206 protein-coding genes, 2 tRNA genes and 1 riboswitch (2 of these 209 cut by a window edge) are annotated in these 230,686 nt (G+C 46.3%); of the genes, 159 read left to right on the forward strand and 49 right to left on the reverse strand.

Annotated elements, in window-relative coordinates:
- From NYE45_RS08635 to NYE45_RS08665, 7 genes are all read left to right on the forward strand, one after another.
- Positions 1-87, forward strand: partial view of a hypothetical protein gene (locus NYE45_RS08635; RefSeq protein WP_062833449.1) — the 3' portion only. Its footprint begins 147 nt before the window's first position; the window shows 87 of its 234 coding nt (coding positions 148-234); the start codon falls outside the window, past its left edge; it ends in the stop codon at positions 85-87.
- A gap of 35 nt (positions 88-122) precedes the next feature.
- Positions 123-518 (forward strand): spore coat protein, encoded by a 396-nt coding sequence (locus tag NYE45_RS08640; protein ID WP_062833450.1) that lies wholly within the window; start codon positions 123-125, stop codon positions 516-518.
- A gap of 160 nt (positions 519-678) precedes the next feature.
- On the forward strand, positions 679-1,179 hold the full coding sequence (locus tag NYE45_RS08645) for an Lrp/AsnC family transcriptional regulator (RefSeq protein ID WP_024628343.1): 501 nt from the start codon (positions 679-681) through the stop codon (positions 1,177-1,179).
- A gap of 13 nt (positions 1,180-1,192) precedes the next feature.
- A complete protein-coding gene (locus tag NYE45_RS08650) occupies positions 1,193-2,401 on the forward strand; it encodes an aminotransferase class I/II-fold pyridoxal phosphate-dependent enzyme (protein WP_062833451.1) in 1,209 nt (402 codons plus the stop codon).
- A gap of 142 nt (positions 2,402-2,543) precedes the next feature.
- Positions 2,544-2,810, forward strand: a complete 267-nt coding sequence (locus NYE45_RS08655) for an aspartyl-phosphate phosphatase Spo0E family protein (protein WP_062833452.1) — start codon at positions 2,544-2,546, stop codon at positions 2,808-2,810.
- 167 nt (positions 2,811-2,977) lie between these two features.
- Positions 2,978-3,529, forward strand: a complete 552-nt coding sequence (locus NYE45_RS08660; protein WP_340016395.1) for a hypothetical protein — start codon at positions 2,978-2,980, stop codon at positions 3,527-3,529.
- Positions 3,530-3,566: 37 nt separating this feature from the next.
- Positions 3,567-4,109 (forward strand): bifunctional adenosylcobinamide kinase/adenosylcobinamide-phosphate guanylyltransferase, encoded by a 543-nt coding sequence (locus NYE45_RS08665; RefSeq protein WP_062833454.1) that lies wholly within the window; start codon positions 3,567-3,569, stop codon positions 4,107-4,109.
- Between the two features lie 89 nt (positions 4,110-4,198).
- Here the strand turns inward: NYE45_RS08665 and NYE45_RS08670 are convergent, their stop codons facing one another.
- Positions 4,199-4,810, reverse strand: a complete 612-nt coding sequence (locus NYE45_RS08670; protein ID WP_062833455.1) for a DedA family protein — start codon at positions 4,808-4,810, stop codon at positions 4,199-4,201.
- A gap of 148 nt (positions 4,811-4,958) precedes the next feature.
- Here NYE45_RS08670 and NYE45_RS08675 point away from each other — a divergent pair, with 148 nt between their 5' ends.
- From NYE45_RS08675 to NYE45_RS08710, 8 genes are all read left to right on the forward strand, one after another.
- Complete coding sequence (locus NYE45_RS08675) at positions 4,959-5,534, forward strand: cob(I)yrinic acid a,c-diamide adenosyltransferase (RefSeq protein ID WP_036610088.1); 576 nt, start codon at positions 4,959-4,961, stop codon at positions 5,532-5,534.
- Complete coding sequence (locus NYE45_RS08680) at positions 5,531-6,514, forward strand: RluA family pseudouridine synthase (protein ID WP_340016396.1); 984 nt, start codon at positions 5,531-5,533, stop codon at positions 6,512-6,514. The genes NYE45_RS08675 and NYE45_RS08680 overlap by 4 nt, the downstream gene beginning before the upstream one ends.
- Positions 6,515-6,888: 374 nt before the next feature.
- A complete protein-coding gene (locus NYE45_RS08685) occupies positions 6,889-7,254 on the forward strand; it encodes an arsenate reductase family protein (protein ID WP_062833457.1) in 366 nt (121 codons plus the stop codon).
- Positions 7,255-7,446: 192 nt separating this feature from the next.
- Positions 7,447-8,340, forward strand: a complete 894-nt coding sequence (locus NYE45_RS08690; protein WP_017689620.1) for a 5'-3' exonuclease H3TH domain-containing protein — start codon at positions 7,447-7,449, stop codon at positions 8,338-8,340.
- A 5-nt stretch (positions 8,341-8,345) separates the two neighbouring features.
- Positions 8,346-9,452, forward strand: coding sequence for a phosphodiester glycosidase family protein (locus NYE45_RS08695; protein WP_340016397.1), 1,107 nt, complete (start codon positions 8,346-8,348; stop codon positions 9,450-9,452).
- Between the two features lie 31 nt (positions 9,453-9,483).
- Positions 9,484-10,170, forward strand: a complete 687-nt coding sequence (locus tag NYE45_RS08700) for an MOSC domain-containing protein (protein ID WP_076330267.1) — start codon at positions 9,484-9,486, stop codon at positions 10,168-10,170.
- 72 nt (positions 10,171-10,242) lie between these two features.
- Positions 10,243-11,121, forward strand: a complete 879-nt coding sequence (locus tag NYE45_RS08705) for an ROK family protein (RefSeq protein WP_047842269.1) — start codon at positions 10,243-10,245, stop codon at positions 11,119-11,121.
- A gap of 176 nt (positions 11,122-11,297) precedes the next feature.
- Positions 11,298-12,299, forward strand: coding sequence for an HRDC domain-containing protein (locus tag NYE45_RS08710; protein ID WP_340016398.1), 1,002 nt, complete (start codon positions 11,298-11,300; stop codon positions 12,297-12,299).
- Between the two features lie 76 nt (positions 12,300-12,375).
- Here NYE45_RS08710 and corA read toward each other — a convergent pair whose 3' ends face one another.
- The gene (gene corA, locus NYE45_RS08715) at positions 12,376-13,311 is read right to left on the reverse strand and encodes a magnesium/cobalt transporter CorA (protein WP_062833460.1); all 936 of its coding nucleotides are present in this window, start codon (positions 13,309-13,311) and stop codon (positions 12,376-12,378) included.
- Between the two features lie 451 nt (positions 13,312-13,762).
- Positions 13,763-13,887: riboswitch (SAM riboswitch) on the forward strand.
- 236 nt (positions 13,888-14,123) lie between these two features.
- Here corA and metA point away from each other — a divergent pair.
- From metA to NYE45_RS08745, 6 genes are all read left to right on the forward strand, one after another.
- Positions 14,124-15,041, forward strand: coding sequence for a homoserine O-succinyltransferase (metA, locus tag NYE45_RS08720; protein ID WP_062833461.1), 918 nt, complete (start codon positions 14,124-14,126; stop codon positions 15,039-15,041).
- A 24-nt stretch (positions 15,042-15,065) separates the two neighbouring features.
- Positions 15,066-16,253, forward strand: coding sequence for a PLP-dependent transferase (locus NYE45_RS08725; protein WP_340016399.1), 1,188 nt, complete (start codon positions 15,066-15,068; stop codon positions 16,251-16,253).
- Complete coding sequence (locus NYE45_RS08730) at positions 16,250-17,422, forward strand: PLP-dependent transferase (protein ID WP_340016400.1); 1,173 nt, start codon at positions 16,250-16,252, stop codon at positions 17,420-17,422. Before NYE45_RS08725 ends, NYE45_RS08730 begins: the two co-directional genes overlap by 4 nt.
- Before the next feature lie 241 nt (positions 17,423-17,663).
- Entirely contained in the window at positions 17,664-18,800 is a 1,137-nt protein-coding gene (gene mqnC / locus NYE45_RS08735) for a cyclic dehypoxanthinyl futalosine synthase (RefSeq protein ID WP_124113707.1), read from the forward strand.
- Between the two features lie 233 nt (positions 18,801-19,033).
- On the forward strand, positions 19,034-20,008 hold the full coding sequence (locus NYE45_RS08740) for an aldo/keto reductase (RefSeq protein WP_340016401.1): 975 nt from the start codon (positions 19,034-19,036) through the stop codon (positions 20,006-20,008).
- Positions 20,008-21,021, forward strand: a complete 1,014-nt coding sequence (locus NYE45_RS08745; protein ID WP_340016402.1) for a zinc-binding alcohol dehydrogenase family protein — start codon at positions 20,008-20,010, stop codon at positions 21,019-21,021. Before NYE45_RS08740 ends, NYE45_RS08745 begins: the two co-directional genes overlap by 1 nt.
- An 84-nt stretch (positions 21,022-21,105) precedes the next feature.
- On the opposite strand, the gene NYE45_RS08750 is transcribed toward NYE45_RS08745, so the two are convergent.
- The 4 genes from NYE45_RS08750 to NYE45_RS08765 all read right to left on the reverse strand — a co-directional run bounded on the left by NYE45_RS08750 (position 21,106) and on the right by NYE45_RS08765 (position 24,559).
- Positions 21,106-22,011 carry a YitT family protein gene (locus tag NYE45_RS08750; protein WP_076330274.1) on the reverse strand — a complete coding sequence of 302 codons (906 nt, stop codon included), beginning with the start codon at positions 22,009-22,011 and terminating at the stop codon, positions 21,106-21,108.
- A 112-nt stretch (positions 22,012-22,123) separates the two neighbouring features.
- Entirely contained in the window at positions 22,124-23,362 is a 1,239-nt protein-coding gene (locus NYE45_RS08755) for a cation:proton antiporter (protein WP_062833467.1), read from the reverse strand.
- Between the two features lie 4 nt (positions 23,363-23,366).
- Positions 23,367-23,861: a cation:proton antiporter regulatory subunit gene (locus NYE45_RS08760; protein WP_062833468.1), complete on the reverse strand. Its 495-nt coding sequence runs from the start codon at positions 23,859-23,861 to the stop codon at positions 23,367-23,369.
- A 293-nt stretch (positions 23,862-24,154) separates the two neighbouring features.
- The gene (locus NYE45_RS08765) at positions 24,155-24,559 is read right to left on the reverse strand and encodes a hypothetical protein (protein ID WP_062833469.1); all 405 of its coding nucleotides are present in this window, start codon (positions 24,557-24,559) and stop codon (positions 24,155-24,157) included.
- 171 nt (positions 24,560-24,730) lie between these two features.
- Between NYE45_RS08765 and NYE45_RS08770 the strand changes: the two genes are divergently transcribed.
- From NYE45_RS08770 to NYE45_RS08845, 16 genes are all read left to right on the forward strand, one after another.
- The gene (locus tag NYE45_RS08770; protein ID WP_076330275.1) at positions 24,731-25,684 is read left to right on the forward strand and encodes a putative sporulation protein YtxC; all 954 of its coding nucleotides are present in this window, start codon (positions 24,731-24,733) and stop codon (positions 25,682-25,684) included.
- A 415-nt stretch (positions 25,685-26,099) separates the two neighbouring features.
- The gene (gene thrS / locus NYE45_RS08775; RefSeq protein WP_340016403.1) at positions 26,100-28,037 is read left to right on the forward strand and encodes a threonine--tRNA ligase; all 1,938 of its coding nucleotides are present in this window, start codon (positions 26,100-26,102) and stop codon (positions 28,035-28,037) included.
- A gap of 298 nt (positions 28,038-28,335) precedes the next feature.
- Positions 28,336-29,127 carry a 3D domain-containing protein gene (locus NYE45_RS08780; RefSeq protein WP_340016404.1) on the forward strand — a complete coding sequence of 264 codons (792 nt, stop codon included), beginning with the start codon at positions 28,336-28,338 and terminating at the stop codon, positions 29,125-29,127.
- A 111-nt stretch (positions 29,128-29,238) separates the two neighbouring features.
- Complete coding sequence (locus tag NYE45_RS08785) at positions 29,239-29,448, forward strand: hypothetical protein (RefSeq protein WP_062833472.1); 210 nt, start codon at positions 29,239-29,241, stop codon at positions 29,446-29,448.
- Positions 29,449-29,646: 198 nt separating this feature from the next.
- On the forward strand, positions 29,647-30,675 hold the full coding sequence (liaF, locus tag NYE45_RS08790) for a cell wall-active antibiotics response protein LiaF (protein ID WP_340016405.1): 1,029 nt from the start codon (positions 29,647-29,649) through the stop codon (positions 30,673-30,675).
- Between the two features lie 3 nt (positions 30,676-30,678).
- Entirely contained in the window at positions 30,679-31,704 is a 1,026-nt protein-coding gene (locus NYE45_RS08795) for a sensor histidine kinase (RefSeq protein ID WP_062833474.1), read from the forward strand.
- A gap of 18 nt (positions 31,705-31,722) precedes the next feature.
- Positions 31,723-32,385: a response regulator transcription factor gene (locus NYE45_RS08800; protein ID WP_062833475.1), complete on the forward strand. Its 663-nt coding sequence runs from the start codon at positions 31,723-31,725 to the stop codon at positions 32,383-32,385.
- A 148-nt stretch (positions 32,386-32,533) separates the two neighbouring features.
- Positions 32,534-34,195 (forward strand): trypsin-like peptidase domain-containing protein, encoded by a 1,662-nt coding sequence (locus tag NYE45_RS08805; RefSeq protein WP_340016406.1) that lies wholly within the window; start codon positions 32,534-32,536, stop codon positions 34,193-34,195.
- Between the two features lie 172 nt (positions 34,196-34,367).
- A complete protein-coding gene (locus NYE45_RS08810; RefSeq protein ID WP_062833477.1) occupies positions 34,368-35,057 on the forward strand; it encodes a response regulator transcription factor in 690 nt (229 codons plus the stop codon).
- Position 35,058: 1 nt separating this feature from the next.
- Positions 35,059-36,519: a HAMP domain-containing sensor histidine kinase gene (locus NYE45_RS08815; protein WP_062833478.1), complete on the forward strand. Its 1,461-nt coding sequence runs from the start codon at positions 35,059-35,061 to the stop codon at positions 36,517-36,519.
- Positions 36,520-36,586: 67 nt separating this feature from the next.
- The gene (locus NYE45_RS08820; RefSeq protein ID WP_340017337.1) at positions 36,587-37,540 is read left to right on the forward strand and encodes a 4-hydroxy-3-methylbut-2-enyl diphosphate reductase; all 954 of its coding nucleotides are present in this window, start codon (positions 36,587-36,589) and stop codon (positions 37,538-37,540) included.
- Between the two features lie 275 nt (positions 37,541-37,815).
- Entirely contained in the window at positions 37,816-38,880 is a 1,065-nt protein-coding gene (gene aroF, locus NYE45_RS08825; protein WP_036610039.1) for a 3-deoxy-7-phosphoheptulonate synthase, read from the forward strand.
- A 413-nt stretch (positions 38,881-39,293) separates the two neighbouring features.
- Complete coding sequence (gene glnA, locus NYE45_RS08830) at positions 39,294-40,718, forward strand: type I glutamate--ammonia ligase (protein WP_062833480.1); 1,425 nt, start codon at positions 39,294-39,296, stop codon at positions 40,716-40,718.
- A 397-nt stretch (positions 40,719-41,115) separates the two neighbouring features.
- Positions 41,116-42,204 (forward strand): 3-phosphoserine/phosphohydroxythreonine transaminase, encoded by a 1,089-nt coding sequence (serC, locus tag NYE45_RS08835; protein ID WP_145146736.1) that lies wholly within the window; start codon positions 41,116-41,118, stop codon positions 42,202-42,204.
- Positions 42,205-42,342: 138 nt separating this feature from the next.
- Positions 42,343-42,810, forward strand: a complete 468-nt coding sequence (trmL, locus tag NYE45_RS08840; RefSeq protein WP_062833482.1) for a tRNA (uridine(34)/cytosine(34)/5-carboxymethylaminomethyluridine(34)-2'-O)-methyltransferase TrmL — start codon at positions 42,343-42,345, stop codon at positions 42,808-42,810.
- Positions 42,811-42,977: 167 nt separating this feature from the next.
- Positions 42,978-43,232, forward strand: coding sequence for an AbrB/MazE/SpoVT family DNA-binding domain-containing protein (locus NYE45_RS08845; protein ID WP_036610032.1), 255 nt, complete (start codon positions 42,978-42,980; stop codon positions 43,230-43,232).
- 101 nt (positions 43,233-43,333) lie between these two features.
- Here the strand turns inward: NYE45_RS08845 and NYE45_RS08850 are convergent, their stop codons facing one another.
- Positions 43,334-44,251, reverse strand: coding sequence for a serine hydrolase (locus NYE45_RS08850; RefSeq protein ID WP_340016407.1), 918 nt, complete (start codon positions 44,249-44,251; stop codon positions 43,334-43,336).
- A gap of 472 nt (positions 44,252-44,723) precedes the next feature.
- Between NYE45_RS08850 and NYE45_RS08855 the strand changes: the two genes are divergently transcribed.
- The 6 genes from NYE45_RS08855 (at position 44,724) to NYE45_RS08880 (ending at position 52,386) form a co-directional block, all read left to right on the forward strand.
- Positions 44,724-45,488: an alpha/beta hydrolase family protein gene (locus NYE45_RS08855; protein WP_340016408.1), complete on the forward strand. Its 765-nt coding sequence runs from the start codon at positions 44,724-44,726 to the stop codon at positions 45,486-45,488.
- 11 nt (positions 45,489-45,499) lie between these two features.
- Complete coding sequence (locus tag NYE45_RS08860) at positions 45,500-46,459, forward strand: ABC transporter permease subunit (protein WP_017689585.1); 960 nt, start codon at positions 45,500-45,502, stop codon at positions 46,457-46,459.
- An 18-nt stretch (positions 46,460-46,477) separates the two neighbouring features.
- Positions 46,478-47,380 (forward strand): carbohydrate ABC transporter permease, encoded by a 903-nt coding sequence (locus NYE45_RS08865; protein ID WP_076209164.1) that lies wholly within the window; start codon positions 46,478-46,480, stop codon positions 47,378-47,380.
- A 53-nt stretch (positions 47,381-47,433) separates the two neighbouring features.
- Entirely contained in the window at positions 47,434-49,029 is a 1,596-nt protein-coding gene (locus NYE45_RS08870) for an ABC transporter substrate-binding protein (RefSeq protein ID WP_340016409.1), read from the forward strand.
- Between the two features lie 97 nt (positions 49,030-49,126).
- Positions 49,127-51,292 carry a beta-glucosidase BglX gene (gene bglX / locus NYE45_RS08875; protein ID WP_340016410.1) on the forward strand — a complete coding sequence of 722 codons (2,166 nt, stop codon included), beginning with the start codon at positions 49,127-49,129 and terminating at the stop codon, positions 51,290-51,292.
- Between the two features lie 77 nt (positions 51,293-51,369).
- Positions 51,370-52,386: a LacI family DNA-binding transcriptional regulator gene (locus NYE45_RS08880; protein ID WP_340016411.1), complete on the forward strand. Its 1,017-nt coding sequence runs from the start codon at positions 51,370-51,372 to the stop codon at positions 52,384-52,386.
- A 306-nt stretch (positions 52,387-52,692) separates the two neighbouring features.
- On the opposite strand, the gene NYE45_RS08885 is transcribed toward NYE45_RS08880, so the two are convergent.
- Positions 52,693-53,757, reverse strand: coding sequence for a phosphodiester glycosidase family protein (locus tag NYE45_RS08885; RefSeq protein ID WP_340016412.1), 1,065 nt, complete (start codon positions 53,755-53,757; stop codon positions 52,693-52,695).
- Entirely contained in the window at positions 53,754-54,164 is a 411-nt protein-coding gene (locus NYE45_RS08890; RefSeq protein WP_062833490.1) for a uroporphyrinogen-III C-methyltransferase, read from the reverse strand. The genes NYE45_RS08885 and NYE45_RS08890 overlap by 4 nt, the downstream gene beginning before the upstream one ends.
- 439 nt (positions 54,165-54,603) lie before the next feature.
- Between NYE45_RS08890 and NYE45_RS08895 the strand changes: the two genes are divergently transcribed.
- From NYE45_RS08895 to NYE45_RS08905, 3 genes are all read left to right on the forward strand, one after another.
- Positions 54,604-55,260 (forward strand): response regulator transcription factor, encoded by a 657-nt coding sequence (locus NYE45_RS08895; RefSeq protein WP_062833491.1) that lies wholly within the window; start codon positions 54,604-54,606, stop codon positions 55,258-55,260.
- A 135-nt stretch (positions 55,261-55,395) separates the two neighbouring features.
- Positions 55,396-56,619 carry a PLP-dependent aminotransferase family protein gene (locus NYE45_RS08900; RefSeq protein WP_340016413.1) on the forward strand — a complete coding sequence of 408 codons (1,224 nt, stop codon included), beginning with the start codon at positions 55,396-55,398 and terminating at the stop codon, positions 56,617-56,619.
- Between the two features lie 187 nt (positions 56,620-56,806).
- Positions 56,807-57,433 (forward strand): FMN-dependent NADH-azoreductase, encoded by a 627-nt coding sequence (locus NYE45_RS08905; protein WP_340016414.1) that lies wholly within the window; start codon positions 56,807-56,809, stop codon positions 57,431-57,433.
- Positions 57,434-57,505: 72 nt separating this feature from the next.
- Here NYE45_RS08905 and NYE45_RS08910 read toward each other — a convergent pair whose 3' ends face one another.
- Complete coding sequence (locus tag NYE45_RS08910; RefSeq protein ID WP_340016415.1) at positions 57,506-58,279, reverse strand: DUF2161 family putative PD-(D/E)XK-type phosphodiesterase; 774 nt, start codon at positions 58,277-58,279, stop codon at positions 57,506-57,508.
- Between the two features lie 361 nt (positions 58,280-58,640).
- Here NYE45_RS08910 and NYE45_RS08915 point away from each other — a divergent pair, with 361 nt between their 5' ends.
- From NYE45_RS08915 to NYE45_RS08935, 5 genes are all read left to right on the forward strand, one after another.
- Positions 58,641-60,536, forward strand: coding sequence for a PrkA family serine protein kinase (locus NYE45_RS08915; RefSeq protein ID WP_062833494.1), 1,896 nt, complete (start codon positions 58,641-58,643; stop codon positions 60,534-60,536).
- 243 nt (positions 60,537-60,779) lie between these two features.
- Positions 60,780-61,787: a globin-coupled sensor protein gene (locus NYE45_RS08920; RefSeq protein ID WP_340016416.1), complete on the forward strand. Its 1,008-nt coding sequence runs from the start codon at positions 60,780-60,782 to the stop codon at positions 61,785-61,787.
- A 129-nt stretch (positions 61,788-61,916) separates the two neighbouring features.
- Positions 61,917-62,924: a LacI family DNA-binding transcriptional regulator gene (locus NYE45_RS08925; RefSeq protein ID WP_340016417.1), complete on the forward strand. Its 1,008-nt coding sequence runs from the start codon at positions 61,917-61,919 to the stop codon at positions 62,922-62,924.
- Between the two features lie 413 nt (positions 62,925-63,337).
- A complete protein-coding gene (locus NYE45_RS08930; RefSeq protein WP_340016418.1) occupies positions 63,338-66,631 on the forward strand; it encodes an endo-1,4-beta-xylanase in 3,294 nt (1,097 codons plus the stop codon).
- 267 nt (positions 66,632-66,898) lie between these two features.
- Positions 66,899-69,379 carry an EAL domain-containing protein gene (locus tag NYE45_RS08935; RefSeq protein ID WP_340016419.1) on the forward strand — a complete coding sequence of 827 codons (2,481 nt, stop codon included), beginning with the start codon at positions 66,899-66,901 and terminating at the stop codon, positions 69,377-69,379.
- Positions 69,380-69,469: 90 nt separating this feature from the next.
- Here the strand turns inward: NYE45_RS08935 and NYE45_RS08940 are convergent, their stop codons facing one another.
- Both NYE45_RS08940 and yhbH read right to left on the reverse strand, forming a co-directional pair.
- A complete protein-coding gene (locus NYE45_RS08940) occupies positions 69,470-70,906 on the reverse strand; it encodes a SpoVR family protein (protein ID WP_340016420.1) in 1,437 nt (478 codons plus the stop codon).
- The gene (gene yhbH / locus NYE45_RS08945; protein WP_062833500.1) at positions 70,903-72,072 is read right to left on the reverse strand and encodes a sporulation protein YhbH; all 1,170 of its coding nucleotides are present in this window, start codon (positions 72,070-72,072) and stop codon (positions 70,903-70,905) included. The genes NYE45_RS08940 and yhbH overlap by 4 nt, the downstream gene beginning before the upstream one ends.
- Positions 72,073-72,384: 312 nt before the next feature.
- Between yhbH and NYE45_RS08950 the strand changes: the two genes are divergently transcribed.
- From NYE45_RS08950 to NYE45_RS08990, 9 genes are all read left to right on the forward strand, one after another.
- On the forward strand, positions 72,385-73,722 hold the full coding sequence (locus NYE45_RS08950; RefSeq protein WP_340016421.1) for an MFS transporter: 1,338 nt from the start codon (positions 72,385-72,387) through the stop codon (positions 73,720-73,722).
- A 422-nt stretch (positions 73,723-74,144) separates the two neighbouring features.
- A complete protein-coding gene (locus tag NYE45_RS08955) occupies positions 74,145-75,413 on the forward strand; it encodes a sulfotransferase (RefSeq protein ID WP_340016422.1) in 1,269 nt (422 codons plus the stop codon).
- A complete protein-coding gene (locus tag NYE45_RS08960; RefSeq protein WP_340016423.1) occupies positions 75,410-77,341 on the forward strand; it encodes an asparagine synthase-related protein in 1,932 nt (643 codons plus the stop codon). The genes NYE45_RS08955 and NYE45_RS08960 overlap by 4 nt, the downstream gene beginning before the upstream one ends.
- A gap of 35 nt (positions 77,342-77,376) precedes the next feature.
- Positions 77,377-77,508 (forward strand): paeninodin family lasso peptide, encoded by a 132-nt coding sequence (locus NYE45_RS08965; RefSeq protein ID WP_105408482.1) that lies wholly within the window; start codon positions 77,377-77,379, stop codon positions 77,506-77,508.
- A 137-nt stretch (positions 77,509-77,645) separates the two neighbouring features.
- Positions 77,646-78,593 (forward strand): aldolase, encoded by a 948-nt coding sequence (locus tag NYE45_RS08970; RefSeq protein ID WP_339169349.1) that lies wholly within the window; start codon positions 77,646-77,648, stop codon positions 78,591-78,593.
- Positions 78,590-78,889, forward strand: a complete 300-nt coding sequence (locus NYE45_RS08975; RefSeq protein WP_339169350.1) for a lasso peptide biosynthesis PqqD family chaperone — start codon at positions 78,590-78,592, stop codon at positions 78,887-78,889. Before NYE45_RS08970 ends, NYE45_RS08975 begins: the two co-directional genes overlap by 4 nt.
- 4 nt (positions 78,890-78,893) lie before the next feature.
- Entirely contained in the window at positions 78,894-79,376 is a 483-nt protein-coding gene (locus NYE45_RS08980) for a lasso peptide biosynthesis B2 protein (RefSeq protein WP_062833506.1), read from the forward strand.
- A 52-nt stretch (positions 79,377-79,428) separates the two neighbouring features.
- Entirely contained in the window at positions 79,429-80,562 is a 1,134-nt protein-coding gene (locus NYE45_RS08985) for a nucleotidyltransferase family protein (protein ID WP_340017338.1), read from the forward strand.
- On the forward strand, positions 80,562-82,379 hold the full coding sequence (locus tag NYE45_RS08990) for an ABC transporter ATP-binding protein (RefSeq protein WP_340017339.1): 1,818 nt from the start codon (positions 80,562-80,564) through the stop codon (positions 82,377-82,379). Before NYE45_RS08985 ends, NYE45_RS08990 begins: the two co-directional genes overlap by 1 nt.
- Before the next feature lie 87 nt (positions 82,380-82,466).
- Here the strand turns inward: NYE45_RS08990 and cysC are convergent, their stop codons facing one another.
- On the reverse strand, positions 82,467-83,105 hold the full coding sequence (cysC, locus tag NYE45_RS08995; protein WP_340016424.1) for an adenylyl-sulfate kinase: 639 nt from the start codon (positions 83,103-83,105) through the stop codon (positions 82,467-82,469).
- 149 nt (positions 83,106-83,254) lie between these two features.
- On the opposite strand from cysC, the gene NYE45_RS09000 reads away from it, so the two are divergent.
- Positions 83,255-83,662, forward strand: coding sequence for a hypothetical protein (locus tag NYE45_RS09000; protein WP_340016425.1), 408 nt, complete (start codon positions 83,255-83,257; stop codon positions 83,660-83,662).
- Positions 83,663-83,923: 261 nt separating this feature from the next.
- Positions 83,924-84,703: a delta-lactam-biosynthetic de-N-acetylase gene (gene pdaA / locus NYE45_RS09005; protein ID WP_076330299.1), complete on the forward strand. Its 780-nt coding sequence runs from the start codon at positions 83,924-83,926 to the stop codon at positions 84,701-84,703.
- Between the two features lie 198 nt (positions 84,704-84,901).
- Here pdaA and NYE45_RS09010 read toward each other — a convergent pair whose 3' ends face one another.
- Together NYE45_RS09010 and NYE45_RS09015 are read right to left on the reverse strand one after the other, a co-directional pair.
- Complete coding sequence (locus tag NYE45_RS09010) at positions 84,902-85,750, reverse strand: DegV family protein (RefSeq protein ID WP_340016426.1); 849 nt, start codon at positions 85,748-85,750, stop codon at positions 84,902-84,904.
- A 108-nt stretch (positions 85,751-85,858) separates the two neighbouring features.
- Positions 85,859-86,308: a hypothetical protein gene (locus NYE45_RS09015; RefSeq protein WP_340016427.1), complete on the reverse strand. Its 450-nt coding sequence runs from the start codon at positions 86,306-86,308 to the stop codon at positions 85,859-85,861.
- Positions 86,309-86,601: 293 nt separating this feature from the next.
- Between NYE45_RS09015 and NYE45_RS09020 the strand changes: the two genes are divergently transcribed.
- A complete protein-coding gene (locus NYE45_RS09020; protein WP_062833514.1) occupies positions 86,602-86,988 on the forward strand; it encodes a DUF423 domain-containing protein in 387 nt (128 codons plus the stop codon).
- 121 nt (positions 86,989-87,109) lie between these two features.
- Here NYE45_RS09020 and NYE45_RS09025 read toward each other — a convergent pair whose 3' ends face one another.
- A complete protein-coding gene (locus NYE45_RS09025; protein WP_076330302.1) occupies positions 87,110-87,688 on the reverse strand; it encodes a hypothetical protein in 579 nt (192 codons plus the stop codon).
- 268 nt (positions 87,689-87,956) lie between these two features.
- Between NYE45_RS09025 and NYE45_RS09030 the strand changes: the two genes are divergently transcribed.
- The 15 genes from NYE45_RS09030 to NYE45_RS09100 all read left to right on the forward strand — a co-directional run bounded on the left by NYE45_RS09030 (position 87,957) and on the right by NYE45_RS09100 (position 106,198).
- Entirely contained in the window at positions 87,957-90,677 is a 2,721-nt protein-coding gene (locus NYE45_RS09030; RefSeq protein ID WP_340016428.1) for a hypothetical protein, read from the forward strand.
- Positions 90,674-91,411 carry a hypothetical protein gene (locus tag NYE45_RS09035; RefSeq protein WP_340016429.1) on the forward strand — a complete coding sequence of 246 codons (738 nt, stop codon included), beginning with the start codon at positions 90,674-90,676 and terminating at the stop codon, positions 91,409-91,411. Before NYE45_RS09030 ends, NYE45_RS09035 begins: the two co-directional genes overlap by 4 nt.
- Positions 91,412-91,577: 166 nt before the next feature.
- Positions 91,578-92,339, forward strand: coding sequence for a hypothetical protein (locus tag NYE45_RS09040; protein ID WP_340016430.1), 762 nt, complete (start codon positions 91,578-91,580; stop codon positions 92,337-92,339).
- A 21-nt stretch (positions 92,340-92,360) separates the two neighbouring features.
- Complete coding sequence (locus NYE45_RS09045; protein ID WP_340016431.1) at positions 92,361-92,903, forward strand: hypothetical protein; 543 nt, start codon at positions 92,361-92,363, stop codon at positions 92,901-92,903.
- Between the two features lie 67 nt (positions 92,904-92,970).
- Positions 92,971-93,591, forward strand: coding sequence for a hypothetical protein (locus NYE45_RS09050; protein ID WP_340016432.1), 621 nt, complete (start codon positions 92,971-92,973; stop codon positions 93,589-93,591).
- A gap of 33 nt (positions 93,592-93,624) precedes the next feature.
- The gene (locus NYE45_RS09055; protein ID WP_340016433.1) at positions 93,625-94,197 is read left to right on the forward strand and encodes a hypothetical protein; all 573 of its coding nucleotides are present in this window, start codon (positions 93,625-93,627) and stop codon (positions 94,195-94,197) included.
- A gap of 4 nt (positions 94,198-94,201) precedes the next feature.
- Positions 94,202-94,903 carry a hypothetical protein gene (locus NYE45_RS09060; RefSeq protein ID WP_340016434.1) on the forward strand — a complete coding sequence of 234 codons (702 nt, stop codon included), beginning with the start codon at positions 94,202-94,204 and terminating at the stop codon, positions 94,901-94,903.
- Positions 94,904-94,906: 3 nt separating this feature from the next.
- Positions 94,907-97,495 carry a discoidin domain-containing protein gene (locus NYE45_RS09065; RefSeq protein WP_340016435.1) on the forward strand — a complete coding sequence of 863 codons (2,589 nt, stop codon included), beginning with the start codon at positions 94,907-94,909 and terminating at the stop codon, positions 97,493-97,495.
- Positions 97,496-97,559: 64 nt separating this feature from the next.
- Complete coding sequence (locus NYE45_RS09070; protein ID WP_340016436.1) at positions 97,560-98,711, forward strand: discoidin domain-containing protein; 1,152 nt, start codon at positions 97,560-97,562, stop codon at positions 98,709-98,711.
- 59 nt (positions 98,712-98,770) lie between these two features.
- Complete coding sequence (locus NYE45_RS09075; protein ID WP_340016437.1) at positions 98,771-99,934, forward strand: hypothetical protein; 1,164 nt, start codon at positions 98,771-98,773, stop codon at positions 99,932-99,934.
- Positions 99,935-99,998: 64 nt separating this feature from the next.
- The gene (locus NYE45_RS09080; protein ID WP_340016438.1) at positions 99,999-101,162 is read left to right on the forward strand and encodes a discoidin domain-containing protein; all 1,164 of its coding nucleotides are present in this window, start codon (positions 99,999-100,001) and stop codon (positions 101,160-101,162) included.
- Positions 101,163-101,215: 53 nt separating this feature from the next.
- A complete protein-coding gene (locus NYE45_RS09085) occupies positions 101,216-103,300 on the forward strand; it encodes a hypothetical protein (RefSeq protein WP_340016439.1) in 2,085 nt (694 codons plus the stop codon).
- Between the two features lie 23 nt (positions 103,301-103,323).
- Positions 103,324-105,270 carry a DNRLRE domain-containing protein gene (locus NYE45_RS09090; protein WP_340016440.1) on the forward strand — a complete coding sequence of 649 codons (1,947 nt, stop codon included), beginning with the start codon at positions 103,324-103,326 and terminating at the stop codon, positions 105,268-105,270.
- A 148-nt stretch (positions 105,271-105,418) separates the two neighbouring features.
- On the forward strand, positions 105,419-105,679 hold the full coding sequence (locus tag NYE45_RS09095; RefSeq protein WP_340016441.1) for a hypothetical protein: 261 nt from the start codon (positions 105,419-105,421) through the stop codon (positions 105,677-105,679).
- 216 nt (positions 105,680-105,895) lie between these two features.
- A complete protein-coding gene (locus tag NYE45_RS09100; protein WP_017689545.1) occupies positions 105,896-106,198 on the forward strand; it encodes a DUF1805 domain-containing protein in 303 nt (100 codons plus the stop codon).
- A 117-nt stretch (positions 106,199-106,315) separates the two neighbouring features.
- Here NYE45_RS09100 and mtnA read toward each other — a convergent pair whose 3' ends face one another.
- Together mtnA and mtnK are read right to left on the reverse strand one after the other, a co-directional pair.
- Positions 106,316-107,389 carry an S-methyl-5-thioribose-1-phosphate isomerase gene (mtnA, locus tag NYE45_RS09105; RefSeq protein WP_340016442.1) on the reverse strand — a complete coding sequence of 358 codons (1,074 nt, stop codon included), beginning with the start codon at positions 107,387-107,389 and terminating at the stop codon, positions 106,316-106,318.
- A gap of 23 nt (positions 107,390-107,412) precedes the next feature.
- Positions 107,413-108,630, reverse strand: coding sequence for an S-methyl-5-thioribose kinase (gene mtnK / locus NYE45_RS09110; RefSeq protein ID WP_340017341.1), 1,218 nt, complete (start codon positions 108,628-108,630; stop codon positions 107,413-107,415).
- Between the two features lie 297 nt (positions 108,631-108,927).
- On the opposite strand from mtnK, the gene NYE45_RS09115 reads away from it, so the two are divergent.
- From NYE45_RS09115 to NYE45_RS09160, 10 genes are all read left to right on the forward strand, one after another.
- Positions 108,928-109,389: a Dps family protein gene (locus NYE45_RS09115; RefSeq protein WP_062833522.1), complete on the forward strand. Its 462-nt coding sequence runs from the start codon at positions 108,928-108,930 to the stop codon at positions 109,387-109,389.
- A 124-nt stretch (positions 109,390-109,513) separates the two neighbouring features.
- Positions 109,514-110,089 (forward strand): DUF1802 family protein, encoded by a 576-nt coding sequence (locus NYE45_RS09120; RefSeq protein WP_145319637.1) that lies wholly within the window; start codon positions 109,514-109,516, stop codon positions 110,087-110,089.
- 377 nt (positions 110,090-110,466) lie between these two features.
- A complete protein-coding gene (gene sufC / locus NYE45_RS09125; RefSeq protein ID WP_340016443.1) occupies positions 110,467-111,249 on the forward strand; it encodes a Fe-S cluster assembly ATPase SufC in 783 nt (260 codons plus the stop codon).
- A 25-nt stretch (positions 111,250-111,274) separates the two neighbouring features.
- A complete protein-coding gene (gene sufD / locus NYE45_RS09130; RefSeq protein WP_062833525.1) occupies positions 111,275-112,579 on the forward strand; it encodes a Fe-S cluster assembly protein SufD in 1,305 nt (434 codons plus the stop codon).
- Positions 112,576-113,796, forward strand: a complete 1,221-nt coding sequence (locus NYE45_RS09135) for a cysteine desulfurase (protein WP_340016444.1) — start codon at positions 112,576-112,578, stop codon at positions 113,794-113,796. Before sufD ends, NYE45_RS09135 begins: the two co-directional genes overlap by 4 nt.
- On the forward strand, positions 113,786-114,217 hold the full coding sequence (gene sufU / locus NYE45_RS09140) for a Fe-S cluster assembly sulfur transfer protein SufU (RefSeq protein WP_017689537.1): 432 nt from the start codon (positions 113,786-113,788) through the stop codon (positions 114,215-114,217). Before NYE45_RS09135 ends, sufU begins: the two co-directional genes overlap by 11 nt.
- A gap of 20 nt (positions 114,218-114,237) precedes the next feature.
- Complete coding sequence (gene sufB, locus NYE45_RS09145; RefSeq protein ID WP_340016445.1) at positions 114,238-115,635, forward strand: Fe-S cluster assembly protein SufB; 1,398 nt, start codon at positions 114,238-114,240, stop codon at positions 115,633-115,635.
- Between the two features lie 237 nt (positions 115,636-115,872).
- Positions 115,873-117,222, forward strand: a complete 1,350-nt coding sequence (locus NYE45_RS09150; RefSeq protein WP_340016446.1) for a jacalin-like lectin — start codon at positions 115,873-115,875, stop codon at positions 117,220-117,222.
- A 210-nt stretch (positions 117,223-117,432) separates the two neighbouring features.
- Positions 117,433-118,152: a M23 family metallopeptidase gene (locus NYE45_RS09155; RefSeq protein ID WP_340016447.1), complete on the forward strand. Its 720-nt coding sequence runs from the start codon at positions 117,433-117,435 to the stop codon at positions 118,150-118,152.
- Positions 118,153-118,300: 148 nt separating this feature from the next.
- Entirely contained in the window at positions 118,301-118,441 is a 141-nt protein-coding gene (locus NYE45_RS09160) for a hypothetical protein (RefSeq protein WP_017689533.1), read from the forward strand.
- Positions 118,442-118,598: 157 nt separating this feature from the next.
- On the opposite strand, the gene NYE45_RS09165 is transcribed toward NYE45_RS09160, so the two are convergent.
- Positions 118,599-119,648 (reverse strand): HD-GYP domain-containing protein, encoded by a 1,050-nt coding sequence (locus NYE45_RS09165; RefSeq protein ID WP_062833529.1) that lies wholly within the window; start codon positions 119,646-119,648, stop codon positions 118,599-118,601.
- 125 nt (positions 119,649-119,773) lie between these two features.
- Complete coding sequence (locus NYE45_RS09170) at positions 119,774-120,520, reverse strand: molybdenum cofactor biosynthesis protein MoaE (RefSeq protein WP_062833530.1); 747 nt, start codon at positions 120,518-120,520, stop codon at positions 119,774-119,776.
- Between the two features lie 120 nt (positions 120,521-120,640).
- Between NYE45_RS09170 and NYE45_RS09175 the strand changes: the two genes are divergently transcribed.
- The 7 genes from NYE45_RS09175 to NYE45_RS09205 all read left to right on the forward strand — a co-directional run bounded on the left by NYE45_RS09175 (position 120,641) and on the right by NYE45_RS09205 (position 127,437).
- On the forward strand, positions 120,641-122,074 hold the full coding sequence (locus tag NYE45_RS09175) for a 5'-nucleotidase C-terminal domain-containing protein (RefSeq protein ID WP_340016448.1): 1,434 nt from the start codon (positions 120,641-120,643) through the stop codon (positions 122,072-122,074).
- Positions 122,075-122,177: 103 nt separating this feature from the next.
- Complete coding sequence (locus NYE45_RS09180; protein WP_340017342.1) at positions 122,178-123,263, forward strand: HD-GYP domain-containing protein; 1,086 nt, start codon at positions 122,178-122,180, stop codon at positions 123,261-123,263.
- Between the two features lie 220 nt (positions 123,264-123,483).
- Positions 123,484-124,620: a radical SAM/CxCxxxxC motif protein YfkAB gene (gene yfkAB / locus NYE45_RS09185; RefSeq protein ID WP_091032604.1), complete on the forward strand. Its 1,137-nt coding sequence runs from the start codon at positions 123,484-123,486 to the stop codon at positions 124,618-124,620.
- A gap of 46 nt (positions 124,621-124,666) precedes the next feature.
- Positions 124,667-126,019, forward strand: coding sequence for a hemolysin family protein (locus NYE45_RS09190; RefSeq protein ID WP_340016449.1), 1,353 nt, complete (start codon positions 124,667-124,669; stop codon positions 126,017-126,019).
- A 244-nt stretch (positions 126,020-126,263) separates the two neighbouring features.
- Positions 126,264-126,503, forward strand: coding sequence for a spore coat associated protein CotJA (locus NYE45_RS09195; RefSeq protein WP_036609912.1), 240 nt, complete (start codon positions 126,264-126,266; stop codon positions 126,501-126,503).
- The gene (locus NYE45_RS09200) at positions 126,493-126,768 is read left to right on the forward strand and encodes a spore coat protein CotJB (RefSeq protein ID WP_036609910.1); all 276 of its coding nucleotides are present in this window, start codon (positions 126,493-126,495) and stop codon (positions 126,766-126,768) included. Before NYE45_RS09195 ends, NYE45_RS09200 begins: the two co-directional genes overlap by 11 nt.
- A 99-nt stretch (positions 126,769-126,867) precedes the next feature.
- Positions 126,868-127,437 carry a manganese catalase family protein gene (locus tag NYE45_RS09205; RefSeq protein WP_340016450.1) on the forward strand — a complete coding sequence of 190 codons (570 nt, stop codon included), beginning with the start codon at positions 126,868-126,870 and terminating at the stop codon, positions 127,435-127,437.
- 170 nt (positions 127,438-127,607) lie between these two features.
- On the opposite strand, the gene NYE45_RS09210 is transcribed toward NYE45_RS09205, so the two are convergent.
- The 4 genes from NYE45_RS09210 to NYE45_RS09225 all read right to left on the reverse strand — a co-directional run bounded on the left by NYE45_RS09210 (position 127,608) and on the right by NYE45_RS09225 (position 131,205).
- Positions 127,608-128,600, reverse strand: coding sequence for a 3-oxoacyl-[acyl-carrier-protein] synthase III C-terminal domain-containing protein (locus tag NYE45_RS09210; RefSeq protein ID WP_340016451.1), 993 nt, complete (start codon positions 128,598-128,600; stop codon positions 127,608-127,610).
- 54 nt (positions 128,601-128,654) lie between these two features.
- Positions 128,655-129,005: a hypothetical protein gene (locus tag NYE45_RS09215; protein WP_340016452.1), complete on the reverse strand. Its 351-nt coding sequence runs from the start codon at positions 129,003-129,005 to the stop codon at positions 128,655-128,657.
- 187 nt (positions 129,006-129,192) lie between these two features.
- Positions 129,193-129,561, reverse strand: a complete 369-nt coding sequence (locus NYE45_RS09220; RefSeq protein WP_076330326.1) for a carboxymuconolactone decarboxylase family protein — start codon at positions 129,559-129,561, stop codon at positions 129,193-129,195.
- A gap of 12 nt (positions 129,562-129,573) precedes the next feature.
- Complete coding sequence (locus NYE45_RS09225) at positions 129,574-131,205, reverse strand: thiamine pyrophosphate-binding protein (RefSeq protein ID WP_340016453.1); 1,632 nt, start codon at positions 131,203-131,205, stop codon at positions 129,574-129,576.
- Between the two features lie 350 nt (positions 131,206-131,555).
- Between NYE45_RS09225 and NYE45_RS09230 the strand changes: the two genes are divergently transcribed.
- From NYE45_RS09230 to NYE45_RS09240, 3 genes are all read left to right on the forward strand, one after another.
- Entirely contained in the window at positions 131,556-132,584 is a 1,029-nt protein-coding gene (locus NYE45_RS09230) for a Gfo/Idh/MocA family oxidoreductase (RefSeq protein WP_340016454.1), read from the forward strand.
- 97 nt (positions 132,585-132,681) lie between these two features.
- On the forward strand, positions 132,682-133,581 hold the full coding sequence (locus tag NYE45_RS09235) for a hypothetical protein (RefSeq protein WP_340016455.1): 900 nt from the start codon (positions 132,682-132,684) through the stop codon (positions 133,579-133,581).
- 24 nt (positions 133,582-133,605) lie between these two features.
- Positions 133,606-134,055, forward strand: coding sequence for a hypothetical protein (locus NYE45_RS09240; protein WP_340016456.1), 450 nt, complete (start codon positions 133,606-133,608; stop codon positions 134,053-134,055).
- Between the two features lie 149 nt (positions 134,056-134,204).
- On the opposite strand, the gene NYE45_RS09245 is transcribed toward NYE45_RS09240, so the two are convergent.
- Positions 134,205-135,923, reverse strand: a complete 1,719-nt coding sequence (locus NYE45_RS09245; RefSeq protein WP_340016457.1) for a methyl-accepting chemotaxis protein — start codon at positions 135,921-135,923, stop codon at positions 134,205-134,207.
- Between the two features lie 253 nt (positions 135,924-136,176).
- Here NYE45_RS09245 and NYE45_RS09250 point away from each other — a divergent pair, with 253 nt between their 5' ends.
- Positions 136,177-136,902, forward strand: coding sequence for an HAD hydrolase-like protein (locus tag NYE45_RS09250; protein ID WP_340016458.1), 726 nt, complete (start codon positions 136,177-136,179; stop codon positions 136,900-136,902).
- A gap of 96 nt (positions 136,903-136,998) precedes the next feature.
- Here NYE45_RS09250 and NYE45_RS09255 read toward each other — a convergent pair whose 3' ends face one another.
- The 5 genes from NYE45_RS09255 to NYE45_RS09275 are packed head-to-tail and all read right to left on the reverse strand — an operon-like array spanning position 136,999 to position 143,342.
- The gene (locus tag NYE45_RS09255) at positions 136,999-138,177 is read right to left on the reverse strand and encodes a YheC/YheD family protein (RefSeq protein WP_340016459.1); all 1,179 of its coding nucleotides are present in this window, start codon (positions 138,175-138,177) and stop codon (positions 136,999-137,001) included.
- A 35-nt stretch (positions 138,178-138,212) separates the two neighbouring features.
- Positions 138,213-139,319, reverse strand: a complete 1,107-nt coding sequence (locus NYE45_RS09260; protein WP_062833539.1) for a YheC/YheD family protein — start codon at positions 139,317-139,319, stop codon at positions 138,213-138,215.
- Complete coding sequence (locus NYE45_RS09265) at positions 139,319-140,692, reverse strand: YheC/YheD family protein (RefSeq protein WP_062833540.1); 1,374 nt, start codon at positions 140,690-140,692, stop codon at positions 139,319-139,321. The genes NYE45_RS09260 and NYE45_RS09265 overlap by 1 nt, the downstream gene beginning before the upstream one ends.
- A 60-nt stretch (positions 140,693-140,752) precedes the next feature.
- Entirely contained in the window at positions 140,753-141,943 is a 1,191-nt protein-coding gene (locus NYE45_RS09270) for a YheC/YheD family protein (RefSeq protein WP_340016460.1), read from the reverse strand.
- A gap of 31 nt (positions 141,944-141,974) precedes the next feature.
- The gene (locus NYE45_RS09275) at positions 141,975-143,342 is read right to left on the reverse strand and encodes a YheC/YheD family protein (protein WP_340016461.1); all 1,368 of its coding nucleotides are present in this window, start codon (positions 143,340-143,342) and stop codon (positions 141,975-141,977) included.
- A 236-nt stretch (positions 143,343-143,578) separates the two neighbouring features.
- On the opposite strand from NYE45_RS09275, the gene NYE45_RS09280 reads away from it, so the two are divergent.
- From NYE45_RS09280 to NYE45_RS09290, 3 genes are all read left to right on the forward strand, one after another.
- Positions 143,579-143,926: a YlbF family regulator gene (locus NYE45_RS09280; protein ID WP_340016462.1), complete on the forward strand. Its 348-nt coding sequence runs from the start codon at positions 143,579-143,581 to the stop codon at positions 143,924-143,926.
- A 99-nt stretch (positions 143,927-144,025) separates the two neighbouring features.
- The gene (locus NYE45_RS09285) at positions 144,026-144,310 is read left to right on the forward strand and encodes a hypothetical protein (RefSeq protein ID WP_139331819.1); all 285 of its coding nucleotides are present in this window, start codon (positions 144,026-144,028) and stop codon (positions 144,308-144,310) included.
- 253 nt (positions 144,311-144,563) lie between these two features.
- Positions 144,564-145,898: a DRTGG domain-containing protein gene (locus NYE45_RS09290; RefSeq protein ID WP_340016463.1), complete on the forward strand. Its 1,335-nt coding sequence runs from the start codon at positions 144,564-144,566 to the stop codon at positions 145,896-145,898.
- 146 nt (positions 145,899-146,044) lie between these two features.
- Here the strand turns inward: NYE45_RS09290 and NYE45_RS09295 are convergent, their stop codons facing one another.
- The 3 genes from NYE45_RS09295 to NYE45_RS09305 all read right to left on the reverse strand — a co-directional run bounded on the left by NYE45_RS09295 (position 146,045) and on the right by NYE45_RS09305 (position 147,309).
- Positions 146,045-146,386 carry a YtpI family protein gene (locus NYE45_RS09295; protein WP_340016464.1) on the reverse strand — a complete coding sequence of 114 codons (342 nt, stop codon included), beginning with the start codon at positions 146,384-146,386 and terminating at the stop codon, positions 146,045-146,047.
- Positions 146,387-146,469: 83 nt separating this feature from the next.
- Positions 146,470-146,958, reverse strand: a complete 489-nt coding sequence (locus tag NYE45_RS09300) for a hypothetical protein (protein WP_017689500.1) — start codon at positions 146,956-146,958, stop codon at positions 146,470-146,472.
- A 21-nt stretch (positions 146,959-146,979) separates the two neighbouring features.
- Complete coding sequence (locus tag NYE45_RS09305) at positions 146,980-147,309, reverse strand: YtrH family sporulation protein (RefSeq protein WP_026081169.1); 330 nt, start codon at positions 147,307-147,309, stop codon at positions 146,980-146,982.
- A gap of 265 nt (positions 147,310-147,574) precedes the next feature.
- On the opposite strand from NYE45_RS09305, the gene NYE45_RS09310 reads away from it, so the two are divergent.
- The 9 genes from NYE45_RS09310 (at position 147,575) to NYE45_RS09350 (ending at position 157,834) form a co-directional block, all read left to right on the forward strand.
- Positions 147,575-151,654: a DNA polymerase III subunit alpha gene (locus NYE45_RS09310; RefSeq protein WP_340016465.1), complete on the forward strand. Its 4,080-nt coding sequence runs from the start codon at positions 147,575-147,577 to the stop codon at positions 151,652-151,654.
- Between the two features lie 308 nt (positions 151,655-151,962).
- On the forward strand, positions 151,963-152,454 hold the full coding sequence (locus NYE45_RS09315; RefSeq protein WP_062833545.1) for a phosphatidylglycerophosphatase A: 492 nt from the start codon (positions 151,963-151,965) through the stop codon (positions 152,452-152,454).
- 282 nt (positions 152,455-152,736) lie between these two features.
- Positions 152,737-152,925, forward strand: a complete 189-nt coding sequence (locus NYE45_RS09320; RefSeq protein WP_017689496.1) for a hypothetical protein — start codon at positions 152,737-152,739, stop codon at positions 152,923-152,925.
- A 207-nt stretch (positions 152,926-153,132) separates the two neighbouring features.
- Positions 153,133-153,267, forward strand: coding sequence for a hypothetical protein (locus NYE45_RS09325; protein ID WP_268801799.1), 135 nt, complete (start codon positions 153,133-153,135; stop codon positions 153,265-153,267).
- Between the two features lie 63 nt (positions 153,268-153,330).
- On the forward strand, positions 153,331-154,224 hold the full coding sequence (gene accD / locus NYE45_RS09330; protein ID WP_036609844.1) for an acetyl-CoA carboxylase, carboxyltransferase subunit beta: 894 nt from the start codon (positions 153,331-153,333) through the stop codon (positions 154,222-154,224).
- The gene (locus tag NYE45_RS09335) at positions 154,225-155,256 is read left to right on the forward strand and encodes an acetyl-CoA carboxylase carboxyltransferase subunit alpha (RefSeq protein ID WP_340016466.1); all 1,032 of its coding nucleotides are present in this window, start codon (positions 154,225-154,227) and stop codon (positions 155,254-155,256) included.
- 105 nt (positions 155,257-155,361) lie between these two features.
- On the forward strand, positions 155,362-156,789 hold the full coding sequence (gene pyk / locus NYE45_RS09340) for a pyruvate kinase (protein ID WP_062833547.1): 1,428 nt from the start codon (positions 155,362-155,364) through the stop codon (positions 156,787-156,789).
- A gap of 132 nt (positions 156,790-156,921) precedes the next feature.
- Positions 156,922-157,428 carry a thioesterase family protein gene (locus NYE45_RS09345; protein WP_340016467.1) on the forward strand — a complete coding sequence of 169 codons (507 nt, stop codon included), beginning with the start codon at positions 156,922-156,924 and terminating at the stop codon, positions 157,426-157,428.
- Positions 157,429-157,435: 7 nt separating this feature from the next.
- A complete protein-coding gene (locus NYE45_RS09350; protein ID WP_340016468.1) occupies positions 157,436-157,834 on the forward strand; it encodes an FxsA family protein in 399 nt (132 codons plus the stop codon).
- Positions 157,835-157,934: 100 nt separating this feature from the next.
- Here NYE45_RS09350 and ytvI read toward each other — a convergent pair whose 3' ends face one another.
- Positions 157,935-159,053 (reverse strand): sporulation integral membrane protein YtvI, encoded by a 1,119-nt coding sequence (gene ytvI, locus NYE45_RS09355; RefSeq protein WP_062833550.1) that lies wholly within the window; start codon positions 159,051-159,053, stop codon positions 157,935-157,937.
- Positions 159,054-159,551: 498 nt separating this feature from the next.
- On the opposite strand from ytvI, the gene citZ reads away from it, so the two are divergent.
- The 4 genes from citZ (at position 159,552) to NYE45_RS09375 (ending at position 163,622) form a co-directional block, all read left to right on the forward strand.
- On the forward strand, positions 159,552-160,664 hold the full coding sequence (gene citZ / locus NYE45_RS09360) for a citrate synthase (RefSeq protein WP_340016469.1): 1,113 nt from the start codon (positions 159,552-159,554) through the stop codon (positions 160,662-160,664).
- 147 nt (positions 160,665-160,811) lie between these two features.
- Positions 160,812-162,104, forward strand: coding sequence for an NADP-dependent isocitrate dehydrogenase (gene icd / locus NYE45_RS09365; RefSeq protein ID WP_076330335.1), 1,293 nt, complete (start codon positions 160,812-160,814; stop codon positions 162,102-162,104).
- A 15-nt stretch (positions 162,105-162,119) separates the two neighbouring features.
- Positions 162,120-163,061 carry a malate dehydrogenase gene (gene mdh / locus NYE45_RS09370; RefSeq protein ID WP_340016470.1) on the forward strand — a complete coding sequence of 314 codons (942 nt, stop codon included), beginning with the start codon at positions 162,120-162,122 and terminating at the stop codon, positions 163,059-163,061.
- A gap of 135 nt (positions 163,062-163,196) precedes the next feature.
- Entirely contained in the window at positions 163,197-163,622 is a 426-nt protein-coding gene (locus NYE45_RS09375; protein WP_139331820.1) for a hypothetical protein, read from the forward strand.
- Between the two features lie 264 nt (positions 163,623-163,886).
- Here NYE45_RS09375 and NYE45_RS09380 read toward each other — a convergent pair whose 3' ends face one another.
- Entirely contained in the window at positions 163,887-165,446 is a 1,560-nt protein-coding gene (locus tag NYE45_RS09380) for a histidine kinase N-terminal 7TM domain-containing protein (protein WP_340016471.1), read from the reverse strand.
- 352 nt (positions 165,447-165,798) lie between these two features.
- Between NYE45_RS09380 and NYE45_RS09385 the strand changes: the two genes are divergently transcribed.
- From NYE45_RS09385 to NYE45_RS09435, 11 genes are all read left to right on the forward strand, one after another.
- Positions 165,799-166,146: a cupin domain-containing protein gene (locus NYE45_RS09385; RefSeq protein ID WP_340016472.1), complete on the forward strand. Its 348-nt coding sequence runs from the start codon at positions 165,799-165,801 to the stop codon at positions 166,144-166,146.
- Positions 166,147-166,193: 47 nt separating this feature from the next.
- Complete coding sequence (locus NYE45_RS09390) at positions 166,194-168,014, forward strand: ATP-binding protein (protein ID WP_062833556.1); 1,821 nt, start codon at positions 166,194-166,196, stop codon at positions 168,012-168,014.
- Positions 168,015-168,130: 116 nt separating this feature from the next.
- Positions 168,131-168,859, forward strand: coding sequence for a response regulator transcription factor (locus tag NYE45_RS09395; protein ID WP_062833557.1), 729 nt, complete (start codon positions 168,131-168,133; stop codon positions 168,857-168,859).
- A 152-nt stretch (positions 168,860-169,011) separates the two neighbouring features.
- Complete coding sequence (locus tag NYE45_RS09400; protein WP_340016473.1) at positions 169,012-170,193, forward strand: methyl-accepting chemotaxis protein; 1,182 nt, start codon at positions 169,012-169,014, stop codon at positions 170,191-170,193.
- 227 nt (positions 170,194-170,420) lie between these two features.
- On the forward strand, positions 170,421-171,176 hold the full coding sequence (gene pstB / locus NYE45_RS09405) for a phosphate ABC transporter ATP-binding protein PstB (protein ID WP_340016474.1): 756 nt from the start codon (positions 170,421-170,423) through the stop codon (positions 171,174-171,176).
- A 63-nt stretch (positions 171,177-171,239) separates the two neighbouring features.
- On the forward strand, positions 171,240-171,899 hold the full coding sequence (gene phoU, locus NYE45_RS09410) for a phosphate signaling complex protein PhoU (protein WP_017689478.1): 660 nt from the start codon (positions 171,240-171,242) through the stop codon (positions 171,897-171,899).
- A gap of 237 nt (positions 171,900-172,136) precedes the next feature.
- Entirely contained in the window at positions 172,137-174,791 is a 2,655-nt protein-coding gene (gene polA / locus NYE45_RS09415; protein ID WP_340016475.1) for a DNA polymerase I, read from the forward strand.
- Positions 174,792-174,909: 118 nt separating this feature from the next.
- Entirely contained in the window at positions 174,910-175,746 is an 837-nt protein-coding gene (gene mutM / locus NYE45_RS09420) for a DNA-formamidopyrimidine glycosylase (protein ID WP_169478690.1), read from the forward strand.
- A gap of 90 nt (positions 175,747-175,836) precedes the next feature.
- The gene (locus NYE45_RS09425) at positions 175,837-176,652 is read left to right on the forward strand and encodes an MntP/YtaF family protein (RefSeq protein ID WP_340017343.1); all 816 of its coding nucleotides are present in this window, start codon (positions 175,837-175,839) and stop codon (positions 176,650-176,652) included.
- Between the two features lie 9 nt (positions 176,653-176,661).
- Positions 176,662-177,258, forward strand: a complete 597-nt coding sequence (coaE, locus tag NYE45_RS09430) for a dephospho-CoA kinase (protein WP_340016476.1) — start codon at positions 176,662-176,664, stop codon at positions 177,256-177,258.
- Positions 177,255-177,818 carry a lytic transglycosylase domain-containing protein gene (locus tag NYE45_RS09435; RefSeq protein WP_062833563.1) on the forward strand — a complete coding sequence of 188 codons (564 nt, stop codon included), beginning with the start codon at positions 177,255-177,257 and terminating at the stop codon, positions 177,816-177,818. The genes coaE and NYE45_RS09435 overlap by 4 nt, the downstream gene beginning before the upstream one ends.
- Before the next feature lie 82 nt (positions 177,819-177,900).
- On the opposite strand, the gene NYE45_RS09440 is transcribed toward NYE45_RS09435, so the two are convergent.
- Entirely contained in the window at positions 177,901-178,122 is a 222-nt protein-coding gene (locus NYE45_RS09440) for an alpha/beta-type small acid-soluble spore protein (RefSeq protein ID WP_053783555.1), read from the reverse strand.
- A 116-nt stretch (positions 178,123-178,238) separates the two neighbouring features.
- Between NYE45_RS09440 and nrdR the strand changes: the two genes are divergently transcribed.
- Together nrdR and NYE45_RS09450 are read left to right on the forward strand one after the other, a co-directional pair.
- Complete coding sequence (nrdR, locus tag NYE45_RS09445; RefSeq protein WP_062833564.1) at positions 178,239-178,706, forward strand: transcriptional regulator NrdR; 468 nt, start codon at positions 178,239-178,241, stop codon at positions 178,704-178,706.
- Positions 178,707-178,891: 185 nt separating this feature from the next.
- A tRNA-Ala gene (locus tag NYE45_RS09450) sits at positions 178,892-178,964 on the forward strand.
- A gap of 125 nt (positions 178,965-179,089) precedes the next feature.
- Here the strand turns inward: NYE45_RS09450 and NYE45_RS09455 are convergent.
- The gene (locus NYE45_RS09455; protein WP_340016477.1) at positions 179,090-180,511 is read right to left on the reverse strand and encodes a PLP-dependent aminotransferase family protein; all 1,422 of its coding nucleotides are present in this window, start codon (positions 180,509-180,511) and stop codon (positions 179,090-179,092) included.
- A 159-nt stretch (positions 180,512-180,670) separates the two neighbouring features.
- Here NYE45_RS09455 and NYE45_RS09460 point away from each other — a divergent pair, with 159 nt between their 5' ends.
- From NYE45_RS09460 to NYE45_RS09480, 5 genes are all read left to right on the forward strand, one after another.
- Complete coding sequence (locus NYE45_RS09460; protein ID WP_340016478.1) at positions 180,671-181,726, forward strand: LLM class oxidoreductase; 1,056 nt, start codon at positions 180,671-180,673, stop codon at positions 181,724-181,726.
- 4 nt (positions 181,727-181,730) lie between these two features.
- Positions 181,731-182,291, forward strand: a complete 561-nt coding sequence (locus NYE45_RS09465) for a methylated-DNA--[protein]-cysteine S-methyltransferase (protein ID WP_340016479.1) — start codon at positions 181,731-181,733, stop codon at positions 182,289-182,291.
- A 114-nt stretch (positions 182,292-182,405) separates the two neighbouring features.
- On the forward strand, positions 182,406-183,755 hold the full coding sequence (locus NYE45_RS09470) for an FAD-binding oxidoreductase (RefSeq protein WP_340016480.1): 1,350 nt from the start codon (positions 182,406-182,408) through the stop codon (positions 183,753-183,755).
- 139 nt (positions 183,756-183,894) lie between these two features.
- Positions 183,895-184,728 (forward strand): helix-turn-helix domain-containing protein, encoded by an 834-nt coding sequence (locus tag NYE45_RS09475; RefSeq protein WP_340016481.1) that lies wholly within the window; start codon positions 183,895-183,897, stop codon positions 184,726-184,728.
- Between the two features lie 191 nt (positions 184,729-184,919).
- Positions 184,920-185,969, forward strand: a complete 1,050-nt coding sequence (locus NYE45_RS09480) for an NAD(P)/FAD-dependent oxidoreductase (RefSeq protein ID WP_340016482.1) — start codon at positions 184,920-184,922, stop codon at positions 185,967-185,969.
- A 112-nt stretch (positions 185,970-186,081) separates the two neighbouring features.
- Here the strand turns inward: NYE45_RS09480 and NYE45_RS09485 are convergent, their stop codons facing one another.
- From NYE45_RS09485 to NYE45_RS09495, 3 genes are all read right to left on the reverse strand, one after another.
- Positions 186,082-186,378 (reverse strand): putative quinol monooxygenase, encoded by a 297-nt coding sequence (locus NYE45_RS09485; RefSeq protein ID WP_253507171.1) that lies wholly within the window; start codon positions 186,376-186,378, stop codon positions 186,082-186,084.
- Between the two features lie 96 nt (positions 186,379-186,474).
- Positions 186,475-187,128: a nitroreductase family protein gene (locus NYE45_RS09490; protein ID WP_340017344.1), complete on the reverse strand. Its 654-nt coding sequence runs from the start codon at positions 187,126-187,128 to the stop codon at positions 186,475-186,477.
- A gap of 23 nt (positions 187,129-187,151) precedes the next feature.
- The gene (locus NYE45_RS09495; RefSeq protein WP_253433129.1) at positions 187,152-187,571 is read right to left on the reverse strand and encodes a MarR family transcriptional regulator; all 420 of its coding nucleotides are present in this window, start codon (positions 187,569-187,571) and stop codon (positions 187,152-187,154) included.
- A 576-nt stretch (positions 187,572-188,147) separates the two neighbouring features.
- Between NYE45_RS09495 and NYE45_RS09500 the strand changes: the two genes are divergently transcribed.
- From NYE45_RS09500 to NYE45_RS09515, 4 genes are all read left to right on the forward strand, one after another.
- Positions 188,148-190,013 carry an AraC family transcriptional regulator gene (locus tag NYE45_RS09500; RefSeq protein WP_340016483.1) on the forward strand — a complete coding sequence of 622 codons (1,866 nt, stop codon included), beginning with the start codon at positions 188,148-188,150 and terminating at the stop codon, positions 190,011-190,013.
- 52 nt (positions 190,014-190,065) lie between these two features.
- Entirely contained in the window at positions 190,066-191,667 is a 1,602-nt protein-coding gene (locus NYE45_RS09505) for a helix-turn-helix domain-containing protein (RefSeq protein WP_340016484.1), read from the forward strand.
- Between the two features lie 108 nt (positions 191,668-191,775).
- Positions 191,776-192,756, forward strand: coding sequence for an ABC transporter substrate-binding protein (locus NYE45_RS09510; protein ID WP_340016485.1), 981 nt, complete (start codon positions 191,776-191,778; stop codon positions 192,754-192,756).
- A 33-nt stretch (positions 192,757-192,789) separates the two neighbouring features.
- A complete protein-coding gene (locus NYE45_RS09515; RefSeq protein ID WP_340016486.1) occupies positions 192,790-193,569 on the forward strand; it encodes a (2Fe-2S)-binding protein in 780 nt (259 codons plus the stop codon).
- Here NYE45_RS09515 and NYE45_RS09520 read toward each other — a convergent pair.
- Positions 193,558-194,079, reverse strand: a complete 522-nt coding sequence (locus NYE45_RS09520; RefSeq protein WP_340016487.1) for a hypothetical protein — start codon at positions 194,077-194,079, stop codon at positions 193,558-193,560. The two genes, NYE45_RS09515 and NYE45_RS09520, sit on opposite strands and share 12 nt — an antisense overlap.
- Positions 194,080-194,409: 330 nt before the next feature.
- Between NYE45_RS09520 and NYE45_RS09525 the strand changes: the two genes are divergently transcribed.
- The 7 genes from NYE45_RS09525 (at position 194,410) to NYE45_RS09555 (ending at position 207,637) form a co-directional block, all read left to right on the forward strand.
- On the forward strand, positions 194,410-195,294 hold the full coding sequence (locus tag NYE45_RS09525; RefSeq protein ID WP_340016488.1) for an AraC family transcriptional regulator: 885 nt from the start codon (positions 194,410-194,412) through the stop codon (positions 195,292-195,294).
- Between the two features lie 101 nt (positions 195,295-195,395).
- On the forward strand, positions 195,396-195,917 hold the full coding sequence (locus NYE45_RS09530; RefSeq protein ID WP_062833578.1) for a TetR/AcrR family transcriptional regulator: 522 nt from the start codon (positions 195,396-195,398) through the stop codon (positions 195,915-195,917).
- 119 nt (positions 195,918-196,036) lie between these two features.
- Complete coding sequence (locus NYE45_RS09535; RefSeq protein ID WP_340016489.1) at positions 196,037-196,990, forward strand: SDR family NAD(P)-dependent oxidoreductase; 954 nt, start codon at positions 196,037-196,039, stop codon at positions 196,988-196,990.
- A 351-nt stretch (positions 196,991-197,341) separates the two neighbouring features.
- Complete coding sequence (locus NYE45_RS09540) at positions 197,342-204,895, forward strand: hypothetical protein (protein ID WP_340016490.1); 7,554 nt, start codon at positions 197,342-197,344, stop codon at positions 204,893-204,895.
- Between the two features lie 111 nt (positions 204,896-205,006).
- Positions 205,007-205,246, forward strand: a complete 240-nt coding sequence (locus NYE45_RS09545; RefSeq protein WP_047842338.1) for a DUF896 domain-containing protein — start codon at positions 205,007-205,009, stop codon at positions 205,244-205,246.
- Between the two features lie 339 nt (positions 205,247-205,585).
- Complete coding sequence (locus NYE45_RS09550) at positions 205,586-207,013, forward strand: NAD(P)-binding domain-containing protein (RefSeq protein WP_340016491.1); 1,428 nt, start codon at positions 205,586-205,588, stop codon at positions 207,011-207,013.
- A gap of 138 nt (positions 207,014-207,151) precedes the next feature.
- On the forward strand, positions 207,152-207,637 hold the full coding sequence (locus NYE45_RS09555) for a hypothetical protein (RefSeq protein WP_340016492.1): 486 nt from the start codon (positions 207,152-207,154) through the stop codon (positions 207,635-207,637).
- 147 nt (positions 207,638-207,784) lie between these two features.
- On the opposite strand, the gene NYE45_RS09560 is transcribed toward NYE45_RS09555, so the two are convergent.
- Complete coding sequence (locus NYE45_RS09560; protein WP_340016493.1) at positions 207,785-208,468, reverse strand: G1 family glutamic endopeptidase; 684 nt, start codon at positions 208,466-208,468, stop codon at positions 207,785-207,787.
- Positions 208,469-208,657: 189 nt separating this feature from the next.
- Between NYE45_RS09560 and NYE45_RS09565 the strand changes: the two genes are divergently transcribed.
- The 4 genes from NYE45_RS09565 to NYE45_RS09580 all read left to right on the forward strand — a co-directional run bounded on the left by NYE45_RS09565 (position 208,658) and on the right by NYE45_RS09580 (position 213,323).
- The gene (locus tag NYE45_RS09565; RefSeq protein ID WP_017689448.1) at positions 208,658-209,404 is read left to right on the forward strand and encodes a DeoR/GlpR family DNA-binding transcription regulator; all 747 of its coding nucleotides are present in this window, start codon (positions 208,658-208,660) and stop codon (positions 209,402-209,404) included.
- Between the two features lie 2 nt (positions 209,405-209,406).
- Complete coding sequence (gene pfkB, locus NYE45_RS09570; RefSeq protein WP_340016494.1) at positions 209,407-210,318, forward strand: 1-phosphofructokinase; 912 nt, start codon at positions 209,407-209,409, stop codon at positions 210,316-210,318.
- 90 nt (positions 210,319-210,408) lie between these two features.
- Positions 210,409-212,376: a fructose-specific PTS transporter subunit EIIC gene (locus tag NYE45_RS09575; protein WP_340016495.1), complete on the forward strand. Its 1,968-nt coding sequence runs from the start codon at positions 210,409-210,411 to the stop codon at positions 212,374-212,376.
- 161 nt (positions 212,377-212,537) lie between these two features.
- Positions 212,538-213,323 (forward strand): class I SAM-dependent methyltransferase, encoded by a 786-nt coding sequence (locus NYE45_RS09580; RefSeq protein WP_340016496.1) that lies wholly within the window; start codon positions 212,538-212,540, stop codon positions 213,321-213,323.
- Between the two features lie 88 nt (positions 213,324-213,411).
- Here NYE45_RS09580 and NYE45_RS09585 read toward each other — a convergent pair whose 3' ends face one another.
- Together NYE45_RS09585 and NYE45_RS09590 are read right to left on the reverse strand one after the other, a co-directional pair.
- Entirely contained in the window at positions 213,412-214,575 is a 1,164-nt protein-coding gene (locus NYE45_RS09585) for an oxalate decarboxylase family bicupin (RefSeq protein ID WP_340016497.1), read from the reverse strand.
- A 174-nt stretch (positions 214,576-214,749) separates the two neighbouring features.
- Positions 214,750-215,370, reverse strand: a complete 621-nt coding sequence (locus NYE45_RS09590; RefSeq protein WP_076330364.1) for a GntR family transcriptional regulator — start codon at positions 215,368-215,370, stop codon at positions 214,750-214,752.
- Between the two features lie 200 nt (positions 215,371-215,570).
- On the opposite strand from NYE45_RS09590, the gene garR reads away from it, so the two are divergent.
- From garR to NYE45_RS09605, 3 genes are all read left to right on the forward strand, one after another.
- Positions 215,571-216,467, forward strand: a complete 897-nt coding sequence (gene garR / locus NYE45_RS09595; protein ID WP_340016498.1) for a 2-hydroxy-3-oxopropionate reductase — start codon at positions 215,571-215,573, stop codon at positions 216,465-216,467.
- A gap of 55 nt (positions 216,468-216,522) precedes the next feature.
- Positions 216,523-217,947: a four-carbon acid sugar kinase family protein gene (locus NYE45_RS09600; protein WP_340016499.1), complete on the forward strand. Its 1,425-nt coding sequence runs from the start codon at positions 216,523-216,525 to the stop codon at positions 217,945-217,947.
- Positions 217,948-218,039: 92 nt separating this feature from the next.
- Positions 218,040-219,398 (forward strand): GntP family permease, encoded by a 1,359-nt coding sequence (locus NYE45_RS09605; RefSeq protein ID WP_340016500.1) that lies wholly within the window; start codon positions 218,040-218,042, stop codon positions 219,396-219,398.
- 87 nt (positions 219,399-219,485) lie between these two features.
- Here the strand turns inward: NYE45_RS09605 and NYE45_RS09610 are convergent, their stop codons facing one another.
- A complete protein-coding gene (locus NYE45_RS09610) occupies positions 219,486-220,364 on the reverse strand; it encodes an SDR family NAD(P)-dependent oxidoreductase (protein ID WP_340016501.1) in 879 nt (292 codons plus the stop codon).
- Positions 220,365-220,534: 170 nt separating this feature from the next.
- Between NYE45_RS09610 and NYE45_RS09615 the strand changes: the two genes are divergently transcribed.
- The 7 genes from NYE45_RS09615 (at position 220,535) to NYE45_RS09645 (ending at position 228,076) form a co-directional block, all read left to right on the forward strand.
- Positions 220,535-220,969 (forward strand): MerR family transcriptional regulator, encoded by a 435-nt coding sequence (locus tag NYE45_RS09615; RefSeq protein WP_340016502.1) that lies wholly within the window; start codon positions 220,535-220,537, stop codon positions 220,967-220,969.
- A gap of 248 nt (positions 220,970-221,217) precedes the next feature.
- Positions 221,218-223,821: a tetratricopeptide repeat protein gene (locus tag NYE45_RS09620; protein ID WP_340016503.1), complete on the forward strand. Its 2,604-nt coding sequence runs from the start codon at positions 221,218-221,220 to the stop codon at positions 223,819-223,821.
- Positions 223,805-224,488, forward strand: coding sequence for a DUF1266 domain-containing protein (locus NYE45_RS09625; RefSeq protein WP_340016504.1), 684 nt, complete (start codon positions 223,805-223,807; stop codon positions 224,486-224,488). The genes NYE45_RS09620 and NYE45_RS09625 overlap by 17 nt, the downstream gene beginning before the upstream one ends.
- A 4-nt stretch (positions 224,489-224,492) precedes the next feature.
- Positions 224,493-225,395, forward strand: a complete 903-nt coding sequence (locus NYE45_RS09630) for a LysR family transcriptional regulator (RefSeq protein ID WP_062833595.1) — start codon at positions 224,493-224,495, stop codon at positions 225,393-225,395.
- A gap of 161 nt (positions 225,396-225,556) precedes the next feature.
- Positions 225,557-226,294 (forward strand): fused MFS/spermidine synthase, encoded by a 738-nt coding sequence (locus NYE45_RS09635; RefSeq protein WP_340016505.1) that lies wholly within the window; start codon positions 225,557-225,559, stop codon positions 226,292-226,294.
- Between the two features lie 166 nt (positions 226,295-226,460).
- On the forward strand, positions 226,461-227,285 hold the full coding sequence (locus NYE45_RS09640) for a cache domain-containing protein (protein ID WP_340016506.1): 825 nt from the start codon (positions 226,461-226,463) through the stop codon (positions 227,283-227,285).
- Positions 227,286-227,305: 20 nt separating this feature from the next.
- Complete coding sequence (locus NYE45_RS09645) at positions 227,306-228,076, forward strand: GGDEF domain-containing protein (protein WP_340016507.1); 771 nt, start codon at positions 227,306-227,308, stop codon at positions 228,074-228,076.
- Between the two features lie 46 nt (positions 228,077-228,122).
- On the opposite strand, the gene NYE45_RS09650 is transcribed toward NYE45_RS09645, so the two are convergent.
- The 3 genes from NYE45_RS09650 to NYE45_RS09660 form a co-directional block, all read right to left on the reverse strand.
- Positions 228,123-228,485: a helix-turn-helix domain-containing protein gene (locus tag NYE45_RS09650; protein WP_340016508.1), complete on the reverse strand. Its 363-nt coding sequence runs from the start codon at positions 228,483-228,485 to the stop codon at positions 228,123-228,125.
- A gap of 211 nt (positions 228,486-228,696) precedes the next feature.
- Positions 228,697-229,092, reverse strand: coding sequence for a DoxX family protein (locus tag NYE45_RS09655; RefSeq protein ID WP_340016509.1), 396 nt, complete (start codon positions 229,090-229,092; stop codon positions 228,697-228,699).
- Between the two features lie 49 nt (positions 229,093-229,141).
- Entirely contained in the window at positions 229,142-230,134 is a 993-nt protein-coding gene (locus NYE45_RS09660) for a Gfo/Idh/MocA family oxidoreductase (protein ID WP_340016510.1), read from the reverse strand.
- A gap of 222 nt (positions 230,135-230,356) precedes the next feature.
- Between NYE45_RS09660 and NYE45_RS09665 the strand changes: the two genes are divergently transcribed.
- Positions 230,357-230,441 (forward strand) — tRNA-Leu (locus NYE45_RS09665).
- Positions 230,442-230,539: 98 nt separating this feature from the next.
- Here the strand turns inward: NYE45_RS09665 and NYE45_RS09670 are convergent.
- Positions 230,540-230,686: the 3' portion of a hypothetical protein gene (locus NYE45_RS09670; protein WP_340016511.1), read on the reverse strand. 45 nt of this gene lie beyond the right edge of the window; the window shows 147 of its 192 coding nt (coding positions 46-192); its start codon lies off the right edge, out of view; the stop codon is at positions 230,540-230,542.

The raw sequence follows: 230,686 nt of genomic DNA on the forward strand, positions 1-230,686 counted from the left end.
TATGTTCGCTCACATGAACAGCATCTGAATACCCTTGTCAATGCGCTGCAGCAACATCAATCTCTTGCCCCAGCGCAAGTTCAGTAATCGAAGTCAACTCTAACTGTATAGGAGGAAAACGCATGTATTCTCAATCTTTATCATCTAATGGCGCTTTTATGCAGGAGCAGGATTTGCTGAAGTCGATTCTTGCAGATTTAAGACGAACCTCGCGCGAATATACGACTGCGACAACAGAAGCTTCCTGCCCCATGACACGTCGAATGTTCACAGATTTAACAAATGACACCCTAAGATTACAAGGGGAGCTGTTCAATCTGATGCAGCAAAACAACATGTATTCTGTCTCGTCCAAGGCACTTCGTCAGGATGTGGACAAGCAAATCCAGTCTGCACACCAGACGCAACAGAAGTGTCAGCAATTCATCCAGGAGAAGAACACGCAGAACAGTTCATATAGCCAAGCTCCTAATGTGCCTCAGCATCAGCCGAATTACGGTAACCCTTATTACATGTAACCTGTGGAAATGAGGTTTGAAGCACTTGGCTAACCAAGACCATACCACCGCTTGCCTGAATTCAGGGCAGGCGGTCTTTTGTCTTTGCATCAACGTTAAATTCATGTAATATAAGTATTAATTCATTTTCAGGAACCTGGATGACGCTGGAGGGAAAACCATGAAAGATTTGAACGATCTGCAATTAAAAGTTCTGGATCTGCTGAAGGAAGACGCGAGAAGGACTCCCGCACTGCTGTCGACGCTGCTGGGGGAGTCGGAAGACAAGATCAAGAACGCCGTGGCACAGCTTGAACAAGACCACGTCATCGTGAAATACGCAACCGTCGTGAACTGGAGCAAAATAGATGATGAGAAAGTAACGGCCCTGATTGAGGTGCAGATCACGCCGGAGCGTGGTCGTGGCTTTGAAGGGATTGCCGAACGCATTTATCTCTATCCGCAAGTCAAATCCGTATATCTCATGTCAGGTGCATACGATCTGCTCGTTGAAGTAGAAGGTGGCAACCTGCGTGAAGTCGCTAATTTTGTGTCGGAGAAATTGTCTCCGATTGACTCTGTACTTTCAACCAAAACGAATTTTATTCTTAAAAAATATAAGCAGGACGGGATTATCTTTGAAGACCATCAGGAAGACAACCGTCTCATGATCTCGCCGTAAAGGAAGATGTGTCATGATAGTGAATGAACAGACAACCGGAAACAACAAGAAAATGACATCTTATCTGGCACCCCTCGTGCAGCAGATACCTCCATCCGGAATTCGCAAATTTTTTGATCTGGTTGGAGACAACAAGGATATTATCACATTGGGTGTGGGTGAACCCGATTTTGTTACACCTTGGCATATGCGTGAAGCCTGTGTATACTCGCTGGAAAGAGGCATGACCAGCTACACATCCAACGCAGGCATGCCGAAGTTGAGAGAAGCCATCAGCGATTATCTCGATACTCAGTTTGATACCAAATATGATCCCAAGGATGAGATCATTGTTACCGTCGGTGGCAGTGAAGCGATTGACCTTGCTTTGCGTGCATTAATCGTACCTGGCGACGAGATTCTTATTCCTGAACCTTCGTACGTGGCTTATTCACCAATCGCTTCCATCGGTGGCGGTATACCTGTCGGTGTTGAAACTTATGCGAAAGATCAGTTCAAGTTAACGGCCGAAGCACTTGAAGCTGGCATCACACCGAAGTCAAAAGTGGTTATTCTGTGTTATCCAAGTAATCCTACAGGAGCCATCATGACCTATGAAGAGTGGCTGCCTATTGCTGAAGTGATCAAAAAGCATGATCTGATTGTGATCGCTGATGAAATTTACGCTGAATTGACGTATACTCAAAAACATGTTAGCTTTGCAGCTATTCCGGACATGAAGGAGCGAACCATTCTCGTAAGCGGATTTTCCAAGGCTTTTGCAATGACAGGTTGGCGGATCGGGTACATGTGTGGTCATCCTGAGCTGATTGCAGCCATGCTCAAAATCCATCAGTATACGGTAATGTGTGCACCGGCCATGGGTCAGGTTGCTGCGCTTGAAGCATTGACGAACGGTTTGGGTGAGAAAGACCGAATGGTAGAATCGTATAATCAGCGCAGACGTTTGATTGTGCAGGGATTCCGGGATATTGGACTTGATTGTCATGAACCTCAGGGCGCATTTTATGCATTCCCGAGTATTCAAAAGACTGGCATGAGTTCCGACCTGTTTGCTGAACGGTTGTTAACCGAGAATAAAGTTGCTGCTGTTCCCGGTAATGTTTTTGGCCCTCAAGGTGAAGGCTTCTTGCGTTGCTCGTATGCTACTTCTGTAACCCAATTGAATGAAGCTTTGGAACGAATCGGAAACTTTGTTTACAAAGTGCAAAAAGAGGGTTAATACTAAAATAGAAGTATGGAACAACTGTGACATTGCATTATTGGAAAAAAATAACTTTCTTTTACAAAATACTGTGATATAATTTCAATTTGAAATAAGTTTTCATATATTTGGAAACCATTTTTCCAAGGAGGGGTTGGCTTTGTTTTGTGTTGAATATGATTTACCGACTAATCGTGGGCACTATTTGGCAGAAGGCGATCATGGCGACCGATGGTCGGTGAAACCTGATAACGCATCTTTGCATGACATTTCCTTGGAAGATGAGATTCATATGCTTCGTCGCAAGATGGAACAGATCTTCCTCGAAGAGAAATCATTCACATCCGATATTGTAATTGAGATCAGCAGTTTGCTGGATTTAAAGATTAATGAATACATGAAGGCTAACCCGATTAAAGGAAAATAACGTTTTCGCTGGATTGAAACGTTTCGTTTATTGTGTTAGAAGGAAGACCTGAGAGGGTCTTCTTTTTTTGTGTGCAAAGCAAGAATGATCCCCTGATCATACAGGTTATTTTTTTGCGTGGAACAATTGTGATATATTGGACATAGGAGACTAAAGGGGGAACTGGAATGAAGAGATTTTGGGGGCTTACTGCGATCATTTCTATCGTTTTTCTGCTTGCGGGTTGTGGTGGTAAAGATGGTTTTTCCGTTTTCATCATTGATAACCAAGGAAATCCATCTGTAATCTCAGAGCAGTTGCAGGCTAATTTGCAGGAAAAACTGGGCGAGGAACCCAAGGTGGAAGTGATCACCAGTGCGATGTATGATGTTCAGAAAATTATGGTAGAGTATGCGGCTGGTGGACATGATATCTTCATTTTGCCTGAAGCCGACATGAAACAATACGGAAGCAATGGCTCCAACATTCCGCTGGATGATACCTTTGATCCGAAGAAGTTTGAACGGGGTGTATTTGAAGGCGGTGTATTGGTGGAGAAAGGTGAAGGAGATGACGGTTCAGATCTCAAGCAGGAATCACATCTTTACGGTATTCCGCTCGAAGACATGAAGATGTTTAAAGATGTAGAATATGCTGCAAGCAATTTGTTTGCCACCATTCCGGTGTCTGCTTCCAATGTCGAAGAATCCAAGAAAGTGCTGAAGGCGCTGACAGAGTAAAGAAAATACAGAATGGCTGTGGAAGGAGGGAAGCGGATTGTTGATTACGGTCACAGGCGGCATAGGTAGTGGTAAAACCAGGTTTGCCCTCAATTACGCAGCCGGAATTAGCCGGGAGGGCGTATATTTATCCACTGGTGATCATGATCCCGTTATTCCCGAATTGCCATCCGCTCATTATCGTGCCATTCATGCCGGGAACGGTCAGCAACTGACAGAGGTGATCACCCAGATTAATCGGGAATCCAATCTGTTTTTGGCGGATCAGCGCATTGTAATTGTAGACAGTCTGACCTCATGGATGGCTGCCGGTTTCAGGGCAACAGATGATCTGAATCATCAGCGTTCAGAGACTCAACTTTTGCTCGATGCATTGTTGTCTTATCAGGGGAAGTTGCTTGTGATTACCAATGAAATGCATGGTACATTGCATCCTACCGAGGAAGAACGGATATTTACAGCGAGAATGGCCTCGGTTAACCGGATGCTGCAGATCCATGCTGAAAAGATGTACATGCTGGTATCCGGTCTGGCTATCGATCTGAAGAGTCAGGAAATGCGGTATGAAGACGAACGGTAACGAGATGACATAAACGGGTGATATGAAGAAGCCTCCTCGACCACGATCATGGTGGCAAGGAGGCTTTATTTATGAAGTCTATCCTTTTTTTATTTCTGCTTTTTGCTACGTCTGATCCACCAGATGATACATCCGATGACAATGATGGCCAGAATGACGTACACTACAATGGAATAAACGTCCATAAAGTGTAAAATGCTCTCCCATGATGCGCCAAGTGCAGCGCCAACGGAGACAAGAATGACATTCCAGATCAGTGTACCAATGGTTGTAAAGAGAAGGAATAAACCAAATTTCATGTTGGACATGCCTGCGGGAATGGAGATGAGACTACGGACGAGGGGAACCATTCGACAGAACAATACGGTCCACATGCCATATTTGTCAAACCATGCATCGACACGGTGAATATCTTCTTTTTTGATGCGCAGAACATGTCCCCAGCGTTCCACAATTTTCTCAAGGCGTTCGACGTCAATGAGGAGTCCGATACCATAGAGTAACACTGCACCAAGGACGGAGCCGATGGTAGCGGCAATAATTACACCTGGAAGGGTGAGACTGGTATAGGTGGTCATGAATCCGCCAAACGGCAAGATGATTTCGGATGGAATCGGGGGAAATACGTTCTCAAGAGCAATAATGAGTGCAATGCCTATGTAGCCGTATTGTTCCATGAAATCGGTTATCCAGTTTTGCATAATCGTCTCCTTTACTTTTGGTTTCCAAAGATTTGTCGTATACTCGGCAGAGCACACCAATTCTTATATACGTGTAAAGCGATAGACTGGTTTCTGAAAAAATGGCATTCCCGTATTCATTATTATATTAACAATTGGAGGGATAACAATGGGTATATATACACGAACAGGTGACGAAGGACAGACTTCGGTCATCGGTGGACGTGTCATCAAGGATGATGATCGAGTTGAGGCGTATGGCACGATTGATGAACTGAACTGTTTTGTCGGTCAGGCGATCAGCCTTATTGACTCTGCTCAGGGCGAATTCGAAGATCTGCGGGAACATCTGCTGGAAGTGCAGCAGGAACTATTCGATTGTGGGTCTGATCTGGCCTTCGTGAAGATTAGTGAAACCAAATATAAGGTAAGAGATGAAATGGTCACGCGTCTGGAACAATGGATCGACCAGTATGATGCTGAGAATCCAAAAGTGGAAAGATTCATTATTCCTGGTGGCAGTCAGCTATCCTCTGCTCTACACGTGTGCCGTACGGTATGTCGCCGTGCAGAGCGTCGCACCGTAACACTGGGACAACATACGGACATTAACCCATCTGTACGACGGTATTTAAACCGACTGTCTGATTACTTCTTCGTGGTTGCACGGACGGCCAATGCGAGACAACAGGTGGCCGATATTGAATATGTGCGGAGCAAAAAAGTCTTCCGCCGCAAAGAATGAGCCACTACTATTCGCCGATTGTCTACACGGTGACCGAGCAAGAAGATGGCTGGCTGCTGAAGACCGTGCTTCAGCGCCGGCTACTGGTGTCGCGCAAGCTTTTATCCAAAATTAAGCTGACAGAACAAGGCGTCATGCTAAATGGAGAGCGCGTGTACATTAGCGTCAAGGTAGCTGCAGGTGATGTCGTTGAAGTTCGGATGGAGCAAGAGGAATCGGATGATATTTTGCCTGAACCTATTCCCTTTACCGTTCTGTATGAAGACGAGCATTTGCTTATTGTAAACAAGGATGCGGGCATCATCGTTCATCCGACACATGGTCATTACACAGGCACTTTGGCGAATGGAGTCGTTCATTACTGGAAATCCAAGGGCGAGCGATTCCGGTTCAGACCGATTCATCGACTTGATCAGGAAACGTCAGGTGTGCTGGCCATAGCCAAGAATCCTTATGTGCATCAGCATGTGTCTGAACAGATGATTGCAGGAACGGTGGATAAGAAATATATTGCGCTTGTACACGGCAGTCCTGTCCTGGAACAGGGGGCAGTGGATGGCCCGATTGATCGTGATCCTGAAGAGCCGCATCGCAGAATTGTTACACCTGATGGCTACGCTGCAAGAACGTTGTACACGACCTTAACCCGTTGGGCAGAAGGCAGCGCCAGTGCAGTAAGTCTTAAGCTGGAAAGTGGCAGAACCCATCAGATCAGGGTACATATGACTTCCATCGGCTGCCCGTTGATCGGTGACCGGATGTACAAGACACTACCTGTGCACGAGATCGATGAGCAGACCATAGCTGTTCGAGATGAAAGGGACAGCTGGATTGAACGCCAGGCCTTGCATGCCTGTGAGCTGACGTTCGAACATCCCATTCTACAGAAACGTATAACGTTCCAGGCCCCTTTTCCAGCAGATATGGCTGCGCTGGAGCAGCGTTTGAATGATGAGGCAGCTCCCAGAGAAGAACTGTAGGAAGCTGCAACGGGGCCTTTAGTTCTGAACCCTGTGTCACAGTTACCTGCATGGGCTCGTCCTGCTTGGAGCAACGCTGACTGGCTAACTTGTGTGAGGGATGCTTCATGAACCCGAACAATATGCCGTAGGCTAATCTTTATGGTTGTAGATTCTTTAGACCTTGAAATCCTAAGGGCTTAGCACTTAACCCTTTAGTCCTTAAAGTTTTAAGGTCTTGATCCAAAAAAAATAGCGAATGTGTTTTTAATCTCATTCGCAAAAATCAGTAAAATTACATGGCGATGGTATCGATTTGGAGCGACTTTTGGATTTGTGAAGCAAACCAAGGGAAGCGAGAAGTCGATACCGGAGCATTTGGAGGAGCACATACAATGAGCAACTTAAAAGTATATCAATATGCCAAATGCGGTACATGCCGCAAAGCTGTAAAATGGCTTGAAGCGCAAGGCCATGAGCTGGAGCTAATCCCCATTTTCGACACACCGCCATCAGAAGTTGAACTAACAGAACTGATCCAAAAGAGTGGATTGGAAGTGAAGAAGTTCTTTAATACGAGCGGGGAAGTGTATAAGGAGCAGCAATTGAAGGACAAGCTTCCGGGCATGTCCGCTGATGAACAGATTCGTTTGTTGGCTTCCAATGGTCGTCTGATCAAACGTCCGATCGTTACGGATGGAGAAAAGGTGACGGTTGGCTTCAAGGAAGAAACGTACGAGCAGGAATGGAATAACGCGTAAAATATGGATTTTTGGTGGGATCGGTCATTCGATGATTGTTATGATTGTCGAATGAATTAACACTTAATGGGCTCTGAATGTTCAAAATTCAGGGCTTTTTTGGCTGATCGATGGTTGGCGGAACTATGCTATAATGATAGAATTAGTTTCGTATTTTATATGCTAGATTTAGACAGGAGAGAACAAATTCAAGTGAATCAACGTAATGAACCTACTTTGTTGCTGGTAGACGGTATGGCGGTGTTGTTCCGTGCTTTTTATGCGACATCTGCAAGCGGATATATCAGACGTACAAAGGCAGGATTGCCTACCAACGCAGTCTACGGATTTATCCGTTATTTCTGGGATGCGGTTCAGACTTTTGGGCCAAGTCATGTCGTATGTTGTTGGGATATGGGCGGTAAGACGTTCCGCGGTGAAGAATACGCAGCTTACAAAGGCAACCGGGCAGAAGCTCCGGATGACCTGATTCCCCAGTTTGCCCTGATCCGTGAAGTGATGGATAGCCTGGGAATTCCGAATATAGGTGCACAAGGATTCGAAGCCGACGATTGCATCGGAACGCTTGCTAAGTATTACACCGAAGAGACAGATATGAATGTTATGGTACTGACGGGTGACCACGACATGCTGCAACTGATTAATGACCGTACAAGTATCATTATTATGAAAAAAGGCCATGGCAACTACATGGTGTACAACCCTGAAACGCTCATGGCAGAGAAACAACTGACACCTCGTCAAGTCATTGACATGAAGGGTCTGATGGGAGACGCCAGTGACAATTATCCCGGGGTACGGGGAATTGGTGAGAAAACAGCGTTGAAGCTTGTACAGGAATACGGCTCCATTGAAGGGATTTTGAGCAACATGGATAAACTGACCCCTTCGGTGCGTAACAAGATTGAGAATGATCTGGACATGCTTCATCTGTCCCGCAAACTGGCAGAGATTCATTGTGCTGTTCCGGTTGCCTGTGCGCTGGATATCTGTGAATTGCGTCTTGATCCGGATATGGTGATGGACAAGTTTGAACAACTTGAGATGAAGAGCCTTGGCTCTTGGATGGGAGTGGCAATAGGGTGAGCAACATGAAGAACGTACGAACAGGTAAAAAGTGGTGGACAGGGGCTATGGCCCTCGTCCTGGCCTTGCCCGTAATTCTTTCGGGAGCAGTAAGTGCGCCACAGACAGCGGATGCCAAAGCAGCAATTAGCACCAAAGTACAGAAAGTAAAAGCAGCAGGACGCAATTTTACCGTACAGACGGTTACGATTCCGAAGGGAACACCGGTTACGGTGGGACTCGCGAAGAAGCAAGTGGGCCAAACGGCAACATTGCCATCGATAGTGAAAGCTTATGGCGCACAAGCTGCCATTAACGGAGCATTTTTTGAAGCATATAACGGAGCACCAGATCCATACGGTATGTTAATAGCAAATGGTAAGGTCATACATATTGGAAGATACGGAACATCCATCGGATTTAAGGAAGACGGCTCGGCGATCATGGATTCACTTCAGGTGAGTTTGACAGGTAAAGTAACGGATACAAAAGGTAAATCACGCAGTTGGTATGCGACCTTTATTAATCGAACACCTTCAGCGAACGCAAGCATTACGATGCTGTATACGCCTGAACGAGGTGCCACAGTCGGGTTCAAAGGTGGCACTGCGGTTGTCATGGAGAAAGGTATTGTGACCAAAAAAGTGCCCAATACAAATGTAGCGATTCCTAAGAATGGCTCGGTACTGGTCTTCACAGGTAACCAGAAGTCTTCGTCGGACCGTTTCACCGTTGGTTCAACCGTAGAAATGAATTATAAGTATACGAACGCCGCAGGCAAAGAGATCCCTTGGCAAGATGTAGTGACCGCTGTTGGAGCGGGACCACGTCTGGTAAAAGACGGTAAGGTAGCTGTCAATCCGACGAGCGAAGGTTTCAAGGATGCCAAGATTCTTAATGCTTCGGGAGCCAGAAGTGGTATTGCGATCATGGCGGACGGTTCTGTTATGCTGGCTACCGTTTCCGGAGCAACAATCAAGGAGTGGGCAGCGGTGATGCAGAAGCTTGGTGCCAAACAAGCCATGAATCTGGATGGCGGTGCTTCCTCGGGTATGTATGCCGGGGGCAAAATGCTAACTTCACCAGGCCGGCTCTTGAGTAATGCACTGGTATTTGGTGGCTCTGTGCGTTAAAAGAAAGTAATTATGGGAGGGATGATGCCAAATGACACTCACATCTGATCGAAAGTCAGGGGAAGGCAACACAGCAGTTCTGACTATTAATGTAGGTCTGCCGCAGCCGCTCCCTGGGCAGAAGCGTGAAGTGATGAGCGGCATTGTGAAACATCCTGTAACCGACGCGGTTTTCCTGTCATTCTCTGGAATGACAGGGGATGCCCAGGCGGATCTGGTGCATCATGGCGGACCTGACAAGGCCGTTTGTGTATACGATTACAGTCGTTATCCGGCGTTGGAACAGCTGATGGATCGCAAGCTGGACTGGGGAGCTTGTGGAGAAAATCTGACGGTTGAAGGCTGTGCCGAAGAAGACGTACGGATTGGTGATGTGTACGAGTTGGGCGAAGCCACGGTGCAGGTCAGTCAGCCCAGACAACCTTGCTTCAAGCTGGGTGCGAGGTATGACTATAAGGAACTTCCTGTTTATTTTCAGGAGAGTGGACATACGGGCTTTTACTTTCGTGTACTGCAAGAAGGGGAGGTAAGGCCTTCGTCGATATTTCGACGGATCAGCACCGATCCTACATCAATGACGGTTCTTGAAGCCAATCGAATTATGCATCAGGGGAAAGAAAATGCCGAAGGTATTCAGGCGTTACTGGCCATTCCTGCGCTGTCAGACAGCTGGAGGCAGACGTTAATGAAACGATTGTCCAAGCTGGAGATTAAGTAGCAGGGTAATTATAGTGTCATCAAGTAAAGCAATATCAATTCCTTTTTAAACTAACTTGGGAGTGTGACTAACATGACGATCTTAGGCGCAATTGAAGCAGGCGGAACCAAATTTGTATGTGGTATTGGCACGGAAAATGGAGAAGTTCTGGAACGCGTAAGTTTTCCCACGACGACACCGGAAGAGACAATGGCTCAAGTGATTTCGTTTTTTGAAGGCAAAGGCATTGAAGCTCTGGGCGTAGGTTCATTTGGCCCGATTGATCCGATTGAAGGAAGCCCAACGTATGGTTATATCACAACAACACCGAAACCACATTGGGGACAGTATAACGTCATTGGCAAGCTCAAGGAGCATTTTGATGTACCGATGACATTTGATACGGATGTGAATGGTGCGGCACTTGGAGAAGCAACCTGGGGCGCTGCACAAGGTCTTGAGAGCTGTCTGTATATCACTGTGGGTACAGGCATTGGTGCAGGTGCTGTGGTTGGCGGTAAAATGGTCCATGGATTGTCACATCCAGAGATGGGACATATCATTGTACGCAGACATCCGGAGGATACATACGAGGGTTTCTGTCCATACCATGGTGACTGCCTCGAAGGTCTTGCAGCAGGCCCGGCCATTAACAAACGTTGGGAGCAACCGGCTTACGAACTGCCAGCAGATCATAAAGCATGGGAGATCGAAGCGCACTACCTGGCACATGCACTGATGAACTATGTTCTGATTCTCTCACCGCAGAAAATCGTAATGGGTGGCGGGGTTATGAAGCAGGAGCACCTGTTCCCGATGGTTCGCAGCAAACTGCAGGAGTTGCTTGCAGGATACGTTCAGCATCCGGCACTACAATCCGATATTGACCAGTATGTTGTTTCACCAGGACTTGGCGACAATGCAGGGCTGTGCGGTTCACTGGCGCTTGCCAAATTGGCGTTGAATAAGTAGAACAATAAGGGATTGACGAATTTTACCATTGTGGTATGATATGGGCAACAGCATAGCACGGTTAATGAGGAAGCACCTCTCTTGCATGGATTTTGCAGGAGAGGTGTTTTTTTGTGCGCCTGTAGGTAGCATAACTAACCCGTATAGGCTGAAATGTGAAAGGGAGGGAACGGAAAATGGAAGTCATTTTCATGAACAGATTGTCCAGAATGTCAGATCAAAATGCAGAATATGCGCAGCTATGGATTGGAGAAGAGGAGGATAGCTGGCAGCTGGGATGGAGTCGTTACGAGGAAGGAGAGCGTGAGGACAGCATTTGGTACGAAGGGACCTCTTGGGAGGAGCTGCTTCATATCTACCGTCATCAGCTTGCCATACAGATGAGTGAGGGGTACCGACCGCAGTTGCAGGGTTTATTTCACGAGAATGATGATCTGAAGTCACGCAGTTATGGTGGACAGCGGCTCCATTGTTACAGTGAGTTATACGGCAATGAGCAGTTATATACGGATCTCTGCACATGGCGCAGGAAGAGAGCTGTGTCTGACCGGAAGGCACCGTATTTTATAGCAACGAACCGTCTGCTGCGTCTGATCAGTGCCTTTGTTCCGCAGTCGATGGATGAACTGATGCAACTGCCCGGCGTAGGGGAGAGCAAAGCAACCGAGTATGGTACGGAGTGGATGGAGATTACGAATGGGTTGGAGCGTTCAACGACATTCCCGCTGGACTGGGTATACACGGCACTGAAGGAAGAAGAGTATGAGAGCTGGTTATATAAGCAGAGAGAGCAGAAGTACAAGCAGGAACTCGACAAGTTCACCACGCGCAAGCAAGTGCTTGAGGGTATGAAGGAAGGATATACGTTAGAGGAGATTGTTAATCGATCCGGATTATCCCGACGTGAGTTGATTGAGCTGTTAGAGACACTGGATCTCGAAGGTTATGATACCGATTGTCTTCTGGACGTGGAGCTGGCAGTGATGCCAGAGAACGAACAAGAGGCCGTATGGAGTGCGTATGAGGAGCTGGGAGATACGTTCCTGAAGCCAGTATTACATAAGGTGTATGGAGGAGAGAAACCCGACGGAGGAAGTCTGGAGCAGGTCTATGAAAGACTGCGCATGATTCGAATCCGCTTTCGTCGGCATGCAGAGACAGAGCAGAATGTAGGTTAGGTGAAGGAAATGAAAAAAAGACGAGGCGTTTCTCCCACAGGAGCGCTTCGTCTTTGTTATTTCATTTCATTTGAGTTCATACCCAGTCTTTTTTGCGGAAAATGAAGAACATGCTCAGGCCCAGGGTAACCATCAGGCCAATCACAACAAAATAGCTGTATTTCCAGTTAAGCTCTGGCATATTCGTAAAGTTCATACCGTAGATACCGGTAATGACCGTCAGCGGCATGAAGACCGTGGTAATGGCGGTAAACACACGCATGATCTCATTCGCCCGGTTCGCAATACTGGATTGGTAGGCTTCTCGCAAGTTGCCCATCAGGTCGCGATATGTTTCAAAGGTTTCAGATATTTTTACAGCATTCTCATAGATGTCACTGAAATACTTTTGCAGCTGATCATCAATGAGACGCAGATCTTTTTTGTTCAGTGTGTTAATAACCTCTTTCTGAGGTCCAAGCACTTTCTTCAGCCACAGAATCTCACTGCGCAGCCCGATGATTTCATTCAGATGTGACTTTTTGGTGTGCATCAGAATGTCTTCCTCAAGCTTCTCGATCCGAGCTTCAATTCGGTCACCTACGGTGAAATAATTATCAACAATCAAGTCAACCAGCAAGTAGAGCAGACGATCCGGTGTGCTGATTTCCTGTTCCCAGAGAATGGGTTTCAGTGTGCGCAATTCGCTAACCTTCTGCTTCGTAACACTAATGATGAAATGTCTGCCAAGGAACAAGTTCACCGCACGTAGAAATATTTCTTCATCATCGAAACGGATGCTATTGATCACAATAAAGTAATGGTTCTCATAAATTTCAATCTTCGGACGTTGTTCTTCATCACTGAGACAGTCTTCCACTGCCAGATCATGCATTAAGAACAGCGGCTGAAGTACCGCCAAATCGTCTACGTCCGCATCAATCCAGTAAAATCCTTCCGCTGGTGGAGTCAGCGCCTGCTGAATGTCGTCCACCGGAATAAATACACCGTTGTTAACCAACCGGATTTTCATTGTTAATCTACTCCTTCTGCACCCGCCAACCTGGCGGATATTATCATTATGGGCGCAAAAAGAACAAATCAGCCGGTCGGCAGCGGAGCCTGGAGATCAGGGCTGCGTTCATTATATAATCAAACGGAAGTCACGTCCCGCTGCCGGCATGCTGATGTCAATTCTCTATGCAGTTTGTCGGAATTCGGCTGCCAGTCAGGCCTCGGGTCGCCATCCATTTAATATGTCACCTCTCACATAAGGGTTTATAACACCTTGTTTAGTATACCGCTGGTACAAGGTGCTTTCAAGCGCAAAAATGTGTCTATTTCGCGCCCTGAGGCAGTGTATGATAACGGATGATGAACGGTTCCGATCTGGAAAGCAGACGTAGAACTGCAACTTGACGTGAGGGCATTAATGTAATAAAGTAGACGGTGAACCATATTAAATTACAACTTAATACAGCGAAATCTTATCAAGAGTAGGTGGAGGGACTGGCCCGATGAAACCCGGCAACCGGCGGTATACCGCACGGTGCTAATTCTTGCAGCGACCAAGTGTCCGAGTGACACTGTTGTAACTGAGAGATGAGAGAGGCGCATATCTATTTACATATGACCTTTCTCGAAATCCGAGGAAGGTCTTTGTCATATGCCCCGACTTCTCAGCAGTGATTTTCGCTAAGGAACTTGAGATTGTCGTAACTTTGGATGGAACTTCAATTCAATGTTTGGAGACAAGCTCATGGCAGCCTATAACTGTATTGATGTGAAGACATCAAGCCAGCGGTGGCTGCATCTATTTATGCACAAGGAGGAGTTAGACTTACCATGCCAATCAAAATACCCGATACTCTACCAGCAAAAGAAGTACTCGAAGGAGAGAATATCTTCGTCATGGATGAAACTTCTGCATACAAGCAGGATATTCGTCCACTCCGTATCGCTATATTAAACCTGATGCCTACAAAGGAAACGACTGAAACACAATTGCTTCGTCTGGTCGGAAACACGCCCATTCAGGTGGATGTCGTTCTGGTACATCCCAAATCCCATACGTCGAAGAATACGTCTCAGGAGTATTTGGATCTGTTCTATAAAACCTTCGATGAGATTGAGCACCGCCGTTTCGATGGCATGATCATTACGGGTGCACCTGTGGAACAGATGGATTTCGAAGACGTGAACTATTGGAATGAAATCCAGGAGATCTTCGAATGGACCAAAACTAATGTGACTTCAACTCTGCACATATGTTGGGCTTCCCAGGCAGGTTTGTACCATCATTTTGACGTACCCAAGGTTGCGCTTGATGAAAAGTGTTTTGGTGTTTTCCCGCATACGATCAACAAGCCTCATGTTCCGTTGTTGCGTGGATTCGATGAAGTATTCAACGTTCCACATTCCCGTCATACGGAAGTGAGACGCGAAGATATTGAAAAGAATGAGAATTTAGAGATTTTGGCTGAATCCGAAGAAGCCGGTATTTTCCTGGTTGCTACCAAAGACGGCAAACAAATTTTTGCCACAGGACATGCCGAGTATGACCCCTTCTCATTAAAGTGGGAGTATGACCGGGATGCAGCCAAAGGGTTGGATATCGCATTGCCTAGACATTATTATCCGAATGATGATCCTTCCCGTGTGCCACCGGCTACTTGGCGCGCTCATGCCAACTTATTATTCTCTAATTGGCTCAATTACTATGTGTATCAAGAAACACCTTACGATATTGGCCCGCAAATCTAATCGAGATTACAGGAGGATGCAGCAATGGAAGACAACAACAAGTTGAAAATCGAAAGCCGCTTAGCACAAATTGGGTCCATCAATGAACCGGTAACAGGCGCCATTAACTTTCCGATCTATCAATCCACTGCGTTTCGCCACCCGAAGCTTGGACAAAGCACGGGGTTTGATTATATTCGTACGACCAACCCAACACGCAAAGTGTTGGAAGAAGCAGCCGCAGCGCTGGAGTCCGGTGATGCAGGGTTCGCCTGTAGCTCGGGTATGGCTGCGCTGCAAACCATCTTTGCCATGTTTGGTCAAGGGGATCATCTGATTGTATCGCTGGATCTGTATGGCGGAACCTATCGTCTGCTTGAACGCATCTTGTCCCGTTTCGGCGTAACTGCAAGTTATGTGGACACGAATGACCTTACAGCACTGGAGAATGTTCGTCAGCCGAATACCAAAGCTGTATTCATCGAGACACCAACCAATCCACTGATGATGATTACCGATGTTGAAGCTGTCGCTTCCTGGGCGAAAGGTTACAACCTGTTGACAATTGTTGACAACACGTTGTTGACTCCATTTTTCCAACGTCCGATTGAACTGGGTGCCGATATCATCATTCATAGTGCTACCAAATATCTGGGCGGACACAATGATGTGCTAGCCGGATTAATCATAACTAAAGGTGAGGCATTATCTGCGGAAATGGCGTTCCTGCATAATTCAATTGGGGCCGTGTTGTCTCCAAGTGATTCCTACCAGTTGATGAAAGGCATGAAAACGCTGGCTCTTCGCATGGAGCGTCACGAGTACAATGCGCTTACCATTGCCAAATACTTGCTTGAGCATCCGGCAGTAGGTGAAGTATATCATCCAGGCTTGTCGGATCATCCGGGGTATGAAGTTCAGAATAAACAATCCACGGGTAACACAGGTATCTTCTCTTTCAAAGTGAAGGATGCACGTTATGTTGAACCATTGCTGCGTCATATCAAACTGATCGCTTTTGCCGAAAGTCTCGGTGGCGTAGAATCACTTATGACTTACCCGGCGGTACAAACGCATGCGGATATACCACTTGAAATTCGTGACGCTGTAGGTGTGGATGACCGTCTGCTTCGGTTCTCCGTGGGCATTGAACATGCAGATGATCTGATTGCAGATCTTGGCAATGCGCTGACAGCTGCACAACAGGAAGTGGAAGGAGGCGTGCACTCATGAGTGAGTTCAATAACAAGCCCAATTCCGAGTTGAAATTTGATACCAAATTGCTTCATTTCGGTGATGAGATCGACAAAACAACTGGAGCCTCGAGTGTACCGATCTATCAAGCTTCGACGTTCCATCATTTTGATATTTTCAATCCACCTCAGCATGATTACAGTCGTTCGGGTAATCCGACACGTCAGGCTTTGGAAGATTACATCACACTGCTGGAGGGTGGAGCACGAGGATTCGCCTATTCATCGGGAATGGCCGCGATATCCAGCGTGTTCATGATGTTCTCCGCAGGGGATCACATGATTGTAACGGAAGATGTATATGGAGGTACGTATCGTTTGCTTACTTCCATATTAAGCCGTATGCAGATCGAGACGACCTTTGTAGACATGACCAATATAGATGAAGTAAAAGCGGCGCTCAAGCCAAACACTAAGGCAGTTTATATGGAAACACCGTCCAACCCGACACTGCGAATCACGGATATCGCTGCCGTGACTAATTGGTCGAAGGAACATGACCTGATCACGATTCTGGATAACACCTTTATGACACCTTACTATCAGCGTCCAATTGAGCTGGGTGTGGATATCGTCGTACATAGTGCTACGAAGTTTCTCGGAGGTCACAGTGATGTACTGGCAGGGTTAGCCGTTGCTCGCACGGAATCACTTGGCGTACAACTGAAACAGTTGCAAAATGGACTCGGAACTGTACTTGGTGCACAAGAATCCTGGCTTCTGATGCGCGGCATGAAAACCTTGGGGGCTCGCATGGCTCACAGTGAACAGAGCACAGCCAAACTGGCAGCTTGGCTTAATGAGCGCAGTGATATTACCGCTGTCTTTTATCCAGGGCTGAAGGATCATCCGGGCCGCGAGGCACATGAGCGTCAGTCAACAGGATATGGAGCTGTCGTTTCGTTTGACGTCGGTTCAGGCGATCGGGCAAAAGCAGTCCTTAACCGGGTGAAGCTACCCATTGTTGCTGTAAGCTTGGGAGCTGTGGAGAGCATTTTGTCTTACCCGGCGATGATGTCTCATGCGGCAATGCCGGCTGAGGTTCGCCGTGACCGAGGTATTACGGATGGGTTGCTGCGTTTCTCTGTGGGTCTGGAAGACATTGAAGATCTGATTGTAGATTTGGAACAAGCACTTCAGGAATCCTAGAAAAGAAGGGTACCCGAATACGCCTATGCGTATCGTTTAATATCGAATAAATTTGATTATATATGTAAAAATTTTTACTTATTTTTAAAGCACCTGTACATAAGGTGCTTTTTTTCACATGTAACCTGTGTTACGATATGTGGAGTACAGAAATACGATGTTGCCACCAGAACTTGCTTCTCTTGAACAAGTTGGGACGGATCGTTATATAATTTCTCTTCATGAGGGAGGCTTTTTTACGATGAGTACGGTAGACCGTATCTTAGATAAAGCCCTTCGGGGCGAACGTTTAGACTTGGAAGACACGATTCAGCTATTTGAATCCAATGAAGTGGACAAAATCGGGGCAGCTGCTAATGTCATTATGAAACGTATGCACCCTGAACCATACAGAACATTTGTAATTGGGCGTAACGTCAACTACACGAACGTGTGTGATGTGTACTGCCGTTTTTGTGCTTTCTACCGCAGACCTGGTTCGGATGAAGGTTATGTGCTTCCGGATGAAGTTATTTTCCAGAAGATTCAGGAAACGGAAGATGTGAATGGTACGGAAATTCTGATGCAAGGCGGAACGAATCCGAACCTGCCTTTCAGCTATTACACAGACCTGTTGAAAGCCATCAAGGAGCGGTTCCCGAACATCACGATGCACTCGTTCTCACCAGCTGAGATTATGAAAATGGTTGAAGTTTCCGATGGCCTTACATTGGAAGAGGTTGTCCGTGCCATTCACGAAGCTGGACTGGATTCCTTGCCTGGCGGCGGCGCTGAAATTCTCGATGACCGCACACGTCGGAAGATTAGCCGCTTGAAAGGTTCATGGCGGGATTGGATGGACGTTATGCAAACTGCACACCGCATCGGCATGAACACTACGGCAACAATGGTTATCGGCCTTGGTGAATCGATGGAAGAGCGTGCATTGCACTTGCTCCGTGTACGTGAAGCTCAGGACGAATGTATTGCGAACAAGTATGACTCCGAAGGTTTCCTGGCGTTCATTCCTTGGACTTTCCAACCGGATAATACGAACCTCAAGCTGGAGCGTCAGACGCCGGAAGAATACTTGAAGACTGTAGCCATCAGCCGACTGGTGCTGGATAATATCAAGAACATTCAATCCTCTTGGGTAACCATGGGTCCTGAGATCGGTAAGAAGTCGCTTGAATTTGGCTGTAATGACTTCGGTAGCACGATGATTGAAGAAAACGTTGTATCTGCTGCTGGTGCAACATATAAAGTTAACATTGAATCCATTCTCCGTTTGATTCGGGAGTCCGGTTATATTCCGGCACAACGTAACACGCGATATGACATCGTGCGCATGTTCGACGAAGAGAATTCCGTGCATGAAGATTTCGTAATGCAGAACTAATATTTTATTAGAAAATACGCTTATCCATACTGATCGCAGATGAGTATGGATAAAGCCAAGTCCGCCGACTACTCCGTTTGGAGAGACGGCGGGCTTTTTTGATTTTATTCTGCGGATCGAGGTCATTAAACAGTACATGTTACGCAATTGCCGATATTTTATATTGAAATTGAACTGTTACAATGAGAAGGAACTTGTGTAGTCAGACATGCTGGGAAGGGGCTAGCCAACGGATGAAGAGAAGAATACTTGGAAAGACAGAACTGGACGTACCTGTATTGAGCTTTGGAGCATCCTCACTCGGTTCTGTATTTCGTGACATTGACCGAGACGAAGGGGTTCGTACTGTTCATGCTGCCGTAGATGCGGGGATGAATTACATAGACGTTTCACCTTACTACGGACTGACGAAGGCAGAGACAGTGCTGGGCGAGGCCATTCGTAGCTTGCCGCGCAGTTCGTATATTTTATCTACCAAGGCCGGACGGTATGGGGAAAATGAGTTTGATTTTTCACGTCAGCGGATTCTGAATAGTGTGCAAGAGAGTCTGAATCGACTGCATACGGACTATATTGATATTTTATTCCTGCATGATATTGAATTTGTACCAGCAGAGGTCATTGTACAAGAAGCCTTTCCAACGTTGCTGCGGCTGAAAGAGCAGGGAGTTATTCGTCATGCGGGGATATGCGGACTGCCTTTGCCGTTGTTCGAGAAGGTTCTGCCACAGATCGATGCCGATGCCATTATCTCGTATTGTCATTATTCATTGAATGATACCTCATTATTATCGTTGTTACCTTTGTTGGAAAAGAAAGAAATTGGCCTTGTTAATGCTTCGCCTCTTTCTATGGGCTTGTTAAGTACCCGAGGTGCTCCTGCCTGGCATCCGGCAAATGAACGGGTGAAACAGCTCTGCCTGAAGGCTGCCCGCTTCTGTGCAGAACAAGGCAGTGACATTGCCAAGCTGGCAGTGCAATTCTCCACTTCGAATGAACAAATTCCCACAACACTGGTGAGCAGTGCCAATCAACGCAATATCATCAATAACGCAACGTGGATAGAAGAACCGATAGATCAGAGTCTACTGGAGGAAGTGCTGCGCATTCTGGCACCATTGCATAATGAGACGTGGTCAAGCGGACGTCCTGAATATAATACTAAGTATAGCAACATGCCATCAGAAGCATCCAAGGGGGAACAATGATGAGAGCCATTGTATGTGAAAAAATAGACCGTTTGGAGCTGCAAGATCTTCCTCAACCGGAAAGAGCAGAAGGGGAGGCATTGATTTCCATTCGGCGGATTGGGATCTGTGGAACGGATCTGCATGCGTATAAAGGCAATCAGCCATTCTTTACCTATCCTCGCGTACTCGGTCATGAACTGGCGGCTGTTATTGAAGAGATTGGTCCGAACGATGCAGGGCTACAACCAGGGGATCAGGTAAGTATTATTCCGTATCTGCACTGTGGTCATTGTATTGCATGTCGTAGTGGAAAAAGTAATTGCTGTGTGTCCATGCAGGTCATGGGTGTGCACGTCGATGGAGGCATGAGAGAACGAATCAGCGTGCCTGTCTCACATCTGCTCTCAGCAGAAGGATTGACGCTAGATGAGACAGCGATGGTAGAACCATTAAGCATTGGTGCCCATGCCGTCAGGAGAGCAGGAATCAAGCCTGGTGAGCATGTGGTCGTGATTGGAGCTGGTCCCATTGGACTTGGCGTGATGGCATTCGCCAAACAGGCGGGAGCACGTGTTATTGCCGTTGATCGTAATCTGGACAGGCTGGAGCTTAGCCGGACTTGGGCTGGAGCAGATGACCTGGTTCAGGCCAATGAGCGTACTGTAGAACAAGTGGCTGAAATCACCGGAGGTGACTATGCTACGGCTGTTTTTGACGCAACCGGTAACGTGAACTCCATGAATGAAGCCATTCAATATGTGGCGCATAGTGGTCAACTCATTTTTGTAGGGCTGGTAAAAGCAGATATTACCTTCCATGATCCTGAGTTTCACAAGCGGGAGATGAGCATCCTGGGCAGTAGAAACGCAACCCGTGAAGATTTTGAACAGGTCCTGTCGACCTTGCGTCAAAAGAAATTAAGCATGGATGGTTATATTACACACCGTGTGGAATTTGATGAGTTACCTTCTGCAATAGACCAATGGCTATTGCCAGATTCACATGTAGTCAAAGCTATCGTTGAACTATAATATCAATTAATTATAATAACAGAAAAAACGCTCTCTGACCTTGTTGGACAATACTGTCCATCCATAGGGGAAGAGAGCGTTTTTTTATTTTTCCGGATTTGTTACAATGCCCGCATGTGGATCAATATGACGCACAATGGACTTCAACCAGATCATCTCCAGCACGTGTACCTCATAATAAAGTGCACCCGGGATCTGTTTGATCCACCCATCCGCCATAGCGAGTTGTGTTGAGTCAGAAGCTGCTTCCAGCGTTCCAGGTTCACGGCGCAGCCGTTTGCGTACAGCTTTTTCAACTTGAGAGCTTTGCGTAGTCAAAATGCATATTTTGCGTTTGGAAGAGAATCCCCTGAACGCAATGTACACCATTTCATAAGCTATAAGATAGGCGATTACGGAATACATCGCTTGGTCCCAGCCAAAGACAACACCTGCGGCTGTCAGTATCAACAAGTTAAGCAGCATGATTATTTTTTCGATAAGCATCCGTTTCCCGCTAAACACACGTTCAGGTGGACGGGAAGACGGATCACCGATTTCCAGCGTATCCAGTGTCCCACCATACCGCACGACAAGCCCAATTCCGAGTCCGAGGCATAATCCGCCAAACATGGCGGCAGCCAGCGGGTGCTCTACAAGTGGCGGCATGGGATGAAGCACAATGGCACCGATCGAAAAGACAACCAGACCTAGAACAGTTACCAGTACAAATTTCTTCTGCACAATCTTGTAGGACAGAAATATAAACGGAACATTGAATAAAAATAGGAACAATCCAATCCTCATTTCGGTCCAGTGGGCGAACAGTGAGGAAATGCCTGTAATGCCTCCAATAATGATCTTATTGGGGTGTAAGAACAATTCAAGTCCCACGGAGGCCAGAATTCCGCCCGCAATTACAAGTAACAAATTTAACCAGCGGCGGGTAGACGATATTCTGGTCTTGGCGGTGTTTGGCACCGGATTAGCCGATATCAGAGGTGCTTTCATAGGTCAGCCTCCTTTGTGCGGCTTTCGAGCCATTCTCCCTGGGTTAATCACAGAAAGATCGGCGTAGAGCCGCGAACTACGATAGTATGTCTGTTCTGTACAGACATAAGAATTATCCTTCTTTCTGCAGAACCTTCGGTTCTTCTTTCTTTTTCCGATTATCTTTGAACTTGAATATTTTATCCAATAAACGGAATACATGTTTGGACTCTTTGGTTAATAAAGGACCCAGAATGGCCAGAATCAGTACATACAACGCGGCAAACGGTTGAATCATTGGTAACAGTCCACCGGCTTTACCCATGTTCGCCAAGATGATGGAGAATTCACCCCGTGACACAATGGTTAAACCAATATTGGCCGATGCTTTGGGCGATAGTCCTGCACTGCGTCCAGCCAGCATGCCTGCCAGGAAGTTACCGAACAATGTAATAACAACTGCAATCAGAGCCAGCCATACGGCTTCGCCACCCAGGGACAACGGATCAATGGACAATCCGAAGCTGAAGAAGAAGATTGCTCCGAAGAAGTCACGGAACGGCAGAATCAAGTGCTCAATCCGTTTCGCATGTTCTGTTTCAGCAAGCACCAGTCCAACCAGCAATGCACCGATCGCTTCGGCGACATGAATGGTTTCAGAGAAACCGGCTACCAGGAACAAGGCTCCGAATACAACGAGAGAGAATAGCTCATTCGATCGAATTTTTAGCAATTTGTTTAGCAACGGTGTTGCTTTGCGTCCAAGGATAATCACGATAAGCATGAATCCGAGGGCAATGAGAGCGGACATGAAGACGCCTCCGATGGAGGATGAATCACTGAGCACAAGTCCGGACAAGATTGAGATATATACAGCGAGGAATACATCTTCGAACATAATGATTCCCAGTATCATCTCTGTCTCCGGATTGGCCGTTCGTTTCAAATCGACGAGTACCTTAGCTACGATGGCACTGGAAGAGATGGTGGTTATACCTGCGATAATGAGTGCTTCTGCAGCCGGGAAGCCGGACATAAAACCGAATAATAATCCCAGCGTAAAGTTAATTCCGATGTAGATCGAGCCGCCAACTGCAATAGAGCGGCCCGATTTAATTAAACGACCTACCGAGAATTCAAGTCCAAGGTAGAAGAGCAGGAACAGAATACCGATCCGACCCATAAAATCAATAAAAGGCTGACTTTCAATGAAACGGAAGTCCAGATGCCAGATTTTCATGGCATGTGGGCCAACGGCCATACCGATCAGAATATAAAATGGAACGACCGAAAATCTTAGTTTTGCCGATAAAAGGCCGGCTGCCGCAATGAGCACAAGGGCCAGACCTACTTCGAATATCAGATGATCCATCTATTTACCCCCTTCCAGTCAGGAGGAGGGATTTAAACAGTTTCTGCTGATTGCGTTCGCCAACGGCTACCACCGTGGATTCTGCACTGATAACTACCTCCGGACCTGGGCTGATATGTTTTTTGTGATTTTTCTCTACAACGGCGATCACCGTTGCCCCAGAGTTTTGACGTACGTCCAATTCACCGATGGATTTACCGATACATCCGAAGGATGCTTCGATTTTGTACCACTCGATAATCAGGTCGTCAAACGTGACTTCAATATTTTCAAGCTGCTTCGGTTTGTAAGTCAATCCGCCAACAATAGCAGCAATCTGTCGTGCTTCGTAATCGTCAAGCGTAATCATCGAGATACTTTGATCGGGATCATCATACTCGAAGTGGTACATTTCCCGGCGACCGTCATCGTGAATAATAATGACGATTTTGTCACCACTGCTTGTTTCAATCTGAAATTTTTTGCCGATTCCCGGCAAATCTGTTTCGCGTACATCCATGGATTGTTGCCTCCTTATAATTAGGGGCTGGCCACAGAAGACAGGCTTATTTCCCGAAAATGAATAATCTGCTGCTCAAAGGAACATCAAATGATGCGGGTAAACAGAGCCAGAAATTCCTGACACAGCCATATGATTTGAATTTGTCGGTGTGGGTACAACAAAAATAGGTACTGTCATAAACATTCGTTTATCTAACGTGTGCTAAAAGGGTTATAAGTTATGCACAAGCACACCGTCTTAAATACAGAGGTGTCTCCATGCAAAAGCAACCTGTAAATACGTCGTAACGGCTAGTGAAGAGCGTTCACGTATTTTGGTGCCATTGGGGTGAGGGATACATACATGCTGGTAAACTTAATAGGCAGCAGAAATAATCTGCGTTTGAACAGACAATACCACGGTTTAAAGGACAGACCCGTTGTAGGGATTCGCAGCATCAATAACAATGCGAGGACAAGAAAGACAGGCTTATTATGCGTAACCGCAATCAGCTTGGACATGACTTGTGGATATTTGCGAATAACAGGTTTCTGCTGGGATTCGGGTATTTGTAGCAACACTTCCTTATTGGAAGTTGCGTCAACAGACACCCCAACGGCAGACTCGGACTGCATCGGAATAGGGAAGCACAAGGCTTGGAAAACGCACAAAATGATAATAATGGTGTAATGGAGTATTCTAGGTTGTTGTCTCATTTTGGCTTCCCTCCTTTTCCGTGAAACATACTGTTATTAAAATAATAACACATTTTTGTCTTAACTCCAAACCTCTTCATAATATACTGAGAAATCATGACACGCTTTCCATCAATCCGCTTCGTATATCCCCATCGGCCTTGCCATATACTTTGAACAGGAAGGAAAGGAGTGATTCTTGTGGAACTGTTCGCTGTATGGACCGATGTATCGGGGCAAGAGGAAGCAGATCAATTTTATCGTTGTGTCAAGGAAAAAACCAAAGGTTTACATATAAGTAAAAGAGGATTTCGGCTCACCTTCAAACATAATGATGGAAGAGCAACCTGGGTATGCAGAGGGAATGAGAATCACGAAGACTTCCAGCAATGGCTTCCCCGGATCAGTGATCTGCTCTCCCTTGGACTCGCTGACTTCATTATGGAGACACAAGAACGGAACATGGTGGAGGATATGATTGCCAAGGCATGTTCTGTCATGGATGAGCACGAGGTGGAAAAGGTTAATCGGATATGTATGCCTCTACTATTAAATGGTGATCTGGATCAACCCGGACTTCGGGAACGCCGCCGTACTACGTTGGCCAGTGGACTGCGTCAGGATCTGGAGGATGTTCATTTTTTTCATCTTGAAGGCATTATCAATTTCCGCATACGTCCATATAAGCAGGAGCTTCAGGAATTAGTGGAGTATGCGCTGGATGAGTTCTGGATGGATCGGCAGTATGAAGAGTTTATGGGGCTGTTAAAATATTTTGTGTTTTTTCAGGAAGCCAAGGTACCCCTGGTCCATCTTGTGCACAAGGGAATGCATGAATTTCAGGTGCTTGATGCCGGACTTAATCTGTTACCCGTGCAAAAGGATGAGCAGGTCGTCGTAGAGATGCCGGGTCTGGAACTGGAGATGGATATTGAAGATATGATTGTAAGTACACTCATTTCGATCTCTCCAGAGAAAGTCATGTTGCATACGCGCACCCCGGATCTGCCGATCATCTCGACCATATGCCAGATCTTTGAAGACAAGGTGCAGATATGTCATCATTGCCCCGAATGTGAAGTACTGCGTTCGGGATTGTTGACAGGTCTTGACGCAAGTGATCTCGGCAATTATAATAACTGTTGATCCATGATTTTTTCATGTGAACCATTGAACCAAAAGCGTTGACAAAGACAACAACCACATGCAAGATCGGTGCAGAGAGAGGAACCTTGGCTGAAATTTCCTCCGGATATCACGTATGGTTTACCCCTTTGTAGCTGCAATTTTGAAAGTGGAGTTAGAATGTCGCCTTTATGGGGGATTATCCGCGAGTAAGGATCTGCCGGGTCATGCCCGTTATCGTCATGCCAATGAGGGCTGTATTTCCGAATAGGGATGAATCAGCTGAATTAGGGTGGAACCACGAGTATATAACACTCGTCCCTTTGCCGGGACGGGTGTTTTTTGCGTTCCTTTGCATACTGACTGGAATAGCAATAGATAATCAGTCCATGAACATCTGGACACGAAGGTTACATTTACAGGAGGAATGAGACAAATGGCAGTGAACATTAAACTACCGGATGGTTCGGTACGTGACTACGCAGATGGCAGCACCATTGAGGACGTAGCCGCTTCGATTAGCAGCGGATTGCGCAAAAATGCCGTAGCCGGCAAGCTGGATGGTATCGTGGTGGACTTGTCCACAACGCTTCATGAAGGAGCATTGGTGGAGATCGTCACGTTGGATTCACCAGAAGGACTTGAAGTGATGCGTCATAGTACAGCTCACTTGATGGCTCAAGCCGTGAAACGTTTATATGGTAACCAAGAAGTACGCCTTGGCATTGGACCGGTTATCGAAGATGGTTTCTACTATGATATGGATCTTGAACAAGCGCTCAATCCCGAAGATCTGCAAAAGATTGAGAAGGAAATGGAACGTATTGTGAACGAGAATTTGCCAATTGTACGTAAGGAAGTTAGCCGCGAGGACGCGATCAAAACGTTCGAAGAAGTGGGCGATCCGTACAAACTTGAGTTGATTCGTGACTTGCCAGAAGACAGCGTGATCACGATTTATGAGCAAGGTGAATTCTTCGACTTGTGTCGTGGTCCTCACGTACCATCGACTAGCAAAATCAAAGTGTTCAAACTGATGAATGTCGCGGGTGCTTACTGGCGTGGAGATAGCAAAAACAAAATGCTTCAACGTATCTATGGTACGGCTTTTGTGAAAAAAGCACAGCTGGACGAGCATTTGCACTTCCTTGAAGAAGCTCGCAAACGGGATCACCGCAAGCTGGGTAAAGAACTCGAAATGTTCACATTCTCCCAACTGGTCGGACAAGGCCTGCCAATCTGGTTGCCTAATGGTGCGAAGCTGCGCCGTACTCTGGAACGTTATATTGTGGATCTGGAAGAAAGTCTTGGATACCAGCATGTATACACACCGGTTCTGGGGAACGTCGAATTGTACAAAACATCCGGACACTGGGAGCACTACCAGGAAGACATGTTCCCGAAAATGGTTATGGATAACGAGGAACTCGTTCTCCGTCCAATGAACTGTCCTCACCATATGATGGTGTACAAGTCCAGCATGCACAGCTACCGTGATCTGCCAATCCGAATTGCCGAGCTTGGCATGATGCACCGTTACGAAATGTCGGGGGCGCTAACTGGTCTGCACCGTGTACGTGCAATGACACTGAACGACTCACACATTTTTGCACGCCCGGATCAGATCAAAGAAGAGTTCGCTCGTGTTATCGAATTGATTCAAACGGTGTACAAAGATTTCGGTATCAACGAATACCGTTTCCGTCTGTCCTACCGCGATCCGAAGGATACCGAGAAATACTTCCAAAACGACGAGATGTGGGAAATGTCTCAACGCATGCTGCGTGAAGTTGTGGAAGAACTTGACCTTCCATTCTATGAAGCTGAAGGTGAAGCGGCGTTCTACGGTCCGAAGCTGGATGTACAGATCAAAACAGCACTGGGCAAAGAAGAGACCTTGTCTACAGTCCAACTGGACTTCCTGTTGCCTGAACGCTTTGAGCTTGAATATGTAGGAGATGACGGACAGAAACATCGTCCAGTCGTTATTCACCGCGGTGTAATTAGTACCATGGAACGTTTCACAGCATTCTTGCTGGAGAACTTTGCAGGAGCTTTCCCACTGTGGTTGTCTCCGGTTCAGGCAAAAGTGATCCCGGTATCCGGAAACTTCGACGATTATGCGCGTGAAGTGGAATCGAAGCTGAAACATGCGGGAATCTCTGCTGAAGCCGATCTGCGGAATGAGAAGCTTGGATATAAAATCCGTGAGGCACAGCTGGAGAAAATGCCTTATATGTTTGTTGTCGGTGAGAATGAGCGTAATGCAGAAGCGGTATCCGTGCGTAAGCGTGGAGAAGGCGATCTGGGCATGAAACCCCTCGATGAGATTATCGCTCAACTGAAAGAGGAAATTGCAACACGTTTGGTGTAAATGAACAAATGATTTATTAAATGAATCAATTTCATAATACCTTTAGCTGCTTCAATCAAGGCTAGATATAGATCTAAATGGTTCGATTTGTCTATATCTAGTTACAAAAATCCATTTTAGTGAGTTATGAAATTGATTCAGATAACCAGTGCATAAGTTGCGCTGATCAATCAAAAAAAACGCTTGAATGACATGGGATTGACCTATGTTATTCAGGCGTTTTTTCGTAGTGTTTGTTGTGAAAAGTATAGATTAATTGCTTTTTGGAAAACCTTTGCAGTGAGGGGGAGGTTATACAATGAAAAAGCAATTCTCAATTCAAAAAAAACATATACGGGGTTTACTGGTTGGCTGTGTGATGTTCGCCGGGATGATCATTGGACTGGATCAGGCGGATGCTTATACATTTGAAGAGGAAAGTGCAGTACTGCATGTCGAGAGTCGCAACAGCAGCAGTGAAGGTCCAGTTTTTGAGACTTATAGCAAGCCTATTCAGGAATTTCCCGAACAGGTCAGCGTTCAATACAGCGATGAGGCCCAGCTGACAACGATGGTGTATATGGCTTTGCTATGGTCACCACAACCGATGGTCATTCCGAGGCCTGAGCTTCCCGAGAAACAGGTGGCTGATCCGGCTATGCCCGTGCTTGCTCCGCGTTCAGAACAGGTACTGGGCACACAGAAGGTGACAGCAACAGGATATACGGCAGGTGTGGAGTCCACAGGAAAAGGACCTAAACACCCCCAATACGGAATTACGTATTCCGGTGTCAAAGTACGTCGTGATAAAGAAACAGTTTCGACGATTGCAGCTGATCCAAAGTTGTTCCCAATGGGTTCCATTTTGTATATTCCGGGCTATGGATATGGGATTGTTGCAGATACCGGTTCAGCGATCAAAGGCAATAAAATCGATCTGTATTTCCCCACAACGAAGCAAGTGTACAAGGAATGGGGCAAAAAGGATGTGGAGGTCCAGGTGATCAGGCAAGGCGCTGGGAAGTGCACAGAAAAGATGCTCAGCGAATTGGCGGATGCGATTGACGTGTACAAATCCGTACCGGACTCCTGGTTGGACAAGGCCATTTAATTTCACATGTTCACATGAATAACTGAAGTGCTCTCTTCACATAATACTGACTGGGGACGAACCCCGCGGTGCAGCAATGCAGCGTAAATATGAAGAGAGAGGTGATTCGTTGTGGCTAAAAAATCACAAGGGTACCAAACGCCAAACGAGAAGTACAATGCAGAGTTTGGAGAAGAGAATGCAGCAGCTAAAGTGAAGCAATCCGCTCAACACAAAGTACAAGATAATTTCCAAACACCTGATGAAAAATACAATGCCGAGTTTGGTGTAGAAAACACAGGCCAAACAAGCCAAGGCAAAGCATCAAAATACAAAAAATAATTGAAGATTCATTAACTAAAATGATGATTCAGCACCCTGGAGCAGTAGCTCCGGGGTGTTTTACATATGCGAAGCTTTTACAAAAATATCCTCCCATCTCAGTCTCGAGACTGAGAAGACTTCCATCTGCCGCCGCTGTTCTCATTGTCTTGTCTGAGTTACACTGGATACATAATACAGACGAAGGAGACATGAGCGATGAAACGATCTACGCGTGACCGCTGGTGGGTAGGCATACCTCTTATTGCTATTGGTGCGATGATCCTGTTCAGACAATTGGGATATGACATTGATGTAGGATATATTTTCAGAACATATTGGCCGTTATTTCTAATCTGGTGGGGGGTCAAAGGAATTTCCGAGATACGTCGCAACGGGGGCTATGCCTTCATTGGACCGGTAATTGTACTGGCGATCGGTGGATACTTTCTTGCCCGCAACCTGGGATGGATTGATTACTCCATGGGGGAGTTCATTCGTTATCTGATTCCGGTTATGCTGATTGGCGGAGGATTGTTCGTACTGATTGGGCCACGACGTCGTGATCGGAAACATCATGACAAGATGCAGCCACCTCCAGCACCTGAGCAACCTTATAAACCGTTGTCCCCTGAGGATTTGGAGATGCCATCTTCCTTTGACGAACAATTCGAGAAAACATTTGGCAAACCGAAACAGGAACAGAAGAACGATTCACATGGCCCTCATTTCACAGGATCGACGGATTCATCATCACAAGGGCATCAATATAAGAAGAAATATCAATCGTATAACTCCAGTGATTCTGGATATGAAGAACATTATGACGATGGCTACGGGAATGGTTATGGAGATTATGGCAGTGGCAATACCATTAATAAATCAGCATTCATTGGAGATCTGTACATGGGACAGGAAGTGTTCTCGCTAAAACCGATGAACATCTCGGCCTTTATCGGAGATACCGTGATTGATTTGACCAAAGCACAGATTCCTTACGGGGAGACGAAGATTGTCATTTCTTCATTTATCGGTGATGTAAAAGTATTTGTACCAGAGGATATGGATCTGGGTGTGACAGTGACGACGAATTCATTCATTGGAGACATGTCATTGTTGAACCAGAAACGCGGCGGATTCCTGAGTAGTGCTCAAGCTGAAACTGCTCATTATCGTGAAGCAAGCAAAAAGGTGCGGATTATTGTAAGTGTGTTTATTGGAGACGTCAAAGTCAATAAGGTGGGTTAACGCATGATTCGAACAATTCTCAAGGCCAATAAATGGGAACTGATGATGTATTTTGCGCTAACCGGTCTGATTACGCTGGGTGGATTCTATCTATTGTATGGAGAGGTATTAATGGGGGCTGGACGTCAACGGGCATGGACCTATGTTGCCGTTGTTGTGCTGGCCACCGTTATCACCGGATACATCGCTGCTTTGCGGCTTCAGCGCAAGATCGACTTGCTCGATCTCAACATGTTGAAAGTGTCCAAGGGCAATCTGGCGGTGCGCATGCCTGAAGCGGATGATGCTTCGTTTGGTCGTGTATATCAGGAGTTCAATGTCATGATGGATTCAATTGAGAAAAAAATGAGACTGCTTCAGCGCCTCGGTGAGCAGGAAGTCATTGAGAAGGAGCAAGCCTCGGAACGGGCTGTGATTGAAGAGCGCAAACGAATGGCAAGGGACCTCCATGATACGGTAAGCCAGCAGCTGTTTGCCATGCATATGTCGGCTTCATCCTTGCCGCGTTTGCTGGAGATGAATCCGGAACATGGCGGGAAAGTACTGGACCAGTTGATCCAGATGTCACATATTGCACAACGTCAGATGCGAGGACTTATTGCCCAACTTCGACCGGTGGAGCTGGAAGGGCGTGATCTCACCGCGGCACTGGATAGCTGGTTTCCTGATTATTGCAGGCAGAATGGCCTCAAAGGTGTGAAAGAGCTGGAACTGGATGGCGGAATCTCGGATGCCATTGAGCACCAGCTGTTTCTTGTTATTCAGGAGGCGGTTGCCAATGTCGTGAAGCATGCAGAGGCAGGACTGGTCAGTCTGTCCATACGGGAGAGTGAACATCAGATCAGCATGAGCATCAGCGATGATGGCCAGGGATTTTTGCAGCAAGCCGAGCGTCCAGGGTCCTACGGATTATCCACCATGCGTGAACGGGCAGAGAAGCTTGGCGGGCAAGTTCAGATTATATCGAAGCCGGGAGCGGGAACAACGGTACGGGTATTCATCCCGAAATTCCCGAACGTTCCTGAGTGAAGTAGAGGGGGAGACGGAATGAGCGGTAAAGTAAACGTGATGATTGTGGATGACCATGATATGGTGCGAATGGGGTTGAAAACGTATCTGATGCTGGAGCCTACTTTTCATGTGATGGGAGAAGCGGGCCATGGACAGGATGCGCTTGATCAGTTGCGTAAGTTAAATGATAGTGAAATGCCGGACCTGATCCTGATGGATCTGATGATGCCTGTAATGAATGGCGCTGAGGCGACGCAAGCCATCATGACTGAGTTTCCGGGGATGAAGATTGTGATGCTCACGAGTTTCCTGGAGGATGATCTTGTTGTTCAAGCGATTGAAGCCGGAGCGGTCAGTTATGTGCTGAAGACGGTCTCTGCCGAAGAACTGATCTATGCTCTTCAAGGAGCCTATAGAGGCATGCCTGTGATGACAGGTGATGTGTCGCAGGCTTTAACTCGGGGAATCAGGCAGCGTACAGCGAGAGAGAGTGAATCAGGTCTGACTGAACGGGAGAAGGAAGTGCTGTTGCTTATTGCAGAGGGAAAGACCAACAAAGACATTGGAGAAGAACTACATATCAGTATCAAAACCGTCAAAACACATGTGAGCAACCTGCTGATGAAATGCGAGATGGATGATCGTACACAATTGGCTATCTATGCGCATCGTCAGGGCTGGGTGAAAACGAAAGGGTAAAATGCTGTCATGACGGGGAAAATAATCTATTCTTACGTGCTTTTATCTCCTTTTTAATTGTTTTTAAGGTACGGTTAAGGTTTAAAGTACAAAATAAGGACAGTTAAAGAATATCTCTTGGGAATAAGAGATTGGGAGGTAGAGAGGCATGGACGAACGTAATTATAGATCGAACCGTCAAGACGAGGAAAACGAAACCAAACAAACGGAGAACCGGAATTCTTCCGGAACGGACGAATCCTCCTATTATTATTCTTATGGACCTTTTCAGTCCGTGAATCAGGAAGATACAGCAAATCACATGGGAAGCAATAATCAGCGTGAAGAAGGCAATGTAGAGATTACAAAACCTGATCCGGTGAGACCCGTACCTACTTACTATAACAGTGAACCATCCGAGCAAGCGAAAAGATCGTCCGGAGGCGGAAACGGCTCAGGTAACGGTGGAGATCAAGGGAATGGCGGCAAAGGCAACTGGAATTATAATAACCGCAAGCCGCGTTCATCCGTAAGATCACTTCTGTTCTCCTTTATTGCCGGCATGCTGGTCATTACCGTTCTCATGTACACAGCTGACAGAACGAACATGTTCACACCGGAGACTGCACTTACGAACACAGGTAATGAAAGCTCGGGACAGGAAGCGTCCACGAACACAGGCGGAGGCAACAATGTGACAGCGTCGTTACTGCCAACAGGCAAAGAAGATGTTTCTTCCGTAGTAACGAGTACAAGTCCAGCAGTCGTCAAAATCGAAACACTCGCGAAGCAGTCCTCACGCACAGGCACTGGTCAGGGTGGATCGAATACAAGCGATCCGTTATACCAATACTTCTTCGGTAATGGAACGGAAGGCAATCAAGGCCAGAGCCAGCAGCAACAACAGCAAAGCAGTAATCAGCTGGTTCCACTAGGCATTGGCTCCGGATTTATTTTTGACAAAGAAGGATATATCCTGACGAACCAACACGTGGTTCAGGGTGCAGATGTAATCCAGGTAACCCTGGAGAACAACAGCAAGCCTTATGAAGCGAAACTGCTCGGAAGCAGCTTCGATCTGGATTTAGCCGTATTGAAAATTGAGAAAAACAGTGGTGACGATGCGTTCCCTGTAGCTCCATTGGGCGATTCCAACAGTACGCAAGTCGGTGAGTGGCTTGTAGCTATTGGTAACCCGGAAGGTTTCGAACACACCGTTACAGCAGGTGTATTGAGTGCCAAAGAACGTACAATCAGCATTCCGGATGAAGAAACAGGTAAAACACGTGAATATAGTCACTTGCTGCAAACGGATGCTTCCATTAACCCGGGTAACTCCGGTGGTCCGTTGCTTAACCTGAACGGAGAAGTTATCGGGATGAACGTTGCAGTCAGCGCAGATGCACAAGGAATCGGTTTTGCGATCCCATCAAGCGTCATCTCTGAAGCGGTTAAATATCTTAAAGAGAACAAAGAAGTTCCCAAAGAGCCAGTACCATTTATCGGTGCATCTCTGATGGCTCTCACACCTGAAGTCGCTAAACAAATGGGAACAGATGTGACCGAAGGTTCTGTCGTAGCCAGCACGATCTTCCAATCACCGGCTTACCAAGCAGATCTTCGTGCATATGACATCATCACAGGTGCCAACGGTACGCCATACGCGACAAGTCAGGATCTGATTGATTTTATCAAGAAACAGGAAATCGGCAGTGAAGTGACATTGAACGTGGTTCGTGACGGTAAGAAAATGGATCTGAAAATCAAAATCGGTAACAAAAATGATTTTGATACTTCACAAACTACGGATACACAACAGCAGCAACCATAATATTGGGTTAAGGATTGGCAGAACGGAAGGGTTTGAAGGCCCTTCCGTTTTTTTGCCCTGAACTAACGGGATAACAATGAAGTACGCTTGGATGGAGACTTTTACTTGAAGATGCAGATTGTGCTTCTGCCTGTTACAATGGGATAAAACGTTAGGATAAAGGAGAAAGACCATGCGCTCAACTATTTTGATTGTGGATGATGACGAAAAAATTGTGTCCATGCTCCGCCGCGGGCTGGCTTTTGAAGGATATGAGGTACAGACCGCTTCCAATGGAGCTGAAGGTCTCAGCAAACTGATGGACAAAGAACCAGACATCGTTGTGCTGGATGTGATGATGCCGCAGATTGACGGATTTGAGGTATGTCGCAGATTGAGGGAAGCAGGCAGCAAAGTGCCAGTGCTGATGCTTACGGCCAAGGATGAAGTACAGAGCCGGGTGACCGGACTGGACACAGGGGCCGATGACTATCTCGTGAAGCCGTTTGCGTTGGAAGAATTATTGGCACGTGTCCGTGCATTGCTGCGCCGCAAGTCAGATATCGCGGGTACACCGGACAATCGTCTGATGTATGAAGATATTATTCTGGACAATGACTCACGTGAAGTGGTGCGAGATGGGCAACGCCTGGAACTGACTGCCAAGGAATTCGAACTGTTGAATTTGTTTATGCAAAATCCAAGACGGGTACTGTCACGCGATCTGATTATGGATAAAATCTGGGGTTATGATTACAGCGGTGAGTCCAACGTGCTTGAAGTGTACATTGCCATGCTCAGACAGAAGACTGAAGAGTATGGTGGCAAACGTCTAATCCAGACCATCCGGGGAGCCGGTTATATTCTGAGAGGTGACTCCTGACATGTCCATTCGGTTAAGACTAACCGCATGGTATTCTGGCATTTTGGCGGCCGTGCTTATCTTTTGGGGCGTTGTAATCTATGCCTTTGTATACTTTAACTCCTATCAGGAAGTCGAACAGCAATTGAAAGTGAAAAGTGCCCGGATTACGGATCAAATTGGTGTAAATCCTCTTTCGCAGTCATTGGATCTGGACCCATTTACAGAGAGCCAGCTTCAGGAGGCACAGATTTACATTCAACTCTGGGATTATCAGAGTCGTTCAGGCATAATCTCTGGCAACATGAAGAAACTGGAAATTCAGTTTCCGGTCTTGAAATCCAATGAAATTCTTGAAAAGCGTGGCATATCCAAAATCTATGTGGATGGAACGCCATTTCTGGTGAATCAGCTTCCCCTTTCTCTTCAAGGAACCAATGAGGTACGTGGAATACTTCAAGTAGGAGCTAACGTAAGTTCACAGGAGCGCTTATTAGAGGCTTTGCTTAATATTTTGGTATTTGGCTGGCTGGTGGCGATGGCTTTGGCTATTACCTCAGGTCTCGTACTGGCTCGGAAGTCGATGCGTCCACTTGTGAATGTCATTGATGCTGCAAACCAGATTCAATCCGGGGATGACTTGAGTGTGCGAATTCAATATGCAGGACCGAAGGATGAGATTGGGCGTTTGATCGAAACGGTGAATAACATGCTTGAGCGCACAGAACTGTCTTTCCGTGGATTGGAAGAAACGAATGCTGCCCAGCGCCGCTTTGTATCCGATGCATCGCATGAGCTGCGTACGCCGCTGACGACCATTCGCGGGAACGTGGACTTCCTGAAGAAGCTGTGGGATCAGGAGGGAACCGACCGACCGAATCTGGATGAAGAAACGGTAAGACAGATGTCCGTCGAGGCGTTGGAGGACATGGCCGATGAAGGCAAGCGCATGAGCAGATTGATTAGTGACATGCTGTCATTGGCGAGAGCGGATACAGGCCAGAAAATTGAACTCAATCCGATTCCTCTACAGATCTTGGTACAGGAAGTGGCGCGTAGATCGCAATTTCTGGATCATCATGCGGACTGGCGTCCGGGTGATCTGTCAATACTCAATGGTATCTATGTGAACGGCAGCAAGGATTATCTGCAGCAGATGCTGTTTATTTTCATTGAAAATGCGTTTAAATACACACCGGAAGGCTCGGTGACCCTGGATGCTGTATTGTACAAAGGTCAGGTAGGACTACGCATCAGCGACACCGGTATTGGGATGGATCGGGACGAAGTGCCGTTCATCTTTGATCGCTTCTATCGGGCAGATGAATCCCGCGGGGCTACACCCGGCATAGGTCTGGGACTTTCGATTGCCAAGTGGATCATTGAGGAACACCATGGATCGGTTGAGGTTGTGACCAGACGTGGAGAAGGAACCACCTTTATTATCTGGTTGCCGGTTGTCTTTGCTCCGCCTATCGAATAAAGGTATAATAGACAGGACTGCAATTACATCGGCAACGTTGCCGAGAAAGAAAGCGGGTGGCAACCAAGTGGAAGTACTGCGAATTTCGCCGCGGGGATATTGTTACGGCGTTGTGGATGCGATGGTGCTCGCACGTCAAGCGGCACGCAATCTGGATTTACCACGGCCTATTTATATATTGGGTATGATTGTGCATAACCAACATGTGACGGATTCCTTTGAAGATGAAGGTATTATTACATTGGATGGTCCGAACCGGATGGATATTTTGAGCCAAGTGGAGAGTGGCACGATTATTTTCACAGCTCATGGTGTTTCTCCAGAAGTGCGCAAGCTGGCACGGGACAAAGGGTTGACGACAGTGGATGCAACATGCCCTGATGTAACCAAGACCCATGATCTTATTCGGGAGAAGACGGCAGAAGGTTATCAGATCATCTATATCGGCAAAAAGAACCATCCTGAACCAGAAGGTGCTGTAGGTGTTGCACCAGGTCTTGTTCATCTGATCGAAAAGGAAGAAGAGATTGATGGACTGAACGTACCTTCAGGCAAAATTCTGATCACGAATCAGACAACAATGAGCCAATGGGATATCAAGCATATTATGAGTCGTCTGCTGGAGAAGTTTCCGGGTGCAGAGATTCATAATGAAATCTGCCTGGCGACTCAAGTGCGTCAGGAAGCTGTCGCTGAACAGGCGGGGCAGTCTGATCTGGTCATTGTTGTAGGTGATCCTCGCAGCAATAACTCTAACCGTCTGGCACAAGTGTCGGAGGAAATCGCGGGGGTTACGGCCTATCGTGTATCCGATGTGGCAGAGATTCAGCAAGAATGGCTGAAAGGTGTAAATAAGGTGGCAGTTACTTCGGGTGCTTCAACACCAACACCGATTACGAAGGAAGTCATCCTTTATCTGGAGCAGTATGAACATGATAAGCCGGAGACGTGGGAAATTAAGCGTACCGTGAACATGAGCAAGCTGCTGCCACCAGTTAGAGAAAAAACACGTACCCCGTAGGGCAAGGGCATGTAAGTGAAGATCAAAAGTTATAAATGAATTGAGAAGAACCCTGTTACGCAGAACCGAATTCGGAGCCTGCGGAGCAGGGTTCTTTTTGTATATGGATAAGGAATGTGTACCTTGACGCAATAGGAGAACTATGGTATATTTACTTTAACGGATAAAAGCTTAAAAGCGAACAAGCGTTTAAGCGCGACAGAGTTTTTAATGTTTTAATCAGACGCACGTTAAGAAATTATTGTGCTCTCATACAAGGAAGGATGGGAATTAATATGATCGTTATTGCAGGCAAGGCTACTCCGGAGGAACAGATTCAGGATATCGTTGCAGTTATTGAAAAAGAAGGGCTTCAGGTACACATCTCTCGCGGAGAGGATCGCACTATCATTGGTTTGATTGGCAAAGTTGAACCTAAAATGCAGGAGCATCTTCGCCAAATGAAAGGTGTCGAGAATGTCGTGAAAATCTCGAAGTCCTACAAATTGGCAAGCCGTGACTTCCACCCGGAAGATACAGTGATCTCCATCAAAGGTGTAGATATCGGCGGGAAAGAACTTGTTGTCATGGGTGGACCATGTGCGGTTGAATCCGCTGCGCAGATTGATGAGATAGCCGGGCTTGTGAAAGCTGCTGGTGGGCAAGTGCTGCGTGGAGGTGCATTTAAGCCGCGTACAGGTCCTTACAGCTTCCAGGGAACAGGTGTAGAGGGGTTGATCATGATGGCGGAAGCAGGCAAAAAACATGACCTGCTGACCATTACAGAAGTTATGACACCCGAGTATGTGGATATTTGCGCCGAGTACGCAGATATTCTGCAAGTAGGTACACGTAACATGCAGAACTTTGACCTGCTCCGCAAATTGGGCGAGTGTGGCAAACCGGTATTGTTGAAACGTGGCTTCAGTGCGACATACGATGAATTGTTGAATGCGGCTGAATACATTCTTGCGGGTGGTAACCCGAATGTCATGCTGTGTGAGCGCGGTATTCGTACGTTTGAATCCTACACACGGAATACGCTTGATCTGTCTGCGATCCCTGTTCTGCAGTCTCTGAGCCATTTGCCAGTTATTTCAGACCCGAGCCATGGTACTGGGCGCCGTGAACTGGTGGAACCGATGACGAAAGCTTCTGTTGCTGCGGGTGCCAATGGCCTGATCATTGAGATGCATACTGATCCGGATAACTCCATGACAGGAGATGGTGTGCAGTCCTTGTTCCCTGACCAATTCGCCAACCTGCTGCAGGATCTGGAGAAATTGGCACCAATCGTGGGTAAATCATTCAGTACAGCCAAACAACCGGCAGAATTTTTCCCGGCACGTGTAGGCGTGTAATAAGAATTTCATAGTCAAGGTCTGGATCATCATCCGGGCATCTCCTCTGGTCTCGTTCATTGCAACGGAATCAGATAGATGCTCGGTTTTTTGCATATTTTGCAGTTTTGAACGTATTTATTAATCAATAGTGATAAGAAACATTTATGATGTGAAGTTTTTTCCATGATTTAGGTTAAAATAGGGGTCGCTTTACCGCATTAAACCAGTTAAATGTATATAAAAATAGTTGTTATATGAATTTATGTTATTTATAAAGTGTGAGTATATCTAACATCCCTTCAAAAAATACCTTACATAAGTATTGACGATGTCATGTTTTAAAATTTATAATGACGACAGAAAAAAATTCGAATTTAGACATTTTCTTAGTGGGGTTGTTTAATGTTCGGAATATTTGGGAGGACGAATACATGTCGGTTGAAAACGTATTGAAATCAATTCAAGAGAACAACATCGAGTGGGTAGATTTTCGTTTTGTAGATTTAGCTGGTCGTGCACATCACATCTCGTTGCCAGCTTCGGCTGTTGATGCAGACACGTTCGTAAATGGAGTAGCTTTTGACGGTTCTTCTATCCAAGGTTTCCGCGGAATTGAAGAGTCCGATATGGTTATGATGCCAGATCCTGAAGCGACTTATGTCGATCCGTTCACTGCACACCCTACATTGAATGTTATGTGTGATATCTTCACTCCGGATGGCGAGCGTTATGAGCGTGACCCACGCAGCATCGCTGTTAAAGCAGAAGCTTATTTGCAAGAGAGCGGTGTAGGTACAGCAGCATTCTTCGCACCTGAATCCGAGTTCTTCATCTTCGACGATGTACGTTATGAGAGCGGCACGAACAGCTCTTCCTACTTCGTAGATTCCGAAGAAGCTTCATGGAACACGAACCGCAAAGAAGAAGGCGGAAACCTGGGCTTCAAAGTTCGCACTAAAGGTGGATATGTTCCAGTAGCGCCAGTGGATACACAACAAGATATTCGTAGCGAAATGTGTCGTCTTTTGGAAGAAGCAGGCCTGTCGATCGAGCGTCATCACCATGAAGTGGCGACAGCGGGTCAAGCCGAAATCAACTTCCGTTTTGATACACTGAAGAAAACAGCAGATAACCTGCTTGCATACAAATACATCGTGCACAACACTGCACGTCAATATGGTAAAGTAGCAACATTCATGCCAAAACCATTGTTCGGTGATAATGGTAGCGGAATGCACGTTCACCAATCCATCTTCGATGGCGATTCCCCATTGTTCTATGACAAAGCGGGATATGCTAACCTGAGTGAAATGGCTTTGCACTACATCGGAGGTATCCTGTACCATGCTCCGGCACTGATCGCTTTGACTAACCCTAGTACGAACTCGTTCAAACGTCTCGTACCTGGTTATGAAGCACCAGTAAACTTGGTTTACTCCAAAGGTAACCGTTCCGCAGCAGTTCGTATCCCGGTTGCAGCTGTTACACCTAAAGGTTGTCGTATCGAGTTCCGTACACCTGACTCCACAGCTAACCCATACTTGGCATTCTCCGCAATGCTGATGGCTGGTCTGGATGGAATCAAACGTAAAATCAACCCAACTGAGCTTGGATATGGTCCACTCGATAAAAACATCTATGACCTGTCTGATGCAGATAAAGAAAACATCCGCAGTGTGCCAGCTTCCCTCGAAGAAGCGCTTGATGCATTGGCAGCTGATAACGAGTTCTTGACTGAAGGCGGCGTATTCACGAAAGAATTCATTGAAAACTACATCAACCTCAAACGTGATGAAGCGAAAGCAGTAGCGATCCGCATTCATCCGCACGAGTACAGCCTCTACTTCGACTGCTAATCAGTCGGGATCGGAACAGATCTTGTTCCAACTTAAAGCCTCCGGGACACGCTCTCGGAGGCTTTTCCTTGAATTAAACAATGTAGTGCTTTAACTTTGCAGGGTGATAAAGGAATTTGATGGCCTGAATTCAACACTTCAGTGCATATTGCCCTTGAAGCAGATAGAGAATACTGATATCATAGCGATAATATTTACTTTGAGTGCATTTTGCACAAATCCATAGAGCGACTTCCAATAAGTAAGATATAGATCGAAATGATTCAATTCGTCTATACGTTGGTTGGATCAGGATGCTTCTTCCTGTCTAACTCTTATACCCGTGAGCGATTCTAATCGAATTGTGCAAAATGCTGTTAGTATGTCAGAGTTTCGGATGGAAAGGGCGGGGGATTTTGTGACAAAAAGAGCGTATAACTTTAATGCAGGGCCTGCGGCGTTACCACTTGAGGTACTGGAACGTGCACAGGCGGAATTTGTAGATTTTCGTAATACAGGCATGTCGATTATGGAGATGTCTCACCGTGGAGCGGTGTACGAGTCTGTACATAATGAAGCTCAGGAGCGCTTGTTGTCGCTTCTAGGCAATCCAAAAGGATACAAGGTTCTCTTTCTGCAGGGCGGTGCAAGCACTCAGTTCGCGATGCTGCCCATGAACCTGCTCGGAGCAGGACAGACAGCAAGTTACGTAATGACTGGCAGCTGGGCCAAGAAGGCTCTGTCTGAGGCGAAGCTGATCGGCGAGACACATGTTGCTGCATCTTCCGAAGCAGAGAAGTTCATGAAATTGCCGGATGTTTCGAATCTGAGTCTGCCTGAACGTACGGCTTATGTGCATTTGACTTCCAACGAAACGATTGAAGGTACGCAATTCAAGTCATTCCCGGATACCGGTTCAGTGCCTCTGATTGCGGACATGTCGAGTGATATTTTCTGTAAACCATTCGATCTCAATCAATTCGGCATGATCTACGCAGGTGCACAGAAGAACCTGGGTCCATCCGGAATTACGGTTGTGATTGCTCGTGAGGAACTGGTGAGCGAATCGCCTAAAACGATTCCAACCATGCTTCGTTACAGCACGCATGTAGACAACAACTCCCTATACAATACGCCACCTTCCTTCTCGGTATATATGGTGAATGAAGTATTGAAATGGATTGAAGAACAGGGCGGACTGGCTGGTATTGAGCAAAAAAATACGAAAAAAGCGGAATTACTCTATAACACGATTGATTCTTCCGGTGATTTCTACCGTGGTTGTGTGGAAGCAGAAGATCGTTCTCTCATGAATGTAACCTTCCGTCTTGCTTCCGAGGAACTGGAGAAAAAGTTCATCAAAGCATCTGAGGAAGAAGGATTCGTAGGTCTGAAAGGACATCGCAGTGTGGGTGGTCTCCGTGCCTCCATTTACAATGCTGCTCCTTATGAGAGTGTTAAGGCGCTGACAGACTTCATGAGCCACTTTCAGAAGACAAATGGATAATTAGTATAGGTACTGTGACATGGACCTTCGTGTTGATTCCTGTGCCTTACCAGAGCCTTCCACATTGACGTGTGGAGGGCTTTTCTTTAAGATTAGAGGGTTGTCGTCAACATGAAATGAAAAGGAGATTGAACACATATGGCTTTACACATCGTTCTGGTTGAACCAGAAATTCCGGCGAACACAGGAAATATTTCGCGTACTTGTGCGGCAACCGGCACCCATCTGCATCTCGTGCGTCCACTTGGATTTCGAACAGATGATGCTACATTGAAACGGGCAGGGCTGGATTATTGGCATGCCGTTCATATCGAATACCACGACTCATTCGAAGAGGTTCAGGAAAAGTATTCGGAAGGTCGTTTCTTCTACGCAACTACGAAGGCCAAGAATCGATATAGTGATTTTAAATTTCAAGATGGGGATTTCCTTGTCTTTGGTAAAGAGACTAAAGGCCTGCCGCCTGAATTAATTGCTGCGAATCCCGACACATGTATGAAAATGCCAATGACTGGTGACGTTAGATCATTAAATCTGTCCAATTCGGCAGCAATTATTGTGTATGAAGCATTGCGTCAGCTTAATTTTCCGGGGTTAGAGGGTTAAATTCAGGTTATTAATGACGGCTAGAATTCGGTAAAAAAACATTTTTCAAAAAAAAGGACAAAAAATGTTTATTTCCAGCAGGATTCGACAAAATGTTGGCGAATCTATAAACATAGTACAAATGTACCTAGAAATTTAGAGTAAGATAGGAGAGGTGTGCCGTAGCTATGAAGCCAGCTGGAGTAGTTCGCAAAGTTGACCAATTAGGTAGGATCGTATTGCCTAAATCTTTGCGTAAAAGGTATCAAATGAATGAGGGAGATCCTGTAGAGATCTTAGTACAAGGGGACCATATTATCTTGGAGAGATATCGTCCAAAATGTATTTTCTGCGGATCCATCGAGGAAGTCAACGAGTTCAAAGAGCGTTACATATGCGCACAATGTTTAGATGAAATGACTCAGCTTCCACAGCACGGGTAAGAAATAACGTCATGGGGTCCATTGACCCCGTGGCGTTTTTTTGTTTTTTTATTATCCAGCCGATGGTACGGTTCCAAATGAATAAAAGGAAAATACGTAAACTAACGTTGGATGCATATAGGTAAAACCTTATCCCATACGGCATTCAGGATGCCTTGCATATTTTCTTCCTCACTGTTAATACATATGACAGCTTCCCTTGAGGGAAGGATGATGCACAGCTGACCATAGGCGCCATCGGCCCGGTAAGCATCATGGGAACACATCCAGAACTGATATCCGTAACCTTTTCCCCAATCACCGTCTCCAGTCGTTTCGATCTGCTGGGATGTAGCCTGTCTAATCCAATCCGCAGGTACAAGCTGTATGCCTTCCCAGAGCCCCTCCTGAAGCAGTAATTGTCCAAATCGACTTAGTTCCTCATTGCTTATCCAAAGACCAGCACAGCCGAGTGTTACCCCCAGTGGAGAGGTTTCCCACTCTACATCATGAATGCCAAGCGGCTCAAATAACCGTGGAGTCAGGTAATCTTTCACGGTTTGGCCGGTAGCAGCCTGCAGCATGGCCGAGATCATAAACGTATCGCCACTGCTGTATGTAAATTGTTCTCCAGGCATCCGGTCCAGAGGCAGAGACATGTAATGTTTCGCCCAATCCTTCTCGGTCAATGAAGCACGTTCATCCGCCCAAAGAGGCGGCGAGTCATGGCCTGAAGACATTCGGAGAAGATCACGTAACTTCAGTTCCCGCGGAGAGGGGAGATTGTGCTGTGCAGGGGGTACATGATTATAGGTGAAATAATCATCAAGTGTGGCATCCAGATGTATCAGACCTTCTTCAAGCACAAGTCCAACGGCCATACAGGTGAAGGATTTGCTGATGGAATGTTGTACCCGGCGCTGGTCCGTATCCCGGTCCCAATGGGTAAGCAGATGCCCTTTTTGTAATATGCGAATGGAGAAAACATTCAATTGTTGCTCGGTAATTGCTTGGATGAAGCCTTCGAGTTTCTCAGACATATTAACCTCCCTAATATCAGGTGAAACCTGAGTAAAATCGGTTGGTGAAACGTTTCCGTAATTCGATTGCAAAATCAGAACCCATGTTAGTATAAACCTGGTTTGGTGTCAATTAAAGTTGTAATAGCACTGACTAAAATTTCATTTTTTCGCAATAATAGTGTCTTTGGGCGCAAATTCAGACTTAAAATAGCATGTTTTCGAGAAAATAACGCGAAATTTGTAAAAAGGTTATTGACAGGATTTACTCATCGGGCTTATGATTTATTCGAAACGATTCGAAGAAATCGCTTCCACATAAAAAGTGTTGTAATGAAGTCCATGTGAATCAACGTTGGCTATGTTTTGAAACGATTCGAGAAAATCGTTTCGATAACCCATCGTAATACAAGGGAATCTACAACAGCCTGCAATCCAACGCCAGAAAAATGAATGAGTAAAGACAGCAGGCGATGATGAGAGGGGTTACATTATGGCACATATAACGATCGAAACTGGATCGCCAACCTTATGCATGAATACGAGCATACATGTTGTGTCCAGTGACTCCGGAGAGACTTCAGGCGGTACCCTATATCTGTTGCACGGGGCAGGCGATAATGCGAGTACCTGGCAGCGATTAACCACAATTGAGATGTATGCAGCCCAATACGGCTGTACCGTCATTATGCCAGAAGCGAATCGAAGCTATTACACCGATATGGAATACGGCCTGAATTACTTCCACTACATCACTCAGGAGTTACCTGAAGTATGCAAGCGTCTACTCAATCTGAATCCTGATCCGGAGAAAACGTACATTGCCGGTTTATCGATGGGTGGATATGGTGCACTGAAATGTGGGCTAACTTATCCAGAGCGATATCGCAAAGTAGTGTCTTTATCCGGCGTTACGGATATCCAGACACGGCTTCATGATCCCCATATGCCAGCGACCATGATCAAGGAAATGAAAGCGGTTTTTGGAGAACGGTTACAGGTAAAAGCCGATCAGGATATTTACAAACTGTCGGCCAAGCTGCTGGAACAGGGTTTACCTTTACCGGATATCCTCAGTTGCTGCGGCGACAGTGACCCCTTCGTGGAGATGAATCGCGATTATGCGAAATACATGCAGGGGACGGCCTTTGATTTTCGGTATGTGGAGACGCCGGGGGCTCATGAATGGAGATTTTGGGAGCACCACCTGAGAACGATGTTTGATTTTCTGTACAACGACAAGACCACAGTAGAGTGAGGAGATGCAATGTGAAACCTGCAGCCGAAGGACCTAGCAAAAAGCTGAAGGGAAACGTGAAGGGCAATTCGCTCTGGACTGAAATCTGGAAGCACCGAATGACATACACCCTGCTTATTCCGGGGCTTGTCTGGCTAATCTTGTTTGCCTACATGCCGATGGGCGGCCTGTCTCTGGCATTCAAAGATTACAAGGCCAACCTGGGCATCTGGGGAAGTCCATGGAGCGGATTCGAGAACTTCAAATATGTTTTCCGTGATCCAACCTTTATTGATGCCGTATGGCGTACGCTGTACATCAATATTCTGAAACTGATTATTCAGTTCCCGTTCCCGATCATTCTAGCGTTGTTGCTGAATGAATTGCGGATGCGTAGAGGGAAAAAATTGTTCCAAACCGTTCTTACGTTCCCGCACTTCCTGTCCTGGATCATCGTATCCGGTGTAGTCATCAATGTGCTGGCATATGACGGACTGGTAAACAGCGCGCTCGGATTACTCGGGTTGCCAACGATTAACTTCCTGGGATCCGAATCCAACTTTGTACCGATGTTGCTGTTAACTGATATTTGGAAATCAAGTGGATGGGGCGCAATTATATTCTTGGCTGCCATTTCCGGTATTGACCAGGATCAGTATGAATCAGCACAGATTGACGGGGCTTCCCGTATGCAACAGATGTTCAAAATTACTTTACCGAACATCCTTCCAACCATCACAATCATGTTTATTCTCTCGGTTGGTGGATTGATGTCTTCCGGGTTTGACCAGATCTTCAACTTGGCAAATGCCGCTACCAAAAATGTATCGGAAGTACTCGATGTATATATCTATCGGATTACGTTCCAGTCATCTACCGATTTCTCATTCTCGACAGCGGTCAGCTTGTTCCGTTCCCTGGTGAATATGGCCTTGCTGCTTCTTGCTGACAGATTTGCCAAGTGGCTTGGCGGAGACGGTTTGTTCCGATAAGAGAGGAGGAAAAATGAGATGAGCAAGAAAGCTAACAAAAAACCGAGAATTGGTACAGAAAAAATGACACTTCTCGATTACATTATTTTTGCTGTATTACTAGTGCTTGCCCTGATGATCCTGATTCCGTTCTGGAATGTCATCATGATCTCGTTTGCAACACAAAAAGAATATGCTGACAATCCATTTTTGATGTTCCCTAAAGAATGGACATTGGATTCCTATAAGGCATTGTTCGCTGATGGAACGATTCTGTCGGGGTACAAAAATACAATTATTTTGCTAGTCATCGGCTTGCCACTCAGCTTGTTCCTGACAACAAGCATGGCATATGGCCTTAGTCGTAACAAATTTCCGTTTAAGAAATTCCTCTTTTTCCTAGTACTGTTCACCATGATCTTTAATGGTGGTATCGTACCGTTGTATCTGATCATGAAATCTCTTCATCTTACAGGTACGCTGTGGTCTGTTATCCTGGCGGGAAGCTTCAGTGCTTTTAACATGATTCTGATGATGAACTACTTCTACACCTTGCCTGAATCGTTGATGGAATCAGCGAGACTGGATGGTGCAGGAGAGTGGAGAATTCTGTTCTCTGTTGTTCTTCCGCTGGCTACACCAATTATGGCTACAATCACGTTGTTCTACGGTGTGGCTTACTGGAACAGTTGGTATGATGCGATGATATTCCTTCGAAAAGCGGATCAGTTACCGCTCCAGAATGTACTCCGAAATATTATCGTGACATCTACGACGAATGCATCCAATGCATCCAGTGTGGATGCTGCCCAGGCAAGCAACTTCTCAATGGGCATGAAGATGGCGGCCGTATTTGTCACCATGGTACCAATTATGTGTTTCTTCCCAATGCTGCAAAAACACTTTGCCAAAGGGGTATTAACAGGGGCAATCAAGACCTGATTATACGTATAGGATTTTGCAATAAAATTCTACTAAAAACATGGGGGTAAAACATGAAAACGAACAAAAAGTTGTCAGTACGAGCTCTCTTTGCCATCACGCTTAGTGTAGTTATGCTGATGGTGACCGCTTGTTCCAGTCAAGGAGCTTCAGGTGGTAACGAAAAAGATGCAGAGGGAAATTACAAAGACAACCTGACCATCTCTGTAGCTAACCTGACAGAAATCAAAAACGGTAACCTGGATAATGACTTCCACAAGTTCTGGACAGACAAATTCAATGTAACTTGGGACTACAACTATATTGATTGGGATTCATGGGGCGAGAAGCTTCGTCTGTGGATCAACTCTGGCGACTTGCCGGATGTAGCGGTATGGAACTACGTACATGGCGATGCCATTAACAGCATTGAACAAGGTTTGTTCTACAAATTCCCGGATGACTGGAAAGAACGCTGGCCTAACGTGGCAGCAGCTTACAATTTGACGGGTCTTGGAGACAAGTTGGAAGAATTGACTGGTGGAACATATGTCCTGCCTAGACCAATCTATTTCGAGAACAAACCGGCTGACCCACTGACGAACCAAATTGGTGTCATTGCGCTTCGTAAAGACTGGGCTGAAGCAGTTGGTTTTGAACTGAAAGATGCTTATACAACAACCGAATTGAATGAATATGCTGCGCTAGTGAAAGAAAAAGATCCAGGCAAAGTGGGTAACAAACTTGTACCTCTGTCCTACAATGCGGCAGATGCCATGACAAACATGATTATGCCAAACAGTGTGCATGCCATGACTGACTCTCCCTTCTACAAAGGTGAAGATGGCCAGTTCCACTGGGGACCAGCAGATCCTGAAACGCTGACAGGACTTAAATTGATGCAAAAAGCTTATAAAGATGGACTGCTCAATCCTGAGTTCTACACATGGAAAAACAATGAAGGTCAAAACAACTTCAAAGTAACCGGTACAGCTGCTGTAACAAGTCTGGGCGGACTCGCTTCGTACAGACAAGGCCTGGATTCTGATATGAGAAAAAATCTGGGTGTAGATAGTGATGAATTGGTACACACAGCAATCGTTGTGGGCGATGACGGGAAATATCGTAACATGGAGCAAGCCAACTTCTGGTCTGCATTGATCTTCAATCCGGACATCAGTGATGAGAAATTCGAACGGATCATGGATCTGATCGATTACTCCGCAACAAAAGAAGGACAGCTGCTTATTAACATGGGCTTTGAAGGAACCGATTGGAAATATGATGAGAACCAAGAACTGGTTAGCTTGTTGCCAGAAGGAACCGTATTGGAAGATAAATATCCAGCACGTTTCGAAGGTCTCTACCTGCTGGGTGACGACTTCAGTGTTGTAAACCCTGCAATTAAAAAGGATTACCGTGATAGAGCCGTGAAATTGTTCGAAGAAAAAGCAAAACTCGGTACAGAAGGCAAATCACTTGCAACATACGATTGGGATGTCAACCTGTACGATTCCAAAGCTAAGAGTCAGGCTTCATTCGACTACCAGAACGAATATGCCAACCTGATCCTCAAAAACGGAGATCTGGAGGCAAACTGGAAAGAATGGGTGAACAGTAAAATGTCCCTGGTTCAACCTTACTTGGATGAGCTAAACGATAAATTCTAGTAATCATTCAGTAATTAATTTTGAACCCGGTGCGCGGTCTCTCCCCGAACGCAGCCGGGTTCTTTATTTCAACAATTTGTAGTGGAGGATACTATCGATGAATAACGAGCAGTTGCTAGACCTGGTAAAACAGATGACGTTGGAGGAAAAAACAGCTCAGCTTCTTCAGTTGACTGCCAACTTTTATGAAGGAACGAATGTTGAAGGCCAGATCACAGGGCCCATGGAAGAGATGGGAATCACGGAGCAGTCCGTGGATGCCAGCGGCTCCATCTTGGGGTTGTCCGGTGCCCAGGCCATCATTGATGTGCAGCAAGCTTATATGAAGAAAAGCCGTCTGGGCATTCCGCTCTTGTTCATGGCTGACGTGGTACATGGATTCAAAACCATTTTCCCGATTCCGCTGGCGATTGGTTGCTCATGGGATACCGAACTTGCTGAGAAAAGTGCTGAAATTGCAGCACGTGAATCGGCTGTATCGGGTTTACATGTAACCTTTGCACCGATGGTGGATTTGGTTCGTGACCCGCGCTGGGGCCGTGTGATGGAGACGACAGGAGAAGATCCTTATCTGAACAGCTTGTTCGCAGCTGCGTTCGTAAGAGGATATCAAGGAGATAGCTTGAAAGATGAGCCTGATCGCCTTGCAGCTTGTGTTAAACACTTTGCAGCGTATGGAGCGGCTGAAGGTGGTCGGGATTACAATACGGTGGACATGTCCGAGCGTAACTTGCGTGAGTACTATTTGCCAGCGTACAAAGCAGCATTGGATGCGGGTGTGGAAATGGTCATGACTTCGTTCAATACGGTTGACGGTATTCCGGCGAGTGGCAATGAGAAGTTAATGCGTGGCATTTTGCGTGAGGAGTGGGGCTTTGATGGCGTATTGATCTCGGATTGGGCTTCCATTCGCGAGATGATTGCACACGGCGCTGCGGAAGATGACCGTGAAGCGGCGTATCGTGCCATTCGTGCAGGGGTAGATATGGAGATGATGACACCTTGTTACGTTCATCATTTGCCTGAGCTGATTGAGAGCGGTGAAGTGGAAGAGGAGCTCATTGATGAAGCCGTTCTGCGAATTCTGCAATTGAAAGAAAAATTGGGATTGTTCGACAATCCGCTGCGTGCAGCCGATCCGGAACGTGAGCGCGAGATTGTTTTCTCCAAAGAGCATCGTCAGGTATCGTATGAATTGGCAACGAAATCAGCTGTGCTCTTGAAGAATGATGGCAATGTGCTTCCGCTTCAACCGGAAGCTAATGTAGCCCTCATTGGTCCTTTTGCACAGAGTCCAGACATTCTGGGCTGGTGGTCCTGTGAAGGGGTTAAGGAAGATGCAGTTAAGCTGGGGACAGCTCTGCAAGAACGCCTGACGGGTGGGAAAGTTCAATTTGCCCAAGGTAGTGATGTTCATACGATTACAACTGAGCAGATTGCCGAAGCTCTGGAAGTGGCAAGCAAAGCAGATCTGATTGTTCTCGCTCTAGGGGAAGACTCCGAGATGAGCGGAGAAGGCGGCTCACGCACGGATATCCGTCTGCCAGCAGCCCAGTTGGAATTAATCAAACAGCTCAAAGCAGCCGGCAAACCAATTGCCACCGTTATTTTCAATGGCCGTCCATTGGATCTTCATGGTGTCATCGATGAATCGGATGCCCTTCTTGAAGCCTGGTTCCCGGGTAGTGAAGGCGGAGCAGCGATTGCAGATGTTCTGACAGGTGTAGTGAATCCATCTGCACGTCTGACGATGTCCTTCCCGCAGTCTGTAGGTCAGATTCCGGTCTATTACAACCATTTCAATACAGGCCGTCCATTGAACCCGGAGAAGACGGAAGAACGTTATGTTTCCAAATACATTGACAGCCCGAATGAACCGTTGCTTCCGTTCGGTTATGGTCTCTCTTATACATCTTTCGCTTATGGTGATCTTGAAGTCTCAAGTAATGAGTTGACTGCTGATGAGTCCTTGAGCATCCAGGTACGTGTAACCAACACGGGCGAGCGTGCAGGTGTGGAGACGGTTCAGTTGTATGTTCGTGATGTAACGGGTGAAGTGGTTCGTCCGATGCGTGAGTTAAAAGGATATGTGAAACTTGCACTTGCGCCAGGCGAGACGGGTATAGCCACGTTTACATTAAATGAAGAGCAGCTTCGTTATCACCATTCGGACTTAAGTCATCGCAGTGATCGAGGCGAGTTCCATATTCTTGTTGGTGCAAACAGTCGGGATACCCAGAAGAAATCATTCAGACTCGTTTAATCCGGGGGATGGAAAGAGTAATGTGTCAGGCCTTTCACTATGGATGGCCTGATAAACATAACAGGGGAGCGAAGAATGTGGTCAGTATCAAGGATATCGCCAAACAGGCGGGAGTTTCCATCTCCACCGTGTCATATGCGCTGAATGGCAGCAACAAAGTGACCGATGAGACGAGTTCCAAAATTTTGGCCATTGCCAAAGAACTGAACTATGTTCCCAATGCCGCTGCAAGAACACTGAAGAAGAGGGAATCCAAAATTCTGGGTGTATTCTTGACCGATTTTAGCGGAGATGTATACGGAGACTTGCTGAGTGGCATGAAAGCCGTATGTAATGCTCAAGGTTATGACCTGATCGTATGCAGCGGTAAACAATCCCATCGCATGCTTCCGGAACGGATGATTGATGGTGCAATCATTCTGGATCATACGTTTGCAAGTGAAGAACTGATGCAATATGCCGATCGAGGGCACAAAATCGTTGTACTGGACCGTGAGATGGATCATCCCAACATTAATCAGGTTTTGCTGGATAACAAAGCCGGGGCAACACTTGCGATGGAACATCTGATTGAACAGGGACACAAGAAGATCTACGTGGTGACGGGACCGGAAGGCTCGTTTGACTCTGTGCAGCGGTTGAAGGCTGTAAGACAGGTCGCCGAACGTGAAGCGGATGTGGAATGGATTGAGATCACGGGGGATTTTGAGAAGAGCGGTGGGGAGCGAGCCGCAGATCAGATTGTACAGGTGTATGATGGGCCCGCAGCGGTATTCTGCCTCAATGATGAGATGGCCATTGGTCTGTGTGATCGTCTGGCGGAAAGTGCACTTGGCGTTGGGCAGGAGATTGATGTCATCGGATTCGACAATATTGAACTGAGCAAATACGTGCAGCCGAGATTAGCAAGTATTGATTATTCCAAACGCAAGTGGGGATCGCTCGCTGCTGAACAATTAATCAAGATTATCGCCGGCGAACCCGTCGACCATGAACGAATTTACGTAACATTGGTTGAAGGTGGATCTGTGAGTGGTCCTACCCAGTCTGATTCTGTGATATCGCTGCGGAATGACCGGGCGGTTAGCTATTGATCCCGAATACAGCAAGAGACAAGGCTTAGAAGAATTGCATCATTCTTTTAAGCCTTGTCTCTTGCTATTTCGAGGATAGAGCATTAAAGCATTAAAAAAAGCCTCTCCGAAGAGAGGCTTGGCCTTTACAGACCTTTTGTTTTGTCATTGTTGTAGGATGAAGTGAGAATGCCTGTAATGAAGAGAGTCAATACGACTGCAATAATCCAGAATGTCAGTGAAAACGACATACCCTTCGCACCTCCTGCACAAGCTCATTTTCTTCTATTATAACCATTATAGGTAGAAAAGAAATGCTTCACCCTATTATTTGTAAAATAAAAAGTGTGTAGGCACCGGTCTGAGGCTGCCATCTGAGGGGTTATTCACAACCCGATTATTCAGAATAAGCGAGGAAGATCCACCGCCATCCAGATTATAGGCGTCGATGACCCCGAGCTTGTACAACCGTCCTTGTAACTCTTCAAGGGTAGCACCGGAACTTCCACCCTCATTATATCCGTCGACCACAATGATCAATAACTGGTCGTCTTTATAATTGCCAATGACTGTACGTGGCGCTCGTTTGGGTGATACTTTCCACTTGGCGGGAATCGCGGTTTTGCGCCCATTCTGTAGTAGTACCGGCACAAACGTAGCCCCGAATTGCGGCTGCAGGCGATCCAGGGAGTTTTTGTCGAAGAACTTGCCTCCGACCAGCTTGCCGGCATCATTAAGTCCTACAAAGAACAGATCTTTGAAACTGGCCTGAAAACCGTTCACGTATTTCCCGTCCATGACGGTGGTGCTGAGCGGATAACGTTTGCCGCCACTATCAGCAAATCCGCCTGCGTTGATCCCGGCAATTGCACCGTTACGTTTTACAGCCTGCATGGTCGTCTCAGATCGTCCAGGTTCGCTGTCCAGAGCCATCTGCATGGCCGTGGGGTCTTTAAGCTTAATCTTCATGGCATAGCCCTTATAGCTGCCAGGATTGACTCTATACATTTCAATCGTCAATCGGTCACTGTCTACCCGTTCAAATGGAACGCCCAGCTTGGCGGAAATACGCTTGTTATAAATGGTTTCTGGACGATCCGCCTGAGCAGTAGCCTTCTGCACAAGTGTAGACATCGTACTCGTTGTTTTATTATAGAGCTGCGTCGTTCTTTTAATAGAAGAAGAAGTTTGGACAGCAGCGTCTTTTGCCCCTGCAAGCTCTTGGCTAATTGCTTGGGTCCGGGGTGTAATAGTGTCCTCTGACAGTTCGGCAGAAATCAAACCTCCGGGTTCAAGTGGAGGACGAAGCAGCAGCAGGCATAATATCAATCCAACAAAAGGAGCGAGTGCAAGCATAAAAAAACGATTAACCTGTTTGACGGGTGTAATCATTTGAGCAGGTCCATCTTTTTCTGGAGTGTCTCCAGTTGTTTTTTGACTTCGCTCAGCTGGGTATACAGTTTGTTGCTGTTATCCGTTTTGTCACTTGCATTATCCTTGGTAAAAGTCAGCAATTCATTGAAGGATTGCACCTGTCCTTGCAGGTCTGCGACTTCCTTCGATATCGTTGTTAGCTGCTTTTCGTAGTCGGTTTTTAGCGCTGCAATCTGCTGCTGATTATGGGCCTGAAGCTGGTTAATCATCTGTTGCTGGAGATGGTTACTATAATAGTAGGTTCCAACGACTCCTAGTGCAATGAGAACAATCCACATTACCAGAAACAGCTTGATTGAAGATCCGGCCTTGCCTTTGGCGCTCCGGGTGTGATGGATGTCAGAGGGCGGGGCAGATGGTTTCATATCATCACTCCTGGTCATTTATAGGTACAAAAATTTTTCCAGTCCTCATTCTATCATGCCCCTATTGATTACGCAAAAATGAAATTCTTTACTTAATAGAGTAAAAAGAGATTGCATCGGAAGGAAGTCCTAGGATACAATTTCTTATAGATGCAATAAGTAGGAACTTTGGGCAGGTTTTTCGACTTTTTTAGATAGAAATGCAGGAAATTTATACTATATTTTGACCTTTCCGGGCATGGAAAGATGAACGTCATGGTGTTTTTATGACAAAATACAGTGAAAATAGAGCTTATTTAGCAGCTTTACCCTGTATTTTTCTGTTTTTCGACATAATCCGACCTATGCTTCTTCTATACTCGGACTGTCGCATAGACAGTGGAATCATCATGGCAGAAGGTAGAAGTTATTTGTCCAATACATAACAGGGGGAACAACAATGAAAAAAGTATGGCAGGTGGTCATCGTAGATATCCACCCCACCAGCATGCTCGGTACAAAATTGATTTTGGAAGAGCAGCAGGATCTGACGGTACGTGGCATGACTTCGACCGGAACAGAAGGGCTCGATCTGGTGAACATTCACCAGCCTGATCTGATTCTCATGGATTATCGACTTCCAGAGGGCCAGGCAGATCAATATATTGCCCAGATGAAGAATCTGTCGGCACATAGTCACATCATCATTTTGACAGATGAAGACAATGTGAAGCTGTTTCGTCATCTGATGAGTCTTGGTGCAAGCGGCATGCTATCGAAACAGGCTTCCCCTAGCCAGCTGATTCATCTGATCTCGGGGTTACGTGAGGGCCATGTATCCATTCCATTATCGTGGTTAAACAGTGCGGAGTGGGCGCAACCCGTCGAGTCTCCAACCGAAGAACGTGTCATTGAATTAACCGAAACCGAAACTTTTATCATGGAAAGAATTGTTCAGGGTGTAACCTATGATAAAATAGCGAGTGAGATCAACGTTAGCAGGCGCTCGATTGATAATTATCTGCGTAAAATATACGTGAAGCTGGAAGTAAGCAGCAGAGCACAGGCCATTGAACGTTATGCCTTGCATGCAAGGCAGGCGAAGACGGTATCCTGACGAACCGGTTTAGTTCTTCCCATCCTCATAACAGGTCAGGTGTGCATCCGGTCATATTCGATGGCGAGCAGGAATAGGTTGTAGGGCTGCGGACTGCGAGTTCAGTTTCGATAGGGATGAAAGGGGATCGGATCGATGAAATATTTCTTTGCTTCCCGTACCAACAGGCTTTTGTCATCACCGCTGAGGGATATACGTGAGATGTCTGGCAGGGATTATTTCATTTCTCTGGCAGAGGAATTGCCTGCGGAGGAGTTGTTTCCTTTCAAATTGCTGGAAGAAGCAGCGGTGTCTGTCTTTAGTTCAGGCCCTTCCGCATTGCAATATGGAGAGCCAGCAGGCTACACACCCTTGAGAGAGTGGTTGAACAAAGACTGGAATGCACGCAAAGGCATACGAACGGTACCCGAGCAGATTCTGTTGACGACTGGTACCCAGCAGGCCATCGATCTGGTGATGCGTCTATTACTTGAGCCAGGGGACTCCGTACTGGTGGAACATCCCACATCTCCAGGCTGTTTAGAGGTTCTGGAGATGCAAGGAGCCAAGATTGTACCCGTGATGGGTGATCGGGACGGCATACTGCCAGACCTTTTGGAGCAGCACATGCAGCAGGTGAGACCGAAGCTGCTTTTTGCTGCACCCAGCTTCTCGAATCCGACCGGTGCTTTGTGGAGTATGGAGCGGCGGGAGGCTGTCCTTGAGCTGTGTTCGCGCTATGGTGTGTTGCTTGTGGAAGATGATTCTTACGGAGAGCTTCATTTCGATGGCCTGGAGCCAGCGGAATTCTATCGTAAATATCCTTCACTCTTTGCACTGGATACTGCCGATCAGGGTGGACATGTTCTCTACATCGGTTCGTTTAGCAAAACGGTAGCGCCCGCTCTTCGGACCGGATGGGCTGCTGGACATCCTGCGCTGATTCAGGCCATGGCCTCCGTTAAACGGATTGCAGATGGTCAGTCCAGTCCGATGAATCAGCGGCTGTTGTATCAACTGCTCGCCCATTCCCCTTTTCGATGGAGTGATCACCTGTCCATGCTGAACCGGGAATATAAGACAAGGCTCAAACTGATGCTTGAATTGTTGAAGAGACCGGGCTGGAAAGGATGTCAGTACAACATCCCTGAGGGCGGTATGTATCTGTGGGTACAGTTGCCGGATGGATTGGATAGTGGCGCTCTGCTCAAGGCGGCTCTGCCCAAAGGTGTATCTTTTCTTCCAGGATCGCTATGCTCAACAGGTCTACAGGATCAACGTTACATTCGATTGAACTTTAGCCATCCGGGACGCGATGAATTGCTGCTCGGCATGAACCTGATCAGTGAAGCCATATCCGAATTTACGGCTCGCAGCTGAGTCGAATCAAAATAGATTGTAGCAAAATGCAAATTGGTTCATGAACTTAGTGATTACGTTATTGCATCCACTAACATTTTTATATATAATATGTATTAATGAGTTGTTGGTTTCTTTATATAAGCTGCAATTGTGGTGAATTCAGAAAGGGCACTCATATATTTTATTTAACGGGGGAAAATTCAACATGTCTAATATTTTATTCGTAAAAGCAAATGACCGTCCTGCAGATCAAGCAGTCAGCGTTAAACTGTACGATGCATTCTTGAGCGCATACAAAGAGTCCCACCCAGGTGACACAGTTACTGAGCTGGATCTCTACAATACAGATATTCCTTACTATGGCAACACTGTAATTACAGGTGGCTACAAAGCGGCAAACGGCATTGAAGCAACTGCTGAAGAGCAAAAAGCTGCAGCACTGGCTGCACAACTGCAAGATCAATTTTTGGCAGCAGACAAAGTGGTATTTGCATTCCCGCTCTGGAACTTCACTGTTCCTGCTCCACTGGTGAACTACATTTCCTACCTGAGCCAAGCTGGTAAAATGTTCAAATACACAGCTGAAGGCCCTGTAGGTCTCGTAGGCGACAAAAAAGTGGCATTGTTGAACGCACGTGGTGGCGTTTATTCCGTAGAGCCAATGGCTTCTGTTGAAATGTCTGTTAAATATGTAACTAACGTATTGGCTTTCTGGGGCATTCAAAACCCTGAGCTGGTTATCGTTGAAGGACATAATGCTGCTGCAGATCGTGCTGAAGAAATCGTTACTGCAGGTCTGAAATTGGCTTCCGAAGTAGCAGTAAAATTCTAATAGCATTCTTTTATATAGAACTCACCAAAACACCTGTAGTCTCCACTGGAGATTACAGGTGTTTTTGCATTCTCATTTTTTGATATACGTTACATCAAGTTCATTAATGGTTCGTTCGATCATATCATTATCCTCAAGCATGTGTGCATGCTCGGTTAACGCCTGTACTCCCTTGATCGTCAGAATATACTTTCCGCGGGAGAGGCGTTCAAACCAGCCATAATAATTTTTTTGCAGAATCGCCGCTGCAGAACCTACACCTGTCTGTCTGGCAAGGTTGGCGGGAGAGGATTCGCCGTTCGTCCGTAGAGCGGATGCGACACGTAAGGCCTTCTCACGATATGCGGTGACCAGTTGTCTGCGTGTACTGCCTCCCGTATTGTAGTCTCCGCTGCGTTCGTCGAATTCCTTGAGCAAACGTTTCCGCCGGATACCGCTTTTGCGGGCAACTTGCTTATGGCTAGTGAGGGCCGTCTGGGCAGATGGTTCGCACAGTACATCAATCAGGGGAGCTTTGGTTTTGTAAAATGTGACAGTCAGCAGACCCAGACCGAGTTGTCTGCATAGTGCGGTCAGTTCGCTCCAGCGTTGGTTTACGGCGCCGCGTTTGCTACGATTGCGCTCGACGGCCAGATACACGAACGGGCTAAGCTTCAATCGCTGCATGCCCTGCAACAACAGGGAGAGGTTAAATGTTTTTTTCATCTCCACAATGAGTGGTTCGTCCTGGTCCGATCTGACCCCTACGAGGTCACAATGTCTGACTTCCGCCTTGACGTCGAAGCCGCGCTGCTCGAAGAAAGCCTTCACAGGCGAATATAATTCAGTTTCGTATTGCACAGCCATCGTCCGTACTCCTTTCCTGAAGTGGCCTGTCTCTGACCATGTGTTGTCCGGTTTCCTGAATTTAGAACCCTCATTATATCATATTCGTTCTTTTTTTTCTGAGGGCACAAGATGTCTGATAGAACAGGGAAAAGCCAAAATTCGAAGTGGTTGATTGAAAAAAAGAGGTCAACTTATCCGAATTGCCGCATAGGTATGTAATACACTTTTCACAACAAAACAAGATGTTTGGACAGAGGGTGGCGGGACTACACAGGACCGCGAGATTGGTATTCAAGCAGGAGCCGCAATTCTATTGATTTCTTCATACCATTCGGAATGGTTGACAATCACACTAAAGGAGCCATGGGAGGTACCAAGCATGAATATTTTTGAACGCGTTGCGGAACATCGGGCAGAGAGTGACCGTTTGACATGGAACGGAACATTTGAAGATTATATTGCGCTGCTGAGAGAGGACCCGACTCCGGCAATGACGGCTCACGCCAGAGTGTATGAGATGATTGAATCGTTTGGCGTGGAAGAAGTAGGTGGGCATAAGCGGTACAAGTTTTTTGAACAAGAGATCTTCGGACTGGATCGATCGATTGAAAAGCTGGTCGAAGAATACTTTCACTCGGCAGCACGCCGTCTGGATGTACGTAAACGGATCTTGCTCCTGATGGGTCCCGTAAGCGGAGGTAAATCGACGTTGGTGACGCTGCTCAAGCGGGGGCTTGAACAGTTCTCGCGGACAGAGAAAGGTGCCATATACGCCATTGATGGATGCCCAATGCATGAGGAACCGCTGCATCTGATTCCACTGGAGCTTCGTCCTGAAGTGGAAAAGGAAATTGGAGTCCGCATTGAGGGTAACCTTTGCCCATCCTGCCAGATGAGATTGCGTACCGAATATGGTGGTGATATCAGCAAGGTGCCGGTGGAACGAGTCCTTGTTTCCGAAGATAATCGGGTGGGGATAGGAACGTTCAGTCCATCTGATCCGAAATCGCAGGACATTGCCGATCTGACCGGTAGTATCGACTTTTCTACCATTACGGAGTTTGGTTCCGAATCCGATCCACGTGCCTATCGTTTTGATGGGGAGTTGAACAAGGCTAACCGTGGGCTGATGGAGTTCCAGGAGATGTTGAAATGTGATGAGAAATTCCTGTGGAATCTCTTGTCGCTCACGCAAGAAGGTAATTTCAAAGCAGGACGCTTCGCCCTAATCAGTGCGGATGAAATGATTGTGGCGCATACGAATGAATCGGAGTATAAGTCCTTTATCTCCAACAAGAAGAATGAGGCGCTGCAATCCCGGATGATTGTCATGCCGATTCCGTACAATCTGAAGGTGTCCGAGGAAGAGAAAATCTATGCCAAGCTGATTCAGCAAAGTGACATGAAGCATGTTCATATTGCACCGCATGCACTGCGGACTGCAGCCATTTTTTCGATACTTACCCGCTTGAAGGAAACAAAGAAACAGGGCATGGATCTCGTGAAAAAAATGCGGATGTATGATGGTGAAGAAGTGGAAGGATACAAAGAAGCCGATCTGCGCGAGATGCAAAATGAGTATCTGGATGAAGGGATGTCTGGCATTGACCCACGGTATGTCATCAACCGGATATCCAGTGCTTTGATCAAGCAAAATCTTCAGTGCATTAACGCGCTGGACATTCTGCGGGCCATCAAGGACGGTCTGGACCAGCATGCTTCAATTACGAAGGAAGAGCGGGAGCGTTATCTGAACTTTATCGCTCTTGCACGCAAGGAGTATGATGAACTGGCCAAGAAGGAAGTACAGAAAGCATTTGTGTACTCGTTCGAGGAGTCAGCCAGAACGTTATTCGAGAATTATCTCGATAACATCGAAGCATTCTGCAACTGGTCCAAGATTCGTGATCCGCTCACGGATGAAGAGATGGACCCGGATGAGCGTTTGATGCGTTCCATTGAAGAGCAGATCGGGATCTCCGAGAATGCGAAGAAAGCGTTCAGGGAAGAGATTTTGATTCGAATCTCGGCATACTCCCGCAAGGAGCGCAAGTTTGAATACAGCAGCCATGATCGTCTGCGTGAAGCGATTGAGAAGAAGTTGTTTACCGATCTGAAAGACATAGTCAAGATCACAACCTCAACCAAAACACCGGATGCCACACAATTGAAACGAATGAATGAAGTGATCAAACGGTTAATTGAGGAACATGGATATACCGCAGCCAGTGCGAACGAACTGCTACGTTATGTGGGCAGTCTGCTTAATCGCTAATCGGCAACGAACCATTCCGGATCAGGCTCCTGATGCCTGCTGTGAGGCTCCTTCACAGCAGGGTCGGGGCCTTTTTAGTTCGATGAGGGTCTTATACATCTAAAAAGCTGACAAATAAGGTTAATTTTAAAGAGAATTAGTTCTAATGGTATATGTATATTTAGGTATTTTAGTCTATAATCAATACATATATTTACAATTTAAAGTAATATAGTGTTTATTAAGGAGCTGACTGAACCAGATATGAGCAGTATTTCCGCAACAAGACAGAAGCAACTTGATTACATGGGATTAACCACAGGGGATTTAGCCCTGCTTGCCGATCATCGGCCTGTTTTTAAAAAAGTCGTTAATGAAGTGGTAGATCATTTCTACAATCATGTGGGAAATTATCCTGAATTGGTAGATCTGATCGCCCGATTCTCTACGATTGATCGCCTCAAAGAAACACAGAAGATGTACTGGTTATCAATGACGGACGGGGTCGTTGACGACGCATATATTGAGCAGCGAATTGCGATTGGACTTGTGCATTCCCGTATTGGTTTGTCCGAGGATTATTATCTGGGCACTTATATGGTCTACCTAGATATCGCAACAAGCATATTCCAACAGGTTATCCCTGATTCCTGGCATCTGGTCATCCAGGCGCTTAGCAAAATGTTCAATCTGGATTCACAGCTTGTCCTTGAGGCCTATGAGAAGAAAGAAAAAGAAAAGTTATCACAGCTTGCCGATGATCAACAACATACATTGCAGGCGATCACACAGATTACGCAAGAGCTTACGGGCATGATTAGTGAATTAAATGAAAATGCTTCGGCGATCTCGAGTGTAGCGAAAGAAACAGCTGCTTCTCAGGATCAGGCTCAAGTTCTGCTCACTGAATTGACGGGGGAGATCCATCAGATTGGAAAAATGGGTGAACTCATTCGGGAGATATCGGATCAGAGTCATCTTGTCGGTCTGAATGCAGCGATTGAAGCTGCTCATGCAGGAGAGTTTGGACGAGGCTTCGAAGTAGTCGCCAGTGAGGTGCGCAAGCTTGCAGCAAGTTCCCGGGATGCCCAGGGTAAAATTCAGTCTAATCTGGAGCAGATCATGAAGAAACTGAGCAGTGTGCAGCAGGAGTCGGATCATACGTCCCGCGGTGCACGGAGCCAAGCTTCACGCTCGGCTGAACTTGCTGTATTTGCGACAACAATGGAGAAACTGTCTCTGGATTTGAAGAAACTGGAACAGCAGGAATAGACGTTAAAACCATTAGGAAGCTTCCATACCGTTTCAGGCTGTTTTAAGCTATAATGGGTAGACAAACCTGCCGATGTTATAGAAAATGCAGCCGGAGACAGGGGATTTGAAAGAGGTTGAGGTGATCAGATGGCTTCTATCCATGATGTGGCCAAGGAAGCGGGAGTATCTGTTGCAACCGTTTCCAAAGTGATAAACGATTATCCCGATGTAAGTGAAAAAACACGCAAAAAAGTCAATATAGCCATCGAATTATTGAAATATCAACCCAATGTGGTCGCACGTGGACTTGTAAAACGCCGTTCATGGACGGTGGGCGTACTGTTAACGGTTCCGTTTACGAACCCGTTTGTGTCAGAGTTGCTGGAAGGGATCAAGACTGCGCTGGAGAACAGTGGATATGATCTTGTCCGGTTGTCTACTCGATTCGATGACCCGACATACTCGTTCATCAAACATTGCCGCAGCCGTAATGTGGACGGTGTTGTAGTATTCGGGGAAGGTAGAGAAAACGCGAGTATTCAGGAACTGGTGGATGCAGAGATTCCGACGATGTTTGTTGATACAGACATGTTAGGCAAGCGTGCCGGGTACATTACAACGGATAACGCGAACGGGATCTCGATGAGTGTCAAACATCTGCATGAGCTTGGGCATCACAAGATTGCCTATATCTCAGGCACGCTTGGACCTGCCGTAGCCAATCTGCGATTGGAAGGATATCGGGAAGGGCTGAAAGAATGTGGCATTCCGTATTCTACGGTATACCTGGAGATCTGCGATTATTCATTCGATGGGGGAAGCAAGGCTGCCCGGCGGTTGCTGGCACTTCAGGATCAGCCAACGGGGATTGTCTGTGCTTCGGATATGTCTGCCTTTGGTGCGATTCATGAAATTGAAAAGCATGGACTGCGTGTACCGGAGGATATCTCGGTTGTTGGATTCGACAATACGTATTATGCTGAGGTGTTCAAACCAGGGCTGACCACGGTGAATCAGAACATCTATTCCATTGGCATTAAGTCCATTGAATATCTGATTGCCATGATCGAGAATCCGGCGTATTCTCCTCCAGTTGTTACGGAACCCTCCAATCTGGTTATCCGTCAGACGACAGCACCAGTCAATGAATCATAATTTGGAACAAACAAGAGCACAGCCATAGGCTGTGCTTTTTTATCGTAACGTCTTGTTATGATGATAGATAGTTCACTGATTTTCACCGCTGGATAGAGGCTTACCAGCAATCTAAAGGGATTGTTATTTTCACTTATTATGTGTATTGACAATAAAAGGTATAATAACATAAATTTATTTGTAACCGCTTACTTAATATCAAAAAAGTAAGTATGAGTGGCAAAAGTCATACTCACTCGTAAAGGTTGGTGACCATGCATCAGGTGTCCCTGATGCCATCCGTGCAACAATGAAGATTGTTGCCAGCGTAATGATCAACAGAGTATATCCAAGTATGCAGTACATTGTTGTGAAGGGCCCAACGCTTGGCAGAGTCACAGGACGTTGACATGAACCTACGAGGAGGAGATGGAATGCGCGGAAAATGGTTAAGGTTATGCATGGCAGCTGTTATGGTTCTCAGTTTGTTACCCGGCATTGGAACAGAAGGATCACGTGTGAAGGCTGCAGCAGCGGGGGATGCGTTACTGGCTCACTCGTATGAGGATGGTACCACTCAAGGGTGGACGGCGAGAGGCGGAGTAACCGTCGCGGCTACCGGGGATCAGGCATATGAAGGGGCGTATTCACTTCAGACCACGGGACGAACAGCGGCATGGCATGGCCCTGCACGATCTCTGACAGGTGTAGTAGAGAAGGGTGCAGTAGTTGAGATCTCCGGATATGTGAAGCTGGTCGCAGGCTCCGTACCTGCCAATCTGAAATTTACGGTGGAACGTCGGGATGGCAACGAACCTGCGCAGTACGATCAAGTGAATGCAGCTCAGCAAGTGACGGATCAGGAGTGGGTCAAACTGCAGGGTCAGTACAGTTTCCAGCAAGGAACCGACCTCTTGTTGTATCTGGAGAGTGCCGATCCGACCAGTGCATACCTGCTGGATGCGTTCAACGTTCGTCTGGTGACACCTGCACCGGAGAATCCGGGTGAGCCTGGCGAACCTGGCGCACAGCTGTTTGCGGCTGATTTTGAAGACGGAAACCTTGGTAATTGGCGTTCACGGGGCAGTGAGCATTTGGAGGTAGTAACCGGCATTGGTCATAACAGCACACACAGCCTGAAAACCTCATCCCGGACAGAGACGTTCCACGGACCACTGATTGAGGTGCTGGATCATCTGCAAAAGGGAAGTACCGTTCATGTGTCGTTCTGGGCGATGTACGATGAAGGACCGGACAGTCAAGTCATTAACGGTTCATTGGAGAAAGAGTACAATAACGACGCTTCAAGTCGAGAATATGCTACGTTTGCCTCTGCAACTCTGAACAAAGGACAGTGGAAAAAAATCGAGGCGGATGTGGTGATCCCCGGAGAAAATAGCGGCATCACCGGATTCCGCATGTATGCAGAGACACCTTGGAAGACGTCAGCGGAAGTGACGCCGGCGGATACGATTACTTTTTACGTGGATGATGTACTAATCACGGAAGCCGAAAAAATTGAAATAGAGCCGAACATTCCGAATCTAGTGGATGTTGTGGGACAACACTATGCAATGGGAGCGGCAATCGACCAGTCTGCACTGGATGCCGAAGATCCGCATTCCCAGCTGTTGACGAAACATTTTAATAGTATTACAGCTGGGAACTTCATGAAAATGGATGCGATGCAGCCTCAGGAAGGACAGTTTGTCTGGTCAGAGGCGGATCGTCTGGTGAACTTCGCCGAAGCAAATGACATGGAGGTAAGAGGTCATACGCTGTTATGGCATAGTCAGGTGCCGGACTGGTTCTTTACCGATCCAAATGATGCATCGAAACCTGCCACGCGGGAACAGTTGCTTGCACGGATGAAAACCCATATTCAAACCATCGTGACCCGGTACAAAGGAAAGGTTCATACATGGGATGTCGTCAATGAAGTCATCTCAGACGGAGGCGGCTTGCGGAATGAGGCAAGTAATTCCAAGTGGAGAGATATTATAGGAGATGTTGACGGGGACGGGGATGACAGTGATTATATTGAGCTGGCTTTCCGTTATGCGCGGGAGGCCGATCCCGATGCTGTGCTGGTTATTAATGACTATGGAATGGAGGGCAATGGAAACAAGGTGAATGATATGGTGAAGCTTGTAGAGAAGCTGCTTGCCAAAGGAACACCGATTGATGCGGTTGGATTCCAGATGCATGTATCCATGTACGGACCGGATGTAAAGCTCATTCGTGAGGCTTTTGAGAAAGTGATCGCTCTTGGTGTAAATGTACAGGTTACAGAGCTGGACGTTTCGATCTATTCGAGTAATTCTGAACTGGAGATGCCTGTCACAGATGAATTAATGCTGCAACAAGCTTACCGTTATCGTGAACTGTTCGACCTGTTCGACGAGCTGGGAAAACGCGGCGTAATGGACAGTGTTACAGTATGGGGACTTGCGGATGATGGTACATGGCTTGATAATCATCCGGTGAAAGGGCGTAAAGATGCACCATTGTTATTTGATCGTAAATTAAAAGCAAAACCGGCATTTTGGGCACTGGTGGACCCTACCACCCTTCCGATCTATCGTAATGAATGGACAGCATTGAAGGCCAGCCCTTCTTTCCCGAATCACAAAGGACAGGAAGATATTCTTTGGGGTGCTGTAAAAGGACTTGAAATTAATCATCTGGCAGATGGTACATCTGCGGTTACGGGTGAGGCTCGTATGATGTGGGATGCCAAAAAGGTGAATTTACGAGTGGAAGTGAAGGATACTACACGGCGCAAAGGTGATCAGGTGCAGGTTTTCCTCGCGGAAGAAACGCAGGACACGGTTGCTGCATCTTCTGGAGATAGTTTATCTGCCAAGAAGAAAAATCCGCCGTCTGCAAATGGTCAATATACATTTAAACGGGATGGCGGTAAAGGCAAAGATAAAAATACTTACAACGTACAGGAGACAAAAAACGGTTATGTTGTATACGCATCACTGCCTATGTCAGCTGCTTCACTTACCGAAGGCCAGGTCTTGTCTCTGGATTTTCGGATTACGGATGAATATGCTGCCGGAAAGACAGCGAACATCGTTTGGAATGATATTTCCAATCAGCAACCCGACAAACCAGCCAACCGAGGCAAACTGAAGCTCGGTTCTGTCTTGAAACAAACCAAGGTCACTTATGGCAAACCTGTCATTGATGCGAAAAAGGATAACGTTTGGAAAAAGGCTGCATCAGTTAAAACCGATGTCTGGGTGGTCGGAAACTCCGGTGCAACGGCGACTGCACAGCTGTTATGGGATGAGGAATACCTGTACGTATTGGCAGATGTGAAAGATCCTTTGCGAAGCAAATTAAGTTCTAATGCACATGAGCAGGATTCAATCGAGATTTTTATCGACCCGAGCAAAGATCAGACAACATTCTATCAGGAGGATGACGCCCAGTACCGGGTCAATTTTGATAATGAGGCTTCTTTTGGAGGAAATGCACGGAAAGAAAGCTTCAAATCAGCCACCCGATTAACAAGTGGGGGCTATATAGTTGAGGCGGCGATCCCACTGGAGAGTGTTCTTGCTGAAGGGAAAAGATGGATTGGATTCGATCTTCAGGTTAATGATGATGGCGCCGGGGATGGTAAGCGAAGCAGTGTCTCCATCTGGAGTGATGCATCAGGTAATTCTTATCGAGATACTTCCGGTTTTGGCAGTCTGTTACTGACTCGCAAATAGAATATTCAGATATGGATTTGAATACGAAAATGTCAGGTATTTAACATCCGTATTTCTGGAAAAAAGTGTTGATTTTCAAGGCTAGGACGTTTAGACTATATACATTAATATTAAACGGGTTCCGATGTATGACACCGGCTTGAACTAAGTCTGTGTTCACAAGTCAAATGATGCGGAGGGAGTGCCTGTCATCCAGACAGCGCACTCGCTTCTTTTTTACATTTTTGCATACATATGAGGCATTTCCCGGTTGAAAGGAAAGAGTGAGTGGAGCACCTACATGGTACGTACAACTTAGAACTTGTTATTTTATCCTATATTATTGCATCGCTAGCTTCGTACGCAGCGCTTGACCTTGCGGGTCGTGTAAGCCGGACTAGTGGGATGGCGCGGAATGTATGGCTTACCTGCGGCGCAGTCTCCATGGGTTTGGGAATCTGGTCCATGCATTTCGTAGGTATGCTGGCTTTTGTTCTGCCTACGCAAGTCTCCTATTCCACCGGTAAGGTTGTTCTATCTGTTCTGCTCGCTATTATCGCATCAGGTGTGGCCTTGAACATTGCGGGTAGACAATCCGGCAAGATAAGCAAGCTCATGATTGCTGGAGTACTTATGACAGCAGGGATCAGCTCGATGCATTATGTGGGCATGGCAGCGATGTCGACTCCTGTGACGTATGAGGCGGGCAGAGTGGTATTGTCCATTCTGATTGCAGCCATTGCTTCATTCGCGGCATTGTGGCTCATGTTTTTCTTCCGTTATCGTCAATCCAGACATACCTGGGTTTACAAGATGGGGAGCGGTCTCATTATGGGTGTGGGGATATCGGGAATGCACTATACCGGAATGTCAGCTGCGCATTTCCATCATTCACATGGGTCGATGACTAGTTCAGGGATGCAAATTGAGCCAGGTATTCTCGCCTATTTGATTGCATCGGGCACGTTTATTGCACTGGGCTTGACGTTGTTTGGCATATTTATCAATCAGCGAATGACTCAGAAGGATCGACGGATTCATGAGAATGAGCAGTGGTATCAGGCCCTGTATCATAACCATTCGGATGCCATTATCTCCGTGGACAAGGAAGGCATTGTCAAAGGTATTAATGCTGCGGTAACAACGATCACCGGATACCCTGAAAAAGAGGTCATGGATCGTTCCATTGATGAGATCGCTCAGCGGATCGATATCGAGTGGATAAGTGAATTTGATTCCATTGACTGGGATGATAATCGGCTGGAGCAGGCGCACTATATGGCCAAGATGAGGGATGTACGGGGTGAACTTCTGGACCTGAGTATTATTGTGGTCCCTGTTATCATTGATGGTAAACATGTGGGAAGTCACATTCTGATCAAGGACATCACGGAAGAGAAGCAGGCTCAGGAGAGCATTCGTCACCAAGCTCTGCATGATCCGCTGACGGGGCTGCCCAATCGGCGCAAGTTGGATGAAGTACTGGCTCATACAATTCAAGATTCAGAAGAAAAAGGAAATTCTTTTGCCGTTATGGTCATGGATATAGACCGTTTCAAGATGATTAATGACTCTCTGGGACATTCCATTGGGGATGTATTTCTAAGAGAAGTTAGCAACCGGATCATGGCAGCTATAAAAGCTTCTGATCCCTTAGCTATGGAGAATGTTATGCTGGCCCGCATGGGTGGTGACGAGTTCACATTAGTTGTAACCCATGATCAGGCGACAGAGGTACGAGTGGCAGAACTTGCAAAGCAGATTGTGGAAGCCATTCAGTTACCTTACCGTTTGAAAGAGAATGACTTTTACGTGACAGCCAGTATCGGAATTGCGATGTATCCCGATCATGGCGCGGGCGTGGATGCTTTGCTGAAACATGCGGACTCCGCCATGTATGAAGTGAAGAAGAACGGCAAGAATGGTTTTCAGTTCTACACCGCTCAACTGGATTCGGAACTCTATGAACGTATTGAACTGGAAGGTTACCTGCGTAAAGCATTGGAGCGCGATGAGATGGTCTTGTACTATCAACCGCAGATTCGTACCGAGGATAGCCGCATGATTGGTGTGGAGGCTCTTATTCGTTGGAACCATCCACTCAAAGGTCTACTTGCACCCAATGTGTTCATCCCGCTTGCAGAAGAGACGGGCATGATCTATGAAATTGGCAACTGGACACTGCGGGAAGCATGCAGGCAGATGAAGCTCTGGCATGCCAGTGGTGGACCGCTCATTCCGGTATCGGTTAACTTGTCCAGCCAGCAGTTCCATCAATTCAATTTGGTAGAACAGGTCAAAAATGCACTCCATGAGACAGGCCTGGATGCTCGATATCTGGAGCTGGAGATTACAGAGAGCATGATGATGGATGCAACGGTATCCACGGCAATCCTGAACGAACTAACGGCGCTAGGTGTCAAGATCAGCTTGGATGATTTCGGTACGGGATACAGTTCACTGAGTTATCTGAAGCATTTCCCGATTCACAAGCTCAAGATTGATCGTTCATTCGTGACGGACATTACAGAGAGTCACAGCGATCAGGCGATTGTGGCGACCATTATATCAATGGCACAGAATCTCAAGATGGAAGTCATTGCCGAAGGCATTGAGACGAAAGGTCAGTTAGATATTCTGATGCAGAATGATTGCCGCGAGATTCAAGGATACTACTTCAGTCGTCCACTGCCGGCAAGTGAAGTGGAGCATGACTTTTTTGTACCGCTGCGGTTGCAGGGTAATAGTACACCACCGGTACAATCCTAATCCTATAAATGCCAAGCGGCAAGTCCCCGTGTACGTCGGGAACTTGCCGCTTTTTTGGTGTTTTATCTTTTGATAATCTTATCTACAACCTCACAAAAACTTGCGATGGTGCTTCTTGCCATCATACGTAAACCAGATTGGTTTATCCTCAACTCGTGTCTCCACATGTACGGTACGTCCCCAGAGACGATACAGATAAGGCAGGGTGCGTTCCATATATTTCAGATCTAGCTCAATGCCCTCATATTGATGTTTGAGCACGAGTTCCCCAGTCCGCAGATAGTCAGCATCTTGCACGACCAGATAAGGGGAACCCCCGTTGACACGTGAAAATACGAGCTGATCCCGTATGTTTTCCCAGGCCTTGTCGGTAATTTTCCAGTCCGGGCCTTTTTTCTCAAATACGTAAAGATCAAGGTCTTCGGTTAATTGCTTGGTCATGTAATTGCGGATAAAGGAGGTATCGGAATCGAATTCACGCACCTCGAACATTTTGGCACGACCTTGGCCTGGTTTGCGGCCCCAACGTTCCTGTTCTTCACGGGTTGGATTATCCCAGCGGCGTTCAATATCCTCGAAAATCTTCAGTCCCAAATAATACGGGTTCAGACTTTGCTTGGATGGTTGCACCACGGAGGAGTTGAGTTTGGCAAATTCGATCGTATCCTCACTGTTCAGATCGAGCTCGCGTATAATGCGTTGATGCCAGTAGGATGCCCAGCCTTCGTTCATGATTTTGGTTTCCATCTGTGGCCAGAAATAAAGCATCTCTTCACGCATCATACTCATGATATCCCGCTGCCAGTCGGTCAGTACTTCCGAAAATTCCTGAATAAACCACATAACATCCTTCTCCGGTTCAGGAGGGAAATGATGGACCTGTATGCCTTCGGCTGGTGCTTCTTCGGCCTGCACGGCGTCAAGTGACCATAAATCATCATAGCGACCTTCCGGCCGTGGAGCTTTCTCACCGCGCTGCTCCCGCATTTTCATCTCCATGTAACGTTGTTTGTCCAAATGGCGGGGTTTAATCAGCTGTGGGTCCACATGTTCCTGAATCGCGATTACGGCATCGATAAATGCTTCAACCGCTTCCGTTCCGTACTCCATCTCATAATTGCTGATCCGATCGGCTGTAGCGGCCATGCTTTCGACCATATTACGATTGGATTTAGAGAAGCGGGCATTGTTTTTGAAAAAATCGCAGTGCGCCAGTACGTGGGCCACGATCAATTTGTTCTGAATCAGGGAATTGCCATCCAGCAGGAAGGCATAACAAGGGTTGGAGTTGATGACAAGCTCATAAATTTTGCTGAGTCCAAAATCGTATTGCATTTTCATCTTATGAAATGTTTTGCCGAAGCTCCAGTGGCTGAATCTGGTCGGCATGCCGTAGGCTCCAAATGTATAAATAATATCCGATGGGCAGATTTCGTACCGCATGGGGTAATAATCCAGGCCAAATCCATCGGCAATCTCCATAATCTCGGCAATGGCGTATTCTAGGTCGCGGATCTCATCTGTCATCTAACGCTGCCTCCTTCCCTTTTCTGGAAAAAGCTGCGCAAAGCTTTGTACACTTCGCCTTTTTCTTTGATCACATAATACATGAACTGATCCATCTTGATATGACGATAAGCCGACATCAGTGTGCTGCTGCGATTGTACTGATTCACCTCGCCGTACCCAAACATGTTGCTACGCTTCATTAACTCACCGATCAGCTTCACACACCGCTCGTTATCCGAGGTCAGATTATCCCCGTCAGAGAAGTGGAAAGGGTAGATGTTGTAGCTTGAAGGTGGATACCGGCTGTCAATAATATCCAGTGCCTTCATATATACAGAGGAGCAGATGGTGCCTCCGCTCTCGCCACGGGTAAAGAACTCTTCTTCGGTCACTTCCTTGGCTTCCGTATGATGGGCGAGGAAAACAATCTCGACCTTCTCATACTGGCGGCGTAGAAAACGGGTCATCCAGAAGAAGAAGCTGCGCGCGCAGTATTTCTCAAATGAACCCATGGACCCGGATGTATCCATCATGGCGATAATAACGGCATTGGATTGTGGAATGATCTTGTCTTCCCAAGTCTTGTAGCGCAGGTCATCCGGACTGATGTGATGGATGCCTGGTGTGCCGGTCGTTGCATTGCGGCGCAGATTCTCCATTATGGTACGTTTCTTGTCAATATTGGACTGCATGCCTTTTTTGCGAATATCGTTGAATACCACCGTATGTGTCTCAATCAGGTCTTTGTCTTTCTGCTTCAGATCGGGTAATTCCAGCTCAGCGAAGAGCATATCTTCCAGTTCCTCAATACTAACTTCGGCTTCCACAATATCATGACCAGGCTGATCACCAGCTTTTTCGCCTTTGCCGGGCTTCTGTGAAGCAGCAGGATCACGACCGATGACGTCTCCGACCTGACTGTCACCGTCTCCTTGACCGACATGTTTTTGCTTCTGGTAGTTATACACAAAACGGTACTCATCCAGACTGCGGATCGGTACCTTGATGATTTGTTTTCCATCAGACATGATGATGTTTTCTTCCGTGATCAGATCAGGCAGATTCTGCTTGATGACATCTTTCACCTTTTGCTGATGGCGCTGCTGGTCCTGGTACCCTTTGCGGTGAAGCGACCAATCTTCCTTCGACACGACGAACGAGTAAGGCTGGTGTGAATTTGACATGTAGGCACCCCCCATTGATTACGCGGCACAGTTTGGCCTGTCGGTAATTAAGTATATTCACGGGCGAGGACGATATGTGATGAGAGTGGATATAAAATGATACAATTACGCAAGTTCACCTCTGAGGTAAGATGAGTCTTAAGAACAGAACCTGCTCCATTTTTTACATAAACAGTGAACAAGTGTGATATCCTTCCTATACAATAGGAGAAAGACATCGATATGGCATCTAAATAGAGGTTGTTTAAAAAGTCCATTTAGACTTTTTTAAACACGCACTAATATAGAGATGCATGTAAAGGAAGGATTCATGTGAATAAAAAGGCGATTAAGGCTTGGATTATGTATGATTGGGCCAACTCAGCTTATGCAACAACAGTACTGGCGGCAGTATTGCCCGTATTCTATGCTTCGGTGGCTGCAGCAACGCTGGATACGGATACCGCTGCCTCCTACCTGGCCTATACACATTCCATTGGCATGTTGTGCGTAGCTCTGCTAACACCGCTACTTGGTACGTTGGCTGATTTGTCAGGACGGAAGGGCGACTTCCTGCGTGTATTTGCAATTATAGGCGTTCTGGCCACGTTGGGATTCAGCGCAATTGGAGAAGGGGACTGGTTCCTTGCTTCAGCGTTACTGGTCATTTCGACCATTGGTTTTGCGGGTGGTAACACCTTTTACGATGCAATGCTGCCGGATTTGGTTCCCGTGGAACGAAGGGACATGATATCCTCCAAAGGTTATGCCTATGGATATATTGGAGGAGGCTTGCTGCTTGCCGTAAACATGCTGATGATACAGCAACCGGGCTGGTTTGGGATGAGCAGTACACTGGCAGGTACAAGGCTTGCGTTCATCTCTGTATCGTTGTGGTGGTTACTGTTCTCGATACCGATCTTTCGCCATGCTCCGAGACGGCCTGCATCACTGGACATGCCTGGATCATGGAAAGGTTATGCTGTGGTGGGCGTTCGCAGATTGCGGCAAACCTTCCGTCAGATGCGCCGTTTTCCCCAGTTAATCCGTATGCTGGTGGCTTTCTGGTTTTTTAATGACGGCATTAATACCATCATTCTGATGGCTACGATCTATGGGACAAGTATAGGTATAGGTACAACCGACTTGATGCTAGCACTACTGCTGACCCAGTTCATCGGATTTCCGTGCACCTTGTTATTGGGAGCATGGGCACAGCGCTGGGGAGCGAAGCAGGTATTAATCGTGAGTTTATCCGTGTACATATGTATTGTGATTCTTGGTTATTTCATGACACAAGCGAGCCACTTTTATATACTCGCTGGGTTGGTTGGTGTCGTGCAGGGTGTGAGTCAATCCACAGCTCGTTCCCTGTTTAGCAATCTGATGCCAGCTGGCAGAACGGGAGAGTATTTTGGTTTTGTGAATATTACAGGCAAATTCTCTTCGATCTTCGGTCCATTTGTATTTGGTTATGTGGGGCAGATCACTGGTTCCACGCGTTGGGGCATTCTGTCGCTCATCTTCTTTTTCGTCGCTGGAATTGCTGTATTGTTAACCGTGAAGGTACAAAAGGGGATGCAGGATGCTACGCTGACAGATCAGGAAGAAGAGCGAAAAGGGCGAATCGGAGCTGCTGGGAAAAGTTCAAATGTAAGGTTTACGGGCTAGTTTTTCATCGGTTTTCATACCAAGCTTCTTAATGGATCACTCTCATGGCTTCAGGCATTGTTCCTCATAGAACATGTCTGGAGCTTATTCGCGTTTGTGCATCCTGCTCAGAATTGCTCATGAATAAGTGCTTAAACGACAGACAGCAGAATACAGTGAAAGAGTAAGAATTTATGAAAAGGTGAAAATAAAAGATTGACATGATACATTTTGTATCATAGAGTAAAACTATGAATACATAATGTATCTGAGAGTTGTCGAAAGAATACATGTATTTTGCATCACTCTTAGGTGGAATTCCGACGGAATGCTGCAAAATGCTGACCTATAGCGTGCGTAGTAATCGTTTTGCCAAACACAAAAGTAGAGTCTGGTCTATCCCGGCTGCATGCTTATTTTAATGAACAGAGGAGAGGCTGCCATTGATCGACGCTCAAGGTAACGGACTTGTTTTCTTACTATGTGTTCCCCGCAGTGGTAGCTCGTTATCCACCGTCATGCTGCAAAATCACAGTCGTATATTTGCCACCCAGGAAATGTGGTTTCTGATGAGTCTTGTCGATCTGCCAAAGACCGATTCGCGTGCTTATGGTGGCAGCTCCATCATGCGTCAGTTCTACAATGCCATGGTATCTGAGGATGTCTTCGAAAAGGCGTGCAGAAGTTTTGCTCTTGAGATCTACAATGGATTCCTGGAAGGCAGTGGAGCAGACTTCATCGTTGATAAATCTCCGCGTTATTATTACATGCTTGAATGGCTGGATCGTCTGTTCCCGCAGTCCAAGCGCATTCATCTCCAGCGTAATCCTCTGGCCATCGCAGCATCATTCAAAAAGGTAAACCGTCATACAGGTGAAGGATTCGACCTGACTCATAGTCTGCAGAGTAACAAATTAAATATGAAAGCTGTAGATCTCACACTGGGTATGCTCCGTTTGAATGATTATTTTGCCAAACCACACGCCAATGCACATGAACTGCAATATGAACAATTGGTCGCCAGACCTCAGGAAGAACTCGAGAAACTATGTGCATTTCTGGGGATTCGATATGAACAGGGTATGGAACAGTATGGACAGTTTCTGGACAGTGCAAAATCTGACATGTTCTACAGTATGGGTGTGGGTGATCCATTCCTCTCTTCACATCAAGAGGCTCATCAGGGTTCTGTTAACAACTGGAAAAACATATTAGATCCGCAAGAAGTTGAACTGTATTGCCGTGTGATGGGTGCAGATCTGTTCCATCGGATGGGGTACAGTGAACAGCTGGCGGAAGCTGAACAATGGACGGGTGTTCGTTATGAGGCAAGTCCGGATCAAGAGGTTATTGACCGAATCACGCATCAGTTGACGGTAGCGACCGGTTGCCAGTGGCAGCAACAATACCGGATGCAGCCAGCTGATTCTGTTGTTCGTGATTCGCTCGCCAATCGGAATGATCCAGTTGGCGAAGAAAAGGAAAAGACAGATCCGACGTTGGCTGCGCTGGCAACGATCAGGCAATTGCAGGCCGCACTGCGTGCAGCAGATCATCGTCTGGAACGGGGATACAGTGAGCGCGAGCGCTTGAAAGTCCAGCTGGCCTCCGCTCAAAGCAAAATACAGCGTATCAAATCATGGGTACCATTTGGTCATCAGATCAGCGCCTGGGCTTCACAGCGCAAGATTTTACGGGGAGGGAAATCATGAGCGCCATAGCAGGAATTGTTCACAACGATGGTCAGCAGGCGCTATGGGAAGACAGCTGGCGTTTGTACGCAAGCCTGGGGCATGTTCCTGCAGATACGACAGGCGTATGGAAGGGACATGAGGCATTCCTCAGCTGTCATGCCCAGTGGATTACACCGGAATCGGTGAGCGAGAAGCTGCCTTTATATGATGAGGATAGCGGTCTGACCATCACAGCAGATGCCATCCTGGATAATCGGGAACAACTGGCTGATCAATTGCAGATATCCAGAGCGGAACTGGCTATGTTGGCGGATAGTGAACTGATCCTGCGTGCCTATCAACGCTGGGGAGACGATGTAGCTGTCCGATTGCTAGGGGATTTTGTATTTGCCATCTGGGATGATCGGAATCGCAAGCTGTATGCAGCAAGAGATATTACAGGCATGAGAGCTTTTTATTACCGGCATGATGGTTCACGTTTTGCTTTCTGCACACTCATGAATCCGTTGCTCGGGCTTGAAGGGGTACATAAAGAACTTGATGAGACCTGGTTGTCTGAGTTCCTTGCCATTCCTGACATGCATGATTCAGCAGATATCAACTCGACCGTATATCGGGGAATAAGTCAGTTGCCTTCTGCACATACACTTGTCTTCCGGGACGGGAGGCTGGAACTGAAGCAATATCATCGCTGGGATGAAGTGGAGCCTCTAAGGCTTAAATCCGACGGTGAGTATGTAGAAGCATTTCGAGAGGTCTTTGGGCAGGCGGTCGGATCACGACTACGAACCCATAGGCAGGTGGCTGCTGCATTAAGTGGCGGGTTGGACTCGGGAGCTGTGGTTGGTTTTGCCTCCGGAACACTGAGAAGTCAGGGCAAACGGCTGCATGCCTATAGTTACGTTCCCGTGCCGGATTTTACTGATTATACGTCGAAAACGTTGCTGGCGGACGAGAGGCCCTTCATTCGTTCCACCATTAATCACGTCGGCAATATAACCGAGAACTATCTTGATTTTGAAGGCAGAAGTCCACTTAGTGAAGTGGATACCTGGCTCGACATTATGGAAATGCCCTATAAATACTTTGAAAATTCGTTCTGGATACGCGGATTCTATGAAAAAGCGAGCCAGCAGGATGCAGGCATTCTGCTCACAGGAGCACGCGGTAATTTCACCATCTCTTGGGGGCCGGCTCTGGATTATTACGCCAGTCTACTGAAAAGTGGCCGCTGGTACCGCTGGTTCCGTGAGATGCAGCAGTATAGTGAACGGACCGGCATGCCCTTCTCTCGTATAGCTAAAATCACCGGGAAAAAGGCATATCCGGATTGGTTTAGGGCTCAATCCAAAGGAGCCAGTCAGGCTGCATCCGTGCAGTTGATCCATCCTGATTTTGCGCAAAGAACGGGTGTACTGGAACGACTCAAATCCATTATTGTTCTGCAGGGTGGTGCCCAGGCGGATGCACTCAAAGTGCGTGCCGAGAAATTCAATAATCTGGCCATTGCGAACAAAAACGGTGCTGTAGCCACGAAATGTTCTCTCCGTTATCGGGCTTGGGAGCGTGACCCGACAAGCGATGCCAGAGTCATTCGGTTCTGCTTGTCCGTACCGATTGAACAATATGTGAAACACGGGACAGATCGTTCCTTGATTCGCCGGGCTACTTCACCAGAGTTGCCTGACAAGGTCAGACTGAATCAGCGGGTACGGGGTGTACAGCCGGCGGATTGGTTACATCGTATCATTCCGAATTGGGATGCCTTTACGGCCGAGTTGCGTGCGTTGTGTTCTGACAGCAAGGTTGCTGGCATATTAAACACGGAGCGCATCAAGTCTGCTCTAGCCAATTTTCCGAGTCCGAGACCTGAACTTGCTTCTCATCCAGATCTGCGATTGATGATGCATAGTCTGATCGTCTATCGGTTCATTCGGAAATTTTGAATGAGGGCACATGAAAGGAGGTGAATACGATGCAAATGGAAAAAAAGGAATGGCAAGCACCAGCTCTTGAAGTGTTGGAAGTCAATCAAACGATGGCCGGTACTGGCTACAGACAAATTGACTGGGTAACAGTTCACGATGCGGATCTGTACGATCCAACTTCCTAAGTTATTAAGTTTTATGAAGTGTCATCATACTTAAAGGGCGGAATGCACTAAATCCAGCTTTTCGCCTCCGCCCTTATATTGAGCAACACGAATATAAGGGCTTTTTTTACATTTTATTACGAAGGAGGCGTCGTTCATTGTTGCCTGTGCATTATGTAGCGTATGGTTTGCGCTGGTCGAGCCAAATTCCAATGCCTGAATTACAGAGCGTACCCAAGGATGCAGAGATTCGTTCTGATGTCGTGGATGTACACATTGAGTCATCAGATCTGAATACATTATGGGAAAAGTGGGATCTCGGCAACGACAACTTTGTGGCACGGGAAGGCAGCCTTTTTTTCAAAATCGAAGATACAGGTCTGTTTCTAATGGAGCACGGAAAGCGCATCGTTGTATGCCCCCAGCCGGGAGCAGATGAGAAGAAGGTTAGATTATTCATTCTGGGCACATGTATGGCGGTCATTATGATGCAACGTGGCATTCTTCCGCTGCATGGTAGTGCAGTTGTTATTGATGGCTGGGCTTACGCATTTGTCGGACATTCGGGGGCAGGTAAATCGACGTTGTCGGCTGCACTCGCATCACGCGGGTATCCGCTTCTCACCGATGATGTTGTCGCACTGACCTGGGATGCCGGGGGAAGAGCCATCGTATCACCTGGTTATCCGCAGCAGAAATTGTGGCAGCCCAGTCTGGATGGCTTCGGCATGAAGGAACAGGATTATGCAACGGTTCATGCAGAGATTACGAAGTATGCGATACCTGTTCAGCACTATTTTCATGAGATGGCTGTGCCACTGGCAGGGGTATTTGAACTTGCTCCACAACCGGAAGAAGACCATACGTCCGTTCAACTGGTTGAAGTGACAGGGCTGGAACGACTGCATCTGTTATGTTCCCATACGTTCCGTGGTGGACTTGTTGCAAGGCAGGGGTTGGCGCAATGGCTGTTCGAGACCGTCTCAAGACTCTCGGCAAGTGTGGAAATTGGCAGATTGACCAGAACCGGTGCTGAGTTTACAGCATTTGAGATGGTGGATCGGATCACAGATCATATACGCAAAGGAGTGCATACAGGACAATGACAGCGACTACGCCGATGAATGTGGATGACCGGGTAACCCGGAAGGAAGGCAATCTGGTCAGTGATATGGGCAGTGAAAAAGTCATGATGAGCATTAGCTCTGGAAAGTACTATAATCTCGGGAGTACCGGCGGGAGAATCTGGGATCTGATCGCAGAGGAACGCACGTTGGGTGAACTGGTTGAGGTGCTGGCTGCGGAGTATGAGATTGAGCCAGATGTATGTCGTGAGCAGGTAGTGCAATTCCTGGAACATCTGTCCCGCGAAGGATTAATCGACGTTACTCGCGGAGTGTAGAACAATGCTGCGCAAAATAAAGGCCTATTTCTCCCTTCCGCGCGCGATGCGCCGACTGGTCTGGGAAGCTTATGTCCTCCTGGGTTGGGCGCGAATCCTGAAGGCTATGCCATTTGCCAAAATCGCACCAGGGCTAGGGACGCCCATGGTCGAAACACCGATGACCGGACTCGACCGCAGCGAGGTAATCGCGATACGGAATATTTCCAAAGCGATTGTGCTCGCCAGCAAATATACGTTATGGGAAAGCCGCTGCCTGGTGATGGCGATTGCCGGGATGAAGATGCTTGAGCGACGCAAGATAGAGAGTACGTTATATATGGGGACTGCACGGAATAAGCAAGGACATATGATGGCTCATGCCTGGCTGCGAAGTGGGAAATTGATCGTGACCGGAGCTGATACTATGGACCAATATACGGTTGTCGGTGTGTTTGGCAAACGGTGTCCGGAGAAGGGATCTGGGGAGATTGTCTATGATACATGAAAGTGAACTCTATTCATCAAGGTTTCCGAAGGAGCTTAAACTGATTTTGAGTATGATTAGAGGTGATCTGACGGCTCTATCCCCTGAAGAACTCAAGACGCGTTTGCAGGGAACGGATTGGCAGCTCTTTTTGCGGCTTGTCTATCATCACCGCTTGTACTCTGTCCTTTACCTGAAAATGAAAGAACTGAACTCCACGATCATTCCGGCGGATGTTATGGAGAGTCTGCGACAACAATATACAGCCAATACGTTTCGTATGTTACATCTGACAGCTGAGATGGAGCAGGTGTGCGGAGCTTTTCGTGAACGCGGCATCCGCAATATTACACTAAAGGGACCGGCGCTCGCACATGATCTCTATGGTGATGTATCCATGCGTACTTCCAAAGACTTGGATATTCTGATTCCATTCGATGATGTGGAAGCGGCTGAAGGTATTCTTGCCACCCTAGGTTACGTATCCAAGGAAGAGGAGCGCACACATACGGTTCGTAGTTGGAAATGGCGGGAACATCATATTTGTTACACACATCCGGTCAAGAAGACTCAAGTGGAGATTCATTGGCGGCTTAACCCGGATTCGGGCAAAGAAACCGATTTCGAATTGCTGTGGAAACGCAGCCGGTTCAGTTCATACACACAGACACCTGTCCGCATGCTCGAACAAGAAGATCTGTGGGCTTATCTGGTAACTCATGGAGCGCGGCATGGATGGTTCAGACTACGTTGGTTGCTGGATATCGACCAGATGATTCGCAGTATGTCACTTGATGTGAAGAAAGTAGAACGGCGTCTGAAAGCGGAAGGAAGGTTATCGATCGGTTCGCAGGCGCTCTGCTTGGCCTCGGATTTATTTAACACACCGCTGGATGCAGCGTACAGGTCCTTGATGTCCTTGAGTGATCGGGCAGGCAAGCGGTTAGCCAGTGAAGGCGCACTGTTCATGAATGACATGCTGGAAAGTCCAGCTGATATGAAAAATTATCAATCGTATCTGTTTAAACTTCGGAGTACGAAGCAGAAATGGTTCTTCTTTATTGAACGCTTGTATCCAAGTACATGGGATGTGGATCAATTGCCGCTTCCGCGTTCGTTGTTTTTTCTATACTTTCCGTTACGTCCGTTTCTCTGGTTCTGGCGGCGAATTAAAAGGTATACGGTGACGGAAAGGGGTAAAGTATGATCTCGGAATTAAAGTATTTCATGCGAAAGCTGCATCATGTCACGGGGCCCATTCTATATTGGAATCTGCTAGGAATGATCTGTATCAGTCTCATGGAGGGGATCGGCATCTACATGCTTGTTCCGATGCTGAGTCTGATTGGCATATTTGAGATGGGCTCCACAGGCTTAAACATTCCCTGGCTAGGCGAAGTGTTGAATCGTTTTTCTGAAAATAGCCAATTGTTACTCGTACTGTTCACCTTTGTGTTGATTGTCTCCGGACAGGCCTGGATGCAGCGTCTCCAGACGATCCGTAATACGCGAATCCAGCAGCAATTTGTACGAACGCTGCGCATGGAAACCTATGGTGCCATTATCATGGCGCAATGGTCATTTTTTCTCCAAAAACGAAAATCCGATTTTAACCATATATTAACGACTGAACTTGCACGTGTGAGCCAAGGAACGAGCATTATGCTGCAAATGGCAGCCTCGCTGATCTTTACGGGGATACAGATTGGTCTTGCTTTCTGGTTATCTGCCAAGTTGACGGCACTTGTGCTGGTTTGTGGATTGTTATTATTTATCGTCTTGAGAAAATTCGTCAAACGGGCCAAGCAGATCGGAGATCAGACCTCTGAATTTTCGCAAAGTTATTATAACGGCATTACCGAGCATTTCAACGGAATTAAGGATATTAAGAGCAACATGCTCGAGCGTTCACATATGAACTGGTTCGAGCGCATGTGCAGACAGATTGAACGCAATGTCATTCAGTTCAGCCAATTGAACAGTGGAACACAGCTGATTCACCGGATGTCCGCGGCTATCATTATTGCGGCATTCATCTATCTTTCTCTCCGTGTAATGACGGTACCTCCGGCAAGTCTGCTGCTTATTATCCTTATCTTTTCCCGCTTATGGCCCAGATTTACGGCGATTCAGTCCAATCTGGAGTACATCAGCTCCATGCTGCCTGCGTTTCGGGTGGTAAGAGAATTGCAAGCGCAGACGGCGAAAAGTCGTGAAATTAGTGAAGAGATTGCTTCAGCTGGAGATGTTGGAATTGATGGGATTCAACCAATGGCTCTCAAGGAATCTATCACATGTCAGGATGTCTCTTATCGCTATGAGGGAAGTGATACGTATTCATTAATGAATGTGCAAGCTTCTATTCCGGCAAGGGGTATGACTGCAATCGTAGGCAAATCCGGAGCAGGCAAGAGCACGCTGATAGATCTGATTATGGGCCTCGTCAGGCCCGAGACTGGTCGTATTTTGATTGACGGTATACCTCTGTCAGAGGAACGATTACTGAGCTGGCGAAGTTCCATCGGATATGTCTCCCAGGACCCATTCCTGTTTCATACGAGTATTCGTGAGAATCTGCGTCTGGTTGATCCGAATGCAAGTGAAGAACAGATGTGGCAGGCTTTGCAGTTTTCATCCTCTGCGGCTTTTGTACGGAAGTTACCTCAGGGTCTGGATACGATTATAGGTGATCGAGGCATTCGTCTGTCGGGAGGAGAACGCCAGCGATTAGTGCTCGCCCGGGCCATGCTGCGGAATCCTTCGGTATTGGTACTGGATGAGGCAACGAGTGCGTTGGATAGTGAAAATGAACAGTACATTCATGAGGCGCTGGAACGGTTAAAAGGACATGTGACTATTATTGTGATTGCACACCGATTGTCCACGATTCGAACGGCAGATCGTGTGATTGTGCTGGACGAAGGTCGTGTCATCCAGGAGGGCGGCTATCAGCAGTTATCTACAGACCCGGTAGGCACCTTCAGTAAACTACTGAACATGCAAGCGGGTGTTGTGGGACAGTAGGTAGGTTATGACATAGCGCAAAGAGGCGCGCCACAATGGGCGCGCCTTTCATGTAAGCGGGTTGTTGTTATAAGTAGTAACTGATAATTAATGAACCAGTGCTGAATTGGAAGGAAGCGGCAGTTGAAGAGCACCGATCTGTTCCAAATGCTGTACGATCTCCTGCACAGCGTCCTCAATGGACCATTGCTCCGTATCGATGATGAATGAAGGAGATTTGGGTACATCATAGGGGGCGGAAATGCCTGTAAAATGCGGGATGTCACCATTTCGGGCTTTTTTGTACAGGCCCTTGGGATCACGCCGCTCACATTCTTCAATCGAACAGCGCACATAGATTTCAATGAAATCATCCGGTTCAAATAGCTGTCTAACCATCTCCCGATCCTGTTCATGAGGAGAGATAAAGGCTGAAAGGACAAACAACCCGGCATCTAGCATTAACTTCGACACTTCACCAATTCGCCGCAGATTTTCTTGACGATCCCCAGCTGTAAAACCGAGATCCCGGTTCAGTCCATGGCGCACATTATCCCCGTCTAGAACATAACAACGAACGCCTTGGTCGTAGAGATACTGCTCCAGAGCAAATGCAAGGGATGACTTTCCTGCACCCGATAAACCGGTAAACCAGATGGCCCGACTACGGTGTCCATTATGTTTCTCTCGGTCTTGTCTGTTTATGCTGGATGATTGCCAGGTTATGTTGCGCTCTTCCTTTGACATGAGTATCCCGCCTTTTCCCTACCATGATATGTATAATATTTTAACATATTTACAAGATTATAGCACCTTATAGATTTCTTCAAAATAAGCGTGAATCGACAAAATATCGGGTATAGATGTAGTACATACATAGCAGGAGGAACAATGTCATGAGTGAAAACATACAAAACATACAGGTTGGATTTAAGTGCCCGGATTGCCAGCAGGATGTCCGAGTGGAATTTATAGATGAACAGGTTAGCACGGTTCGTTGTAACGGTTGTGACAGAGCGTATACGCTATTGAAACCAACCATCGGTGATGAGATTCTACTTGATTGGGAGCAGGAGGCTTTGTATCACAAGCTGAGGGCAGAGCGGTCTGAACTGGATAATCACAATATGTCGGCCTTGATTATCAAAGTCATCGAGCTACTTACTTGGCGTGATCGGGGAGATGGGCAGACCCGTGCGATACAGACTGTGAGGGAGTGGCTCGCTTCCAGTGGCAAACCCCAGACTTTGCTCGAACTGTTTCATCAAACTCCGCCACAACATGAAAATAAACGTTTCGATTAGGGCGTGTCTGAAACTCCGAAGGAAGCAGATCTTTCTGGATTTTAGTTCCAATCAAGGAATTTTTGCGCAGGAGTGCCGGGACACGTCAAGGGAAAGTGACGAAGCAGGGGGCGAAAAGGCGGTAAAAGATGCACTTCAGCGAGTTTCAAGACACGCTCTAATAAGCAATTACATACATTAGCCGTTCCTGTGGCATATTACCTGAAGGTGTTCGTGTGTGCAAACGACTAACCGAATTTTGCAGGAACAGGAGCGGATAGAATGAAGCGAATGGTTCTATACATACTGTTGGGGCTATTATCCATCAGTATGGTACCGGCACAGGCTGAAGCATCGCCGGTTACCGGAGCTTATCACTTTGGCTTCAAGAAAAGTCAAAATGGTCAGCTGCCCTCCATTGACCAGGAAGGCTTTAAATCGATTTTACAACATAACGATGCCATTTTCCTGGGGGATACGAAGCAGAAGGAATTGTATCTCACGTTTGATAACGGGTATGAGAATGGGTTCACGCCTGCCATACTGGATGTTTTGCGTGCGAAGAAGGTGCCTGCGGCTTTCTTTGTCACAGGTCATTATCTCAAGGATCAACCTGAGTTGGTCAAACGCATGGCGGCTGAAGGTCATATTGTGGGCAACCATTCATGGAGCCATCCAGACATGACCCGCATCTCCAATGAGAAGCTTAGGGTGGAACTGGATAAGGTCAAGTCGGAAGTGAATCGGCTAACAGGTCAACAAGCGACTTTTTTAAGGCCACCACGTGGGATTTTTAACAATCGTACGCTCGCAGAGAGTCATGCCCAAGGGTATGTGAATGTGTTCTGGTCTGTAGCTTATAAAGACTGGGATACGAATGTGCAGCGTGGTGCACAATATGCTCATCAGCAGGTGTTGAAACAACTGCATCCGGGGGCTGTCATTTTGCTGCATTCGGTATCCAAAGACAACACGGAAGCTCTGGGTTCCATTATTGATGAGGCGCGTAAGCAAGGATATGCATTTAAAAGTCTGGATGATTTGCGGACCAAAAGTTATTGATGCATTTTCATCCTGACCCAGCGGCTTAAACTAAAGATCGTTCCTTAGTTTAGCAAAATGTTAAAGGGCATCCTGAGCGATTAAGCTCGGAATGCCCTTTTTATGTTGTATCGGTCTGTCGTTTGCAAGTATTAGATGTGACCACATACAGATTCAGAAGATAGGATCTAGTTATACGGTACGATGTTGTGTGTAATACTATATAACTGTATTATAGATGATTCCGATCGTTTTCGGGCCACAATGACTGCATATTACACACCCAGCAGTGGTTAGTTCCACCCGGGCACCCGTCTGTTCCTGCAAAGACTTCTGCAGGTCGAGCGCATCCTCTTCAGCCATGGTATGCACAACGATCAGCAGGTCGGGATCAATCTGTTCCTTCGCGCTGAGCGTATTTTGCAGCATTTGTTCGAGGGCTTTCTCCCGTTTTCCGCGCACTTTATAGGCAGGTGCCATCTTGCCATCCGTTACTCGGATAACAGGGCGTATCTTCAACAGACTGCCAATCAGGTTCTGCATGCCTGAACAACGCCCGCCTTTGTGCAGATACTCCAGTGTATCAATGACAAACTCCGTGCGCACATTTGGTTTCATTGCCTCAATCAGGTGTGTAATCTGAGTCAGGTTTTGTCCTTTATCGGCCGCATGTACTGCTTTCATCACCATAAGAGCAATTCCGGATGAGAGATTCTGTGAGTCGATGACGGAAATTCGACCTTCCGGAAACTCGGAACTCGCGAGTCGTGCATTTTGGTAGGTAGAGGAAAGTTCAGAGGATAAACTGATATATAAAATTTCATCCCCTTGGTCTATGTAAGGTTGAAATGCCGTCATGAAATCAGCAGGTGAAGGTGCAGCTGTTTTGGGAAGACGCCCATCTTGACTGACACGTTCATATAGCTGTTCAGGCTTAATCTCAGCACCGTCTTTCAATGATTCTTCACCGAACACCACATATAGGGGGATGATACCGATATCGTGTTGCTGGATCCATTCGGGAGCCAGATCACTTGTGCTGTCCGCAAAAATTTTGATTCGTGACATGTCAATCTCCTTTGAAATACAAGAATTTTTAGCAAAATAATATAGATTATATCCATGTGTAAACCCAATCATTTTAATTATAAGGAAACATGACGCTGATGCAAATGGTTACATCATGCTCATGCCTGCCAAAATAAGACCAATGAATGCCAGAATGATGATCCCATTTAACAGCGTCCCGATAATGGCAAAGACTTTCTTGCGATTTTTGAGGATAAGGCCAATGATTCCGAGGATGCCTCCGGCCAGGTTGAGAATCAGGCAAACCAGTGTAGATAAAGAAGCCAGAATTACTGCTGGATGCAGGGCTAGCTCTTCTGCTTGCAACGGGGTGAGAACTTCGATTGAATCGTTTAGAGCCATGGCGGCAATAAAGAATATCAGAATGTAACCCACGACTGCGACCAATCCAATGACAAAGCTGGCGATTCCAGGTCCGGAATGTTTCAGTGGAGCCATGGGTTGCCTCTCATGATCTGGAGGGTATGGTTCAACCATGTTGTTATTATATTGATCCGTGTTGTTATAACCTGAATTGTAGGAATTGTGATTATCCATAATTGTAATATCCCTCCCTTAATCATCGTACTGAGTGTTATTAACCTAATCGGCGTAAACCAATCTTTTTGAACTTGAACTTAAAATACAACGATTGCATACCTGTTTACTTTTCCATAATTATCGATAAAAATCAAGGATTTACGCCAGTTTTCTACGATATATAGGGTAGGGATAGGAATAGTAAGTATAAACAGACATATGATCTGTGAAGCTCCGCCCTGACTGGTAAAGGGTGAGTGGATTCGCTACAATAAAAGAAGGGAAGAGTTGAATTAAGGGAGAGAACTTACATGCAACGAAGATGGATGATGCTTGGAGCTGTAATGACCATGTTATCGGTGGCAATCGGTGCGTTTGGCGCACACATGCTCAAGGATACGATTGGACCGGCGGCCATAGCTACATATGAGACGGGTGTGCAATATCACATGATTCATGCAGTGGCCTTGCTCATTATCGGCTTGACGGCGGGTCAGCTTGGGGCATCTACGAAACTGAAATGGGCCGCGCGTCTGTTGTTTATCGGAATTATCGTGTTTTCGGGCAGCTTGTATGTGCTCAGTATTTCCGGTATCAAGATTCTGGGAGCCATCACACCGATTGGTGGGGTAGCCTTCATTGCCGGATGGTTGTTACTGGCATTAGATGTATGGCAGCGAGGTAAGGATCGCTCATGATCCAGCTGAACGAATCTTGTAGGATCACGAATTATTGAACTGAAAAAGCAACTTGCGTTAGAATGTCACGTCATTCTAACGCAAGTTGCTTTTTGTTTTAAACAGATGAGTTAGAAGTTAGTTACAGAAACTCATCGATTTCATTGGTTCGGAACGTATACACTTGTTTTTCATCTACATGGTAGATGCTCACCACACTGGTATCCCGATCAAAATTCAAAATGCGGCAAGGAATGCTCTGATGTTTACCGTTCTTGTTGTTGACAACAATACGGGTTAGACGATTCTCTTTAATAAGCGTGTCAATCCACGCATCAAACGAATTTCCATCGGAAACATTGGATGTTTGGGGGGCAGGCTTTTTCTCGCTAACTGGTTTTTCTTGCTGATTCTGTGCTTTGACTGGAGCAGGTGAGGCAGGTGTCTGAGTTGCAGTGGACGCCTTCTGTGCTGCGTTGGCTTGTGATTTTTTACGTTCGTTGTGAAGTGTGACGAAGGAGTCCTTCTTGGACTGGAGTGTCGCTTCAATAATTTTGCCTAGCTCTATGCCGGATTGAATCCGAAAGTCCGCAATTTGTTCCTCTTTGTTTATGAACTCCAACAGGGACTGCAGTGCCAATGCATTTGAGCGGCTCTTAATAAGTATATCGACATTAAATAAAAAGCCGATTTCCTCTTGATTGGATAAGGTTTCTTTCATTCATCCCAGCCCCGTTAAAAAGTATGTCAGCATATAAAACGCTTCAATACACTATATCATTAAAAAGGCAATAATCATAGTGCTTGAGACGCAGAAATATGCCGAAACGAAATGAATTAAGACCTGAAGTGCCCCTTAATTTCTACCCTTAATAGAACAAATATTCTTCCTTTTTCATCCCCTGATCATCCTGTTTGCCTGCGTCAGTCGTGCGGGTCTAATCTATAATTTATTTAATCAGGACAGGAAGCAACAGGGGGAATCGGGAATGGGCAATGCATATCAGGATCGATTGAGGTACGTATATAAAGTTACATCTTCGAGAATTAGAAAAGCGGATTATAATCTCCATCTGACCTATCAAGAAGCGACAGTAAATGGAGAAGTGGCATCTATTGGAAGCCATCAGGTGTTTCGTTTTATAGATCATATTCGTGGCTACAAGGAGAGAGAGGCAGATCTGGCTAGAATCAAGCTGGACATAGAGCAATTAAAAGCTTTAAAAACTAATGCTGAGCATAAAAGAACAATGAAGAAATTACATGGAGAACTGAAAAATCTGAAATTTGTCGATGATTACCTGCTGGTGGTCATTGAAAATAATAAAGACTACGATCGGCTGAATTCATCGAAAGCCTTCTCCATCAACGGCAAAAAATACAAGCGTCTATTGGCTACAACAGGTGGTGCCAAAAGTTCGACGGTCATCTATGTGAGTGAGGATATTCACCTGCTTTTGGAGAAAAGATTGAATAACGGCAGAGATCCGAATAAAGAGCTGGTTCCTGCCAAACTGGAGGCATATAAAGCTCTAGCCTGTAGTACAAGCACACCTGTGTCACATCCCGAACGAGTATTGGTTGTTCAGGATTGCATAACCGAATTTGGGGCAGACATCATTCAGATTGATGATACCGAGACAGAGTTCCCTCGTATTGAGAGTAGGAAAAATGAGCCTATTCATATGAACATGAGTGATGGATTCGGTCTAGTCTCACCTGCACTTAGTGAACGCTGGGCAGCTGAGCTGGGACATGCATATATCCCGAGTGGATTTTGTATTCGTAATAGCTTCTGTAAAGGTATGGTATTTACATTTGATTATCACGCATTCGCAGATCAAGTTGCAGGCAGGTATATGGTGGATGATGCATGGGGTAACCCTGTGGATATTCGAGAGGTAGACTTGATCATCACAACGTCCATGCTCAAACTCTGGAGCTCGTACAACAGTATCGACGATTATCTGTTATGTTGCGGTTATTATGGCTACACGTTCAGCGTAACAAAAGTTACACCCGAAGAACTGGAGGACGAGCGTCATTTAAACTACCAGTTCATTCAGTCGCTTCAATTAGATGATAATGAGATTGGTGAACTCATTACTCCCACGGTTAACTCGATTAAAGATGTACTGGGTGAGGACTATCGCAAGGCACTGTTATTCCTCAAAGGAATTCATATCCAAGAGAATGACTACAGAAATAGTCCGGATGATTATATCAAAGGGCTGATGGTAGACCCGCGACTTATAGATGATCCTTTTGTACGGAGCAAAATTTATACATTAATACGTAAACGAATGAATGAAGCCAAGATCGGGGTTCTGAGAGTCAAAGGCAATTTCAGTATTATTTCTGGCGATCCTTATACATTGTGCCAGAGCATATTTGGATTACCTTTAACAGGATTGCTAAGCTCGGGTGAGTTCTACTCCAGATATTGGAATGAGCAGCATGTAGACCGCGTGGCTTGCTTCAGAGCTCCAATGACTTGTCATAACAATATCAAGGTGCTTCGTTTCCAAAACACGGATGAGATGCAGCATTGGTATCGCTATATGAACACGGTCACGATCTTGAATTCATGGGATACGACGACACATTCCTTAAATGGTGCAGATATGGACAGTGATCAGGTTTTAACTACAGATAACACAACGATTCTTGGGGCAATTCAGGAGCTTGATGCGATTGTATGTGTACAGAAAACCTCTGCCAAAAAAATTCCGGATGAGAGGGATCTGATTCAGGCCAACAAAGACAGTTTCGGTGATCTGATCGGTTTTACAACGAACAAAATCACATCGATGTTCGATGTATTAGCCAATTATGAGGAGCATAGTGCAGAATATCAGGAAATGATGTACCGAATTCAATGTGGTCAGCATTATCAACAAAATGCTATCGACCAGGCTAAAGGTATTGAATGTAAAAAAATGCCGAAGCACTGGTATGATATTCGCGCTGCGGTAACGGACGAATCGGCCTTGAAAATGGTAGCGCACAAGAAGCCTTATTTTTTCATATACAATGATCCGGAACAGAAAAAAGAATATACCACCTATGTAGAAAAAACGAGTCAGAAGTGCTTGCAGCTATTTGGAATGACTGTTGATGAATTAGTTTCGAAGAAGGATCTATCTCCGAATCAGGAACAGTTCCTTGCACAGTATGAACAGAGAATGCCTGTATCCACGGCACCTTCTGTGATGAACCGGTTATGCCATCAAGTGGAAGACGAGTTCAACAAGTTAAAGTTAAAACAGACCGAGCGTCCGTTTGATCATACGATATTGATGAGTACCAAGAAATACTCCCAGGCTCGTTACAAAGAGATTCAACGATTATATCAGATGCATAACGAAGAGCTACGTAGTTATATGACTAACTTGCGCAAGAGCAAGGTGAAAAAGGAAGAAAGATCAGCCCGATGGCAGTTGTTTGTTTCACGCTTTAAGGAGCAGGCTTTGGAAATCTGTAATAACGAAGAAGACCTGTGCAATATGATCGTGGACATGTGTTATCGAAATGCCGAGAAATCAAAGCAATTTGTATGGGATGTTTCGGGGGATCAGATTATTCGCAATCTATTGCTCAGCAATGATCATATCATCCATTATCCAGTGAGAGATCCGGAGGGCGATATTGAATACGCGGGAAGAACCTTTAAAATGACCCAAATGCATATGAAGGAGCAACGCCCTTGAAAATCATTCTGAATGAACGTCATCATGCCGAGCAAGCAATTGCACATGGGAAAATGGATAAGAAGCCAACTAAAACGTTGATTTGTTTAGCTAAATACGGGCTTGAACAGGGGAAGAACGCCGAAGATGCATATGCGTTGTTAAATCAGTTTATGACCAAATACTATCCAGAGTACAATGCTGTCCAGTGGGATACATTTCTCAATCGTATCATTAAACAGTCTCAGAAGTATATCAAGATAAGGGAGGAGGCAAGCAAGAGCACGCTAATCGAGATTGATCATGTACCTGTAACGCACGAAGAACTACAAAAGATCAAACAACTTAAAAGTAAACGACTCGAGAAATTGGCCTTTGTTTTACTGGTCTACAGCAAGATTAATAATCGAATCAATGAAAATGATACGTATTGGATTAATAATGAATGGAAAGAAATCTACGGCGATAGTCAAATGGCGGTAAGCAAAAAAGATCAGGGGTTATTGGTTCACAAACTTATTCAATTAGGGTATCTCAAAGAAAGTAAACGCGTCGATTCAACTAATGTACAGGTTTTGTTCGCTGTGGAGCATGCTGAGGTTGCCTTCCAGTTAGTTCGCTTCGATGACTTTGTGTTAGAGTACTCTCGCTGGAAAGGAGAAAATATTAAAAATTGTACCGTATGCGGAAAACGGATGCTGGCAAAATCGAACCGGATGAAATACTGCAAGGAATGCAAAAAAAACCGGCATTAATCTCATTAGAAAACTTCTCTAAAGCTAGACACAGCAATGCTTTGCATGGTTGTTCAAGAATTTCTTTAATGATAAGCCAGAGACAGGTTTCCTAGATATGGGGGAGGTATCAACTTGGAAACAGTCTTATAAAAAATATGCTACATAACGCTTAGGTAGGTGAATTATGTCAAATGGGATAACTTTAGCACATGTAGAGTCTTTAATTAGAGAAGCGGTGAAACATAGCGGTCCGGGACAACCTGGAGATTCTGGGGAAACCGAACTCGCCATCAAGCGGGCACTGGAGGCTGCTGGCGAAGCCTTACAGGCTGCCGGAAAAGCAAAAGAGGCTTATCAGACGACTCGACTTGTGTACCAGAGTCCAGTTGCTGATTTTGAAGAGTTAAGTAACCAGTACCCTTCTCCTGAAATAGGCTGGACGGTACAGACGTATAAGGATGGTAAGAGATATCGTTATGATGGACAGACATGGGTAGAGATTGATGTATTTGGTCAAAACCTTCAGGTGGTTAATTCCGATATGGATGGACTCATGAGTAGAGCTGAACACCTGAAATTAAATGAGATTCCGTTGGAAGTACAGGATCGCGTTATGGTCTTTTGCAAAGAATCACGGGTGTACCCGGAAGTACTGGGGATTCTAGCCCCCTTTCCATTCAATGGCGAGATTTTACATGTAAAGGGCTACTGTGGAGTTTCTGGAGATATCGCAACTGAAATAAAAATCGAACGATCCAAGGATCTCATTCACTGGCAGGATGTGATGGGGAGTCCACTGAAATTTGAAGCATTTCAACATCAAGATGACGGTGAGGCTACATTTGAGACCAAAAAAGTGGAGGCTGGAGATATCTTCAGAATCAACATCATTGAAGCAGCTTCAAACATTCAACATCTTACAATTCAATTAACCATAAGAACATAAAAAAAAAGGAGATTGATTATTATGACACAACCAATTATTACATGGATGGACGCAACACATAGCAAGAAGGTTGTAGAACCGTTTGATTATGGTGTTATTGATGCAGATACCAAAAGTGAGGTTCGAATTTTTAATGTGTGGAATAACAAAGGTGGTGAAACGGATGTGTCCAAAATGGAGGATTGCACCTTTACAACGCGGGATATGGATGGGGGAACTGGTGATACTGCTAAATACGATATTGAAGCTGTTAAAAACAACTGGTTTCATGTGCAAGTGGACTCACTTGGGGAGAACGATTTGGATGAAGAGAGCTCTCGTGTAGGCAAGGACTTTTCGAAGCCAATTGGAACTACGGGCAAAACTACGGTGGATCATACTGGAACACCTTATGCAACACCGCTAGTACCGGGTGCAAAAGAGATATTGGGAGTTAATAATAATGGAGATCCACAAGACGCGGCAGGTAACTATGTAACGCTGTCTATTCAATGTGAAGTACCCTTGAATGCTCGTAGTGGTAAACAAGAGTTCAAGAAACGTATCTCCTATCGTTACGTTTAAGAAAAGTTAATGATGCAGACAGGCTATTATAGCCTGTCTTTTTATTTATCTATGAGGAGGAAAAACTGTGATTTTAGGTCAGAAACAGTACTCTCGTTCACCTGTATCTCAAGCTTATATATGGATTGCCGATTATTATGATGGAACGTATCTGAGTGAGTATGATCTTCAGACACAACATCCACACCGCTTTTACGACATCAACAAAGAGAAGTTGGTGTTTTTCGGATTGATGGGTCAAGGATCCCAAGTTTATTACAATGTTGCTAATGGGGTCTTTCACATTAATGCTGATCGTTACTCCATATCTTATGAATGTGAGGAGAAGGAGTACCCTTTAACCGGGAGAACGTTTGTGTACAATGACATCATCCAATTCAAAAATGGATCCTCAGAAGCGAATATGACTGGATTTTCAGGGCAAGGGAATTCAGGGGCTTTCAGAAATACGATTGAATGTTTTAACTTTGGTTACAAAAAAACAATGAACTTGAATGATGCACAAATTAATTTCCAATGCGTTTGTTCCCTGCCTCTAAAGGAATCTGTATTCTTTCAAATAAAAATTTCTTCTAACCTGGATTTGCCTGGGCAACTCGTTATTCGTAAAAATGGATTTGTCGTAGATCGAATCATAGCCCCTCTGAAGGCAAATCATGCTGGGATCATAAACTGGGACATTCGTTGAGCTGGATTTTGAGATGAGATAGGTGGTGAGAGTATGGCGATTCAAGAAATTCTACTAGATATAGATCTATCTGTAGGTGTTTTTCAAGATACGATAGTTGAGGATCAGAGGTTGAAATTAAGGGAACTGGCTCATGATGCGGACGGTAATCCAATCTATGCTGCTACTGGATATTGGGAGTCCACCGCGATTCGGATTCAGGATAAGATCGCTTCATTTAAAGGTGTGGCTGCACAGGTAGATGTTACGGGGGGCGCAGCATACAAAATCTACTGGAGTACATCTGAGGATGGCTTTGAGTGGCTGGAGTATGAGGAAGTCTCAGCTAATAGCGCTGTGTCCAAATCTCCTGCAAAGTATGCGAAGGTGAAAATTGAGATTTTTGCAGAAAAGAAATATTCGAACTTTTACATAGACGATTTTAACAAGAAGGATAAATACATTAATCCTTATATTGAAAGTGATTCGGGTTCACTAGGCTTAAAGAAACTATATCAATTGAACATGGAACGAGCCTCGGGTACTCCAACAGGGATGGTGCTACGTCAGAAGGTTGAAAAAGCGAAATTTCAAAAAGTAGATAGAATCAGAGTGAGTAAGGGGTGATGTTATGGCAGTTCCAGCAACGACAGGGCAATTGAGAGAGCATTTGGAGGATATGGATATTGGGGATTATATAAAATGTGGTGCAGTCAGAGGGAGTACTATCGCACTAACTACAGTATATAATTTTGGATCTGGCTCTCCTGTGAACAGTGGAGAAATCCCCGTTTCTGGTTTGGGAGCCACAGCAGGAGTAGGTGGAACATTTTACTTTATAAAGGTAGGCAATGGATTGCTCATTTCCGATAGAATGATTTTCAACTCTATCACATGGGATCAACTCAACTCTAAAAATTGGATAGAAGGCGTTGCGTTTGAATCGGGTTCGATTCGCTCTTTAAGTGGCGGTGTATTGTATGCAGACTCAAGTGGAAATAAGTCGAACACTGATTTAGGATTTGGAGCATTTCCCGCAATCAACGAGTGGGATAAGTATCTCATTAATTTTCCTGTAGCAAAGATATTATCAGGAAAAAGTTTAGACGATGTTTTTCATCATCTAAGTAACTATAGCTGGTGCAAAGAAACACCGAATTATGGCACATGGAGAGACAAGGCTGGTAATTCGGCTACAACTGCCTCCAATAATCAGCGCATTGGTAGAGGTAGCAATACCAGAGCGCAGTGGAGTGACATAAACTACTCTGCAAGTGGTGGTTCTTATGCCACTTGGGGCTTTCGCCCAGTATTTGAATATAGGGAGGTGTAGTAAATGGCAGTACTAGGAGATCAATTAAATAATCCTGAAAGTGGATGGAGACGATATGACGATACACATGCGGGAATGAATTATACAGGAAGTTGGTACAAAGTAACTGGAGATAAGTATTTCAATGGTAGTGTGAATGTAACAACCAGAGCCGCAGATAATAACTATGTTTCATTTAGTTTTTATGGAACGAAGGTCAGGATCATATCTGACATTGCACAAGATAGACATTCTGATAATACGATTACTGTAGATGGTGTGACTGAATCATTTAACACATATAAATCGGGAACTGCTGTATTAAATGCAATTGTCTATGAAAAAGCGAACTTACCTCTTGGATTACACAAAGTTACAATCATAGTAGGGCACGATCGTACCAATTTCATCATGGATGCAATAGATATTGATGAGTCAGGACATCTATATGGATATGCTATAGCCACACCTGAAAGTGGATGGCAGAGGTACGATGATACGAATGACATGATTGTGTACACAGGTACATGGTCAACAGAAACACTTGCTGGAAACTATAATGGAAGTGCAAAGTATACATCAACCAGTGGATCAACGATGAGTTTTACTTTCTATGGAACAAAAATAAGAATTATTGGTGGTTTGTATTCAGGTAGAACGACAACAGCTCAAGTTGTTATTGATGGAATTAATGTTGGAATAATCAATGAAGATTCAACAACTTCAAGAACGAAGGCTTTGGTCTTCGAAAAAAATGACCTGTCCCAAGGTAAACATGTTGTTCAAATTAAAACAGTAGACAACAAAACACTAATTTTCGATGCAGTTGATGTAGGTGAAGATGGTTATATGGCAAGAAGCATTGGAGCCTCCTTAACATCGCCTGATACAGGATGGAAGAGATATGACGATTCAAGTTCAGAGATAAAATATGATGGATGGTTAAGATACCCTACGGGACAAGCTGGCTCCTACAACAATTCATTCAGTGCTTCCAATAATACAGTTAACAAGAAAGCTACCTTTACATTTAAAGGAACTAAGCTCAGATTGATAACTATGACTCATTCAGACTCAACCACTATTGGAAAAATATCTATTGATGGTACTCCTTACGATGTTTCTTTTTATAGTAGTTCGGCTATAAATCAAGTTCTTGTTTTCGAAAAAACGGGGCTTGAAGATTCTCTTCACACAATTGAAATATATTCTCCTGAAGCCAAAAACATCAGAATAGATGCTGTAGACATTGACCTTGATGGACGAATGTTTCATCCTGATGAAGTAACTGATCCGATAGATCTCACTATTGGCAAACGGATTCGCTGTTACTACTCTACAAATAATGGAGTGGTGGGGAATTTTGCGTTCTTTGGTCAAGAGACAGCGCCATTTATTACAACTTCTGCTGGTGCAGGTGGAGACTTGTATTTTATTTGTGTAGACAAAGATCGTGCTGGTCAATTGAAACTTATTGCAGATCGAAACATTCAGCATAGTATTAGTTGGGATACGATAAATGCAAGCGGTGTTGCTTCTGGTAGTGGAGTTCCGCTTCCGAAGAAAGGATACTATGTGAGCATGATTCCAGCAATGACATCCAATACAACTCCCCAAGGTATAGCGGCGGCAAGCACAACTTACAGTGCATCCCTTGCAGCATGGAAGGCATTTGATAAAAATACCGCAGATGCAGGATGGCTCATGGAGAGTAATAAGTGGAACGGAGCTTGGATTAGCTATACATTCCCACAACCAACAGTTATTAATAAATATGGCATAAAAGGACCGAATTCTAATGCAAGTACGGATAATGCTAAGAGTTGGAGATTCGAAGGATCTAATGATGGAACTAATTGGACTGTGCTTGACACCAAAACAAATCAACCAGCATGGTCAACAGGGGAATATCGGGAGTATGTGTTCACGAATAAAGATACTTATAAAACATGTCGCCTAGTATTCACTGCAAATAATGGTGGAGCATACGTTCGAACGATGGCAGTTGACATGTTCCAATTGATCGAAGAAGACTCAGTGCCAAGTGTAGATTTATCAATTCTTCGACTCCCTACTGGTGGTATTAATTCTAGTGACAAAGATAACGAGTGGGATATGCACATTGTAAACTCAACACTGAATGGAACGATAATTGCTGGTGACGACAACGTGTGGAATTATAGTGGTGTATCTTCGTGGACTTCCACTACTAATAGCGCTGGTTCGGTAAACAGAACTGGGCGAGGTGCAAGTGGCAATGCGGGGGCAAGCGGATATAATCCAACTTCTTATGTAGCGGCGGCAACTGCTACTGGCTTTAGACCATTAATGACGTTTGAAATTCTTCCAATAAGAAGATCGTTCATTAAACATGAAGGGTCATATAAGAAATACCAAACTGAAGCTTTAACTTGGGGTACAGTATCTGCAACTTTACCATCAGAAGACACTTTTATTAATGATGGGATGGACGATCTATCTGTATTTGATAGAAAAAACGAAGATTTCGTTCAGACTATGACTGCCAATGGATCGTTAGGATCAGGCAAGATGTTCAAAGGAAGTATTGATCTGAAGAAGTACTTTGAAGTAATAAATGTAAGTGTAAAGTAGAGGGTGTATACTCTACTTCTTTTGTTTTTTAAATAATTATTTCAATTAGAAAGGAGATGGCTATATGGCTACAATTGGGCAAGTCTTAACGGAACCCGAAGTTGGATGGAAACGATATGATGATACTGAACCTTCTTTTGAATTTATAGGATCTTGGTTGGCGAGATCAAGTAATTCAGGATACTATAATTCCACTGGAATGTTTACAACGTATAATGTGGCGGCGGCTATAGGATCGAAAGTAAGATTTAATTTTACAGGTTCTAAACTTCGAATAATTCAAAGTAAAGCACACACTTTTTCGGGATCAATTGATGTATATATAGATGGAAAATTGATTCAAAACTATTCAACAACTGGGTCTACTACAGTTGTCAATCAAATACTGACGTTTGAAGTTACTAATCTTACATTTTCTCGACACTATGTTGAAATAATAAACAAAACCCAGCTTTATCTGATGTGGGATGCTATTGATATCGATGAAAATGGGAATTTATCAGAGTATAAAGAACTTGTAAGTAAAATCTTGCTTTCATCAGGTGATAAAGTTGTCAGTATTAGGCAGGGTTCACCACAAGAAAATCTAGTCCCAGCTATGACGAATTATACATTACCATCAGGCACAGTAGAAGCAAGTTCAACATATTCTTCTTACTATGCATGGAAAGCATTTGACAAGGTGAATGACAGTTACGGATGGTTGTCAAATGGAATAACTGGTTGGTTAAAATATACCTTCCCATTAGAAAGCTTGGTGCAAGCATATACTATTAAATCTGGTGATAATAGCACGACAAGAACGCCAAAATCATGGACATTTGAAGGATCTAATGATGGATCAAGTTGGACTGTACTAGATTCAAGAGTGAATGAAACTAACTGGTCAACTGGAGAAAAAAGAACGTATGTATTTAAAAATATAACAAAATTTTTAATGTATCGTATCAATGTGACATCTAATAATGGTGACACCTCATATGTAAGCATAGGCGAAATGGAAATGATGGAGTTAGGATTGTCTACATTAAAATTTCTTCCTAATAACAACGAAACTACATTTTCAAATGAAGGAATGCAGATTGGCAACTTATCTGAATTGGCAGACAAGATAAAAATATATGCAAGCAATTCAGTTGCACTTAGTTCAGGCAAAATCTTTGAGCACACAATTAATATGTCAAAACGCCGAGTAGATAAAATTATGCTTAGCTAAATTTATGGGGAACGCATCTACATGGTGTGTTCTATTTTATTTTGGTAGGAGATGATTAAATGGCAGTTGGTGAGGTGTTAGCAAGCCCTAGTTCGGGATTTAATCGCTACGATGATCGTGATTCTAACATTACCTATGTTAATTTTAGCAACCAATCTACAAATTCTAATAGTCATAATAGCACTTATACCGGTATTGCAACCAATACAGAAATTAAATTTAATTTTTCTGGAACTTCTATAAAGTTGCTAGGTTTCACTCTGAATAGTGGAGTTTCATTTAATGTCTTTATAGACTCAGAAACAAGTGGGAAAGTATATAGTTGTCCCATCAGTACTAATTTTAAAGTTGTAGTTTTTGAGATTGATGGTCTTACTGATACTGAACATTCAATCATTTTTAAAAATTTTAGTCAAACTTTCAGAGTGGATGCTGTTGACATATTAACTGGGCAGGCATTAAAACCTTATAAGCTAGTGTATTTAAATAAATTCTTGATTTCATCAGAAAATAAATATTATAGCGTCATACCTGATATTCCAACGGTTTATAGTGCAGATGTTGTTGATAAAATGACTAACTTCGCGGCTCCTACAGGATATGTAGTAAGCACAGATAGTGATCTAAATAATGGAAATTATATTGCATGGAAAGCTTTCGATGACTCAGAGAGTTATGGTTGGCTCACAAAAGGTGGTGTGTTGACAGGATATCTTAGAGTGCAAGTCCCAATAGCGAAAACCATTAAGGCATATCGGATAAGTAGTGCAGACAACATCCTATTGTCCAATGCATCAGAATGGTCTTTTGAAGGGTCTAATGATGGAATAAGTTGGACTACCCTAGATACAGTAAAAGACAAACCTTTCACAATTAAGGGAGATTCTAGAATGTATTACATTAATAATAATAATAGCTATTCGTATTATCAGTTTAATTGCACAAAAAATAGCGGCTATTCCACTCAAATTGGCTTAGGAGAAGTTGAGTTATTTGAAGAGATATCTCCCTATGTATATCAAACCCTTGTCTTTGTAAAAGATGAAGGAGAACAATCCTTCATAAAAGCTGGAATGAATAAAGAGAGTGCAGTTGATATAAATAGGGTAATTGGGAATTTAAGCTATAGTGGCAATCAAAATACTACTCTTGGCTCAGGCAAACTATTCAAGCAAAAAATTGATAGGTCAAAGCATCCAGCAAATAAAATCATATTAAGCTGAGATATTCTTATGAGGAGCACATCTATAAGGTGTGTTCTATTTGATTTTGAAAGGAGATGTGTAAATGGCTAAAATCTCAACAGTAATCGCAATTCCAATAATGACATCAAATACTGCTCCGAGTGGAATTTCCAGTGCAAGCAGTGCCGATGCATCATTTCCTGCATATTTAGCGTTTAATGGAGTCTTTAACGCTACAGGATGGCGTGGTCTTGGAGCAACTAACCAGTGGTTAAGATATGATTTTCCAATTGCTAAAGCGATAGCTAAATATTCTCTCAGTACCACCGTAGTCTCTAGAGCAGTTAAGAATTTTACATTTGAAGGATCAAGTGACGGATCGAGTTGGACTGTATTAGATACACGCACAAATATAACGACTTGGGTAATTGGTGTTAAACAGGAATTTGTTCTAGATCCAACTAAAGTGAAAAACTACAAAATGTACAGAGTCAATTGCTCAGCTAATAATGGAGATGCTTCGTATACTGACATTTCAGAATTAGAAATGTTTGAGTTGGTGTATTCGAATAAATTCTTGATTTCATCTGGAGATGAATACTATAGTATCGAAAATATGTACAAAGACAATGCTATTCCAGATATGACAAGTAATACATCTCCATCGGGTGTAGCTGAAGCCAGCTCAACTTTTTCGACTTTTTACCCATGGAGAGCGTTTGATAGAATTGTGGATCAGAATGGATGGGTTTCTGCAAGCGGAGTTTTAGTAGGTTGGCTTAGTTATGAATTTCCTTCTACTGTAACTATAACAGGCTATTCAATAAAATCTGGTACAACTCCAGCTAATAGACTCCCGAAGAATTGGACTTTTGAGGGATGGGATGGAGTAAAATGGATCGTTCTTGATTCGAGAGTAAATGAACCCAACTTTGCCGCAGAAGAGTTTAGATTCTATGGATCTAAGAATAAGATTGCATACAAGAAATATAGAATTAATGTTACTGCCAATCAAGGCGCAGGAGATTTTTTATCGATTGGTGATTTAGGTATGTATGAACTCGATAAATACATATCCTCCGTAGACAATTCAGAAACAAGCTTTCTTGAACATGGGATGGAAAAAGGGGTGATTATTGATCTAGAGGATGAATTCATCGAAAGAAAGTCCGTGGTTAAAGATCATAAAAAAATTGGTTCAGGAAAGGTGTTCAAGCAGAAAATCGACACAGCTAAAATACCAATAAAGAAAGCGTCAATTACATGAACTAAATAAAATGAACTATCTATTTATAATTCAGAAAGGAGTGCAGCTGATTAATGGCAACTTTAGGTCAAGCACTGCCGCTTCCAGAAGAGGGTTGGAAAAGGTACGATGATAACGAAATAATCTTTAAGTATTCAAGCGGATTTGTTTCCTCTCCAAATGAAGCATATTACAATGGTACCTCTAGACTAGCTTCAACAGCAAATTCAACTGTAGAATTTCAATTTAAGGGCACAAAGCTAAGGATAATTGGCAACAGGCATAACAGAGGATCATCTAAAATATCTGTCTCTATTGATGGGTTAACTGAAGTTTTCAGTGAAAATCATGTAGATATTGTTCAAAAAGCATTAGTCTATGAAAAATTAAATTTGTCCGATGCTATTCATACTGTGAAAATCACCACAAATGACACCAATTTTGTTCTTTTTGACGCGATAGATGTGACCGAGATGTTCTATAAGACATTTGTGCGCTCTAACAGTCTATATTACTACTATTTAAACTCATCGTGGAATCAACTGTCTAGTGTTGATCCAACTGAGCAAGACTATAAAATTTACGGTATGGATGATTTGTTGATTGTTCCTGAATCTGCGTGGGCACAGTTTCAAGGTGAAGTAGAGTTATTTCACTATACAAACGACCCAGTACAAAAAGTATCCTTTAACATCGAAACCGAATCTTTTACTCTCGAAGAGGAGTGGGCAGACAAGGATATTGAAGTACTTTATTATACAGACGATCCCAATGCAATAGAATCGGTGGTAACAATCGAAACTGACCCCTTCACCCTAGCCGAAGAATGGGAAGACAAAGAGATCAAAATCATTGAATACACCGATGACCCGAATCAAACCGAATCAACGATTACAATCGAAACGGAACCTTTTACAATATACGATGAGTTGGGTGACAGTGTAGATGTTCTATACTACACGGACGATCCATCCAAAACATCAGCAGAACTAAATATCACGGCTAACTACTCCCCATTGGATGAACTTGAGGGAGATTTTGACGTGGTTACGTGGACGAATGATGAAGAGGTAATCGCCGGAAATCGGGATATGATGCTGACGTATGACGCGCTACCGTTTGAGCAATTAATTGTGCAACCAACAGACATAGCGTTATATGGAGAAGTGAAAAAGGTTGTCGCTACGAAAGTAACGGAGAATAGTCCGGAAGGTATATTAAGAATGGCTGCTTCATTCGACTCAGGGCTAACATGGAAGACATACCGTTTCAACAAGTGGCTCGATATGGATATCCAGAATACAACCCTATTCAAGAGAAAAGGAATGAATCTGGACACACTCAACGCCATCCCTGAAAAGGATCTAATAGCTTTAACACGAATCGCCTATTACTTCGATAGCAGTAAGCATTATGAAAACAGTTATTCGCTGGACGAAGTGAAGATGGTCGTTGATGCACCGCGACATGCAGTGGAGTTTAGAGATATGTCACTGCAACTGTTAAACACCACTGCCACAATCAATCTGACCTTCTCTGGTAACAAACTTACAGGTGTGCTGGATGATGCAGATCAGGGCAAGGTTAAGTACCGCGTGTTGTTGAACGGTAAAACGTATTATCCGGCGGATGGCAATTTTACGCGCCTAGCAGCTTCTCCATTCAATATTGAACTCAATATTGACGAGAGAAATGTTAATTTTGGCGTAGAGAATACCTTGAAGGTTGAATTTCAGGACTATTGGGGTGCCGTAGATTACTGGGAAACTAAGTTTATCGGATCGTATTCAGGATTAATGTTTATGGATGAGTCTGGAGATTTCCTTTCAGATACCTTTGGCGGTATTTTGAAACAACTTGATTATGGGGTGATCATTGCCGGACAGACGACGCTAACGAAGAAAGTCAGAATCAAAAACTTGCTTGGATATGCTGTGGATCATGTTTACCTGGAGATGGATAAGAAATTCGAAACGAATGGTGTTGAAGTCCAATTATCCAGACAGGCCGACCCGTTTCTTCCGATCGATTATCTGACCTATGGTCTGATCCAACCGGAGGATAGCATCGATTTTTATATTCGTATCGCAACGGATATTCATGCCAAGCCGAATCCGAATGGTAATTTTGAAATGAATGTCACAGCAGACCGAGTGTAGCTCTCAATACAATGAGACAGGAAGTGAGTGAAATTAATAACGGGGAGACTCTATTAGATAGTTATATACATATTAAAAGTCCGATAAATCGTTTTGCAGCAAAGTATATCCTGTACAATCAAGTAGATGAAGAACTGCCTTCGACCCTAATAGCTGCTACAAGAAAAGTGTCCGAGATCGTCTCCAGTGTATCCGTACGTGTCAGACGGTCACAGGAATTGTGCAATTCACTATCGGTGATGTACAGGTCGCAAGGAGATCTGGGCGCAACCATTCAAGCGGCATCCAAAGTTGATCTTGAAGGCATGCTGTACGTTCGGCCACATAACCGTGCACACGGCAAATATGAATTACTGGAAGCACCTCGTGTAACTGTTAATCTTAAGCCTGTTGCTGATGCAACCACGCGAAGTCAAACTCACTTGCAGACGATCAACTTTGGTGATACACAGCGTATGATGATCGGCAGAGACGAGATAGAGCAATTCGAATCATTTATACATTTCGGTGATTTGGATACCAGAATACCTGATCTGTTATATCTGGAAGAAGCTAAATTGAGGTTATATTACACAGGAACCCTGGCACCTGGAGCACACATTGAGCTGCATCAGCCTGATACACTGTGGCGTGAGTACGGGATTACGTATGCGAACAGACCTCATTCCATTCAGCTCTTATCATCCAGTTATATCATTAATACGATTGAACGTTATGTTGAGTTTGATATGATGGTATTACTTCAAATGTGGAGAGAAGGTATTCTTTCGAATGTTGGAATGATTATTCAGTCCAGCGGTAACACACCGATTTATTTCAACACTCGTGAGTCTTCCAAACCACCTGTTTTGCAGATTAAATATATCACTTCTCAGATCTATTCCATCGGTCGAACCGAAATTGAAAGTGAAATTTTTATTTATGGTGTAGGTCGCAAGGAGATAGCTTCAACGTTAGTTGTACACAGTGATATTGGGCTGGACTGGCTCAAATCTCAGTTGTACGTCCACCGCTATGAGGATCACATGCATTATGATATACCTCAAGTAATCGCAGTCAGCCGTCCGGACCTGGATGTAGATCTGATAATAGCTAAACGTATAGATGCGGAACTGAATTCGAACATTTCTATTGCTGAAAGTAGGACAGAAGAGAAGGAAACATGGGTTGCTGTTTCTAAACCCGAGCTTCATTCGCAGTTCATTACCGCCATACGAACAACTAGAGATACAGACGGCAAACTTGCCGTTAGAACAGGTCTGGACGACGACAAAACTGTAGAAATCGCAGTGTCTCATCCTGACTTACCTTCAGTTATTACGGTAGATAGACAAATGGCTCTGGTCAGTACGTTAACGATATCACAGTTGTTCGATGATAGACGGGATACGAGTTTAATTGTATCCATACCTGATCTTCATACTTCATTGGAAGTTTCCAATTATACAAAAGCAACTTCAACGTTGGGGTCTTTGCTAACGGTCATGTACGACGATGATTCGACTGTGATTTCGGAGATTATGGTTAATAAACCTGATCTGAATAGCGTTCTTCAAGTCAGAGCATTAGATCATGATGAGAGGGCAGGCACTCTTGAGATTCCTTATCTGGAAGAACAGCCTGGGCAATTATATATTTCCAGACCTGATGTACTTTCCATCATTGAAGTCAAGTATGCAGATGTCTTGAATGCACATATTAGTGTCAAGGAAAGAGAATACTTGGATGGCTATCTTCAGGTACGAGAGTGGAAGGATATGCATTCTACGGTAGATGTGAGACAGATTGTAGATATGGCTACTGAACTGACAATTTCCAAGCCTGATCTGGCCGCGTATATCCTGCCAAGAGTTATTGCGAATGAGGAGTTAGATTCAATCGCAAGTATCCGTAAACGGGATGCTAGTGATATAGTGACCACAGTGATTGTGAAGAGTCCAGGGAATCAAGCGTATTTTTACATTTTATAAGATGAGTACGTCATCAAAGAGGGCATTGGCCCTCTTTTTTTGCGTTTAGGCTCTTGCCCAACTCTCAGCATCATCTGTACTTTATTGTGTAACAGTCGTCTTCTCGTTATGATACAATGTGTTTATCACATATTAAGGAATGAAGACCATGCGCCAAGAGGACAGCGTATTTGAACAGATTATGAAGCAGAAGAGATTGAACAGAATCAAGCCTGATACTAAAAAACTTCAAGTTAAACCAATACATAAAAAGAAACTAGCGCAGGAGCAATTAAGTGAATTGGACGTCCAGTCCAAAAAGTCGGTAGCTGAATCAATAGACCGCAGTGTACTTCATAGACGTGTGCTGGGAATTAGAAGAGAGTTAACGGAGATAAGGCGATTAAAGAATGATGAGCACATGTTTTAAGGTAGGCCCACTTTGACTCACTTTGGGTGAGGAGGGTCTTTTTTTATTCCAATGAAAGCATAGTTCTAATATCTAAGTCTGCGAAGAGTATTACCAACAATGCATTTGAACTGTAAGTACCTACATTTTCTCAAACACGGCAGGTGTCCACACGACAATCCAGAATGAGGCATACAATTATCGTGACCTGTGGAAGAGGAGGTGGATCGGGAAATTATGGTGACGATGGAGCCTATTGTAGTCGGAGAGCACGTATTGGTTGGGGTAGAAGTCAAGCTGCCCAAAACAACATTGCTGACCATTAACACATCCAAAGGATATATCATGTGCGGAGCACTCGACGTGGGATTACTTAATGAGAAGCTCGGGGATCGCAAAATTATTGCAGCTCGGGCGGTTGGTGTGCGTACACTGGAGCAGTTGCTGCATGCACCTATGGAGTCGGTAACAACAGAAGCCGAGGCCATGGGCATTACGGTTGGCATGACGGGTGTAGAGGCTTTGTTGAAAATGATCTAATCACTAACAAAAGGGCTCCCCATATGGGAAGCCCTTCTTTAGCGTCGTAATTCAGAACTAGTGCACGTCGCAGCCACCAAAGCTATACACGAACTCTTCTTGAATATTCTTATTAAATTAAGCTTCATCCTTCGTGAACAAGGCAGCCAGGTTTTCTTGGAAAGGTGCGCGGACAACGCCTTTCTCCGTGATAATAGCTGTCACATATTCGTTAGGCGTTACGTCAAACGCTGGATTGTATACTTTAACACCTTGCGGTGCGGTACGTTTACCAAATCCTTCAGTCACTTCCTCCGCAGCACGTTCCTCAATCGGAATGAGGTCTCCCGATGGAGTAGACAAGTCGATGGTCGACAGTGGGCTTGCTACATAGAAAGGAATATTGTGAGCTTTGGCAAGCACGGCCACACTGTAGGTTCCGATTTTGTTAGCTACATCGCCATTCGCAGCAACACGATCTGTTCCGACGATAACGGCTTGAATCCAGCCTTTGGACATGACCATGCCTGCCATGTTATCACAGAGCAGCGTAACGTCAATGCCGGCTTGCTGTAACTCAAATGCAGTCAGGCGTGCACCTTGAAGTACAGGACGAGTCTCGTCTGCAAATACTTTCAGGTGGATGCCGCGTTCCTGTGCGAGATACATTGGAGCAGTTGCCGTACCGTACTTCGCTGTAGCTAGTCCGCCTGCATTACAGTGGGTGAGTACACCCATACCATCTTCGAACAAAGGCAGTGCATTCTCGCCGATCATGCGGCACACTTCTTCGTCTTCCTTCTGAATCAACAGGGCTTCTACTTCAAGAGCAGCATTGCCCTCTTCCAGACTCAGGCCGGATTCAACGACCTCATTTGCTTTTTGCATCATGCGATCCAGTGCCCAGAACAGGTTCACCGCTGTTGGACGGGAAGTAGCCAGATGAGCACATATGGATTTTACGTGATCCAGCCAGCCTTGAATGGTCGTTCCGTCATATGACTTCGCACCCAGTACGACACCAAATGCAGCAGCAATGCCGATCGCTGGAGCACCGCGTACTTTCATGGAGTGGATGGATTCCCATACTTCCTCGGGTGTGTACAATTTCAGCATAAGGATGGTTTCGGGCAGCAGACGCTGGTCAAGCATTTCAAGCTTGTCCTTTTTCCAGATGAGAGAGGACAGAGGCTGATATTCAGGGGTTGTCATGGATGATTCCTCCGTTCCTTATGTTAAGCCTTAGTAGTTGAGACAGCTGTGGATACAATATCCAGCACTTCACCGATGGTATTCAAGCGGCGATTGTTCTTGATTAACGCTTTACCGATAGCTAATGATTTCCGCTGAGAACGTTCACGTTCGGTCGCATCGGAGATGGTATCTATATCCGCCACGTGAGCGAGGCCCACAATACGACGAACCATTTTGGCACCTGCGAAGCCGATCGAATCTCTAAACAATTGTTGCACATACAGATCCTGGTACCCCGGCGCTTTCGCCATTGGATCAACCAGGTCGTTAGCCCAGAGGGCACGGAAACGGGATTCGAACTCAGTCCATACATCACGAACCATATTCAGCAAAAGCGTTTCACGCTCACGCAAAGCGGTCTCATCCTGAATCCATCCTGGCAAGGATGCGTAATTCAAGAGCAGATTCGCAAGGACTGCACCGACATCGAATCCCATGGGGCCGTAATAGGCAAATTCGGGATCAATGACCTTCGTCGATTCAGGTGTAACAAAAATACTGCCTGTATGCAGATCCCCGTGAAGGAGTGCCTGCCCATGTGTCAGGAATTTTTCCCGTAGCAAGGCCACTTCAAGGTGAAGTTCTCCATCTGTACGAAGGGCTTCAGCTTCATCTTCAATGGAAGAATCATAATTATTTTTCTCGGCGATCCGGTAGGGTTCATCAAAGATCAGATCTTCCGTTATTTTGCATTGGTCCGGATTAATGAATCTGCCCTGTTGTTCCTTCTTCAATTGCTGATCCATGCCCAAGTCAGATGTGAAGAACAGCGTTCTTGCCATGAATTCCCCAATATGCTGTGCAAAAAGAGGATAGGTAACACCTTCGATCAGGCCTTTGCGCATGATCACATGATCACTCAGATCTTCCATAACCGTTAACGCAAGGTCATCATCGTAATGATACACTTCGGGTACCATCCCTGGACACAGACGATACTCTTCCTGAAGAATCTCACGTTCGATTCGGGCGCGCACCAGAGACAGTGGCCATGATTCTCCAACCACTTTCGCATAAGGAAGCGCCTGTTTGATAATGATACTTTTATCGGAGTTCTGATCCGTAATGTGGAATACCAAATTCAGATTGCCGTCGCCGATCTCGTGACAATCCAGATTCGCATCTGCCGCAAATGGACCCGGTAATGTTTTGGCCAGTTCAATTGCATCCTGGGGGGTAAAAGGGTGATATTGGGACAAAGGTGCCACCTCCATATATATGAAGAAACAGGAAAACCCACTTCTTTGCTTGGTATATGTCAGTATATCGGAAATAGCGCGGTTTTTGAACTTTTTTTTGAGACAAGCCAAGGCGATCCTGATTCGAACTTCCTGTTCAAGGGTAAAAACAAATAGGCCGGACGGTTGAGAGAAACGCCGCGAGCAGGCCTCTCCGCTACCCAGCGGTGACACATTATTAACTCTCTGTTATACAGTGCAGGACAACCTGCTTACTGCTGCATGACAGACTAATTTTAAATAAAGGATGGGATTAATATGGCTACAACAAACAAAACAGATCAAGCAAAATCGGTGGAACAAGTACTTAATCGTCAGGTGGCTAACCTGAACGTATTGTATGTCAAAATCCATAACTATCACTGGTACGTTAAAGGACCTAACTTCTTCACGTTGCATGTGAAATTTGAAGAGTTCTACAACGAAGTTACGGTGCAAATGGATGAAATCGCTGAGCGTATTCTTACGCTGAAAGGCAGCCCAGCTGCTACAATGAAAGAATATCTGGAGCTTTCCTCTATCCAGGAAGCAGCAGGCGGCGAAGATGCGAAAACAATGGTGCAAAACCTGATCGAGGACTTCGCTACACTTTCGAATGAATATCAGGAAGGTATCGAAGTTGCAGATGCAGCTGAAGATCAACCAACATCCGATATGCTGACAGGTTTCAAGGCTGACCTTGAGAAACACATGTGGATGCTTCGCTCTTTCCTGGGTTAATATAGCCAAGATTTTGCCTAATACAAATGGTCTCTTACGTAAGCTTTCTGAGCCCGGATCATGTTGTCAGAAACGCCCTGAGCGTCTATACTGCTGACAAGAACGAGAGGGGAGAGATGCGCTTATGTTAGAACCAACGATACCGGCTTTAAAAGAATGGGCTTCTGCAATCAAAGCACTTGAAACGGGTCGCCAGATTATGGTGATGCGCAAAGGTGGAATTGTAGAGGAAACCCGACATTTTGAGCTGAAAAGTCCAGCGTTTTATCTGTATCCGACTTATGAACATCAGCGTAAAGAACTGATTAAGTCCTCGGATCAATCCTATGTTGAAGAATCATTGGCCGAATGGGTGCCCGAAGCTTCGACAATCCGCATTACGGCATATGCTGAAGTAACGCAGGATCTGGAGATTCGAGATCAGGAGATGCTGGATCGACTTCTTGACTTTCATATGTGGACAGCGGATTTTGCCGAAGACCGTTTGAAATGGAAACGGAAAGATCCGCTCCATGTATTGATTTTACGTGTGTACCTTTTGAAGGAACCGATGGAGATCCCCGTACTGCCTGAATATAATGGTTGCCGTTCATGGATTTCTATTCCGAATGGTCCGGTGCCGCGCGAAATGACGCCGGTGGTGGACGTTGCGGATTTTGACGAACAGGTACAGAAGATTAACGAGATGCTCAAAATGTAAATGGTAACGTTATTAACGGAGGGACTTGTCCATAATATGGATAAGTCCTTTTTTGGATTAGTGTATAGCAGATAACATAAAAGCTTGAATTGCTGTGATTTTTCTCACTGTACATTTGCAGGTAAGATGTTTTCTAATTTGATTCAATTTGTCTTTTATTATAGAATCAGAAAGAATAATGTTTCCTGCAAGGGACAAAGGTTCTTAGGAAATGACTTGATTATCATTGAGAATCAGTTTAGAATTATTCTAAAGTGTTCTTCCTTTACAGAATCAAGTACAGGAGAAATTCAGGGGAAGCCCTGTTCAGATATAATAGGCGCTTTTTCGTTTTCGACAACAAACATCAATTTAATCAATGGAGGGAAACAATACACATGGCTACGAATTTCGTCATTGAAGGTCTGAAAGCGACGATCGAAGGTAAGGAAATCCTGAAAGGCATCAACCTGCAAATGAAAGGTGGAGAAATCCACGCAATCATGGGACCGAACGGAACAGGTAAATCCACTCTGGCTTCTGCATTGATGGGCCACCCTAAATATGAAGTAACAGACGGTACAATTACACTTGATGGTGAAGATGTATTGGATATGGCTGTAGATGAGCGCGCACGTGCAGGTCTCTTCCTGGCTATGCAATACCCAAGTGAAATTGCAGGTGTTACGAACTCCGACTTCTTGCGTAGTGCAATCAATGCACGCCGCGGCGAAGGTAACGAGATCTCCCTGATCAAGTTCATTCGTCAAATGGAAGGTAAAATGAAAGAACTCGACATGAACCCTGAGTTCGCTCACCGTTACCTGAATGAAGGTTTCTCCGGTGGTGAGAAAAAACGTAACGAAATTCTGCAAATGATGCTGCTTGATCCGAAAATCGTAGTACTTGATGAAATTGACTCCGGTCTGGACATCGATGCTTTGAAAATCGTGGCAAACGGCGTAAACGCAATGAAGAGCGAAGATCGTGGTTTCTTGATCATCACTCACTATCAACGCCTGCTTAACTACATTACTCCTGACTATGTACACGTTATGATGCAAGGTCGTATCGTGAAATCCGGCGGACCTGAACTGGCACACCGTCTGGAAGCTGAAGGATATGACTGGGTTAAGGAAGAACTGGGAATTACAGACGAAACTGTAGGTCAAGAAGCGTAAAGACAAAACGGAGGAGGATTAATCAATGACTACACAAACAATTCTTCCGGTTGAATCTGAAGCGCTTCGCGCCTTGTCGGAAAGCAACAATGAACCCGGCTGGTTGACCGAACAGCGGCTCGAAGCTTTGAAGCTTGCGAGCGGGCTTGCGCTTCCTAAACTGGAAAAACAAAAAATCGAACGCTGGAATGTCAGCGAGTACGGAACATATAAAGCAAGTGAAGCTATTTCTTCTTTGACAGAAGTACCTGCTTCCATTAAAGATCTGGTTCAGGATCAAGCTGAAGGTAGCCTGGTTATCCAGCGCAATTCCGGTACGGTCTACTCCAAGGTGTCTGCTGATTTGGCGGCAAAAGGAGTTATCTTTACGGATCTGGCTACAGCGGTTCGTGAACATGGCGATCTGGTAAAACCATATTTGAACACAGCGGTGAAAGCAGATGAGCATTCCCTGGCTGCATTGCATGCGGCACTTTGGAATGGCGGGGTTTTCCTGTATGTTCCGAAAAATGTGGAAATCGAAGTACCACTGCAAGCAGTCTTGCTTACGGATGATGCATCTGCAACGTTTGCACCTCACGTGCTTGTTGTTGCTGAAGCAAACAGCTCTGTAACTTATGTGGATAACTATGTATCTGGCGAACTGTCCGCACCTGTTTTCCACAACGGTGTTGTAGAAGTATTTGCAAAATCCGGTGCTAAAGTACGTTTCGCTTCGGTTCATCAACTGAGTGTGAATGTGACTGACGTTTCCTTCCGTCGTGCAGTGTTGGAGAATGATGCTTCCATCGAGTGGATTGTGGGCGAAATGAATAACGGCGATACAGCGAGCAACACGATGACCGTGCTCAAAGGCAATGGATCAAGTTCTGATTCCAAAGTCATCGCTGTAGGTTCCGGTTCACAGAAAATCAACTACACCACAGAAGCTCGTCACTTCGGCAAGAATACGCCAAGCCAGATGATTACACGTGCAGTTATGCGTGAAGAAGCTTCTGCAATCATTAACGGGATTACGAAGATTGAGAAAGGCGCTACCAAAGCCGATGGACAGCAGACAGAGAAAGTATTGATGCTGAGCCCTAAAGCACGTGGAGACGCCAACCCAATCCTTCTTATTGACGAGGATGATGTAACAGCAGGGCACGCGGCTTCTGTTGGTCAAGTCAATGCCGAGCAGATTCATTATTTGATGTCGCGCGGAATTAACCGTACGGATGCTGAACGCCTGATCATTTACGGCTTCCTGGCTCCGGTGGTGGCGGATATTCCTCTGGAAGCACTGCGCACCCAATTGCAGTCCCTGATTGAGAAGAAGCTGGGACAATGAACCCGTCCATTCGCGAGCAGTTCCCGATCCTCCACCAGGAAATTAACGGACACCCGCTCGTATATTTAGATAGTGCTGCAACTTCACAGAAGCCTCATGCTGTGATTGAAGCAGTCAAACATTATTATGAGTATGAGAACTCCAACGTGCATCGCGGTGTTCATACCCTTGGAAGCCGTGCAACCGACGCCTATGAAGGCGCACGTGAGAAGGTCGCCAAGTTTATCAATGCCCGCCGTACGCAGGAGATTATCTTCACCCGCGGGACAACGACAGCCCTGAATCTGGTGGCTTCATCGTATGCCCGCGCCAATTGCAAAGAAGGCGATGAAATTGTTATCACGCAAATGGAGCACCATAGTAATCTGATTCCTTGGCAGCAGGTTGCCAAGGAGACAGGTGCAACATTGAAATACATCCCGCTTCAGCCTGACGGTCATATTGAATTGGCTGACGTGGAGAAGACGATTACGAACAATACTAAAATTGTAGCGATCGCTTATGTATCCAATGTTATGGGTCTAATCCATCCTGTGAAACAAATTGCTGAAATTGCACATCGCAATGGTGCTGTCATCGTTGTTGATGGCGCACAAAGCACACCTCACATGAAGGTGGACGTTCAGGATCTGGACTGTGATTTCTATGCATTATCCGGTCATAAAATGTGCGGACCAACCGGAATCGGTGTACTCTACGGCAAAAAGGCGCTGCTGGAGTCCATGGAACCTGTTGAGTTCGGCGGTGAAATGATCGATGATGTAGGTCTGTACGAATCCAACTGGAAAGAGCTTCCTTGGAAGTTCGAAGGCGGAACCCCAATTATCGCAGGTGCGGTAGGCTTGGGAGCTGCCATTGATTTTCTGGAGCAGATTGGTATGGATGAGATTGCACATCATGAAAGTGTGCTGGCAGCTTATGCGACGGAACGTCTGTCCGAAATTGATGGGTTAACGATCTATGGCCCAGCCAAGCGGCATGTAGGTGTTGTTACTTTTAACCTGTGTGATGTTCATCCGCATGATGTGGCAACTGTGCTTGATGCGAGTGGCGTAGCCATTCGTGCCGGACACCATTGCTGTCAACCGCTAATGCGCTGGCTTGAAGTTAGCTCAACAGCTCGTGCCAGCTTCTATCTATACAATAACGAACAAGATGTAGATCGGCTTGTCAGCGCCTTAATCCAGACAAAGGAGTATTTTGGCGATGCAACTTGATGATCTGTACCGGCGTGTTATAATGGACCACTACAAAAACCCGCGTAACCGCGGGACATTTGATAATGACGCTGTCACGGTGAATTTGAACAATCCAACGTGCGGCGACCGGATTTCACTGCAAATTTTGCTGAAAGACGGAATCGTTCAGGAAGCCAAATATACGGGTGAAGGCTGCTCCATCAGCATGTCCTCTGCATCAATGATGACGGAGGCCGTCAAAGGCAAAACGATGGAACAGGCACTCGATATCGCTAACCGTTTTTCCTCACTGATGAAAGGTGAAGAAGTCGATTTCGACGATTATGAAGATCTCGAAGCCCTATCCGGTGTGAACAAGTTCCCTGCACGCATCAAATGTGCCACTCTGGCCTGGAATGCATTACGCAAAGGGATTGACGAAGAGAACAAAGTACAATAACGATAGGGAGGTAGAGCAAGATGGCTAAAAAAGCACCAGAAATGGAAGAGTACAAATATGGTTTTCGCGATGAGCACAAATCCATCTTTCAAACCGGTAAAGGTCTGACTGCAGAAGTGGTTACCGAGATTTCCCGGATTAAGAACGAACCGGAATGGATGTTGGAATTCCGTCTGAAATCCTTGAAACAATTCGAAAAGATGCCAATGCCGAAATGGGGCGGAGATCTCGACGGATTGGATTTCAATGAAATTCAGTACTACGTTCGTGCTTCTGAAAAACAAGGTAAAACATGGGAGGAAGTTCCTTCCGAAATCAAAGAAACCTTTGATAAATTGGGTATCCCTGAAGCAGAGCAAAAGTTCCTTGCAGGTGTATCGGCTCAGTATGAGTCCGAGGTTGTATACCACAACATGCAAAAGGAATTGGAAGACCAAGGTGTAATCTTCATGGATACGGATACGGCTCTCAGAGAGCATCCGGAAATCCTGCGTGAATATTTTGCGACGGTTATTCCGCCAGCAGATAACAAATTTGCTGCATTGAATAGTGCGGTATGGTCCGGAGGAAGCTTCATCTACGTGCCTAAGGGCGTTAAATGTGAAGTGCCTTTGCAAGCCTACTTCCGGATTAACTCCGAAAATATGGGACAATTCGAGCGTACACTCATCATTGCGGACGAAGACAGCTTCGTTCACTATGTAGAGGGCTGTACAGCTCCGATCTACAGCACGAACTCACTGCACAGTGCGGTCGTTGAGATCGTTTGTAAGAAAAATGCACGTGTTCGTTACACAACGATTCAAAACTGGGCACCAAACATCTACAACCTCGTAACTAAACGTGCGGTTGCAGAAGAAAATGCAACGATGGAATGGGTCGATGGTAACATCGGTTCCAAACTGACGATGAAATATCCAGCGGTTGTATTGAAAGGCCGTGGAGCTAAAGGTTCCGTACTCTCCATCGCTGTAGCTGGTAAAAACCAGCATCAGGATGCAGGAGCGAAAATGATCCACTTGGCTCCGGATACAACATCTACGATTGTATCCAAGTCCATTAGTAAACATGGTGGTAAAGTAACGTACCGTGGTTTGGCTTCCTTTGGACGTCAAGCAGAGGGCGCGAAATCCAATATCAAGTGTGATACGCTCATTCTCGATAATGAGTCCACATCGGATACAATTCCTTACAATGAAATCATGAATGATAACATCATGCTGGAGCATGAAGCTACAGTATCCAAAGTGTCCGAGGATCAGCTCTTCTACCTGATGAGCCGCGGTCTGACGGATGCAGAAGCTACACAGATGATTATCATGGGCTTCATTGAGCCGTTCACGAAGGAATTGCCAATGGAATACGCAGTTGAGATGAATAGATTGATCAAGTTCGAAATGGAAGGCTCCATTGGTTAATCCAATGCAGCACCTTTCGAAGCCGTGAAGCTGAACCCAGCTGCTGATGTTCAGCGGCAGATATCGTTTCATGTGATCGAATACCCTGTAGAGCAGACTCTTTAAAAGTCTCTCTATGGGGTATTTTTATTTTCCTACGAGAAAGGTCCTTTTTATACAAATGAAGCGAGCACATTTATTCTTCTCATAATGAATGTTACATATATTTGAATAGATTCAAATATGAGGAGGTATATGATGCGAAGAAGTATAGTCAAAAAGGGAGCAGCCTTGGTATTGTCTGCTGTTGTTGCCTTTACGAGCTCTCCATTATTTTCACCAACGGCAAGTGCAGCAGAAGGTGGAACAGTAACCGGTTCATTCAATGTACTTAGTTACAACGTAGGTGGTCTTCCGGATCTGGTATCCAGTTCGAACCCGAAAGAGTACACCGTTCAGATTTCTCCCAAATTAAATGACTATGACATCATTAATGTACAAGAGGATTTTAATTATCATAATGAGCTGATATCCCAAGTCACTCTTCCGTATTTAACGAAAACAAGCGGAATTGCGGGTTTTGGCAGTGGGTTGAACAGTTTATCCAAATATCCATTCCGCGACCTGAAGCGTATTACCTGGGATAAGAGATCCGGTCTTTTTGACAATGGAAGTGATGAATTGACTCCGAAAGGATTTACCGCAGCTACTTATGAGATTGCACCCCAGGTGAAAGTAGACGTATATAATTTGCACGCGGACGCAGGTGGTGACGATAAGTCGCTTGAGGCCAGACGAGATAATATCAGACAGCTCTCCAGCTACATAAAGGAGCACTCGGACGGGAACGCGGTTATCGTATTCGGGGATACCAATACACGGTACACCCGTGCCGCTGACAATATAGAGTTGCTCATGTCCGAGAATGGTTTAAGAGATCCGTGGATCGATTTGATTCGAGGTGGGAGTATTCCCGCCGATGGAGATGCCCTTATGGATGCAACCAATTTAAATGGACCGAACTATGAGATCGTGGACAAAATTTTGTATCGCGGAAGCAAAGCGTTGTCCCTTAATGCGCAGAGCTACCGTTTGGACAATCAAACGTTTGTTGATCCGAGTGGAAAGCAACTCTCCGATCATTATCCGATTACAGCGGAATTCGTGTACAGTACATCTCCTCAGTACCAACTTAGTTCAACAATTGGAGGGTCCGGGGGAACTGGTTTTAATGATCTGAATCAGATTCCAGATGCCAGACCCAGCTCTGTAGTGCTTAACTCGGGCAACCGTGTAGATGGCATTTCAACGTTATATGGGGATGGAACGAACCTGGCACATGGCGGCCAATCGAACATTGCCACACTGAACCTGGCAGACGGAGAGTACTTAACTCAGGCTACAATTGGTCAGGGGACACGTAATGGAGATAAACGGATCTTTTACGTGGAGTTGTCCACCAATCTTGGAAACAACGTTGAAGGCGGACAAAAGACCTCGGATCAAATCAAACTTGAGGCACCAGCTGGTTGGTATATTGCCGGATTTTATGGAAGAGCAGGACAGGAATTGGATCAGCTAGGCGTCATATACAGACCTCTGAATTAGAAGTGAGTAGTGGTTAAAATGAAATAATAATATGTACATCTCATAGAATGCTCATAACGGCATAGTGCGCCGCTTGGAATATGCGTTGGAGAGGCCATAAAGGTTTTTCCAATGCTATTCTGAGCGGTATTTTTTTGTAATAAAATAAGACCAATAGCACAAGCCATTTCATAGATTTAAGCATCTAATGATAGAAAAGGATGTGAGTGTATGAGCGTGAACCCTTTCGAGGGATATCGGATTACAAGTTCATTCGGCTATCGGATTCATCCCATTCATGGTGGACAGACGTTTCACCGCGGAATTGATCTCGTAACAGAGCCATGGAATGGTCCCGTCTATGCCTTTATGGAGGGAAGGGTACGTTTTGCTTCCGAGGGAGTTACAGGCTCCGGATTCGGGGGTTACGGGCTTACAGTAGCACTCCAGGATCATCGAGGCTACTTGCATTGTTATGCGCACCTTTCGCGTATTGCTGTAACTGTTGGACAACGCGTGAAGCGAGGCCAGCTTATCGGTAATCAGGGAAGCACGGGTCAGAGTACAGGTCCGCATGTACATTATGAAATTCGTAAAACAAGTGCGCCATCGTACGGGTATACAGCCAGTGAAGATGGTGTGACGGAACCTGGAGCATATCTACAGGCCGAATACGGAACTGCATCTCAGGAACAGGAGGCTCCGCCGATGACCACTGAGCAGAAGAGAATATTTGAAGCCATGCAGAAGACGATGGAGATTCAGGGGGCATGGATTCAGCAACAGAAGCAACTTTCCAATATGGCTTGTCCCGCATGGGCGCAGGAAGCACTTGACTATTATCGACCGTTTATTATGAACGACACAGGCAGTTATGAATTTTGGCGATTACTCGTCATCATGTATCGTAAGGAAAAGGGTATCCAGGTTCATTCGGATTCTGACATATAGCCCCCTGCAAAGAACAGGAAGAAGCAAAGGCGAACCCTCAGGTAGATTGCAGGCAGACAACCATTTATCGAATGTTGCCTGTTCGCCCGGTTCGTCTGGCGTGGAGCGTCATATGTTAGGGTATACCTGATGAAGAGGAGGCAATCACATGAGCGAAGTAGGATATGGCTGTGGGGGCAACGTAGGCGGAGTAGGCGGCGTTGGTGGATACAATATGTTTACAAACACTGGTGCGATCTTGGTACTGTTCATTCTGTTGGTTATCATCACGAAAGCATTCTGCGTGTAATCCAACATGAACGTATCGAGATAGACAAAAGGGAAGCCGTGATGGCTTCCCTTTTTACATATGCCAACCTATGAGTTGGTTATTCAAGCTAATGTTTGTTCCTTCGTATGCATGCCTGCGTGCTGTGTAAAAATGAACCTAATGGCATGTTGCATGCTTACTGTACATAAATTTCAACGATAGCAATATCTCTTTCCTTCGCTAAATCAATAAAGGCCGTAGAGGTCTGAACGAGTGGTCGGAAATAATCTGCAGGATTATTCATGACAATGAGTCCCGTCTGACCCGTGGTGAGCAGAACCCTTTTACCGATAAAATTAGGTAGCATGTGTTTGATCAGTTCCTGTGTTGCTTCACCATTTAACTGACCGAAGCTAAGGCTGTACAATTCGCACAGAACAGAGATAAGCTCCTGTTTGGTCTGATACACCCGATTGGTCGTCATGGCGCTGTATACGTCCGCTACAGCCGTTATACGGGCATATGGATGGATCTCGTCGCCTCGCAGTCCATGTGGATAACCACTTCCGTCTTCGCGCTCATGGTGCTGAAGGGCAACCGTTGCCAGAATTTCATCCTGCGTGGATTCTTTAATAATATCGTATCCATAGAACGTGTGTTTCTTCATTTCATCGAATTCTTCCGTGGTCAATTTACCCGGTTTATGTAACATTTCAGAAGGAATCTTGGATTTTCCGATATCATGAAGATATCCTGCTTTGGCTACTGTTAGACATTCTTCAGGGTTGTAGCCCATCCAGCCGGCGATGTAAAAAGCGAGCATTCCGACTTGTAATGAATGGTTGTAGGTATAATCGCTATCCCCGTCCAGCATAAGCAACAAGGAGACAACATCTTTTTGTTTTTCCAACTGCCCCGTTAGGGTAATCAAAATCTCATCGACCTGTGTCTCATCAATAAAACCCTTCTCCATCGCTTGCTGAAATAGAGATTCAGTACCTTTGATCGTATCGTTAAACAGATTAGTTAACAGACGGGTTTGATCGGAAGGTAAGGTTTGTTCATCAGAGTGTAGGTCGGATGTTGTATGTTCTACATCTGCGTAATCGATTCCATGTTGCAGCAGCTTGGATAGGTCATCTTCACTGAGGGTGGAACCTTTCATCAGCATGTGGAGACCCGAACTGTTGTATACATCATTTTTTAACAGGTCACCAGGTTTAAGATCAGTAACATGCACTCTCACGTATAAACCACCTTTTCCTCGACTAATATCGACACATATCATTATAATAACAAGAAAAAAATGGGTTGACAACGACTTATTTACTATTAAGTCACTCTGTCGAAAAAGGTGTAAGGACTCATTGTTTAGTTATCCATAGGGTTCCAGGGTCCTAGTTGATGTCCTTTCCATTCAGAACCATCTTCCCAAATTTCCTTTTTCCAGATGGGGACCGTCTGTTTGAGTCTTTCAATGGCGTAGCGGCTTGCATCATAACAGTCGTTGCGATGAGGTGAGGAAACGGCAATGACAACACTAATCTCTGCCACATCCACCTTGCCGATGCGATGACTGATTGCGCACAGTACACCAGGCCAGCGATCGGAGATCTCCGTACCAATGGCTGCCATCTGAGAAAGAGCCATCGGTACATAGGCCTCGTATTCCAGATGAACGGTGCGCTGTTCACCAGTCATTTCGCGAGTCGTACCTACAAAAGTAAGAGCTGCACCGTGATTCGCGGTAATGACCAGCGCCGTTGTAGCTTCGACAGACAGGGCGGACTCGGTAATCAAAAATAATCCATCTTCAGTCCGATGCTCAGGAGAGGCAGAATGATGCTTTTCACCGGGCATATCCGTACCATCACCTCCGGAGACAGGCGGAATCAAAGCAAGTTCGTCTTCTGACTTGAGTATCGTATCGGCAGGTGCGTACTGCTGGTTAACTGCCAAAAAGGATGTCCGTATCTGAGAAGCTGCCTCCGGATAATCCAGACTCAGTTTTTCTTTTATATCGGCAGCAGTCGGAGCGTCTCCAGTGTACTCAAACTCCAGAAGGGATGTATTTAGACGTTCCGCAATGCCTGCAAATAGTTGAATTGTAAATTTCATGGATATGACTCACCTCTTTTTGATCTCTAAACCCTTTAAATATATCATAACGAAGCGGAAAATGTTATGCTTATCCATTAGAAGAATGAACGTTTATCGAAGAGTGGGGGAGGCGGTGTGATGAGCACCAGAGAGAAGCAAACATTGACGATTCTGCACACCAATGACATCCACAGTCACTTCGGCTCCATGAGCACCATCGCCGCTATGATCAATGAGGAACGTGAACAAGGTGGAAACCTCCTTGTATTGGATATTGGCGATCATATGGACCGTATGGCCGTTGAGACAGAAGGGACGCTGGGCACGGCTAACGTGGATGTGATCAATCTGACGGGCTACGATGCTATAACCATTGGGAATAACGAAGGACTGACCTTTACGCCTGATCAGCTCGCACAGTCCTACGCTGGACTTCTGTGTCCGGTAGTATGTGGCAATGTCGTGGAACAAACCACTGGCCTTCCGCCAGTATGGATGAAACCTTCTCTTATCGTGGAGAAAGGTCCATTTCGCATTGGTTTGCTGGGAGCTACTGCGCCCTTCACTACCTTCTATGAACTGCTGGGATGGGATGTTCTGGACCCGATGGAGACGTTAAAAGCTCAAGTTGAAGCATTACGTGATGAAGTGGATGTGGTGATTATTCTCTCACATCTGGGACTTTCCACGGATCGGAGACTGGCGGAGCAGATTGCTGGAATTGATGTTATTCTCGGTGGGCATACCCATCATGTTCTCGAAGAACCATTAGTCATTGGTCAGACCGTGCTGGGCGCAGCCGGCAAATTCGGCCAATGGCTCGGGAAAGTGGTTCTGGAACGAACAAGTGTGGCAAAACCTCTTGAACTGGTAAGCAGCGGATGTGTTGCTGCCGATAGTATATTACTGGATGATCAAGTCTCTCTGGCAATCGCCACGAATCGCACGGAAGCCGAAAGAACACTGGATCAGACGGCCGTGATCACGGACCGGATGCTGCCCATCCAGTATGATCGGGAGTCTCCATTTGCCGCATTACTTGCGCAAGCTGTTCGTCAATTTACAGGAGCTCAGTTGTCTCTGGTGAATGCGGGCCAGCTTCTCGGAGATCTGCCACAGGGAAATGTTACAAAAGGAATGTTGCATTCCCTATGTCCATCTCCTATAAATGCTTGTACAATATGCTTGAGTGGAAGTCATATTCGTGAAGCACTTGAGCAGTCCTTGTTGGACGAGTTTTCCGGTAAAGCCATTGTCGGATTTGGTTTTCGTGGTCAACTTCTCGGCACGCTGTGTATGGATGGAATGGAAGTTCAATACAATCCACATGCCCCAGCCTATGAGAAAATCCAAACCATTTACATCAATGGGGAGCCTATGGACGATCAATGTGAGTATATCGTTGGAACACTGGACATGTTTACGTTCAATGTGGGGTATCCTTCTCTTGCTCATGGAACCGGTACGCTCTATCATCTTCCGGAATTCATACGCGATTTGCTGGAACTGGAATTAAAACGACCAGGGGCGCTGGACGACAGCCTGCGAGCCCGCTGGCATGAAACTAAATAAAGGACTTGCCTTCTGCTGTAGCGGCGGCTAGTGGTAATTACATCTACGGAGCGGGAGAGGATAGGCTGTGCGTTTAGTACATATAAACTTATTGCAGCCTGGCATGAAGCTGGGGAAACGTATTTATAGTGAAGAAGGCCTGGTATTACTTAGTGAGGATGTTGAGCTGACGAGCCGACTGATTGGGCGTCTCAAGGATCTTGGGGTCGGTTATGTGTATATCAAAGATGCTGCGACCGAGGATATCATTGTTCCAGATATGTTGCAGGAAGAGACCCGAAGGAAGGCACTGGTAGAGATCAAGCAGCAATTTCAGAGCATGTCCGGTATGAAAACGAAGAATCAGATTCCTCATTTCGGCAAAGCGCTTAGTGGTGTGATGAATACCATTCTGGAAGACATCGGCAGTCAGAAGGAAGCCATGATTATGCTGATGGACATGAACTCCAGTGATTTTGACCTGTATAATCATTCGCTGAATGTATGTGTGTATACACTGGTTCTTGGTGTCGCTTCGGGTTACACACGCCAGCAATTAATGGAGATTGGTCTGGGTGCCTTGTTGCATGATATTGGCAAGACACAGATTGCACCAGAAATCCTGAACAAACCCTCCAGATTGAGTGACGAGGAATTCAAAATCATTCAGCAGCACACTACATATGGTCACCGCATTCTCAAAGACGAGCCAGGTATTCCGCTTCTATCTGCGCATTGTGCATTACAGCATCATGAACGAATTGATGGCAGCGGATATCCCTTTGGCCTGAAGGATAAAGAGATTCATGAGTATGCCAAGTGGATTGCACTTGCTGATTCGTATGATGCCATGACGACGAATCGGGTGTACAAGCAAGCCTTGCTGCCACATCAGGCCGTAGAGGTGCTGTATACTGGCTCAGGAACGCTTTATGAACAACGTATGCTGGAGAAGTTCAGAGATTGTGTAGCAATCTACCCTGTGGGTCTTTCAGTTACGCTCAGCACAGGAGAAGTCGGGGTCGTCGCATCGATTCATTCGCGCGTTCCTCAACGTCCGCTGATCCGGGTTCTCAAGGATGCGGAGGGCCAGACCTTATCTTCGCCTTACGAAATCAACCTTCTGACAGCACTGTCTGTGATGATCACAGGTGTAGAGGGTGTGGAGGATACACCTTCATCTGCCCAAAGTGAACGGTTGGAAAGCTGAACAAGCTTGGAAATGATTAGCGCTCATGTCGTAATATCGGGGCCGTTTCGTGATTCGGCCCGGAGTTACCTGAGTGTTTTTTGTCATGTAATGGACAGGGTCTACGTATGCCGAAGCAATCAAAATTGTGCTATGATAAAAGATAACTCCAAAAAGAGAAACACAAGGTATGATGTAAATAAAACTTTTTAGGTTAATAAAAGGAATAAGGTGAAGAACAATGACCATGCTAAACTCAGGATCGGTACAACCGATGCCTTTATCTCCGACGAATGATCCGTGGGATCCGATCGGCTCTCTGCGTACATATGGACGCCATGTGTTGACCAGTGTAGAAATGACTGTGACACATCTGTGCAACATGAGGTGTGAGCACTGTGCCGTGGGAGATATGCTTACGATGCGTGAAGCACCGGCTCTTCCGTTACCCCTGATGCTGAAACGATTGGATGAAGTCGAGCATCTGCAGACGATTAGTCTGACGGGTGGCGAGCCAAGCTTTAGCCAGAAAACAGTGGATGAGATGATTATCCCACTGCTCAAATATGCCAAGGAACGTGGAATCCGTTCCCAGATCAATTCCAACTTAACGCTGGATATCAGCCGATATGAGCAACTTTTGCCGTATCTGGACGTTATGCATATCTCCTTCAACTACCTGAATGCTGACGATTTCCATCAAGTCGGATTTGCGAATAGTGGCAGACCTGTGAAACGTGAAGTAGCGGTGAAGATGTATGAGAAAATGATTGAAAATTCCCGCAAATTAAGTGAAGCAGGCATGTTTATCTCTGCCGAGTCCATGATTAACTTCCGTACACACGACAAACTGGATGGTATCCATCAATTGATTCGTGAGATGGGCTGTGTTCGTCATGAGGTGCATCCGATGTATAATTCGAACTTTGCTTCGTCACTACCGGTTTTATCACTGGACCATATGAGAGCAGCGATTCATCGTTTGCTTGATGTGCGTGACAAGGATATGTGGATGCTCTTCGGTACCCTGCCATTCTTCGCGTGCAGTGCGGCAGAGCAGGATCGGGAACTGATCAATCGACTATATAGCGAGCCAAATGTGACGGTACGTAATGATCCGGACGGACGTAACCGGGTTAACGTCAACATGTTTACGGGCAATGTGTATGTAACGGATTTTGCAGACATTCCGGCATTTGGCAACATTCGTGATCGTAAACTGGATGATGTGTTCCATGAATGGTCAGCTGAACATCCGTTGAATCAAACGGTCAACTGCCATTGTGATATTGCATCCTGTTGCGGACCAAACCTGCTGGTGGCAGATATGTATTACAAAGGTGTGGATTTCAAATCGAGAAAGGCAATCACACGTTGATATTCCAGGTGTATTCCTGAAATAGATAGAAAAGGGGAGTTTCAACTTGGATATTCATACCGAATTTCATCTTGGGCAGCTGGTATTTAATCTGGTCTGTGTCTTTTTGCTCGTATTTTTGAATGGCGTATTTGTTGCAGCGGAATTTTCCCTTGTGAAAGTAAGGCAGACACGCTTAACTCAATTGCAGAGTGAAGGAAACCGTATGGCTGGTTACGCATTGAAGGTGAATAGTAAACTGGATTCCTATCTATCGGCAACTCAGTTCGGGATTACACTGACATCGCTTGGACTCGGGTGGCTGGGAGAACCGGCCATCTCCGAATTGCTCGTTGAGCCACTTATGTATAAGCTCGGCGTAGGAGATACAGGGCTTATATCGACGGTGTCTGTCATTATCGGTTTCTGTATCATTACGTTTCTGCATATTGTGCTGGGTGAGCTTGCGCCTAAATCATTGGCAATTCAAAAAACAGACGGAGTGGCATTGTTTTTATCTGCACCCTTGCTGTTGTTCTACAAAATTTTCTTCCCCTTCATCTGGGTACTGAATGTATCGGCTAATGCATTGCTGCGTCTGGCGGGTATCGAGCCTGCCAGTGAAGGAGAAGCACACTCGGAAGATGAACTTCGTATTTTGATGAAGCAGAGTGCCAAGAGTGGTGTCATCGATAAAGATGAGATCAAACTGATGGACAACATCTTTGATTTCTCCGATATGCTGGCACGTGAAGTGATGCTGCCACGTACAGACATGGATTGCCTGTATACCCATATGTCTTTGGAAGAGAACCTGAAGATTATTAATGCAACCAAACATTCCCGGTATCCTGTGGCAGTGGAAGACAAGGATGAGATTATTGGATTTATCCACATCACTGATCTGCTGCTGGCTGACCCGGAGCAACAACTTGATCTCGCTTCACTTGTCCGTCCTATCTTGAACGTTCCTGAATCCATGGAAATCAGCCATGTGCTTCGTCTGATGCAGAAGAAACATTCTCAGATGACACTGGTGGTTGACGAATATGGCGGTACGGCGGGGCTGCTGACAGCCGAAGAGATTCTGGAAGAGATCGTTGGAGACCTGTATGACGAGTTTGAGGATGAGCGTCCGCATATGGAACGCAGTGGTGATTCATTTTCCGTTGATGGTCGATCTCTTATTGAAGAGGTTCATAAGTGGACCGGAGCCGTCATTGAAGATGAAGAAGTGGATACCATTGGCGGATGGCTGTTCAAAGAGCTTGGAGGAAGTCCGGCTAAGGGCAAAACGCAGGAAATGAACGGATACGTCTTTGAAGTGGAAGAGTCCACTCGTTTGCGAATAACCCGGGTTCGAGTGTACAAGCAATCTGTCCCTCAAGATATGAAATCGGAAGAAAAACCGGCAGAATAGTTCTCATTACAGGACGCAGATTATGGAAATCTGCAAAGATAGAGACCTTCGGATGTTACCTGAAAAGGTAGCGAACCGAGGGTCTTTTTTTATTGGAGCGAGAAAGCGGAGAATTTCTGGGCTTCGTTCAGGCGAATTTCGGATTAACTTTGGGGACAGCGTCATATGGTTATAGTGACGGGAAATGGGAAGGACCTCAGTAGTATTCAGTTGCACCAATGATGTAATAAGGAGGCGTTGTTCTGTGAAAGATCCGCAGCTTCGTGCTTACGCCCCTTTTGTGGGGCCGTTTGATCCTTGTCCGCCGGTAGCGATTCGGACGTATCTGGTACCTCCGCAATTGTTTATTCCATTTCAGCCCATGGGCTGGCCGCAGTACAGTCCGGCAGAAGCGTTAAGATTGGGAACCTTATGGCCTGCATTATACAGCCCTTATACACCGGCGAGATCGAAGGGAAGGAAGGTGGAAGTGGATGGAACCTGAAGTACCGAAACCCTGTGATGCTAAATACTACGAGTTGCTTGAAGAACTTCAGGCGCTGGATTTCGTGTTAGTTGAACTGAATCTGTACCTGGACACCCATCCAGGAGACTTCCAAAGCATTGAGCAGTACAACAAGTTCAGCCAGGAGCGAATGCGGGTAGCGCATGAATTTCAGCAGTTGTACGGACCGTTGATGAATTTTGGGCATGCGTTCTCCAAATATCCGTGGGAATGGTCTCAGACACCTTGGCCATGGCAAGTGTGACGCACCAGCCCCGGGTTTCCTCGCAAGACTATCAGTTCGGGAAGCTCGGGGCGGCCGAAGAAGGAATGTATTTTGATAACGTAGAGGGAGGCGTCTGGCATGTGGGTGTATGAGAAAAAACTGCAATATCCCGTAAGGGTTAGTAAATGTGATCCTCATATGGCAAAATTGCTAGCGGAACAGTACGGAGGAGCGGATGGGGAACTCGCGGCGGCACTGCGGTATTTGAACCAGCGATATGCGATTCCGGACAAAATTATTGGGCTACTGACGGACATAGGCACGGAGGAATTCGCTCACTTGGAAATGATTGCCACCATGATCTACAAGCTGACAAAGGACGCTTCGGTAGAACAGTTGCAAGAAGCGGGACTTGGGCCGAACTATGCGCAGCGTGACTCTGCTTTGTTTTATACGAATTCCTCGGGAGTACCATTTACAGCAGCTTATATCGCTTCGAAGGGTGATCCGATCGCGGATTTGTACGAGGACATTGCAGCAGAAGAGAAAGCCAGGGCTACATATCAATGGTTGATCGACCTGACCGATGACGTGGATCTGCAGGATAGTCTGAAGTTTCTGCGGGAACGGGAGATCGTACATTCCTTGCGTTTTCGGGAGGCGGTAGAGATTCTGAAAGACGATCGGGAGACAAAGAAGATTTTCTGAACAGGTGAAAATAGGAACCTGGCAGTCCGATGAGGGCTGCTTTTTGCTTTGAAGTTATAGAGACGGAAAGAAGTTACGCGTGCTGAAATATGGATTGCTTTCCGATAAAAAAGACGATCCACTTTGGAAGAAAAGGGATCGTCCTGGTTATTATTTTGGCGAATAAAGGCCTAAAACTCTACCACCATGGCAACATTTTGCCACCCGGCTCCAACGGTCCAGAACAGCACTTTGTCACCACGCTGAATCTGACCTGATGTAACCGCTCGATGCATTGCGATGAATGGACTGCTGGTGGAGGTATATCCGAATTCGTCTCCGATGTAGACGGCAATATCATCACCGATGCCAACGTTCGCGGAGACAGCCCGAATGTTTCCAATGCTTAGTTGAGAGAAGCAGGCCGCTTTGATCTCGTCTGGTTCAATCTCGTTGCGTGTCAGCAGGGTACGAATGGACTCCGAAGCGGCATCCACGCAGATGGAATCATCAAATGGGATGAATTTCACATGAAAAGCACCTGCATCTACACCCGTTTTGCCCAGTTTCGCCAGGCCTTCTGCAGGAAAGAGTGAGTTACCATACACACAGGTATCCGTCTGATAGATTGAATCAATGAAACCGACAGCATGTTCATCCCGCTCAACAATAACTGCTGCTGCTGCATCACCGAAATTGGCGAAGTATACGGGATCATCCGGACTGGCGTGAGGAGCCACGTAATCCGAGCCGATGATTAAGGCACGCCGAATTCGAGGATTACCCAACATCTGTCGGCTAACTTGTTCAAAAGCAGCGGTCATGCCTGCACAGTTAGCGTTGCTGTCAATGCAGATCGTGTGAGAAGCGCCATTAATCAGGCGATGAATCATCAAGGAATTCGTAGGAAAGATGTATTCTGGCGTTTGGCTTGCATAAGCAATCAGATCAATATCTGCACCGGTAAGTCCGGTTTTTTCCAATAGATTACTGGCTGCCTCAAAGGCCATGCTTAGTGAGTTTTCGTCATCGTTGTCAATTTTATAACGTGTATCACGACCAAGTGCCTTTAACAATCCACGAATATCTACACCTCTTGCGTCAAAATGTTCAATGTAAAAGTCATTGTGCACCTTGGTTGCTGGATGATAGATATCGATATCTACAATACGAATTCCGGCCATCTTCATTCTCCTCTTGAGCGGAAGGGTGAATTCACAGCTTGTCCGCCTGGTTTATTAAGTGGTAACGGTAGATATGATTTCGAGATTGTTCAGGCCTACAGACCGACCCAGCCTGGACAATTGCATTTTTAGAATCGCGTTGTTCTCGAGGGTCAACACGACTTTTTTGAATTCGTCTTTTTTGAACATCTGAAGGCATCCTTCCAGAAGAGGCACAATCTCCGGAGCAGTAACATTCAACTTTTTGCAATCGATGTTCAGGTCATACTCCTTGGTATTAATAGGAGCGATCGTATCCTGATAGGCCGAGATGGAACGCAAACCGTCTTCTTGAGAGAAAGAACCCTCCAGTTCAATGTTTAACACCTTGTTCGGAACGTCAGTCTTAAGAATGAAATTTCCCATGCTTGATCTCTCTCCTTTAAATGAGTTAAGGCTATCCTGCTAATGGATACACAGCCCCGTGGGACCTCTGCTGAAAGCTTCTTAGATGCGAGCTGGTTCGAAGGATAATTTAACCACATTATAAAGGTATGAATGTAAAAAGATCAATAAAAAAGTCGAATGGTGTATAAAAATGTAGAAAAGTGAATTACTGTATTTCTTCCAAGGTGGCAAGCAATATATTAAATGCACTTATAATGCGTGGAGCACCTACACAAGGCGCCAGATGTAGCAATATTCCCTTGAGCTGATCCACGGTCACTCCCACGCTGAGAGCCATCGTGTAATGCACCCCCAATTGTTCATACTGTCCTTGGGTGATCAGCGAAGAGATAATGGCAACTTCCTTCCATTGATCCGTAATCGTGGTGCGCTGAAAAATATCCCCATATGCCGTCCCCATAATAAATTCGGATAATTCGGGAAAATGTTCTTTGATGGGTGCGAGGGCTTTAGCGCCGTACTCACCAGAAAGTTTAGCAAAACGGTCCAGTCCCTGAGCCACATGTTCACTCATGATATGCTCCTCCTAATTCAAAGTAACGGTGCGATGAGCTGTAGGTGGAATCTCATCGCGATCGGTCAGTAGCTCAATGACAGCCACTTGATTCAACGTCTGTGCTATGTTCAGCGCAGATGAGAATTCGGCAAGGGTTTCTGCACGGAATGCAACAGCACCCAGAGATTCGGCAAACTTGGCTGCGTCCATAGGAACTTCAAACAGGGTGCCATCGATTCTGCCTGTTGTTTTTTCCATTCCTTTGAGTGCCATGTCCAGTTGTTTGTTGTTGACGACAATAAAAATAACATTCAGATTGTTGCATACTGCGGTATTGATCTCCGTGCCAAGCATCATAAAACATCCATCTCCGGTGATGCATACAACGGTCTCTTCAGGTGAAGCGGCTTTCGCACCTATCGCCATACCAATGGCATTACCCATGCATGCAAAGTACGCGTCAAAAACAAAGCTGCCGGGTTTCTTGACTTTATATCGCTGAACCGCATGAAATCCATGGCTGCCATCATCGACAAACAGCTTATGATCGTAAGGAAGCAGTTCACTCATCCCGTCCAGCACAGAAGCCAGAGACAGGCGGGGCAGATCCGGTAAAGGTACAGTGTAATCTATGGGGGTCGTGCTTCTCTTTGGAGAAGAATGCTCTACGAGTGTTCCCAGCAAATATTGCATGTTGTCCTTCAAATCACCCGTGATATGTAAGGTTTGAGCGCTCAGAATCTTACCGACAAACGTAGGATCAGCGTCGAATTGAATGAGATGTTCCGGGTGGTTCTCAGGCTTTAAGTTGCAGATGGTCATATCACTCAGACGTGAACCGAGTACGATATAAAGGTCACTTTGGTTCAGCATGTCGTCTGCATGCGGGAAACCTCCAACACCACAAGGTCCATGGTACAGGGGATGGTCCCACGCAATCGCTCCTTTTCCACCAGGAGTCGTAATGACGGGAATGTTGAACGATTCGGCCAAATGAAGCAATTCATCATGAGCTCTGGCACGACTTACACCTTTACCAGCAATAATTAAGGGACGTTTGGATTGTTGAATTAGAGGAAGAATGCGATTCAGGTTAGATACGCTAAGAAGAGGTTCCGGTTCGGGAATGACAATCCGGCATTGTGATAACAATTCAGTTTGTACGTCAAAAGGTAGACAAAGGTGAACAGGGCCTTTATTGGGGCCAAGTGCAATGGAAAGGGCATGATTCAGTAGGGTGCCGAAGTGATCTCCGCGTTCTACCAGTTTACTGAACAGCGTGGCAGGCCTGAACATTTCGGCCAGATCAGCCAGATAGGAAGAGGAATCCTGACACTGGGGAAGCCCCAGTTCCTGAATGGATTGATGACCTGTAATAAACAGTACGGGCAGATTGTTGGCCTTCGCATGGGCTGCGGCAGTAAGCAGATTGGTTCCGCCCGGACCGGATGTGGCAAAAGCAACGCCAAGCTTGCCCGTCTGAAGGGCATAACCGGATGCGGCAAAACCTGAGCTGGATTCATGACGGCCTGGAATGAATTCTAATCCGTAATCCACCATCTTCAGGACAGCAGGACAGATGGATTTACCAATAATACCAAAGACATGAGTAACGCCTAGATTACGCAGAGTTTCTGCCAAATAGTCCGCAACTGTTCTCATACGGGACACCTCGCTTCATGAAATAGGTTATTAGAACCATACGCGTATTCCATTATTTGAATGCAAGTCGTTGTCTAAGGTTGTCAGAGGAAATATATGCTTGTTATTAGGAAGAGTATCTTTTTTTGTGGTTTTTTGTCAACCTATTTTATAAGTCAAAGTTCCTGATTCTTAAGTTGGTAACGCTTAAAGTGTTGCTGGGTAAAGTAAAAATAAATGGTTATATATTCCTGCAACAAATTACCCACTCAAGTTATAGATACAATTAATGTAAAATAATGACTGAAAATGGTGGTTTTCAGTCGGTGAAATAATATCGTAGAAAGAGGAGGATCTTTATTTTCGCAATAGTGTATAGCGTTGGCAATACGTTGCTTTCTGCTATACTGGAATGGATTGGGGTGAATGGAGTGACAGTGATGAAGATGGCTCTGATTGGGCTGGGTAAAATGGGATTACATATGGTCCATCAAGTTGAGAATACGAAGATGGACACAAAGATTGAGATTGTAGCGGTGTGTGATGCGAATGAGGAAGGTCTGGCGGCTTTTGCAGCTTCTCATTCGGGGGTTAGAACGTATACGGATTACAAGCAATTGATGAATGAACATCAGATTGATCTGCTGTATATTGCAGTTCCGCCGAAATTTCATCATCCGGTTGTCATGGAGGCGCTGGAGCGCAAAATTCATGTGTTCTGTGAGAAACCGCTTGCCAATAGTGTGGAAGAAGCGAAAGAGATGCTGGATGCAGCGCAACAATCGGATGTCGTTCATGCCATCCATTTCTCTATGCCACACGAACCTTCAGTATTGAAACTGCAAGAGATGATTGAGCAAGGCACCGTGGGCACGATTCGCAAAATAGACCTGATTCTACAATTTCCACAGTGGCCACGATCATGGCAACAGAATGCATGGATTACGAGCCGTGAACAGGGCGGATTTATTCTTGAAGTGGGAATTCACTGGATTCATATGATTCAAAAAGTGTTTGGTGCAGTCCGGGTAGTAAGCACTCAGGTTCAATATCCTGAAAATGGGGATTGTGAGCTTGAAGTACAGGCTGCTCTGGAACTGGAAGACGGCACCCGAATTCAGCTCAACGGTATTTCTCAATTTGCCGGGGAAGAACGTGTATCCATGATGGTATACGGCACAGAAGGTACGATTGCTCTGGAAAATTGGGATGAATTGAAGAGTGGCCTGATGGGGCAACCACTATCTCCAGTGGAAGTGCTTGAATCCGACAGTGAACTCCCTGTTCTTAAACATGTCATTGCTCGTATACAAGGCAAACCAGCCAGAATATATGATTTTAACGATGGGTATCAGGCGCAATTGGTGCTTGAAGCACTACGGAACACGGAAATAAAGTGATCAATTTAATTTAATATGAATTAGAATTAAGTCTGTATTTAATGTTTAATTTTTCTTCGTTTGTGGTAATCAAGATATACTACAAAGGAGGTATATTATGGTAAATGGTAAAAAACTAATAATATCTTTATGTTTATTTTTATGTGTCCCCACTCAGATTTTCGCAGAAGAAGATAATCGGAGTGAAAAGGAAAAACTTATTGTGCAAAGTTATGGGATTTCATCTGAATTTGCTAGTGATTTAACTGATGATGATTTAGAGAAACTTCTGGCAAAAGAACCAAGATTGAAATCTAATAAAGACGAATATTTTAAACTGGTACACTTAGTAGATGGAGATAATCAAATAATGAGGTCTTTTAACGAGGACAACTCCAATACAACAGTTACCAAAGTAACTAGAGAAGAAGCTTTAAAAGAAATAGCTAAAGAAATGCAAAGTGAAGTCTCAACACAGAGTGTTGGGGATAGTAAAACTACAACAACATCGTGGCTAAGACTTGAAACAAACATGACTTATTACAATACTAATGGTCAGGTTTCGGTGAGATTTCAATGGCTTAAAAATGCTTATTATAACAAAGAGGATATTCTGGCCATTGGCCTCAGTAACAATGTAGCACCTCTAAATAATACAGCTAGTTTCGTTCATAAAACCGATACTTATAATCCACTGAATATGGACTGGCGTGAGTATTCAGAGAATAATGCAACATTACGATACCATCCTGGCGGCGTCACTGCTCAGTTTAATTTGTTTTCACCAGCAATGAATTACAGGGATGAGAGAGGATATCTTAGTTTTACCGTCAAACCTAGGGAAAGTGGTAAATGGACCTTAAACTCATTTTATGATACTTTAGGATACTATAGACACCAAGAGAAAGTTTTTTCAATTTCACCTAGCGTTTCTATTCCAATAGGAGGTTCTTTGTCATTAAATCAACAAGATAAGTTTTCAGAAGTGGATAGTTTCGCTCAACTACAATATAAATAATATACTTTCAAGGGAGTGAAGCAGATGGGGGCAAAAAAATGGCCTTTCTATATCATCATCCTACTCATTCTCTCCAATTTGGCTATATCCTATATGTTCTGGAATTCGAACATCCAGTATGATCGACTTCAGGATAAAATGAATCAATCTTTTACAACGTATGCGGAGAATATTCAGGATCAATTACAAAAAAATGCTGAACAGGGTTTGGAAGAAGAAATGTACCAGTATCAAGCGGCAGCTTCCAAATTAAATGCGGTAGCTACAGGCACAACCTATTACCGTGAACAGCCGCTAGTAGGAAATGTTTCAATGAATCTTGAACGATTTTTTAGAGACTATCCACGCTACCAGCATAAGTTGACTGTGTCAGAGATAGAAACTTTACAGGAATTGTTATCGGAGTGGATTACGAAGCCTGCAGATTCAGACACGAATAACAAGCTTAATGATTTCCTTGTTTTGCAAAAATAAAAAATAACCAGTAACTATATACAAAACACCCTCAGAGTAACTTTCACTCTGAGGGTGTTTTGTATATGCCTCTGAAATGGAATCAAAAAAGATGATTTCTATAAATAAAAAAAACATCTTTTCTTCAGCTCAGCTGTATCAGTAAGAGTTTAAGCAAGCTTAAATCGTTTAACCAGTTGATCAAGCGCGTCGGACATTTCATTTAATTGTTTGGATGTATCCGACATTTCCTGGAGAGAAGCAAGTTGCTCCTCTGTCATCGCGGATACTTCTTCCGTGGCTGATGCCGTATCTTCCACTACAGCCGATACTTCGGTGATGGACTTCATTACAGCCTCACTTCCGGAAGTGAGTTCCTCGACAACAGCGGATACATCCAGCACCTCACCACTGAGATCATGAATATGCTGAGTAATGGTTGAAAAAGCATTACCTGCATCCTCGATGGTTTGTAACCCTTCATTCACATGAAGTGTGCTCTCATCAACCACCTGCACCGTACTTTGAACACCAGCGACCACGGTTTCCAATATGCTTGTGATTTCTTTGGCTGAGGTTGCGCTTTGGTCTGCCAGATTACGGATTTCCGAGGCAACAACGGCGAATCCACGTCCATTTTCCCCGGCGCGAGCAGCTTCAATTCCGGCGTTAAGTGCAAGCAGATTGGTTTGTCTTGCAATACCTGACATGGAATCTGCAATGTTGATCACTTGATCAGACATCTTCGAAATGTCGTTAATGGCTTCCTGTACAGAGAGGAAGGATTGCTCAATGGAACTCATTTTGCCTACAGCATTATCAATACGCTGTTGCCCATCCACAGCAATGGATTCGGTACGCACGGCACGTTCAGCCACGTCAGCTGCCGAGGAGGCGACACGATTAAGCCCAGTGAGGGATTGCTGCATCGCAGCTACCATTGTTTGAGTTAGAGCAACCTGTTCGTCAGCGCCTTCAGCGACGCGTTCCATAGCAGTAGCAACTTCTTTTCCGGCAATATGACTATCGGAGACCCCTTTATCCAATCGATCCGAAGCTGTGCTCAGAGTCATGGCATTGCTCTGAACATCCAGCATCATTTGCTGCAAACCAGCGAGCATGATATTGGCTGACTCCGCAAGTTCACGGGTTTCGTCTCTCATTGGGGTAGCGATTCTCAGCGTCAGGTCACCATTGGAAGAACCGATGTCATTCAGGGCTTGCTTCACAGTACGGATGTTTCTAACAATGGCACGGGACAAAATTAACGCAGTGATGAACGATATAATGGCGACAACGAGAAGTGCCCCGTACAGTTCCAAGTTCAGTATGTTGTTTTTCTGCTTGAGCGCTTCTGTACGGGTATCGGTCAGCGTAAGCTCGTTGGTACGAAACGTATCAAGGGCGGAGCGTATTTGGTCCATATCTCGTTTACCTGGGTCATTGGCAAAGAAATCTAGAATGGCTTGCGTATTATTCGCTTGGCGAAGGGCAACTACAGGTTCACCAGCGATCTGAATCCAGTTCTCCATATTACTATGTATGTCTTCCAAGAGTGCGGTTTGGGCCGGGTTGTCCGAAATTAATAACGCAAGTTCATCTTTGAGAGTACCCAGCTCTTCTTTTCCTTTGGTGTAGGGATCGAGGTAATTGTCCTCACCAGTAATGACGTAACCACGTTGCCCCGTTTCCATGTCTACCATGTTTCTTTCGAGCTCATAGGTTAGGGCATGTACTCTCATATCGTGATCGACCAGAAAATCCAGTTCCTCTTGAAGCTTACTTGTACTGCTCTGAATCAGGAGAATGCAACCGGCAAGTACAGCCAGTACAAGCAAATAACCCAATCCAATCTTATAAAAAATTTTGAAAGTCCTGCGCTTATTCATGTTTGTTATTCCTCTCTATGGGGTATATGTAATTGTCGAAAAAACTGGAAATTTGATTTTTATAGGCCTTTAGATTGGATGTCTAAAGCACTATTTTTTAGTATTATACGTAAAGAAAGTTTGTTTGTACATAGTTTGTTTAACTATCATATAATGTTTGTTGTTTTTGTATAAGGTTAGGGTTGCCGAGGTTTTACAATCGTTGGTTTACACGTTCAGATGTTATGTTTATCATGGAAAGGGAACAATTCAGATGACATATACATATCCCAATCCGAAAGGAACATTGGACATGACCAAAGAGACGGTATTACGCAAACCGGAAGCGATGATTTTTGACATGGATGGTACGCTGTTCCAGACAGAGACCCTGTTGTTGCCAGCGTACCAGCAGTTATTTGATACATTGCGTGCTGAAGGACATTTTGAAGGAGAAACCCCACCAGAGGAACGGATGCTGGGAAGTTTGGGCATGTTGCTCGAAGACATATGGAAAGTCGTTATGCCTGAGGCGCCGGAAGCGGCACATCGTCGTGCAGACGAACTACTGCTTCAACTGGAGATTGAGGGGCTCGATGAAGGTAGCTCCCAATTGTATCCTGGAGTGAAAGAAACGCTACAAGCATTGAAAGACCGAGGAATACGGCTGTTTGTTGCCAGTAATGGGCTGGAGGATTATGTGAAGGGGGTAGCGTTCGCACACGAGATTATGCCTTTCTTTGAAGGGGTATACAGTGCAGGCCAGTACAAGACGCCCTCCAAAATCAATTTAGTACAGATTCTGCTGGAGAAACATCGGATTCAGGACGCCTGGATGGTCGGGGATCGCTCCTCTGATGTGGAAGCGGGTAAAATGAACCATCAGACGGTCATCGGCTGTGCCTATGCCGGATTCGGTCGGGATGAGGAGCTAGCAGGCTCCGATGCGCTGATCTCTGATTTTAAGGAACTACTGCGTCTGTATGATGAAGCGGAATAAGCGAGTCAACGGATAAGAACGTCGATAATTATACGAGAGCGCCCAGGCCCGATATGTATCAGCGGGTTGGGCGCTCTTTTATTCGTGATCATCAGATCATCTCTTTTTGCGTGCTTTCTTCAATGCAGATGTTCTGTTGCTTGCAAGCCGGGTGGTTCTGATTTGTTTGACTGGGCGACTGGCCCGGTTACGGTATACCCATAATGCATATTCAAGCGGCTGAGTGATGGCCTTATAATATATATCCCGCTCACCGATGCGGGCGAATACTTCACGTGCAGGCTTGGGGTTAACTTCGAGCAGGTAGATACGACCGCTCTTGTCAATCGCCAAATCCAGTGCCAGCTCGCATAAGTCCCCATACGTATCTTCCAGAAACGAAGCGACATCAATCCCGAATTTCTCGGCCGTCGTGTTAATTTCTGCTCGAAGTTCCTCGTCAGCAATCCATTGCTTCATGAGTCGATTCATCGCTACAGCCTGACCCCCGCCATGCAGATTGGAGGTTACACTTTTCTCTGCACCCATGCGTCCTGCACATCCGGTAAGTTCCCATTGTCCCTCGCCGTTCTTCTGAACCAGCATGCGGTAATCATGCACCCGTCCATTGGGAAGCTGAAGTTGAATGCCCTTCTGTACAAGATATTTGTCTTTCATATTCCAGTGCTGGAGCAACGCACCTAGCCGTGATAGATGGACTTTGCGTGGCGTGATAATACGACGCTTCTGATCCCGTCCCTGAACAAGTACGGTATTCGCCTCGCTACTGCTGCGTTCAACGCGCAGAATACCACGTCCGCCGGTTCCGTTAATGGGTTTCAGGTAGACCAGAGAAGACGCTTTGAGCATCCGGTTCACATCGGACATATCCTGAAATAACACCGTTTCCGGCAGGTGTTCACGAAAGTTGGCTTTTTCCGAAAGGGTCTGATGGATGGTCCATTTATTACGCAGTGGTCTGTTCAGAAAGAGCAGATGTCCATATTTCTCCCGAAAAGCAAGCAGTTGCTGGAATCTGCGGTTACGCTGAATCCGGCAGCGATCAAAGATCAGATCCGGGAATGATCGCCATTCCCGAGACCAGCCTTTTTCCTCATGAAAAACCATCGCCTCAATCTGTTTGCCTCCTGGGTGTACGTCGGCAGGTGTGAATACATAGATATCGAGTCCCCGCTTGCGCCCCTCAAGAATCATTCTGCGATAGATGCTTCGTTCTTCAAGAGCGCGATGTTCATTTAAGTACAACGTCATAATGCCCAGAACAGGTGAGGACACAAACAATCACCTTCTTTTTGCAGTATTCCTGTCTATCATCGTTTGGACTGACGGGCAAGATAAGCGCTGTAGTGAAATATACGTTCCAGTGACCGCCGCCTGATCTGTGGTTCATCGAACTTCATGGGCTTCGCATTGGCTTCGAAGAACCAGATTTCCCCCAGATCATCAATGCCCAGGTCCATGGACATTTCTCCGAGCGTGTAACCTGACCCTCGTTCAACCTGTCTGGCGATCATCAATGAAGTGGATTTCACACGTTTCATCAGGGTAGTTGTCATTTCTTCGCCGAAAAGTTCGGTCAACAGCTTCTCGGGGTCCTCTACACTTCCTCCTCGCGGCACATGAGTGGTAATGCTGCGGGAGCCAGCAAGTCTCGCACCTACACCGGTTACGCTCCATTGACCCTTGCTGTTCTTTTGTACAAGAACACGCAAATCGAAGGGACGTTTACGAGAGGAGGCCAGTTCAATGCCTTGTTGCATGATATAGGGCGTAAGCCCGGTTTCTTTGCGAATTCGTGCCCATAACTTGGCGAGTGTAGCCGTCTTATAGGTCGTGCTTTTCCGTGTGGTCTGTATTTTAAGCCGATAGGGAAGGCGCTCTTTTTCCTGGAATTTCAGCATCATGATCCCTTTGCCAGCTTTGCCACTCTCGGGCTTGAGGTACAGATAGGGATGTGTCCGCAGAACGGCACCGAGAGAAGAAGCGCTGCGCATCCGCCGAGTATGGGGAATCAGTTGCTGAGTCGATTTGGATTTCTTGAGCCATTCGAACAGGTTCCATTTATTGAAGAAGAATGGGTTATACAGTTCGATTCCCGATTGCATGCATTCGTCAATCTTACGCTGAACGGAAGGTTTTCCTTCGTCTTCCCGGTTGGGAATACGATTGTACAGCACATGGGGAAGGGGGAAAGGCTGTGAAACCCACTTTCCACTCCCCTTGTTGTACGTATATCCTTTCACGGTGGGGCCACTCACGTTCAGATCCCGCACAGTCACAATGTACACCACATATCCCATGCTCTCGCCTGTCTGCAGAATATCCTGAAAATTTTGATGATTCCCCCTGAACATCCGCTGATTATCATGCATGGTCAAAACAGCAATGACAGGTTTGAAATCATCATGAAGGCTCATCAAATGCCTTCCTTCTTCCGGAACTTGCTCAAATACAGGCAGTGTTCCAAAATGTGCTCCACCGACGATTTTCCCTCCACCCGGAGTGAAGGGTGACGGAAAATGGAGCGCCCGGGTTTGGCGTTCGCTTCGAACATCCATACATGTTCCTCCTGATCAATGCCCAGATCAAAGCCAATCTCACCAATCAGATGCTGGTGCTGGGTTTCAATCGCCTGGGCCAGTGTAATAGCGACGGATTTGGCCTGTTGAAGAACTTCTCCCGAACGGTCGCCGAAGTTGCGACTGAGAGCTTGCTCAGGGGTCATTAGGGAGCCACCATTTTTGATGTGTGTTGTGACGCTGCCACGTCCTGCCTTTTTGGCGCCAATTCCGACAACAACCCATTGATTGTTGCCATTTTTGTGCATGTGAAAACGAAAATCAATTGGACATTCATCAATCTCAATCAGTCGTATTCCCTGTTGAACGACATATCCGCGAAGTTGTTTGCCGTGTCTTCCCTGAAGCATGCGCATCAGACTGTTGAAGGACCCGAAGCGCAGGAGAGCATTACCACCTTTTTTGCGATAACGCGCGAAATATCCACGTTTGGGCGAGTAGGTCAGGCGATAGATCCCATTCCCCAGACTTCCGGCAGTAGGCTTATAGTAGACAAACTGATGGCGTTCCAGCATTTCTTTCATCTGTTCCACCGACGGATTGGTAATCGATTCAGGGATATACCGTCCTGCTGTCGGTTCATTTTCCAGCAATGTATAGATATCCGATTTGTTGAAGAAGCTCCAGTTGAAGAATGGAATTTTCCGGCGAATAAATCGCTCCCGCAGTTGGTTAATCGCTGGTGAGAAGTCTGAACGGCGGCTCGGCAACCGGTTGTAAACGACATCGGGCAGGGGGACCGTTCTGCGGGTGAAGCTTCCGTTATCATTCAGAAAAAAACCGGATACCGTCTCGTTCTGCCAATTGATATCCCGGGGAGTAAAGGCATAAATATAGGATTTCCGGCTGCCTTCCCGGAGTAACTGTTTGATGAACCCTGTACGGGAACCGAATGGATTCGTGCTTGTCGAAGGCCCATCGGAGAGTACGCCGATCAGTGGACCTAACTGGACTTCATCATTTTGCAAGTTCCGGAGATAAATACTGCCCCGTTTGGGAACGTTCATCAGATTACGGATACCTGAGGCGAGATAGAGATGTTTACCTGCTTTTTTGATTGGTTTGATCGTCGCAGGCACCCGGTCACGCCCGAAGCGAAGGTTCACCGTTTTTTTGCCGGACAGGTTGAGGCTCTTCATTAAAGCGTTGGATACATAAACCACTTTATCCGGTTGCTTGGTGAAATGCAGATTGCAAAAGGTCAAACTCATGATTTATCCTCCTATCCTGAAAAGATCCTTGTGCTCCATGGCAAGCGGGCGCTGCGGGCCTCAGCCGCCGTGAATCGGGATGGGTTTCAGGCCAGCTTTGCTGGATGTATTCGGCATTTTCATTGGACGAATGATGTCCGTGAGAACATGTTGTTGCAACAGATAACGGGCATAGGCAAGCGGCCGGGTATAAGTCAGGGCATGCATGCGTCGGTCGCCCGCTTCTGCGAATGAGGTACGGCCTGGTTTGGAGTTGACTTCAATTAGCCAGAGTTGACCATTGGTATCTGCTCCAAAATCAAGCCCCAATTCGGCTAGCCTGCCGAAACGACTCTCCAGCAGGGTGGGGATAAGAGCGGCAGTCTGCCGGATGCTCTTCAGCAGAGCTTCCGTGCGGACCGTTCCATATCGCTGGAGCAGATATGCATGGGCGGGATATGCTCTACCGCCTCCGTGAAGATTGGACGTGAGCGAGCCCTCGGGTCCTTCTCGCACCATACATCCTGTCAGCGTCCAGCGACCTTGCCCGTTCTTTTGTATTAGAGCCCGTATGTCGAACGCTCTTCCTTGATGGCTGAGCTCCAGATAGGGCTGCACGATCATCTTGCGCTCAGCCTGAAGTGATGCCAGCCAGGAAGATACGGCCTGAGTGTGATTGAAGGTGATACAAAATTTTTCATTATCCGCGTTACGACCCTCCGCGATCCATGTGGTTGGAGTCGCTCCCCGAGACAGGCGAAAGGTATTCTTGCCATGGGTACCTGATACCGGTTTGAAGAACAGCCCCATGGGCCAACGTTCCAGCCATGTTTCCCAGGGGATATGCAACCCAATCCGAGTTGTCGGTACGAGTTTTTCCCGCAATTCAGGATTTCGGGACAGCACACGGTGCACTTCCCATTTTCCTGGCAGGGAAGCAGACCAATAACGGTGCTGATCTGTGACATTGGTGGATATCCGTTCCTTGAGCTGCTGTCTAACGTTTCTGGGTAGAGGCCGAAGACAACGGTCCATGATGAGGTCGACTGCAGGAACAAGGATCTTCTCCCACTTCCCTTGATGATAGGCATATCCCCATTGAAGAGGAGAATGGGCTGCATCAACCGATATCGGGATCACAATAACCTGAAGGGCATATCGCATACTCCCCAGACTGAGACGACGGCAGAAAAGTTCATCCGTGAAGGGAGGTGAGCCTTCGGTCGCACGTACCAGAATGGCCAGTGTTTTTGTCTGAGCTGATGGAAACATTACGCTGCACCTCTCCTCTAGGAATCACTTTTCAAAACCCGGCCAGGTACGTGGAGTATTCCAGCATGGCTTTGACCGAAGGACGGATCTTGCTCTCACTCAGTGGTGTATTGTCGTTCTTGGATGGTTTCGAGTTGACTTCGAGCAGCCATACACGTCCAGTGGAATCCAGAGCCAGATCAATACCAAGTTCTCCAAAGTGAGCAGGGATGGCACTCTCGATCCCTTTGGCGATATCCAGTGCTGCCGTGTGCAATCCTGCATATGCGGAAGCTTTGGCTGATCCGGACAATTGTGTTTTGGCAACGGCTTCCTTCACGGTGCTGAGACTGCCACCCCGTGCCAGATTCGATACGTAGTGACTTCCGCCCGCAATCCGGGCTACGATGGAGGTTACACTCCATTTTCCGGTACGATTTTTTTGCACGAGCGCACGGAAATCCACGGGTCTGCCACTGTGATCAATGAGAGTCAGCCCTTGTTGGATCTGGTAACGCGTTGTTTTCATTTTCCCAGACATACTGGCATACAGTTTATCCAGAGAAGCATACGTTTGCTTCCGGGTACCCCCGACTCCAGTCGCCAAAGTCAGGAAACTTCCGTCCGTCTGACGTGAGACCCGGATGATGCCTTTGCCCAATGAACCGCGAACTGGCTTCAAAAATACAACCGGATGTCGGTTACACATTGTCTTGAGCATGGAGGAAGTCTTGAGCAAATAGGACTCGGGAAGAACTCGTTTAAGCGTTGAAATGGACTTGAGTGCGTCAAATACTTCGTTTTTGTCCAGAAACTTTTCATTGAAGGTTTGCGTACCGTAGAGCGATTTTACTTCTTTCATAAAATGCTGTACGCTAGGTTTGTTCTCAAGCTTGCGGGACGTTAGCCGGTTATTGACGACGTCTGCTACAGGCAGAACAGTCTTTTTCCAGCCGTCATCATACACCCAGCCTTTCATATAACCCGTTACCGCTCCAATATCCTCCGGTGTGAAAAAGGATACATAGGCGCCCTGCTTACGGCAGGCGTTCACCAGTTCTTGACAGAACATCGTGATGGAGCCAAAGGGCCGATCGGGCTGATCGGGATAATCCTGGCTAACCAGTACACTGATGTAGGGTCCAAGGCGAAGCGTACGGCTGGCTGAACGATAGGATACCCTCAGGACCGAACGCGGAACAAGACCGGTCTTGCTGGCAACCGTCTGATTGATGTGCAGTCCGTCATACCTTGGTACCGGAATGACAGTGACTTCTCGGCGGAAAGAGCCGAATTGCAGCTGAAGCGGCCTTCCTGAAGGGATTTTAAGTGCCTTGAGCACCCCTTCGCCCAGCATGATGACGTCGTCCTGCAGGATGCCCGAGCCGGTAACCTGAATCGTTACTTTTTTAGTGGACATCACGGATCTCCTTCCGGGCGGCAACTTGATGTCTGATCTCGAAGTTGAACGGCATCTGAACATGGCATGTGCTTCATCATATGAGGACATATAACCCTTGGTGATTGACCCATATGGATTAAATGCATTTCATTAGGGGCACGTTATCGAAGGCTTGTTTCAGATCGCCCTTGTTTGACAGGAGAGAAAAGCGTGTATTAACACGGATGAACAAACCAATCTGAGGAGGAATAATAGTGAACATTTATGACAAAGCCAATGATTTGGCCAAAGCACTGAGAGAAAGCAGCGAGGTGGAAGAGATTATTTCCGCGATGAAGCTGATTGAAGCTGATCCGGATGCAAAAGCAATGCTGGATAACTTCCGTGATCAACAAATGGAATTGCAACAACGCATGATGAGCGGGGATATGCCAGCGCCGGATGAGATGGAGAAAATGGAGAAATTGTTTGAAGTACTGAGCTTGAACCTGAACATCCGTCGTTTGTTTGATGCGGAGCGTCGCCTCAGTGTCATCATTGAAGACGTGAACAAAATTATTGCAGACAGCCTGGGTCATCTGTACGGTGGCGCTGAAGCGTAAATGCTTGTCTTGTTTTTTTACCTAAACCTTTCATATTAGCTCCTTATCGTTCATAGACTAGACATATAGAGTCGATCAAGAACGAAGGAGCTGTGAAGGGTGAAGAGGTTGAAAAAAGCAAAACATGTGATCTATCTGCTTATCGCGTTGTCGATGCTGGTCATTGCACTGCCGCGGATTTCCTTTGCTGGAGGAATGGACTGGGTTAATATTTTTGGCATCGTATGGGTGCTGTTCTCTTTATTAATCGTTGGTGCACATCTGCATTTTATTCTCGGTGTGGATGAAGAGAAGAAACGTGCACTGGAAGCCGTTCGCCGGGCGAAGCTGCGGCAGTGGGAGATGAAACTGCTGGACAAGCAAGAGCGGAGCAAGTCTGTATAAGGAATAGAATTACATTCAGTATGCCAGGGCAGGGCCGACAGATTCGGTTCTGTCTCTGGAAAAAAGACCGGATTCCCCTTCATATCAGGGGGTCTGGTCTTTTTGGTACATATAAAGATTAGAGATCAATCGGATGATTGAATTCAAGCGGTGGATTTCCCTATGAGAATGGGGTAGGAGATGGGGTTATTTTCCTAAGGGCGTGTTATAATAGATACAGTATAGTACAGATGCATCTTCGGGGGTGGTACAGATGGACGGACAAGAAGAGAACGTAACGAAGCATGAACAGTTACTTCAACATATTGAACAACTGAAGGTTGGCAGTAAAATATCGGTACGTGGACTTGCGCGGGAGCTGGGCGTAAGTGAAGGGACAGCTTATCGTGCGGTGAAAGAGGCCGAGAACTTTGGGCTGGTCGTGACCAAGGAACGAATTGGGACCGTGCGGATTGAGAAGAGACCTCGGGGCATGTCGGAACAGTTGACCTTCGCGGATGTCGTGACCATTGTGGAGGGGCATGTGTTGGGCGGAAACGAGGGCCTCGCCAAACCGCTGCACAAGTATGTGATCGGTGCGATGAAAGAACAGGCAATGGCCCGTTATATTGACGCTGGAAGTTTGCTGATTGTAGGTAACCGGGAGGATGCTCATTCCCTTGCCCTCGAACAGGGAGCTGGCGTGTTGATTACTGGTGGCTTCGGGACAAGCCGTGAAGTAAGAATTAAGGCTGACGAGCTTGGGCTACCGATTATTTCATCCAGACATGATACATTCACGGTGGCTTCGATGATTAACCGTGCGATCTTCGACCGGCTGATTAAGAAAAAAATTATGCTTGTTGAAGATATCATCGGTCAGAAACCTCGCTTGCAGGTGCTAAAGGTGACCAGTTCAGCCGCAGATTTTCATATGCTGGTGTCGGAGACGGGTGAACACCGCTTCCCAGTCGTAGATGAATGGAACCGGGTCATCGGCATTGTGAGTCTGAAGGATGTCAGTGAGCTTACGGCAGATCAGAGTATTGAGAAATGCGTGATACGCCGCCCGATTACGGCCTCACTGCAGACTTCTCTCGCTTCAGCTGCCCAGATTATGACCTGGGAAGGCATCGACTTTCTGCCGATCGTGGACCGGAACCGCAAACTGATTGCGTCCGTCACACGCAAGGAAGTACTACAGGCCATGCGGGATGCCCAGAAGCAGCCCCAACTGGGAGAGACGTTTGATCATCTGATCTGGAATGGGTTTGCTGAGGAACGCGGAGAACAGAATGAACTGTTATTTCACGGATTCATCATTCCCCAGATGGCAACCGACCTGGGCACGATCTCAGAAGGTGTTTTGTTGAATGTGATGACTCAGGCCGGCAGGAGGGCAGCTTGGGATGTAACAGGGAACGACCATGTGGTGGATAATGTGACAACGTATTTTGTTCGACCGGTACAGATTGAAGACCAGATTTTGGTTCGACCGGTTATTCTGGAAACGAGCCGTCGTACATGCAAGATGGACATTGTAGTTACTCGTGAAGGCAGTGTGGTATGTAAAGCGGTGATGACATTACAATCCATTGATCATGCCTAATCGGGCGAATGATTCCAGGCATAGACAAAGAGAGTACTCCCTGATCGAGAAGCAATGCTGAGTTCCGTTGAAATCGCGGTTCAGGCAACGCTCGATGTAGGGCAGTACTCTCTTTTTTGCAGACCAAACGATAACACTCCAAGATATCATGCAGATTGTCCGGAGGTTTTACCTGATCCATTACTGGACCGTTGTTGAAGCCTGGCATAGTAACTGCGGTTACGTATTCCGGCGAATACATTGTATGCACCCATAATCAGAAATAGCGCTTCCACAATCACAGATAAGGTGGAACCCGTGAAGACAAACATGAGGATTAGCGCAAGCACGATGAGCATGCTACCCATCCAGATATTCGTCCAGGAGCGGTAAAGACCAGCGCTGGCAGCATCCGAGGTTCTGCGTGAACGAATGCTGTTCAGAGCTGCAAAGACCATGACAACGGCAAAGATAGCGATCAGAGCATATTTGAGTACATCAATGAACACAAAGACGCAGCTCCTTTTCTGGAAAGCATTTACTGCCCTTATTGTACCATGCAGAGATGAAGACAAGGGCAGTTTTTTTGCTATTACGCAGGAACATGCATGCGAATCTGTACCCAAACTTGCAGTACGCCTTCCATAACCAGCATGGTCTTGACCTGAACGGTGTACTCCTTCTCCCTGACAGAATACACTTTCTGATTCAACATAATTCGCGTCATTTTGCTGTACTCGTCGATGTTAAATACATCTCTGCCCCGCAGCACCTCAAGTTCGTCCCCGAGCTTCTGTAACATCACTTTCAGAGAAGCTTCGTCCGGGCCTTTATCAGATTCTTCTGCGCGCACCTTGATTTCCTTGATAACGGTTTGGCGTTTACTGTATTTTTTCAGCGTTTTGATATCCTCCTCATTCTGATGCAGCTGAAGCTGCAGCTCCTGATTGTTCAGCCACAACGCATTGTAACTCAGGTGAAATACACCGTTGTAGACGACACATCCAGCGATCATTCCCAGAACAAATACAGCGGTCATTCGCATCAGCGGGCGGTAACGGGAGAATGGCGGAATCCTCATGAACGCTGTTCCTGTCTCATATTAGCTCCGACCTCCGCCGCACACCCATTTCACTAATTCGGTTCCCATATGCGCGCCCATAAAAGCAGAGATCAGATACAGGATTTGTTTGACCGCCGGAGACAGATTGCCATCCAGGAAATTGCTCTCGATGACACGCATGGGATCGATGGTTCCACCGACAGCAGCTGCGAGGGCCCATATCTTTATTTTTCCGGAAATATCGAGCATCGTCTGTGTCGGAGGCTGAAGCGAGATCACCGCTCCAATACCTCCGATCATCGCGCCGCCCAGCACGATCCCAAACGCAATAAAGAAATCAAGAATGGCTTTGGACAAAAATGTGCTCATTGGCAACACCCCTTTCAGACCCAGCAGCACACCTCCTGTCTTTGGTCTGTCACAGGGGGAGCGGCTTGTACTTCTATTGTATGGGCGTGCCCCCGAACGTTATGATAAAATAGAATAATAAAGTCTCCTTTTAAGAGGTTGTCACGAATTTTAATAGGTGATTCCATTTTTTTATTTATTTAATTCATATATATGAGAAAGATAGGGCAGCAGACGGATCAGAAGATCGATGCTGTGACTATCTGCGGCGAAAGGAAGAAAAAACATGAGTTCTTTTGTGCATTTGCACGTTCACAGCGAATACAGTTTGCTGGACGGCGCTGCGCGTATTCCGGATCTCGTGGGTAAGGCTGCAGATCTTGGAATGACAACACTGGCGCTGACCGACCATGGCGTGATGTATGGTGCAATTCCTTTTTATAAAGCATGTATGGAGCGAGGCATCAAGCCGATTATTGGTTGCGAGGCATACATGACAGCAGGGTCCCGCAAAGAGCGGGGAAGCCGCAAGGATCAACCGATTCATCATTTGATTTTGCTGGCCAAAAATATGACGGGTTACCGTAATCTGATGAAATTGTGCTCGATTGGACATCTCGAAGGTTTTCATTACAAACCACGTGTAGATATGGAAAGTCTGGCTGCCCATCACGAGGGCATAATCTGCCTCAGTGCGTGTCTCGGCGGGGAAGTACCACAGCATCTGCTGCATGGACGAGAAGAAGAGGCAAGACGTGCGGCGTTACGCTATAAAAATATTTTTGGTGCCGACTTCTATCTGGAACTTCAGGATCATGGGCTTTCCGAGCAAAAAAGGGTAAATCCGCAGTTGATCAAACTGGCTGCTGAACTTGAGATTCCACTTGTAGCGACCAATGATGCGCATTACCTGTCGGAAGAGGATGCTGAACTTCAGGATGTGCTGATCTGTATCGGAACGGGCAAGACCGTGGATGATGAGAGTCGGCTTCGGATCGGAACCAATCAGCTCTATCTGAAAAGTGAAGAAGAGATGGCTCGCTTGTTTCCTCATGTACCGGAAGCTTTGGCGAACACCGTCCGCATTGCGGAGTCCTGTGAATTGGAGCTGGAATTCGGCAAATCGATTTTGCCGGAGTACAGACCGCTTCCTGATGGGCTCAGCCCTTCGGCGTATCTGCGTCAGCTGTGCGAAGAAGGAATGAAGGAGCGTTACGCGCAGTCCACACGCTGGACAGACGCGGAGCTTCGATCCGAACTTGAACAACGACTGGCGTATGAACTGGGTGTAATCGACAGCATGGGGTTCTCGGATTATTTCCTGATTGTCTGGGATTTTATCGCCTATGCGCATAAGCAAGGGATTGTTACTGGACCAGGCCGGGGCTCCTCGGCAGGTAGTTTGGTAGCTTACACTTTGCACATTACCGATGTTGATCCGATGAAATACAACCTGCTCTTCGAACGATTCCTGAATCCCGAGCGGATCTCGATGCCGGATATTGATATTGACTTCAGCGATGAGCGGCGGGATGAAGTCATTGATTATGTGGCGCATAAATATGGCAAAGCCCATGTCGCCCAGATTATTACGTTTGGAACGATGGCTGCCCGAGCAGCCGTACGTGATGTGGGGCGGGCATTGAATGTGCCTTATGGCGAAGTGGACAAGGCTGCGAAGCTTATTCCAGCGCAGCTCGGCATTAACATCGAGCGGGCCATGGAAGCTACACCTGAACTGAAGGCGCTGTATGAGACCAAACCGAAAACGCGTGAACTGCTGGATATGGCCATGAAGGTCGAGGGCATGCCACGTCATGCTTCGACGCATGCTGCGGGAGTGGTCATCTCCCGTGATCCGCTGACCGATGCGGTGCCGCTTCAAGAAGGCAGTGAAGGGACCGCGTTAACCCAGTATTCGATGGAAAACCTGGAGTCAATAGGGTTGCTCAAGATGGACTTTTTGGGTCTGCGTACTCTCTCAATCATTGAGCGTTGTGTGCGCTGGATTGGGGAACATGGAGAAATTCCGGATTTCCGCCTTATCCCCGATGATGATGCGTTAACGTACGAGATGCTTGGGCGAGGCGATACGATGGGCATATTCCAACTGGAATCTGCCGGGGTACGCCGTGTGCTGAAAGAATTGAAGCCAAGTGTATTTGAAGATGTAATCTCTGTACTTGCCTTGTATCGTCCAGGTCCAATGGAGTTCATATCCAAATACATTCAGGGCAAGCATGGACAGATCGAAGTGGATTATCCCCATGTGGATTTGGAGCCTATCCTGAAAGATACGTACGGGATCATTGTATATCAGGAGCAGATCATGCAGATTGCCTCCCGGATGGCGGGTTTCTCGCTGGGGGAAGCAGATTTGCTTCGCAGAGCGGTCTCCAAGAAGAAGCGGGAAGTGCTGGATCTCGAGCGTGGACACTTTGTACAGGGTAGTCTGAAACAAGGGTATAGCGAAGAAGAGGCAGACCTGGTCTATGATATGATCGTCAAGTTTGCCAATTATGGCTTCCCGCGTGCTCATGCCGCGGCATATGGTGTGCTCGCGTTCCAGACGGCCTATCTAAAGGCACATTATCCGGTTCATTTTATGGCGTCCATGCTGACAGCTGTGATGGGTAGTCATCGTAAAGTGGCAGAGTACGTGGTGGAATGTCGGCGTATGGACATGGAGGTGCTTCCGCCGGATGTGAATGAGAGCGGTATTCTGTTTACGCCTGTATTTGTGCCGTCCGGCAGTGAAAAAACTGAGGATCAGGATTCATCCAGACAGACTGCGGAAGCGGATGCAGAGCGTGACACCGGAAGTCCTGTCGAAGAACATGCCGCGAACGGTAACGGAAGTTCTTTCGATGAACATCCCGTTCATGAGCATGATGGGTATTCGGGACAAGCCGAATATGGTGAAGCACCTCTGCCAGATGATCCCGGTCCTGGGCCGGAAGAGGACAGTGGCGGATATGAGTGGCAAGCAGCGACATCCATGCCTGAGGCATCGGACAACCGGAAGGAACCGGGATTGGTGACGGCTGCTTCAACGGAAAATGGCAATGACCAGGGGCAAGAAGCGTCTTCTTCGCACGCGGATGATAAAAAATTAACGGGTGCAATACGATTTGGTCTGGCTGCTGTGAAAAATGTCGGTACCCAGGCGATGGAAAGCATCATGATCGTAAGACAGGAGAGACCGTTCGACAGCCTACTCGATTTTTGTCGTCGTGTGGACTTGCGTGTATGCAACAAACGTGTGATTGAATCGTTGATTCAGGCAGGCGCTTTTGACACCTTGCCTGGACACCGGGCCCAATTGCTCGCGATGCTGGATGAGACGGTAGAGGCAGCGCTGAAATGGCGCAAGGAGCGCGAGGATCTGCAGATTCAATTGTTCGACTTCGTGGAGACGCCGAACTGGGAGATCGAATATCCGGAAATCCCCCCTTATTCTTCAGGGCAGCAACTGGAGCTGGAGCGTGAGTTGTTAGGCTTGTATCTTTCCGGGCATCCGCTGGATGACTATGAAGATGTGCTGGAATCGAGTGGAGCTGACCGGATCATGGAGCTGACGGAGGCGGCTGACGATACGATGACCGTCGCCGCGGGAATGGTCGTGTCCGTGAAGTCGATTACGACGAAACAGGGCAAGGCTATGGCGTTCATGGAGCTGGAAGACCAGATTGAACGCTGCGAAGTGGTTCTCTTTCCCGAAGTATGGCGGCGTTGCCAGCAGCATGTCGGGAAAGGTGAACTGCTCGTCGTGCGTGCCAAAGTGCAGCAGCAGGACGAAGGGGTTAAGCTGCTGGCTGAGGAAGTGGCGCCGTTGTCACCGGCGGCACTGGAACAGCAGCTGCGCAGCCGTGACCGGCGCGGCAAGCCCGGCAGCGGCAGCTCTTCGCGCCCGGCGCAGGCGGCTTCGCCGCGGCGGCCAGCGGGCGCAGGAGCCGAAGCGCAGCGCAGCAGCGCAGGCGGGGAGGCTTCCGCTGTGCGTAGCAGCGGGAGCCAAGGCTCTGCAGCGACGCGCAGCGATGCGGCGGGCACGGGCGCAGCCACGGCAGTGGCTTCCCGGGCCGGCGGTGCCGCAGAGGCGGCTGGCAGCCCGGAGCAGAGCCGCGGAGCGCGGGCGGTGGAGCAGCGGGTGTTCGTGAAGATCGCCCCGCATGCGGAGAAGCCTGAGCTTCTGGCACGTCTGAAGCAGCTGCTTCAGGAGCATCCCGGACCTGTAGCGACGGTGCTCTTCTATGAGCAGCAACAGAAGCTGCTTGCGCTGAGCGATGCCTATCGGATTAAGCCATCACCAGCCCTGTTCTCCGATATGGAGAAGATGCTGGGTGAAGGCACGGTCAAAATTAAATAAGAGGCTGTCCCGCAAGTGATAGCTCTTATTCCCATAATATGAAACCTGTTCGGCTAAATGCTGAACAGGTTTTTTCGGTTATTATTTTTAGCGCGGTTTATTGACGACAGGATTTAAATAAACGAATTGAAGATCAGTTATAGGCCAGCTGCAGACCAGAGCGGAATGTACAATCCTGCAACATGTCCATAGTGTTAATGGTCTCAACCATCCGCACATTTTATGAACATTTTAACAGGTTGCTGCATACACTTGAGAACACCGAAGGACCTCGCGGTCCTCGGGGGATTGATGCGGGAGGTCGAGATATGTCATATGAAATCGTAGAAGCCATGCTGGCCCGGCGGGGTGTACGGATTGATGCAATCGCAGCAATTGTATACCGTCTGCAAAAAGGGTACCACCCCGAACTGACCTTGGACGACTGTGTAACCAGCGTGAAATCCGTTCTGCAGAAACGAGAGGTGCAATATACGCTCTATACCGGTATTGCTCTCGACGAACTTGCGGAGAAAAAACTCTTGCCCCAACCGTTACAGGCTATTATGGAAGCGGATGAATCCCTGTATGGAGTGGACGAGACTCTGGCCCTCGGCATTACTCATGTGTATGGTATGATCGGTTTAACCAGCTTTGGTTATCTCGATAAAGAAAAAATAGGTGTTATTCATGATTTGAACGAACATGCAACAGCCATTCATGTCTTTTTGGATGATCTGGTCGCAGGGGTGGCGGCTGCCGCATCTGCCCGGATTGCACACAAAAATATTAAAGCCAAAAAATACCCCTCAGACCTGTAACCCCCTGCATTTCCATGCTTATATGCTGTTGTCACTCCAATGGCTCATATGAAGTCATCAAGGGCGGCTGAGGCTGCCCTGATAGGCTTGATACCGCTTATCGGAGGGGATGAACAAGAAGATTTCGTCAACCATATGAGTTATTCGTGGGGGACAAACGTCCCTCATGATCCCGAATTCTCCCCAAAGGTCCCGAACCCTTTCTTGCAGAAAAAAAGTGAGGTATGTTATCATTAGTCCAATATACGGGCTCTGAACATTAGCTTAGGGGGCGGACAAGGCATGTGGACGGTGATTTACATTGCGCCGACAGCAAAGGTTGCGGACAAGATCAAGACCAAGCTTTCGGAAGAAGGTTTTCTGGTACAGACCCGTCCCATCAGTTTATCCAAGCAGCAATTTGAGATTCGCGTCCCTTCTGGGGAATTGGAAGAGGTCCAGGAAGTGCTGAATTCCATTCTGCATTCCTGATTCGTTCGACATCGACGTGCCTTGGCAGATGAAGAAGTACCATCGGTACATAAGGGACTAATCGCGTAAGCGGAGAGAGGAATCGACTTGCATGTATTGTATGCTGCTGTCCTTCCTTCTTTTTTTGTTAGGACAAGGACCGACCTGGTTGCTCCCGGAGACCCTACCAAGATAGATTCAAACATCGGCGCAACAATCTTTCGGTTATTGCAGGTAACATCAATCGTGCTGACAGAAGCCGCTGATCCTTGCCCTGTACCGGCGGATTTTTTTGTTGTGAATGCTGGACAAGGCCCATGGCAGCGTGTGGGTCGTAAGCGGTTTACCGTAGCACGCGGATGAAGCTGCCACAAGCAGCGAACTGCAGGTTGCGGCCATCAAATCAACGGCTGGAGAGGTGTAGTTGTGTTCAAAGATATATTCCAGAAGAAACGGAAGTACGCTACCATACCTTCCGAGCGTGCACTTCCCGGCGAAGGCCAGGAAGTCCTAGAACGCCCAAAACGTGAAATACCTGAAGGGCTTATGAACAAGTGCAGCAAATGCGGCACCATTCAATATAGCAAGGAATTGGAGAAAAATCTGAAAGTATGTCCTGCTTGCGGTTACCATATGCGCCTTAACGCTATGGAGCGCATTGCTATGGTACTTGATGATCAAGGGTTTGTTGAGTTTGACGCTGATATGATATCGGTTGACCCACTTGGCTTTCCTGGATATAGCAACAAACTGGAACAACAGCGCCTGAAATCGGGTCTGAAAGAAGCGGTAATTACGGGGGAAGGAACCATTGATGGCCTGCCTGTAGTTGTCGCTGTCATGAGTTTTGATTTCTTCACGGGCAGTATGGGTTCGGTTGTAGGGGAGAAAATCACCCGTGCCATTGAGCATGCAACGGAGAAACGCCTGCCATTGATCATTTTCTCCACATCAGGTGGTGCCCGGATGCAGGAGAGTATTCTCAGTCTTATGCAAATGGCCAAAACAAGCGCAGCTTTATCCCGTTTGGATGAACAGGGCGGGCTGTACATTTCGGTCATTACGGACCCAACGACAGGTGGAGTCTCGGCAAGTTTTGCGAGCCTTGGCGATATTAACATTGCCGAACCTGGCGCTGTATTTGGTTTTGCCGGCAGAATCGTTATCGAACAGACGATCCGTCAGAAGTTACCTGATGATTTCCAGACGGCTGAATTTAATATGCAACACGGTCAGTTGGACATGGTTGTGCACCGGAAAGAACTTCGGGCCACTCTTGGCAAGCTTTTGGATATGCATAGTGAAAAAGGAGGGGTCTAAATGGCGGGTGAGTTGCCATATGAAGCGCCTCTGATTGAGATGCGCAAAAAGATTGATGAACTCGTACAGTTTGGACAGGAAAAAGGCATCGACTTCACGGACGAGATTGCCCGCCTGGAAGAACGTTACCATAGACTTGAAGAAGAGATCTACACGGGCATAACGGCAGCTCAGAAGATGCATCTGGCGCGTCATCAGCAGCGTCCAACTGCGCTGGATCTGATCCAGCTGATATTTACAGACTTCATTGAGCTGCACGGCGACCGCATGTTCGGAGACGATCTTGCGGTTGTTGGTGGGCTTGCCAAGTTGAATGGAAAGACAGTAACGGTAATTGGACAACAGCGGGGGAAAGATACGAAGGATAATATCGCCCGCTTTTTCGGGAGCGCTCATCCGGAAGGTTTCCGAAAAGGGCTGCGTCTGATGAAACAAGCGAACAAATTTGGCCGCCCTATTATTACGTTTATTGATACTAAAGGGGCGTATCCGGGTAATACTGCAGAAGAGAGAGGTCAATCGGAAGCTATTGCTCGCAACCTGATGGAAATGGCGAAGCTTTCGGTCCCTGTTATTGTTGTGGTCATCGGCGAAGGTGGAAGCGGCGGTGCCCTCGCTATGGCTGTGGGTAATCGTGTGTTGATGCTGGAACATGCGATCTATTCTGCGATCTCTCCGAACGGGGCTGCTTCGATTCTCTGGAAGGATGCATCCAAGGCAGATCAGGCGGCTGAAGCGATGAAAATAACAGCCAAAGACCTCCTGGAGATGGAAGTCATTGAAGATATCATCCCTGAGCCACGCGGCGGTGCTCATCGGGATTATGAAGCGTCTGCTGCTTTCATCAGCGAAGCTTTGGTCCGTCATCTCGACGAGATGAAGGGTTGGAGCGGAGATCAGCTGAAACAGGATCGTTATGAGAAATTCCGTAAAATTGGATCGGTCACGTTTGAACCTCAAGCACCCATTGAAGCCCCTCAAGAGCCTGTAGAAGTCGATGTGGCGAGTAATTTGTCGGGAAATGCTGAATAATGTGACGAATTTCCTATACAAATGAGCAAAAGTATAGTAAATTTAATAGTTGGAAAAAGAAAAATAGATAAAGAGATATACCTTTAAAATCGGAGGAAACCCAAAATGCGCAAAACGAAAATTGTATGTACCATTGGTCCATCCAGTGAATCTCTGGAGAATACCAAAAAATTGATTATGGCCGGTATGAATGTGGCCCGTCTGAACTTCTCCCACGGTGATTTCGATGAGCACGGCGGACGGATCATTGCGATTCGCCAAGCATGCGAAGAGTTGAACAAAACAGTAGCGATCCTGCTGGACACCAAAGGACCGGAAATTCGGACAGGTAAACTCGAAGTTGAGCCGATTGAATTGGTTCAAGACGAGTACATCACTTTGACAACAGAAGAAATTCTGGGCACCAAAGAACGTCTTTCCATTACGTATACAGATCTTCCGAATGATGTTGAACCGGGATCTACAATTCTGATCGACGACGGTCTGATCGGACTGACTGTGGTGGAAGTGCAAGGCACCGAGATCAAATGCCGTATCGTTAACGGCGGATCGATCAAAAGCAAAAAAGGTGTTAACGTTCCGGGCGTTGCCATTTCTCTGCCGGGTATCACTGAAAAAGACGCTAACGATATCGTATTTGGTATTGAGCAAGGTGTCGACTTCATCGCGGCTTCTTTTGTTCGTAAAGCGAGTGACGTACTTGAGATTCGTGAATTGCTTGAGAAACACAATGCTGGACATATCCAAATCATCTCCAAAATCGAAAACCAACAAGGTGTCGACAACCTCGATGAAATCCTTGAAGTATCTGACGGCCTGATGGTTGCTCGTGGAGACCTGGGTGTTGAGATTCCTGCGGAAGAAGTACCATTGGTACAAAAACGCATGATCGAAAAATGTAATGTTGCGGGTAAACCGGTTATCACAGCTACACAAATGCTGGATTCCATGCAGCGTAACCCGCGTCCAACACGTGCGGAAGCAAGTGACGTGGCGAATGCGATCTTCGACGGTACGGACGCTATCATGTTGTCTGGTGAGACAGCTGCGGGTAAATACCCAGTTGAATCCGTTCTGACTATGTCCCGTATTGCTGAAAAAGCAGAATCTGCTCTGCCTTACCAAGAGCTGTATCTGAAACAACGTGTTGCTCAACAAACAACCGTTACAGAAGCAATCAGCCAATCGGTTGCCCTCTCAGCTCAAGATTTGAACGCAAAAGCGATCATTACTTCTACTGAATCAGGACACACTGCACGCATGATTTCCAAGTATCGTCCAGAATCTCCAATCATCGCTGTGACAACGGAAGATAGAACTTCCCGTCGTTTGGCTCTGGCTTGGGGTGTAACTCCTGTCAAAGGAAGACTGGTTGATTCCACGGATGCTTTGTTCGAAAATGCAATTGAAGGCGGCGTAAAATCCGGACTTGTTAAAGAAGGAGACCTGGTTGTGATCACAGCTGGTGTACCTTTGGGACGTTCCGGTTCTACCAACCTGATTAAAGTAAGCCAAATTCCAAACAACGCTTAATTGCGTTTTTGGATGGAGAAGCAACAGGAAAGAAGCAATGGGGCGTTAATGTCCCGTTGCTTTTTTTCCATCTTAATGACACTTTACAGCGATGTAACACGTATGAATGGTAGAGCGAAGGAGGCCGATAACATGCAGGAACAGATCAACGGTAGCTGGTATGCGGCACGTCTTCGTGTGCGCTATCAAGAAAGTGACCAGATGGGCGTGGTCTATCACGCGAACTATTTGAACTGGTTTGAAATCGGTCGCACTGAGATGATTCGCCAAATGGGGTATACATATCGTAAAATGGAGGAACAGGGGTTACTGCTTCCCGTAACCGGACTGGATGTGAAGTATCACAAACCTGCCCGATATGATGATGAGATTATCATTTTCACCCGTATTGCTGCATTTAGCGGTCTGCGACTGAACTATGATTATGACATAAGGCGCATGTCTGAAGAACCTGATGAGCATATGGCGATTGGAGAACGGGTATGGTCAGCTGATGAATCACTCCCCGGTGAACGGCTGGTTACAGGCTCTACCCAGCATGTATGGGTGAATGGGGACTGGAAGCCGGTTCGGCTGGATAAGGCAGCCTCTGAGCTATACAGCGCGCTTGAAAAGGTGTGGCTTTCGGGAAAGGGGTAATACGTCAATGCGAAGATGGATGTGGGCTTTACTATTAATCATTCCGGTGATTGAATTATTTGGTTTCATTCTGATGAGTGACTGGATTGGAGCCGGAAAGACATTGCTTCTCATGATCCTCACGTCCTTGATTGGTATAGCAATGTTGCAGTTTGAAGGGCGAAAAGTACTTGTGGACGCCAAATCCGAGATGGAACGTGGTAAGGTACCTGGAAGAAAAATGGTCGATGGTCTTTTTATTTTTGTCGGTGGTTTCTTGCTTTTGATTCCAGGCTTTGTCACGGATCTGATCGGGTTTACACTGGTGTTTCCGTTAACACGTCCGGTATACCGTCTGTTCTTCCTGGGATGGTTGGAGAAAAAAATGAAAAGTGGCAACATCACGTTTTATCGTCGTCCGAAATGAATGAAACACGAGTTGTTATGCAAAAAGGCTCCGCTCAGCAGATGATTTCTGTTGAACGAAGCCTTTTTTTATTTGTCCTGCGTGCTCATAAGGTCATGCTTCATCGGACACGTCCGTTGATGATATATGTTCTGAGGTCGCGTAACACGTTAGCCCGATTGAACGCATCGAGAATGACCAGACTGACAGGACCAATAATCAAGCCCAGTACACCGAATAGCTTCAATCCTACGAACATACCAACCAGCGTGGCGAGCGGGTCGAGTCCTACACTGCTGGCAAGTACCTTCGGTTCAATAATCTGACGGGCGATCAGCAAAATAAGATAGATAACACTAATCCCAATCCCCAGATACAGATCCCCATTCATAAACAGATATGCTGCCCAAGGCACCATGACCAGACCGACACCCAGATAAGGAAGCAGATCGACCAAACCAATCATCAGAGCGATGGTGAAGGCTGAATTGACTTGCAATATAAGCAGTCCAATCATGACGAATAGTGCTGTAATCGAGATCATGATCAACTGCGCTCTTGCGTATCCGAACAGTGCCTTCTTAAGGTCAGTCCATATGTCGGATATCGGCTTGCGAATGGAAGAGGGTACCCAACCTGAGACGGTGATGCTGTGTCGGGTCCAACTTTTGCTAATGAAGAACGTAGACAACAGAACAACGATTAATACCGCTCCCATGTTAGGCAGGGAAGTCAGCAGACTCAGAATCATGTTGAAAAATCCGGTGACCAGATCTGTCACGGCTGTACCCACCGTTTCAGTTGTTTTGCTAATATTGCTGTTGATGGTTTCCTGGTAGTTAGGATTTTCCTTGTAAAACTCATTGATCTGCGCAATCAAGCTCTGAATCGTGTCATTCTGAGTCCAGCGCACAAACGTGTCTTTGATCTCATCAACGTGGAGATCGAAACTTGTCGTCAGTGAAATGACTTCTTTCACCATCCGGGTAATAGCCGCAGACAGTACCACCGCAATGGCTCCAAAATAAAGGATCAATGAAAGAGTCACAGCCAGCCAGCGGGGAAATCGTGCTCGATGCTGAAGCAGCTTCACCAATGGATTCATGGCATAGGCGATAATCCAAGCGATCGCAAAAGGGTATAAGAGCGGAAACAGCAAGTATATGGCAACGGCGATCAGAACGGTCGCAATAATCACCCATAAGCCGCGGAGCAGACGTTTCATTATAATTCTATCCAAGCATCAACTCTCCTTATTTCAATTAAGCCAACCTATGTATGATGCACGAAGCAGTATTAGAAATAGATGGCTATCTTAATTAATATAGAGCATTTACAAGGTTTTGAAACGCCGGGAGGTTAACCTATACCCGAATCTTTCTTTTGCCTAGAGTATGCCTCAGTATTACAGAATATAGCAATAGAAAGTTCTTCATACGACAGAATTGGTTAAAAAACATTAAATGTCAACCTTGTTTTTGTAAAGGCTTTCAAAAATGCTTTATCACTCCGATAAAGAAGTTTGATGTGCGAATGAACTCTCATGATGTTCACATAAACGACAAAATCCAGTATGATGTTATAAGTAAATACCGATTGACAGATAGGAAAACCGTATTTTGAATTATTTGGTAATTTTAAAATGAAAATGTTTACAAAAAGAGGATAGGTGCATTTTGGCACTTATATGACACTCTGGAATGGTTCCTGATTTCGCTTATTAAAGGAGAGATGTAATATGACAGCTACCAAAGGTCTGGAAGGCATCGTTGCAACAACCTCTTCGATCAGCTCTATTGTAGACGGTGTGCTTACATACCGTGGTTACGATATCGACGATTTGGCTGAACATGCCAGCTTTGAAGAAGTTGCCTATTTGTTGTGGTTTGGTAAATTGCCGACAACAGATGAACTGAAATCCCTTCGCAAAAGCCTGAGCGATTACGCGCCGATTCCGAGCGAGTTGATTGCACAAATCCAATTGTATCCGAAAAACGTCAGTACCATGGCAGCACTTCGTTCCGCTATCTCTGCACTTGCACTGTACGACGAGCAAGCTGATGAGATGACAACTGAAGCGAATGAGAACAAAGCCGTTAAGTTGCAAGCACAGTTGCCAACGATTGTGGCAGCCATCGCCCGTATTCGTCAGGGCAAAGAACCTGTGGCTCCAAAAGAAGGCGCTTCCATCGCAGAGAACTTTTTATATATGATGACTTGTGAAGAACCATCCGAGACCGCAGTAAAAGCATTGGACCAAGCGCTTGTCCTGCATGCGGATCACGAGTTGAACGCTTCGACATTTGCAGCCCGCGTAACGGTTGCAACGCTGTCGGATATCTATTCCGGTGTAACTTCCGCCATTGGCGCACTGAAGGGACCACTGCATGGCGGCGCGAACGAAGCCGTTATGAAAATGTTGAATGAGATCGGTACGCCAGATCGTCTGGAAGCGGCAATTCAGGAAAAACTGAACAACCGTGAAAAGATCATGGGCTTTGGACATCGCGTATACAAAAACGGTGATCCACGTGCCAAACATCTGCAGAAGATGTCCAAGGAACTGGGCGAGCTGAACAATGACACACGTCTGTATGATATGTCTGTGAAGATCGAGGAGCTGGTAACAGGACAAAAAGGACTGAAGCCAAACGTAGACTTCTATTCTGCTTCTGTATATACCCAACTGGATATTCAACAGGAATTGTTTACGCCGATCTTTGCCATCAGCCGGGTATCTGGTTGGACTGCGCACATTTTGGAACAGCTTGCGGACAATCGCATCATTCGTCCACGTGCGGAGTACACTGGCCCTGCAGAACAGAAATACGTTTCTATTGAACTTCGCTAATAGCCGCAAAACCAGTATAATAATAAGGACGAGGTGAAGGGTTGGAAAGCAGAGGCGTTACTTGCTTGGGCTCTCAGGACCCTTCCTTCAACAAGACTAGTGGTATTATAAATACTGCATATATGAAACCTAGGAGGAATTTTAACTATGAAATTAGAAAAATTTGCTCACCCAACTGAAGGCGAAAAAATTCAAATTGATAACGGTACACTTCAAGTACCTAGTAACCCAATCATTCCATTTATCGAAGGTGACGGTACAGGCCGTGATATCTGGAAAGCTTCCAAGCGTGTATTGGATGCAGCTGTTGAAAAAGCATATGATGGCAACAAAAAAATTGCATGGTATGAAGTGTTTGCTGGACAAAAAGCATTCGATACATACGGTGAATGGTTGCCTAACGATACACTTGAAGCCATTCGTGAGTATATCGTAGCGATCAAAGGACCATTGACTACGCCAATCGGTGGCGGTATCCGTTCCCTGAACGTAGCCCTGCGCCAAGAGCTTGATCTGTACACTTGCTTGCGTCCTGTTCGTTATTTTGACGGTGTACCTTCTCCGGTAAAACGTCCTGAGCTGGTAGACATGGTCATTTTCCGTGAGAATACGGAAGATATCTATGCAGGAATCGAGTATGCTGAAGGTTCTGAAGAAGTGAAAAAAGTAATCCAATTCTTGCAACAAGAGATGGGTGCTAACAAAATCCGTTTCCCTGAGACTTCCGGTATTGGTATCAAACCCGTATCTTCCGAAGGTTCGAAACGTTTGGTGCGTGCAGCAATTCAATACGCAATTGATCATAACCGTAAGAGTGTTACCTTGGTACACAAAGGTAATATCATGAAATTTACTGAAGGTGCATTCAAAAACTGGGGATACGAAGTGGCTGAAGAAGAGTTCGCTGACAAAGTATTCACTTGGGCACAATACGATATCATCAAAGATAACGAAGGTACAGATGCAGCGAATGCAGCACAAAAAGCCGCTGAAGATGCTGGTAAAATCATCGTAAAAGATGCGATTGCTGATATCGCTCTGCAACAAGTATTGACTCGTCCAGGTGAATTCGATGTGATCGCAACGCTGAACCTGAACGGTGACTATCTGTCCGATGCACTTGCAGCGCAAGTTGGCGGAATTGGTATCGCTCCTGGAGCGAACATCAACTACGTAACAGGACATGCCATCTTCGAAGCGACTCACGGTACAGCACCTAAATATGCGGACAAAGATGTCGTGAACCCTGGTTCCGTTATTCTGTCCGGCGTAATGCTGCTTGAGCACTTGGGATGGCAGGAGGCCGCTAACCTGATCTACAAAGGTATGGAAACATCCATTAACAATAAAACAGTAACGTATGACTTCGCACGTCTGATGGACGGCGCTACTGAAGTGAAATGTTCTGAATTCGCTGATCAAATCATTAAAAACCTGTAAGGGGAGATGTGAATCGTGACTATTCAGCGCAAAAAAATCACAGTAGTCGGCGCCGGGTTTACCGGAGCTACGACCGCATTGATGCTTGCCCAAAAGGAACTCGGGGATGTTGTACTGGTTGATATTCCTCAACTGGAGAACCCGACGAAGGGGAAAGCACTCGATATGATGGAAGCAAGTCCTGTGCAAGGATTTGACAGTCATATCGTCGGTACTTCCAACTATGAAGATGCTGCTGGTTCTGAGATTGTAATCATCACGGCGGGTATCGCTCGTAAACCGGGTATGAGCCGTGATGATCTGGTCAATACGAATGCGGGTATCGTGAAGTCCGTTTGTGAAAATGTGAAAAAATATTGCCCTGATTCCATCGTCATTATTCTAAGCAACCCGGTGGATGCGATGACTTATGCAGCTTATCAGACCCTGGGTTTTCCTAAAAACCGTGTTATCGGTCAGTCAGGTGTTCTGGATACAGCACGTTATTGTACCTTCATTGCGCAAGAGCTGAATGTATCTGTTGAAGATGTTCGTGGATTCGTTCTTGGCGGCCACGGAGACGATATGGTACCTCTCGTTCGTTATTCGAGCGTAGGTGGCATTCCAATCGATACGCTGATTCCAGCAGACCGAATCGAATCCATCGTTCAGCGCACACGTGTTGGCGGTGGTGAAATTGTAAATCTGCTCGGTAACGGCAGTGCATATTATGCACCGGCAGCTTCACTCGTTCAGATGACCGAAGCGATTTTGAAGGACAAGAAACGCATTATTCCAGTGATCGCTTATCTTGAAGGTGAGTATGGCTACAATGATCTGTTCCTCGGTGTACCAACCATTCTGGGCGGTAATGGCATTGAGAAAATATTCGAACTTGAACTGACCGCGGAAGAAAAAGCAGGATTGGATAAATCTGCTGACTCGGTTCGCAACGTCATTTCGGTAGTAAACCTGTAAGTTTGAAAACTTTTTGAACAGAGATAGAGAGAAAACCTCCGGTAAACCCGGAGGTTTTCTTTTCTTTGGATAAGTTCCCCAGTATAATGGGATGTGATGTATAGCACACCGAAAATGTTGAGGAGGATGAAAATTTTGGGAATGATTATGTATCTGCTCCATATTGTTGGAGCACTGGCGATGGGGTTCTATCTGATTCTGCCATTCGTGGTCGGTAAAATCCGTACTTTGAATGCTGCAGCACAAGAGGGAGCATTTGCGTCGCTACGTTCATTGAACAAAGTCGCGCAGTATGGACTTGTGATTCAACTTCTTACAGGCGGTTACCTGATGACAAAAGGTGAGTATTCTCATATCTGGATGGCGGTCGTTGTCGTTCTGCTCTTGGCTATTGCGGCTATTGGAGGAATTATGGGTAAACCGCTGCGACTGGCTGCAGAAGGTGTGAAAAACAAACGTGATGTAGGTCCTGAACAAAGCAAAATCCGTATGTTCAGTACACTTTTGGCTGTATTTTTGCTAATCATGGTGTACCTGATGGTGAATAGCCAGGTGATCTAAGTACGTTGGACACGTTTAATTTACCATTACGAAATGTATTGTTAGCGGTATGTTAAGCGTTTGCACACGTAACAAGGACAAGCTGAATAAGGTGTAGATGATGCTTACGTTATAACGAATGAAAAATAGACAGCCTCTTGGGCTGTCTATTTTAGTTGTTGCGATGAAGAGATCGGCAGAGAGTCAGGTTATGTGAACTGGAGCTACAGAGATGGCTATAAAACACGTCACCATACATATCCCATCAGACACGGTCTGTATTGATTAGACTGTACTCACAGCATGGACACGAACTGCATTCCGACCATTGCGCTTGGACTCGTATAAGGCAGTGTCAGCGTCGCGTAACAGGGACTCCAGCGAATCCACACCTCCATTGTACTGAGCAATACCGAAGCTTGAGGTCAGCGTAATAGGGACTCCCTGAACATCGAGTGGTTCATTCAACAAGGCAACTCTCAGTTGCTCCGCAAGTTTTTCGGCCTCCTGGAGCGAGGTATTCGGAAGAGCGATCACGAACTCTTCTCCTCCATAACGAGCAAACAACATTTCAGGGCTCAGGTACCGATTACAGACGGAGACAACATGAATGATAGCCTGATCGCCAACATCATGCCCGTACGTATCGTTGATGCGTTTAAAGTGATCAATATCAAATAATATAAATGAGGCAGGTTGCAGATTAAGGAGGGCTTCACTTAAAATTTCCCGACCTTTATGCAAAAATTGAGTGCGGTTGTAAATTTTGGTCAGACCATCGAAATAAGCCAGTTGCTTCAGTTGTTCTTGCAAGAAACGTTGTTCCGTTATATCGATAAGCATAATCAGACTACCCACGGTCTGCGCATCTTTGTTATACACGTAAGATGTCCTGACCTGATAACATACGGTCTCTCCATTTAACTGCCAGTACAGATCCATTTGCAATCCTTCCCTGCCATATTCAACCGGAAAAGTCTCTCCAGCAAGGTTAAGCCATATGTCATCCAAGGGTCGGCCGATCATGGTCGGATTAATCTCCGGCAACATGTCACGCATAGATCGGTTGTAATCGACCAGACGATTCGAACTATCCAGTACGATAACACCTTCACGCATGCTCTCGAAAATACTGTCCTTGGCGATCGGGACGATGGTCAGGAGACGAGAGGATAGAATCGCCCAGATGTACATGGCAGATGTGATACACATGAGCACCGGGACAGGGTCCATGCCGCCTGGCGTCAAACCAAGCAAGTACAGAAAGGCTGCGACCATGGGAATAATCTGCGAAGTGATCAGCGTAAGTAATTGACGACGATACATCTTCTTGGTGTGTTTCCATTGTCCGATCAGAATAAGACAGGCACACAACAAACAGGAGAACGTGAATGCACCGTGTACAACATACCATTGGCCTACTGCGATATCCATCAGAGGTACAGAACTATCTTCTCTTAGCCATACTTTTTTATAAAAAAGATGATGAAAATCATTGGTTGCTACCATACATAGCGTAATGGAAGGGATTACAAACAGCGCGGCAGTTACCTTTTTGGATAACGTTCTTCCGGTATATTTTATCATCAGGATGAGACCAAGAGATGCGGAGAAGGGCATGCCTATATACTCCACGGTGGTCCAAAACTTCATCTGTTCCAGCGTGTTGCTGGCCAGCTCAATGGCATACCCGAAGGTATATATGGAGAGTGCTGCTGTGTAGAGAATGAATACTCTGGAACTGGGGATCTCGGATCTTCTGAAATAGGTATATAAACACAAAAAGACATTCAGCACGGCTGAAGTGGCTACAAGTGTTATATATGAATTAATGTGCGATTCCATTGTCAGGTCTCCATGTTAGGTTGGAATGATCAAGCCTGTAATGTTAGTCAAAGCATATCTGCATACTGTACATTGTACATCAGCCCAAGCAGCATAGGAATACACTTTGTATCATGAAACAGTCTAATTTCGAATAAATTTCGAATTTTCGGCAAATTGATGAAGATCAAATATCTTAGTCTTCTTTTTACAAAAGTCGGGATCAGTCTTCATACAACCATGATATTTTAGGATTAGCCTTGTCTAAAGTTGAATGTAGTCAAGATCGATATGTTTCCTGATGAATGGGAATAGTCACCATGTCATCTGTGATATGATAGACCGAGCAAGTTTACTTCAGGGGGACTGTCATATGAAAATGAGCAAACAAAATGCAGCACATTATATATGGGGCGGGCAGTGCGATGGTTGGCACCTCGTTCAAAATGAAACACTCAGCATTATTCATGAACGAATGCCCGCAGGAACGGCAGAAATCCGACATTATCATTCGATAAGCCGTCAGTTCTTTTTTATTCTCAGCGGTGAAGCCTGTATGGAACTTAATGGAGACACGTTTGTGCTGGAACCCCATGAAGGGATTGAGATTCCTCCGGGAGAGCCTCATCAGATGATGAACCGGAGCGAAGAAGAAGTGGAGTTTCTCGTTATTTCCAATCCTGGCACCCGTGGGGATCGAATTGAACTGGATTCATTGTAGTGAGTGTGAGTCATTAGATATTAATCTGATCATAAAGGAAGAGATAGATGAGACCGTTCCGAATTCGCCTTGCCATCATTATGATGGTGCTGATCGGCGTATCCGTCATTGTGGCTGGATATACGATGGGCAGAGTGTTTAAGACCACGCATACGACCGCACTGGAGCAAACGATGGTGCGCGAGATTAATTTGCTCAAAGCAACCTTCCCGTTCCATGATGCAAGTGATCCAACCTCGCAAGCTACACGAAAGTATTATTCAGATCGGGCGCTGGAATTGGATCGTCTGACGGATTCCCGGGTAACTTTCATCAATAAAGATGGCACGGTTATCGGAGATTCCGAGAGTGATCCGGCATCGATGGATAACCACTTGAACCGTGAGGAGATTAAGGGTGCCGTTGGAGATGGATACGGGCAGTCCATACGTTACAGTGAAACGTTGGGACAGGACATGCTGTATGTGGCACTACCTGTGAATTCGGATCAAAGTGACATGATTGAAATTCCGAGCGGCAAATTTGATGGCTACATCCGTCTATCCATGAGTTTGCAGGCTGTGGATCAGGGTCTTCAGCGTGGATGGATGATCATGTTTGCTGCACTGGGACTGCTGTTCCTGATTGTCGCGTTTGTCAGTTATCGGGTCGCACGCGGATTAACCTCACCGATTGAGCATATTACGAAAGTGGCCCATCGCATTACCAAGCTGGAATACGATGCGAGAGTGGATGTCACGCGTAGAGATGAGATCGGACAGTTGGGACTTGCGATAAATGGAATGGCAGACAGCTTGCAGTCTCAGCTGAAGACGATTCGTGACAATGAAGCGCTGCTACAGAGTGTCCTGGCGAATATGACCGGAGGCATTGTCATGATCGATGCAGGGCAATCCATTGCGCTGGTCAATCGGGAAGCGGAGCGTATGCTGGGTATTCAGGCAGGTAAGGTTACAGGTAAGCCTTATACTGAACTGAAAAGACACTACGAATTAACCCGTACCATTGAAGAGAGTGTTGCCCTCAAAGAACGGATGCATGAAGAAGTGAGTGTGTTCAACCCGGAGGAAAAATTGATTCGTATTGATGGGGTACCCATGTCCGAAGATGATGGAGGGTATCGAGGCATGTTGTTCCTTTTACAGGACGTGACGGCGATCCGTCGACTGGAGTCGATGCGTAGTGAGTTTGTCGCGAATGTTTCTCACGAGCTCAAGACACCTGTTGCTGCGGTCAAAGGGTTTGCGGAAACGTTGCTCAGTGGCGGGGTACAGGACAAGGAGACGGAGCGCTCATTCCTGAAAATCATCTATGATGAGGGAGATCGACTTAACCGCTTAATCGGGGATATTCTGGAGTTATCCAAAATTGAATCCAAACGTGCGCCGCTGCAATGCTCCCCTGTTCATGTGCACTCTTTCTTCGAAATGGTGCTGGGCACCTTGTCCAAAGTGGCGGAGAAAAAGCAGATTCGTCTGGAAATGCATGTTCCCGAGGAACTGTACATTGAAGCAGATGAAGACAAAATGAAACAGATATTCATCAATCTCTTATCCAATGGAATCAACTATACGCCCGACGGTGGACGGGTGAAGTTGCAGGTGACAATGGATAACGATGAGGAAGTCGTGTTTGCGGTGTCGGATACGGGAATTGGCATACCGAAAAAAGATTTGCCGCGAATCTTCGAACGATTCTATCGCGTCGATAAGGGCAGATCCCGTAATTCCGGAGGCACGGGTCTGGGGCTTTCCATTGTGAAACATCTGGTGGAATTGCATCATGGCAAATTGTCTGTAGAGAGTGAACTGGGCATGGGTACAACCTTCCGTGTTATTCTTCCATTCATTCAAGACGAAGAGATGTAGGTGTCAGGTATCAAAATGTAAAAAGTATGTATTGTTTTACACAGCGTTAACAATTTGGTGCTATGATAGAAAAAGTGTTGTGGCAACAGACAACCTATGAAGAGAGAAGGGGTATCATGGCACAGCGTTTGCTAGTTATTGAAGATGAACCTACATTATCAAGATTACTCACATATAACCTGACACAAGAGGGTTATGACGTTACAGCTGAGGATCACGGATCTGCAGGATATGATCGGGCCTTGTCTCAGGAATTTGATCTGATTTTACTGGATCTGATGCTCCCGGGTATGAATGGTCTGGACATTCTGAACAAGTTAAGAATTCAGGGTGTCAGTACACCAGTTATCATTCTGACGGCGAAGACCGGTGAAGCCGAGGTTGTACAGGGGCTGAAATCGGGTGCCGATGATTATATAACCAAACCATTTGGTGTATCGGAATTATTAGCCAGAGTGGATGCGGTATTAAGACGTTATTCCAATGGTGAAGATTTACCACAGCCTGAGGACAAGGATGGTTCACGAATTATTTTGGGAGAGCTGGAGATCTATCCTCTGAAGTATGAAGTGACACTGGGTGGACAATCCATCAGTCTGCGTCCGAAAGAGTTTGAAGTACTGCTATATTTGGCCAAAAAGCCAGGTGTGGTGCTCACAAGGGATGATCTGATGAACGCTGTGTGGGGCTTCGATTATATTGGAGGTCAACGAACCGTGGACGTTCACGTCAGCTCATTACGTAAAAAGCTGGAGCTAGACCCGGAATCGGTTCACATTGATTCGATTCGCGGTGTAGGTTATAAATTGGTTGTCAAAAGAAAAACTCCCCATCATTCAAGTTAGCAATGATCGGGGAGTTTTATTTTACGTTCATTTAACATAAAGGAAGATTTTTCTTTACGTAGAGGGAGTAGCATGGACTTATCTGAGTGATACTTTGTACCTACATAACCTACCTCAAGACGGAGCTATTACGTAAAGGAGATTGCGCATTTATGCCTATGTTGCTCGAAGTGAAACCCGATCAGCCTCTTGTTGTTTTACATAATGAAGAATTAACTACACCCGAAATGAAGCATAATGAAGTAACGGCTGTTGCTGAAGAGCCTGTAATCGATTTGCATGACTATTATCGTCAGGTTCCTGTCGCCGGGGTCCATACGACCTGTGGAGAAGCTGCGACGATGATGAATCAGGGTCAGGAGCACCCATGCATCGTATTATGTGATGAGCAGATGAAACCGACCGGATTATTAATGCGTGAGACGTTATATCGGATGTTGAATGGTCGTTTTGCCGCAGATCTGTTCTACCGTAAACCGGTCATACAAGTAGCGAATGCATCTCCGGTTATAGCGGATATTCATATGGAAGCCACAACGATTATTGATATTGCACTTGGACGCACTGAACAGCATTTCTATGATTGTCTGCTCGTTACGGAACAAGACAGATTGCTCGGTGTGCTGACGATGCGTGACGTGATGTCTCTATCCAGAAGACTGCAACAGGCTGTTACGGAAGAGCGGATACGTACAGTAACCGAGAGCAGACAGGAGATATCCAGAATTAATGATGCAGTCACCAAGCTGGTGCAAGCGGCTAATCAGACTGTACATGAAGCCCGTGAGATCATGGCAATATCCGAGCATGGAGAAGAGAGTCTGAAGCACGTCGATGCTTCCTATAACCGCGTACATCAGCATATGGAGAGCCAAGGACAACATGCGGATTACATGCTGGATTCGATCAAAACCGGCTCGGGCATGGCAATTTCCATTCGATCCCTGGCAGATCAAAGTGGACTCCTTGCGCTAAATGCTTCCATCGAAGCAGCTCACGCGGGTGAATACGGACGAGGCTTTCAGATTGTTGCAGGTGAGATTCGAGCGCTCGCGAAACAGACCCGTGAGGTTGCTGGGAACATGTCTTCATTGCTTGAGAATATCGGTGGCTTGACCCTCCAGACAGTAGAACTGGTTAAGGCAAGTGGAACCGAGATCGACGATAGTTCAGTGCATATGACCTCTGGGGGAGCAACGTTCCGGAAGCTGAACAGTGCCGTGAGAGATTTGTCTCGTATAGCAGAGGAGATCGCCATGGAAGGCGGGAAAGCTGGAGAAGTCGCAGAGCATATTCGAATAAAGCTGGATGAGATGGTTGCGGATAGTGAGTGATATATAAGCAATAAATAAGGCAGGCATCAGCAATCAGATTGATCCATTAAGCAGATCATGAAGGTTAAGGATGTCTTTTTACATTCCGTTAACATGAAAGTGATACTGTTTTTACAATGAGAGGGTAGGATATTAAAGATGGCCGAGCAGTGATGAAGGATTATCAGCATCGGTCTCAACGTAAAGGGAGTTTCAGTGTCCCTGCAGCGAAGGAGAAGTGAACATCCATGAAGGACCTCATTCACATTGAAAATCTTAATTTATATTATGATACGCATCACGCGCTTAAAAATATATCGATGGATCTGCCGGAGAAAACTGTTACTGCGTTCATCGGGCCGTCAGGTTGCGGTAAATCGACATTGCTTCGCACATTGAACCGGATGAATGACATGATTCCGGGTGTTCGTGTGGAAGGACAGGTTATGCTGAATGGCTCCGATATTTACAGTAATGAGATTGAAGTGGAGACACTGCGTAAACGAGTTGGTATGGTGTTTCAACAACCGAATCCTTTCCCGAAATCCATCTATGATAACGTCGCTTATGGACCGCGCTTGCACGGGGTAACCCAAAAGGCTGAACTGGATAAGTTAGTTGAACAGAGTCTTGTTCATGCGGCACTGTGGGATGAAGTGAAGGATGTATTGAAAAAGTCGGCACTTAGTTTGTCCGGTGGGCAACAACAGCGTCTCTGTATTGCACGGGCGCTGGCTGTACAGCCTGACGTTCTGCTAATGGATGAAGCAACATCGGCACTCGACCCGATCTCCACATTGAAGATTGAGGAACTGGTGAAGGAATTGCATCACAAGTACACGATCATTATGGTTACCCACAATATGCACCAAGCGGCACGGGTATCTGGACGTACGGTATTTTTCCTGAATGGTGAAGTGGTGGAGGCAGCTGATACGGAGACGTTATTCTCCACACCGCAAGATTCCCGGACCGAGGATTATATCTCGGGAAGGTTCGGTTAAGCGAGCTGAATTGAAACGATCCCGGCATACCCGGAGATGATGGACAAGGAGGACATGAAATCTATGATTCGCAGAAAAGAATTTGATCAGGAGCTTGAAGAGCTACGTACCTTGCTCAAGCAAATGGGTGAACATGTAGGAGCGGCACTGGATGGTGCCATTGAGAGTTTGCAGACGATGAACGCGGAGAAAGCTCAGGTCATCATCAAGAATGATGCGAATCTGAATGCCCTTGAAGACAAGATTATGGAACTTGGCTCTAAACTGATCATCACACAACAGCCGGTGGCGAAGGATCTCAGACGTATTATCGTTGCTTTCAAAATTTCCAGTGATCTGGAGCGTATGGGAGATCTCGCGCTCGACGTGGCGAAGGTAACCCTTCGGATGGATGGACAGAAACTGATTAAACCTCTGGTGGATATTCCACAAATGGCAGAAATCGTGAAATCCATGATTGATGAATCCATCGAATCTTTCCTGAAAGAAAACACAGACCTGGCCTATAAAATGGCTCAAACGGACGATCAGGTCGATCAATTGTACAGTCACATGATCAGTGATCTCTACACGTTAATGACGGAGCATCCGAATCAGGCTTCTCAGGCTATGTTGCTGATGATGGTTGGACGTTACATTGAACGTATTGGTGATCATGCAACCAACATTGGTGAGAGTACGGTATACCTGGTGACAGGTAAACGTCCGGATCTGAATCAATAGAAAGAGCATTGTTTTGGAATTGGGGAATCAATGCTTGGCAAGAATAGCAATAATACCGAAATGAAGGACTTTCTCCCGGGTGGCCTGTGCACAGGCTGTCTGCGGAGAAGGTTCTTTTTTTGCGAGTAAAAATGATGTGAAAAGATGGCTATTCTTTTTGATGTGACAGGTGGGTATGGTATCATGAGAGTAGATGTAATTTGAAAAGGTTGACCATATGATACGCGAGGTGCTGGAATGGACAAGTTTATTCTTATAGATGGAAATAGCATTATTTACAGGGCGTTTTTTGCAATGCCGCCTCTGACCAATTCGAAAGGTCTGCATACGAATGCGGTATATGGCTTCACCACGATGCTGCTGAGACTGCTTGAAGAGCATAAGCCTACACATGTCATGGTTGCATTTGATGCAGGCAAAATCACGTTCCGCCACGAAGGGTATCAGGAATACAAGGGTGGTCGGGAGAAAACACCACCAGAGTTGTCTGAGCAATTCCCTTTGCTCAAAGAACTGCTGAAAGGACTTGGCATCGCTCAGTTTGAGCTGGCTGGATTCGAAGCGGATGACATCATCGGAACGTTAACCAAACGCGCAGATGAGGCGGGCAGACAAGTGCTCGTTGTATCGGGTGACAAAGATATGCTGCAGCTTGCCTCCGAACATGTACATATCGGGCTGACGCGTAAAGGGGTAACCGATATCGAGCTGTATGATCCTGCTCAGATTAAGGAGCGCTATGGTCTGACGCCGTTGCAAATCATTGATCTCAAGGGTCTGATGGGCGATGCGTCCGATAATATTCCGGGGATTCCCGGAGTTGGAGAGAAGACAGCATTGAAGCTTTTGCACCAGTTCGGATCGGTAGAAGATGTGCTGAACGGCACAGGTGAACTGAAAGGCAAAATGAAGGAAAAGATCGAAGCACACGCCGAAGATGCCCGGATGAGCAAACAACTCGCGACAATTCACCGAGAAGTACCGCTGGAGCAGACGTGGGAGGATATGCAATTCGCCGGATTAAAAGAAGAACATGCTGGCCCTGCATTGGCCAAGCTGGAATTCAAATCTTTGCTCGAACGCCTGTCATTCAGTGGCAGCATCGGTTCTGAACAGGAAGCGGTCCCTGCTGCCGAGGTGCAATCCTCCATTGCAACAGAGGACACGATCAGTGAGCTGTTCAGTTCGCTCGATTCCATTGATGTACTCCACGTGGAAACACATGGGGATAACCCACACCAAGCGAAACTGATTGGACTAGCTGTAGGTTCTGCTGGAGCATATACATTCATCTCTCCCGAATTGCTTCAATCCGAGGCAGCAGCTCCGGTGCGGGCATGGCTTGGTAATTCAGAGCAGCCGAAGCGCGGGTATGATCTTCATCGTGTAGACCTGGCTCTGCATGCACATGGCATTGAATTCGCTGGTGCGTCATTCGATGTACAACTGGCGGCGTATTTGCTTGATCCAACGGAATCCAACCAGACGATTAGTGGACTCACGACCAAGTATGGTCTGCCATCACTTGTGGAGGATGACACGGTTATGGGCAAAGGGGCTAAGTACAAGGTGCCGGAAGTAGAGATCTTGGGCGATTTCCTATGCCGCAAAGCAGCTGCAGTAGCAGCCATTATTCCACTTCAGGAGCAGGTGCTGGAAACGGATGAGATGAATTCGCTGTTCCATGAGCTGGAAATGCCGTTGTCACGCATATTGGCAGACATGGAGAAACAGGGCATCAAGGCCAATACAGCCGATCTGCAAGCCTTGGGCAGTGAGTTTGAAGAGCAGATCAGCAGGTTGATGGCTGAGATCTACAAGCTGTCAGGAACGGAATTCAATCTGAATTCACCGAAGCAGCTGGGTGAGATTTTATTTGATAGACTGGGCTTGCCAGTGGTGAAGAAAACCAAAACCGGTTATTCCACAGATGCGGAAGTATTGGAGAAATTGGCTCCTTATAATGATGTGGTCAAGCATATTCTGCAATATCGTCAGCTTGCCAAGCTGCAATCCACTTATGTGGAAGGGTTACTCAAAGAGATTTCCGATCGCGATGGCAAGGTGCATACGTATTACCGTCAGACCATTGCTGCAACGGGACGGCTTAGCAGTCAGTTCCCGAACTTGCAGAACATTCCGATTCGGATGGAGGAAGGTCGCAAAATCCGGAAGGTATTTGTTCCTTCCGAGCCAGGATGGTCCATTTTGGCAGCAGACTATTCCCAGATTGAACTGCGAGTACTGGCCCACATTTCGGACGATGAGCGCTTGAAGGAAGCGTTTGTCAACGATATGGATATTCATACGAAGACCGCTTCGGATGTATTTGGCGTCAAGCCTGAGGATGTGGATGGTGATATGCGTCGTTCCGCCAAGGCAGTTAACTTTGGTATCGTGTATGGAATAAGTGATTATGGCTTATCACAGAACCTGCACATCACACGTAAAGAGGCTGCGCAGTTTATTGATCAGTATTTTGAAGTATTCCAGGGTGTGCGCCGATACATGGATGATATTGTGAAGGAAGCTCGCCAGGATGGTTACGTCAAAACGTTGTTGGAACGACGTCGCTACCTGCCAGAGATTAATGCCAGTAACTTCAACCTGCGTTCTTTCGCAGAGCGTACGGCGATGAATACACCGATCCAGGGAACTGCGGCAGATATCATCAAGCTGGCCATGGTACAGATGGATGAAGCGCTGCGGGAACGCCAGCTGAAGAGCCGCATGTTGCTTCAGGTGCACGATGAGCTTGTATTCGAAGTGCCTGCCGATGAATTGGAATTGATGAAGGAATTAGTACCTTCGGTCATGGAAAAAGCATTGGAACTGTCGGTTCCACTGAAAGCCGAAGTCAGCTTTGGTGATAACTGGTACGAAGCGAAATAAATCAAGCGCCGCGCGGTTTTTCCGGTATTTTACAATAGACCTTTCCATGTTTTCGATATAAGAAAAGGGTCCCGCTGAGCGCCATCTTCCGTTATAATATAGGGGAGGTGAGAACATCATGCCGGAATTACCGGAAGTCGAAACAGTCAGAAGAACATTGAATCAGCTTATTGTGGGCAAGACCATTGATCATGTTACCGTTAGCTTGCCGCGGATTATTCAGCGGCCGGACGACATAGATGCATTTGCACTGGAACTCGCGGGACATACCGTCATTGGGGTGGAGCGTCGAGGCAAGTTTTTGCGTATTTTGCTGGACGGGCTGGTGCTTGTCTCCCATCTGCGGATGGAAGGAAGGTACGGTGTGTACGAGCAGCATGAAGATGTGGAGAAGCATACCCATGTGATCTTCCATTTTAATGATGGTACGGAATTACGTTATAAGGATGTGCGTCAGTTCGGTACGATGCACCTGTTCAATGCAGGTGAGGAACTGGTATCGAAACCTTTGCTGAAGCTGGGACTGGAGCCGCTTGATCCGGCCTTTACGGTAACTGCATTCCGTGAGGCGGTTGGCAAGCGCACAACCAAAATCAAAGCTGTGCTGTTAAATCAGGCATATGTGGTCGGCATTGGGAATATTTATGTGGACGAGGCTCTATTTCGCGCAGGTATCCATCCCGAGACCATCGCCAAGACACTGACGGAAGCTCAGTTAACGGTGCTCCATGAAGCGATTGTGGCTACGTTGCAAGATGCAGTGAATGCAGGTGGATCTTCCATCAAGTCCTATGTGAATGGACAGGGTGAGATGGGCATGTTCCAGCATCAACTGAAGATCTACGGACGTAAGTCAGAGCCGTGTGCAACATGTGGTACGTTAATCGAAAAAACGGTGGTTGGTGGCCGTGGTACGCATTTTTGTCCGAACTGTCAGCCGCTGAACATGAACTGAATGAACGAAATGATGAAATCATAGCACCCTTGGATTCCTCCCTCCATATACTGATATGGCAGAAATAAGCGGGCGTATACCCATACTGGCATCTTCAGTTGGCACGAGTACCGCACAGAGGAGGAATCCGGGGTGCTGCATCATTTTATTTCATTGCTGGCGCTTGCTTTGGCGCTTAGTTTAGATGGTTTTGGAGTCGGGATTACATATGGGTTACGGAGGACTAAGATTCCCCTGTTATCTATCGCTGTTATTTCGATCTGTTCGGGATTGGTTATTGCCTTGTCGATGCAAGTAGGTGTGCTGTTGTCCCATGTGGTGTCACCGGATATCGCTTCGATTGTGGGAGCCGTCATATTGATAGGCATTGGTGCATGGTCACTGTTGCAACTTATTCGAAAGCAGGGCAAAGAACAGCTGGAAACAGACACTAGAACGAACGAGGGAACGGAAACAACGGCAACTGGAGTTGGAGAAGCACAAGAGACACTGACGGATTCAAAAGGCAGGAACCAGGTGCTTGCGCTGGATTTGGAGCAGTCGGCTTCAGGTGGATCGCTGGAACGCATGGTATTTACACTGGAGCTGCGTAAGCTTGGGGTCGTCATTCAGATTCTTCGCAGTCCCTCCAAGGCGGATATGGATAACTCGGGGAGTATATCTGCCCAAGAAGCGATGTGGCTTGGTATTGCCTTGTCTCTGGATGCGTTTGGAGCAGGATTGGGAGCGGCACTTCTGGGATTCCCTACACTATGGACGGCACTCATTATTGCGCTGTTTAGTGGGGCGTTTCTGTCACTCGGCATGAAGGTTGGCCTGCGATTCTCAGCTCTGCGCTGGATGCGAAGACTGTCTGTATTGCCAGCACTATTGTTAATGATTATGGGAATAATGAAGCTGTTATGAGGTGAAACGATGAATATAGGCTTAACCGGCGGGATCGCGACAGGCAAAAGCAGTGTTTCCGCCTATCTCGCCAGTAAGGGAGCGTTGCTCATCGATGCAGACGTGATTGCCCGGGAAGTTATGATGCCCGGGCATCCCGTTTTGGCCGCCGCTGCTGAGCGGTTCGGACAAGCCATACTGAACGAAGATGGAACACTGGATCGGAAAAAGCTCGGAAGCATTGTTTTTCAACAACCAGAGGAACGAAAGGCATTGGAGGCCATCACACACCCGGCAATCCGTAGAGAGATGCGCGAACGGGCCGCCGCATACGCGTTGCAACATCCGGATAAACTTGTGGTATCTGATATTCCTTTGTTATACGAATCGGGTCTGGAAGATGGTTTCGAGGAAGTGATGGTTGTATATGTTCCCAGGTCTGTTCAACGAGATCGCTTGATGAGTCGGGATGGAATGACTGCGGCACAGGCTGAAGCCCGGATGGATGTACAGATGGATATTGAGCGCAAAAAGCAGCTTGCAGACATTGTCATCGATAACAGCGGCTTATGGTCAGAGACGGAGCAGCAAATTGACTCATATCTACAGCGTAAGGGTTTGTTATGAAAATATTACGCAAGAAACGTGTACTGCTGTTGATGTTTGTGTCCTTTGTACTCGTGCTATTTCTGAATACAAACTGGATGGCATGGTTCTATCCGATTCATTATAAGGAAGAGATTCGCGCCCAATCCCAGAGTTATGAGGTTGATCCGTTTCTGATTGCTTCCATTATCAAGGTGGAGACCAATTTTAAGACAAGCAAGGAATCCAAACGAGGTGCCATTGGGCTCATGCAACTGATGCCGGACACCGCGAACTGGATACTGGAACAAGCCAAAATTCCAGACACTTCGCTGGAGGAATTGAAGCACGAGCCTGAACGAAATATTCAATTAGGCACATGGTATCTGCGGAATCTGTCCGATCAATTCGATGGCAATGAAGCGGTTATGATCGCTGCCTATAATGCGGGTCCAGGTAAAGTAAACAGTTGGCTCAGAGATGGTGTATGGGACGGCTCATTCGATACGGTGAAAGATATTCCGTTTGGTGAGACGCGTCACTATGTACAAAGGGTCATTTACTATTATAATCAGTATGTAAAGATCTATAATACGTTCTGAGTATATAAGTAGAAGCACAGAGCAGACCGGTTGTTCACCGGCCGCTCCATGCTCCTCTGTGTAGCGTATTACGATGCAGATATTATTGGTATTGACCTGCCAATTGCTGTTCTGCAATTGTTACCAGACGCTTCGTGATGTATCCACCGATCGAACCGTTCTCGTAAGAAGTCATGTTACCTTGGTATCCGTCTTGTGGGATGCTGATTCCGAGTTCTTGAGCAACTTCATATTTCAGTTGTTCGAGGGCTGCGGAAGCTTTAGTTACCACCAAGTTGTTGGAGTTACCGTTGCTTTGTGCCATTGCTGTTCACCTCCTCGCGGGTTGGTAAAAGTATTATGTGTCGGCAATGCGTTTTTCATTACAAAATGAGTACAGGGAATATGTGGTAAAAAGTAAAACGTGGGAAGTGATCTGATTTGAAATGTCCTTATTGCGCTTTTCTGGGCACCAAAGTCCTTGATTCAAGGCCGGCTAATGAATCAAAGTCGATTCGTCGCCGTCGTGAATGTGAGCAGTGCGCCAGAAGATTTACAACGTTTGAGATGATTGAGGAAACACCATTGATCGTTATTAAGAAGGATGGCAGTCGGGAAGAGTTCAGCCGGGACAAGATTCTCCGTGGGCTTATTCGTGCCTGTGAGAAACGCCCAGTCTCTGTAGAGACGCTGGAGATGATGGTATCTGAGGTAGAGAAGTCTTTGCGTAATACAGCCGATGCTGAGGTCGAGAGTCGCCAGATTGGTGAGCTATTGATGGAGCAGCTGTTTCCAGTCGATGAAGTGGCGTATGTGCGCTTTGCTTCCGTGTATCGCCAGTTTAAGGATATCAATATGTTCATGAAAGAACTAAAATCCCTGTTGTCCAAAGACAATCTGGAGGATTAGTGAAGTGGGTAAGGGGAGAAGAGCAGTCTGGGGTTCCAGTCCGTATGTGCCAGTGAAATCGGTTGTTCTTCTCCAATCACTTTGGAGCTTCAAAAAGTGATTGACAGCGAAAGCTGGATTTTATATGATATAGGAGTCGCCTGCGGAACGTAGCAGTGCTGGACAAGCTATTCATTTCATATCCTGGGGCCTTAGCTCAGCTGGGAGAGCGCATCGCTGGCAGCGATGAGGTCAGGGGTTCGATCCCCCTAGGCTCCATATAGCAGTAAAAAAACACGCCTTTAATGGCGTGTTTTTTTGTTTTGCACTTAAATTATCCATGATACGTTGCCAGACTAGCCTTCAATTCATCTAATTACCGCGAAAGACTCAATGTAACCTTATCATTCACCATCTCCAAACCAAGCACGATGAAGTGAATGTACGCCCTCTTGAATATCCTTCATACTCAAACCGCCAAAACCGATCTGAACCATGGATTGCTCAGCCTGAGCTTGTTGTGCCCAGAAGGGCGATACAGGATAGACTTGGGTACCTTCCTTTTCAGCAGTGGCAATCAATTGCTGCTCATGCATTCCATTATGTACACGCAGCAAAATGTGAAGTCCTGCATCCTCACCAATGATTGTCACGTTAGAACCCATCAACTGCTGAATCGTTGAGATTAGTGTGGATTGCTTTTGTCGGTATACTTTGCGCATTTTGCGAATGTGGGCTTCCCAATGTCCATTTCTCATAAAAAGTTCCAAGGTATTCTGATGAAAACGTGAAACGGTCTGATCATACAGGCGGTAGTTATGCTTATTATGAAGCTCCAGCAAGTTTTTAGGCAGAACCATATAAGCAATACGTAATGAAGGAAGCAGGCATTTTGAGAAAGTCCCCAGGTACACTGTATGTTGATGGCTATCCAGACTCTGCAAGGAAGGTATCGGCTTACCGACATATCTGAACTCGCTATCGTAATCGTCCTCGATAATAATGCCATTCTGGTCTGCTGCCCATTTCAGTAATTGCATTCTCTTGTGGAGGGGCATGACCATGCCATAGGGGAATTGATGAGACGGTGTAATATACACGATGCGGGACTGACTCTCATAAAGCTGCTGAATATGAAGCCCATCCGTTTCCAGCGGAATCGGACGAAGTTGTAGACCATGATGTTGAAAAATCGTCCGAGCACCGTCATAGCCAGGCTCTTCCATCGCTATACTGTGGTTATCGGGTCCTAATAATCCAGATAACACGGCAAGTAAATATTGAATGCCAGCACCTATCATAATTTGATCTGGTGAACAATTCACGCCTCTTGACCCGTGCAGGTACTTGGCAATTTCCATTCGAAGGCCAGGTTCTCCGAGAGGATCACCATAAGAAAATAAGGCCTGATGGTTCTGTTGTAAGCTTAGATTGGATAATTTACGCCAAGTGGCAAGTGGAAAATGCTCAGCATCCACATCACCATATCGAAAATCGTACGGGATCGTTGGATGAGCCAGTGATTGACTTTCCGATCCTTGTTTACCAACATGAGGCGATGAGGATAAGGAATCCAATTGCAGATCCATAACGTATAAGCCACTTCTTGGTTTGCTTAGCACATAGCCTTCTGCCAATAACTGCTGATAGGCCAAATCAACGGTGTTACGGCTAATGTGTAAGTGTGCAGACAGGGATCGAATGGATGGAAGCCGTGTCTGGGCTGGCAACTTTCCGTTCATAATTTCTTTCTTAATATATTGATATAGCTGGGTGTATAACGCTTCTTCGGACTCTCTCTTCAGCAATAAGGTTAAATCGATCATCTATAACCTCCTATTGGTTTTGTCAACTGACCCTATAATATAGTTTAGTTTTGTAACTACTTATGGGGTCAATGGACGATTACAATTATATCACGTCCTGTCTGGGTGGGAACAGCACTCCATGACGGGGATCACCATTGCTTTAGGAGGAGACTTGAATTGGATAAAAAAACAGACTCCATTGGACAAATGGAGAGAGGTCAACAATCCGCACTGAATGTGGGTGCATTTCATAATCATCCCGGTTTCCGGCGTATGTTTGCCCCTGATCAATTGACAATAGGCCTATTTCTACCGCTTAGATTTTATACGGGTAACATGGATGTTCTGAAGGGTCAGGCTGACCTGGTAGATATAATCGATCAACAACATTTTGCATCCGTGTGGGTGCGTGATGTTCCGCTATTTGATCCTGGATTCCGAGATGCCGGGCAGGTATTCGATCCATTTGTTTATCTGGCCTACCTTGCTGCAAGAACCAAAAATGTATCCCTGGTAACAGGAAGTGCCATTTTCACGCTTCGCCATCCGATTGATTTAGCCAAGGCAGCCGCTTCCATTGATATACTTTCGGGCGGACGACTTGTACTAGGCATTGCATCAGGTGATCGTCCTGCTGAGTTTCCGGCATATGGATTACATGTGGATCATCGGGATGAGCGTTTTCGTGATACCGTAAAATTCTTTCGTGAACTGGTTCAGCATAACAGTCCCACGATTCAATCTTCGCTTGGTCAAATGAGTGGGCTTGATTTGTTACCTAAGCCTGCAACAGGTGGTATACCACTTGTTGTGACAGGTTCAAGCAGGCAATCCTTGGATTGGATCGCAGAGCACAGTGATGGTTGGCTTACCTATCCTGAAGCGACGGCCAATGATTCCGGTCCTCGCATGCTTGGACGTAAGATCAATGCATGGCGTGAAAAAATACCTAATGGCATGTTCAAGCCGCATATGACGAACGAATGGATTGATCTTGTGGAAGATGTCAATTATCCTCGAACACCGCTTCGTGGCGGGTACATATTACGTACAGGACGTGCAGGTCTGATTCAGCTATTGGAGGAATGGCGAGCAGTCGGCGTTAATCACGCTGCACTTGGCATTCAATTTTCGAGTCGGCCACCCGCCGAGGTGATTCAGGAGTTGGCGGAGGAAGTGTTGCCGCTATTTCCGACACATACAGGTACAACTCCAATAGCTACCGGATGGTAAGAGAATGAAGTCAATTCATACTGAAATCTACTGGACAACCTTTACACACAGCCTGTTCAACGACTTACCGGTGAATGTAGCTGCAACGGAGCGAGGATTATGCCTGATATCTATGCCGAATGATACCCATATGAATATGAAGGAATGGGTCACCAAGAAGTTTGCTCATGCAAATCTAGTTGAAGATCAGAACAGGCTTTGTCCATATGTGGAACAGTTGCAATGGTATTGTGAGGGGAAAAGTAAGGCATTCGATATTCCTCTTGATCTACAGGGGACGAAATTTCAGATATCAGTGTGGCAAGCGTTAATGACGATTCCATATGGGCAGATTCGCAGTTATTTGGAGGTCGCGAAGATGATCGATCATCCCAATGCCATACGTGCAGTCGGCACCGCCAATGGAGCGAATCCGATTCCGATTGTCATTCCATGCCATCGTGTCATAGGCAAGAATGGAACATTGACTGGTTATAGTGGTGGATTAAAGATGAAAGAAAAGTTGCTTCAACTGGAAGGATACGATAGGTACACGGTTTCGGGCTACCCTAGGTTTCAATTTTAAAAGTAAAATTATTTTCACACATTCGCCCATTCCCTCCGCGAATGCCCTTCATACAGTATAAAGTGCCTTGTGTTGAAATACTGTAGAACATTTGATCAATAGGGAGTGGGACGTGTGAAATCATCAACAAAGCTAACCGGACGGGTTATTTATAAAGGAGATCCGGGATATGAAGCGGCGCGTAAAAACTGGGACCCGCATACCGACAAATATCCTAAAGTCTTTGTATTTGCTCAGAAAACGAAAGATGTCTCCAATGCCATCAAATGGGCTCGTGAAAACAATGTACCGATCAGGCCGCGTAGTGGCAGACATGCGCTTGAGGTCAATCTTTCACAGGTTAACGGCGGAATTGTCATTGATGTGAGTGATTTGAATTCCATCAAGCTTGATAAAAAAAATGGAACTGCTGTTGTTGGAACAGGAAACCGAGTGGGAAGAATTGCGAATACCCTCGCGAAGCAAGGATTCATAGCTCCTTTTGGTGATAGCCCTACCGTAGGGATCGGTGGAATTACATTAGGTGGGGGAATTGGGCCTCTCCAGCGTACCATCGGTCTTATCAGTGATAACCTGCTTGAGGTAGAGATGGTGGATGCCAACGGAAAAGTGATTCGGGCCAATAAAAATCGCAATGCAGATCTCTTTTGGGCCTCACGAGGAGGGGGCGGTGGTAACTTCGGAGTATACACCCGTTACAAATTCAAAGTGCGCCGTGCTCCAGCGAAGGCGACTGTATTTAAGATTACCTGGCCATGGGCTCAATTCGAAAAGGTGCTCAAAGTATGGCAGAAATGGGCGCCCGCTGTGGATACAAGATTGGGTAGCGAATTATCCATCGGACCGAAAAAGGGCGGCAATGTTGTCATGGAGGGACTGTTCTTAGGGTCAAAAACAGAGGCTCTCCGTCTATTGCAGCCGATTACGAGTGTTGGCACACCGACGAGCTCCATTGTTCGTTTGTTACCTTATACGGAAGTTGTAAAATTCTTATTGCTTCCTGATCCGATCGAGACTCAGAAGTTCAGTAACCAGTTCTCGTCCGGATTTGGACGAAAACCATTCCCCGACAAAGCCATTAAATCGATGCGCGCATTTTTGGAGAACTTGGAAGAGGGGCCAGGCGGGTTCTATTTCCTCAACTGGGGCGGAGCAGTAAGTCGCAAATCACCTAGATCAACCGCCTTCTTCTGGCGTAAAGAGAAGTTCTATGTGGAATGGACCAGTACGTGGCTCAAATCATCCCATGCCGCCAAAAATATCGCACTCGCTCGTAATACTCGCAAGAAATTGCAACCATACATTGTGGGTTCCTATATCAATGTTCCAGACCAAGGGATCAAGAATTCCGGTCCAGTGTACTATGGAGCCAACTATGCCAGACTGCGGAGAGTCAAAGCCAAGTATGATCCGAAAAATGTGTTCAACAATCCGCAAAGCATCACGCCGGCTCGGAGAGTATAATCCATTGTAACCTGTTCAATTCCTATTCAATGAGTGAAGAAACACGCCTTAATTGGCGTGTTTTTTGCTATGTATGTTAGTATAAATGCCAAAACCGAAAATGAAATCAAGTCATTGATATAGAGAGCAGGTACACGCCATGATTGATGTAGATCAATTAGCCAACACATTTGCAAGCAGTCATTATGAGATACATGAGGTCAACCGATTGGTGATCCAGCCCAGAAGTATACTGCGTGAATTTAAAACTCTGAAGTACGGGTTTCTTTTTGTAATGCGTGGAGAAGCACGAATGACGGTCAATGGAACGATATACGAACTACAATCCGGGTCCGTGTTTCATGCGGCTCCAGGTATGAAGATGGATTCCCGAGTGATCAGCGAAACCGAGTATGAATACTACGCTGTATTCTATGGGGCGGACAAGATGAATGAGGAAAAAAAACAAGACGTCCACAATGCATTGAAGGTCCATTTCAAAATGGATCAGGCAGTCAATCCGAGGATCGTAGAATTATTGGCGATGTTGCAAGAACATGCTTATCATCCGGGGGGAATGGAAAAGCTTCGAGTGAAGCAACTATTTCTGAGTATCATGGTCGAGGTTCTAATGGGGTATAGGCAGCGGGAAAATGTAACTTCTCCAAGTGAACAGGTCATTGAGGAAGCTCTGTCCTACATTAATGTCAATTACATGAATCCACTAACACTGGACGAGTTAGCAGAGACACATGGCATGAATTCGAAGCAGTTTTCCTATTTTTTTCACAAGTATACGGGATTTCGACCCATTGATTATGTCATCCATCATCGGATGGAGAGGGCAAGGGATCTGTTGAAGTCTGGGCATTTTCTTATCCGTGATGTTGCAATCAGTGTAGGGTATCCCAATCCGTTATATTTCAGCAGAGTTTTTAAAAATAAATTCGGTGTATCACCCTCAGCATATGCGGATCAGTTAGAAAGCCATTAATACTAATTCCAACATGTACTTGAATTAAATTAGATAATAATACATATGGAATTCGTGATTTGTGTATTCGCATGAGCGCCCATCCTTGCTATCATATTTAATGATAATGAGAATCATTATTAATATATGTTTCCAATACGTGAACCGGCCCATCATTGGGCAGAACATATTTAGAAATGAGGGCATACAGGATGAACGAGCGTGAAGTATTTGATGTAACCATTATCGGCGGAGGACCCGCTGGTTTATTTTCGGCCTTTTATAGTGGACTGCGTGAGATGAAAACGAAAATTATTGAATTCCAGCCCTATCTAGGAGGGAAGGTACATGTCTATCCTGAAAAGATGATCTGGGACGTAGGAGGATTACAACCTGTTCCCGGTGCCCAGTTGATCGAACAGATCGTCAATCAGGGACTGACATTTCAGCCAGAGGTAGTTCTTGGAGAAAAGATCACGTCCATATCCAAAGATGAACAGGGGTATTTTGCACTGCACACAGCCTCCACAAAGGTGCATTACTCCAAAACCGTGATCTTGGCTATCGGCGGAGGAATCCTGAAACCAATCAAACTGGAGATTGAAGGAGCAGAACGTTTTGAAGTGTCCAATCTACATTACACCGTCAAATCACTCTCCCGCTTCAAAGACAAAACGGTTCTCATTTCCGGTGGAGGGAATGCGGCGATTGATTGGGCGAATGAACTCGCACTTATTGCCAAACAAGTCTATCTGACGTATCGGAAAGATACTTTGAAGGGGCATGAAGCTGAAATATCTCGTCTTGGCAACAGTTCGGTCGAGTGCCTGCTTAATACAACGATCGAGAAGTTGGTCGCTACAGATGATCATCAACAGATTGAGACCGTTGTGCTGAAACGCAATGAGGATGGCGCAACACTTGAGCTGGCAGTGGATGAGGTCATCATTAACTATGGCTATGAGCGTGATAAGGAACTGCTGGTCAACAGTCATATTCAGATTGATATGAAGGATCATTGGATTGCAGGAACTCCGGTCAGCGAGACATCCGTACCGGGTATATATGCTGCGGGTGATATTTTGCATCATGAAGGAAAGCTTCATCTAATTGCCGGTGCGTTCCAGGACGCAGCCAATGCTGTGAATCGAGCGAAGTTGCATGTGGCACCTGATGCGAATGCACACGGGATGGTCTCCTCGCACAATGATTTGTTTACTCAGAAAAACCGCGAATTGATGAAAGATTTGTACACCAAGTAAAGCGGATCTGAAGTGAACGTATTTTCAAAAGAAAACTAAAAAAGCCGCCCTCGGTCTTATGACCAAGAGCGGCTTCTTCATATGCCATTTGCGTATGCTAGTCAATGAGCTATTAAGCTTTAACTTGTTCTCCAGCAAATACTTCAACGTTCATTGGAGCGGCCATGAATGCTGCTGCTTGTTGTACAAATGCTTGGAAATGTGCGCTTGTGTTGTGGGAAGCTGTAGCAGCTTCATCTTTCCACAGCTCGATCATCGTGTATTGTTGTTCGCGTTCTGTGCTCTTTGCCAGGTCATAGCTGATGTTGCCTTCTTCTTGACGTGTTGCAGCAATGAGTTCTTTCGCAGATGCGAGGAATGCTTGCTCTTGGTCCGGTTTAACTTGCAGATGTGCGTGAATGATAATCATAGTGAATAACCTCCATATTGTGTTTGTTGGATTGTGTTAAGAATGTATGCTTATTGACCAATATAATCATGACTTACAGGGAAAACGTCCCTGATATTATGCCCAAGTTGTGATTGTATCTACTGGCAGACGGTAGGAAGGGTGACCTTCTTTAGCCGATTTACCGATCGAAATCAACATAACCGCTTGATAACGCTCCTTGTCCATACCAAATGCTTCTGCAATTTGATCTTTTTCGTAACCACCAATGGGGTTGGTATCATAACCGTGAGCACGTGCTACAAGCATTAATTGCATGGAAGCAAGTCCAGCGTCGATCATGTTGACTTCGCGAATAGCGGAAGCAGGCATATTTTCATAATAAGGCAATACTTTTGATAGTTGCATATCTTTGACTTCTTGTGGCATATAACCGAGCTCTACAGCTTTACCAAAAATTTCTTCCATATGTTCGGCGTTGTTCATATCAATAAATACGCCAATGACTGCAGAGGAAGTCAGCACTTGATTTTGATTGAATCTCGCAAGAGGAGCAAGCTTTTCTTTACCTTCAGTCGTGTCTACAACCAGAAAACGCCAAGGCTGCAAATTGATCGAAGATGGTGCACGGGAAGCTTCTGTCAGAATTTCAGTCATTTCTTCACGGCTGATTTTCACTTCAGGATCGTAAAGCTTAACAGAACGGCGACCGTAGGTAATTTCGTTAAAATCATTGGTTTTTTGGAATTTGCTTTCAATTGTACTCAAAATGGATCTCTCCTCTATATATGGGTTCAGAAATTGTTCTGCATACGTTCCAGGAAATCGGCGAGAGCCTGAACTTCGTCTTCACTGAAATCCTGCAAAATCTGGTTGATGAAATTGGTCTTCTCTGCTTTGTAGCCTTCAATCTGCTTCCGACCGTGGTCCGTCAGACGAACAAAAGTTACCCGATTATCTTCGGGGTTCTTGCGTCTTGTAACCATCAGGTCCGCCTCAAGCTGCTTCAAGTGGCGTGTAATCGCAGCACTATCAATGTTAATGATTTTCTGCAGCATGGATTGGTTAATCTCATCGACCTGATCCAGCTCATGCAGAATTTCAAAGCGAGAGGAACTGATGCCGGTACAGCGTTCGAACTTGGGACTGATTTTGTTGCCCAGCACGTTCAACAGGTTGATGATCTGTTCTTCTTTGGAAACAATACGTGTCATGACTAGACCTCCCGGGTGAATCTGAATCATGAACAACGGCGTATGTTAACCAATAATGAAAGTTGCAGTATACAATGCCATTGTCTAATGATTATTTGAATGCTCTCGATCATTGATGTATCAATATTTGATGCCTCAATCATTGATGGCTCAATTAATATATCATGCCTTTTATCATTTTGCAACAGGTTCAGAAGAAGAGGATGATTATACCTGTATTATCCCGGTACGTAAGCATTGTCGTCTGTATAGGATGTCCATCTGCATGAGTTTATATCGATTGCTTAAGTTATTGAGAATTATTATCAATTGGTCTATAATAAAAGGAAATGTACATAACGAGCGAACGTAACAGGCAGTTCATACAACAGCTGAGAAGGCATAAAGATGTATTTGGACGGGAGGGTAAGTATAAAGGATATGAATTTGAATGATCACATCAGGCTGTGGAACCATGTTTTTGTCAAAATACTGGATGTGCGCCAAAACGCTTTGCATCCTGGCGAGAAGCTGAAGAATTATCAACTTCCAGCGAGCACCTATTTATATATCATCGATGGAAGTGCACGGATACGAATGGATCAACACAGATATATCGTGGATGGATTCCACATTGTTCATGGGGGCAAGCAGGCGTATTTAAACATGGAGACGGATTCGGGCGTGGCATATTATATGATCTTGTACAAAGCCATTCTGGCGTTGCCCTGTGGTATGGAAATTCAACATCTGATGGACCATGAACGTCCGTTTCAGGACCAATATGCACTTGTACCAACCCGTCCGCTGGACATGTATCAATGTATGGAGGAATTGAAACGGGAGTGGGAACAGTCCACGAAACTCGCAAAGTTACATGCTAAAACCTTATTTTATCAATGGGTATATTTTTTGTTGGCAGACTTACATGGACAATCCATTCAGCCATATAAACCGGATACGGTCACACAGGCGATTGAATTTATGAATGCTCATCTGCATGAACCTATAGCTCTTGATGTAATGGCTGAAGCATTGGAATGCAGTGTGGGACACTTGTCCAGATTGTTCAAACAAAAGTTGAACATCAGTCCCATTCAATATCTTGGACAGATCCGAATGGAGAGAGCTGCACATCTTCTGGTCCATACGAATGCTACGTTGCAACAGATTGCAGAGCAGGTGGGCTATCCGGATGCACATTCACTGAGTCGCAGCTTCAAAAAAATCAAAGGACTCTCTCCAATTCGTTACAAAAAAGGACTAAGCCCACGGTTTAGTAATTCGAAAAAGGCATTGGAATTGAACCATAAGCAAGATTTGCCCAGTGTGATGCAAGAAAATGCCCTTCATCCGCTACATTTCTCTCTATATAATGATATTGATTATCAATATCAAAAGAATGTTGGAGGGGAATTACTGATGCAAGGAAAATTCAAAATGACAGCACTAAGCATGATGCTGTGTCTCACGCTATTACTCGCCGCCTGTTCCAGTCCTGCACCGTCTGCAAGTGGTACACAAACAGAAACCAATGCGGCTACTACACAAGCGGGTAACCAAGCAGCGGAGGCAGGAAAATCGACTGCACAACCAGAAACGAGAACGGTCTCTACATTAAGAGGAGATGTGGTGATCCCGGCCAATCCCCAGCGAGTTGCTTCAGATCAATATATGGGGTACCTGTTGAAATTGGGCATTGTACCGGTTGGTGTAAGAACGTTTATGCTGAACGAAGGATGGATTGAAAAGTCTGGCATTGCTGCCGATGTTATAGCGGGTATTGAGGATTTGGGAGGAGAGTTCCCAATGAATCTGGAGAAATTAGTGTCACTTGAGCCGGATCTCATCATCGGTTCCATTGATAAAAATATTGAGGATTACGAAAAAATTGCAACGACCGTCTTTTTACCTTATTGGGAAGGCGATAAAACTTCTGGCCCACTGGAAAAGCTACGCCGGATTGCTGGTGTTTTTGGAAAAGAGAAGGAAGCAGAGCAATGGATCACGACATATGAAGGGAATATCGAAGACACTAAGCAGCAGATTGATGGTGTGATTAAAGAAGGCGAGACCGTATCCATCATACAAATAGGATACAAAGCGTTGTATGTACTTGGTGCAGAAGGTGGGAACTATGGTAGTTCCACGATCTATGAGATGCTGAAACTGCCTCCAACTCAGCAAGCACTCGATATGAAGGATGGATTCGAGACGATCTCCCTTGAAGTATTGCCTGAGTATATGGGAGATCATATCTTCTTATATGGTTCGGGTAGTGAAGATGCCAAAGAGATCCTGAACAGCGAGGTGTGGAAACGTCTGCCTGCTGTGCAGAAAGGACAAGTCTACGCCTATGGTTCCTTGGATGGTACAGAGGATGAGTTCGTCATGGAAGATCCGTATTCACTGGAGTTGCAGTTGGATAGTATAAAGAATTTACTATTGGGAGCTAAAAAATAGAGTGTAATCAGGCGATTATAGGATTCGATTCGAACAGGGAAGGGACGTCAGCATGAAAGAAAATGATTGGATAAAACGACTGGAGCAACTCTATTTCACTGCTGTCCACGTCTGCCATTACTCTAGCAATCCGGGGGCTGTTCAGCGTCGGATCTGGAAAAGGTTCGCTATTTGCAGGGTCATTGCTGGCAAGGGATCTTTGTCTATGGATAACGTTGTACATACGGTGTCTCAGGACGAGTGGTTTTTGTTGAAGCCAGGAATGCATGTTGAGTTTCAGACGGATATGGAAGCACCTGTCCGATATCAGATCATTTTATTTTCCTGTGTGGCACTTACCCTGAGTCGAAAGGCTTGGCTTACTGAGGCATTTGATTTCCCTGTTACGGGCAAGCTTCATATTCCTTCTAGCACACGTGATATTCAGGAGATGATGGATACCCTGGTGAATGGAAAACACGCTTTCACAAGTCTGGAAAAGACGCGCAGGAAACATCTTTTACATCAGTTGTTGATTCAATTAATGATTCACGTGAAAGAAGAAAGCCCACCTGTAGCAGGTATGGATCGTGCACTTGAATACATGACGCATCAGTATATGAAAGACATTCGAGTCGATCAGATGGCCCGCATGGCAGGGCTTAGTGTGAATCATTTTATAAGAACGTTCAAACGGCAATTAAACATGACTCCGATCGAATATATCCTGAAACAACGTATGGCGAAGGCCAAGCAGCTGTTATTTTCTTCAGATAAAATCAAGGAAATTGCGGAGCAAGTAGGTTACAGGGATGAGCACTATTTCAGCAGAGTCTTCAAGAAAAACGAAGGTGTCGCCCCGACGTTGTATATGAAAAATAAAGTGAGTCGCATTGCCACTTTGTATTACGGGTTGGATGATTACGTGATAACGCTTGGTATGACGCCAGTGTCCGCGCTATCTTATGGTCAGAGAGTGGCTCGCCATGTTGCTGTTCCTGCGCTTCAAGCACACAGTCATCAGGGACTTATCCTGAACAGCTTCAATCAGAACTATGATGGGTTGAGGCGAGTCCAACCAGATCTGATCATTACAAGTGATCGTTTAGAGCCGAATGAATCTCTGCATCATATCGCACCCACCGCTGTGCTGGAGCACACCAACCATTTTGGCGAGAGACTTCTGTATATGGCGGATATTATGGGCCGTACAGAACAGGCTGCACAGTGGATTGAACAGCATGCTGATCTAAGCCTTGCTCTTCGTGGACGCATTCAATCGAGGTGGGGGAAGCAGAGTGCCATGTTCATCCGGGTGTCCTCTCATTTCTACCGAATGTATGGATTGAATAACCAGACAGGCGCTCTCTTGTACGATGATCTGGGATTTCAATTGCCACGTTATTTTCCGGAAAAACAGTGGGCTGTGGAGACGAAAGCTGGCGATATGCAGTTATACGACGCGGATCACATATTTGTAATGGTCGATCCGACGGAGGAAGCGCACGCTCAACTTCGACAATTGCAGCAATCCAGTGAATGGTTGGCATTGAGGGCTGTTCAAGAAGGCTGTGTCTATAATGCAGGAGATATTTTCTTCAAAACGCTGGGTCCAACCGGACGCATGTGGGCTATGCGATATGTAGCAGAGCAACTGGGTGTTACCGTGCGGTGATATTGTGCAAGTGAAGAGCGTGGAATAATCCATGGCAAGCCTGTTCGCTTTTCCCTACTATAGTGATAATGATTATTATTATTAAATAGTAGAGGGGATTTACTACAAATGGTAAGACAGAGAGCAGCAACGATGATACTGTTGGCCTTGCTTGTGCTCGTTCTGGCGGCATGTGGCAAGACAGCAGAAGTAACGGAAGCAACGCCTCAGCCACAGGATACATCTGTGGAAGAGAGTGGTACTCAAACGATTGAACATCTCAAAGGAACAGCAGTTGTACCGCAAAAGATAGAGCGTATGGTTGTATTATCCGCCGCCTACATCGATCACATGCTAACGATTGGTGAAAAACCAGCAGGCGTTAATGTAGAGGTACGTTACGGCGGAGATTACCTGCCTTATCTTGCAGATCAGCTGGCCGGTGTTCCAACGGTAGGGTCGGCAGATAGCCCCAATCTGGAGGCTATCCTGCAGATTGATCCGGATGTCATCGTTGTTGAGAGTCGAACTGCTGAGAGTACATATGAGCAGTTGGAGAAAATCGCTCCGACGATTGTACTTGGTAACGAATGGCTGGATTATGAAGATGACACAACGTATTGGACACAGGATCTGTTGACCATTGCCGGGTTATTTAACAAGGTTGATCTGGCCAAGGAGAAAATCGCTGAGGTGGAACAACAGGCAGAACAACTAACAGCGAAGATCGAACAACTGGATCAGAAAAAGCTGGCTTACTTGCGTGTAAGAGAGAAGACCTTGCAAATTTATGCGGAAAAAGGCCATCCAACCAACACACTCTTGTATCATGATCTTGGATTTGTACCCACTGCTGTGACGCCTGCCGAACAACGTGAGGACCTGTCCATGGAGAAAATCGCGGATATCGATGCCAATTTCGTCGTTCTTGAGGTTGATCCGAATGCCGAGGAGTATTTGAGCAACATCAACGCAAGCTCGCTCTGGAAGGGAGTACCAGCTGTTGGTGCAGATCAGGTCTATACGACAGACTCGTTCTGGCTGTTTAAGGGCTGGGGGGCAATCGGTCGCAGCGAGATTATTAACGAAATTGAAGATATGATTCAATAGATGGAACGTTATTCAGGGCATAACCTTTCAGAGATGTCGGCAACATTACAGCATTTTTTTGTGACGACGATCCGAGCCAGCTGCGATGATTTCAAGTATGCTTTCCATGTGAAGGATCTGCTGAATGAAGAGAAACGAAACTCGATATTACGTGAACAGGCGATACAGCAAGGGCTTCAACTGGACGGCAAAGGGGCTGTGGCCGTTGGTACACTCTTTGCCAAGCGCTATTCGGTGTTGGTGATGGCCGTAATCTCCGCATTTAGTCTATACGACACTACACTTAGCATAGCCGATGATGATGTACGGTTTGAATTGAATGGAGCAGGTGGCATGCGATATGAGACCCGGCTTGAGAGAATCTCTCTGGAGGGTGAAGATTCTGTTCAGCGCAGGTCAGAGAGTACCTTGCTCAAGAAGAAAATGCTGCTACATCTGGAAACTGTTCTGCGAGCGGTTGCTGATGGTACAGGGGCGAGTTATAACGTCATGTGGACTCTAGTTGCGCATAATGTGCAACAATTGTATGTACGTATGGTCAATGATCAAATAATATGGCAGACGAATCAACGCCTTGCACAGATCCAGGAAGATCAAAACATATGGCTTGACGAACAAAATGAAAATGCATTTACGTTTGCCATGAAGCTGCATCGCTTTGATCACCCTGAGTGGCAAGGACCGCCGTTCTTGATACGCCGATATTGTTGTTTGGCTTATCAGGTTGGAGACGGCAGTCATTCACATGGTTATTGCAACAGTTGTCCGAAGCTGGATTCGGAATCCCGATTGCGTAATCTTCTACAGCAGTGAACTTACACTTTTGTACCGCATCGTACGAATCTGTTTCAGACGATCCATGTTCTCTTCGAAACTGGCGCCAGAAGCCTGGGCGAGACCACGTCCAAAATCCTTTTTATACAGAAAAGGGGCTTCCGGGTACAAGGCAATAATGTGGAGCTGATTCCACTCCGGGTAATCTGGGTGATGAGTCCATACTTCTTCGGTTTCCAGCGCATAGAAGCTTTGGCACCATTTCCGTTCACTCAAAATGAAATTCATGGCTGGTCCATTCCCGTGGATCATGATGTTGCGGAATTCTTCCAAGGAATCCTGCTGAACATCGACATGTTCCACAACCTGCAGCGGCTTGAGCCAGCGTCTGCGGGTTTGTTGGTTTTGGAGGGGAAAGTTACTGCTTGGTGTACTGACGAGCAATTCCTGACGAACGATGATGGTATCAGGAAACGACTGGATCTGGTTCAGTTCGCTCATGAGAGGTGCAGCCAGATCATAATTTTGAAGTTGTATAACGTGTAACATGTTCCATAAGGGAAATTCACCGTGTTTTTCTGTCGTTAATTTGTGGGTGTATATGTTGTATGTTGTGATGGACTCATTCATATTTCGCATATAAACCGGAATCACGTGGGTGTTGAGGTACTCATGATATGCTTTAAGCTTTGGCTTGGGGACATGGAAACTCAGTGCGATATAGTAGGTGTTGTCTAGGGATTTCATGATGTCTGCTCCTTTTCTAAGGTTAAGTGACGAGTATTGGTTTCAATAGCTTGATGTGTAAATGTTACAACAGATACGTATGCACTTGTTGCCTTAAACGGGAGCTTTTATATCTGAATAAGGAGGATCGATATGTCCACATTTTATCTACCGGATCACGCGGGGAGCGGTGTATTTCAAACAACAAGTCTGGGACCACATGCCAATTGGTCGTTCTGTGATCTTACCCCGTGTAGAGATACAGTCGTCGATGAGCGTAGTGAACATGCAGGATTCGTCCTTGCATTTAACCTGAAGGGTGAGCAGCAGTGGTGTAATCGAGATACGGGACGTAAGCATAGGTTGTTGAAAAATCACTTTGGGATCTATGAGGGTGGTACATTTGCCGCATCCAATGTATATGAAGAAGGGCAGCGAAGTGTGCAACTGGGGTTACATATCCGAAATGAATACTATCCGATGCTGTTTGAGACGATACGTCAGACTGGAGCGATTGGGACATTTAATCATCTGCCGAAAAATGCAGGGATCGATATACCGCCTGTGGCAGGTCGGGTTATTCAGGACATGATACAGTGCAACTACACGAATGAGATCCGTGAATATTATTTGGAAGCCAAGTTGGCGGAATTAATTGCAGTGCTTGCCGGAGAGTTGACAGACCGATCGCAGCCCCATGTGCAAGAGGTGAGACTGAGTGACTCCGACCGAGCTGGATTAGAGGAAGTCAAACGAATTCTGGATACCCGTTATGCTGACGCACCTACAATTCCGGAGCTGGTTCGACCGGCCATGATGAATGAAAATAAGCTTAAACGAGCATTCAAGCAGCAATACGGCAGATCCATTCATGCGTATGTCATTCAGAAACGGATGGAAAAGGCGCGTGAGCTACTGGAGAGTGGGCAAGTTGGTGTATCGGAGGCCGCCCATCTGGTTGGGTATGTGAACAGCAGTTATTTCATCAGTCGTTTCAGGCAAACGTATGGCTATAATCCGAGTAAGCTCAAGGGTTAATAAATGAAGTGTCACTTTATTGCGTTTTGCGTTGAGTAGATGAATCAGATATACTTCAGGTTATTGATCAATTCATAACTGAACGTTGGAAGGGGAAAATGATGGCTAAAGATACAGCAGCGTCGGTTAATCGGCGAAATGATATTATCTCTGCGGCAATTGATGTGTTCGCGGAGATTGGCTATTATCGGGCGACTACAGCTCAAGTGGCTGAACGGGCACAGATCTCACAGCCGTATATCTTTCGTTTTTTCAAAACCAAAGAAGCTTTATTATTAACTGCAATTGAGGTCTCATGGACACGAGTGATTGATTCGTTTCGAATTGTGGTGGAGACGGCGACGCCAGATCAGTTGGAGAATGATCTCATTGAAGCCTACGATAAGATTCTGGAATCGCACAAGAGCGAAATTTTGCTTCAGATGCAGGCACAAACGATCCGGGAAGAAGTCATTCGTCAGGCCATGCAAAAAGGCATTAGTGATGTACGAAGCATGGTACTGGAAGCTTTCACAGTTGCAGGTATTGCTGAACCGCTGAAAAGAACCATGATTTTCCTGGCGATCGGGATGTTGTGTAATTTATCTACTGCACTGGATATGCCGGAGCTGAAGGATCGATAGAGAGGGATGGGAATTCCCTTTTTGAATTTTAGTTATTGATCAATCACTAATTATGGATTATATTGTTGTTAGGTAAGTAATTGATCAATAACTAAATGGATGAAAGGGGTCGATCTACGTTGAAAAGAGCTATTGTGATTGGAGCCACAGGTGGAACAGGTGCAGCGATTACGGAGGAATTGATTAAACGAGGCATTTCTACGATTGCTTTTGGGCGCTCCCGTCAAAAACTGGAGCAACTTGCGGTAAAGTTGGGATCTCCAGATCACCTGCAAATCGCAGTGGGAGATGCATTTCGGTCGGATGATATTATCGCTGCTTCCCAGGAAACGGATGTCATGTTTCATTGTGCGAATGTCCCGTATAACGAAATGGAGAGCAGGCTGATTCCGCTGGGCGAATCCGTGATGGCGGCGGCAGAACACTTGGGTCTGAATGTGGTTGTAATAGACGGAATCTACCCTTATGGTAGAAGGCAAATGAGGGAGGTAACGGAAGAACACCCGAAACAGCCACATACCCGCAAAGGCAAGACACGACTTGCCTATGAACAAATGTTATTCAGCACAAGATGGAGCAGAGCTCAGGTGATGATCGTTCGTTTGCCGGACTATTATGGTCCAACGGCTAACCAGGCTTCCTATCTGGGTTCAACGCTTGAAGCAATAGCGAAAGGCAAGATGGCTTTTTTTATCGGCAATATGAAAGTACCCAGAGAGTACATCTATTTACCGGATGCTGCGGTTATGGTGGTGGAGCTGGCAAGCAGGGAGACGACGTATGGACAGAACTGGAACATTCCTGGAGAGGGGATCATTTCGGGTCATGAGATTGTGCGTATGGCACAGAAGGCTGCGGGGAGAAGAAAACCTGTGATAGCATTAGGAAAAGTGGGATTGTCGTTGATTGGACTGGGTGTACCCGTTATGAAAGAAATTGTAGAGATGTTATATCTGACCGAGGAACCCCTGATCTTGAGCAGACAGAAATATGAGGAACAGATTGGTCCAGTTGTGGCAACATCTTTTGAAGAGGGAATTGCGTTGACGATTAAGGAGTTACAGGGTGAGTGAAGGGGAAGATATTTTTTAAAGAAAAGTAATTGATTAATCACTAACTATGGTGGTTTCATAGGCATATTGATTAGGGGGCGCACAAAGCTAGTCCTGGGCATAGAGTGTACTATTGTAAAATGCGGAGATTTGACGTGGTGTACAAGGAGGGGGGATTTTCTTGTGAGCGGTATGTCCAGAAAGAAACGCAAAATTTCCTCAATCAGCACAGTTAAACGGAAAGACAAAAAATCAAAAAAGCACTCTATCCCAAAGAAGAAGAGTAAGTTATGTAAGAAAAGCAGACGTTCATGCAAAAACAAGAAAAGCCACAGGATTCCTTTCCTTCGCGGCCCACGGGGTTATCGGGGAATGAGAGGATACACCGGAACAACTGGAGCTACCGGGTTAACCGGAGATCCTGGGTCTCCAGGCAAAAGGGGAGCAACCGGACTAACAGGACGGACTGGGGTCACTGGGGCTACGGGAGTTACGGGTTCAACTGGAATCACGGGCAGTACCGGAATAACTGGGGCTATAGGGGCAACTGGAGTTACCGGACTGATGGGCACCACAGGTGTGACTGGAACTACCGGATTTACAGGTCCAACCGGTCTAACGGGTGAGGCGGGAGCAACTGGATCTACAGGAAGCATAGGAGTTACAGGTGCAACTGGCATCGGATCGACTGGAGTCACAGGAACAACCGGCGCAACTGGTCCAACTGGGATTGGTTTGATGGGACTAACTGGAACTACTGGCGAAACAGGAACAACTGGAGCAACAGGAGCAACTGGTGTCACTGGCGAGACAGGGCTAACAGGTCCGACTGGATTAACAGGTATAACGGGAAGTACTGGCGCAACAGGAACCACAGGAATTACGGGTGCCACTGGTGAGACGGGTGTAACAGGTACGATTGGTGTAACGGGACCAACCGGGGCGACTGGTGCGTCAGGACCGACTGGGGTAACTGGAGAAACAGGAAGTACGGGTACCACAGGAATTACTGGCGTAACTGGGACGACCGGTATAACCGGCGCGATTGGAGCCACTGGAAGTACTGGTACTTCAGGGAATACAGGCGTGACTGGTATTACTGGAGAAACAGGAAGCACTGGCACAACAGGTATTACTGGATTTACAGGAACTACGGGTGCGGCCGGAACAACTGGTGTAACCGGACTGACTGGTACTACTGGGATAACTGGATTCACAGGTGTTACAGGGGTGACCGGTCCAACTGGAGCAACCGGGGAAACAGGAACCACAGGAACCACAGGTGTCACTGGCGATACTGGAATTGCCGGTACAACAGGAACGACTGGAGTAACCGGAGTTACAGGAGCTACAGGAGCTACAGGATTTACTGGCATTACAGGTTCAATCGGAGCAACTGGTGCCACTGGAGAAGCGGGGCTAACAGGGGTCACAGGTCCGACAGGGACTACTGGTTCATCTGGTAATACCGGAACCACAGGTGTAACTGGAGAAACAGGACCCACGGGCAACACTGGAGCGACTGGTATCACTGGTACTTCTGGAACAACAGGCACTACGGGGGCAACTGGATTAACTGGTGAGACGGGAGCTACTGGAAATACTGGTGCTTCAGGAATTACTGGATTTACGGGCAGTACAGGTGCGACCGGAGCAACTGGTGCCACTGGAGAAACGGGTCTAACAGGTGTGACAGGACTCACCGGAGCGACAGGAAATACTGGTCTAACGGGACCCACCGGTGTAACCGGCACAACCGGGGTCACAGGCGAAACAGGAGCAACAGGTACGAATGGCGTCACGGGTACCACAGGAATTACCGGACTGACTGGCGCCACTGGCGTAACTGGCACAACTGGTGTCACAGGGGAAACGGGGATTACAGGTACGACCGGCCCAACTGGGGAGACGGGACCCGCAGGAACCACGGGCATTACAGGAGAGACGGGAGTAACAGGCGTTACAGGTCCGACAGGAGCCACCGGGGTTACTGGAGCAACGGGAAGTACGGGTACCATAGGAATTACTGGCGTAACTGGGACGACCGGTATTACTGGATTGACTGGAAGTACTGGTGCGACTGGAGCCACTGGGGAAACGGGTATAACAGGACCGACTGGCGCGACCGGAGCTACGGGAGTTACTGGTGTTACGGGCAACACAGGTGTGACTGGATCTACTGGAAGTACTGGTGCTACGGGATTAACTGGAGTAACTGGAACCACGGGCATCACAGGTGCGACCGGTGAAACAGGAATTACCGGCACGGCAGGTGAGATAGGGCCGACAGGCGCTACTGGAGAAATAGGAATTACAGGTACGACAGGCACAACTGGTGAGACAGGTTCGACTGGATCTAGTGGAGAAACAGGTACCACCGGAGTTACAGGTGCTACAGGATCTACTGGGGAGATAGGGGCAACGGGAAGTACAGGTACAACCGGCGTTACAGGCATAACCGGCAATACTGGTTTAACAGGAGCCACAGGAATTACTGGTGCAACTGGGACTACTGGAGATACCGGTCCAACAGGGGTCACAGGAACGACAGGTGTGACGGGATCAACTGGCGCAACTGGAGAAACGGGGATCTCAGGTGCAACCGGAGTTAGTGGCACAACAGGAATTACGGGTGCTACTGGAAACACCGGCACGACAGGTGGAACTGGAGAAACAGGGTTCACAGGACTAACGGGAGTTACCGGTCCAACAGGACCGACAGGGTTAACAGGGGTAACCGGAGCTACCGGACTTACTGGTGTCACTGGGGAAACGGGTCAAACAGGATTCACAGGCACGACAGGAGCGACGGGACCGACTGGGGCGACTGGAGCAACTGGAATTACAGGTATCTCGGGAGTGACTGGCGTAACCGGCCCGACGGGAATTACGGGAGCGACCGGGGCCACTGGTGTCACTGGAGAGACGGGTCTAACAGGAGGTACAGGTGCAACTGGTATTACAGGTCCTACGGGTGCGACTGGACCAACTGGTATTACCGGAAACACGGGTACAGCTGGTGTAACTGGCCCAACAGGAGAGACAGGACTAACAGGTATAACTGGAGCTACTGGAAGTACGGGTGCGACGGGAACAACTGGCGTTACAGGTGCAACCGGAGTTAGTGGCACAACAGGAATTGCTGGTGTAACTGGCGCGACAGGACTCACCGGGGTTACTGGTTCAACTGGTAATACCGGAATTACTGGCATAACCGGGGTCACCGGCGAAACAGGACCAACCGGCACAACTGGCTTAACTGGCGTTACGGGTACAATTGGTGTGACCGGAGCAACAGGCGTAACTGGAGAGACGGGTCTAACTGGGAGCACAGGAGCCACAGGAATTACTGGTGCAACCGGAATAACTGGAGATATAGGTCTAACAGGGGTCACAGGTCCGACTGGTGTGACGGGACTGAACGGTGCAACTGGAGAAACTGGCATTACTGGAACCACGGGTATCACAGGCGTGACCGGAGCTACCGGACTGACTGGTGTCACTGGGGAAACGGGTCTAACAGGATTCACAGGCGCGACGGGACCGACTGGGGCCACTGGTGTTACTGGGGAGACCGGTCTAACTGGAAACACAGGTGTAACGGGCCCTACCGGTTCTATTGGCCCAACTGGTGAAATAGGACCAGCCGGCACGACAGGTATAACTGGAGTAACGGGAACAACTGGTATTACGGGAGTAACCGGAGGTAGTGGCACAACAGGAATTACTGGTATAACTGGCGCGACAGGACTCACCGGGTCTACTGGTTCAACTGGTATTACCGGAGCTACGGGCATAATCGGGGTCACCGGAGAAACAGGGCCAACCGGCACGACTGGCTTAACTGGTGTTACGGGATTAACTGGAGTAACAGGACCCACGGGAATCACAGGCGTGACCGGTGCTACAGGAAGCACTGGTGAAACAGGAGTTACCGGAACGACTGGTCTAACGGGACCCACCGGGGTCACAGGCACAACCGGAGTCACTGGCGAAACAGGACCAACCGGTACGACAGGTATTACTGGATCTACCGGCATTACGGGTACCACTGGGGAAACGGGGATTACAGGTGCGACCGGCCCAACGGGAAGTACGGGTACAACCGGCATTACGGGTCTAACGGGAGTCACTGGTGCGACTGGAGAAACAGGAACCACGGGCATTACAGGAGAGACGGGTGTAACAGGCGTTACGGGTACAACAGGTGCGACCGGATCTACTGGCGTCACTGGTCAGACAGGTCCAACAGGAGTCACCGGGGTTACTGGAGCAACGGGAAGTACGGGTATCACAGGAATTACTGGAGTAACTGGGACGACTGGTATAACTGGCGCGACTGGAGCCACTGGGGAAACAGGTCTAACAGGGATTACCGGAATCACTGGTGCGACCGGATCTACGGGAGTTACTGGCGTTACGGGCAACACAGGTGTGACTGGATTCACTGGAATTACTGGTGCTACCGGCATTACTGGTGATACAGGGTTAACAGGAGTCACCGGCTCAATAGGACCCATCGGCACAACCGGAGTCACAGGTACGACTGGAGCAACAGGAAGCACGGGTACAACCGGATTTACTGGCGTAACCGGCACAACTGGCGTAACTGGTGTCACAGGGGAAACAGGTCTAACAGGAAGTACGGGTCTAACAGGAAGTACGGGTCCCACCGGAGTTACCGGGGTAACTGGAACTACTGGAGTTACAGGGGCAACTGGTTCAACGGGTATTACTGGTGAAACAGGAATAACCGGCACGACCGGCGTAACTGGGGTTACAGGTACTACAGGATTTACCGGAACGACGGGAGCAACTGGTGCCACTGGAGAGGCGGGTGTAACAGGCTCTACCGGTGCGACAGGTGTAACGGGACCAACCGGTGCCACTGGCATAACCGGAACTACGGGTATCTCAGGTGTGACTGGAACAACCGGAGCTACTGGCGTAACGGGCACAACTGGCATTACAGGGGAAACAGGTGTAACAGGAATCACTGGTCCAACTGGTGTAACGGGATTAAGTGGAGCAACAGGAACCACTGGTAGTTCAGGAGAGACGGGTGTAACAGGCGTTACAGGTACGACAGGTGTAACGGGACCAACCGGTACGACTGGCATAACCGGAGTCACAGGTACTACTGGAGTTACAGGAGAAACAGGGAGTACTGGTTCCACAGGAATAACTGGTGTAACTGGATTTACAGGTGCTACAGGGACAACCGGACCAACGGGTATTACTGGTGAAACAGGACCAACCGGCACGACCGGCACAACTGGCCAAACTGGTGAGACGGGAGTAACTGGATTCACTGGGGTTCCAGGTACTACAGGATTTACTGGCACGACGGGATCAACCGGTGCCACTGGCATAACCGGCACGGCAGGACCAACTGGTGTTACGGGTGCGACCGGAGCCACTGGTGTCACAGGGGAAACGGGTATAGCTGGGCTCACGGGTACAACTGGCATTACAGGGGAAACAGGTCTAACAGGAGTCACAGGTACGACTGGTGTTACGGGATTAACTGGAGCCACGGGCATTACAGGAGAGACGGGTGTAACAGGAGTTACCGGCACGACAGGACCAACCGGAGCCACTGGTGCGACTGGCATAACTGGAGTCACAGGAATAACTGGCGTAACCGGGCCGACTGGTGCTACTGGAATTACTGGTCAAACTGGTGTGACAGGATCAACCGGAGTTACTGGAGTTACGGGAGTAACTGGACTTACTGGATTCACTGGGGAGACGGGTCTAACCGGGATCACAGGTGCGACTGGACTGACTGGAGCTACTGGAATTACAGGTGCCACCGGCACAACTGGCCAAACTGGTGAGACGGGTCTAACAGGGGTCACAGGTACGACTGGTGCGACGGGACCCACCGGGGCTACTGGAGCAACGGGAACGACGGGAGTTGCTGGCGTAACAGGCGCTACCGGTACGACAGGTGTAACGGGACCAACCGGAGTTACTGGCGTAACAGGTACGACTGGATTAACAGGAGTCACAGGGGAAACAGGTCTAACAGGGGTCACAGGAACGACTGGTGCGACAGGACTCACCGGTGGTACTGGAGCAACGGGAACCACGGGAGTTGCTGGCGTAACAGGCGCGACTGGAATTACGGGCGTGACTGGAGCTACTGGAGAGACGGGTGTAACAGGCACTACCGGTACGACAGGTGTAACGGGAGCAACCGGTGCCACTGGCATAACCGGGACGACTGGTGTTACGGGTACTACAGGTGCGACCGGAGCGACTGGGGTCACGGGTACGACAGGAGCAACGGGAAGTACGGGGACTACGGGAGTTACTGGTTTAACCGGTACTGGTGTAACTGGGGTCACAGGGGAAACGGGTCTAACAGGGGTCACAGGTACGACTGGTGTGACTGGAGCCACGGGAACCACGGGAGTTGCTGGCGTAACAGGCGCGACTGGAATTACGGGCGTGACTGGAGCTACTGGAGAGACGGGTGTAACAGGCGCAACCGGTACGACAGGTGTAACGGGAGCAACCGGTACCACTGGGGTCACGGGTACTACGGGAGTTACCGGCATAACCGGAACTACGGGTATTACAGGTGTGACTGGAGCAGCAGGAAGCACTGGAACAACCGGAGCTACTGGCGTAACGGGCACAACTGGCATCACAGGGGAAACAGGTGTAACAGGAATCACTGGTCCAACTGGTGTTACGGGATTAGCTGGAGAAACAGGAACCACGGGCATTACAGGAGAGACGGGTGTAACAGGCGCTACTGGTACGACAGGTGTAACGGGACCAACCGGTGCCACTGGCATAACTGGCCCGACGGGTACAACGGGCTCAACTGGTATTACCGGAACCACGGGTATTGCTGGCGCGACCGGAGCAACTGGGGCTACAGGGATCACAGGTGTATCAGGAGCCACAGGCACTAACGGACTTACTGGAGCCACAGGTACAACGGGTGCAACTGGCCCCACGGGAACAACTGGAGTTGCAGGAGCGACTGGTCTTACAGGAGCCACAGGAAGTACGGGTTCAACAGGAGTTACAGGTATAACAGGCGCGACCGGAGCAACTGGAGAAACAGGAATAACGGGAGCTGCAGGCCTAACTGGCATAACCGGCATAACCGGCACAACTGGAACTACAGGTGCAACGGGCACCACAGGAACAACCGGAGGTGCAGGAGCGACTGGCTCTACAGGAGCCACTGGTTCAACTGGAGCAGCAGGGAGTACAGGAGCCACAGGTGCAACAGGGACAGCCGGCATCACAGGTGCAACGGGCCCGACTGGACCAACTGGTGCTAACGGACTTACAGGAGCTACTGGCATAACTGGTGTAACTAGTGCAACTGGAGCTACGGGAGCAACAGGCATCACAGGAACTACAGGTGCGACTGGGGCAACGGGGCTGACAGGAGCCACGGGCCCAACCGGGCCCAACTTTGCAACACAAGGATTCTCGGCCTTCCTGGCTACACTTTCTACAGCAACGAGCGCACAGTTAACCAACTGGACGACAACGAGTCCTTATTACGGTAATGCCAACTTCAATGCAACAACAGGAAATTATACGGTCCCGGTGACAGGAAGATATTCCATTGTGGCGACGATCAATTATGCAACGACTGCAGCGATCGCCCTATCACTGGGTGCTGGGGTTAACCCTGCCTTTCTTGTCCAAAGAACATCACCTACGGTTACAACGCTAGTTAGTGGTTTATTGCCTGTGCTAAATGTGGCGATTACACTACTAACACTGCGGGCAGTACTGGGAAGCGGTGCAGTTACTTTGGCGGTAGAAGTGGCATTGAATGCGGGAGATGTGATCGGACTGTTCTATGCCGCAAACGGGTTGACGCTCACCTTGAACCTGGGCAGTGGTGCTACGAATGGTATTGTGTGGTCTGTGCATGAGATCACCTAAAAACTTCTTAACGGATTGCGCCTATGGACAAATTCGTAAAGTTGTAATAAGTTAGTTTGAAGATATTCGAAATATCTTTTGGAAATTGGACTAACAAGTGAGGTGGATTGCATGATTCCTATTTTGGGACGCATCAATGAATTAAGCCGGAAACAACGCAGCAGCGTCGGCTTGACGAAAGCAGAAAAAAGTGAGCAGCAGGAGCTTAGAAAACAATATTTACAGGCTATTCGAGGTCAGGTGCTGACAACCATGTTGGCAGTATCCGTTGTGGACCCACTGGGTCATGATGTGACCCCTGAGAAATTAACCAATGAAAAATTGCAGCGCCGTGAACAAGCCGGCCAATAGCATTCCTCTAATAAGACAGACCAAGGTTACATCTTGGTCTGTCTTTTTTTCATTTTCTGCAAAAGCACCCGTCTAGAAGGAAGCGCACAAGAGGGCGAAGGCACCGTCCCGTTAGGTATTTCGTGCAGATTAACAAGCATGTCAGTTATTTTTAGTTTTGATGACAATAAAGCTGCCGCGAACTTCAATTCATCCCCGATAACTCATATAATAACGCTAATATATTTCAGGAATACAAGGTGAAATCATAATTATTCCAATATAACTAACAACAAACTTACATCAAAAATAATCAAGAAAGAATAGTTCATATATGTATCTCGAAAGGGTTGATCAATCATGAGCCTGGAAGTTTTGAATGAACGTGTGAAGACTGATCTGGATTATTTGTCATTTGGTGGCGCGAACTGGGTACGTCCAAGAGAACATGCGGATGGTCATGTCTATGATGTCGTCATTGTGGGTGGAGGCCAGAGTGGATTAGGGGCGGCATTTGGGCTTCTTCGTGAACGAATCTCCAATATTGTGGTCATTGACGAGAATACATCGGGGCTTGAAGGACCTTGGGAGACATATGCGCGTATGGTTACTTTGCGTACACCTAAGCATCTGACTTCCATCGATCTGGGTATCCCCTCGTTAACCTTTCGCTCATGGTGGGAAGCACAGGTAGGGCCCGAAGGTTGGGAAGAAGTAGACAAGATCCCGCGTGGAGACTGGATGAATTATTTGCGCTGGTATCGGGAAGTATTGAATCTGCCTATGCTTAATGAGGTGAAATTGACACTGGTTGAGCCAACAGAAAACGGAATACATCGACTTCATGTGAACAAGGCAGGAACTCAGATGGATGTCATACTTGCTCGTAAAGTAGTGTTTGCTACGGGAATACAGGGGGGCGGAGAGTGGCATGTACCTTCCATGATTGCCGATAGATTACCTCGGGAGCTGTATGCTCATACGTCTGAAGCGATTGATTTTGAACGGTTAAAAGGTAAACGGGTTGCAGTGCTTGGTGGCGGCGCTTCTGCTTTTGATAATGCCAGTTATGCGCTTGCCACTGGTGTGGCAGAAGCTCATGTATTTGTACGGCGGGAACAGCTGCCTAGTATTAATCCTATTCGTCAGATGGAACAATCCGGTATGATCGAGCGATACCATGCTCTTCCGGTTGCTGATAAATATGAAGTGATCTCTCATTTCTTCAAATTCAATCAACCGCCAACCAACGATACGTTTAATCGTGCGGCAGCCTGGCCTGGATTCGAACTGCATTTGAACTCACCTTGGCTGAGTGTAGAAGCAACAGACCAAGGCGCGATTGTGCATACCGCACAGGGAACATTTAGTTTTGATTTTCTGATAATTAGCACAGGTCTTCTCAGTGATCCGGCACTCCGGCCTGAACTCAGACTTGTTGAGTCGCATATCGCACGTTGGGAGGACTGTTATCAGGCTCCGCCAGAGCATCGCAATGCATTGCTGGACGCACATCCATACCTGAGTTCTGGATTTGCGATGACTAGCAGAAGTGAGCAGGGTGAGGAGCAGTTGCATGGACTGTTCGTATTCAATTACTCTGCACTTGCCAGCTGTGGTCTGTCCGCATCGGCAATATCGGGGACCAAGAGTGCGGTGCCGAAACTGGTCACTGCCATAGCGGATCAGTTGTTCCTTGATGATCGGGAGGTTATTTTGCAACAATTCTATGCGTATGAAGAACAGGAATTTACGGCTACGTGGGCGAAAACTGGTGCCCTTGGCTGATTAAATGCACCCTATAATAGGGTGAACGTGTGGCATCTGATGCTGCACGTTTTTTTGTTTTTCACATGATGAAGGTTACACTTGCCTTTAATTTGTTGTAAAATGTCGGTTGGAACATGTTAAAGGCAGGGATAATAGATGAATGAAATGAACTATGAACAATTTAGAGCCCATTTGAAGAAAGTGTCACGTAAACGAAATGTACCTTTGATTAAGATCGTTGCATTTCAAGAGAAATACATGAAGATTGAAGAAGTTCAATTTTACGATGTGGAACAAAATCATATGAGTGTTCAGGCTTGTAATACGTTGTGGATGCATCTGGAGAATAAATCTTTCCGTAATATGGTGTCCCAACATTTACATTTTTATAGAGACATGGAGAATCTGGGTCGGCATTCCTTTGAGAATCTGATCAAAGAACTATATGATACGTCTGTTCCTGTGCTGCTCGATTACAATCCCGCTCATTATTACACCTCGGGGCAGCTCGCTGAGATTTTAGTCATGGACGAGGAGAGGCTGATTGAACAATTGGAGATGGGCCGCTTCAAGGGGGCTTTTATTAATGAGGATGGCAAATGGCTTAAACCCAAACCGGATGCAATGGTTGTAGAGTCATAAACGCCATACATTTCCCATGAAAAGCAAAATCCTGCAACGCCACGCATCAAGCGCTGGAGGCTGCAGGATTTTTAATGGAGATCCGAGGGCCACGAAATGCCAACTACAAGAACATGAAGTAAATAACTTCGATCGATCGTTAAATACTCAAGTGTTGCGGCGAACCGTAAATCCATCTTTGCACCGATTAGGAGTGCCAGGGATTGAGACGATACCTTGTCCCTGAATCATGATCCCTTTTTGAGAGGTACGAAAAGCAGGAGATTGTCCATTCAGGCGGCACATGTTGAAGGTTACGGAAGTAAGCCTTGCCATGGAGGCGACGGAGCTTCCTACAGTGGGGGCTTCAACAATCCACTCTGCAGAGGACTGCGGACCCGAATAATACTGAATGGTGCGGAAGGTCCAGCCTAGGGTTAGATTAGAAAGAGTGATGCACCAGGTTTTGCGCGTTAACTTGGAGATGACTGCCCGAATGCGATGACCAGGGGAAACGGGATGTGGAATAATGGTTTCCGCGTCGGGTAGGATCTCCCACCAGGCATAATAGCTGGGCTTGCCTTGAATCCAGTCGTGACCTGTTCCGGTCTGAATGAGACTGCTGTTCTCGAAGCCATCAATGCCAATCCATGCGGATGAATATGAGTTACGTGTACTAGGTAGAACATAGGGGACAGTCCATTCCGCTGAGATGCGGCGGTATTGGTTCTGTGTTCCTGTACGAGCGTAGCCACTCCAGTTGGAGGAGATCCATCCAAAGCGAGGAGAGGCATCTTTCTTTTTCTGATGCAGGGCACAGGGTTTTCGCCGTTTGTGTGGACGATCTGTCATCAGGTCACCACCTTCGATAAAATAGGGACTAGATTATCAGATGCGTGTTCAGGAGTCAGGGGAAGGGACAATTGGACAAGAAAATAAGTCGAAAGATGCGGGTTTTTGAAGGTTTTTAAATTATTTTGAATGAAAGTGGTTGTTTTTTGAGGGATTTATGATACTATAGAAGCAGTTGGAGGAATGAAGATGCTGACTGAAGAACGATATGCTGCAATTATAGAGCGCTTACATTTACAGGGAATTGTGAAGTTACAAGAGCTTGTTGATGTGCTGGGTGCTTCTGAATCAACGATTAGACGTGATTTGATTGATCTGGAGAGTCGTCAGATGCTCAAACGCATCCACGGCGGTGCCGCACTGGTGAATGAAAAAACGCTGGAACCGGGCATGGAAGAAAAAACGTTCAAAAACATTCAACAGAAAACAACGATTGCCCGTTTGGCTGCACAGGAGATCGAAAATGGGGAATGTATCTATTTGGATGCAGGAACGACAACGTTAGCCATGATTCCTTTTATTGAAGCTAAGGATGTAACGGTTGTTACGAACGGACTTTCACATGTTGAGGCATTGGTAAGCAAACGTATTCGCAGTTACTTGCTCGGCGGTATGATGAAAATTCATACGAAAGCAGTCATCGGCAGTATTGCATTACAGAACATGGATAACTTCCGTTTTGATAAATGTTTTCTTGGGAGCAATGGAGTGGACCCCGAAATGGGGTATACAACACCTGATCCGGAGGAAGCCTTGATTAAAAGGCGTGCACATCAATTGTCGGGAAAATCTTATGTGCTGGCTGATTCCAGCAAAATAGGGGAAATTACTTTTGCCAAATTGTTTGATTTGGAGGAGGCCGATTTGATTACCGAGCAGATGCCAGAACACTGGCGGCCTGGAATCGCCCAGAAAACTAAAATAATTGAGGGATAACGATGATATATACGATAACACTAAACCCGTCCATTGATTACATCGTGGAAGTGGATGAGCTGAAGCTTGGCGGACTGAATCGAATGAATCGGGATTTGAAGCTCCCGGGCGGCAAAGGCATTAATGTTTCTCGCATACTGAATCAACTTGGAGCAGATAACACGGCCATTGGTTTCCTTGGTGGATTCACCGGACGTTTCATTAATGACAAGTTGCAAGAAGATAACATCCGGACAGACTTTGTCACGATTGCAGATGATACTCGCATTAACATTAAGCTGAAGCATGGAGAAGAGACAGAGATTAATGGTCTAGGACCTGCAATCAGTGCAGAAGAGGCAGCGCAGTTGCTACACAAATTGTCTTCATTGCAAAAAGGAGATATTGTCATTCTCTCCGGAAGCGTGCCACCGTCACTTGGAACAGATTTCTATGATCGTCTCATTAAAGTCTGCAAGCAAACGGGTGCCGAATTCGTAATTGACACAACTGGACCTGCACTAATGGAAGCTCTTGTACATGAACCATTGCTGGTGAAGCCGAATCATCATGAACTGGCTGAACTGTTCGGTGTAACTATTGAGACTCGCGAGGAACTGGTGTTATACGGGCGTAAGTTGCTTGAAGCCGGTGCCAAACATGTGTTGATCTCCATGGCAGGCGAAGGTGCACTGTTCATTACCAAAGCGGAAGTTCATCATGCGAATGTGCCAAAAGGTACGGTGAAAAACTCCGTTGGTGCCGGAGACTCCATGATTGGCGGATTCGTAGGTACCTTTGTACAGAGTGGAGACCTGCTGGAAGCTTTCCGCACAGGGGTTGCATCTGGAAGCGCAACTGCGTTCTCGGATGATCTGGCAACACGAGAATTGATTGATGAATTGCGTAATCAAGTAACCATTACGACAATCTAGCCTAACGGCCATATAAAAGATTTTTACTGTAATTGTAATGTAGTGAGGCCTGCCTAGGCAGGCCGACTGAACTTAAGGGAGTGTACCAAGATGAGAATAACAGACTTGATGATCCAGGAAACGATGATCATGGACCTGCAAGCCACAACCAAAGATGAGGCTATTGATGAACTAATTGCAAGCCTGAACCGAAGCGGACGAATTAATGATCCTGTTCTGTTCAAGGAAATGATCTATAAAAGAGAAGCTGAATCCAGCACAGGTATCGGTGGCGGAATTGCAATGCCACATGCCAAAACAACAGCGGTGAACGAACCAACAGTTGTATTTGCCAAGAGTAGAAAAGGGCTTGATTTTGAAGCGTTGGATGATCAGCCAGCTCATGTGTTCTTCATGATTGCGGCACCAGAAGGCGCAGGTAATACCCATCTGCGTACGCTTGCAGCTCTTTCCAGGTTGTTGATTGATAGCGATTTCATCTCACAATTGATGAGTACAGATACACCCGCGGAAGTTAGTGCATTGTTTGATGCCAAACAGGCGGAAGCAGCAGAGAAAGAAGCAGCCAAAGAGAAAGCAAAAGCTGAAAAAGCAGCGAATGCGGCATCCGCTGCTACTACTGGTCAGCAACAGAATACTTCTGGTGTGATTGTAGGTAATGCAAATTCGGAAGATTTTGTTGTTGCGGTTACAGCCTGTCCAACAGGCATAGCGCATACGTTTATGGCTGAAGATGCACTGAAAAAGAAAGCTCAGGAAATGGGCATTAATATTCGCGTAGAGACAAATGGCTCTGAGGGTGCACAGAATGTGCTCACTGCTGACGAGATTGCCCGCGCCAAAGGGGTTATCGTTGCCGCAGACAAAAATGTGGAGATGGCACGTTTCGATGGCAAACCGGTATTACAAAGACCGGTGAGCGATGGAATTCGCAAATCCGAAGAGTTGATTCGCAAAGCTGTTAACGGCGATGCACCGATCTATCGCAGTCAGGGCGGAAATGCCAAGGAAGAGGGCGCAAGCGCTGGCAAGATCAGTGTAGGTAGCAAAATCTATAAAGATCTGATGAATGGTATCTCGCACATGCTGCCGTTCGTTGTAGGTGGCGGTATCCTGCTTGCAATCTCCTTCTTGTTCGAGCAGATTGCCAGTCCTGAAAATCCGATTGTACAACTGCTTCAAACGATCGGTGGCGGAACAGGTGCATTCCACTTCCTGATTCCGGTACTTGCCGGATTTATCGCGATGAGTATTGGTGATCGCCCGGCCCTGATGCCTGGTATGGTCGGTGGATTGATGGCAGTTAACTCGAACGCCGGTTTCCTCGGTGGTTTGGCGGCCGGTTTCCTGGCAGGTTATGTAGTCATTGGACTCCGTAAGCTTTTCAAAGGTTTGCCAAAAGCGATTGATGGTTTGAAACCAATCTTGCTGTATCCGGTATTCGGCTTGCTGATCGTGGGTGCCATCAGTTTCTATGTCTTTGATCCAATCTTTGGTTCCCTGAACACATGGCTTGTAGATGCATTGGGTAATCTGGGTACAGGTAATGCGGTATTGCTGGGCTTGCTGCTTGGCGGTATGATGTCCATCGATATGGGTGGACCGTTCAACAAAGCGGCTTACACATTCGCGATTGGGGTATTCACATCCAGTGGTAACACAGACGGTGCATGGATGGCAGCGGTTATGGCAGGCGGTATGGTGCCTCCTCTGGCGATTGCACTTGCAACAACATTCTTCAAATCCAAATTTACAGAGCAAGAACGCAAATCAGGCCTGACTAACTATGTACTTGGATTCTCTTTCATTACAGAAGGTGCAATTCCATTTGCTGCGGCTGATCCATTGCGTGTATTGACTTCTTGTATTCTGGGTTCCGCTGTTGCTGGCGGATTGACACAACTGTGGAGCATTAATGTACCAGCTCCGCACGGCGGGATCTTCGTTGCAGCACTGGCAAACCACGCACTGTTGTTCCTGCTCGCTGTTGCAATTGGTGCTGTGATCTCCGGTCTGATTCTGGGCTTATGGAAGAAGTCACCAACGCTCGTGAAGTAACAAATATAAGAAACATCTCCTGGGTGAATTTCACTTGGGGGATGTTTTTTGTTTCGACTTGTGTAAAATGCTTATTTAACTTTTATATTAATACGTGGTAAAATAAAGTTATATTATGAAACAAAGTTTCGTCTAATGAAACTTGTGCGGGAGGTATTGCAATGTCTGATGTCATCAAAAGTCAGGTGCAGAAGCAGTTTGCGAAAAATGCAGGGAAATACGTGACGAGTTCGGGGCATGCCAAGGGTGAGGATCTCGCGTTGCTTGTGGCTTCGTCTCAAGCCACTCCAGATATGAATGTGCTCGATATCGCCACTGGGGGAGGGCATGTCGCCAATGCCTTGGCTCCACTTGTTCAGCGGGTAACCGCTCTGGATTTAACGGAGGAAATGCTACAGGTGGCTGAACAATTTATCCAGGGGAATGGACACCGTAATGTAGATTTTGTGGCCGGAGATGCAGAGAAAATCCCTTTCGATGATGATTCCTTTGACCTTGTCACTTGCCGAATCGCTGCCCATCATTTTCCGGACGTTTCTTCGTTTATTAATGAGGCACTACGAGTTATAAAGCCTGGTGGCAGGTTGTTGTTGATTGACAACGTGGCACCTGAACGCGACGAGAATGACCAGTTCTATAATGAAGTGGAGAAGTGCCGGGATGCAAGTCATGTTCGGGCATGGCGCAAGACGGAATGGATTCATATGCTGGAGTATGCCGGATTCCGGACGGAAGCGATGGCTTCCTTCCAGAAACGCTTTAAGTTTGAAGAGTGGTGTAACCGTGCAGCACTGCCCGAGCGGGAGAGGGAGGAACTTGAAGCAAGCATGTTGAGTGCCCCTTCCATCATCCGAAAATTTTTTAACTTTGAAGTGACGGAACACGGGAAGCTCGTCAGCTTCCAAGGAGAAAGCGTGTATATTCAGGCGATTAAACCTACGCAATGAAAAAGTAAATGGTTGTAGACCGAAAAAATAAAACAGGCAGAGTACCTTGGATAGGTAGATCTGCTTGTTTTATTTTCTATATACTAAATTAAACGACAGGCCATTTCACTTTACGCAAGGCATCGAGCAACTCAGACGGTGCATTAAGATTGTCACGGACCAGATCCCGCGGGGTTAACGCCATCCACTGATTCAGTGACACATCCTCAAAGCGATCACTCCGAAATATCTCCAAAAACCATAAGGTATCTGTACCAGTATTCTGTATATAGTGTCCCATTGCGACGGGAACATATCCGACATCTCCAGCCCGATAATCAAAGGTACGAGCAATACCATTGCCTCCGAAGACGGTCATTCTTCCCTGTCCTGTCAGATAGTATTGCCATTCATCCGCATTGGGATGCCAGTGCAGTTCACGCATGGCGCCAGGTCGGATCTCAACGAGTGCTGCCGCAACGGTAGTTGAGATGGGGAAGTTGGTTGAGTCTACAATCCGCACGCTTCCGCCGGGTGTGATGAGCGGTTCCTGTGCTAGCAAACGGTGTTTGAATGTGAGAGGAACGGTGCCGTATGGAGACTGAACTTCCTGGCTCTCAATGGAACCCGGAACGGTATCTTGGAAAATATAGACTTGTTCCTTCGGCATCGACTGAAAAGCAGATTCGGGCACGCCAAAATTAACAGACAAAACCTCTGGTGGTGAATGGGCAAACCAATCGGATATGGATAACGTATTCAGATCGGAGAAGGACCCGTCATCAAACACGAGCAGAAATTCACAACCATCTTCCAGTCCTTGAATGGAATGGGGCAGACCTTTAGGGAAAAACCAGAGATCGCCAGGCCCGACATCGGCAATAAAATTACGTCCGTTCTGATCTACCGAGGTAATTCTTGCCGTTCCCCAGATCATATAGGCCCATTCGGATTGCTGATGCCAGTGCAGTTCCCGTACACCACCAGGCGTCAGACTCATGTTCACACCAGCCAGTGTAGTGGCAATAGGGAGATCCCGTACGGTGATTTCACGTGACCAACCGCCATGGTTCAATTGCATATGGGTATCGGAAAAAGACATTCTCAGATTGGGCAATAACCCGTTATCTGTAGCTGGAGGTACCAGCATATCGGGGTTTTGTATATCTCTCATGACGTCTCTGGGTCCCAGATCAGGTCCTCCAGCGCCATCACTGCGAATAGGTTGCGGGATGATGAATGGTTTTTCGTTTGGTTGCTGTCCTTTACTCATTGAGTGAATCCCTCCAGTTTCAGTAGCATGATGCACACGACATTGTCTCGTTATGTTTACACCTATGAATCAGGGCCTGGATAATATGAAGGACAAACGACAAAAAAAGACGTGACCACAATGTGGTCACGTCTTTATACGTATGTGAGAAGGTCGAACAATCCCTGAATCCGATTATCGAATCAGATGAAGGCAGAATTCCAGATCGGATTGAAGATGCTCTTTCATCAGTCGTTCGGCAGTCGTCCCGTCATGTGCCTTGATTGCTTCGCAAATCTGATGATGCTCTTCAATGAGGAAGGGGCGCTGATAATATACAACCGTCTGACGGAATAGATAAATGACAGATTGCATTTTGTCGAACAGATCAATCATCAATGCATTATTACTCGCACGCATGATGATTTCGTGAAACTCTTTATTGGCTTCCATAATCTCTTCTTTGCTTCCGGTATGTCCCACTTGAACGCAATGCTCAAGAGCCGCCACTTCCTGAGCGGATAAGAAGGCAGCAGCAGATTGAGCTGCATGTCCCTCCAGTAACTTCCGTAATTCAAACGTATTTCTCAGATCGGTCTCCGTTAGCTTGACGACCCGTTTGTTCACGACTAATCCTTCCTGTTCCAGACGGCGGATGGACTCTCGGATCGGGGTCCGGCTGACATTCAGATCGGTCGCCAGCTTCTCTTCCACAAGTTTGGTTCCCGGAGAAAGGGTGCCTTGCAAAATCATGTCCCGCAGCACTTCATAGGCCTGCTGATAGGCTGGACGGGACTTGTCCGTACTTGGTTGCATTGTATTTCACCTCTACCTTTACTTTAGCGAAAATGAAGGCAATAAACAACAAGATAAAAAACCGAATTTTAATTTTCGGATACATAAATAATAAAATTGTATACAAAAATTAAAATGTTGTGTACAATAACGAATGTGAACAGCAATGATAGCGATTACAAGAGTGAAAAGCAAAGAATTCAGGCTGGAGGGATTGCAAGATGAAGAAACGAATTGGATTTATTGGACTTGGTATTATGGGACGTCCTATGTCATTGAACCTGATCCGGGCGGGCTATGATGTAAGCGTATACGATATTAATCAAACGGCTGTGATGTCATTGGCTGATGCGGGAGCGCGAGGCGCAGCATCTCCAAAAGAGGTAGCTGAGCATAGTGATGTCATCTTCACGATGCTGCCCAACTCAGAGCATGTCCGCACCGTTATCACGAGCGAACAAGGTGTACTGGCAGGAGCGAATACGGGAAGTATCATTATCGATATGAGCTCGATCTCGCCGGTCGTTTCCAAAGAGCTGGCTCAGCTTGTATCCAAATCAGGTTTGTATATGCTGGATGCCCCCGTAAGTGGTGGGGAACCCAAAGCTATAGATGGCACACTCGCCATCATGGTGGGTGGCAATGAAATGATTTTTGAATCTGTGAAAGAGGTTCTGCAAGTGGTAGGACAGGATGTAACGCGAGTCGGGGATAATGGTTCAGGTGCAACAGCCAAGCTGGCGAATCAGATTATCGTGAACCTGAATATTGCCGCCATGTCCGAAGCGCTTGTATTTGCAGCCAAGGCTGGCATTGATGTAGAGAAGATGTATCAGGCGATCCGCAGCGGGCTCGCTGGAAGTGCGGTACTGGATGCGAAAGTGCCACTCATTCTGGATCGTAACTTTGTCGCTGGCGGACGCATTGATATTAACCTCAAAGACATGACCAATGTGATGGAAACGGCGCATGATATCGGGGTTCCATTACCGCTCAGCAGTCAGTTGCTGGAGATTTTCCATGCACTGAAGATTGATGGGAAAGCCGCAGATGACCATGGCGGAATCGTTCAATATTTTGAGAAACTCGCAGGTGTAGAAGTGAATCGGGTTCAATAAAAAAATTAAAAAAGAAAAAAGATTTTGAATAGATATAGATATGAGGTGGAGAGACATGACCTATCAGACGTTATCGGATATCCCCGCAGCTCTTCGGACAGACAACTCTTCTGAAGCATTGCGAGGACAGATTAAACAATTGCAGGATGCGAGGGCTCGCAAAATTATCGTGTTGGATGATGACCCAACTGGTGTGCAGACGGTTCATGATATTGATGTGTTGACGCAGTGGGACAAGCCACTGTTGCAGGAGGCGTTTCGGTCCTCCGAATCGTTATTCTATATTTTGACCAATACACGAGGGCTGGATGCAGATACAGCGGAACGTATTAATCGGGAGATTGCCCGCAATGTGCAAGAGGTTGCAGCAGAGGAAGGAACGAGTTTCACCTTTGTGAGTCGTAGTGACTCCATGCTACGTGGTTATTATCCGCTGGAGACGGATGTGCTAGCCGAAGAAGTGGCACGTGTCAGCGGACGAGCATATGACGGACAACTGATCATTCCAGCCTTTTTCGAGGCAGGACGGGTTACGATAGGCAACACGCATTATATGGTTGAGGGCGAACAATTGATTCCAGTTCATGAGACGGAATTTGCCAAGGATAAAGTATTCGGGTATGAGCATGGAGATCTGCCATCATGGGTAGAGGAGAAGACTTCGGGCCGTATTCAGGCTAGTCGCTGCCTGACCATCTCACTGGAGGAGATCCGTCAAGGAGTCGATGTGGTCAAAGCGATTTTGCTGAAAGCTGAAGGCAATGTACCGATTATCGTGAATGCGCTCTCTTATGCAGACATGGATGTACTTTCTCTGGCTTTGCTGCAAGCAGAGGATGAGGGGAAAGCTTTTATTTTCCGGACGGCGGCCTCCTTTGTCAAATCGTATGCGGGCATCTCGGATCAGGCATTTTTGCCAAAAGAACAGCTGATTGCAAGCGGACAGGAACAACATGGCGGTATCGTTGTTGTTGGTTCCTATGTACAGAAGACGACACGTCAACTGGAACAACTGCTCACGTTTCCGGGCATTATAAGTCTGGAGATCGATGTCGAGCGGGTATTAACGCCGGATGGATATACGGAGGAAATTCGACGTGTGATTGATGAAGCGAACAGGCAGCTTGCGGAGGGGAACAATGTTGTTGTATACAGTAGCCGTAAGCTCATCACCGTCGAAGGACATGAGGGTAATTTCAAGATCAGCCAGACGGTATCGTCAGCTTTGGTTGAGATTGTGCAATCTCTTGAAGTCGTACCGAAGTTCATTATTGCCAAAGGTGGCATTACATCCAGTGATGTGGCAACGAAAGGTTTGGCCATACGCAAAGCAAGGGTGCTCGGTCAAGTGGCTGCGGGTATTCCTGTATGGTTGACAGGGGAAGAAGCCAAATTCAGTGGTATTCCATACATCGTATTTCCGGGGAATGTTGGCGGGGAACGTGCGCTGCTGGAGACGGTAGAGAAGATCGAAGCTTAAGCTATTACGGAAGGTACGCAGTGTTCAGGTCGTTTGGACCAGTGTAATACTGCGTGCTGACACAACATAACAACTTGGGGGAGGCTATTCGGATGTATTCCGTATTCGGTCTTAGTCATGATGCAAGTCTGCTGCTCTACGCACTGATATCCATTCTTGGATTGATTTTGTTGATTGCCAAATTTAAAATGAATCCGTTTGTGGCCCTGATCGTGGGCGCTATCTTTATGGGATTGATCTCAGGTATGCCTTTCACGGATATCGTGAAGTCCTATCAGGAAGGTGTTGCAAGCGTTCTCGGATTCATCGCGATTGTCCTGGGACTTGGAACCATGCTTGGTAAACTCATGGCCGAGTCCGGTGGGGCCGAGCGAATAGCCCAGACACTCGTACGTGTCTTCGGGGAGAAGAACGTACACTGGGCGATGATGGTTGTTGCGCTGATCTGTGGTATTCCGGTATTTATCCAGGTCGGGATCGTGCTGCTGTTCCCGCTGGTATTTGTTATTGCGAAGCATACAGGAACATCGCTGATCAAAATCGGACTTTCACTTGTCGCAGGTCTTGCCGTGGTGCACAGTCTGATTCCGCCTCATCCGGCGGCGATGCTCGCTGTAGGAATCTTCAATGCCGATGTTGGTAAAACGATATTCCTGGCTCTGATTGTATCCCTTCCAGCCGCAGCGATTGCAGGTCCGCTCTATGGAACATGGATTTCCAAGCGAATCAAAGTCGAGACTTCAAGTGAGCTGATGGAACAGTTCACCGAGACCAAAGATCGGGAACTGCCTGGTTTCGGCATCACGCTCTTTACGATCTTGCTTCCGGTGATTCTGATGTTGCTGGCTACGATTGTGGATCTGATTCTACCAGAGACGAACGGGTTCCGTCAGGTCGTTGATTTCATCGGTAGTCCGATTATTGCACTGCTGCTCGCTCTGCTCTTTGCTTTCTATTCTTTTGGATATGCACGTGGTTTCAGCAAACAGCAGATATTGAAATATACGAATGATTGTCTGGGTCCAGTTGCTTCCATCATCTTGCTGATCGGTGCAGGCGGCGGATTCAACCGCATCCTGACAGACAGCGGTGTAGGTGATGCGATCGCAGGATTTGCCCAAAGTGCGCATCTTTCTCCACTCGTGCTGGCCTTTGTCATTGCCGGATTGATTCGTGCAGCGGTAGGTTCAGCTACGGTGGCGATGACAACAGCGGCGGGTATTGTGGCTCCAATCGCCATGACGATGCCGGGGGTAAGTCCGGAATTGCTGGTGCTCGCAACGGGAGCGGGTTCGATTATTTTGTCCCATGTAAATGATTCAGGGTTCTGGATTGTCAAAGAGTACTTGAATCTGTCTGTGCCGCAGACACTGAAGACATGGACGGTCATGGAGACCATTCTCGGATTTGCCGCCTTTGGCATGGTGTTATTGTTGAGTGTCTTTATCTAATTCGAAATAAACCATAACGCCCATAAACCTAAAAACACGCCGCTATGGCGTGTTTTTTGTTATATTTACTGCTTTCGATCCATTACGTTAAGAAGGGGTGATTGTGGTCTTTCCAGACTGCGTTGTACGAAAACGCTGCTCGTAGATCTCGTTTACCCGCTTTAAAACAGCAGGGCCTTGCTCTGTGAAGCGAAGCGCTGTCGCTTTATTTTTAACCAGAAATGTACCTGATTCGTGTCTGGTTGTAGATAAGGCCGCATTGTAGAGCAGCGAAGCGCCATGGCTTGGATGAGGAAAGAACCATTTCATGATAGGTTTGATATAGAAGGGCAGGCCGGATGTTTTGTTGCCCCTTAGTGTATTATTTCCACCGGGATCTACGCTTAGTAATTGTATGCCATCCGCTTTGGTAGACTTGGCAACCTCGCGTGTCCATAGGGATAAGCCGAGCTTCGAGGTGGCATAAGGACCAAACAGCTTTTTGAATTCGGCTGGACGTTCCAGGATGTTTAGATCAAATTGTCTGACCATATTGAACGAGGTGGTGGAAGTATTAATAACTGTTTTCATCTGTCCTTTGAGCAATAGCTCAACTAATTCCATGTAGATGATGTAAGGGACTACCGTCTGAAGTTCAAAGTGTAGTTCATGCCCCTGATCAGAGAAACGAAGCTCCGAAGCGCTGCCACCCGCATTGTTAAACAAGACATCAATTGAATTGGTATCGGATGTAATCTGATTCAGTGCCATTCTCAGACTGTCGTAGTTGGTCAGGTTAGCTTGAACCAAACGGAGTTGACCCGAACGTAAGGCATTCTGAATTTCAGTATCGTCGGAGGGGAAAGCCGAACGGTTGAGACCGATCACCTGCCATCCTTCAGTTAGTAATCTGCGGGTCAGTTCGAGACCAATTCCTGACGTTGAACCTGTGATGAGAGCGGTGCGAAGCTGATTTTGTATATTCATGAATACCTCCAGATAGAATGGAATTACAGAACGAATCTGTATGCTGCGCTCATTCTATAACTTGGAGTCGACTCCAAGTCAAGAGGGTAAAATAGAACGAATCATGCTTGACTTGGAGCTGACTCCAAGTTGTAATATGGAGAGAGATGAATGCGGAGGAGGGCCATAGGATGAGCCAGAATGAAGTGTTCTCCATTAAAGAAACGTCGGAACAGGCCGGATTATCGGAAGATACGATTCGTTATTATGAGAAGATCGGACTTCTTCCCCGAGCTGAACGCAAAGCCAATCGCCATCGGGTATACCGCCCACAGGATATTCATACGATGAAGTTGATCACTTGCCTGAAAAAAACAGGCATGTCTCTGGAGGAAATGAAGCCTTATCTACAGATGTCCATGGATTCGGATCTGGCAGATTTCCCGGAGGAACGGGAGATGCTAGTGAACCATCGAAAGAAAGTTGAAGCACAGATTGCTTCGCTACAGCAGGTGGTTGATTTTATCGACGAGAAGTTGGATAAACGAAGTATGTATCCTGATGAATGCCCTATTACCGGGGAGAACCAGATGTCTGTGTTAGAGAAAAAGAACATTTTCTCCTGATGGTCACGCTCTCCATTGGAATCATATAGCCCACGTTATGTTGACGTGGGTCTCTTTGCTGTTTGTAGCATTCCATATTTTGTGTATGGCGAAGTCGTGTGATATCGCTTTTGAGTGGGAAGGGCTGTTGGAAAGAACCTTAAATAAGCCGGGATATGATATATTAATGATCAAGATTACATTTTTTTTGATAGCAACTAAAGCTGTAGATTGAGAAGAATTCAAGATAAGAGAGGAACGACGACATCATGGACTACTGGGGAATACTTGGTATTGAACCGACCGAAGATATGAATGTGATTAAAAGGGCGTATGCCTCGCGGTTAAAACACAATCATCCGGAAGAACATCCTGAAGCTTTCAAGGAACTTAGAGCAGCTTATGAGCAAGCTAGAAAAATAGCCTCAACAGGTGAGGATCAACCGATGAAGAATGAGTCTGACGATGATCGTACAGACTTTTTCACGGAAGATAAACAGGATTTAGCTCAAGGTATACATATCGAAGACTTACATATATATCCTCCAAAACAGGAAGATCCGCTACGTAAAGCTGTAAACCATTTTCTGGAGAGAGCGATTAGCCTGTATGAGGATTTTGACTCACGCATTCGTTACGATCAATGGGTGAACCTTGTGGAGGATGAGCAATTCTGGAGCATTCAGATTCGGGAAAGACTACACATCGAATTGTTAGATGTTCTGGCAGAACGAAGCTGGCTCCCTGGTTTGGTATGGAAATTACTAGATGATACGTTTGGCTGGATGGACAATGAACTGGAGTTAAGCGAGCGATTTTCTTCATCGTTTCTAAGTCACATTCGTTATCAAAGTCAAAGTCTATATGATTTGCATCTTGAATTTTTACACCAAGCGGCAACAGATGGTTTGGAGATCGACGAATATTTATATATTCGTGAATTTGCAAGACGTGCACTCATTCATCAAGACTTGGACACAGCGCACGAGATGTTGGGCAAAGCTTACGAGCTGTATGAAAAAGACCCTGTGTTACTGCGCTTGATTGCGGTATATTCGATGAACGTTGAGGATTGGGAAACCGCGCTCCATATGTACTCTCGGCTTGCGGTTATACTACCGAATGAGCCTCAAATCCTCCGTAACTTGGCAGACATGTTACTGAAATGTGGACACACGGATGAAGCCCTATCCATAAATATGCAGTTGTCGGATGCAACTGAACCAGCAATCTATTGTCCTGCTTTATCATCTGCAGCGCAATGTCTGATCCTGTTGGGTAGAAAGAATGAAGTCATAGTCTTATATAAGGCAGCGTTAGAACGATTCCCAGCGGACTTGGAACTACGAACTCGTCTATGGCATGTAAGAAATGAATATGAGCAAGAACGCATTACGATTTTGGAAGAAGAGATTCAAAATAACAGTCATCCTCGAATGGAACAAATCGAGGAACTGATTGAGCTTTACCGTATAAGGAAACGATCAGACAAAGTATTATCCATGATTGAAGGATTTGGATTAGAGGTGCTGTTAAGCAGTAATGCGTGGTTCTCGGCTGCTCAAATTGCATACGATGTTGATCAAAAACTTGCTTTACAGTACCTTGATCAGTCTGTCGCAATGGCTGCAGAAGAAGCCTTTGTTCATCAAGAGGCGATATACTTACGCACGAAGGTCAATTATAATCTCGATCATTATGAGGCAGTAATATCAGACGGTCTTATTCTGAAAGAATATATGGCAGAAGAGCCTGGAGTCTACTTTTATCTCGGTGAATCCTATCGAATGCTTGAAGAATATGAACAGGCTATTGAGAACTATTTGCAGGCAAAAACATTAAATGGTGGTGCAGGCTACGAATTTGGATTAGCTTTTAGTTACTATCAATTAGAACAGTATGATAAGGCTATAACGTGCTTTGAGACTTATATGAATGAAGGTAATGAAAGTGCTGATCTCTATTACTACCTTGGCATCTCGTATATGAACGTGGACAGATTCAAAGATGCCGCTCAGTGTTTCCAAGCTTCTTTGCGCATCGAGAGTTATCCGAGCACACTGTATTATCTATTCACAGTCTACAGAAGACAATGTGAGTTTGATCTTGCGCTGACTGTAATTGATCAATATTTGGAAACTGGAGACACTTCGTATCGGGGAGAGGCTCTTGGCGCAGCAGCGGATATTCATTTTTATAGAAAGCAATGGAGCATTGCCCATGATTTCTTGCTGACATTTTATCATGACATACCAGAGAGTCTCTATCTTCAAAAAATGATTGCTGTCTGCCTGCTTGCGGATCGTAAGTTTGAGGAGGCAGCAAAATGGATTCTGAAGATTCAGGATCACGAGCCTAATAATCCATGGACGCTTTTACAGATGATTCGCATCTTTGCCGAACTCAAGCAGTGGGATGAGCTGGACAGCGCTATGGTGCATTATTATAAAACGGTAGAACCTGCCAAAATTGATGGTTACAGCTATTATTATGGGGGCTTACATCTTTATCAAGCACGTAAATATGATGTCGCTCGCAAAATGTTGACCCGAGCTTACGAGTTTGGTTTGCGGGGGGATACATGTAGTTTACTGAGTTTATCCTATATGCATCTTGGTCAAGGAGAGCCAGCGCTTGTTTATGCCAGAGAGGCTGTGGCAGACCGACCCAATCATCCGGATTACCTTGCACGTCTGCAGGATTTGGAAGAGCGTCTGAGTCAACGGGGGGCCTGGTTCAATAAGCTGAAGTTCAATATATTCCAGATGGGGTTGAAACAAACGGTACCACTTCAATTCCCTGATCTTTTGAATGATGAAGAGCTCAGACCGTATTATAACGTGGAGGTATACAACGATGCATTCTTTGCTTGATGCAAGACAGCAGTGGACACTGGCGGCGGGAGCTATTTTACTTGAGGCAAATGCTTTGGAATTCGCCACAGGGTATGATATTAAACAATTGGATGGGAAAAGGGAAGGCATCATTGAGATGTTTGGTCGGGCATGGAGTATTCGGGACGAGCAGTCATTCCATCAGCAAATGGAAAGTTTTCGAGAAGGAAGTGGACACCATGATAAATTTGATCAACGCAGGGCGCTATTGTCTGTAATGACTCATCAGGAGCAAGAAAACTACATCCTTGGTCTGGAGGATGAGAAGCTCAGAACTCAATTAAGGATAATCCAGCTCTATGACAGTCGCCTGAATGCGGCAAGCATCAGTGCCTGGGATTGGGGAAGGGCCATATCAATTACACGGATGGCGATGCAGGTCGGTTATGTAGATGAGGAGACAGCTTGGACGTTTATGTATGAGATGGCCCAGCGAATTCAAAAAGCATATTCAAGTTGGACAGAATATGGACTTGCCTACCTCATAGGACGTCAGTATGGATTTGAAGAATTGGAAACGGGATTAGCCCTTGAGCACTTTTCGCTTGTGGAGCATTTATTCGAACGGGCAGACAGTCCATGGAACCTGCTACCGTGGGAAGAAGCAACCATAGGTCTGTCTGTTGGGCCAGAAAGAGAGGGATAAAACCTTGACCCTACAACAATTAAAATATGTAATTGAAGTTGCCACGCGTGGCTCGATGAATGAAGCGGCCAAACGGCTATTTATATCGCAACCCAGCCTGTCGAATGCCATTCGGGATTTGGAGCAGGAGTTGCGCATTACCATTTTTGAACGTACCAATAAGGGCATATCGCTGTCCAAAGAAGGCGTCGAGTTTCTGAGTTATGCACGTCAGGTGGTGGAGCAAGCTGAACTGCTGGAAAACCGGTATCTGAACGCCAAGCCATCGCCGCAGCATTTCTCCGTATCGACGCAGCACTATGCATTTGCGGTGAATGCCTTTGTTCGTCTGGTACAGCAGTATGGTCAGGATGAATACGAGTTGGCACTTCGGGAGACGAAGACCTATGAGATTATCCAAGATGTGAAAAGCCTGCGTAGTGAGATCGGCATTCTGTATTTGAATGAATTCAATGCCAAGGTAATTAACAAATTGTTAAAAGATGCAGGCTTGGTCTTCACGAGCCTGTTCACAGCCAAGCCCCATATCTTTATCAGTGTGAAGAACCCGCTGGCGAAGCAGGAGTCCGTTGCGATTGAGCAACTGCAGGATTATCCGTACCTGTCCTTTGACCAGGGGGAGTACAATTCCTTTCATTTTTCCGAAGAAATTCTGAGTACGTTATCTCATCCCAAAAGCATACAGGTCAATGACCGCGCAACGTTGTTTAACCTGTTGATTGGTTTGAATGGTTATACGATCTCTACTGGAGTACTCAGCTCGGACTTGAACGGTAATGAGATTATTCCTGTTCCGCTGGAATGCGAGGAAACCATTAATGTAGGCTGGATAAGCCACAAGAGCACTTCGCTCTCCAATCTGGGCGTAGAATATGTCCAGGCACTGCATGAGGCCATAGGGTCTTAATGATGTTGAAAGGTTCGTACAAAGGCCGTTTCCGTATGATCGGAAACGGTTTTTTTTGTTCTACGATGATCACTCAAGTATAGGCTGGTATGTTGTCATCCCGTGTAATAGAATGAAGGTATCTGTCGAATAGGTGTAAGCGTACGAAGGGAGAACGGTTAGTGAGAGTTCTGTATCGAAATAAAAGTGAACAGCATGAGCTGACGGTATATGATACAAAAAGGCTTTATGGAGAGAAGGGACGGTTTCGTGTATTAGAATTCTCCAACGCAGCTGTGCAGGGTGCAATGGATCTGGATGAGCCTGCCCGAATGGTGCTGGAGTATCCCAGAGCGATGGTGCATCTAATGGAGCAGAATGATCCTGAATTTGATACCGTATTTGTGGTCGGACATGGTATTGGCACATTGCCAACCTACTTGTCTGATCGTCAGGTCAAGGTGGCTGAGCTGGACGCAGAAGTCGCAGCGTTGAGCCAAACCTTTTTTGGATATGAGGGAAGCCCTGTGCTCATTGGGGATGGTCGTGAATTATTAGGACAGGAACCTGCTGGGACATATGATTATATTATTATTGATGCCTTTACGGCAACGGGTACACCCGAGCAGTTTATATCCAGTGATTTTTTTGCGATGGTCAAGGACAAGCTGGACTCGGATGGATCTGTGATTCTGAATGTGTTCGGGCGTGCGGGCAACGATCGGCTTGTCAATGCGATCTATACTACACTTCAGGGACAGTTTGCCTATACACGTGCATTCGCATTACCCTCTGAAACAGCGGATGAAGTCCAAAACCGTATTCTGATAGGCAGTCATCACCCGATCGAATTTGAAATTCGGCACATGGCAGGGTTTGTTGAACAGGAGCCGGAAGAAGGATATATCATTGTTGATTAAGGTTGAGTCTGAATAGTAATTCTGCCAGGAAAAGTAAAATGTCATTAAATCGTCAATCTTACGATGTAATTGTTAAGATTTCTCAAACTCTTTATTCGATCTTAACAACTTTCGTATAAGATAGAGGGAATATGCCTTTTCATGAAAATCCGGGGGAAGTTATAACATGATCGCAGAGAACAGAACATCCAGATTACGAAGAAAAATCAAAAATATCAAGAAGATCAGCCTTACGGCTTTGCTCGGCGGGTTGGTCACCATTTCAGTTTTAATGACGTTGACCATCATGGTTATCTCATCTTATACATCTCAGAAACAGTCACTCATTGATAACACTTTGTCGCTGAATTATGCGAGCGCAGTGCAAATGAGCCAAACGCTGGATTCGCTTTTTTATTCCATGCAGGATAGCTTGAAATATGCAGCCAAGTATTTCCCGGAGATGGACTACTCTGATACGGATCAGTTGAATTCCACCCTGGATTTGATTCGCAATAGCAGTAACTTTTTCAACTCTGTAGCTCTGGTGGATGAAACGGGAGTAGTCAGGTCCATCTCACCCTACTCACAGGCGAGTGTAGGTCAGCATGTTAGTTCCGATGCAGCAAAAGCGGCGATTAAATCGAAGGCTTCGTATATCTCCGAAGCGTACCAGACGCCAAGAACGAAGCGCCGAATTGTATTTGTCAGTGAACCGATCTTCGATTCAGCGGGAACGTACCAAGGGACGATCGGTGGAAATATTTTTTTGCAGGAAGATAATATCTTGAGTCTCTCGTTTGGGAGTCAGCTCAAGACAAGCAATGGTTCCTACTTTTTTATTGTAGATAAGAAGGGTACCTTGTTATTTCATCCGAACACGAATCGAATTGGTGAAAATGTCAGTAAGAATGAAGTAGTGCAAAAGCTGCTTCAAGACGAGACGGGGAAAGAACAATACAAGAACCTGGCAGGTGTGGATTCACTTGCGGGTTATTACAAAGTCCCCTAAAAGACTGGGGCGTCGTGATTGTGTCACCAACCCAAACGGTCTACGATCAGTTAAATCATCATATCCGTATGTTGTTGCTATACACTTCAGTGCCGTTCCTGATTCTGACGCTTATTGTAGTGCGGGTTGCACGCAAGCTGGCCAGTCCTTTTGCCATGCTGGCTGATTTGGTGAATCAGGTTGATAAGGGACAAGTGGAGCTGCCTGTGATGAAGCCTCACTGGAACAGAGAGGCAGATCTTCTCACGCGGACAGTGGTTGGCGCAATGGCGAACTTTAGGAAGCAGACGAACCAGCTGGTCTATGACGCCAGAACAGATGTCTTAACTGGCATGAACAATCGCAGAACTTTCGAAGAGGTCATCCAGGATTGGATACAGAACGAAGTTCCATTCTCCATTATTGTTCTGGATATTGACCGCTTCAAATCCATTAATGATACATTCGGGCATCATGCAGGGGATGAAGTGCTGAAACACATTGCCAATATCATTCAATTGTCTGTCCGACCAGAAGATGTCTGCGCCCGGTTTGGTGGAGAGGAATTCGTAGTCTTGTTAAGGAATTCCGAGTCTAACGTGGCTTTTGAGATTGCTGAACGTATCCGAATAACGGTCGAGGAAAGTATTTTGCCTATTGATCGTTCCGTCACCATCTCGGCTGGGATTGCTGAATATCCGAAGCACTCCACAGCAGCGACAGAATTATTTCACTTGGCAGATAATGCGTTGTATCAAGCGAAGGAAGAGGGGCGTAACCGTACGGTTACGATCCAGACGGTTATCACATAATCAAAGAAGCTGATCCCTAGGAACAAGGGACAGCTTCTTTTGTCTTTTATACCTCTTGTGAGGATCTGGCCAGAACCTCATTCGTATACGTTTCTCCCCAATCTCGCATGCTGAAGATAATCGGCCGTAGCGTTTCGCCAAATGATGTGAGGGAATACTCCACTTTAGGTGGGATCTGGGGGTATATTTCACGATGAACAATTCCGCTGCCCTCCAACTCTCGAAGCTGCAGGGTTAGCATACGCTGGGTGATCTCAGGAAACAATTTGCGGATCTCATTAAATCGCAAAGGACCGGAGAATAAGTGATACAAAATGGCACCTTTCCATTTGCCTCCGATCACACTAAGTGTAACTTCCACGGAACAGCCGTATGGCGCGGGACATGCCTTGGTTGCGTCCTTTTTCATTTTAAGTGCACCTCCATTATACGGTGAATGTCTATGGTATCCATTTGGGTGGTTATATCACATGAAGTACGTATAGTTCATGAAAGAGCATATCACTTATTATTCAGATTATAAACCCTAATCCTAGGTCAGGCAGATGCGAGTATATCAAAAAAAAGAGCCCCGGTTTCGTCTTGCGAAACATCGAGGTCCGTAGTGATAAAACGATATATTATAGCAGGGCATCGAGGGAATAAGCCCCGGCACCAGCAAGGGCAACACCGAGTAACGATCCAAGCATCACAAGGTTATATTCGAATCCTCCGTTCAGATTCCATAGTCCTTTGTCTGCGTGCACTTTGACTATGGCTACAATCATCGGAATCATGAGCAGAACGACACCAATAATCATCCATAGACCGGCTCCAAACAGGAATCCTCCGATCAATTCAGCAAGTCCGGCACACACGGCCATGGTCCTGGCAGGCTGCAGACCAATCGCCCGGAAGAATTCAGCCGTCCCTGATACACCCTCGCCACCAAACCAGCCAAACAATTTTTTGCATGCATGTCCGATCATAATAAAACCAATTACGAGACGAATGATGAGTAAGCCTGTGTCCAACATATGATTATTTCCTCTTCTCTGGATGTATAAAATGGTGAACGTATATACGTCACTTCAGTGACGATAGAATAGCGTCGCATAGCGCCATCGTCCCAATATTATCCTTGGCGCTGGAACGTGGGATAGACTGATTCTGGCAACATTCGATGAAATGAGCCATTTCGCCGACGAACCCACGCAGATAAAGGTCCCGATAAGCTCCAGACATGGGGGAGCCAGAAGGGGTATATACAGTATCTTGCTCCTCAAGAGATTTCCAGGGAAGGCTGTCCGAGCTGCGGGATTGATGAACAGTGAGTGTGTTGATCTCTTCAGCTGACGCAAATCCGTTATCGAAGGTGACGAGTACACTTTCGCTCTCCCGTGACCATGCACTCATGCCTGTAAAGTACGCACTGCCCACGACGTCATTCTCAAATACGAGGGAAATACTCTGATTAATATACTCCCCATCCTTCACGGTTGTGCCTGTAACCCGCACGGCTTCTCCAAACAGGAACCGCATCAGATCGACCATATGAATGGCAGCAAGCTTCATGAACTGCTCCTCATCCTTGCAAAATGGAGTACTGTCCACAGCGAACTTCATCTGGAATGAACGCATCTTACCTAGCGAACCTCCATCAATGAGTTCTTTGAGCTTCATATATATCGGAGCATACCGTTTCATAAAACCGACCATGACGACGACGCCAGCTTGCTCGGCCGCTTCTGCTACAGTGGCGGCTTCCGCTGCGTTCCATCCGAGCGGCTTATCCACGTATACATTTTTGCCAGCCCGAATACATTCAAGGACAAGAGCGGTCTGGTCTACAGGCTGGGCGACCACAACAACTCCGTCACAAGGTTCCTGTTGTAACATAAGCTGAGCGTTGTCATACGCTTTTCCGTTGCTCCCAAATCGCAGCAGAGCTGCTTCAGAGCGTTCGGTACTGCGGGTGGCAATGGCCTGAATCTGCGCTCCGGCTTCAACAACAGAAGGATATATATTCGTGGATGCATGAAACCCGGCACCGATAAAGCAAAGATTGGCTGTTTTCAAAGTGGATCTCTCCTTTATTTTTTCATTCGTATGGATGGTTTTTTGTTTAATGCTACGATAGGTTGTTTGTAGTTGAGAAAAAAGGACATATGTCCTATTCGTGAATGGATAAAAAAGAAGTTGCATTTTTATTTTGGAGCATGTATACTCTGAATTACGGTAAAACAAGGAATTGCTTCACCGGAACGCTTTTCATCGATGGGATGAGGAGATACATATTATGCGGTCGTGGCGGAATTGGCAGACGCGCACGGTTCAGGTCCGTGTGGGCTAACCCCCCGTGGAGGTTCGAGTCCTCTCGACCGCATCTAACAAAAAAGGTTCGTGATTTGCTCTAGGGCAATTCACGAACCTTTTTTATTTTGTGGATCATTCGTGTGAAGCCTACATTTTGCTATCGGCATTCTAATGCTGATGTCGGCGCTGGCGCATAATGACTGCCGTGATGATCCCGGCAATGGCTCCTGCAATACCGAATAGCGTAACACTGGCAACAACTTCAAATGACTGGAGTCGAAACAAAAACGCTACACCACTGCCAAAAGTGGTTCC

The organism is Paenibacillus sp. FSL K6-1318 (genome assembly GCF_037976905.1).
GTDB classification, from domain to species: Bacteria; Bacillota; Bacilli; order Paenibacillales; family Paenibacillaceae; genus Paenibacillus; species Paenibacillus amylolyticus_A.

What these genes read in the sequence shown, in the direction of transcription:
- NYE45_RS08640 (WP_062833450.1), top strand. Translation starts at nt 123, where the DNA reads ATGTATTCTCAATCTTTATCATCTAATGGCGCTTTTATGCAGGAGCAG.
- NYE45_RS08645 (WP_024628343.1), top strand. Translation starts at nt 679, where the DNA reads ATGAAAGATTTGAACGATCTGCAATTAAAAGTTCTGGATCTGCTGAAG.
- NYE45_RS08650 (WP_062833451.1), top strand. Translation starts at nt 1,193, where the DNA reads ATGATAGTGAATGAACAGACAACCGGAAACAACAAGAAAATGACATCT.
- NYE45_RS08660 (WP_340016395.1), top strand. Translation starts at nt 2,978, where the DNA reads ATGAAGAGATTTTGGGGGCTTACTGCGATCATTTCTATCGTTTTTCTG.
- NYE45_RS08670 (WP_062833455.1), bottom strand. Translation starts at nt 4,810, where the DNA reads ATGCAAAACTGGATAACCGATTTCATGGAACAATACGGCTACATAGGC.
- NYE45_RS08675 (WP_036610088.1), top strand. Translation starts at nt 4,959, where the DNA reads ATGGGTATATATACACGAACAGGTGACGAAGGACAGACTTCGGTCATC.
- NYE45_RS08680 (WP_340016396.1), top strand. Translation starts at nt 5,531, where the DNA reads ATGAGCCACTACTATTCGCCGATTGTCTACACGGTGACCGAGCAAGAA.
- NYE45_RS08685 (WP_062833457.1), top strand. Translation starts at nt 6,889, where the DNA reads ATGAGCAACTTAAAAGTATATCAATATGCCAAATGCGGTACATGCCGC.
- NYE45_RS08695 (WP_340016397.1), top strand. Translation starts at nt 8,346, where the DNA reads ATGAAGAACGTACGAACAGGTAAAAAGTGGTGGACAGGGGCTATGGCC.
- NYE45_RS08700 (WP_076330267.1), top strand. Translation starts at nt 9,484, where the DNA reads ATGACACTCACATCTGATCGAAAGTCAGGGGAAGGCAACACAGCAGTT.
- NYE45_RS08705 (WP_047842269.1), top strand. Translation starts at nt 10,243, where the DNA reads ATGACGATCTTAGGCGCAATTGAAGCAGGCGGAACCAAATTTGTATGT.
- NYE45_RS08710 (WP_340016398.1), top strand. Translation starts at nt 11,298, where the DNA reads ATGGAAGTCATTTTCATGAACAGATTGTCCAGAATGTCAGATCAAAAT.
- corA (WP_062833460.1), bottom strand. Translation starts at nt 13,311, where the DNA reads ATGAAAATCCGGTTGGTTAACAACGGTGTATTTATTCCGGTGGACGAC.
- metA (WP_062833461.1), top strand. Translation starts at nt 14,124, where the DNA reads ATGCCAATCAAAATACCCGATACTCTACCAGCAAAAGAAGTACTCGAA.
- NYE45_RS08725 (WP_340016399.1), top strand. Translation starts at nt 15,066, where the DNA reads ATGGAAGACAACAACAAGTTGAAAATCGAAAGCCGCTTAGCACAAATT.
- NYE45_RS08730 (WP_340016400.1), top strand. Translation starts at nt 16,250, where the DNA reads ATGAGTGAGTTCAATAACAAGCCCAATTCCGAGTTGAAATTTGATACC.
- mqnC (WP_124113707.1), top strand. Translation starts at nt 17,664, where the DNA reads ATGAGTACGGTAGACCGTATCTTAGATAAAGCCCTTCGGGGCGAACGT.
- NYE45_RS08740 (WP_340016401.1), top strand. Translation starts at nt 19,034, where the DNA reads ATGAAGAGAAGAATACTTGGAAAGACAGAACTGGACGTACCTGTATTG.
- NYE45_RS08745 (WP_340016402.1), top strand. Translation starts at nt 20,008, where the DNA reads ATGAGAGCCATTGTATGTGAAAAAATAGACCGTTTGGAGCTGCAAGAT.
- NYE45_RS08750 (WP_076330274.1), bottom strand. Translation starts at nt 22,011, where the DNA reads ATGAAAGCACCTCTGATATCGGCTAATCCGGTGCCAAACACCGCCAAG.
- NYE45_RS08755 (WP_062833467.1), bottom strand. Translation starts at nt 23,362, where the DNA reads ATGGATCATCTGATATTCGAAGTAGGTCTGGCCCTTGTGCTCATTGCG.
- NYE45_RS08760 (WP_062833468.1), bottom strand. Translation starts at nt 23,861, where the DNA reads ATGGATGTACGCGAAACAGATTTGCCGGGAATCGGCAAAAAATTTCAG.
- NYE45_RS08765 (WP_062833469.1), bottom strand. Translation starts at nt 24,559, where the DNA reads ATGAGACAACAACCTAGAATACTCCATTACACCATTATTATCATTTTG.
- thrS (WP_340016403.1), top strand. Translation starts at nt 26,100, where the DNA reads ATGGCAGTGAACATTAAACTACCGGATGGTTCGGTACGTGACTACGCA.
- NYE45_RS08780 (WP_340016404.1), top strand. Translation starts at nt 28,336, where the DNA reads ATGAAAAAGCAATTCTCAATTCAAAAAAAACATATACGGGGTTTACTG.
- liaF (WP_340016405.1), top strand. Translation starts at nt 29,647, where the DNA reads ATGAAACGATCTACGCGTGACCGCTGGTGGGTAGGCATACCTCTTATT.
- NYE45_RS08795 (WP_062833474.1), top strand. Translation starts at nt 30,679, where the DNA reads ATGATTCGAACAATTCTCAAGGCCAATAAATGGGAACTGATGATGTAT.
- NYE45_RS08800 (WP_062833475.1), top strand. Translation starts at nt 31,723, where the DNA reads ATGAGCGGTAAAGTAAACGTGATGATTGTGGATGACCATGATATGGTG.
- NYE45_RS08805 (WP_340016406.1), top strand. Translation starts at nt 32,534, where the DNA reads ATGGACGAACGTAATTATAGATCGAACCGTCAAGACGAGGAAAACGAA.
- NYE45_RS08810 (WP_062833477.1), top strand. Translation starts at nt 34,368, where the DNA reads ATGCGCTCAACTATTTTGATTGTGGATGATGACGAAAAAATTGTGTCC.
- NYE45_RS08815 (WP_062833478.1), top strand. Translation starts at nt 35,059, where the DNA reads ATGTCCATTCGGTTAAGACTAACCGCATGGTATTCTGGCATTTTGGCG.
- aroF (WP_036610039.1), top strand. Translation starts at nt 37,816, where the DNA reads ATGATCGTTATTGCAGGCAAGGCTACTCCGGAGGAACAGATTCAGGAT.
- glnA (WP_062833480.1), top strand. Translation starts at nt 39,294, where the DNA reads ATGTCGGTTGAAAACGTATTGAAATCAATTCAAGAGAACAACATCGAG.
- trmL (WP_062833482.1), top strand. Translation starts at nt 42,343, where the DNA reads ATGGCTTTACACATCGTTCTGGTTGAACCAGAAATTCCGGCGAACACA.
- NYE45_RS08845 (WP_036610032.1), top strand. Translation starts at nt 42,978, where the DNA reads ATGAAGCCAGCTGGAGTAGTTCGCAAAGTTGACCAATTAGGTAGGATC.
- NYE45_RS08850 (WP_340016407.1), bottom strand. Translation starts at nt 44,251, where the DNA reads ATGTCTGAGAAACTCGAAGGCTTCATCCAAGCAATTACCGAGCAACAA.
- NYE45_RS08855 (WP_340016408.1), top strand. Translation starts at nt 44,724, where the DNA reads ATGGCACATATAACGATCGAAACTGGATCGCCAACCTTATGCATGAAT.
- NYE45_RS08865 (WP_076209164.1), top strand. Translation starts at nt 46,478, where the DNA reads ATGAGCAAGAAAGCTAACAAAAAACCGAGAATTGGTACAGAAAAAATG.
- NYE45_RS08870 (WP_340016409.1), top strand. Translation starts at nt 47,434, where the DNA reads ATGAAAACGAACAAAAAGTTGTCAGTACGAGCTCTCTTTGCCATCACG.
- bglX (WP_340016410.1), top strand. Translation starts at nt 49,127, where the DNA reads ATGAATAACGAGCAGTTGCTAGACCTGGTAAAACAGATGACGTTGGAG.
- NYE45_RS08885 (WP_340016412.1), bottom strand. Translation starts at nt 53,757, where the DNA reads ATGATTACACCCGTCAAACAGGTTAATCGTTTTTTTATGCTTGCACTC.
- NYE45_RS08890 (WP_062833490.1), bottom strand. Translation starts at nt 54,164, where the DNA reads ATGAAACCATCTGCCCCGCCCTCTGACATCCATCACACCCGGAGCGCC.
- NYE45_RS08895 (WP_062833491.1), top strand. Translation starts at nt 54,604, where the DNA reads ATGAAAAAAGTATGGCAGGTGGTCATCGTAGATATCCACCCCACCAGC.
- NYE45_RS08900 (WP_340016413.1), top strand. Translation starts at nt 55,396, where the DNA reads ATGAAATATTTCTTTGCTTCCCGTACCAACAGGCTTTTGTCATCACCG.
- NYE45_RS08905 (WP_340016414.1), top strand. Translation starts at nt 56,807, where the DNA reads ATGTCTAATATTTTATTCGTAAAAGCAAATGACCGTCCTGCAGATCAA.
- NYE45_RS08910 (WP_340016415.1), bottom strand. Translation starts at nt 58,279, where the DNA reads ATGGCTGTGCAATACGAAACTGAATTATATTCGCCTGTGAAGGCTTTC.
- NYE45_RS08915 (WP_062833494.1), top strand. Translation starts at nt 58,641, where the DNA reads ATGAATATTTTTGAACGCGTTGCGGAACATCGGGCAGAGAGTGACCGT.
- NYE45_RS08920 (WP_340016416.1), top strand. Translation starts at nt 60,780, where the DNA reads ATGAGCAGTATTTCCGCAACAAGACAGAAGCAACTTGATTACATGGGA.
- NYE45_RS08925 (WP_340016417.1), top strand. Translation starts at nt 61,917, where the DNA reads ATGGCTTCTATCCATGATGTGGCCAAGGAAGCGGGAGTATCTGTTGCA.
- NYE45_RS08930 (WP_340016418.1), top strand. Translation starts at nt 63,338, where the DNA reads ATGCGCGGAAAATGGTTAAGGTTATGCATGGCAGCTGTTATGGTTCTC.
- NYE45_RS08940 (WP_340016420.1), bottom strand. Translation starts at nt 70,906, where the DNA reads ATGACAGATGAGATCCGCGACCTAGAATACGCCATTGCCGAGATTATG.
- yhbH (WP_062833500.1), bottom strand. Translation starts at nt 72,072, where the DNA reads ATGTCAAATTCACACCAGCCTTACTCGTTCGTCGTGTCGAAGGAAGAT.
- NYE45_RS08960 (WP_340016423.1), top strand. Translation starts at nt 75,410, where the DNA reads ATGAGCGCCATAGCAGGAATTGTTCACAACGATGGTCAGCAGGCGCTA.
- NYE45_RS08965 (WP_105408482.1), top strand. Translation starts at nt 77,377, where the DNA reads ATGGAAAAAAAGGAATGGCAAGCACCAGCTCTTGAAGTGTTGGAAGTC.
- NYE45_RS08975 (WP_339169350.1), top strand. Translation starts at nt 78,590, where the DNA reads ATGACAGCGACTACGCCGATGAATGTGGATGACCGGGTAACCCGGAAG.
- NYE45_RS08980 (WP_062833506.1), top strand. Translation starts at nt 78,894, where the DNA reads ATGCTGCGCAAAATAAAGGCCTATTTCTCCCTTCCGCGCGCGATGCGC.
- NYE45_RS08985 (WP_340017338.1), top strand. Translation starts at nt 79,429, where the DNA reads ATGATTAGAGGTGATCTGACGGCTCTATCCCCTGAAGAACTCAAGACG.
- cysC (WP_340016424.1), bottom strand. Translation starts at nt 83,105, where the DNA reads ATGTCAAAGGAAGAGCGCAACATAACCTGGCAATCATCCAGCATAAAC.
- NYE45_RS09000 (WP_340016425.1), top strand. Translation starts at nt 83,255, where the DNA reads ATGAGTGAAAACATACAAAACATACAGGTTGGATTTAAGTGCCCGGAT.
- pdaA (WP_076330299.1), top strand. Translation starts at nt 83,924, where the DNA reads ATGAAGCGAATGGTTCTATACATACTGTTGGGGCTATTATCCATCAGT.
- NYE45_RS09010 (WP_340016426.1), bottom strand. Translation starts at nt 85,750, where the DNA reads ATGTCACGAATCAAAATTTTTGCGGACAGCACAAGTGATCTGGCTCCC.
- NYE45_RS09015 (WP_340016427.1), bottom strand. Translation starts at nt 86,308, where the DNA reads ATGGATAATCACAATTCCTACAATTCAGGTTATAACAACACGGATCAA.
- NYE45_RS09020 (WP_062833514.1), top strand. Translation starts at nt 86,602, where the DNA reads ATGCAACGAAGATGGATGATGCTTGGAGCTGTAATGACCATGTTATCG.
- NYE45_RS09025 (WP_076330302.1), bottom strand. Translation starts at nt 87,688, where the DNA reads ATGAAAGAAACCTTATCCAATCAAGAGGAAATCGGCTTTTTATTTAAT.
- NYE45_RS09030 (WP_340016428.1), top strand. Translation starts at nt 87,957, where the DNA reads ATGGGCAATGCATATCAGGATCGATTGAGGTACGTATATAAAGTTACA.
- NYE45_RS09040 (WP_340016430.1), top strand. Translation starts at nt 91,578, where the DNA reads ATGTCAAATGGGATAACTTTAGCACATGTAGAGTCTTTAATTAGAGAA.
- NYE45_RS09045 (WP_340016431.1), top strand. Translation starts at nt 92,361, where the DNA reads ATGACACAACCAATTATTACATGGATGGACGCAACACATAGCAAGAAG.
- NYE45_RS09055 (WP_340016433.1), top strand. Translation starts at nt 93,625, where the DNA reads ATGGCGATTCAAGAAATTCTACTAGATATAGATCTATCTGTAGGTGTT.
- NYE45_RS09060 (WP_340016434.1), top strand. Translation starts at nt 94,202, where the DNA reads ATGGCAGTTCCAGCAACGACAGGGCAATTGAGAGAGCATTTGGAGGAT.
- NYE45_RS09065 (WP_340016435.1), top strand. Translation starts at nt 94,907, where the DNA reads ATGGCAGTACTAGGAGATCAATTAAATAATCCTGAAAGTGGATGGAGA.
- NYE45_RS09070 (WP_340016436.1), top strand. Translation starts at nt 97,560, where the DNA reads ATGGCTACAATTGGGCAAGTCTTAACGGAACCCGAAGTTGGATGGAAA.
- NYE45_RS09075 (WP_340016437.1), top strand. Translation starts at nt 98,771, where the DNA reads ATGGCAGTTGGTGAGGTGTTAGCAAGCCCTAGTTCGGGATTTAATCGC.
- NYE45_RS09080 (WP_340016438.1), top strand. Translation starts at nt 99,999, where the DNA reads ATGGCTAAAATCTCAACAGTAATCGCAATTCCAATAATGACATCAAAT.
- NYE45_RS09085 (WP_340016439.1), top strand. Translation starts at nt 101,216, where the DNA reads ATGGCAACTTTAGGTCAAGCACTGCCGCTTCCAGAAGAGGGTTGGAAA.
- NYE45_RS09095 (WP_340016441.1), top strand. Translation starts at nt 105,419, where the DNA reads ATGCGCCAAGAGGACAGCGTATTTGAACAGATTATGAAGCAGAAGAGA.
- NYE45_RS09100 (WP_017689545.1), top strand. Translation starts at nt 105,896, where the DNA reads ATGGTGACGATGGAGCCTATTGTAGTCGGAGAGCACGTATTGGTTGGG.
- mtnA (WP_340016442.1), bottom strand. Translation starts at nt 107,389, where the DNA reads ATGACAACCCCTGAATATCAGCCTCTGTCCTCTCTCATCTGGAAAAAG.
- NYE45_RS09115 (WP_062833522.1), top strand. Translation starts at nt 108,928, where the DNA reads ATGGCTACAACAAACAAAACAGATCAAGCAAAATCGGTGGAACAAGTA.
- NYE45_RS09120 (WP_145319637.1), top strand. Translation starts at nt 109,514, where the DNA reads ATGTTAGAACCAACGATACCGGCTTTAAAAGAATGGGCTTCTGCAATC.
- sufC (WP_340016443.1), top strand. Translation starts at nt 110,467, where the DNA reads ATGGCTACGAATTTCGTCATTGAAGGTCTGAAAGCGACGATCGAAGGT.
- sufD (WP_062833525.1), top strand. Translation starts at nt 111,275, where the DNA reads ATGACTACACAAACAATTCTTCCGGTTGAATCTGAAGCGCTTCGCGCC.
- NYE45_RS09135 (WP_340016444.1), top strand. Translation starts at nt 112,576, where the DNA reads ATGAACCCGTCCATTCGCGAGCAGTTCCCGATCCTCCACCAGGAAATT.
- sufU (WP_017689537.1), top strand. Translation starts at nt 113,786, where the DNA reads ATGCAACTTGATGATCTGTACCGGCGTGTTATAATGGACCACTACAAA.
- sufB (WP_340016445.1), top strand. Translation starts at nt 114,238, where the DNA reads ATGGCTAAAAAAGCACCAGAAATGGAAGAGTACAAATATGGTTTTCGC.
- NYE45_RS09150 (WP_340016446.1), top strand. Translation starts at nt 115,873, where the DNA reads ATGCGAAGAAGTATAGTCAAAAAGGGAGCAGCCTTGGTATTGTCTGCT.
- NYE45_RS09155 (WP_340016447.1), top strand. Translation starts at nt 117,433, where the DNA reads ATGAGCGTGAACCCTTTCGAGGGATATCGGATTACAAGTTCATTCGGC.
- NYE45_RS09160 (WP_017689533.1), top strand. Translation starts at nt 118,301, where the DNA reads ATGAGCGAAGTAGGATATGGCTGTGGGGGCAACGTAGGCGGAGTAGGC.
- NYE45_RS09170 (WP_062833530.1), bottom strand. Translation starts at nt 120,520, where the DNA reads ATGAAATTTACAATTCAACTATTTGCAGGCATTGCGGAACGTCTAAAT.
- NYE45_RS09175 (WP_340016448.1), top strand. Translation starts at nt 120,641, where the DNA reads ATGAGCACCAGAGAGAAGCAAACATTGACGATTCTGCACACCAATGAC.
- NYE45_RS09180 (WP_340017342.1), top strand. Translation starts at nt 122,178, where the DNA reads ATGAAGCTGGGGAAACGTATTTATAGTGAAGAAGGCCTGGTATTACTT.
- yfkAB (WP_091032604.1), top strand. Translation starts at nt 123,484, where the DNA reads ATGACCATGCTAAACTCAGGATCGGTACAACCGATGCCTTTATCTCCG.
- NYE45_RS09200 (WP_036609910.1), top strand. Translation starts at nt 126,493, where the DNA reads ATGGAACCTGAAGTACCGAAACCCTGTGATGCTAAATACTACGAGTTG.
- NYE45_RS09205 (WP_340016450.1), top strand. Translation starts at nt 126,868, where the DNA reads ATGTGGGTGTATGAGAAAAAACTGCAATATCCCGTAAGGGTTAGTAAA.
- NYE45_RS09210 (WP_340016451.1), bottom strand. Translation starts at nt 128,600, where the DNA reads ATGGCCGGAATTCGTATTGTAGATATCGATATCTATCATCCAGCAACC.
- NYE45_RS09215 (WP_340016452.1), bottom strand. Translation starts at nt 129,005, where the DNA reads ATGGGAAATTTCATTCTTAAGACTGACGTTCCGAACAAGGTGTTAAAC.
- NYE45_RS09220 (WP_076330326.1), bottom strand. Translation starts at nt 129,561, where the DNA reads ATGAGTGAACATGTGGCTCAGGGACTGGACCGTTTTGCTAAACTTTCT.
- NYE45_RS09225 (WP_340016453.1), bottom strand. Translation starts at nt 131,205, where the DNA reads ATGAGAACAGTTGCGGACTATTTGGCAGAAACTCTGCGTAATCTAGGC.
- NYE45_RS09235 (WP_340016455.1), top strand. Translation starts at nt 132,682, where the DNA reads ATGGTAAATGGTAAAAAACTAATAATATCTTTATGTTTATTTTTATGT.
- NYE45_RS09240 (WP_340016456.1), top strand. Translation starts at nt 133,606, where the DNA reads ATGGGGGCAAAAAAATGGCCTTTCTATATCATCATCCTACTCATTCTC.
- NYE45_RS09245 (WP_340016457.1), bottom strand. Translation starts at nt 135,923, where the DNA reads ATGAATAAGCGCAGGACTTTCAAAATTTTTTATAAGATTGGATTGGGT.
- NYE45_RS09250 (WP_340016458.1), top strand. Translation starts at nt 136,177, where the DNA reads ATGACATATACATATCCCAATCCGAAAGGAACATTGGACATGACCAAA.
- NYE45_RS09260 (WP_062833539.1), bottom strand. Translation starts at nt 139,319, where the DNA reads ATGAGCCTTCATGATGATTTCAAACCTGTCATTGCTGTTTTGACCATG.
- NYE45_RS09265 (WP_062833540.1), bottom strand. Translation starts at nt 140,692, where the DNA reads ATGAGTTTGACCTTTTGCAATCTGCATTTCACCAAGCAACCGGATAAA.
- NYE45_RS09270 (WP_340016460.1), bottom strand. Translation starts at nt 141,943, where the DNA reads ATGTTTCCATCAGCTCAGACAAAAACACTGGCCATTCTGGTACGTGCG.
- NYE45_RS09275 (WP_340016461.1), bottom strand. Translation starts at nt 143,342, where the DNA reads ATGTCCACTAAAAAAGTAACGATTCAGGTTACCGGCTCGGGCATCCTG.
- NYE45_RS09290 (WP_340016463.1), top strand. Translation starts at nt 144,564, where the DNA reads ATGGACGGACAAGAAGAGAACGTAACGAAGCATGAACAGTTACTTCAA.
- NYE45_RS09300 (WP_017689500.1), bottom strand. Translation starts at nt 146,958, where the DNA reads ATGAGGATTCCGCCATTCTCCCGTTACCGCCCGCTGATGCGAATGACC.
- NYE45_RS09305 (WP_026081169.1), bottom strand. Translation starts at nt 147,309, where the DNA reads ATGAGCACATTTTTGTCCAAAGCCATTCTTGATTTCTTTATTGCGTTT.
- NYE45_RS09310 (WP_340016465.1), top strand. Translation starts at nt 147,575, where the DNA reads ATGAGTTCTTTTGTGCATTTGCACGTTCACAGCGAATACAGTTTGCTG.
- NYE45_RS09315 (WP_062833545.1), top strand. Translation starts at nt 151,963, where the DNA reads ATGTCATATGAAATCGTAGAAGCCATGCTGGCCCGGCGGGGTGTACGG.
- NYE45_RS09320 (WP_017689496.1), top strand. Translation starts at nt 152,737, where the DNA reads ATGTGGACGGTGATTTACATTGCGCCGACAGCAAAGGTTGCGGACAAG.
- NYE45_RS09335 (WP_340016466.1), top strand. Translation starts at nt 154,225, where the DNA reads ATGGCGGGTGAGTTGCCATATGAAGCGCCTCTGATTGAGATGCGCAAA.
- pyk (WP_062833547.1), top strand. Translation starts at nt 155,362, where the DNA reads ATGCGCAAAACGAAAATTGTATGTACCATTGGTCCATCCAGTGAATCT.
- NYE45_RS09345 (WP_340016467.1), top strand. Translation starts at nt 156,922, where the DNA reads ATGCAGGAACAGATCAACGGTAGCTGGTATGCGGCACGTCTTCGTGTG.
- NYE45_RS09350 (WP_340016468.1), top strand. Translation starts at nt 157,436, where the DNA reads ATGCGAAGATGGATGTGGGCTTTACTATTAATCATTCCGGTGATTGAA.
- citZ (WP_340016469.1), top strand. Translation starts at nt 159,552, where the DNA reads ATGACAGCTACCAAAGGTCTGGAAGGCATCGTTGCAACAACCTCTTCG.
- icd (WP_076330335.1), top strand. Translation starts at nt 160,812, where the DNA reads ATGAAATTAGAAAAATTTGCTCACCCAACTGAAGGCGAAAAAATTCAA.
- NYE45_RS09380 (WP_340016471.1), bottom strand. Translation starts at nt 165,446, where the DNA reads ATGGAATCGCACATTAATTCATATATAACACTTGTAGCCACTTCAGCC.
- NYE45_RS09385 (WP_340016472.1), top strand. Translation starts at nt 165,799, where the DNA reads ATGAAAATGAGCAAACAAAATGCAGCACATTATATATGGGGCGGGCAG.
- NYE45_RS09390 (WP_062833556.1), top strand. Translation starts at nt 166,194, where the DNA reads ATGAGACCGTTCCGAATTCGCCTTGCCATCATTATGATGGTGCTGATC.
- NYE45_RS09395 (WP_062833557.1), top strand. Translation starts at nt 168,131, where the DNA reads ATGGCACAGCGTTTGCTAGTTATTGAAGATGAACCTACATTATCAAGA.
- NYE45_RS09400 (WP_340016473.1), top strand. Translation starts at nt 169,012, where the DNA reads ATGCCTATGTTGCTCGAAGTGAAACCCGATCAGCCTCTTGTTGTTTTA.
- pstB (WP_340016474.1), top strand. Translation starts at nt 170,421, where the DNA reads ATGAAGGACCTCATTCACATTGAAAATCTTAATTTATATTATGATACG.
- phoU (WP_017689478.1), top strand. Translation starts at nt 171,240, where the DNA reads ATGATTCGCAGAAAAGAATTTGATCAGGAGCTTGAAGAGCTACGTACC.
- polA (WP_340016475.1), top strand. Translation starts at nt 172,137, where the DNA reads ATGGACAAGTTTATTCTTATAGATGGAAATAGCATTATTTACAGGGCG.
- mutM (WP_169478690.1), top strand. Translation starts at nt 174,910, where the DNA reads ATGCCGGAATTACCGGAAGTCGAAACAGTCAGAAGAACATTGAATCAG.
- coaE (WP_340016476.1), top strand. Translation starts at nt 176,662, where the DNA reads ATGAATATAGGCTTAACCGGCGGGATCGCGACAGGCAAAAGCAGTGTT.
- NYE45_RS09435 (WP_062833563.1), top strand. Translation starts at nt 177,255, where the DNA reads ATGAAAATATTACGCAAGAAACGTGTACTGCTGTTGATGTTTGTGTCC.
- NYE45_RS09440 (WP_053783555.1), bottom strand. Translation starts at nt 178,122, where the DNA reads ATGGCACAAAGCAACGGTAACTCCAACAACTTGGTGGTAACTAAAGCT.
- NYE45_RS09455 (WP_340016477.1), bottom strand. Translation starts at nt 180,511, where the DNA reads ATGATCGATTTAACCTTATTGCTGAAGAGAGAGTCCGAAGAAGCGTTA.
- NYE45_RS09465 (WP_340016479.1), top strand. Translation starts at nt 181,731, where the DNA reads ATGAAGTCAATTCATACTGAAATCTACTGGACAACCTTTACACACAGC.
- NYE45_RS09475 (WP_340016481.1), top strand. Translation starts at nt 183,895, where the DNA reads ATGATTGATGTAGATCAATTAGCCAACACATTTGCAAGCAGTCATTAT.
- NYE45_RS09480 (WP_340016482.1), top strand. Translation starts at nt 184,920, where the DNA reads ATGAACGAGCGTGAAGTATTTGATGTAACCATTATCGGCGGAGGACCC.
- NYE45_RS09485 (WP_253507171.1), bottom strand. Translation starts at nt 186,378, where the DNA reads ATGATTATCATTCACGCACATCTGCAAGTTAAACCGGACCAAGAGCAA.
- NYE45_RS09495 (WP_253433129.1), bottom strand. Translation starts at nt 187,571, where the DNA reads ATGACACGTATTGTTTCCAAAGAAGAACAGATCATCAACCTGTTGAAC.
- NYE45_RS09500 (WP_340016483.1), top strand. Translation starts at nt 188,148, where the DNA reads ATGGATCAACACAGATATATCGTGGATGGATTCCACATTGTTCATGGG.
- NYE45_RS09505 (WP_340016484.1), top strand. Translation starts at nt 190,066, where the DNA reads ATGAAAGAAAATGATTGGATAAAACGACTGGAGCAACTCTATTTCACT.
- NYE45_RS09510 (WP_340016485.1), top strand. Translation starts at nt 191,776, where the DNA reads ATGGTAAGACAGAGAGCAGCAACGATGATACTGTTGGCCTTGCTTGTG.
- NYE45_RS09515 (WP_340016486.1), top strand. Translation starts at nt 192,790, where the DNA reads ATGTCGGCAACATTACAGCATTTTTTTGTGACGACGATCCGAGCCAGC.
- NYE45_RS09520 (WP_340016487.1), bottom strand. Translation starts at nt 194,079, where the DNA reads ATGTTACACGTTATACAACTTCAAAATTATGATCTGGCTGCACCTCTC.
- NYE45_RS09525 (WP_340016488.1), top strand. Translation starts at nt 194,410, where the DNA reads ATGTCCACATTTTATCTACCGGATCACGCGGGGAGCGGTGTATTTCAA.
- NYE45_RS09530 (WP_062833578.1), top strand. Translation starts at nt 195,396, where the DNA reads ATGGCTAAAGATACAGCAGCGTCGGTTAATCGGCGAAATGATATTATC.
- NYE45_RS09540 (WP_340016490.1), top strand. Translation starts at nt 197,342, where the DNA reads ATGAGAGGATACACCGGAACAACTGGAGCTACCGGGTTAACCGGAGAT.
- NYE45_RS09545 (WP_047842338.1), top strand. Translation starts at nt 205,007, where the DNA reads ATGATTCCTATTTTGGGACGCATCAATGAATTAAGCCGGAAACAACGC.
- NYE45_RS09550 (WP_340016491.1), top strand. Translation starts at nt 205,586, where the DNA reads ATGAGCCTGGAAGTTTTGAATGAACGTGTGAAGACTGATCTGGATTAT.
- NYE45_RS09555 (WP_340016492.1), top strand. Translation starts at nt 207,152, where the DNA reads ATGAATGAAATGAACTATGAACAATTTAGAGCCCATTTGAAGAAAGTG.
- NYE45_RS09560 (WP_340016493.1), bottom strand. Translation starts at nt 208,468, where the DNA reads ATGACAGATCGTCCACACAAACGGCGAAAACCCTGTGCCCTGCATCAG.
- NYE45_RS09565 (WP_017689448.1), top strand. Translation starts at nt 208,658, where the DNA reads ATGCTGACTGAAGAACGATATGCTGCAATTATAGAGCGCTTACATTTA.
- pfkB (WP_340016494.1), top strand. Translation starts at nt 209,407, where the DNA reads ATGATATATACGATAACACTAAACCCGTCCATTGATTACATCGTGGAA.
- NYE45_RS09575 (WP_340016495.1), top strand. Translation starts at nt 210,409, where the DNA reads ATGAGAATAACAGACTTGATGATCCAGGAAACGATGATCATGGACCTG.
- NYE45_RS09580 (WP_340016496.1), top strand. Translation starts at nt 212,538, where the DNA reads ATGTCTGATGTCATCAAAAGTCAGGTGCAGAAGCAGTTTGCGAAAAAT.
- NYE45_RS09585 (WP_340016497.1), bottom strand. Translation starts at nt 214,575, where the DNA reads ATGAGTAAAGGACAGCAACCAAACGAAAAACCATTCATCATCCCGCAA.
- NYE45_RS09590 (WP_076330364.1), bottom strand. Translation starts at nt 215,370, where the DNA reads ATGCAACCAAGTACGGACAAGTCCCGTCCAGCCTATCAGCAGGCCTAT.
- garR (WP_340016498.1), top strand. Translation starts at nt 215,571, where the DNA reads ATGAAGAAACGAATTGGATTTATTGGACTTGGTATTATGGGACGTCCT.
- NYE45_RS09600 (WP_340016499.1), top strand. Translation starts at nt 216,523, where the DNA reads ATGACCTATCAGACGTTATCGGATATCCCCGCAGCTCTTCGGACAGAC.
- NYE45_RS09605 (WP_340016500.1), top strand. Translation starts at nt 218,040, where the DNA reads ATGTATTCCGTATTCGGTCTTAGTCATGATGCAAGTCTGCTGCTCTAC.
- NYE45_RS09610 (WP_340016501.1), bottom strand. Translation starts at nt 220,364, where the DNA reads ATGAATATACAAAATCAGCTTCGCACCGCTCTCATCACAGGTTCAACG.
- NYE45_RS09615 (WP_340016502.1), top strand. Translation starts at nt 220,535, where the DNA reads ATGAGCCAGAATGAAGTGTTCTCCATTAAAGAAACGTCGGAACAGGCC.
- NYE45_RS09620 (WP_340016503.1), top strand. Translation starts at nt 221,218, where the DNA reads ATGGACTACTGGGGAATACTTGGTATTGAACCGACCGAAGATATGAAT.
- NYE45_RS09625 (WP_340016504.1), top strand. Translation starts at nt 223,805, where the DNA reads ATGCATTCTTTGCTTGATGCAAGACAGCAGTGGACACTGGCGGCGGGA.
- NYE45_RS09640 (WP_340016506.1), top strand. Translation starts at nt 226,461, where the DNA reads ATGATCGCAGAGAACAGAACATCCAGATTACGAAGAAAAATCAAAAAT.
- NYE45_RS09650 (WP_340016508.1), bottom strand. Translation starts at nt 228,485, where the DNA reads ATGAAAAAGGACGCAACCAAGGCATGTCCCGCGCCATACGGCTGTTCC.
- NYE45_RS09655 (WP_340016509.1), bottom strand. Translation starts at nt 229,092, where the DNA reads ATGTTGGACACAGGCTTACTCATCATTCGTCTCGTAATTGGTTTTATT.